Annotated in this window: 219 protein-coding genes (1 of these 219 running past the window's edge); 123 read left to right on the forward strand and 96 right to left on the reverse strand. The window is 55.9% G+C overall.

Annotated features, from left to right (window positions below; genetic code table 11):
- A protein-coding gene (locus K0J45_RS17940; RefSeq protein ID WP_220043529.1) for a hypothetical protein crosses the window boundary here: on the reverse strand, positions 1 to 51 show its 5' end (the start). It extends 1,143 nt beyond the left edge of the window; only the first 51 of its 1,194 coding nucleotides appear in the window; the start codon lies at positions 49 to 51; its stop codon lies off the left edge, out of view.
- A gap of 239 nt (positions 52 to 290) precedes the next feature.
- On the opposite strand from K0J45_RS17940, the gene gmk reads away from it, so the two are divergent.
- The 33 genes from gmk (at position 291) to K0J45_RS18105 (ending at position 31,852) form a co-directional block, all read left to right on the forward strand.
- Complete coding sequence (gene gmk, locus K0J45_RS17945; RefSeq protein ID WP_220043530.1) at positions 291 to 914, forward strand: guanylate kinase; 624 nt, start codon at positions 291 to 293, stop codon at positions 912 to 914.
- Between the two features lie 59 nt (positions 915 to 973).
- Positions 974 to 1,255 (forward strand): DNA-directed RNA polymerase subunit omega, encoded by a 282-nt coding sequence (gene rpoZ, locus K0J45_RS17950; protein WP_011867293.1) that lies wholly within the window; start codon positions 974 to 976, stop codon positions 1,253 to 1,255.
- Between the two features lie 13 nt (positions 1,256 to 1,268).
- Entirely contained in the window at positions 1,269 to 3,374 is a 2,106-nt protein-coding gene (spoT, locus tag K0J45_RS17955) for a bifunctional GTP diphosphokinase/guanosine-3',5'-bis pyrophosphate 3'-pyrophosphohydrolase (RefSeq protein WP_220043531.1), read from the forward strand.
- A gap of 34 nt (positions 3,375 to 3,408) precedes the next feature.
- Positions 3,409 to 3,792, forward strand: coding sequence for a RidA family protein (locus K0J45_RS17960; protein ID WP_220043532.1), 384 nt, complete (start codon positions 3,409 to 3,411; stop codon positions 3,790 to 3,792).
- A gap of 68 nt (positions 3,793 to 3,860) precedes the next feature.
- A complete protein-coding gene (gene trmH, locus K0J45_RS17965) occupies positions 3,861 to 4,565 on the forward strand; it encodes a tRNA (guanosine(18)-2'-O)-methyltransferase TrmH (RefSeq protein ID WP_220043533.1) in 705 nt (234 codons plus the stop codon).
- A 343-nt stretch (positions 4,566 to 4,908) separates the two neighbouring features.
- Positions 4,909 to 6,564, forward strand: coding sequence for an AMP-binding protein (locus K0J45_RS17970; RefSeq protein WP_220043534.1), 1,656 nt, complete (start codon positions 4,909 to 4,911; stop codon positions 6,562 to 6,564).
- A gap of 176 nt (positions 6,565 to 6,740) precedes the next feature.
- The gene (locus K0J45_RS17975; RefSeq protein WP_220043535.1) at positions 6,741 to 7,673 is read left to right on the forward strand and encodes a calcium/sodium antiporter; all 933 of its coding nucleotides are present in this window, start codon (positions 6,741 to 6,743) and stop codon (positions 7,671 to 7,673) included.
- Positions 7,674 to 7,857: 184 nt separating this feature from the next.
- On the forward strand, positions 7,858 to 8,523 hold the full coding sequence (locus tag K0J45_RS17980) for a tetratricopeptide repeat protein (protein WP_220043536.1): 666 nt from the start codon (positions 7,858 to 7,860) through the stop codon (positions 8,521 to 8,523).
- A gap of 100 nt (positions 8,524 to 8,623) precedes the next feature.
- Positions 8,624 to 9,715 (forward strand): sensor histidine kinase, encoded by a 1,092-nt coding sequence (locus K0J45_RS17985; protein WP_220043537.1) that lies wholly within the window; start codon positions 8,624 to 8,626, stop codon positions 9,713 to 9,715.
- A 7-nt stretch (positions 9,716 to 9,722) separates the two neighbouring features.
- On the forward strand, positions 9,723 to 10,319 hold the full coding sequence (locus K0J45_RS17990) for a response regulator transcription factor (RefSeq protein ID WP_220043538.1): 597 nt from the start codon (positions 9,723 to 9,725) through the stop codon (positions 10,317 to 10,319).
- 144 nt (positions 10,320 to 10,463) lie between these two features.
- Positions 10,464 to 12,539, forward strand: coding sequence for an ATP-dependent DNA helicase RecG (gene recG / locus K0J45_RS17995; protein ID WP_220043539.1), 2,076 nt, complete (start codon positions 10,464 to 10,466; stop codon positions 12,537 to 12,539).
- A gap of 126 nt (positions 12,540 to 12,665) precedes the next feature.
- A complete protein-coding gene (locus tag K0J45_RS18000) occupies positions 12,666 to 13,538 on the forward strand; it encodes a DUF3014 domain-containing protein (protein WP_220043540.1) in 873 nt (290 codons plus the stop codon).
- A gap of 192 nt (positions 13,539 to 13,730) precedes the next feature.
- Positions 13,731 to 14,465, forward strand: a complete 735-nt coding sequence (locus K0J45_RS18005) for a beta-ketoacyl synthase chain length factor (protein WP_220043541.1) — start codon at positions 13,731 to 13,733, stop codon at positions 14,463 to 14,465.
- A complete protein-coding gene (locus K0J45_RS18010) occupies positions 14,458 to 15,279 on the forward strand; it encodes a lysophospholipid acyltransferase family protein (protein WP_220043542.1) in 822 nt (273 codons plus the stop codon). The genes K0J45_RS18005 and K0J45_RS18010 overlap by 8 nt, the downstream gene beginning before the upstream one ends.
- On the forward strand, positions 15,257 to 15,511 hold the full coding sequence (locus tag K0J45_RS18015) for a phosphopantetheine-binding protein (RefSeq protein ID WP_011867306.1): 255 nt from the start codon (positions 15,257 to 15,259) through the stop codon (positions 15,509 to 15,511). The genes K0J45_RS18010 and K0J45_RS18015 overlap by 23 nt, the downstream gene beginning before the upstream one ends.
- 8 nt (positions 15,512 to 15,519) lie before the next feature.
- Complete coding sequence (locus K0J45_RS18020; protein ID WP_011867307.1) at positions 15,520 to 15,768, forward strand: acyl carrier protein; 249 nt, start codon at positions 15,520 to 15,522, stop codon at positions 15,766 to 15,768.
- Positions 15,768 to 16,316, forward strand: a complete 549-nt coding sequence (locus K0J45_RS18025; RefSeq protein WP_011867308.1) for a COG4648 family protein — start codon at positions 15,768 to 15,770, stop codon at positions 16,314 to 16,316. Before K0J45_RS18020 ends, K0J45_RS18025 begins: the two co-directional genes overlap by 1 nt.
- A complete protein-coding gene (locus K0J45_RS18030) occupies positions 16,313 to 17,674 on the forward strand; it encodes an AMP-binding protein (RefSeq protein ID WP_220043543.1) in 1,362 nt (453 codons plus the stop codon). Before K0J45_RS18025 ends, K0J45_RS18030 begins: the two co-directional genes overlap by 4 nt.
- On the forward strand, positions 17,667 to 18,038 hold the full coding sequence (locus K0J45_RS18035; protein WP_220043544.1) for an ApeI family dehydratase: 372 nt from the start codon (positions 17,667 to 17,669) through the stop codon (positions 18,036 to 18,038). Before K0J45_RS18030 ends, K0J45_RS18035 begins: the two co-directional genes overlap by 8 nt.
- Positions 18,038 to 19,756 (forward strand): glycosyltransferase family 2 protein, encoded by a 1,719-nt coding sequence (locus K0J45_RS18040; RefSeq protein ID WP_220043545.1) that lies wholly within the window; start codon positions 18,038 to 18,040, stop codon positions 19,754 to 19,756. Before K0J45_RS18035 ends, K0J45_RS18040 begins: the two co-directional genes overlap by 1 nt.
- Positions 19,757 to 21,319, forward strand: coding sequence for an HAL/PAL/TAL family ammonia-lyase (locus K0J45_RS18045; RefSeq protein WP_220043546.1), 1,563 nt, complete (start codon positions 19,757 to 19,759; stop codon positions 21,317 to 21,319).
- A 10-nt stretch (positions 21,320 to 21,329) separates the two neighbouring features.
- Positions 21,330 to 21,764 carry an acyl-CoA thioesterase gene (locus K0J45_RS18050; protein ID WP_220043547.1) on the forward strand — a complete coding sequence of 145 codons (435 nt, stop codon included), beginning with the start codon at positions 21,330 to 21,332 and terminating at the stop codon, positions 21,762 to 21,764.
- Positions 21,761 to 22,534, forward strand: a complete 774-nt coding sequence (locus K0J45_RS18055) for an outer membrane lipoprotein carrier protein LolA (protein WP_220043548.1) — start codon at positions 21,761 to 21,763, stop codon at positions 22,532 to 22,534. The genes K0J45_RS18050 and K0J45_RS18055 overlap by 4 nt, the downstream gene beginning before the upstream one ends.
- Complete coding sequence (locus K0J45_RS18060) at positions 22,531 to 25,041, forward strand: MMPL family transporter (RefSeq protein WP_220043549.1); 2,511 nt, start codon at positions 22,531 to 22,533, stop codon at positions 25,039 to 25,041. Before K0J45_RS18055 ends, K0J45_RS18060 begins: the two co-directional genes overlap by 4 nt.
- Positions 25,038 to 26,297, forward strand: coding sequence for an NAD(P)/FAD-dependent oxidoreductase (locus tag K0J45_RS18065; protein ID WP_220043550.1), 1,260 nt, complete (start codon positions 25,038 to 25,040; stop codon positions 26,295 to 26,297). The genes K0J45_RS18060 and K0J45_RS18065 overlap by 4 nt, the downstream gene beginning before the upstream one ends.
- The gene (locus tag K0J45_RS18070; protein WP_220043551.1) at positions 26,288 to 26,860 is read left to right on the forward strand and encodes a DUF3261 domain-containing protein; all 573 of its coding nucleotides are present in this window, start codon (positions 26,288 to 26,290) and stop codon (positions 26,858 to 26,860) included. The genes K0J45_RS18065 and K0J45_RS18070 overlap by 10 nt, the downstream gene beginning before the upstream one ends.
- A 32-nt stretch (positions 26,861 to 26,892) precedes the next feature.
- The gene (locus K0J45_RS18075; RefSeq protein WP_220043552.1) at positions 26,893 to 28,098 is read left to right on the forward strand and encodes a beta-ketoacyl-[acyl-carrier-protein] synthase family protein; all 1,206 of its coding nucleotides are present in this window, start codon (positions 26,893 to 26,895) and stop codon (positions 28,096 to 28,098) included.
- A 53-nt stretch (positions 28,099 to 28,151) separates the two neighbouring features.
- On the forward strand, positions 28,152 to 28,655 hold the full coding sequence (locus tag K0J45_RS18080; RefSeq protein WP_220045354.1) for a hotdog family protein: 504 nt from the start codon (positions 28,152 to 28,154) through the stop codon (positions 28,653 to 28,655).
- The gene (locus tag K0J45_RS18085) at positions 28,652 to 29,377 is read left to right on the forward strand and encodes a 3-ketoacyl-ACP reductase FabG2 (RefSeq protein ID WP_220043553.1); all 726 of its coding nucleotides are present in this window, start codon (positions 28,652 to 28,654) and stop codon (positions 29,375 to 29,377) included. Before K0J45_RS18080 ends, K0J45_RS18085 begins: the two co-directional genes overlap by 4 nt.
- Positions 29,377 to 30,618: a beta-ketoacyl-ACP synthase gene (locus tag K0J45_RS18090; protein WP_220043554.1), complete on the forward strand. Its 1,242-nt coding sequence runs from the start codon at positions 29,377 to 29,379 to the stop codon at positions 30,616 to 30,618. Before K0J45_RS18085 ends, K0J45_RS18090 begins: the two co-directional genes overlap by 1 nt.
- 129 nt (positions 30,619 to 30,747) lie before the next feature.
- Positions 30,748 to 31,203 carry a GNAT family N-acetyltransferase gene (locus K0J45_RS18095; protein WP_011867322.1) on the forward strand — a complete coding sequence of 152 codons (456 nt, stop codon included), beginning with the start codon at positions 30,748 to 30,750 and terminating at the stop codon, positions 31,201 to 31,203.
- A gap of 132 nt (positions 31,204 to 31,335) precedes the next feature.
- Positions 31,336 to 31,674 carry a rhodanese-like domain-containing protein gene (locus K0J45_RS18100; RefSeq protein ID WP_220043555.1) on the forward strand — a complete coding sequence of 113 codons (339 nt, stop codon included), beginning with the start codon at positions 31,336 to 31,338 and terminating at the stop codon, positions 31,672 to 31,674.
- Positions 31,667 to 31,852, forward strand: coding sequence for a hypothetical protein (locus K0J45_RS18105; protein WP_220043556.1), 186 nt, complete (start codon positions 31,667 to 31,669; stop codon positions 31,850 to 31,852). The genes K0J45_RS18100 and K0J45_RS18105 overlap by 8 nt, the downstream gene beginning before the upstream one ends.
- 149 nt (positions 31,853 to 32,001) lie before the next feature.
- On the opposite strand, the gene K0J45_RS18110 is transcribed toward K0J45_RS18105, so the two are convergent.
- Entirely contained in the window at positions 32,002 to 32,595 is a 594-nt protein-coding gene (locus K0J45_RS18110) for an FMN-dependent NADH-azoreductase (RefSeq protein WP_220043557.1), read from the reverse strand.
- Positions 32,596 to 32,918: 323 nt separating this feature from the next.
- On the opposite strand from K0J45_RS18110, the gene plsB reads away from it, so the two are divergent.
- Together plsB and mtr are read left to right on the forward strand one after the other, a co-directional pair.
- A complete protein-coding gene (plsB, locus tag K0J45_RS18115; protein ID WP_220043558.1) occupies positions 32,919 to 35,342 on the forward strand; it encodes a glycerol-3-phosphate 1-O-acyltransferase PlsB in 2,424 nt (807 codons plus the stop codon).
- Positions 35,342 to 36,598 (forward strand): tryptophan permease, encoded by a 1,257-nt coding sequence (gene mtr, locus K0J45_RS18120; RefSeq protein ID WP_011867326.1) that lies wholly within the window; start codon positions 35,342 to 35,344, stop codon positions 36,596 to 36,598. Before plsB ends, mtr begins: the two co-directional genes overlap by 1 nt.
- Positions 36,599 to 36,671: 73 nt before the next feature.
- On the opposite strand, the gene K0J45_RS18125 is transcribed toward mtr, so the two are convergent.
- Positions 36,672 to 37,085: a globin family protein gene (locus tag K0J45_RS18125; RefSeq protein WP_220043559.1), complete on the reverse strand. Its 414-nt coding sequence runs from the start codon at positions 37,083 to 37,085 to the stop codon at positions 36,672 to 36,674.
- 160 nt (positions 37,086 to 37,245) lie between these two features.
- Between K0J45_RS18125 and K0J45_RS18130 the strand changes: the two genes are divergently transcribed.
- A complete protein-coding gene (locus K0J45_RS18130; protein ID WP_220043560.1) occupies positions 37,246 to 38,037 on the forward strand; it encodes a VOC family protein in 792 nt (263 codons plus the stop codon).
- Between the two features lie 69 nt (positions 38,038 to 38,106).
- Here K0J45_RS18130 and K0J45_RS18135 read toward each other — a convergent pair whose 3' ends face one another.
- The 6 genes from K0J45_RS18135 to K0J45_RS18160 form a co-directional block, all read right to left on the reverse strand.
- Positions 38,107 to 41,250 carry an efflux RND transporter permease subunit gene (locus K0J45_RS18135; protein ID WP_220043561.1) on the reverse strand — a complete coding sequence of 1,048 codons (3,144 nt, stop codon included), beginning with the start codon at positions 41,248 to 41,250 and terminating at the stop codon, positions 38,107 to 38,109.
- 8 nt (positions 41,251 to 41,258) lie between these two features.
- Entirely contained in the window at positions 41,259 to 42,848 is a 1,590-nt protein-coding gene (locus K0J45_RS18140) for an efflux RND transporter periplasmic adaptor subunit (RefSeq protein WP_220043562.1), read from the reverse strand.
- Between the two features lie 23 nt (positions 42,849 to 42,871).
- Positions 42,872 to 43,405, reverse strand: coding sequence for a heavy metal-binding domain-containing protein (locus tag K0J45_RS18145; RefSeq protein WP_220043563.1), 534 nt, complete (start codon positions 43,403 to 43,405; stop codon positions 42,872 to 42,874).
- Positions 43,406 to 43,674: 269 nt separating this feature from the next.
- Positions 43,675 to 44,082, reverse strand: a complete 408-nt coding sequence (locus K0J45_RS18150) for a hypothetical protein (protein WP_220043564.1) — start codon at positions 44,080 to 44,082, stop codon at positions 43,675 to 43,677.
- 106 nt (positions 44,083 to 44,188) lie between these two features.
- On the reverse strand, positions 44,189 to 44,626 hold the full coding sequence (locus K0J45_RS18155; protein ID WP_220043565.1) for a DUF2057 family protein: 438 nt from the start codon (positions 44,624 to 44,626) through the stop codon (positions 44,189 to 44,191).
- Between the two features lie 118 nt (positions 44,627 to 44,744).
- On the reverse strand, positions 44,745 to 45,257 hold the full coding sequence (locus K0J45_RS18160; RefSeq protein ID WP_220043566.1) for a hypothetical protein: 513 nt from the start codon (positions 45,255 to 45,257) through the stop codon (positions 44,745 to 44,747).
- A 340-nt stretch (positions 45,258 to 45,597) separates the two neighbouring features.
- Here K0J45_RS18160 and K0J45_RS18165 point away from each other — a divergent pair, with 340 nt between their 5' ends.
- Positions 45,598 to 46,161 carry a NapC/NirT family cytochrome c gene (locus K0J45_RS18165; protein ID WP_220043567.1) on the forward strand — a complete coding sequence of 188 codons (564 nt, stop codon included), beginning with the start codon at positions 45,598 to 45,600 and terminating at the stop codon, positions 46,159 to 46,161.
- 154 nt (positions 46,162 to 46,315) lie between these two features.
- Here K0J45_RS18165 and K0J45_RS18170 read toward each other — a convergent pair whose 3' ends face one another.
- The 5 genes from K0J45_RS18170 to K0J45_RS18190 form a co-directional block, all read right to left on the reverse strand.
- Positions 46,316 to 46,783 carry a thioesterase domain-containing protein gene (locus K0J45_RS18170; RefSeq protein WP_220043568.1) on the reverse strand — a complete coding sequence of 156 codons (468 nt, stop codon included), beginning with the start codon at positions 46,781 to 46,783 and terminating at the stop codon, positions 46,316 to 46,318.
- Positions 46,784 to 46,788: 5 nt separating this feature from the next.
- On the reverse strand, positions 46,789 to 47,226 hold the full coding sequence (dtd, locus tag K0J45_RS18175) for a D-aminoacyl-tRNA deacylase (RefSeq protein ID WP_220043569.1): 438 nt from the start codon (positions 47,224 to 47,226) through the stop codon (positions 46,789 to 46,791).
- A 37-nt stretch (positions 47,227 to 47,263) separates the two neighbouring features.
- Positions 47,264 to 47,827 (reverse strand): hypothetical protein, encoded by a 564-nt coding sequence (locus tag K0J45_RS18180; RefSeq protein ID WP_220043570.1) that lies wholly within the window; start codon positions 47,825 to 47,827, stop codon positions 47,264 to 47,266.
- A 120-nt stretch (positions 47,828 to 47,947) separates the two neighbouring features.
- Positions 47,948 to 48,898, reverse strand: a complete 951-nt coding sequence (locus K0J45_RS18185) for an alpha/beta fold hydrolase (protein ID WP_220043571.1) — start codon at positions 48,896 to 48,898, stop codon at positions 47,948 to 47,950.
- Positions 48,895 to 49,773, reverse strand: coding sequence for a virulence factor BrkB family protein (locus K0J45_RS18190; protein WP_434086971.1), 879 nt, complete (start codon positions 49,771 to 49,773; stop codon positions 48,895 to 48,897). Before K0J45_RS18190 ends, K0J45_RS18185 begins: the two co-directional genes overlap by 4 nt.
- A gap of 134 nt (positions 49,774 to 49,907) precedes the next feature.
- Between K0J45_RS18190 and K0J45_RS18195 the strand changes: the two genes are divergently transcribed.
- From K0J45_RS18195 to K0J45_RS18210, 4 genes are all read left to right on the forward strand, one after another.
- A complete protein-coding gene (locus tag K0J45_RS18195) occupies positions 49,908 to 50,129 on the forward strand; it encodes a hypothetical protein (protein WP_011867341.1) in 222 nt (73 codons plus the stop codon).
- A 24-nt stretch (positions 50,130 to 50,153) separates the two neighbouring features.
- Positions 50,154 to 50,804, forward strand: a complete 651-nt coding sequence (locus K0J45_RS18200; protein WP_011867342.1) for a DUF2959 domain-containing protein — start codon at positions 50,154 to 50,156, stop codon at positions 50,802 to 50,804.
- 313 nt (positions 50,805 to 51,117) lie between these two features.
- On the forward strand, positions 51,118 to 51,735 hold the full coding sequence (locus tag K0J45_RS18205) for a hypothetical protein (RefSeq protein WP_220043573.1): 618 nt from the start codon (positions 51,118 to 51,120) through the stop codon (positions 51,733 to 51,735).
- Between the two features lie 223 nt (positions 51,736 to 51,958).
- Positions 51,959 to 53,173: a 4Fe-4S binding protein gene (locus K0J45_RS18210; protein WP_220043574.1), complete on the forward strand. Its 1,215-nt coding sequence runs from the start codon at positions 51,959 to 51,961 to the stop codon at positions 53,171 to 53,173.
- 955 nt (positions 53,174 to 54,128) lie between these two features.
- Here K0J45_RS18210 and K0J45_RS18215 read toward each other — a convergent pair.
- Positions 54,129 to 54,905, reverse strand: coding sequence for an AraC family transcriptional regulator (locus tag K0J45_RS18215; protein ID WP_220043575.1), 777 nt, complete (start codon positions 54,903 to 54,905; stop codon positions 54,129 to 54,131).
- A gap of 99 nt (positions 54,906 to 55,004) precedes the next feature.
- Between K0J45_RS18215 and K0J45_RS18220 the strand changes: the two genes are divergently transcribed.
- Positions 55,005 to 56,144: a multidrug effflux MFS transporter gene (locus K0J45_RS18220; protein WP_220043576.1), complete on the forward strand. Its 1,140-nt coding sequence runs from the start codon at positions 55,005 to 55,007 to the stop codon at positions 56,142 to 56,144.
- Positions 56,145 to 56,312: 168 nt separating this feature from the next.
- On the opposite strand, the gene map is transcribed toward K0J45_RS18220, so the two are convergent.
- The 3 genes from map to typA form a co-directional block, all read right to left on the reverse strand.
- On the reverse strand, positions 56,313 to 57,101 hold the full coding sequence (map, locus tag K0J45_RS18225; protein WP_220043577.1) for a type I methionyl aminopeptidase: 789 nt from the start codon (positions 57,099 to 57,101) through the stop codon (positions 56,313 to 56,315).
- On the reverse strand, positions 57,091 to 57,318 hold the full coding sequence (locus K0J45_RS18230; RefSeq protein ID WP_220043578.1) for a ParD-like family protein: 228 nt from the start codon (positions 57,316 to 57,318) through the stop codon (positions 57,091 to 57,093). The genes map and K0J45_RS18230 overlap by 11 nt, the downstream gene beginning before the upstream one ends.
- 189 nt (positions 57,319 to 57,507) lie before the next feature.
- Positions 57,508 to 59,331, reverse strand: a complete 1,824-nt coding sequence (gene typA, locus K0J45_RS18235) for a translational GTPase TypA (protein WP_220043579.1) — start codon at positions 59,329 to 59,331, stop codon at positions 57,508 to 57,510.
- Between the two features lie 368 nt (positions 59,332 to 59,699).
- Between typA and glnA the strand changes: the two genes are divergently transcribed.
- Positions 59,700 to 61,109 carry a glutamate--ammonia ligase gene (gene glnA, locus K0J45_RS18240; RefSeq protein ID WP_011867348.1) on the forward strand — a complete coding sequence of 470 codons (1,410 nt, stop codon included), beginning with the start codon at positions 59,700 to 59,702 and terminating at the stop codon, positions 61,107 to 61,109.
- Positions 61,110 to 61,290: 181 nt separating this feature from the next.
- Complete coding sequence (locus tag K0J45_RS18245) at positions 61,291 to 62,115, forward strand: N-acetyl-ornithine deacetylase (RefSeq protein ID WP_220043580.1); 825 nt, start codon at positions 61,291 to 61,293, stop codon at positions 62,113 to 62,115.
- Positions 62,116 to 62,293: 178 nt separating this feature from the next.
- Here K0J45_RS18245 and K0J45_RS18250 read toward each other — a convergent pair whose 3' ends face one another.
- Positions 62,294 to 63,406 carry an aminotransferase class V-fold PLP-dependent enzyme gene (locus K0J45_RS18250; protein WP_220043581.1) on the reverse strand — a complete coding sequence of 371 codons (1,113 nt, stop codon included), beginning with the start codon at positions 63,404 to 63,406 and terminating at the stop codon, positions 62,294 to 62,296.
- Positions 63,407 to 63,409: 3 nt separating this feature from the next.
- Positions 63,410 to 64,582: a PrnB family protein gene (locus K0J45_RS18255; protein WP_220043582.1), complete on the reverse strand. Its 1,173-nt coding sequence runs from the start codon at positions 64,580 to 64,582 to the stop codon at positions 63,410 to 63,412.
- Positions 64,583 to 64,769: 187 nt separating this feature from the next.
- Here K0J45_RS18255 and K0J45_RS18260 point away from each other — a divergent pair, with 187 nt between their 5' ends.
- The 7 genes from K0J45_RS18260 (at position 64,770) to K0J45_RS18290 (ending at position 72,256) form a co-directional block, all read left to right on the forward strand.
- On the forward strand, positions 64,770 to 65,231 hold the full coding sequence (locus tag K0J45_RS18260) for an Lrp/AsnC family transcriptional regulator (protein ID WP_011867352.1): 462 nt from the start codon (positions 64,770 to 64,772) through the stop codon (positions 65,229 to 65,231).
- 66 nt (positions 65,232 to 65,297) lie between these two features.
- Positions 65,298 to 65,840 carry a DUF4124 domain-containing protein gene (locus K0J45_RS18265; protein WP_258406132.1) on the forward strand — a complete coding sequence of 181 codons (543 nt, stop codon included), beginning with the start codon at positions 65,298 to 65,300 and terminating at the stop codon, positions 65,838 to 65,840.
- 126 nt (positions 65,841 to 65,966) lie between these two features.
- The gene (gene glnL, locus K0J45_RS18270) at positions 65,967 to 67,022 is read left to right on the forward strand and encodes a nitrogen regulation protein NR(II) (protein WP_220043584.1); all 1,056 of its coding nucleotides are present in this window, start codon (positions 65,967 to 65,969) and stop codon (positions 67,020 to 67,022) included.
- 41 nt (positions 67,023 to 67,063) lie between these two features.
- Positions 67,064 to 68,473 (forward strand): nitrogen regulation protein NR(I), encoded by a 1,410-nt coding sequence (gene glnG, locus K0J45_RS18275; RefSeq protein WP_220043585.1) that lies wholly within the window; start codon positions 67,064 to 67,066, stop codon positions 68,471 to 68,473.
- 256 nt (positions 68,474 to 68,729) lie between these two features.
- Entirely contained in the window at positions 68,730 to 69,620 is an 891-nt protein-coding gene (locus K0J45_RS18280) for a LysR family transcriptional regulator (protein ID WP_011867356.1), read from the forward strand.
- Between the two features lie 481 nt (positions 69,621 to 70,101).
- Positions 70,102 to 70,959, forward strand: coding sequence for a lipase family protein (locus K0J45_RS18285; protein ID WP_011867357.1), 858 nt, complete (start codon positions 70,102 to 70,104; stop codon positions 70,957 to 70,959).
- A 10-nt stretch (positions 70,960 to 70,969) separates the two neighbouring features.
- Positions 70,970 to 72,256 (forward strand): DUF4785 family protein, encoded by a 1,287-nt coding sequence (locus tag K0J45_RS18290; RefSeq protein ID WP_220043586.1) that lies wholly within the window; start codon positions 70,970 to 70,972, stop codon positions 72,254 to 72,256.
- Positions 72,257 to 72,326: 70 nt separating this feature from the next.
- On the opposite strand, the gene K0J45_RS18295 is transcribed toward K0J45_RS18290, so the two are convergent.
- From K0J45_RS18295 to K0J45_RS18315, 5 genes are all read right to left on the reverse strand, one after another.
- Positions 72,327 to 75,437, reverse strand: coding sequence for an efflux RND transporter permease subunit (locus tag K0J45_RS18295; protein WP_220043587.1), 3,111 nt, complete (start codon positions 75,435 to 75,437; stop codon positions 72,327 to 72,329).
- Complete coding sequence (locus K0J45_RS18300) at positions 75,434 to 76,741, reverse strand: efflux RND transporter periplasmic adaptor subunit (protein ID WP_220043588.1); 1,308 nt, start codon at positions 76,739 to 76,741, stop codon at positions 75,434 to 75,436. The genes K0J45_RS18295 and K0J45_RS18300 overlap by 4 nt, the downstream gene beginning before the upstream one ends.
- On the reverse strand, positions 76,734 to 77,387 hold the full coding sequence (locus tag K0J45_RS18305; protein WP_220043589.1) for a TetR/AcrR family transcriptional regulator: 654 nt from the start codon (positions 77,385 to 77,387) through the stop codon (positions 76,734 to 76,736). Before K0J45_RS18305 ends, K0J45_RS18300 begins: the two co-directional genes overlap by 8 nt.
- Positions 77,388 to 77,520: 133 nt before the next feature.
- Positions 77,521 to 78,390 carry a cation efflux pump FieF gene (fieF, locus tag K0J45_RS18310; RefSeq protein ID WP_220043590.1) on the reverse strand — a complete coding sequence of 290 codons (870 nt, stop codon included), beginning with the start codon at positions 78,388 to 78,390 and terminating at the stop codon, positions 77,521 to 77,523.
- 65 nt (positions 78,391 to 78,455) lie between these two features.
- Complete coding sequence (locus K0J45_RS18315; RefSeq protein WP_223294741.1) at positions 78,456 to 78,938, reverse strand: Spy/CpxP family protein refolding chaperone; 483 nt, start codon at positions 78,936 to 78,938, stop codon at positions 78,456 to 78,458.
- A 235-nt stretch (positions 78,939 to 79,173) separates the two neighbouring features.
- Between K0J45_RS18315 and K0J45_RS18320 the strand changes: the two genes are divergently transcribed.
- On the forward strand, positions 79,174 to 79,857 hold the full coding sequence (locus tag K0J45_RS18320; RefSeq protein WP_220043591.1) for a response regulator: 684 nt from the start codon (positions 79,174 to 79,176) through the stop codon (positions 79,855 to 79,857).
- Entirely contained in the window at positions 79,857 to 81,224 is a 1,368-nt protein-coding gene (locus tag K0J45_RS18325; protein WP_220043592.1) for an ATP-binding protein, read from the forward strand. The genes K0J45_RS18320 and K0J45_RS18325 overlap by 1 nt, the downstream gene beginning before the upstream one ends.
- Positions 81,225 to 81,306: 82 nt before the next feature.
- On the opposite strand, the gene acuI is transcribed toward K0J45_RS18325, so the two are convergent.
- Both acuI and K0J45_RS18335 read right to left on the reverse strand, forming a co-directional pair.
- Positions 81,307 to 82,287 (reverse strand): acrylyl-CoA reductase (NADPH), encoded by a 981-nt coding sequence (gene acuI / locus K0J45_RS18330; protein ID WP_220043593.1) that lies wholly within the window; start codon positions 82,285 to 82,287, stop codon positions 81,307 to 81,309.
- Between the two features lie 103 nt (positions 82,288 to 82,390).
- On the reverse strand, positions 82,391 to 84,166 hold the full coding sequence (locus K0J45_RS18335) for a sigma-54-dependent Fis family transcriptional regulator (protein ID WP_220043594.1): 1,776 nt from the start codon (positions 84,164 to 84,166) through the stop codon (positions 82,391 to 82,393).
- Positions 84,167 to 84,492: 326 nt separating this feature from the next.
- Here K0J45_RS18335 and exaC point away from each other — a divergent pair, with 326 nt between their 5' ends.
- Positions 84,493 to 86,013, forward strand: coding sequence for an acetaldehyde dehydrogenase ExaC (exaC, locus tag K0J45_RS18340; RefSeq protein WP_220043595.1), 1,521 nt, complete (start codon positions 84,493 to 84,495; stop codon positions 86,011 to 86,013).
- Positions 86,014 to 86,717: 704 nt separating this feature from the next.
- On the opposite strand, the gene K0J45_RS18345 is transcribed toward exaC, so the two are convergent.
- The 3 genes from K0J45_RS18345 to K0J45_RS18355 form a co-directional block, all read right to left on the reverse strand.
- Positions 86,718 to 87,479, reverse strand: a complete 762-nt coding sequence (locus tag K0J45_RS18345; RefSeq protein ID WP_220043596.1) for a hypothetical protein — start codon at positions 87,477 to 87,479, stop codon at positions 86,718 to 86,720.
- Positions 87,476 to 89,113 carry an RNA-directed DNA polymerase gene (locus tag K0J45_RS18350; RefSeq protein WP_220043597.1) on the reverse strand — a complete coding sequence of 546 codons (1,638 nt, stop codon included), beginning with the start codon at positions 89,111 to 89,113 and terminating at the stop codon, positions 87,476 to 87,478. Before K0J45_RS18350 ends, K0J45_RS18345 begins: the two co-directional genes overlap by 4 nt.
- A 569-nt stretch (positions 89,114 to 89,682) precedes the next feature.
- The gene (locus K0J45_RS18355; RefSeq protein WP_220043598.1) at positions 89,683 to 90,264 is read right to left on the reverse strand and encodes a cysteine dioxygenase family protein; all 582 of its coding nucleotides are present in this window, start codon (positions 90,262 to 90,264) and stop codon (positions 89,683 to 89,685) included.
- Positions 90,265 to 90,470: 206 nt separating this feature from the next.
- Between K0J45_RS18355 and trmL the strand changes: the two genes are divergently transcribed.
- Positions 90,471 to 90,935 (forward strand): tRNA (uridine(34)/cytosine(34)/5-carboxymethylaminomethyluridine(34)-2'-O)-methyltransferase TrmL, encoded by a 465-nt coding sequence (gene trmL, locus K0J45_RS18360; protein WP_220043599.1) that lies wholly within the window; start codon positions 90,471 to 90,473, stop codon positions 90,933 to 90,935.
- 16 nt (positions 90,936 to 90,951) lie between these two features.
- Here trmL and K0J45_RS18365 read toward each other — a convergent pair whose 3' ends face one another.
- The 4 genes from K0J45_RS18365 to K0J45_RS18380 form a co-directional block, all read right to left on the reverse strand.
- Positions 90,952 to 91,461 carry a single stranded DNA-binding domain-containing protein gene (locus K0J45_RS18365; protein WP_220043600.1) on the reverse strand — a complete coding sequence of 170 codons (510 nt, stop codon included), beginning with the start codon at positions 91,459 to 91,461 and terminating at the stop codon, positions 90,952 to 90,954.
- Complete coding sequence (locus K0J45_RS18370; protein WP_220043601.1) at positions 91,445 to 91,996, reverse strand: hypothetical protein; 552 nt, start codon at positions 91,994 to 91,996, stop codon at positions 91,445 to 91,447. Before K0J45_RS18370 ends, K0J45_RS18365 begins: the two co-directional genes overlap by 17 nt.
- A 211-nt stretch (positions 91,997 to 92,207) precedes the next feature.
- Positions 92,208 to 93,656: a M16 family metallopeptidase gene (locus tag K0J45_RS18375; protein ID WP_220043602.1), complete on the reverse strand. Its 1,449-nt coding sequence runs from the start codon at positions 93,654 to 93,656 to the stop codon at positions 92,208 to 92,210.
- A complete protein-coding gene (locus K0J45_RS18380; protein WP_220043603.1) occupies positions 93,653 to 94,984 on the reverse strand; it encodes a M16 family metallopeptidase in 1,332 nt (443 codons plus the stop codon). Before K0J45_RS18380 ends, K0J45_RS18375 begins: the two co-directional genes overlap by 4 nt.
- A 213-nt stretch (positions 94,985 to 95,197) precedes the next feature.
- Between K0J45_RS18380 and K0J45_RS18385 the strand changes: the two genes are divergently transcribed.
- The gene (locus K0J45_RS18385) at positions 95,198 to 95,908 is read left to right on the forward strand and encodes a flagellar brake domain-containing protein (RefSeq protein WP_220043604.1); all 711 of its coding nucleotides are present in this window, start codon (positions 95,198 to 95,200) and stop codon (positions 95,906 to 95,908) included.
- Between the two features lie 60 nt (positions 95,909 to 95,968).
- Here K0J45_RS18385 and K0J45_RS18390 read toward each other — a convergent pair whose 3' ends face one another.
- Both K0J45_RS18390 and K0J45_RS18395 read right to left on the reverse strand, forming a co-directional pair.
- Positions 95,969 to 96,604 carry a class I SAM-dependent methyltransferase gene (locus K0J45_RS18390; RefSeq protein ID WP_220043605.1) on the reverse strand — a complete coding sequence of 212 codons (636 nt, stop codon included), beginning with the start codon at positions 96,602 to 96,604 and terminating at the stop codon, positions 95,969 to 95,971.
- 11 nt (positions 96,605 to 96,615) lie between these two features.
- Entirely contained in the window at positions 96,616 to 96,963 is a 348-nt protein-coding gene (locus K0J45_RS18395; RefSeq protein WP_144201484.1) for a hypothetical protein, read from the reverse strand.
- Between the two features lie 268 nt (positions 96,964 to 97,231).
- Between K0J45_RS18395 and K0J45_RS18400 the strand changes: the two genes are divergently transcribed.
- Positions 97,232 to 99,337 (forward strand): putative bifunctional diguanylate cyclase/phosphodiesterase, encoded by a 2,106-nt coding sequence (locus K0J45_RS18400; RefSeq protein ID WP_220043606.1) that lies wholly within the window; start codon positions 97,232 to 97,234, stop codon positions 99,335 to 99,337.
- A 188-nt stretch (positions 99,338 to 99,525) separates the two neighbouring features.
- On the opposite strand, the gene K0J45_RS18405 is transcribed toward K0J45_RS18400, so the two are convergent.
- Together K0J45_RS18405 and K0J45_RS18410 are read right to left on the reverse strand one after the other, a co-directional pair.
- Complete coding sequence (locus K0J45_RS18405; RefSeq protein WP_220043607.1) at positions 99,526 to 100,128, reverse strand: tRNA-uridine aminocarboxypropyltransferase; 603 nt, start codon at positions 100,126 to 100,128, stop codon at positions 99,526 to 99,528.
- A gap of 175 nt (positions 100,129 to 100,303) precedes the next feature.
- Entirely contained in the window at positions 100,304 to 101,506 is a 1,203-nt protein-coding gene (locus tag K0J45_RS18410) for a multidrug effflux MFS transporter (RefSeq protein WP_011867382.1), read from the reverse strand.
- A gap of 110 nt (positions 101,507 to 101,616) precedes the next feature.
- Between K0J45_RS18410 and K0J45_RS18415 the strand changes: the two genes are divergently transcribed.
- Both K0J45_RS18415 and K0J45_RS18420 read left to right on the forward strand, forming a co-directional pair.
- Positions 101,617 to 102,609, forward strand: a complete 993-nt coding sequence (locus K0J45_RS18415; protein WP_011867383.1) for a LysR substrate-binding domain-containing protein — start codon at positions 101,617 to 101,619, stop codon at positions 102,607 to 102,609.
- Positions 102,610 to 102,750: 141 nt separating this feature from the next.
- Positions 102,751 to 103,101, forward strand: coding sequence for a hypothetical protein (locus K0J45_RS18420; protein ID WP_220043608.1), 351 nt, complete (start codon positions 102,751 to 102,753; stop codon positions 103,099 to 103,101).
- Here K0J45_RS18420 and K0J45_RS18425 read toward each other — a convergent pair.
- From K0J45_RS18425 to K0J45_RS18435, 3 genes are all read right to left on the reverse strand, one after another.
- The gene (locus K0J45_RS18425) at positions 103,091 to 104,374 is read right to left on the reverse strand and encodes a hypothetical protein (protein WP_258406723.1); all 1,284 of its coding nucleotides are present in this window, start codon (positions 104,372 to 104,374) and stop codon (positions 103,091 to 103,093) included. The genes K0J45_RS18420 and K0J45_RS18425 overlap by 11 nt on opposite strands.
- 83 nt (positions 104,375 to 104,457) lie before the next feature.
- Positions 104,458 to 105,876, reverse strand: coding sequence for a tetratricopeptide repeat protein (locus K0J45_RS18430; protein WP_220043610.1), 1,419 nt, complete (start codon positions 105,874 to 105,876; stop codon positions 104,458 to 104,460).
- A gap of 47 nt (positions 105,877 to 105,923) precedes the next feature.
- A complete protein-coding gene (locus K0J45_RS18435; RefSeq protein ID WP_220043611.1) occupies positions 105,924 to 106,637 on the reverse strand; it encodes a hypothetical protein in 714 nt (237 codons plus the stop codon).
- A gap of 165 nt (positions 106,638 to 106,802) precedes the next feature.
- Between K0J45_RS18435 and K0J45_RS18440 the strand changes: the two genes are divergently transcribed.
- Positions 106,803 to 107,321, forward strand: coding sequence for a DUF2780 domain-containing protein (locus tag K0J45_RS18440; RefSeq protein ID WP_011867388.1), 519 nt, complete (start codon positions 106,803 to 106,805; stop codon positions 107,319 to 107,321).
- Positions 107,322 to 107,412: 91 nt separating this feature from the next.
- Positions 107,413 to 107,865, forward strand: a complete 453-nt coding sequence (locus tag K0J45_RS18445) for a tellurite resistance TerB family protein (RefSeq protein ID WP_220043612.1) — start codon at positions 107,413 to 107,415, stop codon at positions 107,863 to 107,865.
- Between the two features lie 92 nt (positions 107,866 to 107,957).
- On the opposite strand, the gene K0J45_RS18450 is transcribed toward K0J45_RS18445, so the two are convergent.
- Positions 107,958 to 108,671, reverse strand: a complete 714-nt coding sequence (locus K0J45_RS18450; RefSeq protein ID WP_258406724.1) for a class I SAM-dependent methyltransferase — start codon at positions 108,669 to 108,671, stop codon at positions 107,958 to 107,960.
- 264 nt (positions 108,672 to 108,935) lie between these two features.
- Here K0J45_RS18450 and K0J45_RS18455 point away from each other — a divergent pair, with 264 nt between their 5' ends.
- On the forward strand, positions 108,936 to 109,556 hold the full coding sequence (locus K0J45_RS18455; protein ID WP_220043613.1) for an energy transducer TonB: 621 nt from the start codon (positions 108,936 to 108,938) through the stop codon (positions 109,554 to 109,556).
- A 67-nt stretch (positions 109,557 to 109,623) separates the two neighbouring features.
- Here the strand turns inward: K0J45_RS18455 and yjeH are convergent, their stop codons facing one another.
- A complete protein-coding gene (yjeH, locus tag K0J45_RS18460; RefSeq protein ID WP_220043614.1) occupies positions 109,624 to 110,883 on the reverse strand; it encodes an L-methionine/branched-chain amino acid transporter in 1,260 nt (419 codons plus the stop codon).
- Between the two features lie 169 nt (positions 110,884 to 111,052).
- Here yjeH and K0J45_RS18465 point away from each other — a divergent pair, with 169 nt between their 5' ends.
- From K0J45_RS18465 to menE, 5 genes are all read left to right on the forward strand, one after another.
- Positions 111,053 to 111,481, forward strand: coding sequence for an Lrp/AsnC family transcriptional regulator (locus K0J45_RS18465; RefSeq protein ID WP_011867392.1), 429 nt, complete (start codon positions 111,053 to 111,055; stop codon positions 111,479 to 111,481).
- A gap of 99 nt (positions 111,482 to 111,580) precedes the next feature.
- Positions 111,581 to 113,284 (forward strand): 2-succinyl-5-enolpyruvyl-6-hydroxy-3-cyclohexene-1-carboxylic-acid synthase, encoded by a 1,704-nt coding sequence (gene menD, locus K0J45_RS18470; protein WP_220043615.1) that lies wholly within the window; start codon positions 111,581 to 111,583, stop codon positions 113,282 to 113,284.
- Complete coding sequence (gene menH / locus K0J45_RS18475; RefSeq protein WP_220043616.1) at positions 113,284 to 114,081, forward strand: 2-succinyl-6-hydroxy-2,4-cyclohexadiene-1-carboxylate synthase; 798 nt, start codon at positions 113,284 to 113,286, stop codon at positions 114,079 to 114,081. Before menD ends, menH begins: the two co-directional genes overlap by 1 nt.
- Positions 114,078 to 115,136, forward strand: a complete 1,059-nt coding sequence (gene menC, locus K0J45_RS18480) for an o-succinylbenzoate synthase (RefSeq protein WP_220043617.1) — start codon at positions 114,078 to 114,080, stop codon at positions 115,134 to 115,136. Before menH ends, menC begins: the two co-directional genes overlap by 4 nt.
- 8 nt (positions 115,137 to 115,144) lie before the next feature.
- Complete coding sequence (menE, locus tag K0J45_RS18485; RefSeq protein ID WP_220045356.1) at positions 115,145 to 116,647, forward strand: o-succinylbenzoate--CoA ligase; 1,503 nt, start codon at positions 115,145 to 115,147, stop codon at positions 116,645 to 116,647.
- 40 nt (positions 116,648 to 116,687) lie between these two features.
- Here menE and rpoH read toward each other — a convergent pair whose 3' ends face one another.
- The 4 genes from rpoH to ftsY form a co-directional block, all read right to left on the reverse strand.
- Positions 116,688 to 117,545, reverse strand: a complete 858-nt coding sequence (gene rpoH / locus K0J45_RS18490) for an RNA polymerase sigma factor RpoH (protein ID WP_220043618.1) — start codon at positions 117,543 to 117,545, stop codon at positions 116,688 to 116,690.
- A gap of 294 nt (positions 117,546 to 117,839) precedes the next feature.
- A complete protein-coding gene (gene ftsX, locus K0J45_RS18495) occupies positions 117,840 to 118,805 on the reverse strand; it encodes a permease-like cell division protein FtsX (protein ID WP_220043619.1) in 966 nt (321 codons plus the stop codon).
- 14 nt (positions 118,806 to 118,819) lie between these two features.
- Positions 118,820 to 119,521, reverse strand: a complete 702-nt coding sequence (gene ftsE, locus K0J45_RS18500; protein WP_220043620.1) for a cell division ATP-binding protein FtsE — start codon at positions 119,519 to 119,521, stop codon at positions 118,820 to 118,822.
- Between the two features lie 83 nt (positions 119,522 to 119,604).
- Positions 119,605 to 121,173 carry a signal recognition particle-docking protein FtsY gene (ftsY, locus tag K0J45_RS18505; RefSeq protein WP_220043621.1) on the reverse strand — a complete coding sequence of 523 codons (1,569 nt, stop codon included), beginning with the start codon at positions 121,171 to 121,173 and terminating at the stop codon, positions 119,605 to 119,607.
- A gap of 248 nt (positions 121,174 to 121,421) precedes the next feature.
- Between ftsY and rsmD the strand changes: the two genes are divergently transcribed.
- A complete protein-coding gene (gene rsmD, locus K0J45_RS18510; protein ID WP_220043622.1) occupies positions 121,422 to 122,009 on the forward strand; it encodes a 16S rRNA (guanine(966)-N(2))-methyltransferase RsmD in 588 nt (195 codons plus the stop codon).
- The gene (locus K0J45_RS18515) at positions 122,009 to 122,299 is read left to right on the forward strand and encodes a DUF1145 domain-containing protein (RefSeq protein ID WP_220043623.1); all 291 of its coding nucleotides are present in this window, start codon (positions 122,009 to 122,011) and stop codon (positions 122,297 to 122,299) included. Before rsmD ends, K0J45_RS18515 begins: the two co-directional genes overlap by 1 nt.
- A 78-nt stretch (positions 122,300 to 122,377) precedes the next feature.
- On the opposite strand, the gene K0J45_RS18520 is transcribed toward K0J45_RS18515, so the two are convergent.
- The 12 genes from K0J45_RS18520 to gspC all read right to left on the reverse strand — a co-directional run bounded on the left by K0J45_RS18520 (position 122,378) and on the right by gspC (position 134,017).
- A complete protein-coding gene (locus K0J45_RS18520; RefSeq protein ID WP_220043624.1) occupies positions 122,378 to 123,139 on the reverse strand; it encodes a type II secretion system protein N in 762 nt (253 codons plus the stop codon).
- Positions 123,140 to 123,159: 20 nt separating this feature from the next.
- Positions 123,160 to 123,636, reverse strand: coding sequence for a type II secretion system protein M (locus tag K0J45_RS18525; protein ID WP_220043625.1), 477 nt, complete (start codon positions 123,634 to 123,636; stop codon positions 123,160 to 123,162).
- A 1-nt stretch (position 123,637) separates the two neighbouring features.
- Positions 123,638 to 124,828, reverse strand: coding sequence for a type II secretion system protein GspL (gspL, locus tag K0J45_RS18530; RefSeq protein ID WP_220043626.1), 1,191 nt, complete (start codon positions 124,826 to 124,828; stop codon positions 123,638 to 123,640).
- 84 nt (positions 124,829 to 124,912) lie between these two features.
- Positions 124,913 to 125,911 carry a type II secretion system minor pseudopilin GspK gene (gene gspK / locus K0J45_RS18535; protein WP_011867406.1) on the reverse strand — a complete coding sequence of 333 codons (999 nt, stop codon included), beginning with the start codon at positions 125,909 to 125,911 and terminating at the stop codon, positions 124,913 to 124,915.
- Positions 125,904 to 126,683 carry a type II secretion system minor pseudopilin GspJ gene (gspJ, locus tag K0J45_RS18540; protein WP_220043627.1) on the reverse strand — a complete coding sequence of 260 codons (780 nt, stop codon included), beginning with the start codon at positions 126,681 to 126,683 and terminating at the stop codon, positions 125,904 to 125,906. The genes gspK and gspJ overlap by 8 nt, the downstream gene beginning before the upstream one ends.
- Complete coding sequence (gspI, locus tag K0J45_RS18545; RefSeq protein WP_258406726.1) at positions 126,664 to 127,068, reverse strand: type II secretion system minor pseudopilin GspI; 405 nt, start codon at positions 127,066 to 127,068, stop codon at positions 126,664 to 126,666. Before gspI ends, gspJ begins: the two co-directional genes overlap by 20 nt.
- Entirely contained in the window at positions 127,061 to 127,639 is a 579-nt protein-coding gene (gene gspH / locus K0J45_RS18550) for a type II secretion system minor pseudopilin GspH (protein ID WP_220043628.1), read from the reverse strand. The genes gspI and gspH overlap by 8 nt, the downstream gene beginning before the upstream one ends.
- Before the next feature lie 20 nt (positions 127,640 to 127,659).
- Positions 127,660 to 128,094 carry a type II secretion system major pseudopilin GspG gene (gspG, locus tag K0J45_RS18555; RefSeq protein WP_011867410.1) on the reverse strand — a complete coding sequence of 145 codons (435 nt, stop codon included), beginning with the start codon at positions 128,092 to 128,094 and terminating at the stop codon, positions 127,660 to 127,662.
- 71 nt (positions 128,095 to 128,165) lie between these two features.
- Positions 128,166 to 129,386: a type II secretion system inner membrane protein GspF gene (gspF, locus tag K0J45_RS18560; RefSeq protein WP_220043629.1), complete on the reverse strand. Its 1,221-nt coding sequence runs from the start codon at positions 129,384 to 129,386 to the stop codon at positions 128,166 to 128,168.
- Between the two features lie 2 nt (positions 129,387 to 129,388).
- On the reverse strand, positions 129,389 to 130,960 hold the full coding sequence (gspE, locus tag K0J45_RS18565; RefSeq protein ID WP_011867412.1) for a type II secretion system ATPase GspE: 1,572 nt from the start codon (positions 130,958 to 130,960) through the stop codon (positions 129,389 to 129,391).
- Entirely contained in the window at positions 130,953 to 133,076 is a 2,124-nt protein-coding gene (gspD, locus tag K0J45_RS18570) for a type II secretion system secretin GspD (protein ID WP_220043630.1), read from the reverse strand. Before gspD ends, gspE begins: the two co-directional genes overlap by 8 nt.
- Positions 133,077 to 133,099: 23 nt before the next feature.
- Complete coding sequence (gene gspC / locus K0J45_RS18575; protein WP_220043631.1) at positions 133,100 to 134,017, reverse strand: type II secretion system protein GspC; 918 nt, start codon at positions 134,015 to 134,017, stop codon at positions 133,100 to 133,102.
- A gap of 262 nt (positions 134,018 to 134,279) precedes the next feature.
- Between gspC and hslR the strand changes: the two genes are divergently transcribed.
- The 8 genes from hslR to K0J45_RS18615 all read left to right on the forward strand — a co-directional run bounded on the left by hslR (position 134,280) and on the right by K0J45_RS18615 (position 142,407).
- Positions 134,280 to 134,672, forward strand: coding sequence for a ribosome-associated heat shock protein Hsp15 (gene hslR, locus K0J45_RS18580; protein ID WP_011867415.1), 393 nt, complete (start codon positions 134,280 to 134,282; stop codon positions 134,670 to 134,672).
- Positions 134,673 to 134,685: 13 nt separating this feature from the next.
- Positions 134,686 to 135,546, forward strand: a complete 861-nt coding sequence (gene hslO / locus K0J45_RS18585) for an Hsp33 family molecular chaperone HslO (RefSeq protein ID WP_220043632.1) — start codon at positions 134,686 to 134,688, stop codon at positions 135,544 to 135,546.
- Between the two features lie 190 nt (positions 135,547 to 135,736).
- Entirely contained in the window at positions 135,737 to 137,278 is a 1,542-nt protein-coding gene (locus K0J45_RS18590) for a phosphoenolpyruvate carboxykinase (RefSeq protein ID WP_220043633.1), read from the forward strand.
- A 208-nt stretch (positions 137,279 to 137,486) separates the two neighbouring features.
- Positions 137,487 to 139,292 (forward strand): hypothetical protein, encoded by a 1,806-nt coding sequence (locus K0J45_RS18595; RefSeq protein WP_220043634.1) that lies wholly within the window; start codon positions 137,487 to 137,489, stop codon positions 139,290 to 139,292.
- A 354-nt stretch (positions 139,293 to 139,646) separates the two neighbouring features.
- The gene (locus tag K0J45_RS18600; RefSeq protein ID WP_220043635.1) at positions 139,647 to 140,873 is read left to right on the forward strand and encodes a dicarboxylate/amino acid:cation symporter; all 1,227 of its coding nucleotides are present in this window, start codon (positions 139,647 to 139,649) and stop codon (positions 140,871 to 140,873) included.
- A 281-nt stretch (positions 140,874 to 141,154) separates the two neighbouring features.
- Positions 141,155 to 141,580: a hypothetical protein gene (locus tag K0J45_RS18605; protein WP_220043636.1), complete on the forward strand. Its 426-nt coding sequence runs from the start codon at positions 141,155 to 141,157 to the stop codon at positions 141,578 to 141,580.
- A complete protein-coding gene (locus tag K0J45_RS18610; protein WP_011867421.1) occupies positions 141,577 to 141,774 on the forward strand; it encodes a helix-turn-helix transcriptional regulator in 198 nt (65 codons plus the stop codon). The genes K0J45_RS18605 and K0J45_RS18610 overlap by 4 nt, the downstream gene beginning before the upstream one ends.
- 150 nt (positions 141,775 to 141,924) lie before the next feature.
- Positions 141,925 to 142,407 (forward strand): MgtC/SapB family protein, encoded by a 483-nt coding sequence (locus K0J45_RS18615; RefSeq protein ID WP_220043637.1) that lies wholly within the window; start codon positions 141,925 to 141,927, stop codon positions 142,405 to 142,407.
- Here K0J45_RS18615 and K0J45_RS18620 read toward each other — a convergent pair.
- Complete coding sequence (locus tag K0J45_RS18620; RefSeq protein ID WP_220043638.1) at positions 142,401 to 143,159, reverse strand: ComFC family protein; 759 nt, start codon at positions 143,157 to 143,159, stop codon at positions 142,401 to 142,403. The genes K0J45_RS18615 and K0J45_RS18620 overlap by 7 nt on opposite strands.
- Positions 143,160 to 143,190: 31 nt before the next feature.
- Between K0J45_RS18620 and bioH the strand changes: the two genes are divergently transcribed.
- Positions 143,191 to 143,970, forward strand: coding sequence for a pimeloyl-ACP methyl ester esterase BioH (bioH, locus tag K0J45_RS18625; protein WP_220043639.1), 780 nt, complete (start codon positions 143,191 to 143,193; stop codon positions 143,968 to 143,970).
- A 58-nt stretch (positions 143,971 to 144,028) separates the two neighbouring features.
- Positions 144,029 to 144,523: a hypothetical protein gene (locus tag K0J45_RS18630; RefSeq protein WP_220043640.1), complete on the forward strand. Its 495-nt coding sequence runs from the start codon at positions 144,029 to 144,031 to the stop codon at positions 144,521 to 144,523.
- Here the strand turns inward: K0J45_RS18630 and K0J45_RS18635 are convergent.
- Entirely contained in the window at positions 144,516 to 146,504 is a 1,989-nt protein-coding gene (locus tag K0J45_RS18635) for an LTA synthase family protein (RefSeq protein WP_220043641.1), read from the reverse strand. The two genes, K0J45_RS18630 and K0J45_RS18635, sit on opposite strands and share 8 nt — an antisense overlap.
- Positions 146,505 to 146,996: 492 nt before the next feature.
- On the opposite strand from K0J45_RS18635, the gene K0J45_RS18640 reads away from it, so the two are divergent.
- Positions 146,997 to 147,215: a hypothetical protein gene (locus K0J45_RS18640; RefSeq protein WP_220043642.1), complete on the forward strand. Its 219-nt coding sequence runs from the start codon at positions 146,997 to 146,999 to the stop codon at positions 147,213 to 147,215.
- A 94-nt stretch (positions 147,216 to 147,309) separates the two neighbouring features.
- On the opposite strand, the gene K0J45_RS18645 is transcribed toward K0J45_RS18640, so the two are convergent.
- From K0J45_RS18645 to greB, 3 genes are all read right to left on the reverse strand, one after another.
- A complete protein-coding gene (locus K0J45_RS18645) occupies positions 147,310 to 149,673 on the reverse strand; it encodes a Tex family protein (RefSeq protein WP_220043643.1) in 2,364 nt (787 codons plus the stop codon).
- Between the two features lie 127 nt (positions 149,674 to 149,800).
- On the reverse strand, positions 149,801 to 151,612 hold the full coding sequence (locus K0J45_RS18650) for a thiamine pyrophosphate-binding protein (RefSeq protein ID WP_220043644.1): 1,812 nt from the start codon (positions 151,610 to 151,612) through the stop codon (positions 149,801 to 149,803).
- Positions 151,613 to 151,846: 234 nt separating this feature from the next.
- A complete protein-coding gene (gene greB / locus K0J45_RS18655) occupies positions 151,847 to 152,329 on the reverse strand; it encodes a transcription elongation factor GreB (RefSeq protein WP_220043645.1) in 483 nt (160 codons plus the stop codon).
- Positions 152,330 to 152,735: 406 nt separating this feature from the next.
- On the opposite strand from greB, the gene ompR reads away from it, so the two are divergent.
- From ompR to K0J45_RS18675, 4 genes are all read left to right on the forward strand, one after another.
- Positions 152,736 to 153,461: an osmolarity response regulator transcription factor OmpR gene (ompR, locus tag K0J45_RS18660; protein ID WP_011867431.1), complete on the forward strand. Its 726-nt coding sequence runs from the start codon at positions 152,736 to 152,738 to the stop codon at positions 153,459 to 153,461.
- A 21-nt stretch (positions 153,462 to 153,482) separates the two neighbouring features.
- Complete coding sequence (gene envZ / locus K0J45_RS18665; protein WP_220043646.1) at positions 153,483 to 154,793, forward strand: two-component system sensor histidine kinase EnvZ; 1,311 nt, start codon at positions 153,483 to 153,485, stop codon at positions 154,791 to 154,793.
- A gap of 150 nt (positions 154,794 to 154,943) precedes the next feature.
- Positions 154,944 to 156,902, forward strand: coding sequence for a methyl-accepting chemotaxis protein (locus tag K0J45_RS18670; protein WP_220043647.1), 1,959 nt, complete (start codon positions 154,944 to 154,946; stop codon positions 156,900 to 156,902).
- A 95-nt stretch (positions 156,903 to 156,997) separates the two neighbouring features.
- Positions 156,998 to 157,843 (forward strand): hypothetical protein, encoded by an 846-nt coding sequence (locus K0J45_RS18675; protein ID WP_220043648.1) that lies wholly within the window; start codon positions 156,998 to 157,000, stop codon positions 157,841 to 157,843.
- A 112-nt stretch (positions 157,844 to 157,955) separates the two neighbouring features.
- On the opposite strand, the gene K0J45_RS18680 is transcribed toward K0J45_RS18675, so the two are convergent.
- The 4 genes from K0J45_RS18680 to K0J45_RS18695 all read right to left on the reverse strand — a co-directional run bounded on the left by K0J45_RS18680 (position 157,956) and on the right by K0J45_RS18695 (position 160,304).
- On the reverse strand, positions 157,956 to 158,429 hold the full coding sequence (locus K0J45_RS18680; protein WP_220043649.1) for a peroxiredoxin: 474 nt from the start codon (positions 158,427 to 158,429) through the stop codon (positions 157,956 to 157,958).
- Between the two features lie 130 nt (positions 158,430 to 158,559).
- A complete protein-coding gene (locus tag K0J45_RS18685) occupies positions 158,560 to 159,105 on the reverse strand; it encodes a DUF2937 family protein (RefSeq protein ID WP_220043650.1) in 546 nt (181 codons plus the stop codon).
- 26 nt (positions 159,106 to 159,131) lie between these two features.
- Positions 159,132 to 159,353 carry a DUF7661 family protein gene (locus tag K0J45_RS18690; protein ID WP_350355019.1) on the reverse strand — a complete coding sequence of 74 codons (222 nt, stop codon included), beginning with the start codon at positions 159,351 to 159,353 and terminating at the stop codon, positions 159,132 to 159,134.
- A gap of 135 nt (positions 159,354 to 159,488) precedes the next feature.
- Positions 159,489 to 160,304: a substrate-binding periplasmic protein gene (locus K0J45_RS18695; protein WP_220043651.1), complete on the reverse strand. Its 816-nt coding sequence runs from the start codon at positions 160,302 to 160,304 to the stop codon at positions 159,489 to 159,491.
- Positions 160,305 to 160,621: 317 nt separating this feature from the next.
- Here K0J45_RS18695 and K0J45_RS18700 point away from each other — a divergent pair, with 317 nt between their 5' ends.
- The gene (locus K0J45_RS18700) at positions 160,622 to 160,954 is read left to right on the forward strand and encodes a helix-turn-helix domain-containing protein (RefSeq protein ID WP_220043652.1); all 333 of its coding nucleotides are present in this window, start codon (positions 160,622 to 160,624) and stop codon (positions 160,952 to 160,954) included.
- A 79-nt stretch (positions 160,955 to 161,033) separates the two neighbouring features.
- Here K0J45_RS18700 and K0J45_RS18705 read toward each other — a convergent pair whose 3' ends face one another.
- Entirely contained in the window at positions 161,034 to 161,813 is a 780-nt protein-coding gene (locus tag K0J45_RS18705) for a class I SAM-dependent methyltransferase (RefSeq protein ID WP_258406727.1), read from the reverse strand.
- A 171-nt stretch (positions 161,814 to 161,984) separates the two neighbouring features.
- Between K0J45_RS18705 and K0J45_RS18710 the strand changes: the two genes are divergently transcribed.
- Positions 161,985 to 162,824: a 23S rRNA (adenine(2030)-N(6))-methyltransferase RlmJ gene (locus K0J45_RS18710; RefSeq protein ID WP_220043653.1), complete on the forward strand. Its 840-nt coding sequence runs from the start codon at positions 161,985 to 161,987 to the stop codon at positions 162,822 to 162,824.
- A gap of 28 nt (positions 162,825 to 162,852) precedes the next feature.
- Here the strand turns inward: K0J45_RS18710 and K0J45_RS18715 are convergent, their stop codons facing one another.
- The 5 genes from K0J45_RS18715 to K0J45_RS18735 form a co-directional block, all read right to left on the reverse strand.
- On the reverse strand, positions 162,853 to 163,215 hold the full coding sequence (locus tag K0J45_RS18715) for a nuclear transport factor 2 family protein (protein WP_220043654.1): 363 nt from the start codon (positions 163,213 to 163,215) through the stop codon (positions 162,853 to 162,855).
- 5 nt (positions 163,216 to 163,220) lie between these two features.
- On the reverse strand, positions 163,221 to 163,952 hold the full coding sequence (locus K0J45_RS18720) for a lytic transglycosylase domain-containing protein (protein WP_220043655.1): 732 nt from the start codon (positions 163,950 to 163,952) through the stop codon (positions 163,221 to 163,223).
- A complete protein-coding gene (locus K0J45_RS18725; protein ID WP_220043656.1) occupies positions 163,952 to 164,962 on the reverse strand; it encodes a DUF3137 domain-containing protein in 1,011 nt (336 codons plus the stop codon). The genes K0J45_RS18720 and K0J45_RS18725 overlap by 1 nt, the downstream gene beginning before the upstream one ends.
- Positions 164,963 to 164,978: 16 nt before the next feature.
- Positions 164,979 to 165,548, reverse strand: a complete 570-nt coding sequence (locus tag K0J45_RS18730) for a LemA family protein (protein WP_220043657.1) — start codon at positions 165,546 to 165,548, stop codon at positions 164,979 to 164,981.
- Between the two features lie 183 nt (positions 165,549 to 165,731).
- Entirely contained in the window at positions 165,732 to 165,944 is a 213-nt protein-coding gene (locus tag K0J45_RS18735; protein WP_220043658.1) for a hypothetical protein, read from the reverse strand.
- A 479-nt stretch (positions 165,945 to 166,423) separates the two neighbouring features.
- On the opposite strand from K0J45_RS18735, the gene K0J45_RS18740 reads away from it, so the two are divergent.
- Complete coding sequence (locus K0J45_RS18740) at positions 166,424 to 168,037, forward strand: AbgT family transporter (protein WP_144201364.1); 1,614 nt, start codon at positions 166,424 to 166,426, stop codon at positions 168,035 to 168,037.
- Between the two features lie 81 nt (positions 168,038 to 168,118).
- On the opposite strand, the gene K0J45_RS18745 is transcribed toward K0J45_RS18740, so the two are convergent.
- The gene (locus tag K0J45_RS18745; protein ID WP_220043659.1) at positions 168,119 to 168,994 is read right to left on the reverse strand and encodes a LysR family transcriptional regulator; all 876 of its coding nucleotides are present in this window, start codon (positions 168,992 to 168,994) and stop codon (positions 168,119 to 168,121) included.
- Between the two features lie 93 nt (positions 168,995 to 169,087).
- Between K0J45_RS18745 and K0J45_RS18750 the strand changes: the two genes are divergently transcribed.
- Positions 169,088 to 169,591 carry a lactoylglutathione lyase family protein gene (locus K0J45_RS18750; RefSeq protein WP_220043660.1) on the forward strand — a complete coding sequence of 168 codons (504 nt, stop codon included), beginning with the start codon at positions 169,088 to 169,090 and terminating at the stop codon, positions 169,589 to 169,591.
- A gap of 85 nt (positions 169,592 to 169,676) precedes the next feature.
- On the opposite strand, the gene prlC is transcribed toward K0J45_RS18750, so the two are convergent.
- On the reverse strand, positions 169,677 to 171,716 hold the full coding sequence (gene prlC / locus K0J45_RS18755; RefSeq protein WP_220043661.1) for an oligopeptidase A: 2,040 nt from the start codon (positions 171,714 to 171,716) through the stop codon (positions 169,677 to 169,679).
- Positions 171,717 to 172,056: 340 nt separating this feature from the next.
- On the opposite strand from prlC, the gene K0J45_RS18760 reads away from it, so the two are divergent.
- The 3 genes from K0J45_RS18760 to gorA all read left to right on the forward strand — a co-directional run bounded on the left by K0J45_RS18760 (position 172,057) and on the right by gorA (position 175,016).
- Positions 172,057 to 172,833, forward strand: a complete 777-nt coding sequence (locus K0J45_RS18760) for a hypothetical protein (RefSeq protein ID WP_220043662.1) — start codon at positions 172,057 to 172,059, stop codon at positions 172,831 to 172,833.
- Positions 172,834 to 172,986: 153 nt separating this feature from the next.
- Positions 172,987 to 173,529, forward strand: a complete 543-nt coding sequence (locus K0J45_RS18765) for a hypothetical protein (RefSeq protein WP_220043663.1) — start codon at positions 172,987 to 172,989, stop codon at positions 173,527 to 173,529.
- Positions 173,530 to 173,660: 131 nt separating this feature from the next.
- On the forward strand, positions 173,661 to 175,016 hold the full coding sequence (gene gorA, locus K0J45_RS18770; RefSeq protein ID WP_220043664.1) for a glutathione-disulfide reductase: 1,356 nt from the start codon (positions 173,661 to 173,663) through the stop codon (positions 175,014 to 175,016).
- Positions 175,017 to 175,141: 125 nt separating this feature from the next.
- Here the strand turns inward: gorA and K0J45_RS18775 are convergent, their stop codons facing one another.
- The gene (locus tag K0J45_RS18775; RefSeq protein ID WP_220043665.1) at positions 175,142 to 175,891 is read right to left on the reverse strand and encodes a hypothetical protein; all 750 of its coding nucleotides are present in this window, start codon (positions 175,889 to 175,891) and stop codon (positions 175,142 to 175,144) included.
- Between the two features lie 668 nt (positions 175,892 to 176,559).
- On the opposite strand from K0J45_RS18775, the gene rimK reads away from it, so the two are divergent.
- The 5 genes from rimK to K0J45_RS18800 all read left to right on the forward strand — a co-directional run bounded on the left by rimK (position 176,560) and on the right by K0J45_RS18800 (position 181,557).
- Positions 176,560 to 177,465 (forward strand): 30S ribosomal protein S6--L-glutamate ligase, encoded by a 906-nt coding sequence (rimK, locus tag K0J45_RS18780; protein ID WP_011867458.1) that lies wholly within the window; start codon positions 176,560 to 176,562, stop codon positions 177,463 to 177,465.
- Positions 177,466 to 178,488, forward strand: coding sequence for a succinylglutamate desuccinylase/aspartoacylase family protein (locus K0J45_RS18785; RefSeq protein WP_011867459.1), 1,023 nt, complete (start codon positions 177,466 to 177,468; stop codon positions 178,486 to 178,488). It begins immediately after the preceding gene.
- A 30-nt stretch (positions 178,489 to 178,518) separates the two neighbouring features.
- Positions 178,519 to 178,944 carry an ATP-dependent zinc protease family protein gene (locus K0J45_RS18790; RefSeq protein ID WP_011867460.1) on the forward strand — a complete coding sequence of 142 codons (426 nt, stop codon included), beginning with the start codon at positions 178,519 to 178,521 and terminating at the stop codon, positions 178,942 to 178,944.
- Positions 178,945 to 179,067: 123 nt separating this feature from the next.
- Entirely contained in the window at positions 179,068 to 180,438 is a 1,371-nt protein-coding gene (locus tag K0J45_RS18795) for a magnesium transporter (protein ID WP_220043666.1), read from the forward strand.
- 171 nt (positions 180,439 to 180,609) lie between these two features.
- Positions 180,610 to 181,557 carry a YeiH family protein gene (locus K0J45_RS18800; RefSeq protein WP_434086943.1) on the forward strand — a complete coding sequence of 316 codons (948 nt, stop codon included), beginning with the start codon at positions 180,610 to 180,612 and terminating at the stop codon, positions 181,555 to 181,557.
- On the opposite strand, the gene K0J45_RS18805 is transcribed toward K0J45_RS18800, so the two are convergent.
- From K0J45_RS18805 to K0J45_RS18845, 9 genes are all read right to left on the reverse strand, one after another.
- Entirely contained in the window at positions 181,498 to 181,689 is a 192-nt protein-coding gene (locus K0J45_RS18805; protein WP_220043668.1) for a hypothetical protein, read from the reverse strand. The genes K0J45_RS18800 and K0J45_RS18805 overlap by 60 nt on opposite strands.
- Positions 181,690 to 181,819: 130 nt before the next feature.
- Complete coding sequence (locus K0J45_RS18810; protein ID WP_220043669.1) at positions 181,820 to 182,545, reverse strand: DJ-1/PfpI family protein; 726 nt, start codon at positions 182,543 to 182,545, stop codon at positions 181,820 to 181,822.
- Between the two features lie 123 nt (positions 182,546 to 182,668).
- Complete coding sequence (locus tag K0J45_RS18815) at positions 182,669 to 183,841, reverse strand: HD-GYP domain-containing protein (RefSeq protein ID WP_220043670.1); 1,173 nt, start codon at positions 183,839 to 183,841, stop codon at positions 182,669 to 182,671.
- 239 nt (positions 183,842 to 184,080) lie between these two features.
- A complete protein-coding gene (locus tag K0J45_RS18820) occupies positions 184,081 to 184,287 on the reverse strand; it encodes a hypothetical protein (RefSeq protein ID WP_220043671.1) in 207 nt (68 codons plus the stop codon).
- 30 nt (positions 184,288 to 184,317) lie between these two features.
- On the reverse strand, positions 184,318 to 185,055 hold the full coding sequence (locus K0J45_RS18825; RefSeq protein ID WP_220045360.1) for a DNA-binding protein: 738 nt from the start codon (positions 185,053 to 185,055) through the stop codon (positions 184,318 to 184,320).
- Between the two features lie 20 nt (positions 185,056 to 185,075).
- Positions 185,076 to 185,615: a hypothetical protein gene (locus tag K0J45_RS18830; protein WP_011867467.1), complete on the reverse strand. Its 540-nt coding sequence runs from the start codon at positions 185,613 to 185,615 to the stop codon at positions 185,076 to 185,078.
- A gap of 14 nt (positions 185,616 to 185,629) precedes the next feature.
- On the reverse strand, positions 185,630 to 186,268 hold the full coding sequence (locus tag K0J45_RS18835; protein WP_220043672.1) for an energy-coupling factor transporter transmembrane component T: 639 nt from the start codon (positions 186,266 to 186,268) through the stop codon (positions 185,630 to 185,632).
- A gap of 22 nt (positions 186,269 to 186,290) precedes the next feature.
- Entirely contained in the window at positions 186,291 to 187,655 is a 1,365-nt protein-coding gene (locus tag K0J45_RS18840) for an ATP-binding cassette domain-containing protein (RefSeq protein ID WP_220043673.1), read from the reverse strand.
- A gap of 9 nt (positions 187,656 to 187,664) precedes the next feature.
- A complete protein-coding gene (locus K0J45_RS18845) occupies positions 187,665 to 189,902 on the reverse strand; it encodes a TonB-dependent receptor (RefSeq protein ID WP_220043674.1) in 2,238 nt (745 codons plus the stop codon).
- A gap of 390 nt (positions 189,903 to 190,292) precedes the next feature.
- On the opposite strand from K0J45_RS18845, the gene K0J45_RS18850 reads away from it, so the two are divergent.
- Positions 190,293 to 191,651, forward strand: coding sequence for an isochorismate synthase (locus K0J45_RS18850; RefSeq protein WP_220043675.1), 1,359 nt, complete (start codon positions 190,293 to 190,295; stop codon positions 191,649 to 191,651).
- Between the two features lies 1 nt (position 191,652).
- On the opposite strand, the gene K0J45_RS18855 is transcribed toward K0J45_RS18850, so the two are convergent.
- Positions 191,653 to 192,408 (reverse strand): substrate-binding periplasmic protein, encoded by a 756-nt coding sequence (locus K0J45_RS18855; RefSeq protein ID WP_220043676.1) that lies wholly within the window; start codon positions 192,406 to 192,408, stop codon positions 191,653 to 191,655.
- A gap of 236 nt (positions 192,409 to 192,644) precedes the next feature.
- Here K0J45_RS18855 and K0J45_RS18860 point away from each other — a divergent pair, with 236 nt between their 5' ends.
- Entirely contained in the window at positions 192,645 to 193,313 is a 669-nt protein-coding gene (locus K0J45_RS18860) for a 7-cyano-7-deazaguanine/7-aminomethyl-7-deazaguanine transporter (RefSeq protein WP_220043677.1), read from the forward strand.
- A gap of 80 nt (positions 193,314 to 193,393) precedes the next feature.
- Positions 193,394 to 193,855: a GNAT family N-acetyltransferase gene (locus tag K0J45_RS18865; protein ID WP_220043678.1), complete on the forward strand. Its 462-nt coding sequence runs from the start codon at positions 193,394 to 193,396 to the stop codon at positions 193,853 to 193,855.
- Between the two features lie 272 nt (positions 193,856 to 194,127).
- Here K0J45_RS18865 and K0J45_RS18870 read toward each other — a convergent pair whose 3' ends face one another.
- Both K0J45_RS18870 and K0J45_RS18875 read right to left on the reverse strand, forming a co-directional pair.
- Positions 194,128 to 196,269 (reverse strand): sensor histidine kinase, encoded by a 2,142-nt coding sequence (locus K0J45_RS18870; RefSeq protein WP_220043679.1) that lies wholly within the window; start codon positions 196,267 to 196,269, stop codon positions 194,128 to 194,130.
- Between the two features lie 2 nt (positions 196,270 to 196,271).
- Positions 196,272 to 197,702 (reverse strand): sigma-54-dependent transcriptional regulator, encoded by a 1,431-nt coding sequence (locus K0J45_RS18875; RefSeq protein WP_011867476.1) that lies wholly within the window; start codon positions 197,700 to 197,702, stop codon positions 196,272 to 196,274.
- A 232-nt stretch (positions 197,703 to 197,934) separates the two neighbouring features.
- Here K0J45_RS18875 and K0J45_RS18880 point away from each other — a divergent pair, with 232 nt between their 5' ends.
- The 8 genes from K0J45_RS18880 to mutM all read left to right on the forward strand — a co-directional run bounded on the left by K0J45_RS18880 (position 197,935) and on the right by mutM (position 204,959).
- Positions 197,935 to 198,747, forward strand: a complete 813-nt coding sequence (locus K0J45_RS18880) for an ABC transporter substrate-binding protein (protein ID WP_220043680.1) — start codon at positions 197,935 to 197,937, stop codon at positions 198,745 to 198,747.
- Positions 198,744 to 199,451, forward strand: a complete 708-nt coding sequence (locus K0J45_RS18885; protein WP_220043681.1) for an ABC transporter permease — start codon at positions 198,744 to 198,746, stop codon at positions 199,449 to 199,451. The genes K0J45_RS18880 and K0J45_RS18885 overlap by 4 nt, the downstream gene beginning before the upstream one ends.
- A gap of 2 nt (positions 199,452 to 199,453) precedes the next feature.
- Positions 199,454 to 200,170 carry an ABC transporter ATP-binding protein gene (locus K0J45_RS18890; protein ID WP_220043682.1) on the forward strand — a complete coding sequence of 239 codons (717 nt, stop codon included), beginning with the start codon at positions 199,454 to 199,456 and terminating at the stop codon, positions 200,168 to 200,170.
- A complete protein-coding gene (gene mobA, locus K0J45_RS18895; protein WP_220043683.1) occupies positions 200,154 to 200,744 on the forward strand; it encodes a molybdenum cofactor guanylyltransferase MobA in 591 nt (196 codons plus the stop codon). The genes K0J45_RS18890 and mobA overlap by 17 nt, the downstream gene beginning before the upstream one ends.
- Positions 200,745 to 200,758: 14 nt before the next feature.
- Positions 200,759 to 202,558, forward strand: a complete 1,800-nt coding sequence (locus K0J45_RS18900; protein ID WP_220043684.1) for a bifunctional molybdopterin-guanine dinucleotide biosynthesis adaptor protein MobB/molybdopterin molybdotransferase MoeA — start codon at positions 200,759 to 200,761, stop codon at positions 202,556 to 202,558.
- Positions 202,559 to 202,617: 59 nt separating this feature from the next.
- Positions 202,618 to 203,604 (forward strand): GTP 3',8-cyclase MoaA, encoded by a 987-nt coding sequence (moaA, locus tag K0J45_RS18905; protein ID WP_220043685.1) that lies wholly within the window; start codon positions 202,618 to 202,620, stop codon positions 203,602 to 203,604.
- Positions 203,605 to 203,667: 63 nt separating this feature from the next.
- On the forward strand, positions 203,668 to 204,120 hold the full coding sequence (locus tag K0J45_RS18910) for a hypothetical protein (protein ID WP_220043686.1): 453 nt from the start codon (positions 203,668 to 203,670) through the stop codon (positions 204,118 to 204,120).
- Between the two features lie 23 nt (positions 204,121 to 204,143).
- The gene (gene mutM, locus K0J45_RS18915) at positions 204,144 to 204,959 is read left to right on the forward strand and encodes a bifunctional DNA-formamidopyrimidine glycosylase/DNA-(apurinic or apyrimidinic site) lyase (protein WP_144201311.1); all 816 of its coding nucleotides are present in this window, start codon (positions 204,144 to 204,146) and stop codon (positions 204,957 to 204,959) included.
- A gap of 124 nt (positions 204,960 to 205,083) precedes the next feature.
- On the opposite strand, the gene K0J45_RS18920 is transcribed toward mutM, so the two are convergent.
- Together K0J45_RS18920 and coaD are read right to left on the reverse strand one after the other, a co-directional pair.
- Positions 205,084 to 206,589, reverse strand: coding sequence for a capsule assembly Wzi family protein (locus tag K0J45_RS18920; RefSeq protein ID WP_220043687.1), 1,506 nt, complete (start codon positions 206,587 to 206,589; stop codon positions 205,084 to 205,086).
- A gap of 10 nt (positions 206,590 to 206,599) precedes the next feature.
- Positions 206,600 to 207,076: a pantetheine-phosphate adenylyltransferase gene (gene coaD / locus K0J45_RS18925; RefSeq protein ID WP_011867486.1), complete on the reverse strand. Its 477-nt coding sequence runs from the start codon at positions 207,074 to 207,076 to the stop codon at positions 206,600 to 206,602.
- 324 nt (positions 207,077 to 207,400) lie between these two features.
- On the opposite strand from coaD, the gene K0J45_RS18930 reads away from it, so the two are divergent.
- From K0J45_RS18930 to K0J45_RS18955, 6 genes are all read left to right on the forward strand, one after another.
- A complete protein-coding gene (locus K0J45_RS18930) occupies positions 207,401 to 208,435 on the forward strand; it encodes a glycosyltransferase family 9 protein (protein WP_220043688.1) in 1,035 nt (344 codons plus the stop codon).
- 51 nt (positions 208,436 to 208,486) lie between these two features.
- Complete coding sequence (gene rfaD / locus K0J45_RS18935; protein ID WP_220043689.1) at positions 208,487 to 209,440, forward strand: ADP-glyceromanno-heptose 6-epimerase; 954 nt, start codon at positions 208,487 to 208,489, stop codon at positions 209,438 to 209,440.
- 25 nt (positions 209,441 to 209,465) lie between these two features.
- A complete protein-coding gene (locus K0J45_RS18940) occupies positions 209,466 to 210,326 on the forward strand; it encodes a glycosyltransferase family protein (protein WP_258406728.1) in 861 nt (286 codons plus the stop codon).
- A gap of 18 nt (positions 210,327 to 210,344) precedes the next feature.
- Positions 210,345 to 211,121 (forward strand): glycosyltransferase family 25 protein, encoded by a 777-nt coding sequence (locus K0J45_RS18945; RefSeq protein ID WP_220043690.1) that lies wholly within the window; start codon positions 210,345 to 210,347, stop codon positions 211,119 to 211,121.
- An 8-nt stretch (positions 211,122 to 211,129) separates the two neighbouring features.
- Positions 211,130 to 212,275, forward strand: coding sequence for a glycosyltransferase family 9 protein (locus K0J45_RS18950; protein WP_220043691.1), 1,146 nt, complete (start codon positions 211,130 to 211,132; stop codon positions 212,273 to 212,275).
- 341 nt (positions 212,276 to 212,616) lie between these two features.
- Complete coding sequence (locus tag K0J45_RS18955) at positions 212,617 to 213,408, forward strand: glycosyltransferase family 2 protein (RefSeq protein WP_220043692.1); 792 nt, start codon at positions 212,617 to 212,619, stop codon at positions 213,406 to 213,408.
- On the opposite strand, the gene K0J45_RS18960 is transcribed toward K0J45_RS18955, so the two are convergent.
- From K0J45_RS18960 to K0J45_RS18970, 3 genes are all read right to left on the reverse strand, one after another.
- On the reverse strand, positions 213,405 to 214,505 hold the full coding sequence (locus K0J45_RS18960) for a glycosyltransferase (protein WP_220043693.1): 1,101 nt from the start codon (positions 214,503 to 214,505) through the stop codon (positions 213,405 to 213,407). The genes K0J45_RS18955 and K0J45_RS18960 overlap by 4 nt on opposite strands.
- The gene (locus tag K0J45_RS18965) at positions 214,495 to 215,571 is read right to left on the reverse strand and encodes a glycosyltransferase (protein ID WP_220043694.1); all 1,077 of its coding nucleotides are present in this window, start codon (positions 215,569 to 215,571) and stop codon (positions 214,495 to 214,497) included. The genes K0J45_RS18960 and K0J45_RS18965 overlap by 11 nt, the downstream gene beginning before the upstream one ends.
- Positions 215,572 to 215,689: 118 nt before the next feature.
- A complete protein-coding gene (locus K0J45_RS18970) occupies positions 215,690 to 216,769 on the reverse strand; it encodes a glycosyltransferase family 9 protein (protein ID WP_220043695.1) in 1,080 nt (359 codons plus the stop codon).
- A 135-nt stretch (positions 216,770 to 216,904) separates the two neighbouring features.
- Here K0J45_RS18970 and rfbC point away from each other — a divergent pair, with 135 nt between their 5' ends.
- From rfbC to K0J45_RS18990, 4 genes are all read left to right on the forward strand, one after another.
- Positions 216,905 to 217,453, forward strand: coding sequence for a dTDP-4-dehydrorhamnose 3,5-epimerase (gene rfbC / locus K0J45_RS18975; protein ID WP_220043696.1), 549 nt, complete (start codon positions 216,905 to 216,907; stop codon positions 217,451 to 217,453).
- Positions 217,446 to 218,516, forward strand: a complete 1,071-nt coding sequence (rfbB, locus tag K0J45_RS18980; RefSeq protein WP_220043697.1) for a dTDP-glucose 4,6-dehydratase — start codon at positions 217,446 to 217,448, stop codon at positions 218,514 to 218,516. Before rfbC ends, rfbB begins: the two co-directional genes overlap by 8 nt.
- Before the next feature lie 28 nt (positions 218,517 to 218,544).
- Positions 218,545 to 219,438 carry a dTDP-4-dehydrorhamnose reductase gene (gene rfbD / locus K0J45_RS18985; protein WP_220043698.1) on the forward strand — a complete coding sequence of 298 codons (894 nt, stop codon included), beginning with the start codon at positions 218,545 to 218,547 and terminating at the stop codon, positions 219,436 to 219,438.
- A gap of 65 nt (positions 219,439 to 219,503) precedes the next feature.
- Positions 219,504 to 220,229, forward strand: coding sequence for a 3-deoxy-D-manno-octulosonic acid kinase (locus K0J45_RS18990; protein ID WP_220043699.1), 726 nt, complete (start codon positions 219,504 to 219,506; stop codon positions 220,227 to 220,229).
- Here the strand turns inward: K0J45_RS18990 and waaA are convergent.
- Complete coding sequence (waaA, locus tag K0J45_RS18995; RefSeq protein ID WP_220043700.1) at positions 220,226 to 221,491, reverse strand: lipid IV(A) 3-deoxy-D-manno-octulosonic acid transferase; 1,266 nt, start codon at positions 221,489 to 221,491, stop codon at positions 220,226 to 220,228. The genes K0J45_RS18990 and waaA overlap by 4 nt on opposite strands.
- A gap of 285 nt (positions 221,492 to 221,776) precedes the next feature.
- On the opposite strand from waaA, the gene K0J45_RS19000 reads away from it, so the two are divergent.
- The 5 genes from K0J45_RS19000 to glpG all read left to right on the forward strand — a co-directional run bounded on the left by K0J45_RS19000 (position 221,777) and on the right by glpG (position 226,338).
- Positions 221,777 to 222,430, forward strand: a complete 654-nt coding sequence (locus K0J45_RS19000; protein WP_011867502.1) for a TetR/AcrR family transcriptional regulator — start codon at positions 221,777 to 221,779, stop codon at positions 222,428 to 222,430.
- Positions 222,431 to 222,860: 430 nt separating this feature from the next.
- The gene (locus K0J45_RS19005; protein WP_144201280.1) at positions 222,861 to 224,054 is read left to right on the forward strand and encodes a glycine C-acetyltransferase; all 1,194 of its coding nucleotides are present in this window, start codon (positions 222,861 to 222,863) and stop codon (positions 224,052 to 224,054) included.
- Positions 224,055 to 224,064: 10 nt separating this feature from the next.
- Positions 224,065 to 225,090 carry an L-threonine 3-dehydrogenase gene (tdh, locus tag K0J45_RS19010; protein WP_011867504.1) on the forward strand — a complete coding sequence of 342 codons (1,026 nt, stop codon included), beginning with the start codon at positions 224,065 to 224,067 and terminating at the stop codon, positions 225,088 to 225,090.
- Positions 225,091 to 225,178: 88 nt separating this feature from the next.
- Entirely contained in the window at positions 225,179 to 225,484 is a 306-nt protein-coding gene (gene glpE, locus K0J45_RS19015) for a thiosulfate sulfurtransferase GlpE (RefSeq protein ID WP_011867505.1), read from the forward strand.
- 17 nt (positions 225,485 to 225,501) lie between these two features.
- Positions 225,502 to 226,338 carry a rhomboid family intramembrane serine protease GlpG gene (gene glpG, locus K0J45_RS19020; protein WP_220043701.1) on the forward strand — a complete coding sequence of 279 codons (837 nt, stop codon included), beginning with the start codon at positions 225,502 to 225,504 and terminating at the stop codon, positions 226,336 to 226,338.
- A gap of 130 nt (positions 226,339 to 226,468) precedes the next feature.
- Here glpG and elbB read toward each other — a convergent pair whose 3' ends face one another.
- Positions 226,469 to 227,122 (reverse strand): isoprenoid biosynthesis glyoxalase ElbB, encoded by a 654-nt coding sequence (gene elbB, locus K0J45_RS19025; protein ID WP_011867507.1) that lies wholly within the window; start codon positions 227,120 to 227,122, stop codon positions 226,469 to 226,471.
- A 388-nt stretch (positions 227,123 to 227,510) separates the two neighbouring features.
- Here elbB and polA point away from each other — a divergent pair, with 388 nt between their 5' ends.
- The gene (gene polA, locus K0J45_RS19030) at positions 227,511 to 230,261 is read left to right on the forward strand and encodes a DNA polymerase I (protein WP_220043702.1); all 2,751 of its coding nucleotides are present in this window, start codon (positions 227,511 to 227,513) and stop codon (positions 230,259 to 230,261) included.
- Positions 230,262 to 230,686 lie beyond the last annotated feature (425 nt).

Below are 230,686 nucleotides of genomic sequence, written 5' to 3' on the forward strand. Positions count from 1 at the left end.
ACGCAGGCTGGTATCCACGCCCTGGCGACAGAAAAAGGTGTTTAACGACATAAAAAATCCCACTTCACGGCTATCTCAGCAGAGAGTCTACTGGATCTCGCCCCGGATGACGCTTAATTTTGGTTAATTTTCCCGGCCAGCCCAATGCCTACAAAACAATTACCCGTCCAACGTAATCTCCATCCAGCCAGAAATCAGCAGGAAAGCTCAACATACCCTAGCCTAAATTTACTACTAGGCTGTATAATGTCTGGCTACCTAAAACGATACAGCCTTTGGATAGCATTTACATGACCGCTCGCGGAAACCTCTTTATCATTTCAGCGCCCAGTGGCGCCGGCAAGTCTTCACTTCTTAGCGCTATATTGCAGGATAAACCCGCCGATATGAAGGTCTCTGTGTCACACACGACACGCCAACCCAGAGTCGGCGAAGTCGACGGCGAGCACTATCATTTCGTCAACGTCGACGAGTTCAAGGCGCTGATCGACAAGCAGGCCTTCTTCGAATGGGCCGAGGTGTTCGGTAACTATTATGGCACCTCGAGAGAGGCGATCGAGGTCATGCTGAATAAAGGCATAGACGTGTTTCTCGACATCGACTGGCAGGGCGCCCAGCAGGTCAAACAGATGATGCCAGAGGCGATTGGCGTCTTCATCCTGCCCCCTTCTAAGGCTGAGCTTGAGCGTCGTCTCACCGGCCGTGGTCAAGACAGCGCCGAGGTCATTGCCGGGCGTATGGCCCAGGCAACCTCAGAGATCTCCCACTATGGCGAATATGACTTCATCATAGTGAACGATGACTTCGAGCAGGCACAGGTGGATTTAAAGGCAATTATTCGCAGCCAACGCCTCACTCGTGCTAGTCAAATTCATGCTCAAAATGATATGCTTAATGATCTGTTGGCAGACTAACTGTCATCGTGTACAATTTTGCGTCATTTTTTCACCCATAAACACTGGAGTTTCAATACATGGCTCGCGTAACTGTAGAAGACGCCGTAAACCAAATCGGCAACCGTTTTGATATGATCCTGGTTGCAGCGCGTCGTGCTCGCCAAATCGCTGTGCAGGGCAAAGACCCTATGGTTGAAGAAGAGAACGACAAGCCAACGGTTATCGCTCTACGCGAAATCGAACTAGGCCTGGTTACCGCTGACACACTAGATGCCGATGAGCGTCAGACCGTCCGCGAACGTGAAGCAGCCGAAATCGCTGCCGTTGCCGCCATCGCCGAAGGCCGCAACACTATCTAAGGAGTGAAGCCACTTGTATCTGTTTGAAGGTCTCAAGGAGTCTGCGTCAAGTTACTTAGAAGCGACGCAGGTAGAATTACTCAAGCAGGCCTATCAGGTAGCGCGCGATGCTCATGAAGGGCAGATGCGCACGAGTGGCGAACCCTACATTACCCATCCGGTTGCGGTTGCCCGCATCCTGGCCGATATGCGTCTCGATCATGAGACGCTCATGGCCGCCCTGCTGCACGACACCATTGAAGATACCCCTGTCACCAAAGAAGAGCTCTCAGAGCTGTTTGGTGAATCTGTGGGCGAGCTGGTCGAAGGCGTCTCCAAGCTGGACAAGCTTAAATTCAGAGACAAGAAAGAAGCCCAGGCGGAAAACTTCCGCAAGATGATGATGGCCATGACCCAGGATATCCGGGTGATCCTCATCAAGCTGGCCGACCGCACTCACAACATGCGCACCCTTGGCGCCCTGCGTCCCGACAAGCGTCGCCGTATCGCCCGGGAAACCCTGGAAATTTACGCCCCCATCGCCAACCGTCTGGGTATTCACAATATCAAGACTGAGCTGGAAGACCTGGGCTTTCAGGCCTACTACCCCATGCGCTACCGGGTACTCAAAGAGGTGGTTAAGTCTGCCCGCGGCAACCGTAAAGAGCTTATTCAGAATATCGAAGGCGCCATCAAGACTCGTCTCGAAGACACAGGTATCAAGGGTACGGTCAAGGGCCGCGAGAAAAACCTCTATTCCATCTACAACAAGATGTGTAACAAGGAACTCCAGTTCCAAGAGGTGATGGATATCTATGCGTTTCGGGTGATCGTCGACTCCATTGACACCTGTTATCGCGTCATGGGCGCCATGCACGGCCTGTATAAGCCACGCCCCGGTCGCTTCAAAGATTATATTGCCATCCCCAAGGCTAACGGTTATCAGTCGCTGCATACCTCGCTATTTGGTCCACACGGCGTACCGGTGGAGATCCAGATTCGTACCGAAGATATGGATCAGATGGCAGACAAGGGGGTTGCGGCCCACTGGCTCTACAAGGGCGCCGGTTCGGCCCAGCAAGGCACCACCACTCAGGTGCGTGCCCGTAAATGGATGCAGAGCCTGCTGGAGCTGCAACAGAGCGCCAGCACCTCCTTCGAATTCGTCGAGAACTTTAAGACAGAGCTGTTCCCGGAAGAGATCTATGTCTTCACTCCAGAGGGACGCATTCTCGAGCTACCTGTGGGCGCCACTGCGGTGGACTTTGCCTATGAGGTGCATACCGACGTGGGCAACACCTGTGTCGGCGCGCGGGTAAACCGCCAGGCCTACCCGCTGAGTCAGCCGCTGATTTCCGGCCAGACTATCGAGATCATCACCGCCAAGGGCGCGCGGCCCAATGCCGCCTGGCTCAACTTCGTGGTGACGGGTAAGGCACGCTCTAAGATCAGACAGCTGCTCAAGAGCCTCAAAGAAGATGATGCCGTACTCCTCGGCAAGCGTCTGCTCAACCACGCCCTGGGCGACATCAAGCTCAAGGATATCCCTCAGGAGCAGATCGATAAGGTGGTGAGCGAGACCAAACATGCCACCCTAGATTCCCTGCTGGCCGACATAGGCCTGGGCAACGCCATGAGCATAGTGATTGCCCAGCGTCTCAAAGGCGATCGCGTCGAGCAGCACGAACATAAAGAATCCAACATGATGCCGATCCGCGGCGCCGAAGGCATGCTGGTCTCCTTCGCCAACTGTTGTCGCCCAATCCCGGGTGATGCGGTGATCGCCCATGTGAGTCCAGGTAAGGGCCTGGTGGTGCACATGGAAAGCTGCGCCAACATCCGCGGTTATCAGGGCGAACCAGACAAGTATATTCCCGTGCACTGGGATAACGCCGAGGGCGTCGAGTTCCAGGCTAACCTGCGTATCGAGATCGTCAACCACCAGGGCGCGCTGGCCAAGATCACCTCTATCGTGGCCGCCGAGGGCTCGAATATCCATAACCTGAGCACCGAAGAGCGCGACGGCCGGGTATTCTTGATTAACTTACGGATCTCGGTCACCGACCGGGTCCACTTAGCCAACGTGATGCGCCGTATCAGGGTACTGCCGGAAGTGCTGCGCACATCGCGTAATCGTTAGTTCCACCACTATTAACCTAAGTAGAGAGAGCGTTATGGCAGAGAAGATCATCATTGCAACCGACAAGGCCCCACAGGCGATCGGCACCTATTCTCAAGCTGTTAAAGTTGGCAGCACAGTCTATCTGTCTGGCCAGATCCCGCTGAACCCAGAAACCATGCAGATGGTCAGCGACGAGTTTGAAGCCCAGGTCGTGCAGGTGTTCGACAACCTGACCGCCGTGTGTGAAGCCGCCGGTGGCAGCCTGAAGGATATCGTTAAGCTGAATATCTTCATGACAGATCTGTCCAACTTCGCCACGGTAAACGAGATCATGGGTCGCTACTTCGAGCAGCCATATCCTGCCCGCGCCGCTATCGGCGTTAAGCAGCTGCCAAAAGACTCGCTGGTCGAGATGGATGGCGTGATGGAGCTGTAAGCTCTAAGTTGACACCAAAGGGCGCTGCGGCGCCCTTTGTTCTTGATAAACATTACAAACGAAACATCATGAGCCCAGAACGCTTCAAACGCATCAACCAGATGCTGGACAACCGCCAGACCGACCTCACTGTCTGCCTGGACAAGGTGCATAAGACCAACAATATCGCCGCGGTGATCCGCACCGCAGATGCCGTGGGCATACATCAAATCCACGCCGTCTGGCCCGATATTGAGATGCGTGTCTCGGGTAATACCGCCTCGGGTAGCCAGCAGTGGGTCAAGACCATCAAGCACTACCATATGGATGAGGCTGCGGCCCAGTTCAAGGCGGCGGGCATGCAGATTTTGGCCACCAACTTCTCAGAAACCGCCGTGGATTTTCGCGACATCGACTATACCAAGCCGACTGTAGTGATCATGGGTAACGAGCGAGACGGCGTCAGCGAGGAAGGCCTGGCCATCGCCGATCAGCAGATCATCATCCCTATGATAGGCATGGTGCAGTCCCTCAACGTGTCTGTGGCTTCTGCCCTGGTGATGTATGAAGCACAGCGTCAACGCGCCGAAGCCGGCATGTATGGCCAGCGCACCCTAGACGACGCCTACTGCCAGACCATGCTGTTCGAGCAGGGCCACCCCGTCTACGCCAAGGCCTGTCGACGCAAGAAGATCCCCTATCCCGCCATCGACGAAAAGGGGCAAATTGTCGCCGACGAGACCTGGTGGCAACGGATGCGCGCCCCGGACCCAAACGCCGAGCCAGAAGCCTAAGTTCGTTTTACGGGAAAGCGAAACGCCTCGCTTTCCCCACACAGCTCCGATGCTCGCCTAGCAAAGGATTCCTTTCTGGGCATTCTTGCCAGGGCGTTCTTACCAGAGCATGCCTACCAGAGCCTTCGAGCTAAGACTATGACAATTGGCCTTTTATTCCGGCAAAACAATTGTCATAGATCACATTCTTCGCCATACTCAAAGACGCGCATAAAAAGTGGCCAGGCGCTCTCATCGCAGAGAAGGGCCCACTCAATAATGGGGGTTGTTGAGTCTCGCTCCGGCATTGGCCAGGCGAATCAAGTTGCGTCTCCTTTAACAAGAATAACGATGGAATGGCAAGATGGACTCACTATTCAAATCACCGGTCGACATGTTGCACCACTGGGTCGAGCAATATGGCGACAGCACCTACCTGAAACAACCCATAAACGGTCAATACGTTAACTACAGCTGGCGCGAAGTGCAGCAGAAGATGCAGCAGATCGCCGGCGCCCTGCGTCACCTCGGCCTGGAGCCGGGCGACAAGGTGGCTGTGTTATCGAAAAACTGCGCCGAATGGTTCATTACCGATCTGGCGCTGATGCACGGCGGCTATATCAGCGTGCCCATCTATCCTACCGCCAACGCCGACACCATTCGCTACGTGCTGGAGCACAGCGAGTCGAAGGCGATCTTTATCGGTAAGCTGGACTACTGGGCCGATCAGGAGGCCGGGGTCGGTGGCGACATACTGCGCCTTGCCATGCCCTACGACACCATGCCAGCACAATACCAGTGGGACACCCTGCTGAAACTGGGTCACCCATTGACCGACGCCGAGGCACCTACGCCCGAGCAGATCATGACCATCATCTACACCTCGGGCTCGACCGGTAAGCCTAAGGGAGCGATTCAGACCTTCGCCAGCTACGAGTGGACCTGCCGCGCCGTGGTGCGCGACCTCAAGACAGATGTGGAAGACAGGCTGCTCTCCTACCTGCCGCTGGCCCATATTACCGAGCGTGTCGCCATCGAGGGCTCATCCTTCTATTCCGGCAGCAGTGTCGCCTTCGTCGAGAGTCTCGACAGCTTCGTTGCCGACGTGCAGCGAGCCAGACCGACCGTCTTCTTCTCTGTGCCTCGCCTGTGGAGCCTGTTCCAGAAGAATATCATCGACAAGATTGGCTATACTAAGCTCAACATACTGCTGAAGATCCCCTTCGTCAGCTCGCTGGTGAAGAAGAAGATCCATCAAGGGTTGGGCCTCGAACATTGTCACCTGCTAGGTTCCGGCTCGGCGCCCATCCCGCCTTCGCTGATCGCCTGGTATCACAAGATTGGCCTTAACATCTGTGAAGCCTGGGGCATGACGGAAAACAGCGCCTACTCCATCATCAACCACCCCTTCGATGCCAGCAAGATAGGCACGGTCGGGCGTGCAGTCGAGGGCTGTAGCGTCAAGCAAGGCGACAACGGCGAGCTGCTGGTCAAGAGCCCAGGCCTGATGAGCGGCTACTACAAGCAGCCGGAAGTCACCCAGGCCAGCTTCGACGAGGATGGCTATTTCCGCACCGGCGATCTCTGCTCAATCGACGCCGATGGCTGCGTCACCATCACGGGCCGGGTCAAGGACAACTTCAAGACCGCCAAGGGCAAGTATGTTGCCCCAGTACCTATCGAGCGTAAGCTGGCCCAAGATCCTCACGTGGAGCTGATCTGCATCATAGGCTCTGGGCTGCCTCATCCGGTTGCCCTGGTACAGCTCTCCGAGGGCGCGGCCTTGCAACCCAAGGAAGAGGTGCGCGCCTCGCTCAAGGCGACTCTGGACAGCATCAACCCTAACCTGGAATCGCACGAAACCGTCGATGCCATCATAGTGGTGAGCGAGCCCTGGGATGTGGACAACGACGTGCTGACGCCGACCCTGAAGATCAAACGCCATGTGCTGGAGCAGAGATTCAGCGCCAAGGTCGAAGGACAACGCGGCGGCGTGGTGCGCTGGGAAGATGAGCTCTAAGCTAGCTTGTAAACCCAGTCGCTAAGACAATGACCTAAAAACACGCCATCTGGCGTGTTTTTTATGGGGCAATCTGTGACGAGATAAACAAAGTTTAATAGCTCCTCCCTAAATTTTAGTTGCCTAAAATTGTGCAACCTCTATGCTTGGCGCCCCGCTACTGTAGAGAGTCAATCATGTTCACCCCGCTAGCCCTTATCGCTGGTCTGCTCATCCTTATTCTTGGCGCCGAATCCCTGGTGCGTGGCGCCAGCGCGCTGGCCCTAAAACTCGGCGTCACCCCGCTGATCATAGGCCTCACCATAGTCGCCTTCGGCACCAGCGCCCCCGAGCTGGCGGTGAGCCTCAAGTCGGCCCTAGCCGGCAACTCAGGCATCGCCCTCGGCAATGTCGTCGGCTCCAACATCGCCAACATAGGCCTAATCCTCGGCCTGACGGCCCTTGTGCGCCCCATAGGCGTGCAATCTATGATGGTCAAGCGCGACATTCCGCTGATGCTGTTTGCCAGCCTGCTCTTCTGGGGGTTGATCAGCGACGGCAGCCTCAGCCAGCTAGACGGCGCCCTGCTCTGCTCCATGCTGATCGCCTATCTGGGGATGAACTACCTGTTCGATAAGCAGCAGGCCGATACCGAGTCGATGGAGCTCAAGCCGCTCGTGCCTCTGCTGGCCGTGGTGCTACTCCTCGTTGGCATCGCCATGTTGGTCGGCGGCGGCATACTCTTTGTCGACGGCGCCGTGGCCCTCGCCAGACAGCTGGGAATGAGCGAGCTGCTCATCGGCCTGACCATCATCGCCATAGGTACCAGCATGCCAGAGCTTATCACCTCACTGGTGGCCGCCAGACGCGGCGAGAGCGACATCGCCATCGGCAACCTGGTGGGCTCTAACCTGTTTAATATATTGGGGATCTTGGGGATCACCGCCCTGATTCACCCCATCACCGCCAGTGTGCCCAAGCTGGACATGCTGGTGATGGTCTCGCTGGCACTGCTGCTTCTGCCTCTGGCCTGGAGCGGCCTGCGCGTGGGACGGCGTGAAGGCGCCTTGCTGCTGCTCTGTTACCTCGTCTACCTGGGCTATTTGATCCTCTCCGCCCAATCCCTATGAGTTAGCGCCGCTTTTCAGCGCTACCAATTTAGCCCCAGCAATTTAACGCTACTGCCGATAAGCGATGACAAATGTCATCCCTTATCGGTGACATCTGTGCCTGCACAAAAATTGCCATCAGGCAGATACTCTCCTTAACCCCGAGACGGGGCATTACGCAACACAGGTTCTTAAGGAGAAGCCAATGAAAACACTTATCATCGCCACCAGCCTGGCCCTACTCAGCCCACTGAGCCAGGCCAATGACATTACCGAGATAGACAGCGCCGCCAATCGGATGGATATCGATCGCCTGAGCCAATTGAGCGAACAAAGCCAAGGTTACGAGCAGGCCTACGCCCTCTATCGCATGGCCATCAGTGCCAACATTCTCAGCCAGAAGGGCCAGGCCCAGGCCGCATTGACCCGCGCCGAGAAGACCCTAACTCCCATTGCCGACCAAGGAGAAGCCGCCACCCTATTAGCCTCTGTCTACGGCATGCAGATAGGCTTAGACATGAGTCAGGCCGCCAAGTACAGCACTAAGATGGCCGGTGCCCTCAATGACGCCGAAACCTTGGTCCCCCAGAGCCCTCGACTGGCGCTGGTCAAGGCAATCGCCGCCTATTCCAGCCCTAAAGACCATGGCGGCAGCATGAAAGATGCCATCGCTTTTAGCTCAAAAGCCATTGATCTATATCGAGAACCTTGCGATAACATCTGTTGGGGAGAGGCAGAGGCCTACACCTGGCGCGGCTTAGCCAAGCAGAATCTCGGTGACAAGGCGGGAGCCATTGCCGATTGGCAGGCCGCCCTGCAGGTACAGGCCGATTATGCCTGGGCAAATTTCCTGCTAAAACAGAACCACTAAAGTAATCGGCTCAATATCGGTTGCCACTAAGCCAGACGGCTAAGCGTTAGAGCGCTCATAGCTCAACATCATGGACTTAGTGGCACCTAGGATAAAGAAGATGGACAAATACCCTATTCCACACACCCTAGATATCGAGCGGGCGACCGAAGATAAGCTCGCCTGGGTCTATCTGATCAACCTGGGCTTCTATTTCATCCCGCTATTCTTGCAGACTATGCCCACCTGGCACATAGTCCTGAGTCTGGTCGTGCTGGTGCCCTTTATCTACTGCTATTTTTGGGCCCACCGCAGCCCGAGTCAAACCGCCTACCAGCCTATCTTGCTGATCATCGCCCTGGCCTGTCTGATCACGCCGGTTAATATCGGCTCGCTGTCCCTGTTTACCTTTGCCGGTTTCTTTATCGGCTTTAACTACTCCTTGCCCAAGGCCCTCGCCAGCCTTATCGGCTTGGCCGTCATCCTGACGCTGCTCAGCCTAACCCTAGGTATTCACTACTACTTTGCAGTCTATGGCGTCGCCCTGATCACCGGCGTGGGTTTCTTTGGCGTGGCTGAGCGTAAGCGGGTCGAAGCCAAGCGCGCCCAGCGGCAGAGTCAGCAGGAGATACGCCAGCTCGCCACCATGCTAGAGCGCGAACGTATCGCCCGGGATCTGCACGACATCATGGGGCACTCGCTCTCCTCTATCTCACTCAAGGCGGAGCTGGCGCGCAAACTATTTGCCAAGGGGCAAGCCGATCAGGCCAGCGCCGAGCTGGCAGAACTGGAAACCATCGCCCGCGACAGCCTCAGCCAGATCCGCCAAACGGTATCAGGCTACAAACACAAAGGGTTAGACGCCGCCCTGACGCACCTGTGCCAGATGCTGAGGGACAAGGGCATGGCCGTTACCCTCTCTGGTGAGCTGCCATCACAGCCACAGGAAATCGAGACCCAGCTGATCCTCAGCCTGACCGAGCTGTGCAACAATGTTGTGCGTCATAGCCAAGGCGATAGCTGTAATATCGACTTGTCGGCAACACCTCAGGGGCTGCGGATCTCGGTCACAGACAATGGTAAGCTGAGGCAGCTCAGCGAAGGCAATGGCCTCACAGGCATTCGTGAGCGACTGCGCCCCTTAGGTGGTACACTCAGTATTGGGCTCGAGCCAAACCCGCAATTTATCATCGAGTTACCAAATCAGGGATAGAGACAAGATGAAGATATTACTCGCCGAAGATCAAGCCATGGTCAGGGGCGCACTTGCCGCGCTCCTCACCCTAGAAGGCGACTTTGAGGTGATCCAGGCCTGTGACGGCGACCAAGCTCTGAGCCTGCTCAAGCAGCAGGAGTTCGACCTGCTGCTGACCGACATTGAGATGCCAGGCCTCAGCGGACTGGAGCTGGCTCAATGGTGTCAAAATCAAGCGGCGCCGACTAAGGTCATTATCCTGACCACCTTTGGCCGTGCAGGCTATATTAAGCGTGCCATCGAGGCGGGCGTGGGCGGTTTCTTACTCAAGGACGCGCCCTCCGAGACACTGATCCAGGCAATTAACGCCGTCTGCCGCGGCAAGCGCATCATAGATCCCGAACTGGCCATCATGGCCGTCGGCGAACAAGACCCGCTGAACGATAAGGAACGTCGGGCGCTCAGGCTCGCCAGCGAGGGACGCTCCAGCGCCGAGATCGCCGCCACCCTGTTCATCGCCGAAGGCACTGTGCGTAACTATCTCTCCGAGGCCATCGCTAAACTCAATGCCAGCAATCGCATCGACGCCGCCCGCATCGCCAAGCAAAAGGGCTGGCTGTAACCTCAAACTATGACCTCAGGCTTTAACCTGCCATGGTTAACGCGAGATTGCGTTCATGCCGAACTCTGATAGTATATGTATATATTTACAGTAATAGGCTCAGGTTCTGGTTAAATAGAACGCTAAATCAAATGGGTACAAAGCGTGGATAGACTCGATCTCATGGCTGTGACAGAGTTAAAGGGCGTTGCCGCCAAGATGGCGCAGCGGCTGGAAAAACTCGGCATCAATACAGTCCAGGATCTGCTGTTTCACCTGCCGCTACGCTACGAAGACCGCACCCAGATCTATCCCATCGCCGCCCTCTATCCCGGTAGCTACGGCACCATACAGGGTACAATACAATCGACCCAGATAGTCCAGGGCCGCAAGCGCATGCTCACCTGCACGGTACGCGACGACTCGGGCACTATAACGCTGCGCTTCTTCAACTTCTCCGCCGCCATGCGTAACGGCCTCGAAGAGGGCGAGCGCATTCGCGCCTATGGCGAGGTGCGCCGGGGCAAGCTTCACCGAGAGATCATCCACCCGGAATACAAGATGCTCCACGGCGAGAGCGACTTTAGCCTCAGCGATACCCTGACGCCTATCTACCCGACCACAGAGGGACTCAAGCAGGCGAGCTGGATCCGTTTGACGGATCAAGCCCTGGCCCTGCTGGCCCATGGCGCCCTGACCGAACTATTGCCGCCTCAGCTGAGGCCTAATCAGCTCTCATTGGTCGACGCGCTGCAGCTGCTGCACAGGCCCCCGAGCGAGGTCAGCCCCTTTGCCCTAGAGCAGGGCACACATCCGGCGCAGCAGAGGCTGATCCAGGAGGAACTGCTGGCCCACAACCTGAGCATGTTACAGCTCAGGGCCCGCAGCAATCACGATAAGGCCATCGCGATGCAGCCTACAGGACAGCTACTCAATCCCTTCCTGGCATCCTTACCCTTCAAGCCCACTGGCGCCCAGCAGCGAGTGGTTGCCGATATCACCCAAGATCTCGACAAGGAACACCCTATGATGCGCCTGGTGCAGGGCGATGTGGGCTCGGGCAAAACCCTAGTGGCGGCGCTGGCGGCGCTGCAGGCCATAGAGAGCGGCTATCAGGTCGCCATGATGGCGCCGACTGAACTGCTCGCCGAGCAGCACGCCAACAACTTCGCCGCCTGGTTTGAGCCCCTCGGCCTAACGGTCGGCTGGCTGGCGGGTAAGCTAAAGGGCAAGGCTCGGGCGCAGTCGCTGCAGCAGATCAAGAGCGGCGAGGCCCATATCGTCATCGGCACCCACGCCATCTTTCAGGAGCAGGTCGAGTTCAACCGTCTGGCGTTGATCATCATAGACGAGCAGCACAGGTTCGGGGTGCATCAGCGCCTGGGGCTGCGAGAGAAAGGGATCAGCCAGGGCTTCCACCCACACCAGCTGATCATGACGGCTACCCCTATCCCCCGCACCCTGGCGATGACCGCCTATGCGGATCTCGATACCTCCATCATCGACGAGCTGCCGCCGGGGCGCACGCCGGTGACCACGGTCGCCATCTCAGACAATCGCCGCGGTGAGGTGATCGATCGCGTGCGCCGGGCCGCGCTGCAAGATGGGCGTCAGGCCTACTGGGTCTGTACCCTGATCGAAGAATCCGAGGTGCTGGAGTGTCAGGCCGCCGAAGACACGGCCGAGGAGCTTAAGCAGCTGCTGCCAGAGCTGTCCATCGGCCTGGTACATGGCCGCATGAAACCCGCCGAGAAACAGGCGATCATGGACGCCTTCAAGGCCGGCAGCATACAGCTACTGGTGGCTACCACAGTGATCGAGGTGGGGGTCGACGTGCCCAACGCCAGCCTGATGATCATCGAAAACCCCGAGCGCCTGGGTCTCGCCCAACTGCATCAGCTGCGGGGGCGTGTCGGCCGTGGCGCCGTGGCCAGCCACTGTGTGCTGCTCTACAAGGCGCCGCTTTCCCATACCGCCACCCAGCGTCTGGGGGTGCTTAGAGACAGCAACGACGGCTTCGTGATCGCCCAGAAAGATCTCGAGATCCGCGGACCGGGGGAGGTCTTAGGCACCAAGCAGACAGGTATCGCCGACATGAAGATAGCCGACTTAGTGCGGGATCAGGCCCTCATCCCCCACATACAGAAATTGGCCCAACATGTGATGCAAGAGGTGCCGGAAAATGTTGACGCCATAGTGCTGCGTTGGTTAGGGGAGCGCCAGCAATACGTGCAGGCCTAACTCAGCTAACAATTAAATATTTTTTATTTCACTGGCCGCCCCTAGACAAGCCCGGTGAATTTTGCAGAATGGAAAGAGGCCTCTGTGGTCACAGGGCTTATTCCAGCCACAATTCAAGGAAATCTCATGCAAGTCAGTCAAGAAGATAGAATTGCCCCACAGACAGCGCGCAGCGGGATCAATGCGCTCAGCATTGCCGTGGTGATCATATTAGTGTTGCTCGCCGCCGGCGCCTACTATTTCCTGGGCAGTGACGAACCCGCGCCCGAGCCTGAATTGCCAGCCCCTATCACCCTGCCAGAGCCAGAGCCGGAGCAGCCCCTGCCAACCGATGCGGCCCTGCCTGAGCCAGAAAACCTGGCGCCGGAGCCTGAAACCCAGGTAGAAGAAGCACCAGCCGAGGCGGTTGAGACCCTTCCGACACTGGCCGAAAGCGATCAATATGTTCATGACAAGACGGTCGAAGTCGCCAACGGCATGAAGATTGACCCGCTACTGGTCGAGAAAGATATCGTCAGACACTTCGTGGTGTTCGTCGACAACCTGGCTCAGGGCGAGCTGGCCCGCAAGGTGAGCCCACTCAAGGCGCCCAACAGCAAGTTTACCGTCTCCGAGGTGACCAACAAGACCTACCTCAATCCCGACAGCTACCATAGGTATGATCTCTATGCGAACTTCGTCGATAACCTGGACGAGGAGCAGCTGCTTAGCACCTATAACAAGGTGAAGCCGCTTCTGGGTGAGGCCTTTGCCGAGCTGGGTTATCCCGACATGAATTTCGATGACCGTATGCTAGAGGCGATAGACGTCATGCTATCCGCCCCCGTCATCGACGCGCCGATTGAGCTGGACAGCGTCAGCGTAAACTATAAGTTTGTCGACCCTCAGCTCGAGAGCCTGCCCAATGCTCAGAAGCTGATGATCCGCATGGGTCCGGAAAACAGCAAGAAGGTCAAGGCCGCCCTGCGTAAGCTCAAGAAGCAGCTCAAACAGTCATAACCCCCAGCTCGCCCATCTCCCCGTGGGCGAGCTCCCTCCTACCTCCTCAGTTCACACTATCTAGCAACAGATCAATCACATATTTATGTCACCCGTCAAAGGGTGTACAATAGCCGCCCCACAAATACACCTTGTGGCTCAGTTTCTGGTTATGGAAAACATCAGCAAGACGCTGTATTTAGAGGCAAAGTAGTGCGGTTACACTTTCACATTCATTCTGCGGGCGCCTGGTCTCCCCTATACCAGTGCTTAAGCGATTGGCAGACATGGCCAACGCCGCCGGCAGATGCCGAGCAGCTCGCTCAGGCCGCCCCGGCGCTGAAGCAAGTACCCGCCATGCAAAGGCGACGCTTTAGCAAGCTCACCAAGATGTTGTTGGATGTCGCCTTTCAGTGCGACGCGCCCGCCCAATGCCGCACCATCTTCGCCTCTCGCCACGGCGAGCTTAATCGCACAGTGGATCTGCTGCAGGACATAGTGCGCCAGCAGCCCATTTCGCCCATAGGTTTCAGCCAGTCGGTACATAACACCGCCAGCGGCATCTTCAGCATATTGACAGATAACCGCGCGCCTTCGACCTCGATTGCCGCCGGTGAGGCCACCCTCACCCAGGCCCTTGTCGAGGCCTATGGACAACTGGCGGAGGACAACTCGCCGCTGCTGCTGGTGTTTGGCGACGAGCCCGTATCAGATATCTACAAAGAATTTACCCAGGAACCCGAACTGCCGCTCGCCATCGCGCTGCAGTTGTCTCTATGCCAAGATCAGGTTTCAGGCACTCAGCTAATCATTGAAACCAAGCCAGATGCCTCCGAATTAGCGGCGGCGCAGCCGCTGAGCTTTGGCCAACTGATCCACGCCATCGCCGCCCAGCAACCGCTCGAAGGGCGCCTGAATCAATACCTGGTGCGAATCTGCCATGACTAGTCAGGTCGTCGCCAAACGCCTGACCGGCATCGCTTATATTCCTCGCTGGCTGGGCGGGGTGAGCTGCTATATCGCCTTCGGTTTGGGAGGCCTGCTCAGCTCACTCACCATATTGCCCGTGCTGAGATTCTGGCCCGGCAGCCAGCAGGTGCGTATCGCCCGGGTACAGCGCGCTGTGCATCTGATGTTTCGCGGCTTCGTGCGTATGCTCACCTGGGCCGGGGTGATTCGGGTGACCACCCAAGATCTGCATCGGCTGGAAAGTGCCAAGGGCAAGGTGATCATCGCCAACCATCCAACCCTGGTCGACGTGGTGGTGCTGATCAGCCTGATGCCCAATGTCGGCTGTATCGTCAAGCAAGGGCTATGGCGCAACCCCTTCCTGCGGGGCGTAGTCTCCTGCGCCGGTTATATTCCCAACCGCGGCGCCGACCTCCTGCTCAAGGATTGCAGCGAGGTGCTGGCCCAAGGAACTAACATGATCATCTTTCCCGAGGGCACACGTACCGTTAAGGGCGAGATAGTTAACGAATTTGCAAGGGGCGCAGCCAATATCGCCCTGCGCACAAACACAGACCTGATCCCCGTGGTATTAAGAACCAATGCCGTTGGCCTGACCAAGCAGGAACCCTGGTATGAGATACCTCGCCAAACCATAGGCATGAATGTCGAAGTAGGCGAAACTATCGAGCATATCAGGTATCATGCTCAAACGGGTGGAGACGCCAAGATGGCCCGTCAGTTGACGCGGGATCTCGAAGAATATTATAAACAACAACTTGATAAAAATTATGAGCTTACAAAACGAAATTAAACAACTCATCATAGATTGCCTGGATCTCGAAGATGTCAGCATCGACGACATCGACACGGATGCGCCGCTCTTTGGCGACGGTCTGGGACTGGACTCTATCGATGCACTTGAGCTGGGACTGGCCATCAAGAAGCAGTTCGATGTCAAAATCGAAGCTAACTCAGAAGCCACCAAGGCCCATTTCTACAGTGTTGCCAGCCTGGCAAGCTTTATCGAATCTCAACGCGGTTAGGAGGCAGCATGCAAAATCGTGAGCAAATTCTACAGATGCTGACTCAGATCCTGGTGGATGAGTTTGAAATCGATGCCGACGACATCACCCCAGAGGCGTCTCTGTATCAAGAGCTGGATCTCGACAGCATAGACGCTGTGGATCTAGTGATTAAGCTACAACAACTCACGGGCAAGAAGATCCAGCCCGACGAGTTTAAGGCCGTGCGTACCGTCGATGACGTAGTAACGGCTATCGAAGGACTAGTGAAGCAGTAATGCGCCTGTTCCTGCAACTAGTCACCGGCCTGGTCGTGCTGGGGTATCCCCTGGCCGTCTACTTCGGCCTGAACTATTTGCCGCCGGGCGTGATCGCCCTCCTGCTCTGCTCTCTGCTGCTGCTCAGGCTCGCCCTGCAGAGACAACAGGTCAGGGCCATGATGCTGCCAATCGTCGTGGGCATCTTCCTGACCGCGGGCAGCTACCTGGCGAAACAGACTGCCTGGCTGCTCTACTATCCCGTGGTGATCAACCTGAGCATGTTGGCGCTGTTTGCCTACTCCCTCAAACATGGTCCCACCATGATTGAGCGTCTCGCTAGGCTGAAGGAGCCGGATCTGCCCGACGAGGCGATCCCCTACCTGCGTAAGGTGACCCAGATCTGGTGTGGTCTGTTTGTCTTCAACGGCGCCATGGCACTCTACACCGCCAGCGCCACTAGCCTGGCGACCTGGACCCTCTATAATGGATTTATCGCCTATCTGCTGATCGGTACGCTGCTCGGCGGAGAATGGTTATATCGCACCTTCTGGTTGAAAAAGTCATGACAGCCCTACTCAAACATTGGCTCAGGCATGGGCCGGCGAGCCAGCAGCTTATCAGCTTCAATCACCACGATATTCTGACGGGTGAGGCCTTTACCGCCCAAGTGGCCGCCATCTTCGAGGCCCTGAGCCAACATAAGGCGAAGCGCTGGCTGTTGGCCTGCGACAGCAGCGACCTGTTCGCGGTCGGCCTGTGCGCCGGTCTGCTGGCGGGTAAACAACTGATCCTGCCTGCCAACACCCAAAGCGGCACCCTGAGCGAACTCACCCATGAGTTCGATGCAGTGCTGGCAGACAGTCCGCTGTGCGAGGCCAAAGACTATGTCGCCCTGCATAAGGATCTCAAACATCCTGGCCCCTGGCCCACCAGCCAAACATTTGGCGAGTTGATCCTCTTTACCTCAGGCTCCAGCGGACAGCCCAAGGCGATCACTAAGACGCTGGATCAGCTCGATGCCGAGGTGACGGTGCTGGAGCAGACCTTTGCCAATCACCTGCCCCAATGCAGCGTGATCGCCACCGTCTCCCATCAGCATATCTATGGCCTGTTGTTTAAGGTGCTCTGGCCCCTGGCCGCCAGCCGCCCCTTCTTGAGCGATCTGGTGGAGTACCCAGAGACCCTGACCTATTACGCCAACCTGTTTCCCAACCTCTGCCTGATCAGCAGCCCGGCGCAGCTCTCTCGCCTGCCAGATGCCCTGGATCATCAGCCGCAGCTGCGCGCGCCCAGCCTGATCTTCAGCTCGGGCGGCCCACTGAGCCTTGAGGCCGCCAATGCCATCGCCCACTGCTATGGCAAGCCACCTATCGAAGTCTTCGGCAGCACGGAAACCGGCGGCATCGCCTATCGTCGTCAGCAGGACAACCAGCAGAGCTGGCGCGCCTTTACCACCCATGAGATCAAGCAAGATCCAGACGACGGTGCCCTCTGGCTCAAGTCTCCTTACCTGGAGAGCAGCGATTGGCTAAGGTGTGACGACAAGATACAGCTTATCGCCCCCGGCGAGTTCGTATTGCAGGGACGATTGGATCGCATCGTCAAGATAGAGGAGAAACGCCTGTCCCTGGTACAGATGGAAGCCCTACTGGAAAACCATCCCTTGGTGGATCAGGCCGCGCTCGTGGTGCTGGAGCAACCCAGGGTACAGCTAGGCGCCGCCATCAGGCTGTCTACCGAGGGCAACGCCTTGCTGGAGCAGGAAGGTAAACTGGCGGTCAACAACGCCCTCAAGCAGCATCTGCTGAGTCAGTTTGAGCGTGTTACCCTGCCAAGACGCTGGCGTTACCCCGCCGAGCTACCGCTCAACACCCAGGGCAAGCGTATCCACAAGGAGCTGTTGGAGTTGTTTCTTCATGATTAAATCTAACCTACCGCCCATCATGGCCAAACGTTGCCTGGAAGATGGCGTCGAATGGCAGCTGCGCATCGATGCCGACCTGCCCTATTTCGAGGGGCATTTTCCCGAGCAGGCGGTGCTCCCCGGCGTGACCCAACTGGATTGGGCAGTGCAGCTGGGCGCCAGCGAATTTGGCTATGCGCCCCAGGTGCAGAGCCTAGAGGTGCTCAAGTTTCAACAGCTGATCCTGCCCGGCAGCGAGGTGCAACTAAAGATCAGCCTCAATCGCGCCAAACATAAGCTCACCTTCGCCTACTATCAGGGCGAGCAGCGCTTCGGCTCGGGCCGTATCTGCCTGACGCCACTCGACAAAGAGGAGAAAGGCTGATGCAGCTGGCATTAGTCATCCCCAACTACAACCATCGCCAGGCGATCAAGGCTACCCTTGCACGCCTTGAGTCCTTGGGACTCACCTGTTATCTGGTTAACGATGGCAGCGATGACGAGACCCGTCACCTGCTCTGCCAGCTGGCGGCGCAGCACGACTGGGTGCGCCTGCTGCATCATCCCTTCAACCGGGGCAAGGGCGCCGCGGTAATGACGGGCCTCAGGGCCGCCTATGCCGATGGTTTTAGCCATGCGCTACAGGTAGACGCCGACGGTCAACACGATCTTGACGATATTCCTAAGATGATCGAGACGGCTAAGGCTCAGCCCCAGGCGCTGATCTCCGGCCTGCCGCAATACGATGAGTCTGTGCCCAAGGGGCGCCTCTATGGCCGCTACCTCACCCACTTCTGGGTCTGGGTCGAGACCCTGAGCCTGGATATTCGAGACTCCATGTGCGGTTTTCGCGTCTACCCTCTGGCCGCCACCGAGCAGCTGTTTCTCAACGAGGCACTGGGCGAGCGCATGGACTTCGATATCGAGGTGCTGGTCAAGCTCTACTGGCAGGGCGTCGAGGTGAAGCACCTACCGACCAGAGTGATCTACCCAGAAGATGGCACCAGCCACTTCCAGGGCTTCAAAGACAATGTGCGCATCTCCGCCATGCACAGCAAGCTATTCTTCGGCATGTTAAGACGCATGCCACAGCTGCTGCGCCACAAGCGCAGCCGCCCCAAGACGGTGAAACACTGGTCTCGCATGGGCGAGCGCGGCAGCTACTGGGGCATCAAGCTGTTGGCCACCAGTTATAAGCTGGGCGGCCACTGGCTATGCCGCGCCATCATGTATCCGGTGATCTGCTACTTCTTCGCCACCGGCCGCACGGCTCGGCACGCCAGCCAGACTTTCCTGCGTCAGGTGCAGCGACTCGAACCCAAGCATCCGGATCTCCAGGGCGAGATCAACTGGCGCCACAGCCTCATGCACTTCATCGCCTTCGGCAATGCGGCACTGGATCGTATCGACGCCTGGTGCGACCGCATCAAACTCAGCCAGGTCGACTTTCCCGACCGCGAGGTACTCGCCAAGCCCCTGGCCCAGGGACAAGGTGCCGTCCTGCTGGTCTCCCACCTGGGTAACCTGGAGCTTTGCCGCGCCATCTCGATTCACCAGCGCAAGGTGAAGGTCAATGTCATGGTGCTGACCCAGAACGCGGAGAACTTCAACCGGGTACTCAAACAGCTAAACCCCGACAGTGCCCTGAACCTGATCCAGGTGACCGAACTGGGCCCCAGCACCTCTATGCTGTTGCAGCAGAAGATAGAGCAGGGGGAACTCGTGGTGATCGCCGGCGATCGCACCTCCACCAGCAGTGAGGGCCGGGTATTTTACGCCCCCTTCATGGGCAAGGCAGCGCCCTTCCCCCAAGGTCCATTTATTCTGGCCAGCCTGCTGGACTGCCCCGTGTACCTGATGTTCTGCCTCAGGGAGAACGGCCGCTACCGGGTGCACGTAGAGCACTTTGCCGAGACCCTCAAGGGACCGCGTGCCGGCCGCATGGAACGACTACAAGCAGCGGTGAATCATTACGCCGAGCGTCTGGAACACTACGCCCGCCGTGCACCGTTGCAATGGTTTAACTTTTTCGATTTTTGGCGCAAGGACGATGAACTCCTGCGCGAGGCCAAGCCTCAAACGCCTAACAGGACAGAGAAATAGATGACACAGACGACTCAATCCCCCGCCTCCGCCACCCTGGTCGAATTTGGCCAGCGTAATCTCAATCTCGAGGAGGTCGTTGCCATCGCCAAGGGCGCCAAGGCCCAGCTCAAGGAGAGCGCCGACTATCAGGAATATATCCAGAAAGGTGCCCGCTTTATCGACAGCCTTTTGGCCGAAGAGGGCGTGGTCTATGGCGTCACCACGGGCTACGGCGACTCCTGCACAGTCACGGTCGGCCTGGATCTGGTGCACGAACTGCCGCTGCATCTGTCGCGCTTCCACGGCTGTGGCATGGGTAACATTCTCTCCGTCATGCAGGCCAGGGCCGTGATGGCGTGCCGCCTAAGCTCGCTGGCCGTGGGTAAATCTGGCGTCAGCTATGAACTGCTGAAACGCATCGAGACTCTGCTGAATCTGGGTATCACCCCGGTGATCCCCGAAGAGGGCTCTGTGGGCGCCAGCGGCGATCTCACCCCTCTCTCCTACCTAGCCGCCGTACTAGTGGGTGAGCGCGAGGTGATCTACCAAGGCGAGCGCCGCGCTACCGCAGATGTGTACCGTCAACTGGACATTACCCCGTTGACTCTGCGTCCCAAGGAGGGCCTCGCCCTGATGAACGGCACCGCCGTCATGACGGCGCTGGCCTGTCTTGCCTACGACAGGGCTCAATACCTGAACCGTCTGGCCAGCCGTATCACAGCCATGGCCTCGCTGACCCTCAAGGGTAACTCCAACCACTTCGACGACATACTATTTGCGGCCAAGCCCCATCCGGGCCAGAACCAGATCGCCGCCTGGATTCGTGAAGATCTAAACCACCATGAGCATCCACGCAACTCGGATCGCCTGCAGGACAGATACTCGATCCGCTGCGCGCCTCACATAATAGGCGTGCTGCAAGATGCACTGCCCTTCATGCGTCAGTTTATCGAGACCGAACTCAATAGCGCCAACGACAACCCTATCGTCGACGGCGAGGGAGAGCACGTGCTCCACGGCGGCCACTTCTATGGCGGCCATATCGGCTTCGTGATGGACTCGATGAAGAATGCCATCGCCAATATCGCCGACCTTATCGACCGCCAGATGGCCCTGGTGATGGACCCTAAATTTAACAATGGCCTCCCCGCCAACCTTTCTGGCGCCCAAGGCAGCCGCAAGGCGATCAACCACGGCTTCAAGGCGGTGCAGATAGGCGTATCGGCCTGGACCGCCGAGGCACTGAAGAACACCATGCCTGCCAGCGTCTTCTCGCGCTCCACCGAGTGTCACAACCAAGACAAGGTGAGCATGGGCACTATCGCCGCCCGCGACTGTATGCGCGTGTTGCAACTCACCGAACAGGTGGCCGCGGCTGCGCTGCTGGCCATGACCCAGGGCATTCACCTGCGTATCGCCCAGGGCGAACTCTGCCATGCCTCGCTCACAACCTCTGTGGCCAAGACACTCGATCAGGTCAGCGCCGACTTTGAACTGCTCACCGAAGACAGACCCCTGGAGACCGTGCTTAGGCAGACGGTCGACAAGATCCAGCAGGGACTGTGGGAAGTGTGTCACTAGGAGGCGCGAGATGAAGGCACTGCTCACCACAGAGATGGAGATGGTCATCCCCTTCCACGACGTCGACTCCATGGGGATCACCTGGCATGGTAACTATCTTAGATATTTTGAGATCGCCCGCTGTCAGCTGCTGGACGAGATCGACTACGGCTACCGCAAGATGCAAGCCTCGGGCTACGCCTGGCCCATTATCGATCTGCAGATCAAGTATGTGCAGGCCAGCACCTTCGAGCAGAGGGTCAAAGTAATCGCCAGCCTAGTTGAGTGGGAGAACCGTCTCAAGATCACCTATCAGGTGCGTGACGCCGAGACCAACCAGCGCCTGACCAAGGGTTATACCGTGCAGGCGGCGGTCGATATGGAGAGCAAGGAGCTCTGCCTGGTCACCCCGGACTGTTTCAGAGACAAGATAGCCCACCTGCTGCCCAGCGAGGCGCAGGCATGATGACCTCTTTGCTTCACCGCATCACTAGCCTTCACCGCATCGCTAGCCTTCACCGCACCGCTAAGGCCGGCCTGTTTTGCCTGCTGTTTTGTCCTATGTTCTGCCTGAGTCTCGTTAGTTTCGTAACCCATGCAGAACAATCAACCGACTATGAGGCACTTTTTAAAGCGAGCGCGGACAATGCAGCCCTATCCAAGCTGGTGACCCGCCTGGGCGGCGGTGAGTCGGCAAGGGGCGAGTTTACCCAGTCCCGCTACCTCAAGGTGCTGAAAAAGCCTCTGGTGAGTCGCGGCGAGTTCCTGTTTCAGGACAAACTGGGGATCGCCTGGCTACAGACAGCACCCTTTCCCTCTGGCCTGGTGCTGACACAAAACACCCTGGTGCAGATAGATGCCGACGGCAACCGTCAGGTGAGCCACGCCGATGACAATCCACAGGCGGGCGCCATGGCGCAGATGATGCCCAAGCTGATGAGCGCCCTGCTAGGCGGCGATCTCGCCCCCTTGGAGGCACAGTTTACCCTGCATCTACAGCAGCAAGCAGAGTGCTGGCAATTGGGCCTGGAGCCGATAGATCCCCTCATCAAGCAGGCGATGCCACGCATAGTGCTACAGGGAAGCGAACAACTTGAGTCTCTCAGCCTGCTGGATAACCGCGGCGATCTCAGCGTGATCGAATTTAACGCCCTGGCGCAGCGTCCGCTGACGGCGGATGAGCAGGCCTATTTTAAACTCGACGCCGACCCTCTCCCCGCGACAGAGGCGAGATGATCCTCAACCTCAGCGACCGCCTGGGTCGCCTCTCTGCCAATACCCGCCTGGTTATCTGGCTGGTGCTGCTGGCCGCCATGGCGCTGCTGGCCGCCCAGGCGCTGAGCCGCGGCGCCGGGGTGCAGAGTGACATCCTGGCCATGCTCCCCAAGATCCAGGAAGATCCCCTCACCCAGAGGGCGATAGACAGGGTCGAGCAGCAGCTGGCCAATCGCATCTATCTAGGGGTCGTCAGCCCGGACCAGGCCACCGCCATCAAAGGCGCCAAGCAACTGCTGAGTGCACTCCAGGGGGCGCCTGAAGCCTTTACCCAGGTGCAGAGCGCCGATATGCAGGGCGCCCAGGCACTCAATCGCTTCTATTTTCCCTATCGCTTTCACCTGCTCACCACGCAGCAGAAAGATCTGCTCGCAACTGGACAATTAGCCAAGTTAGAGGCTAATACGCTCGCTCAGCTCTACAATGCCTTCGGCTACGCCAATAGCCAACTATTGAGCCAAGACCCACTACTACTCTACCCCGAGCTGCTGAAACAGCTCTCGCCCCAACGCCGCCTCAAGGTGGTCGACGGCATTCTGGTAGGCCAGGAATTAGCCCAGGAAGCCACCGTTCGAACCTCATTAAACAAAGACACTCAAGGAAGCAGCGTCGCCACCGTCATGGCCCAGGGAGTCGGCAGCGCCTTCAACCCTAAGGCGCAGGAGCTGCAGTTAGCCAGGCTCGAAGTGGCGATAAGCCAGATGCGGCAGAGCCTTGGGTCCGAGCAAAAAGTGAGCGTGCTAAAAGGCGGCGCCCTGTTTCACGCCGCGGCGGCAACAAAACAGGCAAAGAGAGAGGTTTCCAGCCTGGGGCTTGCCTCGCTGATCGGCGTGATCCTGCTGGTATGGCTGGCGTTTCGCTCTATCATGCCGCTGACCATAGCCGCCCTAACCATAGCCACCAGCCTGCTATTCGCCCTGAGCGCGACCCTGTGGATCTTCACCCAGGTTCACCTGCTCACCCTGGTATTCGGTACCAGCCTGATAGGGATCGCCATCGACTACAGCTTCCACTTCTACTGCGAGCGCCTGCAAAGCCAGAAAGCAGATTCAGGGATAACCGCGACTAACGCTGTGGCCCGTGTATTCCCCGCCGCCAGTCTGGCACTGCTCACCACTGTCATCGCCTATCTTGCCATAGGCCTGACGCCATTCCCCGGTATGCAGCAGGTGGCCGTATTCTGCGCCGCGGGACTCCTTGGCGCCTATCTGACACTGATCTTCGCCTATCCCAAGCTAGCGAACAGTGCCATGAGACCCGGCGACCGCGCGCTCGGCTTGGCGGCACATTACCTCAATGCCATGCAGACCATCGCGCGGCCCCTTAGTGGACTCAAGGGCGTAGCACTCGCCCTCGGCCTGCTGCTCGTGGCTATATTTGGCCTGAATAGACTCGGGGTGAACGATGATATTCGCGCTCTGCAACAGAGTCCATTGAGCGTCACCCAGGGCGAGCAGCGACTACGCCAGGTGATGAGCGGCGGCACAGATAACCAGTTTATCCTGGTACGGGCGGAGACCGCCGAGGCGCTGCTGACACGGCTGGAGGCACTGTCGCCCACGCTCGGCTCATTGCAACACCAGGGTGTGCTGGGTAACTCGGTTAATCTGGCCCACTACCTGCCCAGTCAGGCAAGCCAGCAGGAGGCCTATCGCCTACAAGGGCAGATCTATCACAAGCTGCCTGAGGTGTTAGCGCGTCTAGGATTAGATGGCGACTTGGCACCCTCCCTGATGGCGAGTTTCGAAGCCAGCACCAATGAGACCATCACCCCGGATAATTTCTTCGCCTCCCGTGCCGGTGAACTGTTCGCGCCCCTATGGCTGGCGCCCGATGGGGCTCAAGCTCATGCTCATGCTCAAACTCAAGCTCAAATGCAAGTACAGCCGAGCGATAAAACCTCTGACAGTGACGGCGCCACATACGGCGCAATTGTCCTGCTAGGCGGCATCACAGATCTTCACGCCTTAACCCAGGCAATCAGCCCATTAAGTGGCGTTACTCTTGTCGATAAGGTGCAGGATATCTCGGATGTGATGGCCAAGTATCGCAGCCTGACCCTGAGCCTGCTAGCCCTGGCGCTTGTGGTCGCTGGGCTTATCTTCTCGCTACGCTTCGGCCTCAAGATGGCGCTGTGGATCACGGCAGTACCCGCCCTCGCGGCACTGCTCACCCTTGCTGGGCTTGGCTTGGCTGGCTCACCACTCACCCTGTTTCATGCACTGGCGCTAATCTTGGTCTTTGGCATAGGCGTCGACTACAGCCTGTTTTTCGCCGAGAGCCATAGAGGCGAAGGCGTGATGATGGCGGTATTCATGTCTGCCTGTTCGACCCTGATGGCCTTCGGCCTGCTGGCCTTCAGCCAGACACCAGCCATCCACTATTTCGGCCTGACATTACTCCTGGGGATAGGCCTTACCTTCGTGCTCTCCCCCTTTATTCACACATTAACAAGGATTGATAAGTGACCCCTTTCGCGCAAACAGCCGCTCATACGGACCATTATGATGTGATAGTGATAGGTGCGGGCCCCTCGGGCAGCGTTGCCGCCAGCCTGCTGCATCAACAGGGTAAGCGTGTCTTAGTCTTGGAGAAGCAGCACTTCCCCCGCTTCTCCATCGGCGAGAGCCTACTGCCCTGCTGCATGCAGGTGATTGCCGAGGCCAATATGCTCGATGCAGTCAATCAGGCGGGGTATCAATTCAAGAACGGCGCGGCCTTCAACGCCAATGGCCGCTCGACCTACTTCGACTTTACCGACAAGTTCACCCCAGGGCCGGGCACCACCTTTCAGGTCGAGCGTGGCGACTTCGATAAGCTACTCGCCGACACTGCCGTCAGCCAAGGGGTCGAGATCCGCTATGGCCAGCGCGTCGATGCGGTCGATCTCAGCCAACAGCCCAGGCTCACCGTCAGCGACGAGCAGGGAGCGAGCTATGAGCTGAGCGCCGACTACCTGCTGGATGCCAGTGGTTTCGGCCGCGTACTACCTCGATTGCTGGACCTGGAGCGTCCCTCCAATCTACCCAGCCGCACGGCGATATTTACCCATATCCAGGACAATATCGACAGCGTCGAAATGGGCGACTACCACTTCGATCGCAACAAGATACTGATCAGCGTCCACCCGGATAATCGCGACATCTGGTATTGGCTAATCCCCTTCAGCAACGGCCGCTGCTCGCTGGGTGTGGTGGGCGAGCCTCACCTGCTGGGCGAAGATGCCGATCTAGAGGCCACACTGATGCGCCTGGTGCGGGAAGAGCCTAGGCTCAAGCAGCTACTCAGCCGCGCCGAGATAATACGCAAGCCCGCCAAGCTGGCAGGTTACTCGGCCAACGTCAGCACCCTGGCTAGCGATAAATTTGCCCTGCTGGGCAACGCCGGTGAGTTTCTCGATCCCGTGTTCTCCTCTGGCGTCACTATCGCGATGCAATCAGCCTCAATTGCGGCTAAATGTGTTGTGAAACAGCTCAATGGTGAGACGATCGACTGGCAGACAGAGTATGCCCAGCCGCTGATGCGCGGCGTCGATACCTTCAGAACCTATGTGCAGGCCTGGTACGATGGCCGCTTCCAGGATGTGATCTTCTACCAGGATCCCAACCCTAAGATTAAGCAGATGATCTGCTCTATCCTGGCTGGCTACGCCTGGGACGAGAGTAACCCTTTCGTGGCGGAATCTGAGCGTCGTCTCAACATGGTGGTCGAGCTATGCCGTTAAGGGCGAGTCTCCTCATCTGCGCAGCCCTACTACTAAGCGCCTGCGCCCACAAGCTGGACAGGCAAACCTGTATGGCCCTGGCTCAGGGGGTAGACTATTGCCTGGCGCCTCTGCCCGACTCGGCGCCCGTCAGTCAGAGCCAGCTGGTCAAACTCAAGGTGAAACAGGCCAGGCATCAGCTGCTGAGTCAGCTGGATCTGACCCCCGAGTCGCTCACCCTGGTAGGCCTGGCCCCTCTTGGACAGCCGCTGTTTACCCTCAGCTATGACGGCCAGCGGCTGATCAGCGAGCAGAGCGTCCTATTGGGAGATCAATTTAAGGCCGAGTATCTCCTTGGGCTGTTGCAATTGATATACTGGCAGCCAGAGGATGTAAATCACCATTTACAAGGCGCGATACTGGCCGACTACGCCTGTGATGCAGCCTATTGCAGAAGATTATATGCTAGCGATGGCGAGACAATCATGGATATCCGCTATAGCCGGACGAGCCCCTGGACAGCCGAAGTGACGCTAGATTTTCACCAGGCGCAGCTGACGCTGAACATCCAGCCGCTAGAGTAAACCAGAGCCTAATAGCCAAAAGAACGGACACGATGACACAGATAGCTATCACCCACCTAGGATTATGCACCCCATTGGGCGACGATCCCCAGACCGTCTTACGCCGCCTGCTCAATGGCGATACCCAGGGCATGAGGTGGCGTGACGACCTGATCCCTGACAGCCAGGTATTGGTGGGAATGGTCACCACAGAGTTGCCGTGCATAGCACCCGAATTACAAAGATTCGACTGTCGTAACAATCAGTTACTCCAGCGCGCCGCCGAGCAGATCGCCCCGGCGGTCGAGGCGGCCAAGACCCAATACGGCGCGGATCGCATAGGTATAGTGCTAGGCACCAGCACCTCGGGGATCGCCAGGGGCGAGAAGGCCCTGGCCTACCGCGCCGAGCATGGGGTATTGCCCGCCGATTACCTCTACTCCAAGCAGGAGCTAGGTAACAGCTGTGACTTTCTGCAGCACTATTTCGACCTCGCAGGCCCCTGCTACACGGTATCAACCGCCTGCTCATCCAGCGCCAAGGTATTCGCCAGCGCCAAGCGCCTGCTCCTGGCCGGCGTCTGCGACATGGTGATCGTCGGCGGCGCCGACAGCCTGTGTAAGCTGACCCTGAACGGCTTCCACTCGCTGGAATCTGTCTCCAAGGCCCATTGCCAACCCTTTAGCCGTAACCGCGACGGCATCAACATCGGTGAGGGCGCGGCCCTGTTTACTTTAACCTTAGGCGAGGCCGAGCTGATGCTCGCGGGTGTGGGGGAGTCCAGCGACGCCCACCATATCTCCTCGCCTCATCCAGAGGGCGATGGCGCCGTGGTCGCCATCGAGATGGCACTCAATGATGCAGCCATCGCTCCGTCACAGGTGGACTACATCAACCTGCACGGCACGGCGACCATAAAGAATGATGCCATGGAGAGTCGCGCCCTGCGCAAGGTGTTCGGCGAGCAGCTGCCACCAGTGAGTTCTACTAAGCCGCTCACCGGCCATGCCTTGGGCGCCGCCGGTGCATTGGAGGCGGCCTTCTGTCTGCTGCTCCTATCAGGTCCAAATAAAGATCACGGGCTGCCGCCCCAGGTGGGAGACGGCCTGTGGGATGACGACAATCCGGCGCTGCCCTTCGTATCACAGGGGCACAGCACTCGGCCTGAGAATGCCAGGCTCGAATATGTCATGAGCAACTCCTTTGCCTTTGGCGGCAGCAATGCCAGCGTCATCTTCTGCCGGGGAGCAAAGCGATAATGTCAACGCAAGATTTACAGCCAGATTCACTTACTATGTCTGAGCCACAAGCTATGTCACAGCCAAACACAGCGCTTACCGAGATCCCGCTTGAACAGGTGCTGCCACACCGCGCCCCTATGATCTTGATCGACAAGCTGCTCGAGCAGGCGCCAGACACACTGCTTACCGAGGTGAGCATAAGCACAAACAGCGCCTACTTCGATGCTGCCAGCAAGTCTGTGCCTAACTATGTGGGCATAGAATATATGGCTCAGAGCATCGCCGCCCTCGCAGGCCTGGAGGCCAGCGCCCGAGGCGAACCCATTCGTGTCGGCTTCCTGCTCGGCACGCGCAAATTAACATTCGCAATCCCCGCCTACCGACTCGGTGAGCGTTACCAGACCCGGGTCAGCCGCCTCTATCAGGAAGATAACGGTCTGGCGGTGTTTGATTGTAAAATATTCCACAACAATCAACTTGTGGCAGAGGCTAATGTCAATGTATTCCAGCCTCAAGACACCCAGGCCTATATCTTGGAGAGCCAGGCGGGTACAGAAGAAGAGAAAGCAAGATGAATAAACGTGTATTGATCACAGGTGCCAGTCGCGGCATCGGCAAGGCCATCGCCATTAAGCTGGCCGAGACAGGCTATGATATTGCCCTGCATTTCCACAGCAATCAGGCGGCGGCCGATGCAACCCAGACAGAGCTCGAGGCATTGGGGGCCAAGGTGAGCCGCCTGCAGTTCGATGTGGCTGACCGCGCCGGCGTCAAGGCTGCCATAGAGGCCGATATCGACCAGCACGGTGCCTACTATGGCGTGGTGCTCAACGCTGGGATCACCCGGGACACCGCCTTTCCTGCCATGAGCGACGAGGAGTGGGACGGGGTGATCCACACCAACCTGGATGGCTTCTACAACGTAATCCATCCCTGCACCATGCCGATGATCCAATCACGCCAGGGCGGGCGCATCATCACCATGGCGTCTGTCTCCGGCATCGCGGGTAACCGTGGTCAGGTCAATTACAGCGCCTCCAAGGCTGGCATCATAGGCGCCACCAAGGCACTGAGCCTGGAGCTGGCCAAGCGTAAGATCACTGTCAACTGCATCGCCCCCGGGCTGATAGAGACTGACATGGTGGAGTCGTTCCCTCAGGAGATGGTCAAGGAGTTAGTTCCTATGCGCCGCATGGGCAAGACCTCGGAGATCGCCGGCCTGGCCAACTTCCTCATGTCTGATGACGCGGCCTACATCACCCGCCAGGTGATCTCGGTAAATGGTGGCATGATCTGATGAATAACAAGACTCGACGCGTAGTGATCACCGGCGCCGGCGGCGTCACAGCCCTGGGCCACGACTGGCCCAGTATCGCCCAGCGCTTACAGACAATGCAAAATTGCGTCCAGCGCATAGACGAGTGGGACAGGTTCGACGGACTCAACACACGTCTGGCCGCGCCGGTCACAGACTTTGAGCGCCCGAGCCACTATTCGCGCAAGAAGATCCGCTCCATGGGGCGAGTCTCTGTCATGGCGGCCTGGGCCAGCGAGAAGGCATTGATGGATGCCGGCCTACTGGACGATCCCATAGTGACCTCAGGTGCCATGGGCATCGCTTATGGCTCCTCCACCGGCAGTACGGATCCCATCATCGCCTTCGGCGACATGCTCAAAGAGGGCGACATGTCTGGGGTCACGGCCACCAGCTATATCCGCATGATGGCCCATACCACTGCGGTCAACGTCGGTGTCTTCTTCGGCCTCAAGGGCCGGGTACACACCACCAGCAGCGCCTGCACCTCGGGTAGCCAAGGCATAGGCTACGCCTATGAGGCGATCAAATATGGTCAGCAGGATCTCATGTTGGCCGGCGGCGCCGAGGAGCTCTGCCCCACAGAGGCCGTGGTGTTTGATACCCTGTTTGCTACCAGCACCAAGAATGATACGCCAAGCGAGACACCAAGCCCCTTCGATCGCGACAGAGACGGCCTGGTGATCGGCGAAGGCGCCTGTACCTTGGTACTGGAAGAGCTGGAACACGCCAAGGCCCGCGGCGCTAAGATCTACGCCGAGCTAGTGGGCTTCGGCACCAACTCTGATGGCCTACATGTGACTCAGCCTAACGCCGATACCATGGAAGTAGCTATCCGCCTGGCCCTGAAGGATGCCGACCTGGACGCCGACAAGATAGGCTATGTCAATGCCCACGGCACTGCCACGGATCGCGGCGACATCGCCGAGACCCAGGCCACCCAGGCGGTATTTGGCGAGCGCATGCCCATCTCCTCCCTCAAGAGCTACACGGGCCACACCCTGGGCGCGTGCGGCGCACTGGAGGCCTGGCTCAGTGTCGAGATGATGAATGCCGGCTGGTTTACCCCCACCCTCAACCTCAAGCATATCGATCCCGCCTGTGGTCAACTGGACTACATCAAGGATGAGGTTCGCAAGCTCACTACCGACTATGTGATGAGCAACAACTTCGCCTTTGGCGGCATCAACACCTCACTGATCTTCAAGCGCTGGCAAGACTAAGGCCCAAAGCCCCCAGACCTGACCGCCGCGAAATGACCGCCACTTGGCAATTACACCCGTGGCGGTCACCATCTGCTGGCACAGGCTTTGCTGAGGCTTAGGGTCCCTAATTACAAGATGGAGCTTAAGATGCAATTTGTGCTCGGAGTCGTCAGCCACGCCAGCGTCGTCAAGATGCTAGAACAACACCTGGAAGATATGTATGCCACCTCGCCGCCAGAGAGTGTGCACGCTTTAGATTTAAGCGAATTAAAACAAGACGATATTAGATTTTGGACCCTATGGGAGGCCGATAGACTCTGCGGCTGCGGCGCCATCAAACGCCTCTCGCCCGAGCATGGCGAACTCAAGTCGATGCGGGTCGCCAACTACTATCGCCAACGTGGCATAGGCGAGCGGATCTTGCACCATCTTCAGGCAGATGCCGCCCAAAATGGGATGACGCGCCTCAGCCTGGAAACCGGCAGCATGGGCTTCTTCCTCCCCGCCCGGCGCCTATACCAGAAATTTGGTTTCGTCGAGTGCGCCCCCTTCGGCCGCTACCAGGATGATCCCAACAGCGTCTTCATGACCAAGCGGCTCTGACATAACACTGGTTTGCACTTGGCTTGCGCTTAACTGGCGCTTGGTTTGTACTTAACTTGCACTCGACCATCAATTAGAATAATCTTATTGAAATAAATCTTATAGACTCGATTCTAATTGTAGGGGCAAACCATGTTTCAATCTCTCTTAGCCAAGCTATCTGGCAGCCATCCCGCCGAGCAATGCTGGCAACTGATCGAACAGGGCGTACAGGTTATCGATGTACGCTCTCCCCAGGAATATGCCGGTGGCCACCTGCCAAACGCGCTTAATGTCCCCCTGGATCAACTGGCCCAGTGGCTGACCCAACACAGCGATAAGCAGACCCCCTTCGTGCTCTACTGCGGCGCGGGGATCCGTGCCCAGAAGGGTTGCGACATCTTAAGAGCCAAAGGCTTTAGCTGTGCCATCAACGGTGGCGCCCTCAAAGATCTGCTCTGCTATCAGCCACAAAGCGCCGCCAATGGCTAACAGCCAATTAGGGCAGGAAACCGAGCAGGCTATACCTCGGGCCAAACACTCGGCTCCAGAAACGCCCAGGCCCAGATACCAATTTAGCGCCAATCGCACCCATGGGCGCCACAGGGTGCGCTATGTGGAAACCAGTCAGCAAAGTGACGAGTGCACCCTGTGTGAGCTGGCGCAATAGTCGTTAGCTCAATAGTCCTAAGCTAGGTAGGCGTTAACAGAATAGTCGTTAGCTAGATAAAAAAAGGCGCTCAAACTGAGCGCCTCAACCTAGAGATGGGTTAAATGTGGTTGACGATGAAAACCATGGGCTATTAGCGCCCGAAAAACTTAGGCTACCAGCTGCTCTATGCTCTGCTTGGCCTCGCTGATCCCCTGCTCATTCGCTTCTGGACCCATGTTGAGGGCTTCACCGTAAACGGTTTCCACCTCGTCGATACCAATAAAGCCAAGCACTGTCTTGAGGTAAGGCACCACGTGGTCGCTCGCACCATTCTTGTGTACGCCGCCGCGAGTGGTTACCAAGACCGCACGCTTACCTTCTACTAGGCCTTTAGGGCCTGTCTCTGTGTAGGTGAATGTCACGCCGGCACGGGCCACCAGATCGATCCAGTTTTTCAGCTGAGTAGGAATGCTGAAGTTATACATAGGGGCGGCGATAACCAGTGTGTCGTGTGCCTTCAACTCGGCCACCAACTCGTCTGACAGCGCCAACACCTCTTGTTGACGCGGGCTCAGCTCGTCACCACCACGTAGCCCCATGGCGATCTCGCCATCGAGTACAGGCAGTGGCTGCGCTGCCAGATCCCTAACCGTTACCTCGGCGCCCTGACCCTGCCAGTGTTGCTGCAGGTGGTCGATCAGCTTAGCCGATTGTGAGTAGTCCCCTAAGATGCTTGATTTCAATACCAGTACTTTTGCCATAATCTGCTCCAATTCAAATCTCTGTTACAACCAATTGAGGCCAGTTTATCCACCATTTAACCGAAAGATAAGCGCATTAAATGCGAAAATAAGTTCGATTTAATTGAAAGGTTTGGCAACCGGAGAAATTTGAATAGACGGCAGAGATACCGCTAAGCCTCTCAGCCACTGGGGTTAGCGCACACCTAAGGCCGATGGGAGATGAAACTCGAGTCTGAGCGGCTGTGATCTCGGCTAACGGACGGCGAGACAAATTAGGAACCCCTAACCATTTTCTGGTATTCTATGCCGTTATTAAACATGACTCCTATGCATAAAGAATAATGTCCAAACAAGACTCTCTTTGGTTTAAATCCTTACGTTGGATCCAGAAGAAACTCGTGCACACCATAGTGGTGCCTCAGGATCCCTTTGCCGATCTCAACCTGGATTCAGACAGACCCCTGGTCTATGTGATGAAGACAGAATCGATCAGTGACATCGCCGCACTGAGCGAGGTAACCGACCGACTCGGCCTGCCCAGCCCCTATCAGCCGCTGGATGTCGAGGGTGAACAGGCACCGCGAGTCGTCTGTGTCGAAGGAGCCAAGCCGCTATTTGGCGAACGCGAAGGCAACGAGTTTTACCTCGAAAGCTTCTCGCGTCTGCTGAGCGCCCACAAGAAACATCCTGAGCTGGATATTCAGCTGGTACCCGTCAGCCTCTACTGGGGTCGCACCCCAGGCAAGGAAGATGACAGCATGAAGGCCGCGGTGCTGGAGCGTGAGAGCCCCACCTGGTTACGTAAGTGCCTGATGATCCTCTTCCTCGGCCGCCACAACTTTGTGCAATTTTCCAATGCCATGTCGCTGCGCTACATGGCCGACGAGCACGGCACCGACAAGCGCATCGCTCAGAAGCTGGCGCGCGTGGCCAGGGTGCACTTCAGCCGTCAACGTAAGGTGATGACAGGCCCAGTACTGCCTAACCGCCAGAACCTGTTCCACGCCCTGCTGAAATCCGAGTCGATGAAGAAGGCGATTCTGGAAGAGGCCCAGAGCAAGAAGATCTCCGAGGCCAAGGCCCGCGAGACCGCCATGGAATACTTAGACGAGATCGCCGCCGACTATTCAGACAGCCTGGTGCGTATCGCCGAGCGTTTCCTCACCTGGCTGTGGAACAAGCTCTACAAGGGGATCAACATCAAGGGCGCCGAGCAGATCCGTCAGCTGCACCACGACGGCCACGAGATCGTCTACGTGCCCTGTCATCGTAGCCACATGGACTACCTGCTGCTCTCATATATTCTCTATTACCAAGGCATGGTACCGCCCCATATCGCCGCCGGTATCAACCTCAACTTCTGGCCCGCCGGCCCCATGTTCCGCCGCGGTGGCGCCTTCTTTATTCGTCGCAGCTTCCGCGGCAACAAGCTCTACACAGCGGTATTCCGTGAATACCTGGATCAGCTGTTTGCCAAGGGCTATTCGGTGGAGTACTTCACCGAGGGCGGCCGCTCACGTACCGGTCGCCTGCTGGCACCTAAGACGGGCATGATCGCAATGACACTCAACAGCGTGCTGCGTGGCGTCGAGCGCCCTGTCACTCTGGTTCCCGTCTATCTGGGCTACGACCATGTGATGGAGGTAGCGACCTATCACAAGGAGCTGAGCGGTAAGAAGAAGCAGAAAGAATCTGTATGGCAGGTATTTGGCGCCATACGTAAGCTGGGCAACTTCGGCCAGGGCTATGTTAACTTCGGTGAACCTATCACACTGCATAGCTACCTCAACGAGCAGGTGCCCGAGTGGCGCGAAGAGCTGGCCCAGGATCCCGAGCAGAAGCCAAGCTGGCTGACCCCTGTGGTCAACACCCTGGCTAACCGCGTCATGACCCGCATCAACGATGCCGCCGCCGTCAGCTCTATCACCCTGACCAGCCTGGTGCTGTTGGCCTCTGAGCAGAATGCCCTGCAGCGCAGTCAGCTTGAGAAGCAACTGGATCTCTATCTGTCGCTACTCAAGAGCGTACCTTACACGGGTTACACCTCTGTGGTCGAAGGCGACGGTGCCAAGCTGATCGCCCAGGGGCTGGAGCTGAAGAAGCTCAAGCTGGACAGCGACCCGCTGGGTGACATCATCTCCATCGATGAGAGCCTGGCGATTGCCATGACCTACTATCGCAACAACATCATCCACCTGTTGGTGATCCCATCCTTAATCGCCAGCTGCCTGACCCGCCAGGATGAATGTAGCCGAGACGAGATCATCGCCACGGTGAAGGATTTCTACCCGCTGCTGCAGGCCGAGCTGTTTATGGGAATCGATAACCTCGAGACCTATGTGAACCAGCTGTTGGATCAGCTGCTGGCCGAAGGCTTAATCGACGAAGATAAGCATTTCAGCGTCAAGCCAGACGGTCTCAACCAGCTGTTACTGCTGGCCGGCACCATCAGCGAGACCATGCAGCGCTACGCCATCATCTTCAACCTACTGGCGGCCTCGCCTAAGATTGAGCGCTCTGAACTCGAGAGTGACAGCCACCAACTGGCCCAGCGTCTGGGCGCGCTCCATGGCATCACAGCACCAGAGTTCTATGACAAGAAGCTCTACGGCACCCTGAGCGTCAAGCTCAAGGAGCTGGGTTACCTGGCCGATGACAGCCACAGCGAAGATGTTCAGCGTATCCGCACCCGGGCCAACAGCCTGCTAAGGAGCTCGGTTAGACAAACCATAGTCGACAGCGTCGCCGCGGAGCATCAAGCCTAATGGCCAATCATATGAATGCGGCCAAGCATAAGGCCTCGGGTAAGTCGCTGCTGGGCGGCGCCATGATCATCGCAGGGACGGCTGTGGGCGCGGGTATGTTCTCCCTGCCAGTGGTCGGCGCCGGCATGTGGTTTAGCTACTCAGTGCTCATGATGCTGGGCGTCTGGTTCTGCATGCTGGTCTCTGGCCTGCTGCTACTGGAGACCAATCTGCACTATGAGCCGGGGGCCAGCTTCGATACCCTCACCCGGGATACCCTGGGTAACTTCTGGCGTATCGTCAACGGCCTCTCTATCGCCTTCGTGCTCTATATTCTGGCCTATGCCTATATCAGTGGCGGCGGTTCCATCGTCAATCATAGCCTGAGTAGCTTAGGCGTCGAGCTACCCCAGAGCTTCGCCGGCCTGGTGTTTGCGGTGGGCCTGGCGATTATCGTCTTTATCAGCACCAAGGCGGTGGATCGCATCACCACCATAATGCTGGGTGGGATGATCATCACCTTCTTCCTCGCCATAGGGAATCTGCTTATCGAGGTAGAGCCCGCTAAGCTGTTTGTGCCCGATGGTGAGGCGAATTATCTGCCCTACATGCTGGCCGCCATCCCCTTCGGTCTGGTGAGTTTCGGCTATCACGGCAACGTCCCCAGCCTAGTAAAATACTATGGCAAGGACCCAGGCACTATCGTCAAGGCGATCACCCTGGGCACCCTCATCGCCTTCGTGATCTACCTGTGCTGGCTGGTCGCCACCATGGGAAACATCACTCGCAGCGGCTTCGTCGAGGTGATTGCCCAAGGCGGTAACATGGGCGTGCTGGTTGCGGCGCTCTCGGATGTGATGGCCAGCGACTGGCTGACCACAATGCTGACCCTGTTTGCCAACCTGGCGGTAGCCTCTTCCTTCCTGGGGGTGACCCTGGGGCTGTTCGACTATCTCGCCGACCTGTTTGGCTTCGATGAGTCGCGTACCGGACGCCTCAAGACGGCGGCAGTGACCTTCCTGCCACCGACTGTGTTAGGTCTGCTGTTCCCCAACGGCTTTTTGATCGCCATCGGCTTTGCCGCCCTGGCCGCCACAGTGTGGGCTGCCATAGTGCCGGCCCTGATGGCCTATCGCGCCAGACAGATGTTCCCAGACAGCCAGAGTTTCAGGGTGCCGGGCGGCACTGTGGTGATCGCCATAGTGATCTTCTACGGCCTGTTGACCGCGGCCTGTCACCTGCTTGCCATGGCAGACCTACTGCCCATGTACGGCTAGATCTAACGGGTTATCTCCTAAACAGAAAAAAGGCGCTCGATGAGCGCCTTTTTTTCTTTAAAAGAGTCACAAATTACCTGTCCAGCAGCGGCTTCATGGTATCGGCCACCAGATGGATCACCGCCACCCAGGCCTCGCGCACCTCGCGGGTATAGGCCTCCCCCAGACCTGTCTTCAGAGTATAGAGCAGGGCGTTGCCCAAAGGGGTAAAGTGGGACTGTTTAACGCCATAGGCTTGGTGGCGACGTGCCAGCTCATGCAGCTGAGGTACCAAGGTATCGAGATCTGTCAGTCCCTCTACCGCCGCCTTCAACATGGCCATCAACTTACGTCCCTGAGCACGAATGTCCTGCTTAAACAGGGGCCGCAGATTAGGGTCTATCTGAAACAGGGCATCGTAGAAAATTGCCGCCGCCTGCTCGCTGATCGGCTCGACCTGCTTAAATGAGGTTTGTACAAGATCTATCTGGGTGGACGTCAGGCTCATCGAAACTCCCTCTTCTGAATAACTCTCTATTCGCAATAACTCTCCCCACAGCATAGACATAAATGGCAAAACAGGCTTAACTAAATTGATATCACGACAGATTTTTCATTAGGGAAGGTGCGAACAAGTCGTCGCACCTTCCTTAGCAAAGGACTCAAAGATGAAGATTACTAGCTATCAACATGGCGACCCCTGTTGGATCGAACTGGCCAGTCACGAAGCCGCCTCGGGTAAACATTTCTACAGCGCGCTGTTTGACTGGCAGCTCAAGGATATGCCGATCCCCGACGGTGTCTACACCATGTTTGCCATAGAGGATGACGACATAGGGGCCATGTATCAGCTGCCGCAAAATATGATCGACGACAAGGTGCCGACCCACTGGAGCATCTACTTCGCCGTCGACGATCTCGAGGCCAGCCTGGAGGCAGTTATAGCTAACGGTGGCCAGGTGATCCTAGGCCCTCACAGCGTGGGCGATGCGGGCAAGATGGCCCAATGTCTGGATCCAGAAGGCGCCAGCTTCTCCCTCTGGCAGGCCGGCGCCCATATCGGCTCTATGCGCATGGGCGAGGCTAACACCCTCTGCTGGGCCGAACTCTGCTGTCGCGATACCGCCAAGGCCCAGGCCTTCTACACTAAGGTCATGGGCTGGCAGGTGCGTGAGTCACAGATGGAAGACTTCACTTATTATGAATGGCTCCAAGGCGAGCGCGCCGTCGGTGGCATGATGGCCATGACCGAGGAGTGGGGCAATATGCCACCACACTGGATGCCCTACATCATGGTAGATAACTGCGATGCCACGGTCGCCAAGGCCACAGAAATAGGCGGCCAGCTGTGTGTGCCGCCGACAGACATCCCCGAGGTAGGACGCTTCTCTGTGATCAACGACCCTCAAGGCGGCACACTATCAGTCATCAAAATCATCATGGCAGACACCCCAAGCTAACCTTGCATATACGCAAAAAAGCACTGCGATTGCAGTGCTTTTTTGTACCTAAACTAATCAATATCCGAATCAAGCCTCGGCAGAGTGCTTGAGGCGACGTCCATAGATCAGCAGATAGAGGGCCGGCAGCACAAACAGCGACAGCAGCGGCGCTGTGATCATGCCGCCCACCATAGGCGCGGCGATCTTCTGCATCACATCGTTACCCGAGCCTGCGCCCCACATGATGGGCAATAGGCCGAAGAAGATGGTCGCTACCGTCATCGCCTTGGGACGAATACGCATCACGGCACCTTCTATCAGAGCCTCCTTGAGATCCGCCACATACTCGTAGCCGCCAGTGTCTTTACGGTGCTTGATGGCATTATTGAGATAGACCAACATCACCACCCCAAATTCCGCCGCCACCCCGGCCAGCGCGATCATCCCTACCGCCACGGCCACCGACATGTTGAAATCCAGCGCGAACAGCAACCAGGTGCTGCCTACCAAGGCGAAAGGCAGACTCAACATGATGATAGAGGCCTGAAGCGGCGAGCCGAAGGTCATCATCAGCAGGATAAAGATCACCCCAAGGGCCATAGGGATCACCTTCTTCAGCTTGGCATCGACCCGCTGCATATACTCATACTGGCCGGCAAAGCTGTAGCTGTATCTCGGTGGCACCTTGAGCTGCTGATCCAGCGCCGACTTGGCCTCCTCGATATACTCGCCGATCGAGGTGTTTTGAATATCCACAAACACCCAGGAGATCAGGCGGCCGTTCTCACTCTTGAGCATAGGCGCGCCGTCGGTGATCTCGATATCGGCCAGGTTGCGCAGCGGCAGATAGTGACCCGACTTAGTGATCACCGGCAGCTCCCTGAGCTTCTCGATATTGTCTCTCAGCGCCCGCGGATAACGCAGGTTGATCGGGTAACGCTCGGCCCCCTGAATCGACTCGCCGATATCCATGCCGCCGATGGCGTAACGCACCACATCCTGAATGTCGGTCAGGGTCATGCCGTAGCGTGAGGCCACATCCAGCTTGGGCGTGATATCCACGTAACGGCCACCACCCACCCGCTCGGCATAGGCCGACTTGGTATTGGGCAGCTGGCTGAGGATCGCCTCGATATCGGCCCCCACCTTCTGCAGCTCGTTGACGTCGGCGCCGGTGATCTTGATCCCCACAGGGGTCTTGATGCCGGTAGAGAGCATGTCGATACGCGTCTTGATCGGCTGCACCCAGGCGTTAGTCAGACCAGGCACCTTGACCGTCTTCTGCAGCTGGTCGATCACCCCTTGGAGGTCGACGCCTTCACGCCACTCCTCTCTTGGCTTGAGCATGATGGTAGTCTCCAGCATGGTGAGCGGCGCGGGGTCGGTCGCCGTCTCGGCGCGTCCCACCTTACCGAACACCCGCTTCACCTCGGGCACCGTCTTGATCAGTCTGTCTGTCTGTTGCAGTACCTCGGCCGCCTTACTGGCGCTGATGCCAGGCAGGGCCGTCGGCATGTAGAGCAGATCCCCCTCCTCCAGCTCAGGCATAAACTCGCTGCCCATCTTGGTCACAGGATACCAGGCGCTGCCCAGGGCAATCACCGCCAGCATCAGGGTGATCTTGGGGAAGCGCAGCACCAGATTGAGCGCAGGCTTATAGAGGGCAATCAACACACGGCTGATGGGGTTGCTGGTCTCCTTGGGGATCTTGCCGCGAATAAAGTAGCCCATCAGGATAGGCACTAAGGTGATCGACAAAATCGCCGCCGCGGCCATGGCAAAGGTCTTGGTGTAGGCCAGAGGGCTAAACAGGCGCCCCTCCTGGGCTTCAAGAGCAAACACGGGCACGAAACTCAGGGTAATGATCAGCAGCGAGAAGAACAGCGCCGGGCCGACCTCGATGGAGGCCTTGGCAACGATATGCCAGTGCTCCTTGTTGTCCGGATCCCTGCGGTACTCATCCTTAAAGTGCTCCAGATGCTTGTGCATGTTCTCGATCATCACGATGGCACCATCCACCACGGCGCCGATGGCGATAGCGATACCGCCCAGACTCATGATGTTGGCGTTCACCCCCATCTTATTCATCACGATGAAGGCGATCAGAATCGACAGCGGCAGGGTGATCACAGCAACCAGGGTCGAGCGAGCATGGAGCAGGAACAGCAGACACACCAGGCCCACCACCAGCATCTCTTCGATCACCTTGTGGAACAGGTTGTCCACCGACTTGTTGATCAGCTCAGATCTGTCATAGGTGGGAATGATCTCCACCCCTTGTGGCAGACCCGCCTTGAGCTGCTCCAGCTTAGCCTTGACCGCATCTATGGTGGCTAGGGCGTTTTCGCCGTAGCGCATCACGATAATGCCGCCGACCACCTCGCCTTCACCATCGAGCTCGGCAATGCCGCGCCGTGAGGCTGGCCCCTTGCGCACGGTCGCCACATCTTTGAGTAGTAAAGCGGTGCCAGAGGGACTGGTGACCCCCAGAGGGATCTCCCTGAAGTCATCCAACGTCTGACGATAGCCCTTGGCGCGCACCATATATTCGGCCTCGGCCATCTCGATCACTGAGCCGCCCGCCTCGGTATTGGACTTGTTGATGGCGTTCTTCACCGCGGCGATATCCAGCTTGTAGATAGCCAGCTTGTCGGGTTCGATCACTATCTGATAGGTCTGCTCCATGCCGCCGACGGTCGCCACCTCAGACACCCCGGCCACGCTCTGTAGCTCGAGCTTAAGATACCAGTCCTGCAGGCTCTTGAGCTGTGAAAGATCCAGGTTGCCGGAGCGATCCACCAGGGCATATTCATAGATCCAGCCGACACCCGAAGCGTCTGGCCCCAGCGATGGCTGAAGCCCCTGGGGCAAGCGGCTGCTGACCTGGCTCAGGTATTCCAGCACCCGTGAACGCGCCCAGTAGATATCTGTGCCATCTTCGAAGATCACATAGACATAGGAGTCACCGAAGAAGGAGTAGCCCCGCACTGTCTTGGCACCGGGTACCGCCAACATGGCGGTCGACAGAGGGTAGGTCACCTGCTCCTCCACCAGCTTGGGCGCCTGACCCGGATAAGGCGTCTTGATGATCACCTGCACGTCCGATAGATCCGGCAGCGCATCCAAAGGCGTCTTTCTCAGTTCCTGCACGCCCCAGACGGTGATCATCAGCGCGATGATCAACACCATCAATCGCTGGGCGATGGAGGCCTCGATAATTTTCTTTAACATAGCGCCCCCTAGTGCTGATGACCGCTGCTAAGACGCATCAGGCTGCCCTTCAGGCTCGCCTCGGAATCGAGTAGGAACTGACCCGAGGTCACCACCTGTTCACCTTCCTCTATGCCGCTCAAGATCTCCGCCTTACCCTGAGACATCATGCCGACTGTGACCTTGCGGGCCAGGAAGCTGCCGTCACCCTGCTTGACGATGACCCGGTTCTCTTTGCCGGTCTGGATCAGGGCTTCCTGCGGGATCACCAGCACATCCTCGTTCGGGCCGCCGTAGATCTCTATCTTGGCCAGGGTGTTGGGGCGCAGCGCCACCTCACTGTTGGCCAGTACGATACGCACTCTGAGGCTGCGGGTCACGGGGTCCAGTTCGGGGTAGATGTAGTCGATCTTGCCCTCGATCCCCTTAAGATCCATGGCGGGCACTGAGACTTCTGTGGGTTGGCCTATCGCCAGCCAGCTCTGCTCATTCTCGAACACGTCGGCGATCACCCACACCTTGGAGAGATCCACCACAGACATCACCTCTGTGGCGGGTTGAATATACATGCCGTCACGCACCGCCAGCGCCTTAACGATGCCGTCGGCCTTGGCGTAGAAGGGCACCCGATATTGGGTCTGCTTGCTCTTGGCCAGCTGTTTGATCTGCGCCTGGTTCATCCCCAGCAGCTCGAGGCGTAGCCCCGCCTTGCGCACCAGATCCTGGTAGTTGCGGCTATCCTTGGAGCTCTGCAGGCTGCTCAGCGCCAGCAGGTAATCGTCCTGGGCGTTGATCAGATCCGGCGAGTAGATCTCATACAGCAGCTGCCCCTTAGAGATCTTGTCACCCACTGAGGTGATGGCCAGCTTCTCTATCCAGCCGTTGACCCTGGCGTGTACATGGTTGATCTGGCTCTCGTCATAACCTATCTGGCCCACGGTCTGGACAAACTTCCATAGGGTATCTTTCTCCGCCTTGGCGACCTTAAGTGCCAGGGCTTGCTGCATGCTGCCAGAGACATCTATCTCTATCTGTTGGGTATCTGATGACATCTCCACCTTTTCCAGGTTCATGCCGCAGATAGGACAGGTGCCGGGCACATCGCTGACGATATGGGCGTGCATGGGGCAGACATATTTGATCGACGGCTCGCCGGTGAGCGGCGCGGGCTTGGCCTGGGCCAGGGGATCGTGTTGGCTGTGATCCATCTCGGGCTCAACCTTAGTACTGGTCGACTCCTCTTCCTCTTCGGCCACCAGGAACATGTTGCACTTAGGGCAACGGCTGCCGGGCTCATGGCTGGTCACCTCTGGGTGCATGGGGCAGACATAAGTCACCTCATGGCCGGCCGTTAAACTGGTCTCGCTTGTATCGTTTTCCAGCTCGACCAGGAACATGTTGCACTTGGGACAACGACTTCCCGGCTCATGGCTGGTCTCTTCAGGGTGCATGGGGCAGACATAGGTCTTCTCCCCCGCCTGATGCACATGGGCCTCATGGCCTTGGCTAGCCTTGGCCTCGAGCGCCTGAGTATGACCCAACTGCGGGGTCGCCACCATAAATAGACTCAAAAGATAAGCGAGCTTTTGGCCTCTGTTTTTCGAATTTACCTGACTCATAATGCCTCATCTCCACTCATGAACTAGTGATGCTTGTGACCGCTTTCGGCGCTCGCCACAGGCTCGAGGAACATGCCACACTTAGGACATGAATCCCCTTTCGTCCCCTTCACTTCGGGATGCATGGGGCAGTGATAGCCTTGCTTGGCCATCTGATGCTGATGTTTAGGGCAGTTGTCGCATGATTTGCCAGCCTTAGCCGACTTGACCTGCTCCAGGTTCATGCCGCATTTAGGACAGGTATCACCCTTGGCGCCTTTCACCTCAGGGTGCATAGGACACTCATAACCGCCCGCCTTATCGGCCTTGGCATGCTGATGGTGAGGACACTTGTCGCAGTCCTTGCCATCGTGTTTGGCCATGGCGTGGTGCGCCGCTGGCTCAAGGTTCATGCCGCACTTAGGACAGGTATCGCCCTTGGCGCCTTTCACTTCGGGATGCATCGGGCAGTCATAACCTTGTTCGGCCGCCACAGCATGATGCTGCTCGGCGAAGACCACTGGGGCCGTACTCACAAAGATAAACGCAGTTAAAATCAGACTGATCAGGGTTTTCATCTATGGACTCCATCAAAGGATGACCGCATAACACGCGTAACGCTTGCGCGACTTAAGCCTAAAACAGTTAAATTAAGCTAATTAATATGCGGCTAATATAATTCATTTTTCGTTAAACATCAGTGAAGTAAATATTGAGGCGTACCCGGCAGATGGAAAGACTCCAAGACTGAGGGGTTTATTACGCCAATACACCTAGTGAAACGTTTAATAAAACAAAAGGATTATCGATTTAAGCTCGGGCAGCCGTAACCGGGCACCACAAGGGATCAGGCGATCGGCGGTCGGAAGGCTGAGCCTAAAGAGATAGAGTGGAAATGAGGCATTTGAGTGGCCAGGATAGACTCGGAACCGGCTACACCAGGCCAGGGCGTAACGGTAAACAGCGTGCCTGTCACAGAGATCACTACGCAGTGATTACAATCTCCCTTGCAAAATCCTTTGCCTTCACAGCAATGCTGAGCAGCGGGAAGCACATTTTGCTCATCATCGCAGCAGTGAGATTGCATCATAGCGCCGTCATCATGACAGTCGTCGCCGTTATTCATCTGCATCATGGGCTGCTCATCCGCCTGCGCATAAGAGACCATAGCCATACCATTAGCCATTAACACCTGGCCCAGCAGAGCGAGCAGTGTGATGACAACTAATGTGTGGTGTCTAAGCGTACGACGCATGGTGTAACCCTATAATGAGATGATCCAAGTCTATCACGATATCAAGATTGGGCCTTGATAAAACTCACATTTCCTGCAAGTCAAGGCCCCTAGCCTCAGGCTAGCCTTATTGTGCTAACCAGATCTTTTCCATCAGTTGTTGATGATTCATCAGGGTTAATTCCTGCTGTTGACCTGTTTGTGACACCAGGCGGGCCTTAGGCGCATTAACAAAGGCCTGGGCGTCCTGCTGAGTCACTATCTCGGGTAATACAAGACGATAGGCATCGTCGCCTTTGACATCTAAGGCGAGATAGAGGGGCTCTGAGGTCACCCAGGCGCCTGAATCGTCGGCGTTATCGGCAAAGATGTCGCGATATACCAGTTCGACCAGTTGTTTACCCGCATCCAGGCTGAGCACGCTCTGCTCATGACCCACTTGCACTTCGCTGCCTTGTACCTGAAGTTCATCGGGTAGGGTGAGGCTGGCGGCGCTGGCGGTGTTAACTAAAGTCAGTGCAACGAAGGCGGCAAATAGGCTGCTAAAGAAATGACGTGTTTTCATAATCGACTCCCATCAGGCAAAGGCCTGACAAATTGGCTAATTCTTTGGCCACGCCTAATTAAGTCAACGGCGCGGCAGATTCATGTTCGTGTGCGTAACGCAGGGTGAAGACGAACCATTAACCAATGGGAGGGGGTGATAGGGGAGTGAGATCGGCGGTCTGCAGCGACCAGCCAGAGATGACGATAGGACCAGACAAAGGCTGAATGGTCAGAGATGGTACGGCGGCGCTCAGATTACCTAAGGTCGAGGCGCAGTGGGTCATGCAATCGCCTGGGCCCATGGCGGCGCACAGGGCTTCGCAGTCCACCAGCGAGTTATCGCCGGACATCTTGCAGGGCTCACCCTGATGGGACATCTGCATCCCTGTCTCATGCTTAGCTGAGGCTTGGGTTGACGGCGCCATCTCAGGGTTCATGTTCTGAGCTAAGCGCATATCGCCCTGGTCGAGGGCCATCTCCATATGACCACCATGCATCAGTGACATGAGCGCGCTGGGCATGGCCATGGCTGGTGTCAGAATAAACTGACCCAGGAGGGCGATGATCAGTACAAACTTGCCAAAGATACGTGTCATATAGGGCGCAAAGATGTCGTTAATTGAACCGGGATTACCATGATAGACAGACATCTCTTGAAAAGGTTCAGCACCAATTAAATTATTTTCCGGCTTCGCGAACAATCGTCATATTAGCGATAGATAATTATCCTCGAAAATCCAACAAAATCATTACGAAATAGTAAAATTCCAGACAAACTTGTCATGTCATGGTCTTTGCTATAACTTTAGTAAATGCGCATATATTATGAGCAATTTCATAAAATCTTGCTTAGGTAAGATAGAGTTAGAGCTAGCTCTCATTTTACGGTTTTAAAGCCAGATCAAGCGGCGTCTTCTGGTTATACTCTCAGCTACAGAGATGCATTAAATATAATATTTATAATAAACATATTATTTTGGAGATAGAGTGATGAACTGGCGTGCACTATTCAAACCTAGCGCGAAATACTCAATATTTGCCCTACTCGTGGTGGGTATTGTAGTCGGTGTTGTGGGCTACTTTGCGACACAACAAACTTTACATGCAACCAGTACAGATGCCTTCTGTATGTCTTGCCACAGCAATCACTCTCTGAGAGATGAAGTGATGGCGTCGGCTCACGGCGGCGGACGTGCAGGTGTGACTGTACAATGTCAAGACTGTCACTTGCCACACGGCCCAGTTGACTACCTGATCAAGAAGATCATCGTTTCTAAAGATCTATACGGCTTCCTCACTATCGACGGATTCAACACTCAAGAGTGGTTGGATGAAAACCGTAAAGAGCAAGCTGACCTGGCGCTGAAATACTTCCGCGCTAACGACAGCGCTAACTGTCAGCACTGTCACACTCGTATCTACGAAGACCAGCCTGAAACCATGAAGAAGATGGCGAAGAGAATGCACGCCAACAACTTCAAGAAAGAAGCTGACAAACGTAAGACCTGTGTAGATTGTCACAAAGGCGTTGCACACGTTTATCCTAAGGGATAAGACTCTGCGCACCCAAGGGTGATTCGCGAAATAAAAAGCCTCACATTGTGAGGCTTTTTTTGTATATGACAGTCAGCGTATTTATCCCCGAAGGCCTAACACACAAACCTCAGGTGGCCTGAGAGCGGATTTATTTACCTCTGATGACCGGGAGCTAATCCGCCTTCGGCAGGCTCACATAGGTCCCCTGAAACTGGGCGCAGCACTGCTCGCCGCAATAGAGGGCAACCTCCAACTTCACCTTGGCACGCTTCCCCCGCCCCAGCACACTTAAGTCTGCTTCCGGCCAGCTTACCCGCGCCAGGGGCGACTCACCCACGGGCGCCAGATAACGAATGTCGGCCTGCCCGAGGACGATATCGCCCTCGACACCGGCTAAGCGCTGCTGCAGCCACACCATGCCCCAGCCAGTGAGCGTCATCAGGGTATAGATGCTGCCGGCAAACATGGTGTGATGCAGGTTGATGTTGGGCGCCAGCGGCGCGCTCACCCTCAGCGTCTGCTCTCGATAGGCTTCAGGCGCTATCTGCATGAAGGCGCTGACGGGGATTGTCTGATGCCAGGTGCGCTGCAGCTCCCCGAGTAGTGCCTGTATCTGCTCTGGCTCTTCTGCCTTAGACATGATGATCACACCTGCAGATTAAAGGTGACCGGGCCGTCATTGATCAAGCTGACCTGCATGTCGGCGGCAAACTCGCCGGTCTGCACAGGCACTCCTTGGGCGGCGCAGTAATCTACAAAGGCTTGATAGAGCTGCTTCGCCTGCTCCGGGGTACCGGCGCCAGAAAAACTCGGGCGCAGGCCACGGCCGGTATCGGCGGCCAGGGTAAACTGAGACACCACCAAGAGGCTGCCGCCCACCTGCTTGAGGTTAAGGTTCATCTTGCCGTCTTCATCGCTAAATACGCGATAGCTCATCACCTTAGTGGCGAGCTTCTCCATCTTGGCCTGGTCGTCTTCACGCTCCACGCCTAGCAATACCAGCAGGCCTTTGTCGATGGCGCCTATGGTTTGGCCATCCACATCCACCTTGGCCTGTTTGACTCTCTGTATTAAGGCTATCACTGGCCTATCGACTCCTATGCTTTACGCTATCTATTGATTAATTCATCGGCATCACGGGAATGGGTTTGATCAGCTGCTCGGCGGTGTTAGGCAGCGCCTGACCCACACGCAGCAGGGCATCGTCGATCCAGATCAGGAAACGACGCAGCTCCTCCAGCTCCAGGGTATCGACGAAGGTCGCCGCGCCCTGTACCTGAATCACCTTGCCCTCCTCCCTCAGGGTGAACTTGGCGAAGTTGAGCTTATGGTTGAGGGTGCCGATGAGCACCATTAGCTCCTGAGTCCCCACCAGCTTAGGGCTCACCGCGTAGAAACGGCTGGCCAGTATGCGATCTATCCCCTCTGGGTTCAGGCTCGGCTGCAACACAAACTGATGATCCCCCAGCTGTACGCCCACCTTATTAGGCCCAACCTTCTTGGCCAGATAGTTCTTGTTGATCAACGATACCAACAGGGCATCGGCGGCCAGCTCGTCGCTCATGCCGCTAAAATAGACCCGCTCGGGCACAGGCTGAGGCGTGCGCTCGGTGGCTAACACTTCAGTCACCAACACTTGGTTGCACACCAGTAGCGCCAACACGGCGGTTAATCTCTTCTTCATGATTCAGCTTCCTTTTAGCTATTAGCTTGGCTTACGCGACTCACTGTTTATTTACTACTTATTCTTTAAGGCTTATTGCTCATTACTGCTCGCCACGCTAGGCGAAGCGACATCAATAGATTAGGAACGTCCGGCGGCCAGATAACGCCCCATCTGAGTCACCGCCTCGGCGACCGCCCGGCACATCTTGTTGTCGGCGAGGGTATGATAGCCCCCCTTAACTAGACGTGACCTTAATAGCCTGGGGCCGTAGTGTTCCAGAAACTCATCCACCAGCCTTTGGGGGCAGACCCAGTCCAGCTCTCCCTGCAATATGATGGTCGGGCAGGTGAGATCGCCGCCCACCCGCTTCATCAGCTGATAGCCGCCGAAATAGTCGTTGCGGGCATAATGCAGCTCCACCCTCGCCAAGGCTCCGCCTTGCTCGGCCAGGGCCTCACTCAGCTCGAACCCGGGCACCGCCAGGGCCAGCTCCCAACTGAGCCAGCGCATCACGCAGTTGCGGCGCACCTCGGCGTCCCTATGGTTAAAGCCGTCAGTGAAATGGCTAAACAGGCTATCGAGGGTATCGCGATGACCAGCGGCAAACTGGCGATACTGGCTGGAGAAGATCTGCGCCGCGCCGCCACGACCATAGAGCCACTCCATCCCCTCGGCAGAGGGAATAAACATGCCCCAATAGATCTGCGACAACACCCGCTCGGGATAGATGCAGCTATAGAGATACCCCAGGGTCGCGCCGAAGGAGCCTCCCAGCAGGCACCAGGCCTCAATGCCCGCCCAGTGACGCACCCGCTCGATATCCTTCACCAGGCTGGGAAAATCGTTGTTGGCCACCTCGCCGCAGGGCTTAGAGCGACCCGCCGCGCGCTGATCCAGCAGATAGATATGAAAGCCACGGTCGATAAACAGCCTCAGCTCCTGGGGGTTACAACCCGCCCCGGGGCCGCCATGAAGATAGAGCACAGGGATCCCCTGGGGATCACCATATTGTGCCAGAAACAGCTGGTGCCCCTCGCCGACATCGATCCAATCCTGACGGATCAGCGGATGCGACTTAGCGGGACTCACCCTTTGTGCTCATCTAAGTGGATCTCCGACTCATCGTCCGCCAGCTCCTTATTCACCAAGTCCATCAGACGCTTGTCGAGGTACTCTGGCATGGCGGCGGTGATCTCGGCGCCGATCAACACGATAATCCAGGAGAGATACACCCACATAAACAGGATAGGGATAGTCGCCAGCGCGCCATAGATAGCCTCATAGGCGGGAAACTCGGTGAGATAAAGTGCAAAGCCCTTCTTACCCAGCTCAAACAACAGCGCCGCCACTATGGCGCCCAGCAGGGCGTGGAAAAACTTCACCTTGGTATTGGGCACCACCATGTAGATCAGCAGGAAGGTGGCCACAGAGAAAAACATGGGCAGGCGCTCCACCAGGAGGGGCACCACGCCGCTAAGATCTGTGCCACTAAACAGCTTGAGCGACACCACATAAGAGGTGGCCACCAGGCTGGCGCCCATCAGCACGGGCCCCAGGGTCAAGACCATCCAGTACATGGAGAAGGAGACCACCATGGGGCGCTTCTCCGTGGTGCGCCAGATGCCGTTGAGTGACTTGTCGATATTGGAGATCAGCAGAATAGCCACTACCACCAGGGCGCCGATACCCACGGCCGTGCCCTTGGAGGCGTTGGCCACAAACTCGTTGATATACATCTGCACGCTGTCGCCAGCAGAGGGAATAAAATTCTCGTAGATGAAGGTCTCGATATGGCTGCGGATCCCCTTAAACACGGGGAAGGCCGATAGCATAGACATGGTCACTGCCACCATAGGCACCAGAGAGAGCAAGGTAACGTAAGCCAGGTGACCCGCCCGCATATTTATCTGGTCTTCCGTGATACGCTGTTTTAGATGTATCATGAATTGCCAGATACCCAGCATGATCGAACGAAGCAGGCTCACATCTATTTTATTTATCACGTTATTCTCTTGATTCAAGTAGGGTTAACTGCGTATCTTGGTACATTAAGATTACAAGTTTAAAGACACTAGATACAAGTGTAAGGAATAAATTGATGTCCCAACAAGGTTCGGCCGGCAACGTGATTGCCGCCATCGCAAGCTTCTTTTTCCCTGGCCTGGGCCAATTAGTACAAGGACGCATACTCGCGGCACTCCTCTTCTGTGTCGTCACCATAGTCGGCTACGCCCTGTGGTGGTTGATCGTCCCCGCCATCATAGGCGGTATTGCTCACCTGTGGAGCATCATAGACGCCGCTAAATTCAAGGCCGACTAACCGTCTAACAAGGAAATCGTCAGGATGAGAAAACTATTAACTGCCGCAACCCTGGGCGCCGTCGTCATGCTCAGCGGCTGTCAGAGCGCCTACTATGGTGCCATGGAGAAGGTGGGCTACCATAAGCGCGACATCATGGTGGATAGGGTCAACGCCGCCAAGGAATCCCAAGAGGAGGCCCAGGCGCAATTTAGCTCGGCATTGGAAGAGATGCAGGCCCTGCTCAACCACGATGGTGGCGATCTGCAGAGCGCCTACGAGAAGGCCAGAGATGAATATGAGTCCTCACAGGAGGCCGCCGACGAGGTGAGCAGCCGTATCGACAAGGTAGAAGATGTAGCCGAGGCACTGTTTGACGAATGGCAGGCGGAGATTGGCGAGATCAGCAAGGCCAGCCTGCGCCGCAACAGCGAGACCAAGCTACGCGAAACCCGTCGCTCCTACGAGCAGCTGGTGCGTACCATGCGCCGCGCCGAGAGCAAGATGCCGCCCATCCTGACCGCCATGAAAGACAACATGCTCTACCTCAAGCATAACCTCAACGCCCAGGCCATAGGCGCCATCAAGGGCGAGTTTGCCAGCCTGCAGACGGATATCTCTAGCCTGATCAAAGAGATGAATAAGTCGATTGCCGAATCCAACCGCTTCATCGAGTCGATGGAAGGCAACAAGTAACGCCCTAAAGCCCTAACCCAGGTTAGGGCTTTTCTTTTACGGCATCGCGTCAGTTACACCGCTTCCCATTTAGTCGTCCCCCAGGCTTACAACGACCATCCCCGAAACGTGTCACCTATTCCAGCCAGTCCTCTCTCTTAAAAGAAGCTTCCACAAGACGCTGCCAAGAAAAGCAACCGCCAAAGCTTATAGTTTAGGTTAAAGGTTCTTTAATCCCTCCTTTTCGGCGCCGACATACAATGAGCTCATCGAAACAACAGGCCGTGATTAAACCGGTCAGTCAGCCTACAGTCAGCTAGATGAGGACAAACCAATGTCAGCCAAACTATTCAAGATGTTAACCGCCGCCGGTATCGGCATCGCCATGATGACGGGTTGCAGCAGCCTGCCCCACGAGATCGCCTCCGAGCAACTGAGCGACCAGCTCAACAAGCAATATCATAGCCTGACGGTGATGGCAGCCCAGACGGATCCCGCCTCACGCAAGATAGTAGAGAGGCAACTGGCCGACGACCTGGCTCAGCACCAAGTCAGCGCGACCCCAAGCTTCGAAAGCCTGCCGGATGCCGCCAAGATCACCGATGAGGCCGCGCTGCAGGCCTACGCCGACGGCCAGGCCAACGAGGCGCTGCTGATCCTCAGCGTCACCGACGCGGGCTACGACTACGGCTACGACGACTATCTGGAGACCCGCGGCTGGGTCTACATGCTCGGCGGCGAGCCGGGAGCCGGTACTCAGATTGGCTCACTCGTCGATTGGGCAGGTTCTGGCCAGCAGCAGCTGCATGTACAGGTCTACGACAAGCAGGCCAAGCAGATCGTCTGGCAGGCCGATATCGACGCCAATGACAGCGGCTCAGAGGTGCAGAACATTCAGGCACTGACCCGCTTCGTCGTCGACCAGATGCAGGCCCGCGCCATCATCCAATAACCTCTCCCTTTGGCTGGCACACGAGTGTCAGCCTTTTTTTATCCCCGCTTGTCCATGCCCACTTTTTTATCCCCGATTTTTTAACGCCATTAGGACCAAGATCACCTAAATTCACTGCCAATCAGGCTTTTTAGCGAGCCAGCGCACAGAAGCGATAGCGCACCAGAACTCTGCCCAAATCCCCGACTCTCAGCTATATCCGCCTCATAACTGGTTATTGGCAATGAGTTTTATCGAATCCCTGACCCTGACACTAGCCCTGTTCTACAGCTGCAGCCTACTCTACTGGAGCGGCAAACGCTGGGGTGCCGTGGTGAGCGCTGCCTCCCTGCTGGGCGCGGCGCTGGTCACCCTTTACTGGCCACTGTTTGTCGCCCTGCTCCTCGCCGCCGGCGTGTTGGCCCTCGCCAACAGATACCAAGGCGATTTCGTCAAAGGCGAGGTGCGCGCCAACACCCTCAGAGAGGGTATACAACACCTGCTGGCGCTCTCCATGTTGCTGGTTGGCATCCAGTACGCGGCCAATGCCGTCATGCTCAAGCTGGGCATCACGCCCTACCTGATGCGGCCCGACGTGGGCGACGCCTTTCTACCCATCGCCGGCGCCATAGAACTCAAGGCGATCCTCACCCTGGGCATCTGGGATCAGAACCATCCGGCCGCCGCTGTGATGCTCACCGTAGTGATCCTCACGGGTTTGCTGTGTAAACGCGCCTTCTGCGGCTGGGCCTGCCCCCTGGGGCTCGCCGGCGAATACCTGTATAAGCTGAGAAAGCGCTTCATCAAGCGTGAACTGCTGCCGCCCGCCTGGCTCGACTGGCCGCTGCGCATGCTCAAGTACCTGCTGCTGGCCGGTCTGCTCTATATAGTGCTTGGCATGCCTTCGGCCAGTATTCCTCACTATCTCGAGGGCAACTACCATAAGATAGCCGACCTTAAGATGGCGCTCTTCTTCATCACCCCTGGGCTCATCACCCTGGCCTGCTTCGCCGTCATACTGCTGCTGGCCGCCTGGCGCCGTCAGGGCTTCTGCCGTTATATCTGCCCCTATGGCGCTCTGCTTGGCCTCACCAGCTTCTTGAGTCCGTTTAAGATCCGCCGTAGCACCCAGCACTGCCTCATCGAGACCAAGGGGATGAACTGCGACAAGTGTACCCGCGCCTGCCCCGCCAACATCAAGGTGCATGAGCAAGGCACGGTACGCTCCGACGAGTGCCAGGCCTGCATGCGCTGCGTCTCCGCCTGCCCTAAGCAGGAGGCGCTGCACTTCAGCACCCGTAACGGCATCAAGCTCTCCGCCCGCGGCCTCACCATCATGCTGTTACTGCTGCTGTTTATGATCCCGCTAATCGCCTATGTCGGGGGATTCTGGGTCAGCCAAACGCCGACCGAAATTAGGATGTATTTGATACAACATTTGGGGGCAATTGGGCATTGATGCCCTTTGGGTTTGGGGTACCCTTTTGGCTGGGGGCCCATGATAATTTTGCCCTCAGGGACATCGTTCTCTAGGCGGGAATGGAAGGTTGTACCTTCATTGCAACCTATCACCTGCGGTGGGGTTAAGCGGAACTAATCTGACGTTTATAAAGTTAGTTTGAAGGTCTAACCTTCGCTGCAACCTATAGCCTGCGGCTCGCTTTTGTGCAGATACAGCTGCTACACGCCGCAAGCACTTCCATGTGGGCTCGACGATGGCATCCCTGCCATCGACGTCCGCAGCTGCATCTACACCGGGTCATTTCATCTCTTCGATTTGGCTTTGTTTGTAAGGCTAATAGATTTAGCTTTTGACGGACTATTTGTTTATAAAGTGCGTTTGAAGTCTAACCTTCCTTGCCACCTACCACCTGCGGTGGGCTAATGTGCAAACACTATTTTGGCACGCAGCGAGTCCATCCATGGATGCTCTGCGAAATCATCCATGATTTCGAAGGCCAAAATCGTGTTCGCACAAGGTATCTAACGCCTCTTCGATTTGGCTGCCTTTGGTAATCAATTGAGTAAAAAAACATTCCCTAAAGGAGTTTGTTAAGACTGGTACTACAATCACAAGCATTCAGAACAGTATGGGTTTTGGTCATAAAAATGGGTTTTGCAATACAACAGTAACCCCCACCTTGAACGGCAACAGGTAACGTTTAATCGAAGAGACGTTTAAATAGGGGTGTAAGCACGCTTTTGGCTCTCGGCGGCATGGACGCCGCCGTGAAGCCCACATGGATGTGCTTGTGGCGTGCCAAAAGAGTGCTTGCACATCCCCCGCCGGGCAGGCGATAGGTTAACCATGCGGCCATGGTGTCAAATAACTCAGCTAAACATCCATATCTACCAGAAGCTTAATAGCTAAAATTCCCCCGATAATAATAACGGCCAGTCAAACCCGCTATTTATCAGTATTTTGGCTGCAAATACTGCAGCGGCGTGCTGCCGGTGTGTTGCTTGAAGAAAGCGATAAAGGCGCTGTCGCTGGAGAAGGCCAGACGATAGGCGACGTCGTTCACCTGATGGCCGGTGGCGAGCAGGGCGATCGCCTGTTGCAGCCGCCACTGCTGACGCCAGTTTTGATAGGGCATTCCCGTCTGCCGGGTGAAGATACGGCTGATGGTCTTACTGCTGGCGCCCAGTTGCTGCCCTAGCTGCTTGAGGGTCGGAACATGCCATGGCGCACGCTGAAGTTCCGCAAGCCAGGTTTGCAGGCGTCTGTCGCTTGGCATAGGCAACACCAGATGACTCTCCTTGGCCTGGGAGAGCTCCTCGAAGAACAGCTGATAGGTATTCACCATAGCCGTCGCCGATTTGTCCCAGGCCCAGAAGGCCATACGCTCCACCAGCGCCTGCAACAGGGGATTCACTTCGAGGATCTGAATGCGATTGGCAATGCTCCCCGTCAACTGCGGCGCAAAGTAGAGGGAACGGTAATCCACCACCCGATTCATCACCACGCTGTGACGGCACGCCGGCGGGATCCAGGCGGCACGGGTGGGCGGCAACACACAGTGCAATCCGTCCAGTGTGATGGTCATGCACCCCTGAGGGGCATAGAGCAGCTGCGCCTTGGCATGACTATGCATGCCCGAATCGTGTTGTCCCAGTCGGGCGGCGATCCCCACTACCTCGGCCTCTAAGGCATCGGGATCAAATTTACAGGACTCGTCGATAAACGCCATCTGTCCTCATTCCAACATTTATTGTCTTAATCATATTATTGGGACTATAGCAGAGGCCGTTAGACTGCACATCCTTTCGATGACGATGAGTCTAGCACCATGAAAACTACTCCCTCGATCCCCTTGATGGTGATCCTGATGATGTTTCCCCAGATAGTGGAAACCCTTTACAGCCCGGCACTGCCCCACATTGCCGCGGACTTTGACGTGCCATTGGCCCTGGCGGGCCAGACGCTATCCATCTATTTCCTGGCCTTCGCCTTCGGCGTGGTGTGTTGGGGAATTCTATGCGACCACCTGGGCAGGCGCCGCACCATGCTGTTGGGGCTGGGGCTCTATGGCATCGCGGCCTTTGCAGCCCTATGGGCGCCCAGTTTTCATTGGCTGCTGGCGATGCGTGCCCTCAGTGCCTTCGGCGCCGCCGTGGGATCTGTAGTCACCCAGACCATGTTGAGGGACAGCTTCGACGGCACTGCGCTGGCCAAGGTGTTCGCTTATATGGGCATGGGGATCGCCATCAGCCCCGTCGTCGGTATGCTCTCTGGCGGATTGCTAACAAGCCTAGGCGGCTACCCGGCGGTATTCCTCACCCTGTCTCTGATGGCAGTGTTTCTCTACGCCGTCTGTCTGCTGTGCCTGCCCGAGACGCGCCCGGCCACCAGGCAGCCACTTCCTCTTTGGGCACTCATGAGGCGCCTGGCGACAGATGGCAATATTTGGCACAACGCCTTGCTGGTCGCGGGTTTCAATGTGTTGCTGTTTAGCTACTATCTACAGGGTCCCTTTGTATTTCAACGTCTGGGATTGAGCACACAGGCCTTTGGCTATAGTGGCATCGCACTGGCAATAGGCACCCTGGTCGGCAGCGCGCTAAACAAAACTTTACTGCAGCGGGGGGCTTCGCAGCCTCGTTTGCTAAGGCTAGCCAGCCTACTGGCCTTAGTCGGCGCTGTTGGGGTGTATCTTAACGAGACCCATCTTGGCTTCCTGTTACCCATGGCATTGATCGTCGCCGCCTTTGGCATTGCTATTCCCAACATTCTCAGCCAAGCCTTAGTGGAGTATCGCGATCAGGCCGGGGCAGCCGGCGCCCTGTTCGGCCTACTCTATTACTTGCTTATCGCCCTGGGACTGGCCATGGTGAGCCTGGCCGAGCAGCTGGGTGGGCCGTTACTCATCACCAGCCTGCTACTCAGTCTGGCGATAGGAAGAAAACAGTTTGTAGAAATGGTGCGCTGAGCACTAAGCTATGCTTCGCTCACCGTGCCAAATGAGTGCTTGCACATCCCCCGCCGGGCAGGCGATAGGTTAACCATGCGGCCATGGAAGCAAACGACCCGATTTTAATGACCCAGCTACAACAAGATTAGGTCGCGGCGACCCTCGACACATCAGAATGTCACCTTTTCAGTCCGAAAAAGGCAGCTTCTCTTCTGGTCTGAGGGTCAACACCTCGTAACCTGTGGCGGTGACCAGGACTGTGTGTTCGCTCTGGGCGGATAGCTTCTTGTCCCGGGTGACAACGGTCCAGCCGTCCTTCTTGGTCTTAATCTTCGCCGTGCCCTGGTTCACCATGGGCTCTATGGTGAAGACCATCCCCTCCTTGAGCAGTAGGCCTTTGTTCGGGCTGCCGTAATGTAACACCTCGGGAGCCTCGTGCATCTCTCGGCCTATGCCGTGACCGCAGTATTCCCTGACGATACTGTAGCCATGGGACTCGGCATGGCGCTGTATGGCGTGGCCGACGTTGCCCAGTCTGGCGCCGGGTCTTACCTGCTCGATACCGGCCCACATCGCCTCATAGGTTACCTGGCAGAGCTTGCGCGCCTGGGGCGAAGCCTCAGGCATCACAAACATCTTGCTGGAATCGGCGATGAAGCCGCCCTTCTCCAGGGTGATATCCAGGTTGATAATGTCTCTGGGGCCGATTAGCTGATTGTCCTTAGGTACGCCGTGACAGACCACCTCATTGATCGAGGAGTTGAGCACATACTGATAGCCATATTGCCCCTTGCTCGCGGGCCTGGCCTCGAGCTCCTCCACGATATAGTTCTCAACCAGATCGTTGAGGGCCATGGTGGAGAGGCCAGGTTTCACCTCTGCATCCAGCATCTGAAACACCTTGGCCAGCAGGTGCCCGGCGGTGCGCATCAGGGCGATCTCTTCTACCGTCTTGAGCTGCACCCTATTCTGCATCTGGACTGGTCTCACCGCTGGTGACATGCTGGGCCGACACGTCTGCCGACTTGAGCAGCTCGGCCATGATCTGATTGAAAGACAGCTGGGGATGGAGCTCGGCCATCATCCCCATCTTGATCCAGAACTCGGCCTGGGAGTTGATAGAACGCGCCATGACGCCGCTGGCCTTTCTCAGCTCCTCATGGAGCTCGTCGGAAATCTTTACTATACCCATTATGTACACTTAGCAATTAAATATATACGTATTATATATGGATCGTATAGATTGGTGCAAATTGCCATTGACGCTCGCGTTGGCATTAGCCGAACCTCTTGCCAGCTTCCGCCAGATACAAAAAACCCCGGCCATCTGCATGGTCGGGGCTTTGGGCTAATCGACTGCACCTAAAAGGTGCGGGTCAGATTAAGCGTCTTTCGAAGCGCGGCTGGCACGCTTACGATCGTTTTCGGTCAGGTGACGCTTACGCACGCGGATGCTTAGCGGAGTCACTTCTACCAATTCGTCGTCATCAATGAACTCGAGCGCCTGCTCCAGGGTCATCTGGATGTGCGGTGTCAGTACCTGAGCTTCGTCGGTACCAGAAGCACGCATGTTGGTCAGCTGCTTACCTTTCAGACAGTTAACTGTCAGGTCGTTGGCACGAGAGTGGATACCCACTACCTGGCCTTCGTAAACTTCGGCGGCGTGACCGATCATCAGACGACCACGGTCTTGCAGACCGAACAGGGCGAAGGTCAGCGCCTTACCGGTAGCGTTAGAGATCAACACACCGTTCTGACGTTGACCGATATCGCCACCCTTCACTGGACCATAATGGTCGAATGAGTGGTAGATAAGACCTGTACCAGAAGTGGCTGTCATGAACTCGGTTTGGAAACCGATCAGGCCACGGCTAGGAATGATGAAGTCGATACGCACACGGCCTTTACCGTCTGGCTGCATGTCACGCATGTCCGCCTTACGGGTACCTAGCTTCTCGATCACCGCACCTTGGTGCTCTTCTTCAACGTCAACGGTCAGCGTCTCGTATGGCTCGCACTTCTCGCCGTCGATCTCTTTAACGATAACTTCAGGACGTGATACGGCCAGCTCGTAGCCTTCACGACGCATGTTTTCGATAAGGATAGACAGGTGAAGCTCACCACGGCCAGATACGCGGAAACGGTCTGGGCTGTCTGTCTCTTCGACGCGCAGTGCCACGTTGTGTACCAGTTCCTGTTGCAGACGCTCAAGGATATTACGTGAAGTCACGTACTTACCTTCTTTACCAGCGAATGGCGAGGTGTTTACCTGGAAGGTCATGGTCAGTGTTGGCTCGTCAACAGACAGAGGTGGCAAGGCTTCGGCGTTGCCCACGGCACATACAGTGTCAGAGATCTTCAACTCGCCAAGACCGGTAATAGCTACGATGTCGCCGGCATTAGCTTCAGCCACTTCGTGACGGTCCAGACCCATGTAACCAAGTACCTGGCCGATCTTACCGTTACGCGTGGTGCCATCGGCGCCCACTACGGTAACCTGCTGGTTCACCTTAACGCTGCCGCGCTTGATACGGCCAACGCCGATAACGCCCACGTATGAGTTGTAGTCCAGCTGAGAGATCTGCATCTGGAAGGCACCTTCGGCATCGGCATCAGGTGAAGATACTTTCTCGACGATGGTCTCGAACAGTGGCGTCATGTCTGTGCCAGTCTCTTCAGGATCCAGAGTCGCGAAACCGTTCAGTGCAGAAGCATAAACGATTGGGAAGTCCAGCTGCTCGTCGGTAGCACCCAGGTTGTCGAACAGGTCGAATACTTGATCGATAACCCAATCAGGACGCGCACCCGGACGGTCGATCTTGTTGATCACTACGATAGGCTTAAGGCCTTGAGCGAAGGCTTTCTTAGTCACGAAACGTGTCTGTGGCATTGGACCATCGACCGCATCAACTAGCAGTAGCACACAGTCAACCATAGAAAGTACACGTTCAACCTCGCCACCGAAGTCGGCGTGGCCAGGGGTATCAACGATGTTGATACGGTAATCGTTCCACTTGATGGCAGTATTCTTCGCCAGAATCGTGATTCCACGTTCCTTTTCAAGATCGTTGGAATCCATCACCCGCTCAGCGGCCTCTCCTCGAGTCTCAAGGGTTCCAGACTGTGCCAGCAACTTATCAACCAGGGTCGTTTTACCATGGTCAACGTGTGCAATAATGGCGATGTTACGTAAATTCTCTAACACGGATAAACCTCTTACCATCGAAAAAATAGGGTATTGATAACAGCCCTAATAATAGCTGTTGCAATAAAAAACGTGCCATTCTACTCTAGCGAGGGGCTCTCGCACAGGATTATTTTTTAGTCAGCTATGAATAGTCATGTTTATATTGGTGCGCACCATATTGGTGAACGCACCATCAAGAGGCATCCATTGCACCTTTATGGTGCAATATCGAGATTCCCGTCACCTACCTTCTTTATTGTTCCCATAAAAATCAATACGTTAAACTTTTGGCACGAGTCTAGCTTTACTCATGCCAGAACCGCGTTGGTCGCAACGCTGAATGATATAAGAAGGGCATCCCCTCTACTCTACTCGGAGACTTTAGAATGTCAGTTGAATCAGTTTTACAACAACTAGAAGAACTTGAAGTTAAGTTTGTTGATTTGCGTTTTACCGATACTAAAGGTAAAGAGCAGCACGTATCTATTCCTGCTCACCAGGTTGATGCCGATTTCTTTGAAGACGGTAAAATGTTCGACGGTTCATCTATTGCTGGTTGGAAAGGCATTAACGAGTCAGACATGGTACTGATGCCAGACCCAACGACCTTCGTTCTTGACCCGTTCACCGAAGAAACTACTGCCCTGATCCGCTGCGACATTCTCGAGCCAGGCACTATGACTGGTTACGACCGCGACCCACGCTCTATCGCTAAGAAAGCTGAAGAGTACATGGTTTCTACCGGCATCGCCGATACCGTACTCATTGGTCCTGAGCCAGAGTTCTTCCTGTTTGACGACGTTAAGTTCGGCACCGACATGTCTGGCTGTTTCGTTAAGCTAGACGCTAAAGAAGCGGCCTGGAACTCAGGCACTCATTACGAAGACGGCAACACAGGTCACCGTCCATTCGTGAAAGGCGGTTACTTCCCAGTAGCACCGGTTGACTCTTCACAAGATCTTCGTAGCGCCATGTGTCTGGTTCTGGAAGAGATGGGTCAAGTAGTTGAGGCTCACCACCACGAAGTGGCGACTGCCGGTCAGAACGAGATCGCGACTCGCTTCAACAAGCTGACTGAAAAGGCTGACGAAATCCAGATCCTTAAGTACGTGGTTCACAACATGGCCCACGCTTACGGCAAGACGGCGACCTTCATGCCTAAGCCAATCGTTGGCGACAACGGTAGCGGTATGCACGTTCACCAATCACTGGCTAAAGACGGTGTTAACCTCTTCTCAGGTGACAAGTATGCGGGTCTAAGTGAGACTGCTCTGTACTACATCGGCGGTATCATCAAGCACGCTCGCGCGCTGAACGCCTTCACTAACCCAAGCACCAACTCGTACAAGCGTCTTGTGCCTCACTTTGAAGCACCAGTCATGCTTGCCTACTCGGCACGTAACCGCTCTGCGTCTATCCGTATCCCAGTAGTACCAAGCCCTAAGGCACGTCGTATCGAGACTCGCTTCCCAGATCCAACGGCTAACCCATACCTAGCGTTCGCTGCACTGCTGATGGCTGGTCTTGACGGTATCCAGAACAAGATCCACCCAGGTGAAGCTATGGACAAAGATCTATACGATCTGCCAGCGGAAGAAGCGGCTGAGATCCCACAGGTTGCAACCTCTCTTGAGAACGCACTTGAGAACCTGGATGCAGACCGTGAGTTCCTTACCAAAGGCGGCGTATTCTCTGATGACTTCATCGATTCTTACATCGCGCTGAAGACAGCAGAAGCTGAGAAAGTGGCTCGCACCACTCACCCAGCAGAATTTGAGCTGTACTACAGCCTATAATCCTTGCCTCTTAAGCCAGGATCATAGCTCAAAGAAGCCGCCACTTAAGGCGGCTTTTTTATGTCCTTTTACCACCAGATAAACTTGGCTTAAGCACCTGACGTCGGGCATAAAATTGATTTAACTTTATGGCCAAACTGCTATCATGATCACGCCGAATCACTTACTTTAGAATCCCATTATGTCTAGCCGCGATCCCTTCCAGTCTTTCACCTGGCACAGCGATATTTTTAGCTGTCAGAGCAATGATATCAGCAGCTTCTATGCCCGCTTAGAAGAGCAGGCAAGTCGCCTCGGACTACAGGCGCGCAAGCTGGGTGATGCAGGTCCGCATCCGCTGGAACTGTATCAGTCGCCGGCGCAGAAGGCTGACCAACCCTCGATATTGATCAGCGCCGGCTTTCATGGCGAAGAGGCCGCTGGCCCCTGGGGGCTGCTCTACTTCCTCAACGAACTGGAACCCGATCTCTTCGGCCAGATCAACCTTAGCCTGCTGCCGCTGGTGAACCCCACTGGTTTCAAGCGCGGCCATAGATTCAACAAGTTGGGACAAAACCCGAATCGCGGCTTCGTGTTAGAGAATGGCCGCGGCCGTAGCAATCAGGACACCTCGAGCGAGGGCGAGATCCTGCTGGCTCACTCACAGCTGCTGGCCGCCGCCAGTAAAGATGGCATCCTCACCTGTCATGAAGATGTATTGCTCACAGACACCTACATCTATTCCTTCGAGGCCAATCAGCATCCAGGCCAATTCAGCCGCGAACTACGCGACGCCCTGGGGCACTATTTCCCCATCGCCCAGGACGGACTGATCGACGACTGCCCGGTGAATGATGGCATCATCTTCAACCATTTCGACCTCTCCTTCGAGGCCTTTCTGGTACGACTGGGCGCCAGCGTCGGCGTCTGTAGTGAGACCCCAGGCCAGCAGAGTTTCGATCAACGCATCCTGGCCAACGCCGCCATCATCAAACGTTTCGTCGAGCTGACATTAGCGAAGCGATAAGGGCATAAGCAAAGCGTTAAAGGAATGAGCGAAGCGCTAGAGGCATAAGCAAAGCGCTAAAGGTATAAATGAAGCGATAAGCGCTTTCTTCTACAAAAAAAGCCAGGCACTCGGCCTGGCTTTTCGTTATCTGTTTTACGGTCATTCACTCACTACTGCGGGACTAACGACTGCCGGACTAACGACAGAAAGGCGCCAGGGCCTCCAGCAGTCGCTGCATATCCTTCTCGCCGTTGTAGATGTGGGGCGAGATCCGCATCCCCTGCTTGCGCACATCTAGGCTAATATCCGCCTGGGTCAAAGCCTCGATCGCCGCTTGCTGGGCTTTTCCGAATTCTAAGATGGCGGTGCCGCTACAACGAGCCGGATCCGACGGTGAAACCAGGGCATCCCCCGCCTGACGCCAGATTCGCTCCAGCTGCATCAGGTTGTGCTGGCGAACCTTGTCGCTACCCAGCTCGGCAAAATAGCCAATGCTGTGGGCCGCGAGGGCGAAAGGCGCCACAGACGGGGTGCCGCCCCAGAACTTGAGCGCCGAGTCATGGTAGCGAAAATCGTGAATATCGAACTCGAAGGGGTTCTCGTGGCTGAACCAACCCACATCCAGGGGTGAGCAATGCACCAGCTGATCGGCGCTCACCCAGAGGTAGGCCGCCCCCGGCCCGCCACAGAGCCACTTGACGCTGGAACCCAACATGAAATCAGGCTTGAGGGCATTGAGATCCAGGGGCAATACCCCGGCGGCCTGAGCCACATCCACCAGAGAGAGCGCCCCCAGCTCGCGCACCTTAGGTATTAGATAATCCAACGGCGCCTGCTGACCCGTGTTGGAATAGGCGTGGCTGATAAACACCAGATCGATATCGTCGGTCAGATGTGCCTGCCACACCTCCGGCAGACTCACATCCAGGTTAGCGGGGATGAAACGTATCTCAGCCTCAGGCAGCGCCTGACGTAAGGCAAACCCCATGCTGGGAAAATCGTTCTCGGTCATCAGGATCACGGCGCCGGGGCGGCGTAGCCTTGAATGGGACTGCACCAACTTGGTGAGACCGCTGGAGAGGTTGACCTGAGGGCAAAACAGCCGGGTCTCACTATTAAACAGCCGGGCCAGCTGAACGCGAAAATCCTCCACCACAGACAACCAATCACCCCAGGGCTCTCGCCCCGAACCCTGCCAGGGCAGGAAGAAACGCTCGTCGAACGCCTGACGCAGGCTCTGCAGCGGCCTGCCCACAGAGTGGTTGAGCAGGTAAACCGACTTTGGCATCACAAAATCATTCTGGTACATGGCTTACCCCTCTAGGCTGGCGCGCAGCCTGGCGATGTCGTCGAAACGGGTGCGTATGTCATCGCGCTTGGCGGCGGCGCGTCTGTCTCTGAGTTTCTCCAGCGCCCCCAGCAGCACAGGCAGCGGCGGGCCACTGGCGGTAACCTTGTCGATATGCTGACTCTCCATCTGCTTGGCGGGCTGGGCGATATACTTCTCCACCAGCTGATCATGGTGTTGTATCGCCCCCTGGCCATGGGCCTCACACACCCGCAGGAACTGCGCCAGATTCTCCTGGTACCAGGCCTGGTCTCGCATCTCTATGGCGGCGAGGAAATCGTCCATCAGGCTGGTGCGGCGCATGCAGTCGCGCAAGATACGCTGATCTTCCGGCATCATGTAGAGGAACTTATCCACCAGCAGCTGAGAGTAGGCCGACTCGTTGGCGAAGCAGAGCCCTAGCTGCAGATCGATCACATTGATGCCGGCAAAGTCACCGGCATTGGCGCCGCGATACACCTGCTGACCGACGCGATAGGGCTTGTAATAGGGACGCACGCTGTTGAAAAACGCCTGAGTGTCGAGGCGCTCGAATAGCGTCTGATTGGAGGCGATCACCTGCTGAAGCGCCACCAGGGCGACCTCTAACAACTCGGCGGTCATGGGGTGGGAGATCCCTAGGGGCTGGATCTTCAGCAGGGCATCGGCCGCCCGCTTGTAGGCGAGGATCCCCTTGGTGTTGTAATCGACAAACAGCTTCTCGTCGTCCAGATCGGTAAAGCGCTTATAGAGGCCGTTAACGGCGCGATTGTGAGTAGTCAGATGGGCGGTGGCAAAGCGTGGCGTCACCCCTATGGAGGCGCCTATATGCATGGCAAGCGCCGAGGCCTCCAACAGCGGCGAGCTGGTTTCGCGACTCGGCTCTGTGATCTCGTGGCGGCGGCAGGCCGCCATGTAGAGGCCCACATTACCCAGCAGATCGAAGGCCGCATCGAAACCTTCATCGGTATTGCCCTCATCCAGCAGCGCCTTGATGAGCGTCCGGCCCTCGGCCTCCAGCCGCGCCTTAAGCTCGTCGCCTATGCCCACCACGTTAGCGGGATCGCTCTGCTGCATGTAGAGGCGCTCCAGCGCCGAGTTAATCTCGACAAACTCCTGCCTGATCCAGTGATCGAAGGCCGCGACATCTTGACTCATAGGGTAGGTATCTCTTGGTTATTTTAATAATGACTCAATAAGCTACCACTAAGCCATTAGCGCAAACCTGCAATATCAATCCGGAAAACAGAGATTTTTTAGTGGATTCCGATAAAAATAACCACTTTAATAAGCTTATCCAACAAACCAGCCCTAGAGCCCAATCGAGGGACAAGAGACCTAAGCGATGAAACTGGACAGCAAAGACAAGCAGATCTTAAGCATACTGCAGGAGGAGGGACGCCTGCCCGTGGCCGAGCTGGCCAACCGGCTCAACCTCTCCGACACCCCCTGCCTGCGGCGCATCAAGAAGCTGGAGCAGGCGGGCTTTATTCAGGGCTACAGCGCCAGGCTCGACCCTAAGTCGCTGGCACTCAATGTGATTGTCTACGCCTTCGTGCGCCTCACCGAGAACTCTGCCGCCTATGGTGAACAGTTCGAGCAGGAGATGAGCCGTCTGCCTCAGGTGCAGGAATGCTCGGTGATCACCGGCGCTCACGACTACCTACTGAAGATCGTTGCCCACGATCTGCTGGAATATGAAGGCTTCGTCAAACACTCACTGGGCGGCCTCAAGTGTATCGCCAGCATAGAGTCGACCGTGGTGCTGAAACAGACCTTCTCCCGTCATCAACTGCCAATCACTTAGGGCCTGATGCTTTTTACCGCGAAAGCGACTAATCTGTAGCAAAGACAAGGTATAAAAGGAATGTTTATGCGCCCGATATTGCTGTTTACCCTGCTGTTAATGACCCTTGGGGCTCAGGCAGCCATCTATAAATGGGTCGACAAGGATGGCAAGGTTCACTACTCGGATACCCCGGTAGAAAACTCCACCCAGGTCGAGTTTAAGGAAAATACCGAAAATCAGATCAAGCTGCCGCCCCCTGTGGTACGCGAGCCGCTAACCCCCGCCAAGGAGGAGCCCAAGGAGCTCTACAAGCTGACCATCTCCAGCCCCAGCGAAGAGGAGACCCTAAGGGACAATAACGGCAATATCACAGTGATCGGCTCCATCACCCCAGATCTCGCCGCCGGTCATGTGCTGGTGCTCCTGATGGATGGGAAAGTGGTCAGCACGCCTCAGGCAAGCCCGGTATTTACGCTGGAAAATGTGGATCGCGGCGAGCACAAGTTTGAAATCAAGGCCTTGGCACAAAACGGCAAACAACTTGCATCGACCCCCCCTAGAACCGTATTTCTTCACCGGGCGACCATAAATGCGATTCCTAGGGCGACCCCTCTCGGGGGCGGTTAAAAATTTATAGCTTAATTTTTAACAACTTAGAAAGTCACATCTCAAAACAATCCCGGTGAAGATAGCTTGCAGCGTGCACCAAATTGGTGCACCATTATGGTGCAACCTACTTCCCGGGAGTCGTAAATGAACACAGACCCTCTGCTCAATCATCTGGTGACGGCCGTACTCGTCATCTCAGATGATCTCAAGCTGTGCTATGCCAATAGCGCGGCCGAGCAACTGCTTGGGTTAGGCAGTCACCGCCTCACGGAACACAACCTATTAGACTGCTGCCAGCTGCTGAGTATAGATCATCAGCTGCTGCGCACCGCCATTCGCGAACACCAAGGCCTGACGGTCAACACCGCCAACCTGGTGACCCTTGACGGTCAGGGTCACACGGTCGACATGACGCTCACCCCGCTGGAAGTCCAGCCGGATCAGCCCGAGCAGGGAGTGTTGGAGCTGCGCCAGGTGGATCAGCAAAGGCGAATACATCAGCAGCTGACCCTGGATGCCCAGCAACAGGCGGCCCAATATCTGGTGCGTAACCTGGCCCATGAGATCAAAAACCCCCTGGGCGGCCTCAGAGGCGCGGCCCAGCTGCTGTCCCGCGAGCTGGAAGACGCCGACCAGCGCGAATTTACCGACCTCATCATAGAGCAGGCCGATCGGCTGCGAAACCTGGTGGACCGGCTGCTGGGCCCGCAGAAACCCACGGAGCACAGCCTGCACAACATCCATGCGGTGATCCAGAAGGTGCTCAAGCTGGTGAGCGTCACCCTGCCGGATAATATCCACCTGATCCAGGACTATGACCCCTCGATCCCGGATATCGAGATGGATCAGGAGCAGCTACAACAAGCGGTACTCAACATAGTGCAGAACGCCATCCAGGCGCTGGAGACGGTGGAAGACGGCGGCGAGATCCGCATCAAGACCCGCACCCAGCACCAGGTCACCATAGGTACCACACGCCACAAGCTGGTGCTGGCGCTCTCCATCATAGACGATGGCCCGGGGATCCCACCCGAGCTGATGGATACCCTCTTCTACCCTATGGTCACGGGCAGGGAGCAGGGATCCGGACTTGGGCTCTCCATCGCCCATAACTTTGCCAGGCTCCACGGCGGACGCATCGACTGCGCCTCAGTGCCGGGCAAGACAGAATTTACCATACTGCTGCCGCTCAAGAGCTAGCACAGGTGACCTTAGAGCATTCAACTTAAGAGAGTAGGTGTATGACAGAAAAAGTTTGGGTTCTCGATGATGATAGTTCGATACGTTGGGTGGTCGAACGGGCGCTCAAGGGCGCCAAGATAAGCTGCGCCAGCTTCGCCGCCGCCGAATCCCTGTGGCAGGCATTGGAACAGACCCAACCCCAGGTGATCATCTCGGATATCCGCATGCCGGGTACCGATGGCCTGACCCTGCTGGATCGCCTGCAGCTGCACTATCCCCACATTCCCGTGATCATCATGACGGCCCATTCCGACCTCGACAGCGCCGTCAGCGCCTATCAGGCGGGAGCCTTCGAGTATCTGCCCAAGCCATTCGACATCGACGAGGCGATCGGCCTGGTGGAGCGCGCCCTGAGCCATGCCAAGGAGCAGTCACCCAAGGTCATTAGTCAGCCCGAGGTCAAGGCGCCGGAGATTATCGGCGAGGCACCAGCCATGCAGGAGGTGTTTCGCGCCATCGGCCGCCTGTCACGCTCCTCCATCAGCGTGTTGATCAACGGCCAGTCGGGCACGGGTAAGGAGCTGGTCGCCGGCGCCTTGCATAAACACAGCCCACGCAAGGACAAGCCCTTCATCGCCCTCAACATGGCGGCGATCCCCAAGGAGCTAATCGAATCTGAGCTGTTCGGCCACGAGAAGGGCGCCTTCACCGGCGCCGCCAACGTGCGTCAGGGCCGCTTCGAGCAGGCCGATGGCGGCACACTGTTTCTCGATGAGATCGGCGACATGCCGCTGGACGTGCAGACCCGCCTGCTGCGGGTACTGGCAGACGGTCAGTTCTATCGTATCGGTGGTCACTCGCCGGTGCAGGTGGATGTGCGCATCATAGCCGCCACCCACCAGAACCTGGAGTCTCTGGTGGCCAAGGGGGATTTTCGTGAGGATCTCTTCCACCGCCTCAACGTGATCCGGGTGCACCTGCCGCCGCTGTCACAGCGCCGGGAGGATATTCCTCAGCTGGCACGCCACTTCCTGGCTACCGCCGCCAAGGAGATCAGCGTCGAGCCCAAGATACTCACCAAGGCGACCGCCGACACCCTGGCCAGCCTGCCCTGGCCCGGTAACGTGCGTCAGCTGGAAAACACCTGTCGCTGGCTGATGGTGATGGCCTCGGGCCAGGAGATCTTACCTCAGGATCTGCCGCCCGAGCTGCTGACTCCCAGCACCAGCCACGACAGCTCGCCCCAGGCGGGCAGCGGTGGCTGGCAGGAGGCCCTGACCCAATGGATAGATCAACGCCTGAGCGAAGGCGAGAGCGATCTGCTGACCCAGATACAGCCTGCGTTTGAAAAGATATTGCTAGAGACGGCGCTGAAACACACCAAGGGACACAAACAGGAAGCAGCTAAGCGCCTGGGCTGGGGTCGTAACACCCTGACGCGTAAGCTGAAAGAACTCGAGATGGATTGAGTGAAAGCACCCAGCCTAGGCTGGGTGCTTTGGCGCCTCTTCCGCAGGCGCATTGTTTGCGCTAGCAACAACACTCTCAGACTGACACTCGGATTCGATGACTTCACGTGGCATTGCCGCCTGCCATAAAGCCCCTACCCATAAACTTTGATTCGCTTTCATTAACCTTGCCCTCATTTTGCCAACTGGATCAAAGTAATCTTAAGGCGACTATTAGTAAAATGAATAAATAGTATCCCGTGAATGCCAAATTAGAATGAACATACCAATCAAAACCTTACATTATTTTCTCACCCTGGTTGAAACGGGAAATTTTACCCGGGCGGCGGAAAAATCCTTCATCACCCAGCCAACCCTGAGCAAGATCATCCAGCGACTGGAGGAAAATCTCGGCCAGCAGCTGTTGCACAGGAATAATCAGAAGATAGAGCTGACCCAGGCCGGCATACTGCTGGAAAACAGCGCCCGGGAGATCTTGGGCCAGTGGCACAGGCTGCAGGAAGACCTTACCAATCTGAGCGGCCTCAAGTCTGGACACCTGCGCCTTGGGGTCTGCCCCATGATGAGCAGCCTGATCATCGACCTACTCACCGCCTTTCGTCAGCAATATCCGGGCATAGAGCTGCAGATGTACGAGTATGGCGGCTTCGGCTGCGAGCAGGCGCTGCTCAACAACAGCCTGGATATCGCCTTCACCGCCCTGCCCACTACCCATGATATCGAGCTGGCCAACCGCGCCCTCACCCGCTATCCGCTGCTGGCCTGCCTGCCCAAGGACCATGCCCTCGCCCAGCAGGAAGCGGTGACCTGGCAGGACTTCGAGGCCTACCCCTTCATCCTCTACAACGAGGACTTCTCCCTGGCCAAGCTGATCACCCGCCTGAGCCACAAGGCGGGCGTGCAGCTCAACATCGCCTTTCGCAGCGGCCAGTGGGACTTTCTGGCAACCATGGTAGAGGCCCAGATGGGGGTCGCCATCCTGCCCGAACCTATCTGCCACAAGTTGCAGGGCAGCGAGCTGGTGTTCAAACCTATTCGCCCCAATCTCACCTGGGATCTGGCGCTGATCTGGCGCAAAGACCTGCCCCTGACACCGGCGGCCCAGGCGCTCTTGGATCTCAGTGAGCAGGCCCATCTGCACCCTTGATAGCCGGCAAAATCTACCGGATTTTCAGCCAGAAAAACTGGGTAAGCAGTTATCTAAAACTGAGAAGCTGGTCGCCGACAGATAAAATCACTGGTGATGAGTCTGACGGCGCCCGCTTGCACAACAAAGGTGCAATTTTTTTCGCTCGTTATTCAAACGCGGGCCATGGCCGCTGACGCACCATAATTAGGTGCGCACCTTTTTGTTTAAAACAATCAACCACCTAAGCTTAGTTTAACTGGTACTAAAGTACCGTTAAAAAGCCTTGCCGCCTCACTTTCCTGCCGTTAGTTTCCCTTAAGAGGTCTGACGTCCGACGTCTGACCTCTGTGTCTGAATATTTAAAACCCTGAGTAACTAAACCCTGAGTAACTAAAGCCTGAGTAACTGACACCTGAGTAGCTAACACCTGGTTACTGAAACTGGTGATTGAAACCAGGTAACAAAACCTAAAACAACATCAAATAAGAGAAATAAGCCAATGAAGATCTATAAAAAGCTCATGATGCTGGGTCTGTTTGCTGTCAGCCCATTGACTTATGCCGCTTCCGGACTCGTGTTTATCCATGGTACCGGGCATCAGACAGATGCGCTGTCGGACTATTGGACACGGGAATTTGTCGACTCCGTCCGCCAGGGCGCTGCCTCGCCCGATAACTATCTGGTGATCAACTGCGATTTCGACCAATACATGTGGGATGACGCCGCCGCGGGCTGTCTGGCCGGGCAACTCACCCAGTTTATCGAGAGTAAAAACATTAACGATCTTACCCTGCTGACCCACTCTAACGGCGGCAACGTGGTGCGCTGGATCCTCTCCAACCCCACCTGGGACAGTCGCTATCCCAAGATCATCAACGCCACCTCCAGGGTGATCGCCCTGGCGCCTTCAAGCGGCGGCACGCCACTGGCCGATGCAGTCACCCAGGGCAATGTGTTTGAGACCTCACTGGGTTGGCTGCTGGGCTATGGCAGCGATGCGGTGAAACAGCAGCAGGTGAGCTGGATGAGCAGCTATAACAACAGCTGGCTCTATGGCACCTCGGGTCGCCCTGCGCTGCCCTCGCCCTTCGAGGTCGTGGTGGGCTCAGATGTCGACTCCGCCTTCTGGGACGGCGACAGCTACTGCGCCGGCTATCAGTATCAGGTGGCACTTGAGACCACACAAAACTGGCTCGACGACTGCTCGGACGGTTTCCTGGAGTGTCAGTCGCAATCGGCTGCGGGCACAGTCTGGTTCAAAGACATTCAGCGCACCGCCGGTAAGGAACCTCTGAGCCATCAGCAGAGCCGCCGCGCCTGCTTCAACCTCGACACCCTGATCCGCGACCATATCTAGGAGCCATAAGATGAAACCATCAATTAAAATGGCGAGTGTGTTCGCCCTGTCCGCCCTGCTGAGCGCCTGTCAAAACGACGAACCTCAGGCAGAAAATACCCCACAGGCCAGCGCAATGACAGTCACTCAGGTGACCCTGCTGGCACCCACCTCTGAGGATCTCACCATAGATACCCTGGCCACCACAGAGCTGCCAGCTGTCAACGGCAATCGCGGCGGCGTCAGTTTTAGCGCGCCCATGGGTGCCACGGTCCAGATCCAGGCCCCAAGCCAGCTTGATCAGAGCAGCAGCGATCAGTATTGGCGCACCGTGTCGGGCGCCGAGCTGAACAAGGGGATCATGCTGGCGGTCAGCCAGAACGATAGCGTGATCCGGGTGGCGCCGCGGGGCGATGCCAGCTCGGGGGCCCTGCAACACAGCCCGGTTATCTCGCCGGATCAGCTGCGCCTCTACAAGGTCGACAAACAGAGCGTGGATAAGTCGGCATCTATGATCCAATCCATGAGCGACCCACAGGCGATGGCGACGGCTGGCATAGTCGATGATTCCAGTGCCTTGAGGCTCTCCAAGCAGGCGACGCCCGGCGTGTATCAGCTACAGGTGGTTAGGCCCCTTGGGGCCAACGACAGCTATCTGGTTAACGTTAAGGAGAAGGGCAGCCCCTATCAGCTGGCCCTGTCGGCGCCTAACCGTCTAAGCAGTCAGGCCCCTAAGCTGGCGTTCGATCTTAAGCTGAGCAACAGCGATATCGCTCTTAGCCCGACCGCGACGCTCAAGCAGAGCGATGGTCGCTACCACAGGCTGGCCGTGGTTAAGCAGGGCGATAACTGGCAGGCCCAGCTACCGGATGAGCTGGCGATGCCCAGCAGCAACCTGGGCCTGAGCGAGATCCAGGTCGACGTCGAGACCCGGGTCGACGGCCTGCCACTGATCCGCACCGTCAAGACCGCCTTCAAGCAATATGTGCCTGCGGCCAAACTAAAGGATCAGGCCAGCATACATTGGCAGAACGCCAGGCCGACCCAGGCGGTGTTCGAGCTGCAGGTAGCCAGCCCTGGACGCTATCAAGTCTCAGCCGTGTTAGTGGGTACGGATGCTCAGGGTAAGCAGGCCAATATCCTGCGGGCCGAGACGGCTCAGTGGCTGGACGCCGATGGTCAGATGAGCCTAAACTTCGACGCCGAGCAGCTCAAGGCCTCGGGTCTGGGCGCCCCCTACTCCATCAAGGCGCTGGAGCTAAAAGATCAGAGCCAGATGGCACGCCTGAGTTACCTGGGCGAGGCCGCCTCACTCTAGCTACATTCTAAAAGCGAAAGCGCCCGCTGTGGTCACATAGCGGGCGCTTTTTTATTTTCTATTTAACGCCTTACAGCTCGGTATGAGGCTTCACCTTATCAAAGTCGGCCAGGATGGCGTAGGCACAGGGGATGATAAACAGCACCAGCAGGGTGGAGGCGAAGATACCGAAGACGATCGACACCACCAATGGCTGCACCACCTGGGCCTGTAGGCTGGTTTCCAGCAGCAGGGGCAATAGGCCCGCCGCCGTGGTCAGCGAGGTGAGAAACACCGCCCTGAAACGCTCACGACTGGCGCTCACCACCGCCTGATGCACGCTATCTCCTTCATTCACATGGTGGCGTATGTACTGCACCAGCAGGATAGAGTCGTTCACTACGATTCCCGCCAGCGAGATGAAGCCCATGATGGAAGGCATGGAGAGGTTATAGCCCAGCAGCAGATGGCCCCAGAGCACGCCGATCAACGCCAGCGGGATCGCCAGCATCACCACGGCGGGTTCCAGATAGCTCCTGAACTGAAAACTCAGGATGGCGAACAGGCCAAACAAACCGATGAGAAAACCTTTGCCCATGGAGCTGCCGGTCTTGGCCGTCTCCTTGGCCGAGCCCTCAAAATCCACTCTCAGCTGAGGATAGGTCTGCTGCACCTGAGCCAACCACTCGCGCTTTATCGCGGCTATGGTCTCGTTGGCATTGGCGCGCTGATTGTCCACATCGGCCATCACGGTCACGCTGCGCAGACCATTGATGCGCTGGATACGCACATAGGAGCGCTGATCCTGCAGCAGGGCGATGGAGGAGAGCGGCAGCTGGCTGCCATCACTCAGCATGATGGGGAAGTTGGCCAGGGCCTGTAGATCCCCTGCCTGCAACTTGTTGAGCCGCACCTCGATCTCGATATTTTCAGGCCCCACCTGCACCTCGTCGGCCAGCTGACCGAAGTAGGCGCTGCGCAGCTGGGCCGCCACCAGTTGGCCGTCGATGCCGAAGCTCTCGGCGCCGGGGCGCAGGCTCACCTTGATCTCCTCCTTGCCCGGACGCATGTCGTCGAGTATGCCGCTGATGCCGTCAAACTGCCCCAGATAGCTCTGCAGCGACACGGATGCCTGTTTCAGCATATCCAGATCGTCGCCCTGCAGGCGGATCTCGATATCCCGCCCGGCCGGGCCCATAGTCGGCTGCTTGAACACCAAGGACAGCGGCATCGCCAGCTCCCCGGTCTCGATACGCCAATCGCGGATAAACGCCTCGATCAGAGTATTGCGGGTCTCCGCCGACAAGAGATCCAGCCTGACGGTCGCCACATGGGGGCCGCTCTCACCGGCATCGGCGTTAAAGTTGTACTGGGCCGTAATATCCCGGATCAGCTCATGCTCATCCTCCACCTCATGGGTGTATCTATCGCCCACACGCTTGGCGCTGGCGATCAGTGTCTCGACCACCTTCTGGGTCTGACTCAGGGAGCTGCCCGGCGGCAGTATGATACGGGCCTCGGCAATATCGCCATCCAGATCGGGGAAAGGCACAAACTTGAGCGCGCCGCCCACCACCAAAGAGACAGAGATCAGCAGCAGGCCTATGGTGGCGCCGACACTGACATAGCGCCAGCGCACAATGAAGGCTACCAAGGTCACCAAGCTGTTATTCCGAAACGCCTCGAAGCGGGTGAGAAACTTCGCCTTGAGCTCGCCGATGCGATTGGGCTTGGTCTCCGCCTTGGCGTGTGCCAGTGAGTGATTCAGGTGATTGGGCAGGATCAAGAAGGCCTCAAACAGGCTGATGGTCAGCACCATGATCAGCACGGTCGGAATGGCCGACAGTACCGCCCCCATCTGGCCATCCAGCCCCAGCAGCGCGCTGAAGATCAGCACAGTCGTCAGGAAGGAGGAGACCACACCCGGGGCGACCTTCTGCACTCCCTTCACCACAGCCTCATGGGGCGCCATGCCTCTGTCTATGTGGGAGGCGATCGACTCGGCGATCACTATGGCGTCATCCATCATGATACCGATCGCCATCAAAAGCCCCACCAGGCTCATAAGATTAATAGACACGCCGAAAAGACTCATCAAGTAGAGTCCGCCGAGGAAGGCGACCGGCAGACCGGCCGACACCCAGAAGGAGTAGCGCAGGGAGAAAAACAGCCACATGCTGAGGAAGACCAGGATGATCCCCTGCCAGCCGTTGGTGATCATCATCTTCAGCCTGTCTTGCAGCACGGAGGAGAGATCGTTGGTCATGGTCAGGCGCACACCGTCCGGCGCGCGGGCCTGCTCCAGCTCGATAAACTCGCTCACCTTGGCCTTGATCCGCAGCGCGTCGTCGGCCTTGTTCTTCTGCACCTTGATCAGCGCCGCATTACTGTCGTTGAACTGAATATGCTCCTCATCCAGCTCGAACCTGTCGCTGATGGTGGCGATATTGCCAAGGCGCACCACGCTGCCGTCGGGGTTGGAGGCGACGATGATCTCCGCCAGTGAAGCCGGGGTGACCTTGCGCTCATCGAACCTCAGCAGGATATTCTTATCCTTGAGCTCGATATTCCCCGCCGGCATCTTCACGTTCTGGCGGCCAACCTTGTCGGCGATCTCGGCGGCGGTCAGCCCCAGCCTGCGCATATCCGCCTGATTGAGCTCGATGCGCAGCTGATGGTCCGAGAAGCCCGCGATGGAGACCAAGCTCACCCCGGCGTCTATCTTGAGACGACGCTTCACATCCTCGGCATAGCTCTTCAGGTGTGGCCAACTGGTGTCGGCGACGATGGCGATATCTACAACGGGCTCGGCCCAGTCCAGCTCCTTGACGATGGGCGGTTCGATCTGCGCCGGGAAGTTCTGAATCGCGTTGATCTGGGTCTGCACATCCACCAGCATGCGACCCAGATCTGCCTTGGGCTCCAGCTTGAGACGCATTGAGGCTATCCCCTCCTGAGCGTCACACTTGACCTCTTCGATGTTGGCCAGGCCGTCGACCGCATCCTCCATCCGCAGGCAGATGCTCTCCTCCACCTCGACCGGCGAGGCGCCCGGGTAGACCACGGTCGCCATCACATAGGGCGGGGCAAACTCGGGAAAGGTCTCACGCTTGATGCTGCTCATATTGAGCAGACCCAGCAGCAGGAAGGCCAACATCAGCAGGTTTGCCAGGGTAGGATGTCTTGTGATGTAGGCGATCACAGCGGCGCCCCTCCCTCATTGGTAACAGGCTTGAGCGACATGCCGGGGATCGCCGGGATCAGGTCGTTGAGCACCAGGGCGTCACCCGCCTTCAGCTCGCCCTCGACGGCCACCTGCTGCTCGTGGCGGAACAGCACCTCGACCGGCTTGATCACCAGCTTCTGCTGGGTATCCATCAGATAGATCTGATCGCCCCGCAGCGCCCGCTCGGGAATAACGAAATGTTCCCTCGGCTTGCCGCTGATCACAGCGCTGACAAACATCCCCTTGGTCAGCGGCGGACGCAGCAGCAGATCCATCTGGCTAAAGTCCTGCTCCACCTCTAAGTAGACACCTATGGTGGCCTGGTTGGGATTGACCGTCTCGGCGACTCGGGTCACCCGCGCCGGCCAGCTAAAGCTATGATTGCCCGCCTGAAAACTCACCTCCGCCTGCAACTCAAACTCGTCGATAGAGGGCATGCTTCTGGGCTGTGATGCCTGCACCAGGCTGCTGACTAGGGCGCGCATATCCTGCAAGGACAACTCCGCCTTGATCTCGGCTGTGCCTAGCCTGTGGGCCACCAGCATCACGGCGCCGGCGGCCACCACCTGATCTTGCTCGATATTGATATCCGACACCCGCGCATCGAAGGGCAGCACCACCTTGGTCTGGTTGAGGCGGCGCTCGGCGTCCTGCAAGGAGGCCTTGTCGACGCTCAGCTGCGCCTCGCTCACCTTGCGATCGTCGGGGAGCAGCTTGAGGGAACTCTGTAGATCTTCCACCAGCTTGGTCTGGGCCAGCAGCGACTGCTTCTGATTCTCCAGCTCAGAGCTCGATACCAGGTTGCGCTTCTTCAGGGTCAGCTTGCGTTGATACTCCTGCTCGGCCAGCACCAGCTTCTGCTCCTCGATCTTCAGGCTGGTATTGAGGTTTTTCTCCTGTTGATCCAGACGTGTCAGCTGCGCCTGGGTGGCATGCATGCTGGCCTGTGCCTGGGCGACCTTGAGCTGATATTCCAGCGGATCTATCTCGAGCACCAGTGTGCCCTTGGGCAGCATACGGCCGGTTTCCAGCTGGGGATGGCGATACAACACCTTGCCGCCCACCTCGGCCACCGCCTGCCACACATGCTTGGGCTCAACCCGGCCGAAGCCGATGACTCTGGGTGCTATGGGCTGCTGAGCCAGCGGCATCACCTCGACCGCCCTGGCCTTATCGTATCCGGCCACCAGTGAGGGCGAAGGTTTTAGCAGCGCCGCCAGCAAGATGGCCAGCACGCCGACGCCCACACCGACTAATAGATAGCGTTTCTTGTTATTCATCTCTCTCATCCTTCACATCCATCAGACCACGCTGCAGTAGACGGGTATTTTGCTCGGCAAGTAGTTGTAGAAAGTCCGGCGTAAGTTCTATGCCGACCTTTTCGAGTAAGTTTTCTGGCACGATAAAGGGAAACACCATCATGGCGAAGAAGCTCAGCTGAGCGCAGTGGGCGTCCACATCGTCCTTCAGCAGCTCCTTCTCCTTTAATCGTTGAAATATGGCGATATTCTCGAAGTTAACCACCTCATAGAAGGCCTTGGTCACCTCGGCATTTTCCGGCAGGCTCTGATCCAATCCGGCGATGCGCAGCATGAGTCTAGGAAAGTGCGGATGCTTGCTCATGACGCTGTAGTAGGTCTGTAGCAAGGCCGCCGGGCTCTCCTGGCGCGTCTCTCTTCTCGCCTTATGCAGCTGAGCCAACACGGGCATCGCCGTCTCATGGATCATGGTGGAGAACAACTTCTCCTTGGAGCCGAAGTAGTAACGGATCAGGCCAGGGTCTGTGCCCGCCAGGCTGGCGATCTCGCGGATCGACACCTGAGCATAGGGACGTTCGATAAACAGATTTCTCGCCGCCAGGATCAGCTTATCGCGATTTTGGGTGTCGCCACTGGGACGGCCGACACGACTTTTAGCTTCTGCCATAAAAATTCCTCAGTAGAGGAATTAATACTAGAAGAACTGTATTTGAATTGGCAGGGAAATAATTCCCCTAAAATCGGGGTTGTGTAGAATTTTCGGCGACGAAACCTGGCTCGGCCTCGCCGCCAGAGGCAGCTTAGACGGGGTCTTGGTGGATCAGCACTTCCACGTGCTCGAACAGGCTTCTCACCCTTGCCTCGGCGGCATCGGCGATGGCGTGGGCCTCCACCAGCGGCAGTCTGCCATCTAGCTCCAGGTGGCACTGCACGAAGGTGGTCTTGCCCGAGGTGCGGGTACGCAGATCATGAAAACCATTGATGCGCGGGTCTTTCTCTATCGCCTGAACGATTTTGAGTTTGGTATCGGCATCCAGCTCCCGGTCCAGCAGCGACTGCGCCGAGCGGTAACCCAGATCCACCGCCTGCTGACCGATAAACAGGGCGATCAGTATGGCGAACAGGCCATCGGCCCACCACCAGCCAAACTGCGACAAGACCAGGGCCAGCAGCACGGCGCTGTTGAGAAACAGGTCCGACTTATAGTGCAGGGCATCGGCCTCCACTATGGTGCTGGAGGTCTTAGCCAGGGCGCGGCGTTGCAGCAGCACCAGGGCCAGGGTCAGCACTATGGCGATCACCGACACCACCACGCCCACCATGGCATGGTTGATAGGCGTCGGATTGATCAGCCTGTCGCTGCCATGTAGCAAGAGCAGCAGCGCCGAGCCCAGGATGAAGGCCGACTGGGCCAGGGCCGCCAGGGGCTCGGCCTTACCGTGACCATACCTGTGATCTTGGTCTGCGGGCACTATGGCATAGCGAATGGCGATGAAGTTGACTATGGAAGCCAGGGCATCGGCGAAGGAGTCGGTGAGCGAAGCCAGCATGCTGGCGGAACCTGAATAGAGCCAGGCCGCCAGCTTGATGACTATCAGGGTGAGCGCGGTCGCCACGGCGGCGCGGCTAGCCAGTTTCACCCAAAAATCGTATTGGGAAGTGTCGGTCATAGGATCATATTACAGCTAACAATTAGCAGGGGAAGAATATGACCCAATTGTAACTCAGTTATCCCCTATGGGCGATCTCCTTTACGTCCGCCACGCTTGGCAAAATTCTCTTTAAATTTAGCCTGCTGCTCAGGGGTAAGCATTTGATAGATTTCGCGTTGCATCTTCATGCGCTCCACCGCGGCCTGCGCTCTCTGCTCGCTGCGCTGGGCCGTCATCGCCTTAAGATCGGCCTCGTTAAAGCTGTCTGAGGTGATCATATCCAGCATCTGCTGTTTGTGAGCCGCACGCACCTCGTCCGATGGACGCTTAGCCTGCATCGCCTCGCGGTGCGACTGCATCAGCTCCTTCATCTGAGTACGCTGGGCATCGGTGAGATCCAGGCCGCGAAACATCTTGTGCATCTCGCCGTGGTAACCTTTGTGATCACCACGCATCTCATGGCGACAACCGCCGTCATCCGGGCCAGCCGCATACACAGCGGGTGCCAACAGGGCGGCGCTGGTCATTAACGCAAATAATCCTGATTTTAGGGTCATCTTATTCATAATCTGCCTCTTACGCTTATCGCGGATAGTTAGTTCGCTCTGGGAAGAGCTTCGACACTAACAGTTTACGCCACCCTATGTAATGCAGGGTTTTCCTTAGGTAAACCTCTGTAAAGTTTGCGCAAAGAGTGACAATCTGCTGCCCGTCACGCCTTTACCTAGACTTACATTCTTAGACTGCAATTGACATCTAAAAGGGTATACTCAAGCTGTTATAGGTGTAGAGAGACATACCATGAGCCAAATTCTGTTAATCGATGACGATCTAGGGCTAGCGGAACTGCTAGCACAACTGCTTGAACTTGAAGGGTTTAACCTCACACTTGCCCACGATGGCGAGGCGGGACTTGCCCTGGCACTGGAACAGCAGTTCGATCTCATCCTGCTCGATGTCATGCTGCCTAAGCTCAACGGCTTCGAGGTGCTCAAGGCATTGCGATCCAAGAAACAGACTCCGGTACTCATGCTCACCGCTCGCGGCGACGAGATAGACAGAGTCGTTGGCCTGGAGATAGGCGCCGATGACTACTTGCCCAAGCCCTTCAACGATCGCGAACTAGTGGCGCGCATCAAGGCGATCATCCGCCGCACCAGCCATCAGATGGACGAGCAGCAGCCCAGCATACTGGAGTTTGCCGACATCAAGCTCGACCCCAGCCGTCAGGAGGTGGTCTGCCAGGACCAGCTGTTGATCCTCACCGGCACCGAATTCAGCCTGCTGTATCATATGATCCAGCATAGCGGCGAGGTGCTGAGCAAGGATAACCTCAGCGAGAATGTCCTGGGCAAGAAGCTGATGCCCTTCGATCGCAGCCTGGATATGCACCTGTCTAATCTGCGTAAGAAACTGCCCGAGCGCGCCGACGGCCGCCCCAGGGTCAAGACCCTCAGAGGCAAGGGCTACATCTGGCTAACCTGATGAAAATTAGTAGTCTTCCCAACCGCATCTTTATCAAGCTGCTGCTGAGCTTCTGGCTCTGTAGCAGCCTGATCATCGCCATCGTCGGCCTGCTGCCGCTGCTGCAGCAGAATCACGATCAGGCCCCTATTCCGCCCCATCTACAAGGGCTGCTGGAACGCGTAGTCGAACGCATACAGGAAAGCCCCGAACTGCTGACCATGAAGCGTGACAAACACTGGCACAGACTCAAGGAGATGGGTAACAAGCCGGTACGCTTCTATGTGGCCGACGAGCAGGGCCAGCTGATCAACAATCAACGTGTCTCCCGCGGCATCCGGCGCTTCATGCTGATGGCCGACGAGGCGGGCCACCCTATCAGCCACCAGTTTAAGAGCGAGCTGCTGTTTGGCCCCATGCCCTTCGAGATAGAGGGCAAACGCTACACCCTCTATGGCCGCCTCGCCGAGATGCACCCGAGGCCCTGGTTCTTCTTCTTCGCCGAGAATATCGCCCTCACTCTGACCCTGGCGATCTTGCTCTCGGGCCTCTTATGTGGCCTGCTGGCCTGGCACTTGGGTAAGCCCCTGCGCGCCCTCAAACAGAGCGCCGAGGCGGTGGCCAGCGGCGATCTCGGCCACAGGGCCGACGCCAGTACCACGGCGCGCAAGGACGAGATAGGCCAGCTGGCGCAGTCCTTTAACGCCATGGCCGACGCCATCGAGTCCATGGTCAACAGTCAGCAGCGACTGATCAGCGATATCTCCCACGAACTCAGGACCCCATTGACCCGACTGCAGCTGGCTCTGGCCCTCACCCGCAAGAAGGGACAGGCCTCGACCGAGATAGACCGCATCGGCTATGAGGCTGAGCAGCTGGAGGCGATGATCGCCGAGCTACTCGAGCTGTCGCGGGTGAAGCTGGATATCCATGAGCACAAACATCGGCTATCCCTGGCCGAGACCCTGGGCCAGGTGCTGGACGATGCCGAGTTCGAGGCTGAGCAGCAACAGAAATCCCTGGTGATCGATATAGACGATAGCCTGATGCTGATGCTCAACCCGCGCCCCCTAGCAAGGGCAATTGAGAACCTACTGCGTAACGCCATTCGCTACGCCGAGCGGGAGATCAGCATCAGCGCCGTAGCCGAGCCAGAGCAGGTGATCCTCACCATCAAGGATGACGGCCCGGGCATAGAGGATGAGGCGGATCTGCAGGCGATTTTCGAGCCCTTCTATCGCCCACAATCGGCGCGAGAGCGCGAATCCGGCGGCTGGGGCCTGGGACTGGCCATCGCCAAGGCGGCGATTCAGGCCCATCAGGGCCAAATAGTCGCCAGCAACGCCAAGCCCCAAGGGCTGGAGATCACCATCAGGCTGCCGCGTTAGTCTCTACACGTTTCTGTTGCTCTCACCGATGAGCAGGCAAAAAAAAGTGGCCCAATGGCCACTTCTTTATCTGGGTCAAAGGCTACACCTTTACCAGCACCCGGCCGGTGACCTTGCCTTTGACTATCTTGTCGGCGTACTCGCCCAGCTGCTCCAGGCCTATGGTCTGACAGGCCTGCTGGTAGTAGCTCTCGGGTAAGAGTTCGAGCACCTGCTCCCATGCCTTAACGCGCTTGTCGATAGGGCAGGCCACAGAGTCGATACCCAAGAGGTTCACGCCGCGCAAAATGAAGGGCATCACGGTCGTCGGCAGGGCAAAACCGCCCGCCAGGCCACAGATGGCGGCACTGCCACCATATTGCATCTGCGCCAGCGCCGTGGCCAGCACCTTGTTGCCTACGGTATCGACCACACCCGCCCAGCGCTGTTTCTCCAGCGGACGGCTGTCCTGTTCAAGCTCACTACGATCTATCACCTCGCTAGCGCCCAATGCTTTTAACCAGTCGCCGTTAACCTCGACCCGGCCCGAGCTGGCCACCACGCGATAGCCAAGCTGTGCCAGAAGGGTCACGGCCACCGAGCCTACGCCGCCGCTAGCACCGGTAACCAAGATATCGCCCTGCTCTGGGGTGACGCCCGCCTGTTGCAGCGCCTGCACACATAGCATGGCGGTCAGGCCAGCCGTGCCAATCATCATCGCCTTGGCGCCGTCACAGCCCTTAGGCATGGGCACCAGCCAGTCGGCCTTCACCCGCGCCTTCTCGGCCATGCCGCCCCAATGGTTCTCGCCCACGCCCCAGCCAGTCAATATCACCTCGTCACCGGGCTGAAAACGAGAGTCGGCCGACTCGCTCACCACACCGGCGAAGTCGATACCCGGCACCATGGGGAACTCGCGAATGATCTTGCCAAGGCCGGTGATCGCCAGGCCATCCTTATAGTTGAGGGAGGAGTAACTCACCTCCACCAGCACCTCACCCTCGGGCAGATCGCTCTCGGGCAGCAGTTTCACATCGGCTTGGGTCTGTCTATCTAGCTGGGTCAATACGAGTGCCTTGAACATGGGGCCTCCTTAACAACAAAATGGACTGACAGATTAGTGCATCTGCCATCATGAATACACTGCACATTTTGCATGAACTGCATGCAGCTTGCGCATAGCTAGATCAGGTTTTGAGCCCCAAGGCCTTGAGTTTTCGATACAAGGTATTGCGGCTGATCCCTAAGTGTTTGGCACAGCGACTGACGTTGCCCTCAAATCTGTGGAAGCTTGAGACGATATTGGCGTTGACCATCAGGCTAAGCTCGCTCTCGCAGGCCGCCATCTGGTCGCCAGTCTGCTCAGGCCCCTGCAGCTGGGCCTGCAGGGTGTCGGGCAGATGCTGCCAGTTAAGTTCGGGATCGCCATCGGCCATCAGACAGGCCACCTGCATCAGGTTGTCCAGCTCCCTCAGGTTGCCCGGCCAGTCGTGGGCCAACAGTCGCCTTAGCAGCTGAGGGCAGAGCTGCTGCGGCGCCTGGCGATAGCGCCTATGCAGCTTGTGAATGATGCGTTCGATATCCGCGCGCTGACGCAGGGGCGGCAGTGAGACCTGCAGGCCGTTGAGGCGATAGTAGAGATCCTCCCTAAACGCCCCCTCACTCACCAGCTGGCGCAGATCCGCGTGGGTCGCGGCCACCACCTGAATATCCACCTTGTAACTGCGATTACCGCCCACGGGCACCACCTCGCGCTCCTGCAGCACCCGAAGCAAGCGGCTCTGGGTCGCTAGCGGCATCTCGCCTATCTCGTCGAGAAACAGAAAGCCGCCGTCGGCCTGACGTATCTTGCCCTCGAACCCCTGACGGGAGGCGCCGGTGAAGGCCCCGGCCTGATAGCCGAAGAGTTCAGACTCCACCAGATCTGCGGGCAGCGCGGCGCAGTTGACCGCCACCAGGGCCGCCTGGGCGCGGGCACTCTGACCATGGAGCTTCTTCACAAACTGCTCCTTGCCTACCCCAGTCTCGCCGCAGATAAGCAGAGGAATGTTACGCCCCACCACTTTGTTGGCCTGCTGCCAGGCGCGCTCTAGCTTAGGGTCGCGAAAACGCACGCCTATCTGCTGGCTCACCAGCTGGCTGGACCGAGTTGCGACCAGCTGCTGGGTCTTGAGGTGCAGGCGTTGGTCCTGACACACCTGCTCGCCGCTGTTCCAGCTCGCCCCCAGGTGACGGTCGATATCGTCGCCGATGCGCGGCCTGTGTAGCAGGCGCTTGGCCATGGCGTTGCAGCCTAAGATCTTGCCGTCGACATTGGCCACCACTATCCCCTGCCACCCCGAGCTGATCAGCGACGGCTGCTCGGCGAGATCGATGCGGTAGTGGCTGCCGGGCAGATGACACAGCAGCGCCGTCTCTATCTGTTGCACCAGGCTGGCGATGAGCACCAGGGTCTGCTGGGTATGACGCTGCTGCTCGCTGGTGATGTCGATGGCGCCGAGCAGTTCTCCCTCGGGGGAGAAGATGGGGCTGGCGGTGCAGCTCATAAATCTGTGGTGACGGATGAAGTGCTGCTCGCCGATCACCGCCACCGTCTGCCTGGCGGTCAGGGCCGTGCCTATGGCGTTGGTGCCCTTGTGCTCCTCACGCCAATTGACCCCCACATCCAGGGCGACGTTGGCCAGCTTGTCCGAGTAGCGGCTGACGCCCCAATGGCAGAGCACATAGCCGTCGCGATCCGAGAGGATCAGTCGGCTCTGGCTGTGGGCCATCATCTGATTAAACAGGGGCAATGCATGCTGTTTGGTGAGATTGATGAGTTGCTTGTTGGCGTGATGCCGCTCGGCGAGCGCGTCGGCGTTGAGTCGTAATTCTTGCGGTAACTTGGCTTCGCTTAACCCTGCGCCCTGACTACGAGACCAGGAGTCAGACAACCAAGCCTGTGTCTGTGGAGCTATCGTCATAACAGTGTTCCATTTTGGCACACCCGAGGTGCGCACTTATGTCACAGTGCATGCCAACTGCCAGTGCCACACCATCCTGGACCACGCACATTCGGACATCAAAAATTAGTTTTTCATCATACTGTTACTCCAGCCACATCACAACTCCTGCCAGTTTGGCCTAGGCTTTGCCTTAGCTATTAGGAAGCTGCGCGCTATTGAACACAAGCATGACACTCAAATGGGGCACAGCTAAAAAATTTAAACCTGTTGTTTTTTAAACATAAAAATAGGACGCCCGGCAGAGGCGTCTTTCGACAAGACAAAACCATACAAGGAAGCTCAAGATGATCTACAGCAAGCCAGGCACGACAGATGCCATAGTTAACTTCAACAGCCGTTACGACAACTTCATTGGGGGGCAGTGGGTCGCGCCTGTGAGCGGGGAATATTTCGATAACCGCTCACCCGTCGACGGCCAGGTGTTCTGTCAGGTGGCCCGCTCGGACGAGCGCGATATCGAGCTGGCGCTGGACGCCGCCCACGCCGCCAAGGATGCCTGGGGCAAGACCTCAGTCACCGAACGCTCCAACTTACTGCTGAAGATAGCCGATCGCGTCGAGCAAAATCTGGAATTTCTGGCCGTAGCCGAGACCTGGGAAAATGGTAAAGCGGTACGCGAAACCCTGAATGCGGACCTGCCGCTGTTTGTGGATCACTTCCGCTACTTCGCCGGCTGTATCCGCGCCCAGGAAGGCAGCGCCGCCGATATCGACAACAACACCGTCAGCTACCACTTCCCCGAGCCGCTGGGCGTTGTCGGCCAGATCATCCCCTGGAACTTCCCGCTGCTGATGGCCGCCTGGAAGATCGCCCCGGCGCTGGCCGCCGGTAACTGCATAGTGCTCAAGCCCGCCGAGCAGACACCCGTCTCCATCCTGGTGATGGTCGAACTGATCCAAGACCTGCTGCCAGCCGGCGTGCTCAATATCGTCAATGGTTTCGGCACCGAGGCGGGTCAGGCACTGGCGGTCAGCAAGCGCATCGCCAAGCTTGCCTTTACCGGTTCGACTCAGATTGGCCACCATATCCTCAAGTGCGCCGCCGAGTCGCTGATCCCCTCAACCGTAGAGCTGGGAGGTAAGTCACCCAACATCTACTTTGCCGATGTGATGGAACAGGAAGATGAATATCTGGATAAGGCAGTTGAAGGCATGCTGCTGGCCTTCTTCAACCAGGGCGAGGTCTGTACCTGTCCGTCACGGGTACTGATCGCCGAGTCCATCTACGACAAGTTTATCGACAAGGTGATCGCCCGCGCCAAGACGATCAAGCAGGGCAACCCGCTGGATACCGACACCCAGGTAGGTGCCCAAGCCTCCCAGGAGCAATTCGATAAGATCCTGAGTTACCTGGAGATAGGCCGCAACGAGGGCGCCGAGGTGTTAATTGGTGGCACCAGCTGTCAGCTATCTGGCGATCAGAGCAGCGGCTTCTATATCGAACCCACCATACTCAAGGGCCACAACAAGATGCGCGTCTTCCAGGAGGAGATCTTCGGCCCGGTTATTTCGGTCACCACCTTCAAGGATGAGGCCGAGGCGCTGGCCATCGCCAACGACACAGAATATGGCCTGGGCGCCGGTGTCTGGACCCGCGACATGAACCGCGCCCAGCGCATGGGACGTGGTATTCAGGCGGGACGCGTGTGGATCAACTGCTACCACGCCTACCCTGCCCACGCCGCCTTCGGTGGCTACAAGAAGTCAGGTATAGGTCGCGAGACCCACAAGATGATGCTCAGCCATTACCAGAACACCAAGAACCTGCTCGTCAGCTACGACGTCAACCCGCTGGGATTCTTCTAACCTAGAATCTGGCTCAACCCAAAGCCTGCTGAGACCCAGTCTCAGCAGGCGCTATCCCCTCATGAAGGGACAGCTATCTTAGTAGCTACATCAAACCTATTTGAGACTTGAAATGGGAGCTTTGGATCATGGCTTCATGGTGTATTAATTGCCTGCGGCCGGTGCAGCGCGAGGTGAGCTTTATGGCCTTTTAGCAAAGGTCTTAGTAAGTGAGCATCACACTACTTTGCTGTTTGAAGGGTTTCCTTGAACCATGGCTTCATGGTGTATCAATTGCCTGCGGCAGGTGCAGCGCATGGATGCGCCAATGTCGTGATTACAGGGACGTAAAAAAACGACCCGTTCGTGCAGGTACTTCTGCGGCACGCTGTGAACCCTTCCTTGGGCGCTCTACGGCAGCATCTGACCTCCACGGACGGAGGGAATGCCAAAAAATGTCGGGAACATTTTTGGCCCTGCCTCGGAAGGCCTCAGACGCACCTACACAAAATTTCTCATCTCTTCGATTTGACCGCTTTTTAGACTCACTGGAAAGTCAAAAGCAAAATCATATTCGGACAGAAATGCGCTAGACCTTAAGCTCTGAAAACAACGATTGCCATACTTTCCCTTATGGCAATCGGATAAACGGTTAGTCCTAAATTAGGGGCCCGTAGGCGGCCCAGGATTTGCTTGTTCATTTTCGTCTACAAATACGCTGATATTTAAAACTGACTTCCAAGTTTATAGGCATAATCTCCAACAAGTGATGAAAATAGCTCAAGTATTTCTATTTTAGATCTTCCAGCACCGGCAACTTTCACAAGCTCATCGAAATTTATCTCTATATATTTATTCAATCTAGGATTTAGTAATATGCCTGATTTCCATTCCTCTGTACCACCTTCTATCGAGGATGAAAAACTTAATAGCCAGTATATTAAGATTTGCCTGTAATCAGATGATGAGAAGTTTCTACTAGTACATTTAACTTCTATCAATGTAGTACCAACTGAAAAATCACCATGCCCCTGTGATATCCATTGGTATCCCGGTATTACGGGTGATTGAATAGCTTTTATATTTTGGTTTTTATTTTCAATAAACCTTATTGATTTCACTAGATTGTTTGCAGTCTTGCTCGCAATATACAAATCATATTCTGTTAATTTTTCAGGCAGGTCTGCATCAAAATACTTAGACTGTCTATCTAGAGCTAAGTTTAAGCATTGGTTCCAATCTTCAGTCTCATTCTCAAGTATCTGCTCTGCGCGAACATAGGCAACTTCAAATAGCATTGCTGCATTAGTGGTCATTTTAGCAATCAGGCTTTCCTCTATATAGGTACAACCTGGGATTGGTTGGGCCTCTCTATTTAGATGAGAAACTATTGCTGGTAACAACTGAGGAAACAATAGGTCGCATATGCCAGGAATATCTCTAGCTACAGTTCTTGGGTCTTTAACTGGTAATCTAAAAAACCTCATTTTTTCACCATACCCTCGACCCAAGACACATATGAACTGCTAAATGACGATTTATCTTTCAATTCGATACCTAATGACCACAGGTGCTGAATTGCGCTTTTAACTTGTAACCTAAAGTGTTTTCCTTCATCTCCGAATTCATATGAAGCAAGCCATAACATTCTCTGAACTTCAGGGGTTAGGTTTGACCATTTATTTCTAGCATGAATAAACGAAGGTCTATCTTTCCAATTTCTGATGCACTCTAAACATGCTCTCTTGATAGTTTCAGAGGTACTATCCTGTAATTTCTGATGCACATATGCAGCACGTGTATTAGTTCTTGAAAGTCTTAGTGCACGCAAATAGTGCAGACAATTCGCTTCAGGTAATAACAAATGCTCTGAATGAGATATTATGTCATCCAGTAATTTGTCAAGAAGTACATATATCCCTGAGTATTTTTCGTCTGCTCTAAGTGAAATAACGCCTTTAATAATTGTTGACCAAGACCCCCTGAAAGAGTGAAGATTTTCCGGAGAAAGCAATGTATTGCACAGCTGAAGAGCTAATGCTGGCTCATGCAGCTTTAATGTTCTACTTATTTGATTTATTAAAAATGTATCGGGTTGGCTTTTGTGGATTTCTAAGTCAAGTAGTGTTTGTACATTGAGTTGTTCCACAGTATCAGCAAGTTCATCATAATCAGAGTGAGGATTGTCAGAGTATGGATCGAAGTGCAAATCAATTTTCTTTAACTTGCTCGCATTATCGTCATCAGTAAATAACTGTGAATGAACAAAGTTTTCATAATGTTGGCCTTTAAGTATTGTTGTTTTTGACCTATTGAGTGAAAGACCGTAATCCGCCAATGCGTTTGAGAGAATTGATATAGCTTTATAGGCTTCAGCTTGGCTATCAGCTATTAATGTAAAATCATCGACATATCTATGCCACGTAATATTAGATAAGGTAAGTAATTGGTCTATAGAAGTCATTAGTAGCTCAGCGAGTACCCTTGAGCATTGCCCACCAACAGGAAAACCAAAAGATCGACCTGAAGAGATTTGGTTCAGGAGCCTGTCTACTTGTGTCGAAACGGTTGAGTTATCGCCAAACAAATCGTTAATACAGTTCTCTATCCTATGATGGTAGATATGCTCATAGAAACTAGAAATATCAGTTTGTATGACTACAGCATCTTTACTCTTTAATGCTGGGTCTTTGATAGTAGCTTCTTTATAAGCTCGCCATGACCTATCTCTATCAAAAAGGCCAGGCCCCGTATCATTAAAACGATATGAATGTGCATTAGGGCTTCTGTTTTGTTCATTTTTTTCTGCTATAGCTATAGCTATGCCATTGAGATAAACATTCCAGAAAGGATGTATTTTTGTCGATATTCTAAAACCACTTGAACCTGTTGGAGATAGCAACCTTTCTGTAAATATTTGGATTGAATTAAGAGTTTTTTTAGCGTTTGTTTTCCCATTTTTTTCCAAACGTTCAAAAAAATCAAATGCTATTTGAGCCAACTTATCTCTTGTGTCTGATAAGAAAACCGTATCAATATCAAATGGTAACATATCGTTGTCACCATGAGCCCCTATATCATCTATGGCTCTTTTGAAATGATCAACTGTAACTGAATTCATTTAATTCCCTATATGCTTGATGATGTCGAGGTCCGGTTGAGAAATCCAACATTGTATAGTTCGCATGCGCCTATCTTTGATAAACCTCGCATGTATATTTAGTAAACGTATTACCTAAGCCGCACTTTAGCAAAGTTATTGATTAATAAGCACTCTATCAGGGTGGTGAAGAAAAAACGAGCAAACATGATCTAAAAGTGTGCATTGAGTCAAAGGGCTTGCCGAAAGCATTTAGTTAGTACCATTTATGGATTAGTAAAGGTAGTCCAACCGACTGGTGAATTAGCTAGGCTGCCTACCGAATGTAACTCGTTTGGGGCATAAATAAGTTAGCATTTTTACTCCCTTCTCTCCCCAACGCCGCCAAATCGAAGAGACGTTTAGATACGGGTGTAAGCACGCTTTTGGCTCTCGGCGGCATGGATGCCGCCGTGAAGCGTATAAGGACATATTCACAGCGTGCCAAAAGAGTGCTTGCACATAAGCTTGCTGCAGGCAATTGATGAAGGTGAAGGTTCGACCTTCAAAATCCCTTCAAATACCAAGTGCCACCTAAAGCACCAGCCAGATCACCCCCATATATTCGGCATCACACTATTCGAATACCCAGATATAAAAGGCTTCTTACTCCCGGTATCGGGGTCATAAACATGGCGCTGCACCGCACCTATGTTGCCACCATAGACATGAATGCTGATAGATACCCCCTCCGATAGAGCATTAGAAACCCTATGGATATCGCCGATATCTGGTGAGACCAGATCGACACCGCCGACGGGCAACTCATGACTGCCCCTGACCCGAAGACAGCTGGCAGCCTCATCCAGTTCATATTCCTCGCAGTGCTCGGCGCCGCGCAGTACGCCCACCATGCCCCATACGGTATGGTCATGAGCCGGCGTGGTCTGCCCCTGTGCCCAGACGAAGCTCACCACAGAGAAACGCTCCAGAGGATCGCAATAGAGCAGATACTGCCGATAGCTCTCAATACTCGGCTGAGCAAAAGCATGGGGTAGCCAGTCATCAAGAGCAATAAGCTCCGCCAGCAGCGACTTGCCGTCGGAAAAGATACGCGCCTCATCGCAGCCGACCTGCTCAACCAGCCGGGTAAAGGACTGCACAAAATCCCGCAATCTGCCAATGTTTTCCATATACACTCCCTGGCCTTAATACCATCAAGCAAGGCTAGGTGATCTGCCTTAGGCAATAAATAGGCAATAGGTCGATAGCGGATAAAAGCCACAGCGACTAACCAGACTCCCCTCCCAGTCAGGCAACTACCCATTGCAAAAGGGCAGTTTTCCCCCATCCCCATTTCCCTTATAATCGCCGCTCATCCGTTCAAAGGTAAGCCAAGATGTTCCATATCGCCCTCTATGAGCCAGAGATTGCCCCCAATACCGGCAATATCATCCGCCTGTGCGCCAACAACGGCTGCCAGCTGCACCTTATCGAGCCTCTGGGTTTCGATCTTGAAGAGAAGAAGCTGCGCCGCGCTGGGCTGGACTATAGCGATCTGACCCGGGTCACCCGCCACAAGGACTTCGAGAGCTTCTTGAGCGCCATGACGGGCAAGCGCATCATGGCCTGTACCACCAAGGGCAGTCGCCCCCACAGCGAAATAGCCTTCGAGAAGGACGATGTATTGCTGTTTGGCCCCGAGACCCGCGGCCTACCGATGGAAATCATAGAATCGATCCCCACCAGCCAGCGCCTGCGCATCCCAATGGCCGCCAGCAGCCGCAGCCTCAACCTGTCTAACTCGGTTGCCATCATCAGCTATGAGGCCTGGCGTCAGCTTGGCTATGAGGGCGCCAGCTAAACCCTTTCAGTGGAGTTTATGAGGCAGGATTAAGGGCGATGCCGCGATAGACTTGATAGTCGTCATCGTCCTGATCCAGATATTGCACCTTCTGTAGCCATAACCAGCCATCTCCCTGCGGTACGAAGCTGAGGTGGATCATCGCCGGGCGCTGCTGCACCACACCCTTGCCCAGCAGAGAGAAGCCGCTCTCCTCCCGGTACAGTGTAAAGAAGAGTGTCTTATCTGGGTCGACGCCGTTGAAGTAGGTAAGCTTTATCTCGCCATCTCCCTCGCGAAACCACCAGGTCTCGCTCAGCGGGTGGCTGGCGTGTTCGCTCACCGAGAGCGTCAGCTGACGCCGATCGCCGCTACAGAGCCCCTGCACCTGTACCGCTTTCACCTGGCCCTTGGGCCTGGAGGCTTCCCCCTGCCAGCTCCCCGCCAGGGCCTGACAGAAGGCGGGCAGGGCTATCTTGCCCGCCGAAACCGAAGGCGAAAGTAAGATAGCGGAGAATAAAATGAGCGATTTAAAATAGTTCAACATCTTGTTTTGTTTGCTGTAAATGAGTTTCTCGATAGGCGTTTAGCGCCTGGTGTATCGGCACGCCCTCAAGCAGAGCCGCAAACATCTGCCGCTCGCAATCGAGAGAATAATGCGCCTGTATCTCCCTTTGCAAGTTTGCCCAGGCCGCCTGGGAGTGACGCCGCTGCTCATCTCCCAACATGGTTTCCATCAGGCTCAGCGCGGTGATCACATGATTCAGCCGCTGGGAGATGCGATCGTAGAACTGAAACGCCATCACCCCGCTATCAATTGCCTGCATCAGGCTGTCGCTGTGGGCCAGAATCGCGACCGGCGTATCGGCCGTGCCATGAAGGTGTCGATTGACCTGGGTAAGATGCCCGGCCATCTGGGTAAACAGCTGTCCGAGGCCGGTAACGTTATGGTCGCCATCGGTGAGCGATAGCTCTATCTGCGCCGTCGCCAATAGCAGCAGCTTAGTGGTCTCCTGCAGGTGGCACCAGTCGGCGTCATCACAGGCGCATGTGTCGCAGCGAGGCGGTATAACCTGGGTCATGGGCATCTCCTGATAGGGCTGGGCTAAGACTAAGTTAAGGCGTTAGTTAAGGTGTTAATTAAGGTGTTAGTTAACCCTAGATGAAAGCCCATCGAAATGCGAACCGCTATCACGTTAACGCTGGTGCTATTCACCGATAAAAAAGGCCCGCCAGCGTTAACCGACGAGCCTTTATGATTTAGCCTAACTAGCTATCTCTTATTGAGAAGGCTTATTGCGAGAAGCCGACCGCATTGATCTCCACCTGCTTCACCTCACCATACTGGGCGGCGATATCGGCGATCTTGCTAGCGTTGCCAATCAGCACATATTGCAGCTTGTCCTGTGGGAAATAGCTGTTCACCAAGCGCTGGGTCTCCGCCAGGGTCAGGCCATCGACATTCTTCTGAAAGTCGTTGATAAAGCTGTCGTCGAAGCCATAGAGGTACATGCTCGACAACAGGCCGGCCAGCTGTTCGCTGGTCTCGAACTTAGGCGGGAACTGCCCCTTCACATAGGCCTTAGCCGAGTCCAGGGTCGGCTGATCTATCCCAGTCTGCCACAGACGTGAATAGGTCTTCAGCGCCAGATCGATCGCCTCCTTGGTAGTATCGCTCTTGGTGAAGGTACTGATCCTGAATACGCCCCCCTGCGAATAAGGGGTAAAGGCCGAGCGAGCACCATAGGTCAGACCGGCGTTCACCCTGAGCTCGTCGTTGAGCCAGGAGGTGAAACGGCCACCCAGGATAGTGTTGACCACCTGCAGCCCCACGTAATCTGGATTGTTGCGGCTAATGCCCTTACCACCGATAAGGAAGGTGGTCTCGATGGCATCGCCCTTGTTGACCAAGAGCACCTTGCTGGCATCCAGCGACGGCTGATCCTCGGCCAGGTCTTGCTTGGCGATCGCCTCACCGTTGTGCCAATCGCCAAACAGCTTGTCGAGTCTTGCCTTCATCTCGCCTGGCTTAAAATCACCGACGACCGAGATGGCGATGTTCTGTGGCTGATAATAGCTCTTGTGGAAGGCGCGCAGCTGGTTAACCGTCAGCTCGGCCAGCGAGTCGCGGGTACCCGATGCCGGGTTACCGTAGGGGTGATCGCCAAACACCAGCTTGTCGAAGTAGCGATGGATCACCACGCGTGGGCTCTCCTTCTCCTGGGCCAGTCCCGCCATCTCACGTTGACGCAGCTTATCGAACTCGCCGCCGTCGAAGTCGGGAGCGCGCAGCAGATCCCGCACCAGAGGCAGCATCTTGTCTGTGTCTTTCGCCATGAAGTCGGCATCGATAAAGCTGCCTTCCTTACCTGCATCGGCGGCAATCGAGGCACCGAGGAAGTCGACCATCTGCTCGATATCTGACTTGCTCTTGCCGTTAGCGCCCAGCAACAGGGACTTGGCCGTCATGTTGGCCACCCCAGAGGTGGTATCCTTGACCGCACCGGCGCGCACCACGGCGCTGACGGTGATCAGTGGCACCTCTGTCTGTGGCATCAGATAGACAGTCATGCCGTTACTCAGTTGATACTGCTCATAGGCGGGCATGCTGAAGCTGCCGGTGTCGACCGTCTGGCTTGTTGTCGTCGCGGCGCAGCCCGAGAGTGCCAGGGCGCCGGCCACCATGGCCGCCGTGCCCAGCTTGGCAAAGCCTTGGGGAATTTGAGTCAATAGGGTCTTCATTGGTCACTCTCCTCTGTGGCCGCCAGTACGGCAACGGTGCGGTTGGCGCGACGTAGATAGGTTTGCGCAACACGCTGAATATCTTCTGGGGTCACCTTGTTATAAGCCTCAGGCGCATTGAACAGCTTCTCGAAGCTGCCGAAATAGAGCTCGTAGGTTCCTAAGGTATTGGCCTTGCCGTTAATGGTTTCCATGGCGCGGTAGAAGTTCATCAGCTTGATATTCTTCACCTTCTCAAGCTCATCCTGGGTCACGCCTTCGCGGGCGATACGGTTGATCTCACCGATCATGCCGCTCTCCAGCTCCTGGGCTGTGATGCCGGGGTTGGCGACGCCCATCACATAGAAGAGGTTAGGGTCGAAGCTCATCGGCATATAGGTTTCCACCTCGATGGCCACCTGCTTCTCCACCAGCCCTTGATACAGGCGCGAGCTGTTGCCCGTGGTCAGGATAGATGAGAGCAGATCCAGGGCGTAGTAGTCCTGATTCGAGGTCGCCGGCACATGATAGGCCAGCATCACGTTCGGTGTGCTGACCGAGGCCTTCTGTACGAAGACGCGGCGCTCACCCTTCTGCAAAGGCTCGACCGTCTTCACCTCGCGAGGCGGAGTCTGGGCGGGGATCGGCGCAAAGTACTTGTTGGCCAAGGCTTTGACTTCGTTAAGCTTCACATCACCGGCAATCACCACCACGGCGTTGTTAGGCGCATAGTAGGTCTTGTGATATTGCACCAGATCGTCCTGGGTCCAGGCGGCGATATCCGACTCGTGACCTATGACAGACCAGCTATAAGGGTGTGCACGAAATGCGGCGCCCTTGATCTCTTCCTGCAGAGTACGCCAGTTAGAGTTTTCCAGGCCTGTGGTGCGCTCGGAAGCGACCACGCCACGCTCACTCTCTACCATCTCAGGATTGATATTCAGGTGGGCGATACGGTCGGCCTCGAGATCGAAGATGGTCTCCAGGGCATTGGCCGGGAACCAGTCGGTGTAGACGGTCAGGTTTTCTGTGGTGTAGGCGTTGTTGGCGCCGCCCGCCGCCTCCATGGTGCGGTCGAACATCTTAGGGCCAAATTTCTTCGAGCCGTTGAACATCATGTGTTCGAAGAAGTGAGAGATCCCCGTGATGCCCGGCACCTCGTTGCGGGATCCCACCTTCCAAAATAGATACATGTTGGCATTTGGGATCGAGGCGTCTTCTAGCACCATGATTTTCATGCCATTATCTAACGTGAAGCTTTTTATGTCTTCGGCTTGAGTTGCCTGCGCCCCCATGGAGGAGAGGATTCCCCCAATGGAAAGGCACAGTGCGATAATCTTTCGCATCATCTGTCGTTCCCTCATTCGTGAGCAGATAGAATTTTTCTCGGTATCTGGTGGCATCGTTTGTGAGCCCCCAATCATCGACAACTATAAGAGGCGAAATTATAAATAAGATCAAGTCTGTTGTAGCCAGTATCACGCGAGAGAATTGTAACTTATTGCTTTTGTGCCATGCTAAGACACAAGTATGACGACACCTAACCCGAGGGAGAGTACGCCTTGCCACAAGCCACAGAGATCGATTTAGCCTACCTAAACCGCATCAACTGCAACACAGAGGCCCAGCTGCAAATTCTCACGCCGCTCAGGCCCATCAGGCTCAAGACCCGGCTGATCGGCATAGACCCGGACAACGCCATCATTCTCGCCCTGGGCCAGGACAAATACTGGCAGGCCGCCCAGGACTATATTACCCAGGGACAAGGTGTAGTGGTGCGCCTGATCAACAGCGACGACCCCGAGGCCAACATCCTCGCCTTTCGCAGCCAGATAAAGACGCTGCTCAACAACGCCGGGCGCTGGTTAGTGGTGAAATACCCCAAGGCGCTGCAGAGCGTAGCCCTGAGACAACACTGCCGCATTCCGGTCAATCTGGCCGCCTCGATACATGAGCGCACGGCAGAGAGCCACTCCACCCATGTCTGTTCCAGCGGCTTTCTGCAGGATATCTCGGTCAAGGGCGGCGCCTACATGGGCGATGAGATTGAGGGAGGCGCCCTGAATCAGGGCTATCGTTTACAGGTCAAGTTTGAACAGTCACAGGAGACCCTCAGCGTGCCTATCCTACTCAAGAACATCCAGCCTCCAGGCGTGGGACGCAGCCAGTATCAATATGGCTTCATCTTAGATGAGAGTCAGGATGAGGAGACGCTGGGCGACTTTGCCCAGAAGGTGATCATCAATCACCTGATGCAGCAACCTAAGGCATAGCCCTAAAAATGAGTCTTTAAGGCCACGGCCTGAGACTGAATCTGAGGCTGAATCTGAGGCTTAGCATTTAGTAAAGAAGACCACATCCTTGTCGATCACCTCGAGCCGCCAGTTAAACGCTTTAGCGATCCACTCGAAGGTGGCCGTGCTGTAGAAGCGGATATGGGTCTGATCCTGCTTGTAATGCCAGTTGGCAAAGGCGGCCTCATCCAGCACCCGCTTGGTCATGACAGCCAGAAAGCTGCCCTGCTTCATCATGGCATCCAGCCTCTGCAGCAGGGCCGAGGCATCGGCCACATGCTCTATCACCTCTGTCATGGTGATAAAGTCATATTGCTGCTTTAGCAGCTGCTCGTCGGGAAAGTAGTAGAGATCATAGTTATCCATGGCAATCCCCGCCTCGCCCGCCATCACGCTGATGGTCGGCCCCGGGCCACAGCCAAAATCCAGCCCTCTATGCTCGCTAGTCAATCGCTCACTCAGGGGTAACCAGGTGCGCCCCAAGAAGCGCCGATAGCCCTGATCCTTACTGTCGTTTTGGTGATGATCGTAAAACGCCTTCTCGTCTTCGGCGCTTAGGAGGTACTGGTCGGGGACGCTCACCAGCTGGCACTGGTTACAGATTTCATATGCTCTGTGCTTATCGCGATGAAAGCACGCCAGGTTATCACTATGACAAAGGGGACAAAGACTCACAGGGCTTCCAATTAGCTTTTGGGTTTGGGAATTTTTCTTTCTTGGGCCGCGGCTTCGCGCGCCTCTTTTAAGTACTTAGACTCTCGACTCTCGCGTTCATTAAACTGACGCTGCGCCTTCTCGCGCTGGTCTTCCTGCCATTCGCCCGATTGCTGACGTTCGAGCACGGCCTGCTCTCTCGCTTGGGTGGCGTTGGCCGCCTTTCTGGCCTTCTCAAGCTGCTCAGCCTCCGTCTGGCGGGCAATCTTACTGGCCTCCTCGGCCTTAGGGCTCATGCGCTTATGTTCCTTCGCCGCCAGATCCCAGCTCAGGCTAGCGAGCAACACCAAGACGATACAAGAAATTGAGCGGGTCAACATGACAGTTATCCTTAACCAGATGAGGGTCTGTGGTGATTCTAGCACTATCGCGAGCGCAAAGCTGAAAAACCTCAGGCTCGGATACCCTAGTGGATTTGTTAACAAATGTCATAAAAATGACTGAAAAACCATGCAAAAACCTGTCCTTAGGTTTGAGTCTCTTATCGATTCGCGGTATTTTTAACCCAATTGGCACAGAGAAGACCAGCGCAGGCAAGATATAAAGCTGCTCTATGCCCCATTTGCGAGCCATCTCTTGGAGCACCCTATGGGCCCTTGGTTTACCTTATTGGCGCAGCTTCGCAGCGCACAGCCTGAGATTCAGCGGCAACTCGACAGTTGGCGCCAGGATGAGTGCGCTTACCTAGCCGTTCTCAAGGGACACGCCTTCATAGGGGCCAGTCAGGGCACGCTGGATTATTTCGACACCCAGCGCGATAGCTTCATCACGGCCACCCCCTACGACTTCTCCCCACGGATCCAGGCCAGCGGTATCAACAGCATAGAGGTGGCGCAGCAGCTGATCGAACGCGTCCATCAGGGCGAGGTGGTCAGCATCAACTGGCTGCACATGAGCCAGCTGGGGCGTGAGCTGCCTACCCGAGTCACCATGCTGCCGGCAGATCATGAGGGCAGCATGGTGATATTGGCGCGCTTCGACCCCGCCGATCGCAGGGCAAAACGGCGCGAGACGGTATCCAACGGATTCGATCGCCTGCCGGCACAGTTGGTCTCCAGCATATTGGAAGACAGCGCCGAAGCCGTCTACATCAGTAACCACCAGCATGAGATCATCGCGGTCAACAAGGCGATGTGCCGCATCTGCGGCTATAGCGCCGACCAACTGTTAAATAAGAGCCCGCTGGATCTACAGGGATTTTGCGAGGCCAGCCAAAGACAAACCGATTTCCTACAGAGCCTGGAAGATCGCGGCAGCTGGCAGGGCGAGACCCTGAAGACCCGCTCCGATGGCAGCCAATTTCCAGCCTGGAAGAGCTGCCGCAAGCTGCAGATAGACGGCGAGATCTTCTATGTCACCCTGTTTAGCGACATCAGCGCCAAGAAGCGGCTGGAGTCACGCCTGACCGAACAGGCCATGGTCGACACCCTAACTGGCCTCCCCAACCGCCACCAGCTCAAGCTGCATCTGGATCAGGTACTGGCCGATGCCATGGAGGTAGGCGGTAAGCCGGGGGCCGTGATGTTTATGGACCTTAACGGCTTCAAGAATGTGAACGATTGCTTCGGCCACGCCACAGGCGACAAGGTACTGCAACTGGTCGCGGCACGCCTCGAGGCCAGCTGCATCGACAATGCCCATATCGCCCGTCTCGGCGGCGACGAATTTACCTTGGTGCTGAGCGATTGCCAGGATAGCGAGGAGATAGAGGCCGTCTCGCAGCAGCTGCTGGCGATATTCGACGCGCCCTTCGAGATCAACGGTCAAAAGTTCTTCCTGGGGACCAGCATAGGCATAGCCTGCTTCCCCGAACATAGTGGCCAGGCCGCTCAGCTGCTCAGCTTTGCCGATACCGCCATGTACTGTGCCAAGAAGAGCCCTAACCATGTGCTCTTCTACGACAGTCAGATGCACAGGGATGCCCAATACAAGCTGAAGACCATCAACGATCTGCGCCATGCCTTTAGCCTGAACCAGTTCCTGCTGGCCTATCAGGTGATCGTCAACCTCGATGGCAGCCAGGTATTGGGAGTGGAGGCGCTGCTGCGCTGGCACAAGAGTGATACAGAGATAATCGAAGCCAGCGAGTTCGTCCCCCTGCTGGAAGAAACCGGCCTGTTGATCAACATAGGTCAGTGGGTGCTCACCACTGCCTGTGAGCAGGTCGCCAAGTGGCGCAGCGAGATAGATAAACCACTTCAGGCCTGCGTGAATGTGTCGGCGACCCAACTTGAACATCCGGATTTTGTTAAGCAGGTAACCCATGCGCTCGAATCCAGCGGCCTGCCCGCCAACGGCCTGGTACTGGAGATCACCGAATCGGCCCTGCTGCGCCAACCCAAGCGGGTAAAGGCCACCCTCAACCACCTCAAGGCGCTAGGGGTGCGTATCGCCATCGACGACTTCGGCGCCGGGCTCTCTTCCCTCAGCAAGTTGGGCAGCCTACCCATAGACACGCTCAAGATAGATGCGGGCTTCGCCGAACGACTCAACGATCCCCAGGGGCGCGAACTCTGCCAGGCCATGATACAGCTGGCCCAGGCGCTAAAGATCCAATTTGTGGTGGAAGGGGTCGAGACGCTGGAGCAGAAACAGATACTGGCTGGGATGGGCAAAGGGTTCGCCCAAGGGTATTTTTATGGTTATCCGACGGCGGCAGAGCAGTTCACCAAGGCAAGCTTCATCCTGCATTGAACCGATAACTGTGTCAGCGCCTCAAGGGCGATACTGCCTCCCTGCATGGACAGTAAACTGACACAGCTATCTGACCACTCTATCTTGAGTGACTCAGGCTATTAGACCTTAATTCGTTTCAGATTATCGTGATCTACCCCATAGGCTTTTCCGGCAACCTATAGCTGGTTCACAGTTTTATCACCAAGTTATTTGGGCTCGTATCTTTGCCTCACAGATGCAGGCATGGCCGCCAGACGTTTCTCCACCAGGGCCGCTAGGGCGTCATGGAGTGGCGATACATCGCAGCCTGGTTCTAGCGTCTCTATGGCCAGCGCCGCCGCCTCCAGGGTCGACAGGCTATCATCCCGTTTAGCCTTACGTATGGTGTACTTGGAGGGGGCGTCGAGATCCAGGTGTACCCCAGTAAACTCAAGCAGCCAGGGATTTAGCTGCAACAACTTGTAGGCCTTACGCCAGGTACCGTCGAGTAGCAGCAAGATCGCCTCATGGTGCTGCACCGACGCCTCCAATGGCTGACTGATTTCGCTGGGGTAGAGCAGACACACGGGCCGGCTTTGCGCCGCAAGATAGGCCCTCAGCTCGGCAAAATCTTCCGGCGTCTCCCCCACCACCAGCCGCAACTGCTCCCCCATCACAGCCTGCATCAGCTTGACGCTGTTCTTGGCATGGGACTCCTCGCTGGGGTGCTGCAACACGATCAGCTCGACGCGGGTAGATAACGGACGAATGCTGTCGCACAGACAGGCATTAACCGGGTATTGGCATTGGGGGCAAACGGGACGGCTCACAAGATCCTCGATTTTCAACTGGCAGAGGCCTAGTGTAACCGCTTTGAGGGCAGAAGTAAGGCGCGGGCTCAGTCTGGATAGGCGGGCCAATCCGTTTCGATAAGCCAAAAAAAGCCTGCATTGAGGTCACTAATGCAGGCTAAAAGGGTGTTGCTAATGGATTAGGTTGCGCCTATCAATGAGCGTGACGCTCCTGGTGCCAGGTGTCTAGTCGACTCATGTTCATGGCAACTAGCAGTAGACTCGCCAGGCCACCCATGACGACGACTACGGCGTAGGGTGCGGTCAGCGAGGTCTGCTGTACCAGACCCGCCAGAATCGAGGCGCCGCTCATCTGAATAAAGCCAAGCATGGCGGTCGCCGTACCGGCACGCTCACCAAAGCCCGCCAGGGCCATGCTGGTCGCCGGACCAAGCAGCAGAGCGAAACCGATACACAAGAGCATCATAGGCAGCATGAAGCCGAAGGCGGCCGCGAGCCCGGTCTGTGGGCCAGCCCACTGCACCGCAAGCTGCAGCAGCGCCGAGACCAACATGGCGCTCAGGGCGACGATAACGGTCGGGCGGTTCCCCAGCTTCTGAATCACCACGGGCGCAGCGAAACAGGCGCCAATATTCACTAGGGCATTGAGACCGAACAGGCCGCTAAAGGTCAGCTCGGACACGCCTATGGTCTCGATAAGCCACACGGGCGAGTAGGAGACATAGGCAAGAATCGCCGCCATGCCCGCCATACAGGCGAAGGCATAAAACATAAAGTGCGGGTCCATCAACACAGGCTTATAACGCGACCAGCGATAGAGCGGCCCTTCGGTAACTGTGTTGGCCGGACGCGTCTCTGGCAGACGATAGCCGACGATGATCATTATGATGATGGCGTATAGTGTCATAAACACGAAGGTGGAGCGCCAGCCAAATTGCAGCGCCAGCAGGCCACCCAGGGTCGGCGCCAGCGCAGGGATCACACAGATCACCCCGTTGAGATAGCTGTAGTAGCGGGCGCCCTCTTTAGGAGTGAAACAGTCTCTGACGGCACTAAAGACCACGATAGAGGTTGAGCATGCCGCCAGCCCCTGCAGCACACGCGCCAGTTGTAGCCATTGAAACTCCATCGCCACCGCAGCCAACAGACTACTGGCGATATAGAGCAGCAGGCCACCCAGTGCGATAGGACGGCGACCATAACGATCCGCCAGCGGGCCGATCAGCACCTGACCGACACCCATGGCAAACAGAAACAGCACCAGCGTCGACTGCACCTGACTGGCCGACACGGCAAATTCGGCCGCCATCACGGGCATAGAGGGCAGATAGATGTCGATGGCTAATGGGCTCAAGACCACCATCAACATGAGTATGGGTAACAGGTTCCGACGCATATTTCTCTAATTTTATGTAGGGGTAAAGGTAATGAAGCTTATTTTAGACCAGCCAAGTTATGAACAGAAATGGTATAATTTCAAAAGCTAATTTCCTGTAAGGAATATCTATGAATCTCGACAACTTGGCGCGTATCGACCTCAATCTACTGGTGATGTTGCAGGTATTACTGGAGGAGCGCAGCGTGACCCGCGCCGCCAGCCGTCTGCATCTGAGCCAATCGGCCCTGAGCAAGAGCCTCAACCGGCTGCGCGATACCCTGGGGGATCCCCTGTTTATCCGCACCGCCCACGGCCTCAAGCCCACGGCCCACGCCGCCCTGCTGGGCCAGCAGCTGCCTGACATGTTGCAGGGACTCTACCAGCTGACTCAGCCGCCTAGCTTCAATCCCGCCAGCAGCAGACGCCAGTTCTCCTTCGCCATGGTGGAGAGTGCCTATGAGACGCTGATCCCCTACTTCATCGGCCCCTTGCTCAACAACGCGCCCAATCTCAGGCTAGACTCCTACCTGTGGACGGAGAAGTCTCTCTCCTCTTTGCAGAAGGGCCAGATAGATTTTGGCATCACGGGCAGAGACATCAACCCACAGTCGGATCTCATCATCGACAGGCTGCCGGAAGGGATCGCCCACCAGACGCTGTTTACCGATCATCAGGTCTGCCTGGTGCGCCAAGGCCACCCCATGCTGCCGGCCATTCGTAATCATCAGTGGGATCTCGACATCTACCTTGAGATGTCCCATGTGCAGGTGCGCTGCGAGGGCAACGAGTGGTGGGCGCTGGACTATTTTCTGGCGAAATCGGGGCAGCGACGTCACCTGAGCACCACAGTGCCCGACTTCTATGGCGCCGCCAGCGTCTGCGCCCATAGCGATCTTATCTTTACCCTACCCTCCAGCTTCGCCGCCCACGCCCGCAAGCTCTATGCCTTGGAGGAGCTGCCGCTGCCGTTCGACTTCCACTCCCTGGCCTATGTACTGCTGTGGCACGAGCGCAACGATGACGAACCCGGGCATAAGTGGATCCGCGAGACCATCTGCAAGCGTGTCGCCCAGGCGGTCAACCAGCCCGAAGATGCGTTATCGGCATCCGGTTCAGCTTAGGTTAACCTTATGGCGGTTAAGATAAGTTTCTGCCACCACCGAGACATTTGGTAACAGTTTACGAAGAAGATTAAACGAATTTAACGTGATCTCGTGGGGCGAATATGGGCACAATCGAGCCATCGCCATGAAGGAGAAACTATGATTTATCATCAATTTCAACAGACGCCTTTCCAGCATAGGTTCTCGGGCACTAAAGGCTGGATGGCCTTCGCTATCGGTTTAGTTGTGATGACATTGGTCTTGCTAGCGCTTCCCTTTGTCATTCTTGTCGGCGCCTTAAGCTTCATCATCCTGAGCCTGTTTGGCCGGGTCTTTCTTAAGCGCCAGCTGGCCAAGTTCCGCCAGCAGGGGAATGCCGCCTTCGGCGGACAGACGCAAGGTTTTGACCAAAAGGGGTTTTCGTCGCGGCCGTTTGAGACCGCTTCGCCCTTTGGCAAGGCCCAATCCCCACGTCAGGGTCGCACCTTCGAGCACGACCCTAACGAATAATCTCGCTCGCCACCCTTGGCCTTGCGAGTAGAGCGGCAAACACTTCCCAGGCCTGTGAGTTATCACGGGCCTGATTTGTAACATACTCCCCAACGCTCGCCTCACCATGGTGATAGTTAAGTACATAGCTACGATTAGCCTGATAGAAACGCACCCGCTGCGCCGCTTTTTCTGGGGTGTAGAGGGCAAACTCAACCAGTAACCGCGCTGCTTCCTCGCGAGTTATCTCGCCGTCGATCAATTGCCTACACACCAAGGTATCCAGATTAGCCAGGGCTTTATAGGCTTCCATCACCTCATGATAATGCTGCAGATCGCCCTTTATCCCCGCCATGGGCATCAATACCCGCTGCTCGAAATTGATTCTCTCCTCCTTAGTCATCAGCAGCGATAGGCCATAGTTGGCACTACCCTCGGAGAGAAACGAGATGGGACTATAGAGGGGATAGATGGCATATTCCCACCAGCCAAGCCCCTTCACCAGTTCACGTTCCTGCAGCAGGTTAAACACGTGATGACCAGGATAACCCTCGTGACTGGCCAGCTCCAGGGCGCGCTCAAGATGCAGAGGATGGTCTTGATTGAGCTGGATCAGGCTGGTGTAATTTCCTTGATACCAGTTGTAGGCGGTCCAGATCTTGTCTTTGACGAACTCGACCCTGAACTGCTCCCCTTCCGGCAGAGGCAGATGACGCTTTGTCAGCAACCTCGCCTGCTCCACTGCGGCGGTGAACACCTGAGGCACTCTGTCTGCCGGCACGATAAACTGACGCCGGTAAACGTCAAAGCGTTTGGCCAGAGTGCCCTCTCCGGGCAGCAGGCTATCGATTATTGCGAGCACCTCACTGAAGTCACTCAGATCCAGTTTGGGCACCAGGGTATCGTAGAGTAGCCGCGACTCGGCATCGAAACTAAACTTCTGACCCATCAGGCATTTCAGGTAACCTGCCACAGCGCCGAGCTGTTTGCTCAGGAAGCCATGACGATCCCTAAGGAGCTGACAGGGCAGGTCCTGACCAGCATTAACGAGCCCTGCCATAAGTGAAGCACAGCGCGAAGCCAGCTCTGGCAGGGGCAGCATTGAGGCTTCGGCCTGCCACAGAGCGGGACCATAATAGGCATCCACATAGAGGGGCTCATGATGGCCAATAGCCAACACCAGCTTAACGTATTCTGCGGCGTGTTGGTTGAGAGTGTCGTCGTGCTCGGCGCACTGCGTCAAACAAGGTGTCTGATGGCAGAGATGGCAGCGAATAGGTTGGATTTGTGACAAGGCGACTCCACACCGACTGAGAACAGAGGCGCACATTTAGCCACAAATGGATATTGTATGCAATGATTGTTAATTGTTAGCTATTAGGCGGGATTGCTCAACAGTTCCCGAGCGCGCTGCAGAGCTCTCTGCTCCTCGGCGTCTTGGGTGACACTCAGAACCTTATCGATCTGCAGAGACAGCGACTCCCACAGCGGGGCTATCACCTCACGTTCGCGTTCATTGCCACGCTGGCGCGCCATCTTCAGCAGCGCCGCCGAACCCACAACGTCGATGCGTCCCAATATACCGTCGGCCAGGGCGATGCTCAGCTCTATCATGGCCGGCACGCTGTGGCCATATTTCACCGCCTCTCTCAGGTAGCGCTCCGCCAGAGAGAAGTCATTGCCCAGGGCATTCTCGTTGTTGAGCATCTGCTGGGCACAATGCAGCATGGCATCGAGTTGCCCCTGCTCCGCGGCCTCGGCCATCCACTGCTCGCTGGCCAGGGGATCGGCCTCACAGCCCTCGCCCCGCGCCAACATGAGCGCCAGGTGATACTGGGCATGGGGGAATCCGGCCTGAGCGGCACTGGAGATATAGTGAAACGCCTGGGCATAGTTGGCCTGCTGATAGTAGAGCACACCCAGGTTCGCCATGGCTTCCGACTGCTCGCGATCCGCCGCCGCCTGCAGGTAACGATAAGCCAGCTGAGTATCTATGCTGATCTGCTCGCTGCCCACCAGATAGAAATAGCCCAGCAGGGCCATGGCATTCACCACCCCGGCCTTGGCCGCCGCTATGATGGCGCTCTCGCCCGCCGCCACGTCCGCCTTGCCGGCATAGCCGTGCAGCAGACTCACGCCATGTTCATATTTCGCCTCGGGTAGATGGGGCGCGGCCAGAGCAAACCAGTGGGCCGCCTGCTTAAAGTTGGCCTCACTCTGAGGGTCAAGTTCTTGCTCCGCCTCGTCATGCAGGGCCTGCTCTTGCTCTTTCTGCATCAGGGCGCGGGTCTTGAGCGACATGCCCACCAGATACTGCGCCTGAGGATCGTTTTCCATCACGGCCCGGTAGCAGAGATCCCGCCCGGCGAAGGCATCGAAAGGCTCGAAGCGATACTCGGGGGCTGGCCCATTGCAGAGCAGCGGATAAAGATCTTCCACCAGCTTGACCAGACGTTCGATAGCCTTCTCGGCCAGCTGCTCGAGTGCCTCGGCGGTGAGGTGATATTTCTCGGGATGGGCCCCACGGTTGCCGTCACTGCGCAGCCTGTGCAAGGCGCGGGTCAGGCGCACGTTGATCACCCGCTGACGGTTGAGCAGTTCGATACGGTCGTAGAGGTTGGGGCTGTCGAAAACCAGCTGCTGGGACGCCGCCAGCTTATCGGTCAATCTATGGGTGAAGCTACGCACGTGTAGCAGTGCCTGGGTCGGCACGTCACGCACATAGCTCTTGGCCACACGGTAGTCTTCACCCAGGTCGTGCGAAAATTGGCTAACCAGTTCGATATCGCTGAGCAAGGTGAGGACTCCGTCTGTGCTGGATTAAAAGGCGCTGCTCTTTAGGATCACACCTGCTCGTCTATGTTGGGACGCGACACCATGTAGAGACGGAACAGGGCGACGTTGACGAACAGGCCGAAGAAGGCCACCAGCACCTCGACCACCAGTACCAGCGGGAAGCCTACGGATTGTGCCAGGCTAGACAGGGTACCGCCGATAAGCGACAGCGGAATATAGAGCATGAGTACCAGCAGGGTCTTAAAGGCGATAGGGCCACTGAACTTGAAGCTACCCTTGATCGCTTCCAGCGGCGTCAGACGCTCGACCACCACCATAAAGTTCACATAGGCCAGGCGAGCGAACACATAGATGCTGATCACCAGACCCACCAGCCAGATAGGACCAAAGGCGGCAAACAGCATCACAGGTGCCAAAATTGCCAGGCCAGAGAAGACACCGGCCAGCAGCAGCGGCGGCACGAAACTCAGACTGGTCTTAAGCAGTATGCCGGTCGACGGCTCATGCCCATGGGATCTCACCTCCATAAACAGCGTCAGGGCGGCGATAAGCAGTGAAAAGACCAACAAGAGCACCATCATAGCGATCATGTGGGGCACGCCAAACTGGGGATTCTCCAGATCTGCGCTATTGATCTCCATGCCTAACCACATCTGAATCCCCACCTGTAGGAACAAGATAGGCACGGTAAGTGCGGCTAACTGGCGGATATGGTTACGAAAGAAGTTATAAGCTTCGGTCAAAATCGCTGATAATGACATGTGACTTTCCATTAGATAGATATAAACCAACTTGTGAGTGCGACAGGATACCGAAATTTCGCCGCCAATGCACAACACATGTCTAAAAATAGATACAAACTTGTTGCCAGGCTAGGCTAGAATAGGTCGCCTATCTAGCACTTAATCACCATGGGATGGCGATTCATGAAATTATCCACTATCAGCGCGGTTATCTTAGGCTCATTACTGCTCAGCAGCCCGGCGTCGGCTGGCTGGTTTGACGACCTCACCAAGAAAGAAGAGGCGCCTCAGGTCGCCACCCAGACTCAAAACAACGATCTCGTTGGCACTGTGATGTCTCAGCTCGGTCTCAACCAGACCCAGGCGGAAGGTGGACTGGGCAGCCTGCTGTCGCTGGCAAAGACGACCCTTGGCGGCGACAGCTTCGGCCCTATCGCCGAGGCGATTCCTGGCATAGATGGCCTGCTCTCGGCAGCGCCGCAGCTCGACAGCGACTCTGGCATGTCGGGCCTACTCTCTAAGGCGGGCGATCTTGGCAGCTCACTTCAGGGTGGCGCCCAGGTCTATGATTCTTTTGAGAAGCTTGGCATCTCCAAGGAACTGGCTAAGCCTATGGTCGATATCGTTAAGGGGTATCTCGACGCCAACGCCGGCGCCGGTACCACAGATCTGCTGATGCAGGGACTAGGCGCCCTGCTCTAAAGCCTCGATGAAACAGAGTTCATCTACACAAGATGAACTCTGTCCTTTCCTGGGACTCTAACTTCTACCCAAGTCTTGAAAGGTATGCGCGATGATCGCCAAGCTAAAGCAATTTCTCACCGCCCAGACACATGCAGAATCTCCCGAGGAGAAGGCCAAACACTTGCATTTGGCCGCCGCTTGTCTACTGCTGGAAGTGGTCTACGCCGATCAGACCCTGGATGAGCAGGAAGCCGCGCTGCTGCCAGAGCTGCTCACCTCGGCGCTATCGCTGAGCATGCAGGAGGCTCAGGCGCTAATTGCCGAGGCGAAACAGGTGCAGGGCAATGCCACCTCACTGTTTGAATTTACCAAAGAGATCAACGACCAGTGCACGCTGGAGCAGAAACAGCAGCTGATCCTTGCCATGTGGACCCTGGCCTACGCCGATGGCAACCTGTGCCGCTATGAAGATCAGATCATCCGCCGCACCGCCGAACTCCTCTACCTCAAGCACAGCGAACTGATCCAGCTGAGAAACGCCGCCATCAACAAGACGCGCTAGGGTTGCCTACTCGCAATCTCAGCACCCAGCTTTCAAACTCGCTCTCAAACTCGCTCTCAAAAGCTAAGGCTTCACGAACTAAAGCTTCACAACTAAGGCTTCACAAACTTAAGCACGTAACGGCTGGTCTTGCCGCGCACCGCCTCATCGAAGGCCGACAGCGTCAGCTTATCCTCTGGGTTTTCCAGCACAGCCAGACTCCCTTGCAGTTTAAATCCGGCCGCCTCCATGGCATCTACCACATGACGCTTGGCCAGACGGTGCAGCTCATGGGCCGTGTTGATGTCACTTTCCAGTGCGGCGTCGTGATCGATAATCGCCACGGTACCGCCGGGTTTCAGGCTGGTAAACATCTGCTGCAATAGCCTTTCCCTGTCGATGGCCGGCCAACCTGGTTCGTGATAATAGGTGTCGTGAAAGCCCAGAATGAAGAAGATGCGGTCAAAGCTCGCCGCGGGCAGTTGCAGCTCGTCGGCTTCGCTGATAATCACTTCGGCATTGGGCAGACGCTCTTGATAGTGGCGCTCGGCCAGATCTTCCTTGGCAAAGGGCAGATAGGCCTGATTATTGTGTACCAACACACTGCCCTGCTCGCCCACCACTCGGGCCAGCAGCTCGCTGTAGTAGCCACCACCGGAGAAGAGATCGAGCACTCTCTGCCCAGGCGCCACCTCGAAGAAGTTCAAGATGGCCTCGGGATGCCGATTCCCGTCACGCGCCTTGTCACGGGGCAATCTGTCTTGACTGTCGACGGCCGCCCGTATCGCCGACGCGTCCTCTGCATAGCTAGAATTGATGCCACTCAAGATCAAGCCTCCCAATAGCGATAACACAACAAAATTAAAAGCCTTCACACCTAATCCCCAGTTCATCTGTTTCGCCCTAGGATAAACGCCAAATGTAAATTATTAGTTATACAAATGTAATTAAAAATATCTCAATTAGACCCGAAATCGATTTTTTATTAGCCAAGTCTAAAAAAGGGTGATAACCCTATAAGTTCGTTATTTACATTTGCTTACAAATAGGCGCTATAACTTGTAGCAAAGATAATAAGGTAAGGATGCTTTATGAAAGAAACTGCACTGTTAAAACGAACCTTTATCGCCATAGTCGGTGGCGTGATCACCCTTTCTCTGTTCGCTTTCATGGCCAAACTCATCGATAACGAACGGCCCACTCAAACATACGCCATTGCGACACCCGACCTAAACCTCTCCTTCGAGCCCAAACCGCCTGAAGAGAAGCAGCGCGAAACCATCATAGAACCTCAACAAGAGCCGCTTCAGCCCCCCAGACGGGTCGAGGGATTCGAGCAGAGTGAAACCAGCGAAACTGGAGTACTCCCGGGTGTCATCGAGATGCCTAAGGTCGTCAATACCACCCAAGACTCACGTGTGGTAAACGACACGAGCGATGCTCTGCCTATCATTCAGGTATCGCCTCAGTATCCCGTATCGGCTGCACAGGAAGGAAAGGAGGGCTATGTGCTGCTGGAGTTTGATATCTCAGCCAGTGGAGCGGTCGAGAACATCAAGGTAATTCAGGCCAAACCTAAGCGCATCTTCGACCGCGCGGCCATCAATGCGTTAAAGAAGTGGAAATACAAACCTAAGATGGAAGAGGGCCGGGTCACCCCACAAACCAAGCAGCAGGTACGACTCGACTTCAAGTTAGATCAACAGATCTGATGGGATTCACTATCAACCAAGGAGGCGGCTTAGGCTGCCTCCTTGCTCATTAAACCTTCTGCTTGGCCTAACCCGCTCGACAGGTCTGCTTACGCACTAGGTGAGTCTTCTGCCACCAGAGTAGCGGGGCCAGCACTGACACCAGCAGCAGGGCGTAAAGCATGTTGGCGCCCAGTGCCACGGCCATGGCGAGACAGAAGGCCACGCCCATGATCACCAGAGGCAGATAGCGCTTACTCAGCAGCCTGGCCGCCGCCAGCATGGAAACCAGATAGATGAGCACGAACACCCCATTGGTCCAGGCGATAAGATGTTCCAGCTCCTGGCCTAGCAGATAGGTCAGGCAGATAACCGTGGCCATGGTGATCAGCACGGCCACCAGCGCGCGTACCGGCACCCTGTGTTGATTGAGCTTGTCGAAATAACGGGGCAGCACGCCTTCACGGCTGAAACTCCAGATCAGCCTTGCCACACTGGCGGTATAGACGTTAACCGTGGAGAGCCCGCCGGCGATCCCCAGAATTCCTATCACCTGAGCGCCATAACCACCTAGCAGATGATCGAAGGCGGTCACCATGGCGAGCCCTTCGCCCTTAGGCACAAACAGCAGGAGCAAGGTGCAGGTGACATAGACCAGGCCCACCAAGATGGTGCCTATGATCATCGCCGGCAGCATATCTTTGTCCGGACGTTTGAAGTCGTTGGCCAGATGGGTCATCGCCTCGATACCGAGAAAACTCCAGAAGGCGATACCGGCCGCCGCCATCACCAGTCCCATATCGCTTCCCGCCTGGGGCGCCGCCAGCTCGAGATCGCCAAGCTTAGCACCACCGGCGCCGAACAGGATCACCACCACAGAGACGATGGCCAGGGTCAGGGCAAACTGCAACTTGGCCGATACCTGTATTCCCTTGAGGTTAAGCGCGAGCAGGAGCAGCAACAGCGCCAGCTCGGTCATCAACTGCTGCCAACCCACCAGGGGCACCAGGGCATTGATGAACTGGAAGGTCATCAAGATGGCGGCGGGCGTGCCTATTGGTACCACCAGGAGGAAGATGAGTCCGGTCGTGCGTCCGGCGGTGCGGCCGAAGGCCTTCTCGACAAAGTAGGCTGGGCCGGCGGCATGGGGAAATACCCCCGCCAGACGAGCAAATACCAGGGTCACAGGGATGATCGCCAGGGTGAGTAGTATCCAGGCTAGCAGGGCACCACTGCCCGCGGTGGCAATCGTCATCTCCGGCAGGATAAATACGCCTGTACCAAGCAAAGTGGTGGCCATCAGACCGGCACCTTGCCAGCGACCAATAGTACCGTGATTATGTTCCATCTTAGGTTCTGTTAGGGTTATCTATGGGGATAGTATAGACTTAGCGGGTCAAACAATCTGTCAAAGATTTCCGCCGAAACTCAAATTAGAGCCGACACTTTGACGGAATTTTATCAATTTGCCGACACTTTGTCGGTCATATGCTTGGTCAGATACCAGAGAGGACAGCTTGGACAAGTTTGATAAGGCCATCATCAACGCCCTGAGACAAGACGCCAGACAGAGTGTTTCCAGCATAGCCGAGACCGTCAGCCTGTCGCGCAGCGCGGTTTCTGAGCGGATCAAGAAACTGGAACAGACGGGGATCATCCGCGGTTATCAGGTGCTGCTCAGCGAATCTCAGAAAGAGGGGGTCTCCGCCTACTTCGAGATCCAACACCGCTGTCCCCGCTGCGCCGATGTGGTGCATGTGTTCCAGTCTATCCCCGAGGTGATCACCTGCCGCGGCATCACGGGCGACATGGATCTCCTGGTCTATGTGCAGGCCGACTCCATGCGCCGCCTGCACGAGATCCGCGAATATATCGACGCTCAGACCGACATCATCAAGCTCAAGACCCATGTGGTGATGAGCGAATGGATCGACAATCGCGGTTAGTCACAGGACGGAACATGGGTAACAGTTTAGGCCTGTGGTTTCCTTTACTATATGCTTAACGATAGACTATCGTTTAACTCTTTCATTGGTTAAACCATTATGCAGATTGAAAAAACCGCCGAATTGAACCTTCTTTGGGGCTCGCTAATCCTCGAAGAGCTGGCACGCCTTGGAGTGCAACATGTCTGCATGGCGCCCGGCTCTCGTTCGACCCCACTCACCCTGGCGGCGGCCAAACAGACCAAGCTCAAACAGCATCTTCATTTCGATGAGCGTGGCCTGGGCTTTCTCGCCTTGGGACTGGCCAAGGCCAGCCGCGCCCCGGTCGCCATCATCACCACCTCGGGCACAGCAGTTGCCAACCTCTATCCGGCCATAGTCGAGGCCTGGCTGACTCAGGTACCGCTAATCGTCTTGTCCGGCGATCGCCCGCCAGAGCTGCTGGGCTGCGGCGCCAATCAGGCGATCGTGCAGCCGGCCATCTTTGCCGACTATGCCAAACAGGTCAATCTGCCGACACCGGATATGGCGATACCGCCCCAGGCGCTGCTCACCCTGCTGGATGAGTCGGTCGCCAACGCCAAGGGGCCGATACACGTCAACTGCATGTACCGAGAGCCCCTCTATCCGGGTTCCATGAGCGCCGATTTCACCCACTACCTCAGCCCGCTGGGCAACTGGCAACATAGCGCCCTGCCCTATAACCAGTTTGCCGACGCCCAGCTTATCAGCGCGCCGACGCCCGATGCCCTGGCGCGCTTCGTTCATGGCAAGGGCGTGATCATCGCGGGCACCCTGGCGCCCGAACAGCAACCCGAGCAGCTTATCGAACTGGCGCAGAAGCTCGGCTGGCCGCTGCTGACCGACGCCCAGTCTCAGCTGAGGCAACATGGCGCAGCCATCGGCAACATAGATCAACTCCTGCTGCAACCCAAGGCCAAGGCCCTGCTACAGGAAGCCGACACTGTGCTGGTGTTCGGCGGTCGCCTGCTGTCGAAACGTCTGATTAGCTATCTTAGCGAGCAGAAATGGAAACGTTACTGGCAGGTGCTGCCCCAGCAGACCCGGCTCGATCCTAGCCATAGTGCCAAGCAGGTGTGGATAAGCCCACTTGCGGCCTTTGCTCAACTGCCCTGGCCGAGATCCTCCGAGGCCAACTGGGCGCTGCAACTGATTGAGGCCAACGAGCAACTGGCCACCCTGTTCCAGCAACAGATTGACGACGCCGAGTTTGGCGAGGCCCAGGTGGTGCGCACCATCGCCGGGCGCGGTGAGCAACAGCTATTTATCGGTAACAGCCTGCCGGTGCGCCTCTACGACATGTACGCCCCCATCACCCCCATCGCGCCTCGCGTCTTTACAAACCGCGGCGCCTCGGGCATCGACGGCCTGCTGGCCACCGCCTGCGGGATAGCGGCCCACAAGGCCAGTCCGACCACGCTTGTCATCGGCGATCTGTCACAGCTGCACGACCTCAACTCCCTGGCGCTGGCGGCGAAGCAACAGGGCACCTTAGTGATCGTCATACTCAACAACGACGGCGGCAACATCTTCAACCTGCTGCCCGTGCCCGACGAGAAGCTACGCAGTGGATATTATCGTCTGGCCCACGGCCTGGAGTTTGGCTATGGCGCGGCCATGTTCGGCCTGCCCTACAATCGCGTCGAGGATATCGTGAGTTTCAACGAGGCATACGGCGACGCCCTCGCCTACCCGGGCGCCTCAGTCATCGAGGTCTGTGTGGCGCAGGATCAAGCCAGCGAACAGATCGCCCGCCTCGCCGCCTGGATCAAGCAAAGCTAATGCTGGCCTACCGATGCGATGGCGACAGCCAAAGGCCCGTCTTAGTCTTATTGCATGGGCTGCTGGGAGATAAAGATGACTGGCAGGCCATCCTCCCTAGCCTCAGTCACCATTTCTGCTGTATCGCACTGGACCTTCCAGGTCATGGCGCCAGCCCGGCGCTGGAGGACGATCCAGGCTCGTCAGGCTTTCAGCGGGTCGTGACCCATATCCTCTCGACCCTGGACGAGCTAAAGGTAAATCGCTTTCATCTGCTGGGGTATTCCCTGGGCGGCCGCATCGCCCTGCATCTGGCCCAGCATCTTGCAAAACGGGCGCCCGAGCGTCTGCTCAGCCTACATCTGGAATCTTGTCACCCAGGGCTTAGCAATGACGAAGAAAGAGCCCAGCGGCTGGAGCAGGACAGGCGCTGGCAGCAAAAGTTACTGTCATTGCCCATCACAGATTTTCTCGCCCTCTGGTACAGGCAGGGGGTGTTTGCCTCCCTAAGCGACATGCAGCGGCAGAGGCTCATCCAGAAGCGGGCCCATAATAGTCCCGAGGCGCTGGCCAGCATCTACCTGCCCACCTCTCTGGGTCAGCAGGCGGATCTGGCGCAGTTACCCAGTGAGCAGGCGCTTCCCTGGCACTACTATGTCGGCCTGCAGGACAATAAGTTTCTCGCCTTGGCGAGCGCCTGGCAGGCGAGACAGGGAATATCCCTCACCAAGCTGCCGGGATCCGGACACAACGTGCATCTGGCGCAGCCAGAGGCCTTCTGCGATGCCCTCATCGCTAATCTCAGGATACAAGCATGATACTCAGCCAACTCAGCCTCTATCGCTATCAGATCCCCTTGGACAAGCTGCTGCCGGTGGGCAAGCAGCGTATCGACAACCGTCAGGGGCTGGTCCTCAGAGCCAGCGCGGTAAACGAGCAGGACGAATCTGTCACAGCCGAGGTAGAGATTGCCCCCCTGAGCGGCCTGGATGTGGACGAACAGCCCCTCAAAGGCTTTAGCCAGGAGTCGCTGAGCCAAGTGGTCGACCAACTCATGCCCCAGCTGGATGAGCTGATAAACCAACCGGTCGACGAGCTGGCAAGACTGGCCCAGGAGACACAACTTCCCGCCTTGGCATTTGGTCTGTCGCTGCTTCACGCCAGACTCTCGGGACGATTGCCTGCCGCCCGGCGAGGCGCGCGCACCATCCCCCTCATCTATCAGGCTCAGGATGAATCGCCCCAGGCGCTGGATGCCCGCATCGATGCCCTGGAAAACTCTACTCATGCGGTGAAGGTCAAGGTGGGACAGACCTCCATGGAGCAGGAGGTTGCCATGATCCATCGCATCCTGGCCCGTCGCCCCGATCTCAAGCTAAGGCTGGACGCCAACCGTTGCTTCTCCCTGGAAGCGGCAATCGACTTTCTCGCCTGTCTGCCATTGGAGGCGATCGAATATATCGAGGAACCTTGTGAAAACCCGGGCGATAACACGACCCTGTATCAGGCCTTAGGCGTGGGATTTGCCTTGGATGAGACCCTCAGTAGCCCAGGTTACCGATTTACCATAGCGCCGGGGCTCAGCGCCCTCATCGTCAAGCCGATGATCTTAGGCTCGCTGGCGGATCTTCAGGCCCTGACCCAGGAGGCCCACGAGGCGGGCGTGCGGGTGATCCTCAGCGCCAGCCTGGAAGCCAGCCTAGGCATCAATGCACTGAAAGATCTCAGCGAGGCCTTGACCCCGGATGAGGTGCCAGGACTGGATACCCTAAGCGCCTTTAGCGCCGATCTGCTGGTATCTACGGGAAAGAATCGCTGCCTTACGCTAGAAAACCTGATCTGCCTGAAACAGGTCTCCCGGGAGGCGGTTTGAAGCACAGCATGGGAATTAGCCAGGAAACTTGCCAGGAAAGCATAGACACCTCACCGCTGCACCTGATGGCGGCCAAGGCGCCCGGGCAAGTCGCCCTGCATCACTGGCATGATGGCGGCTATCGCGCCATCGACTATGCTCAACTCGCCCAAAGGGTGCGACAGTGCGCACGCCAGCTGCATGATCTGGGCGTAACATCAGGCGACAAGCTGGCCTGCGTCGACCAAAACTCTCTGGCGCTGGTGATCCTCTACTGGGCCTGCATCGATCTCGGCGCCATCTTCTGCCCGTTAAACCCAAGGTTTCCCAAGGCGCAGATCACTGCGATAGCCGAGCGCTACGGTTTTAACCATTTCTGGGCTGGCGAGACTTATCGAGAAATACTGCCGGAGCCAGGCCTGACGCTCAGCTTAGACGCCGAGGCGTCACTAGCCACGACTCGCGAAAGCAAGAAATCAACCAAAGCAGAAGCAACCAAAGCAGAAGCAATCAGGATAGACACGGCGCGGCCCTGCAACATCATACTCACTTCGGGCAGCAGCGGCATGCCCAAGGCCGCCGTGCACTGCCTCAATAATCATATCGCCAGCGCCCTGGGCTCGACCCAGAAGATCCCCCTAGTTCGCGGGGACAACTGGCTGCTCTCTCTGCCGCTGTTTCATATCGGCGGCCTGGCCATAGTCAATCGCTGCGTCTTGGCCGGCGCGGCCCTGACCCTGCCGGCGCCCGATCTGTCGTTGGCAAAGCAGCTCAATGCTATTCCCCTGACCCACCTCTCTCTGGTGGCCACCCAACTAGTGAGATTACTTAACGACGCCCCCGAGAGTCTCAAAGGGCTCAAGGCGCTGCTGCTGGGTGGCGGCGCCATAGATGAGCAGCTGATTAAACGCCTGACGCCGCTGGGCATTCCGGCCTTTACCAGTTACGGCATGACAGAGATGAGCTCGCAGATCACCACGGCCAGGGCCAATGCCCGGGGCAGTTGCGGCATAGCCTTGCCCGGACGCGAGCTGAAAATTGTCGATGAGGTGATCTATGTGCGCGGCGAGACACTGTTTCTCGGTTATCTGGGCGATAAACCGCCCCATGAGATCAGCAGACCGCTGGATGACGATGGCTGGTTCTGCACCCAAGATCGCGGCCAGTTCACGCCCAAGGGTGAGCTGCTCATACTGGGGCGCACAGACAACATGTTTATCTGCGGCGGTGAAAACGTGCAGCCCGAAGAGATAGAGGCAGTACTAAGAAGCTATCCCGGCATCGAAGAGGCGCTGGTGTTTGGCGTGTCCGACGAGGAGTTCGGCCTGCTGCCGGCGGCCATCATCAAGGGGGAAGTCGCATCGCTTGAGAAGCTCGAAGGGTTTCTCTGCCAGCATATCGCCCGCTTTAAACGCCCAAGGCGCTATTTCCCCTGGCCCGAGGTTGAGCAGACGGGGCTCAAGTTGCCCCGCAAACTCGTGATACAGGCGGTGGTCGAACGTCATGGATTAGCCACAAAAAAACCTGCTTGATAGCAGGTTTTTTCATTCTTAGTCATTCACACAAGGGGCGTTACATTTCCATGCGGCCCTTGAGCTTGTTCATCGCGTTCTTCTCAAGCTGCCTGATACGCTCGGCAGAAACTTGATAAGTGGCCGCCAGCTCTTGCAGCGTGGTCTTCTCTTCGTCTAACCAACGCGCCTGTAGAATATGCTGGCTACGCTCATCAAGAGTCTTGATGGCCGCCAGAAGACGGGTTTGGTTATCGGCTTCGAAGTTGTCGTTTTCGACCTGAGAGGCGATATCCGACGAATGATCCTCAAGGTAATGCACCGGGGCATAGTCCTGATCGTCATCGTTGTCGCTGGCCAGATCGAAGGCTGGATCCTGCGCCGCCATGCGTGATTCCATCTCAGTCACATCGCTCTTCGAGACGCCAAGGTTTTCGGCAACCATGGTCACCTCTTCATCGCTGAACCAGCCAAGACGTTTCTTAGCCTTACGCAGATTGAAGAACAGTTTACGCTGCGCCTTGGTGGTCGCGACCTTAACGATACGCCAGTTTTTCAGCACGTATTCGTGGATCTCGGCTTTAATCCAATGCACGGCAAACGAGACAAGACGTACACCCACATCGGGATCAAAGCGCTTTACCGCCTTCATCAGACCAATGTTACCTTCCTGGATCAGATCCGCCTGTGGCAGACCATAACCCGCGTAACCTTTGGCGACATGAATAACGAAACGAAGATGAGACATAATCAACTGCTTCGCAGCCTGAATGTCACCGGTCTCCTGCAGACGTTTCGCCAGCTCATACTCCTCTTTCGCCTCCAACATAGGAATGTTGTGCGCAGAATGGATATAAGCCTCTAAGCTACTGCTGCTTTGAGGTACCATTAGTGCCATTGATTGCGTTTGATTTGTCATTAACGCTCCTAACTTCTTATCTAGCTTAAATTTAACGCTTTGTGTGCTCAGCACCGCCTGAAAGCGGCATTCCGTGGGAGTATAAAGAAAGGGGATTACGCCCAGGGACAAGCTGATGAACTATTAACTATCTGACAGTCTATGTCAACACTCGAAGCTGAACAGGGTTTAATTTCACCCGATTCTATAGACATTGCAAGTGAAAATTAGTTCATAAATTCCCGGGAGTCCAACGTCCAAGCCAGCCTATTACTGCGGCGACAAATGCCAGGCTGAACCTGTGTGGCACAGCTCCTAGGAAGGCTCGATCGCCCTCAGGTGTTGACGCACAGACAGGTAGGAACCTAACCAGCCGAGGAAGGAGGCCAAGAGTATCAACTCGCCCAACTCGATCAGGGTTAGCGACTGCATCTCCAGCGTGCTGCCATAGAGGCCTAGAAGGCTCGCCAGCGCGCCGTCCAGATACCAGACCAACAGATTGATGATCACCCAGGCCAGTACGCCGCCGATCACCCCAAACCAGATCCCGGTATAGAGGAAGGGACGCTGAATGAAGGCCTCAGTGGCGCCCACCAGCTTCATCACCTCTATCTCGGTGCGGCGGTTCATGATCGCCAGACGTATGGTGTTACCTATCACCAGCACCACCGCCAACACCAGCAGGGCGGCGATAGCCATCACTGTGCGCTCAAGCAACCTCACCACGGCCTGCAGACGCTCCAGCCACTCGATATCCAGGCGACCAAAGCTTACTTCTGGCTCTAGCTCCAGCTTCTTCAGCAGCTCGCGGGCACCATTAGGGCTGGCGTGCTTGATGCTTGGGGTTACCGTGATCACCGCAGGTAGCGGGTTCTCATCCAGATAGGCCAGGGCCTCGCCGAAACCTGACAGGCGCTGAAACTCCTCCAAGGCCTTGTCACGGTCGATATAGCTGACGGCACTCACCTCTGGGTAGGCGCTGATACGGCTGATGAGGCTCTGTATGCTGCGCTCGCTGCGTCCCTCGTCGATAAACAGGGAGATCTCGGCAGCGCTGTTCCAGGACTGAGTAATTGTCTCGGCGTTTTTCACCAACACCTGCAGGGCCGCCGGCAGGCTAAGGCTTACCCCCAGCACAGCCATGGTCATCAGCGAGGAGACGGGATTGCGCCACAACTCCCCCATGCTGCCCATGGCATGTTGAATGTGACGGATGAAAAACATCACGATACGACCGCTGATAGGCAGCTTACTGCGCACCAATTGAGGTTGCTGACTCATCTGACTCTCCTCAATTATTGGCCGAAGGCGCTGGCAGTTGTGTGAGTGCTCGCCAGCTCGTCACCGCCCAGGATACGCCCCTGCTTCAGGGTCAGGGTGCGATAACGCATTCTGGCGATCAGGCCCAGATCGTGGGTGGCGATCAGCACGGTCGTGCCGGCATCGTTAAAGGTTTCAAACAGGCGCAGGATATCCATGGACAACTTAGGATCCAGGTTACCCGTGGGCTCATCGGCCAGCAGCAGAGGTGGCTTGTTAACGATGGCGCGGGCAATCCCCACCCGTTGCTGCTCACCGCCGGATAACATGATGGGATAGTGACGCTCCTTGCCATACAGGCCCACCATATCCAGCGCCGCCAGCACCCGCTTCTTGATCTCGTGCAGGGCGAAACCCTCGATAACCAGCGGCAGGGCAATATTGTCGAAGACGCTGCGGTCCATCAGCAGGTGATGGTTTTGGAAGATCATGCCGATATCACGGCGCAGAAAGGGGACATCCTTTGGACGTATGCTGGCGATATCGTGGCCATTGATGGCGACACGACCGGCATTGGCCCGTTCGATCACAGTGATCAACTTAAGCAGGGTACTCTTGCCCGCCCCGGAGTGGCCGGTTAAAAACGCCATCTCACCGCGTTTCAGATGAAAACTCACATCGGTGAGGGCCTTCTGACCACCGGGATAAACCTTGCTAACCTGCTCAAATCGAATCATAAGTACCCAATCTTAGATGCTGCAATAGTGTTTTGATGGACCAGCCGAATTCGACTGGCCCTGGCTTTACGCCTAGCCGTTTGCTACTTGGCCTCATCCTCATGGCTGAACAGGGCGTCGATAAAGTCTTTCGCATCGAAAGTTCTTAGATCATCGATCTGCTCACCGACACCTATGTGTCTAATTGGTATGCCAAATTTATCTGCAATGGCGAAGATCACACCGCCCTTGGCCGTGCCATCGAGCTTGCTCATGGTGATACCCGTGACGCCAACGGCTTCTTTGAACAACTGCGCCTGGCTAATGGCATTCTGACCCGTACTCGCATCCAGGGTCAACATCACCTCGTGAGGGGCGCTCTCATCTTGTTTCTTCATCACACGCACTACTTTCTTCAGCTCATCCATCAGATGGGCCTTGTTCTGTAGGCGTCCCGCCGTATCGGCGATCAAGATGTCTATCTTACGGGCACGCGCCGCCTGCAGCGCATCGAACAGTACCGAGGCACTATCTGCGCCTGTGTGCTGGGCGATCACTGGAATATCGTTGCGCTGACCCCAGACCTGCAGTTGCTCGACGGCCGCGGCGCGGAAGGTGTCACCCGCCGCCAACATCACTGACTTGCCCTGCTGTTGATACTGCTTGGCCAGCTTACCGATTGTGGTGGTCTTACCCACACCGTTGACACCGACCATAAGAATAACAAAAGGTCCTTCGCTGTTTTCCGGCACCAGAGGAATGCTCACCGGCTCCAGGGTCTTTTGCATCTCTTCACGCATCAGCTCATAGAGGGCCTCGCCATCTTTAAGCTGCTTACGGCTTGCCTGCTCGGTCAGGCTGGCGATCAGACGACTGGTGGTTTCTACCCCCACATCGGCAATCAACAGCTGCTCTTCCAGCTCTTCGAATAGCTCATCATCAATCTTCTTGCCCTTGAACAGGCCGATGAAACCACTACCGATATTCTCGCTGGTGCGCTTCAGTCCTCGTTTCAGGCGGGCAAAGAAACCCTCTTTGGTCGGCTTCTGCTGCGGCTCTGGCTGTTGTTCAACCTGCTCCTCTTGCGCTGCCTGTTCTGCTTGCTCAGCGGCTAAACGCTCCTGCTCTGCCTGCTCCTCTGCTAAACGCTCTTGCTCTGCCTGCTCGGCAGCAAGACGGGCATTCTCAGCTTCGACGCGGGCCTGTTCGGCAGCTTGACGGGCATTCTCTGCCTCGATGCGAGCCTGCTCCTCGGCGATGCGTTGCTGCTCAGCTTGTTCGGCTGCAAGGCGTTCTTGCTCTGCCTGCTCGGCAGCCAGACGGGCATTCTCTGCCTCGATGCGGGCCTGCTCCTCGGCGATGCGTTGCTGCTCAGCCTGCTCGGCGGCTATACGTTCTTGCTCTGCATTTTCCGCTTCGACGCGGGCCTGCTCCTCAGCTAGACGTTGCTGCTCTGCTTGCTCAGCAGCTAGACGCTCATTCTCTGCTTCGAGACGGGCCTGCTCCTCGGCTAGGCGTTCCTGCTCTGCCTGCTCCGCGGCCAGACGTGCATTATCTTCTTCGACGCTAGCCTGTTCGGCTTCTGCCTGGGTCGAAACTTCTACTTCTGGTGCCGCCGCTTCCTGCTTAGATTTATCTTTGCGGAACCAAGAAAAAAAACCTTTTTTTGCCATGTGTAATACCAGTACTCAACTAACTGATTCAAAATTCGCTATAAAGTCGTTTTGCGCCCGTTATTATAACCAGATAGCTAGGCTATTGACGCAGAAAAACACGGCATTTTTTTCGCTAATGCCCCGGGCTTTACACCTTTTTATTGTGCTTTACGTTAAAATAGCGACCTCAATTTAGCGCAACAGTCTAACACTTAATCTGGTCAGGCCAAATTTCGCTAAATGAATCCACAAAATACAGGTAGAAAATGGCAAGAAATCGACCCGCAAGCGGACAGGTGAGGATCATCGCCGGACAATGGCGTTCCAGAAAACTCCCGATCCAAGATCTCGAGGGGCTAAGGCCCACCACAGACAGAGTCAGGGAAACCCTGTTTAACTGGATCGCGGGGGATCTTCCCGGTGCCCGCGTGCTCGACTGCTTCGGAGGCAGCGGCGCCCTCTGCTTCGAGGCGCTCTCTCGCTACGCCAAGTACGCCAAGGTATTCGAGCTACAGGCCGGCGCGGCCAAACAGCTCAAGCAGAACCTTGCCACCCTCAAATGCGACTGCGCCGAGGTGGTACAGGGCGACACCTTAGTGCAGCTCAAGACGCCGCCCGCCGAGGGCTTCGATGTGGTCTTCATCGATCCCCCCTTTCGTAAGGGGTTGGCCCAGGCCTGTATCGACGGCCTGAATGCCCAGGCATGGCTCAATGAGGATGCGCTCGTCTATGTGGAGACAGAGCGTGAGCATCCGCCGCTAAATTTGCCTGCCCACTGGCTCCCTCTCAAGGAGAAACAGGCCGGTCAGGTGACCTATCGTCTTTATCGAGTCGAACGTGTGGAGGCTGAATAATGAAAATGGTCATTCTCATCGGCAAGGGGATCACCCTATTTGCCTGGGCCGTGATGCTCTACAACCTGTTTGTCCCGGCAGAAGGCAACATAGGCATGCTGCTGACGCTGCTACTTGGGATCACCCTGGTGATGCACGGCCTGCAGACGCTGATCTTTCGCACCCTGTTTAAGCCGCTGATGACCATAGGTTACGGCGATTACCTGAGTGTCATGCTCTTTGGCGTCTTCAGCCTGCTGGAATATCGCCAGCGCGTGATGCAGCAGGGCGTCACCGACAATCAGGCCTAAACGCTGGTCTTTTGCTTAAGAGAATCAGCCATTAAAAAAGCCCCATAGAGGGGCTTTTTTGTATCTTAATCTCAACCACTAGAGGCCGGGAACCCGTCCCTGATAGTTGATCGGGTAGTAGCCCTGGCTGTCGCGTTTACCGAGGAAGCTTAGCGCCTGCTTAAGATCGTCGGGCTGCGCCTCTGTCTCTTTGATCTTGGCGGTTACCTGCACCAGCTTGTCGGCCTTAAGCAGCGCATGGCCACTAAGCCCTAAGGCATTCATGCTATCATCCGTCTGCACCTTGATGTTGCCATCGACACAGCTCAGCGCCACGGCGACATCCCCCAGAGGATACTTGCCGAACTGGTTATTCACCTGCAGCTGCTGGGCAAAGAGTTTACCCGTGAGCTGCTGACACCAAGGCACACCCTGCTCCAGGTCTTGCAGCATCAGGCTGAAGTTGCCCCCCACCTGGGTACGAAACGGCAGACGCGCGTTGCCTACCAGGAACTCGCTCGGGGCGTCGAAACGCACGCCGCTGGCATCGATACCAGACATAGACAGGCTTACGAAACCCTTACCATTTACGGCGGTGGCGCGGCTGCCCACCACGAAGTCGATGTTAGCCCTGCCGGTCAGCAGGCCCCAGGGGCTCAGCTGCCAGCTAACCTGCTCCAGGCGACGCTTCTGCAGCATTAAGCTATCAATCTCACCGGACCAGATGGTGCCAGAGATCCCTGAGGCACTCACCTGCTTAGGCAGGGGCGCCAACTTAACCGCCAGACTCGCCGGAAACAGGGCGATTAGAAACACCAGGTAGACGAAAACGCCGATAACAATTTTTTTCACTAGACTCACAAAAAACCCTTACTACTTTGTTACTGCGAGAACTGGATGCGACGCACCTTGACGAAGCCTTCGGTCTCACCATCGGCCAGATCGATATTCTCCAGGGAGAGCCCCTTCTGTTGCACCAGATCGCTCAGGTAATCCAAGAGCGAATCGAAGGGCACCTCGTCCATCCACACCTGGATCTTGTTACCCTGGGGCTGCATGCGGGTGATTTCCAGGCCATAGCTTTTAGCGCTCTGGGTCACCACGGCGCTGAGACTGCCGGAGAAGCCCTTCTTACCGCCGCTTTGCTTGAGGCCAGCTATCTTGTTGGCCGCCTGCTTCACATAGTTGAGTGTGCTCTCCTGAGCCGTCAGGTTGCGCTGGGCATCCTCTTCGGCCTGGCTGATAGGCGTCCAGATCCCCCAGTAGAAGATGCCGAGCACCAACACTATGGCGCAAGCCGCCACGAGCTGCTGCTCGCGCAACACTAAGCCATTCCACCACGTCTTAATGTTGTCCATCTTACTTGCTCCTCAGGGTTAAGGTACTGGTCACTTCATCTTCGCCGCTGTTCATGGCGCCAGAATCCACCTGGAAGTGAGGCGAGATCAGCTCCTTAAACTGTTCGATCTGGGCATAGCTCTTGGCGGTGATCTGCATGCGCAGCTCATTACGGCCGCCGTCGAATCGCAGGCTGGTGGGCTTGAGCTCAGGCACCTTGTCGAAACCAACGGCAAGATCGTCGAGCATGGTGAAGAAGGCCATGCCGCCACCCGCGCCTTGCAGTGTGCGTAGCTGACTTTCCATCTGCGAGCGCACGTTCACCATGCGCGAGCTACCCATCACCTGCTTGAAGATCTCGCCCGTCTGTTGCTGCAGACCTTCTCGCTCGACGTTCAGCTGATGAATATTGAGTCCCTTGTTGACTAGGGCCAACACCAGGGCCACCAGGATGACGATGGCGGCATTACGCCATAAAAGCAGATGCTTGCTGTATTCGCGCTTAGGGGTATAGATACCGCTGAGCAGGTTTAGTGGCGCGTTGAGGATCCCCTTGGCCAACACCAACATGGGCAGATCCAGCGGCTGAGGCTTGAGCTCGACCCCTTGAATATCCAGATCGCTGTAGCTCGCCAGGGTAATAGGCGTCTCTTCCTGGACCTCGGCGAGTCTTGGCAGAGCGGCCTGGAACCAGCTGGCATCCAGGCTAACGCCGCTACCCGTGCTGGTACGCAGCAGGTAATCTGGGCCAAATTTCATCGCCGCCCACTGGCATTCCTGTAGCGGCAGCGCCAGACAGTCGGGCACCAGTTGACGCGCCTTGATACCGGCTTCGCTCAACCAGGAGAGCCAGGTCTGCATCTGCTCGTGGGCCACCACGGCAACACTCAGAGACTCGCCATTACGCGGGCCGGGGACAAAATGCAGTTCATCGACATTCTCGGCCAGGGTCTCTTCCAGCATGAAAGGCAGGGCCTTGAGCGCCTGACGCTGGCCCTTCTCCGGTAGCTGCACCGTGGTGAGGGTAATGGCAGAGGCGGGCACCAGAATATCCACCGGACGGTTACCGGCGCGCTCGGTCAGGGTCGACAGCCCCTGGGCGTCGCTCAGCTCTCCCGAGGCGATGATCTCCTGCTCTTGCTCCGACCATACCAGCCAAGAGCAGCTCTGCTCCGCGCTTCTTCCTAATCGGATAAATAATCTTTCACTCAATGTCTTTCTCCACAAGTCTCATTAAGTTGCTCTCGATGAGCTTGTCCTTTTATTAGCCTAGACGAGCGCAGCTCACCTAAGTGATTATTTTTGGCCGCCATATTGACGGGTCAAGACGTCCAGCTGGTTGTTACCGCCCACACGTAATACACTTTGCATCCTAAAGGTGGCGCTATCAACCTTAGCGCCTGCCTCCAGCAGAAAATACTGACTCTTGAGGCTAAAGCTCGATTCCAGATTCTTGTCCTGGCGCAGCCCTGAGATAGAACCATTAGACCAGAAGTCATCCAGGCTGTCATAGCCGTCACCCGGGCGCTGATTGATGATGCTTTCGGCCTCGCCCACGCTGATCTTATTATCAAACATGCCCGCCAGCAGCGCCGCCTGCTCCACCTCTATGGTGTTGACGTTCAGCACCTGGCGGTCATAGCCGGGGATGACGCAGATATAAGGCGCCAACTTGAGGTAGACCTCCTGGCTGAAGCCGATCACCGCCCGCAGCTCGCTGCGATGGCTCATCAGGGTGTTAGCCGCCCGGTAAGGCACGGTGCGCGATTCATAGTCGGCATCTTCGGCGCCAAACGGGCTGGCGACCGTATCCTCATCGATATAATCTTTCAGCGTATGGGTCAGACGCTCGGCGGAGAAGTCATCCATTCCCAGCGCCACCAACAGCCCCTTAAATTGTACCGCCGGCAGCGGTAACTTGGGCTGGCCGTTTTCCACCTCTGTGGTCTCGATCGCCAGGGCGTTTAGGTTAAAACAGGCCTGCAGATCGCTGATACGACCGCCTATCTCACCCTGCTCGGCGGGAAACACCACATCGGCCTGGGCCCAATATTGCTGACGATGCACCTTACCTTCATCGGCATCGTCCAAATCTTGTTTCAACACCTTCTTGGCCAGCTCTTCGGCCGAGATCGCATACCAATAGGCCTGATCGTACTGCGCCAGGTTAATGGTACGGCGCACAGAGATCTGGTTACGGCTGTTGATGTTGGTGGCTATGATGGCGATCATGGCCACGATCAACAAGACGACGATCAGCGCGACCCCACGCTGCTTTCCTGGCAAGCTATTCATCGTCATCTTCCTTGCCACCGGAACCGCCATCTTTACCTCCGTCGCTGTTGCCGCCGGAGTTGTTGCCACCGTTATTACCGTTATTGCTGCCGTTGTTATTGCCGTTATTGTTGCCGTTGTTATTACCGTTATTGTTGCCCGAGCCATTTTCACTCAGCATAGCGCCCAAAGGTAACAGGAACTTGCGCTGTACCTTACCCAGGCCTTCCACCTCAATTTCCATGGCGATCGCCTTGGGCAGGCTAGTGGCATCAAACTTACGCTGCCATTTGTCCTCGACATAGAAGGAATACTCCACCGACAGGACGTTTTTAATCACCACAGTCTTAATCGGCTCGGCGCCAAACTCCGGCTCGGGATAGGGAAAATACCAACGCTCCAGGTTGTTTTCCTGTACCACATAGGCCACCGACTGCAGGCTGCCTCTGGGCAAGAGCCCGTCAGGATTCAACCAGCCGATACGGTAGAAGACGATGGCCTCAGACTCTGAATCGAACAGATCTTTGCCGGTCTGAATCACGGTCGAGCCACGCCCGCCTTCTAACAGACGCGGAGTACGGGCCACCATCTGGCCAAAATCCCGCTCCAGGGCACCGAAGCCCTGTTGCAACGACTTGAGTCGCTGGGCAAACTCGGCGGTGACCTCATCGTTTTTCATTACTGTGCTGAGCACGGCATTCGCCGCCAGCCCCAGCATGGCAAAGATGGCGATGGCGATCAGCATCTCCAGCAGGGTAAAGCCCTGTGCCCGCTTAATCTTGCTTAAGCACATAACTGCTCACCTGGGCGATGATGCGCTTATAGCGCTCATCGTCACTGACACTGATGCGTATCATTCGAAAATTATCATCTGTGGTTTTCACCACCTCTTTGCGCCAATACCACTCTTTTCCCGCCAGTTCGACGCTGCCGTCTTTACGGCCGAGATCCGGAAATTTCTTCTCCAGGCGGGCATCCACCATCTGATTGCTGGCTACCCACTGGGCCAGGGTGCGCTCCTCGAGGATCGGCATGTTGGCCATCTGCTCACCCAGACTCTTGGTGATGGAGACGGCGGCGATGGCAAACACCATGAGGGCCACAATCACCTCGAGCAGGGTCATGCCGGCGCTGCGGCGTCTGCCCATGAGACTCAAGCTAAGCCTGCGCTTACTCATCGAATCCATCCTTTCTGCCCAGGGTCAGGCGGCCTAGGGCATCGCCAACCACCAGGGCCTCAATCTCCTGGCCACGCTCATCTTTACCGACGAAGGTCAGCTCGAAGACGCTCATCTCGCCGCTAGGAAACAGCAGCACCTGAGGTTCGGGAAATTTTTTCTTCTCTTCTTCGCTACGCTCGATAAGCGGCTCATCGAACCAGGACTCATCTTCTTCATCTTCCTGAGTCAGAGGCAGGCCGTCGAGCACCAGATGCATCTCGACACCTGGCTCCATCTCTTTGGCCGCCAGCAGGCGATCTTGTTGCAGCGGCTTCCATTTGCCCTCATCGTAGACCACAAACTCGTAGCGCTGCTTGTCGATGACGATGCCGATGAAGTGGCCGCTGAGTATGGTCTCATCCAACACCAGCTCGGTGGCCGCCATAAACTGGCGCGCCGTACGCTCCAGCGCCTTGTGTTGGTCGGCGCCGCTCGTGGTATAAGTCACCGCGGCAGCAGCCAATCCCATCAGCAAGACGACCAGCAGGACCTCTAGCAGGGTGAAACCGAATTGGCGGACGCCACGCATAAACAGACTCGTCTTAAGGCTTATTGGAAATCTTGTAGATTCCAGTTACCGATATCGTCTTCGGTACCCGGCTGACCGTCAGGACCGGCACTGAAGATGTCGATCTTACCCTGCTCGCCTGGGCTCAATAGCAGGTAATCGTTACGCCATGGATCCTGTGGCAGACGCTTCACATAGCCGTCGGCGCGGTAGTTACGCGGCTCGGGTGAGATAGTCGGCTTCTGTACCAAGGCTTCGAGGCCCTGCTCTGTTGTCGGATAGACGCTGTTGTCCAGACGATACATGTCCAAGGCATTTTCCAGTGCAACAATGTCAGATACCGCCTTTTGAATGTCGGCTTTATCTTTGTTGCCCATAAGGTTAGGCACAACCATAGAAGCAAGGATCCCTAAGATAACGATAACCACCATAACTTCCAGTAGGGTAAAACCTTTTTGCTTGTTTCTTGCTTGCATTAATACTTCCTCTATAAAAAATGCCCTAACATCTGCGGCTAGGACGGCAGTTGGTGATAAACGCTTGGGCGTTAACCACTAATCATGTTGTTGAGTTCTAAGATCGGCTGCAAAATCGCCAGGACGATAAACAGCACCACGGCCGCCATGCTGACCACCAGCATAGGCTCGAACACCCCAAGGGCGATGTTGACGTTAGACTCAAATTCTCTGTCTTGGTTGTCGGCGGCGCGCTCAAGCATCTGCTCTAGCTGACCACTCTTTTCACCCGAGGTGATCATATAGAGCATCATTGGGGGAAAAAGTTTAGTATTGGCAAGCGCCGCGCCTAGGCTAGTCCCTTCACGTACCCTGGCGGTGGCCTCCTCGACCGCCGCCCGTACCCGGACATTCATCAAGACCTCGCTGGCGATACGCATGGCATCGAGCAGGGGGACCGAACTGGCGGTAAGGATACTCAGGGTGCGCGCAAAACGCGCTGTATTCAAGCCCTTACTCACCCGGCCGACAACCGGCATCTTTAATATTGCGCTATCGTACTTCATCCTGTTGGCCGCGCTGCGCAGCAGCTGCTTGGCACCCACCACTAAGGCGATGATGACGCCTATGACGATCAGGCCATAGTCGCGAACAAAATCCGATGAGGCGATCAAAAACTGTGTCGTCCATGGCAGTTCCTGGCCCATATGTTCAAACTGACCCACCACCTGAGGCACCACGGCGGCCAGCAGGATGGCGATCACGCTGATGGCAACCAGGGTCAAAACGATGGGATAGATCATCGCCTGGGTCATCTTGCCCTTGAGCTGCTGACGACGCTCGGTATAGTCGGCGAGGCGGTTAAGCACCACCTCGAGATGACCCGATTTCTCGCCCGAGGCAACCATGGCGCGGTAGAGGTCATCGAAGATATGGGGAAATTCGGCCATGGAATCGGCCAGGCTGTAACCCTCAACCACGCGAGAGCGCACCGCCATCACCATGCTGGCGAGACGATCCTTTTCACACTGTTGCCCCACGGCCTTGAGGGCCTCTTCCACCGGCAGGCCGGCCGCCACCAGGGTGGCGATCTGCCGAGTGATCAGCGCCAGCTCGGCGACCGAGATGCCACGCTTGAAGCTGAAACCGCCGCTCTTTGCCTTGGCTTCCTTTTCGACCACGGGGGTGATCTCCAGCGGCATCAGACGCAGCTCGCGCAGTTGCCCCCTGGCATGACGAGCCGTGTCGGCCTCGACAACCCCTTTCTGCTGTTTGCCCTGGGCGTTTAACGCCTTGTACTCAAATGCTGGCATGGCTACTCCTCGCGAGTGACGCGCAGCACTTCTTCCAGCGTAGTCACCCCGGCGAGGACTTTGATCATGCCGTCATGGCGAATGCTAGGTACCGTCTTACGAATATGCTTCTCGATGGCCAGCTCGCCGCGACCCGTGTGGATCAACTCGCGTACATAGTCGTCCACCAGCAGCAGCTCGTGGATACCGGTACGGCCACGGTAGCCGTTGTGGCCACAGGCCGAACAGCCTGTTGCCCGGTAGATGGTGCGTGGATCGTCTTCGCTGATCCCCAAAAGCTCGCGCTCACGCAGGTCCGGCGTATGCTCTGTCTTACAGCTAGGACACAGAGTACGGATCAGGCGCTGCGCCAGCACCCCGAGCAGACTCGAGGAGACTAGGAAAGGCTCGACGCCCATGTCCTGCAGACGCGTGATAGCGCCCGAGGCGGTATTGGTATGCAGGGTGGAGATCACCAAGTGACCCGTGAGCGAGGCCTGCACCGCGATCTGCGCAGTTTCCAGATCACGGATCTCACCTATCATCACCACGTCAGGGTCTTGACGCAGTATGGCCCTCAGGCCACGGGCGAAGGTCATGTCGACCTTGGTATTGACCTGGGTCTGGCCTATGCCAGGCAGTTCATATTCAATCGGGTCTTCGACGGTCAGTATGTTGGTATCGATGGCATTGATCTCGGTCAGACCCGCATACAGGGTGGTACTCTTACCCGAGCCCGTAGGGCCTGTGACCAGGATGATGCCGTGGGGCTTGCGGATCAGCTCGTCAAACTGATGACGTATCTCATCTGTCATCCCCAGCTGTTTAAGATCCAGGTTGCCGGCATTCTTATCCAGCAGACGCAGCACCACTCGCTCGCCGTGGCTGGAAGGCATGGTCGAAACACGCACGTCCACCGCACGACCTGCGATACGCAGCGAGATGCGGCCATCTTGCGGCACCCGCTTCTCGGCGATATCCAGACGCGCCATTACCTTGATACGCGAAACCAATAGCGAGGAGAGCTTACGATTGGGCTTGAGTACTTCTTTGAGCACGCCGTCGACGCGAAAACGCACCACCAGCTGCTTCTCGTAGGTCTCGATATGGATATCCGAGGCTTCCTCTTTGATCGCCTCGGACAGGAGCGCGTTGATCAGCTTGATGATAGGTGCATCGTCGTCACCCTCAAGCAGATCCTCTGTCTGTGGCAGCTCCTCGGCCAGGGTAAACAGATCCATCTCGTTGCCGATATCTTCCATCAGCTGCTGCGCCTCGGAAGAGTTGGCCTGATAGACCTGAGTCAGCTTGGCCTCGAACACAGAGGGCTCCAGCTGCGCCAGTGCCAGCTCTTTTCCTGTGTAACGGCGCACCTCCAACATAGCGTCGATAGGCGTGTTGACTGTGTGGTACAGGGTTAATCCGGCTTCGTCGTCCTTCTCCAGCACCAACTCGAATCTGTGGGCGAAGGCGAAGGGCAGACGATCCCGGCTGCTTGAGTGAAATACCTCATCGGATTCGGCCTCCGAGGCTAGCCCGAGTTCACTCGTTACCTGGGCCAGTTCCTCGTTTTGCGTGGCTTGGATATCACTCATCTTGCTTATCTTGCTGCTTGTTTTCGTTGATCTGTTTCAGCGCAGGATCGGTTTCACGCATCTTGGTATCTAACCCCTTGCGATCCTTATAACGCTGCAGCACTTCGTTAACTTCAGGCGGCAGGTACTCTGCCTGATTCCACTCTTCCAGGATAGGCACGCTGGTATTTGGCATCAGGTTCACACCACGTTCCTGCTGCTCGAGCTGCAGGGCACGGAAGTAGTTGTACTTACGACCGGCAATGCCTTCCATGGTCACGCCATCGCGTATGATGGTCGGCTTGATGAAGACCATGAGGTTTTTCTTCTTCTTACCGCTAGAAGAGGACTTAAACAGATGTCCTAAGATAGGGATGTCACCGAGGAAAGGCACCTTCTGCACGCTCTCCTGCACCTCTTCATTGATCAGACCACCGAGCACCACGATCTGGCCTGAATCGGCCATCACAGTAGTTGTCAGACGACGAGTGGCGAAGGTCACGTCGACCCCAGTCTTACCATTGATGCCTGAGACTTCCTGCTCGATGGTGAGCTTAACCGTGGTGCCTTCGTTGATCTGTGGCACAACTTTCAACTTCACGCCCACTTCCTTACGCTCAACCGTCTGGAAGGGGTTGCTGTTACCATTGCTGGAGTTTTGGCTACCTGTCAGCACAGGCACCTCATCACCCACGATGAAGGAGGCTTCCTGGTTATCCAGAGTAGTGATAGAAGGGGTTGCCAGCACGTTCGACTTGGTATCGCTCGATACCGCCTGGATCAGGGCGCCGAAGTCACCCATGGCCACGCCCCAGGCCATACCGTTCACCTTGCCCAGCGCCTGGGCCAGCAGGGTGATGTCACCTTTGGTATCCGGATTCTTGGTACAGGTCTGATTGTCACCTGACCCCGAACATGTTTGCGACGCTTTCTGATCTTGCGCCTGCCAGATACCGGCACCGATCTCACCGATGGTGGGGCCTAGGTTATTAAACTGAGTACCGCCACCGGCCTCTGTGGCCCACTGCACGCCAAAGCCGACATCGTCACCCTCGGCGACCTCGACGATAATGGCTTCCACCAATACTTGCGCGCGGCGTATATCTAACTGGTTGATGACACTCTCAAGGGTGCGCATCTGATCCGGCTCGGCGCTGATCACCAGTGCATTGGTGTCTGGGTGAGCCATGATGTTAATTTCATTGCGGCGCTTGCTACGACCGCCCTGGGCCTGACCGCCCTCCTGATCTTTGGCCAGCTTCTCGGCAAAGCCGGTCAGCACTTCCACTAAGTCTTCAGCCTTGGCATAACGCAGGTAACGCACCTTGGTATTGCCCGTGGTCGCCTGCTCGGCATCCAATTTCTTAATCAGGGCCACCACGCGCTGACGGCTCTTCTCATCACCACTGACGATTACGGCGTTGGTACGCTCGTCGGCAACCACCTTAGGCGCCTGACCCGGCAGCTGTGACTGGTTGGCGCTGGCGCGATACAGGGTGTCGATAATCCGCACCATCTCGCCGGCAGAGGCGTATTCCAGCGGCACAACCTGCACCTCGGTATCACCCTGCTTGTCGACGCGGCGGACAATTTCCACCAGCTTGTTCACCACGGCCGCACGGCCAGAGATCATCAAGACGTTTGACGGGTCATAGTTAACCACGTTACCGCCACCGGCGTTGTCGTTTAGCTGACGCAGCAAGGGAGCAAGCTGTTTGGCCTCTGTGTTGTAGAGCGCGACAATGCGGGTCACCATCTCATCGCCAAGGCCTGGTGTGCTGTCGTCGGCGACGCGGATCGCCGAAGTCTTGGCGTCTTTGTCCTTGATCACCTTAATGATGTTGTTATCCATCTCGACAACGGCGTAGCCATAGACCTGCAACACGTTAAGGAAGAATTGATAGTACTGCTCGTCGTTAAGCAGATCGTAACTGCGTACGTTGATCTTGCCGCGTACGGTAGGGTCGACAATGATAGTCCGGTTCAGGTTCTTACCAACTATGTTGATAAATTCCTGAATGTCAGTGCCCTTGAAATTAGCCGCGTATTGTTCCGACCACGCCACTTGTGGCGCTAACAGCGAGGCGCCCATCACGACGCTCGCGATAAGATTGCGGCGTATTTTCTTGTTGTTCATTAATGACTTCCCCTAACCCTTTTTTATTGCGGCAAACTAAACATGATCTCAACCAGCTGACCCTCTCTTTCAACCATCAGAGAAATTTCGGTCAATTCTGGCAACTGCGCCATCACTTCCAATGCTTGGCTCATATCAGTCAGATCATAGCCGTTCATTGATTTTGCTAAATCGTTGGCCTTAAAGCCAGCCTGTTCAAATAATTGTCTGTCCTTGCCCGGATTCAGGCGATATCCCTGCAACTCGCCACCGACATTGACCGGTGAGATGGCAAGGTAATCGGTGATCTTGCTGGGGTCTTCGAGCAGGGCGTCGCGCGACTCTTCCAGCTCTTTAGAGACGGCGCTGTTGCTACGCTTGTCTATGGTGCGTACATCGCGAGAGGAACGTGCCTCTTGCAACTGGCTATTGGCGGCTCCCTGGGTCTCATACTTGAGGCCGTCGAGCATCAGGGTCTCGTAGCGACCACTGTTGGAGATGATGATGCGATCGGCATACACCTCTTTAAGCGAGGCCGAGGTACCCTTGATCTTGTCGCCCAGGCTATAGGTGTTCTGACTGCCGCTGGATTCGATCACCGCCAGCCCATGCTGCTCTGCAGTCGAGGCCACCACGCCGGTCAACTGAATCGACAGCGAGGTCTTAGGGGCATCGGTGATCTTCTCTTCCACCACGGGCTTAGGCTTATCCGAATTAGGATCCGCCTTACCGAAGAGGGCTAATTCCTGCAGCGTAGAGACATTCACCTGAGACGATGACTGGCTGCTGGAGACAGGGGTCGCCTGCCATTTTTGTGGGGTTTCTGCGACGGGCACCAACTTCCATGTGATCTGCGCCAAAAGATAGATAGCGGTAATCAAACCGAGCCAGAATACGGCCGAACTCAGAGGCTTCTGCGGTACGGCAGAGGCCTTAGATATTACTTTGTCTAATAAATCCATATTATTGTGGACCCTCTTTGCAGGCCTCTAATCTGATTATGATAATTTCCTAGCTGTGGCTCATGCTAACCTACACAGCTAATCGCAACAAGCCCATAACAGTCTCTTTATTGGCCTATAGAGCCGATTTATGCTAACTTTACGCGCCTAAAAAGGGTGTGAGGTCTGTCGCTATCTCATCTGTTGGCTAACGACAAGTATGGACTATTTTTTCAGCCTGTGAGCTTGCACATCTTTATACACCTAAGGAGACCTGATCACCATGACCTCAGAGAAAGAGCTTGGCGTTCGGCTCGACAAGTGGCTGTGGGCCGCCCGCTTCTATAAGACGCGTGCAATCGCCAAAGAGATGATCAACGGCGGTAAGGTGCACTACAATGGCCAGCGCACTAAGTCGAGCAAGCTGGCCGAAGTCGACGCCGTGATTAGATTACGACAAGGATATGACGAAAAAGAGATCGTCATAAAAAAATTATCCGAGCAACGCCAGAAGGCGGTGGTCGCCCAAACCTTATATGAAGAGACGCCAGAAAGCATAGCCAAACGCGAAACCTATGCCGAGGCAAGACGCTTGAATGTGCTCAACAATCCCGCGCCGGATACCAAGCCAGACAAGAAACAGCGTCGCCAACTAATACGCTTTAAAGAAAGCTAACTGTGAGACACAAATGAGTAAAGATATCTTAAACCGTTACCTATTCGACAACGCCGATGTGCGCGGACAAATCGTACAGCTAGAGAAGAGCTATCAAGAGATCTTGTCGGCCCACAGCTACCCAGAGGCCATTGCCCGTCTGCTGGGCGAGCTGATGGCGGCCACCTCTTTACTCACCGCCACACTGAAATTTGATGGCGACATCAGCGTACAGGTACAGGGCAACGGCCCGGTATCCCTGGCGGTGATCAATGGCAACAACCTGCAGCAGCTGCGCGGTGTCGCGCGCTGGGAAGGCGAAGTCGCCAAAGAGGCCAGCCTGCAACAGCTGATGGGCCAGGGACACATGGTGATCACCCTGACCCCGAATAACGGCGAGCGTTATCAAGGCGTCGTGGCGCTGGAGAAGGAAACTCTGGCCGAGTGCCTTGAGCAATACTTCCTGCAATCTGAGCAGCTGCCTACCGCCATCCGCCTGTTTGCCAACGGCAAGCAGGCCGCCGGCATGTTGTTACAGGTTCTGCCGGGCGAGGACGAGCACAACGAAGAGTTCGAACATCTCGAGCAACTGACCAGCACCATCAAGGCCGAAGAGCTGTTTGAGCTCGAGGCAACAGAAGTATTGCACCGTCTGTATCACCAGGAAGAGGTTCGCCTGTTCGATCCTATCGAGGTCACCTTCTCCTGTACCTGCTCCCGCGAGCGTAGCGGTCAGGCACTCAAGACGGTAGCCAAAGAGGAGCTGGACGCCATCCTGGCCGAACAGGGCAAGATCGAGATGGGCTGCGAATACTGCAACAGCAGCTACAGCTTCGATTCTATCGATATCGAGGCGCTATTCAAAAACGCCCCCAAGGCCGATACCCAACAGTAAATCATTGGCTTAAATTCATGATTAATAGAGGATGCCTGTGCGCATCCTCTTTTTTTCACGATTTTCGCGATCTTCCTCACACATTCAATTCCGCTTAAGTTACAATCGGGCCTCTGCCTATCATGCAGATAAAACAAAAACAAGCTGGCACAGACCGGCCAACCCTACTCGAATGATGGAGACCTTACAGATGGCGGATGGATCTAAGCAAACTCATAAAAATCCCTCTACGGCACAACTAGTTGAGTTTGCACTCGCACGCGGCGAAGGAGAGCTAACGGCGAATGGTGCATTAGTGGCAAAAACCGGCGAGCGTACCGGGCGTTCACCGAACGACCGCTTTATCGTGAAAGAAGCGAGCAGCGAAAATGATATCGATTGGGGCTCGGTCAACAAGCCGTTCGCCATGGATGCCTTTAACGCCCTTTGGGATCGCGTCGCAACCTACCTGGCCGACAAAGAAACTTTCGTTTCTGAGCTGGAAGTGGGTGCCGACCCAGAGCACTACCAACCCATTGAAGTTAAAACTGAAACCGCCTGGCATCAACTCTTTGCCCGTAACCTGTTTATCGTGCCAGAGCAGTTTAACGTCGCCAACAAGCCTGTTTGGCAGATCATGAACGCACCGGGTTTCGAGTGCGATCCTGCCCGTGACGGCACCAACTCTGACGCCACCGTCATCATCAACTTTGCCGATCGCAAGGTACTACTGGCTGGCCTGAAGTACGCCGGCGAGATGAAGAAGTCTATGTTCTCTGTGCAGAACTTCCTGCTGCCTGCCAAAGGCGTACTGCCAATGCACTGCTCGGCCAACGTCGGCAGCGAAGGCGACACCACCCTATTCTTCGGCCTGTCTGGCACGGGCAAGACCACACTGTCAGCAGATCCTAAGCGTTTCCTTATCGGCGACGACGAGCATGGCTGGGCACCGGGCGGCGTATTCAATATCGAAGGCGGCTGCTACGCCAAGTGTATCGATCTGAGTCAGAAGAACGAGCCAGTTATCTGGGACGCAATCCGTTTCGGTACCGTACTGGAAAACGTCACTCTAGACGAGCAACGTATCCCTGACTACAGCAACACAGAGCTGACCGAGAACAGCCGCGCGGCCTACCCACTGGAGCACATCGCTCAGCGTAAGGAAGAGAACCGTGGCGCCGAGCCAAATGCCGTCGTCTTCCTGACCTGTGACGTGTCTGGCGTGCTGCCACCTGTGTCTAAGCTCAGCAAAGAGCAGGCGGCCTACCACTTCCTCTCTGGTTACACGGCAAAGGTGGGTTCGACCGAGATGGGCTCGACCTCTGCGATTCAGTCGACCTTCTCGACCTGTTTCGGCGCACCATTCTTCCCACGTCCTGCTGGCGTTTACGCCGAGTTGCTGATGAAGCGTATCGAGTCATTCGGTAGCCAGGTTTACCTGGTCAACACAGGCTGGACCGGTGGTCCACACGGCGTAGGTAAGCGATTCGATATCCCAACGACCCGCGCCATCGTCGATGCCATCGTCAGCGGCGAGCTGAAGGATGTGGAAACGGTTCACATCGACAAGCTGAACCTTGACGTACCAGTGGCTGTGTCTGGCGTGGATGCCAAGCTGCTTAACCCGGTCAATACCTGGGCCGATAAGGCAGAGTATGACAAGTATGCACAGCAGCTGGCCGAAGAGTTTGCCGCCAACTTCATTAAGTACGACGTGTCTGACGCCATCAAACAGGCTGGCCCTAAGGCCTAAGCTCTGCGTCTGATGACGATATTTAAAATGGCCCTTCGGGGCCATTTTTTATTGCCTAACGCTCAGCAGGCCCCGCCTTCCAACCTACCCGATCGGGTAATGGTAATTTAATCAAAGCCATAGATAATGTCCTTTCAGCCGTATTGGACCTCGGCTAAGTTGTCGATGTCGGGTCCTTTTCATTGTTAATATTTGTAAGGACACAAATATGCGTTTAACTCACCTTAGCTCTCTGCTGCTCGGTACCTGTCTACTCAGCGCCTGCGGCGGCTCCAATAACGATTCAGATACCCCAACTGACGGCGGCACGCCGCCTCCCACGAGTTTCGACCATAGTGTTGTCGGCACTGTGGTGTACCAAGGCGCGGTAGCCGGCGCCGAGGTCTGTGTGGATCTCAACCAAAATGCCAGCTGTGATAGCGATGAGCCCAGCGCCATTGCAGATACCGAGGGTAAATACCAAATAGACTGGAGCAGTGACGTCGAAATGCCCGTCTACGATCTGATCGCCAATTGGCAACAGGCAGCAGAGGCCAGCAGCAAGCCAGCCCTGCTCAAGGCGGCTTTCCGCCCGGACTCTCTAAACACCAATGCCTCAAGTACGGCAGCCGAATCCGCTAGTAGCCAGGCCGTGATCTCCATGGAGGGAGTCGGCAAGTTGGTTGCCCTGCAGGAACACGGTGGTGAGATCAACCCTATGACTCATCTGGAGTATCAGCGCGTCGCCCGCATGCGCGCCGCCGGTACCACCTCCCTTGATATCGCGACCCAGCGTACTCTGTTAGCCGCTCTATTGCTGACTATCTACGAGCGCGACGGCAATCCCTATAAACTGAGCGCCGAGCAATCCCTCAGCCCTGAATTTATCCACACCTACCGACTGCACCGTCATCTAGAGGCGCTGATCGGCGAGCAGCTCAGCGATGTGCTGGCCGTGGATGACATCATGTCAACCATCCGAGACCAGCTAAAGACCCTGGTAGAAGAGAGTGGCATGAGCACCGAGGATTATTTAGCCAGCGACCCCATGGCGGTGCGCTTCCTGGTCAACAATGCGCTGATCGCCGAAGAGTATATCGAGACACCAATCGATGCGAAGATCATGTCGGACGCCGACTGGCAGGTGATCAACAGCCACTTCCTTGAGGACGACCAGCTGCATAGCAACTTCACCCTGGCCCCCGCCACACTACGGAGCCTCTTTACCCTCACTTATGGCACGCCCGATCTCACCTTCGTAGGTTCAATCGTCGAGGGCAAGGTCAATGGTCGGATATTCGATGATCGCGACGGAACTGATACACCTGAGGAATGTTGGAATCAGGAGTTAAAACATTGGGTTATCGAAGGCGACAAAGACTATCAGCCGCCCGAAATTAAGTACGAAAACAACACACTCCAGACGGTGTACAGTGGCACCTCGGTACCCATCACAATCGAATTCACTAAATACTCAGGCACTGGTGAGGAGTGGCAGGCCATTCTCAGCACCACGCCACCGGCACTCAAGCTGGCCGAACTCAACTGGCCAAGCCAGGTGTACCGCTACCGTGGAAAACAGGCAGATGACGTGATGTGCCGTGTACGGGGTGAGTTCGCCACCTGGCCCATGCCGAGCCATCAAGATCCAGAGCTCTTGACCACGGCGGATGTCGCTCGCCTCTTCTGGCCAGCCTTCTACCCAGACGATGTAGTGGTCGATGAAGAGAACAAAACCATCAAGCTCAACATCACGGGAGAAGTCACGACTTATCAATGGTCGCTGAGCACCAGCCCAAGCGATGAGCCTGTTCTTCGTCTGAAGCAGATAGACCTGCCAGCCACCTATGCCGAATTTGTGTCTGTCGATAACTATCTGATCCAAGGCGATAAGCTCATCGAAGTCAGTATCTACGAGGCCACCGACTACAGCGGTAAGTTCGGCGATTACCTCAGCATCAGCTTCGACGGCAATGAAGACAACTTCAACCAGCGCTTCTACAAACACCTGGAGGCGATCGTCAAGGGACAATAGCCTTAAGCCGGACGCATTAGAGCTTACTGCTAAGCGAGAGTAAGCCAAGCAAGTCAGCTACATAAAAAGAGGATGGTGAATGCCATCCTCTTTTTATTCCCCTACAGTCCAGCCAAGACACGCCGTTTTACCAAAAAGAGCGACTCAACTCTCCACAAAGCCCGCCGATCGCATCCAATACTTAGGCCCGATACTTATACTCAGTACTTATGTTAAGCACTTATGTTCAGCACTTGGGCTTTATCCTCAGGGTTAGCCTTAATTCACAGACTCTTCTCCTCGCCCGTGCTACGCTGCGCGCCTGCAAGACTATACTCATTTCAAAAGCATAACTGACGACAAGACGAGGCAAAGGTGAAAACCAAGACAAGTAGGCTATTAGGCAATATCGGGGTGCAGGTGGTGATCGCCATGATTATCGGCGCCGCCGTCGGTTTTATCATGGGTGAGCAGGCCAGCATGTTTGCGCCGCTGGGCACCATATTCATCCACCTGATCAAGATGCTGGTTATCCCTTTGGTGCTGGTCTCCATCATCTCGGGCGCCGCCAGCCTGGGTGACAGCCCCTCGGCAGGCAAGATAGGCATAGGCACCTTCGGCTTCTTCATCATCACCTCGGGCGTAGCCGTTGCCTTGGCACTCCTGCTGGGCTCACTGTTCCAGCCCGGTAACGGCGTCGATTTCACCGCCCACAGCGCCAGCGGCCTGATGAAGGTGACCGAAGAGCATGGCGCCCTGCCCGGCGTGATGGATACCTTTATCGGTATGATCCCCACCAATGTGTTCGAGTCGCTGACCGGCGGCAACATCCTGCAGATCTTGGTCTTTAGCATCTTCTTCGGCATCGCCCTCACCAAGGTGAAGGGAGAAGGCAGCAAGCCGATCTTGGCGGCGCTCAACACCATAGTCGACGCCTTCGTGTGGATGATCAACTGTGTCATGGTGATCGCGCCTATCGGCGTATTTGGCCTGATGGCCGATTCTGTGGGCACCTTCGGCTTCGACGCGTTAGAAGTGGTCTTTAAGCTGTTCGCCGTGTTTGTCCTCGGCATCTTGCTGTTTGGCTTCCTCTTCTTCCCGCTGCTGGTGCAGCTGTTCTCCAACGTCAGCGCCAAGAAGTTCATCAGCGTCATGAAGAAGCCTCAGGTGATGGCACTATCCACCGCCTCCTCCATGGCAACCCTACCGGTAAACATGGAGACCTGTGAGGAGGAACTGGGCGTCTCTAAACCCACCGCCTCCTTCGTGCTGCCCCTGGGCGCCACCATCAACATGAGCGGTAACGCCATCTACTACGGCCTGGTGGCCATCTTCTTTGCCCAGATGTACGGCATAGATCTCAGCTTGGGCGCCTACATGGCGATCATCTTCACCTCGACCCTGGGTGCCATAGGTCAGGCCGGCGTTCCCGGCCCCTCCTTCCTGGTGGTTGCCGTACTGCTAGCCGCGGGCATCCCCATCGACGGCCTGCCGCTACTGTTCGCCCTGGACAGGGTGTTTGACATGATCCGCACCTCACTCAACATCACTGGCGATGCAGCCTGTGCGGTGATCTTGGATAAATACACCAAGGCCGAATAACGGGCTGATAATCTCCTAGCCGGGTGCCGTTGGCATCCGGCTATCTTTTTCCTGCTACCAGCTATCGACTTTCGACCATCGGCACTCGCTATCACCTGTTCAAATGCGCTTTCGCTCAATGCTTTTCTCCCCAAGCTCGTCCAGTCTCAGCGCCATTTCCTACCATTTAAAAGTCAAATAAACCAAACTTTATGTAAAGCACGCTTGACCTTGATTCTTTTTTAGCCTAACTTGTTATGTAAAGGGTGTTTGACATTTTTAGCAAACCAGAGGAACTGCACATGAAACAGATCATCGACTCCATCTGCTCCAGAGGGCTACCGTCAAGGGATATTCAAAATGCTAACCGGGTGAACCTGCTCGCCCTGCTGTGGGCGCTCAGCCTGGGCGGCACCTCCTTCCTTGCCCACCAAGGCTATCTGGCCAGCACCTGGGGCGTGGTAAGCTGCTTCATCCTCCATGGCGCCATCGGCATCTGGATGCTGTTTGCCTTCAAACGCTTCCTGCGCCAGCTCGATGAGATGGAGCGCAAGATACAGCTAGATGCCCTGGCCTTGGCCGTCGGCGTCAGCATCATTGGCTTCTCCCTCTACTCGATTCTGGATCTGGCGGATCTATTACCGGATCTCAAGGCGGCCTATCTGGTGGTGCTACTGGCGCTCACCTATATGCTGGGGATCATCTTCGGGAGACTGAGCTACAGATGAAGAACCGTCTAAAACCCCTGCGCGCAGAGCGCAACTGGACTCAGGCCGACCTGGCGGGACTGCTGGATGTATCACGCCAGACCATTAATGCCATCGAGAAGGGCAAATATGATCCCAGCCTGCCACTGGCCTTTAAGATCGCCCGGCTGTTTCAACTGCCTATTGAGGCGATCTTCGAGGAAGACGAGGCCTAGGCCGTGGGCCTACTAATTATATCCCATGGCCCCTATTGACTCAGGGGCCTTTTAGATCGACACTCGCCGAAAATTGACCCGCAGAATAGCCCAAGACGTCATCCCGCCCGTAAGCCCTCTGCACCAGACTTAGTAAATTAGGACCACACCATGAATCTTGATGCTTGGGTTGCTATCGATCCCTTTCGCTGGCGCGAACTCGGCTGCGCCGTGCTCTGCGGCCTCATCATAGGCCTGGAACGCCAACTCAGGGGCAAACCCGTGGGGATACGTACCTCATCGCTGATTGTGCTCGGCACCTATATCTTCATCACAGCCTCCACGACTGTTGCCACCTCGGTATCGGATCCCTCGCGCATCATAGGTCAGGTGGTCACTGGCATTGGCTTTCTCGGGGCCGGCGTCATGCTAGCCAAGGAAGGGGTTGTTGTCGGCGTCACCTCGGCCGCGGCCATCTGGGCGCTGGCGGCGATTGGTGTCTGCATCGCCGTGGTCGACCCCTTTGTGGGGATCAAGCTCTCCCTGCTGGTGGTGGCCATCCTTTATGGCGTCGATCTGCTGGAGGAATACTCCTCGCTGTTCACCCGAGGCGTACACACCAAGTATCGCAACTGGCGCCGTAACGGCTATTGATCCATAAGGTGGGGCGCCTCGGCACGCGCCAGACACCACACCTGCACCTGGATATAACGCGCCTCGAACAGCTTGGCGATCTCCTTGGCCGTGGTGCCTGTGGTCACCACATCGTCGATCAGCGCGACACGCTGGTAGTCAAACTCGTCAATCAAATGAAAGGCGCCGGCGAGATTGCGCCGTCGCTGCTTACCCGTCAGCCCCGCCTGGGGCGGCGTATCGCTGAGCCGCTCAAGGGCATAGGGCAACACTGGCAACTCGAGGGCCCGGCCAAGCTCATGGGCGATAACAAAGGCCTGATTAAAGCCGCGCTCACGCAGGCGGCGTGGATGCAAGGGCACAGGTAACAAGGCCTGAGGCAGGCTGATAACCTCCGCCTCAGCCAGCAGCCGAATACGCCTCACCAGGGCCTGCACCAAGGGATTTAAACCGGCGAGCTGTCCCTGATACTTGATTGCCGCCACCGTCTCCCCCAGTCCCTGATGATAGCTTGCTGGCGCCACCACTTTGAGGGGCTGGCTCGTCATGCAGCCGCCGCAATAGGCGGTCTGCTGAGGCATAGCTCGGCCACAGCCCAGACAAGTCGGCGACGAATAGAGCCCGGCATCGAGGCAGGTGAGACAGATGCCTTGCTGTGGCAAGACCACCCTTTGATGGCAGATCATACAGCGATTGGGTAGACTAGCCGCCAGCAGTCGCCGCAGTTGCACAAGCCACTGCCAGCGCGATAAATGCAGATGAGTTCTATCCATTTAACTAACCTTACGCTCCAGAGGCATCTTAGTGAGTCAGCAATCCTTGCATATTGAAACTATAGGCCAAGGCCGCCCCATCGTCCTGCTGCACGGCTGGGGGGTGAACAGCGCCGTCTTTACTCCCTTGCATCACACGCTTAAGGATCATCAACTCCTGTTAGTCGACCTGCCCGGCTTCGGCGATAGCCCGGCCATAGAGGGAGACCTGGATGCCTGGGTCGATCATCTCATGCCACAGATGCCAGAGCGGGCTATCTGGGCCGGTTGGTCACTGGGGGGACTGGTCGCCACCCGCGCCGCCCTGCGTTATCCAGAGCGCATAAATGCCCTGCTGACCATAGCCTCCTCCCCCTGTTTCATGGCACGGGAGGACGAGGGCTGGCCGGGGATTCCACCACAAATTCTGGGGCAGTTTGGCGATCAGCTGGAGAAAGATCTCGGCAAGATGATCGAGCGCTTCCTGGCCATCCAGGCCATGGGGAGTGAGACCGCCAAGCAGGATATCAAGCAGCTCAGGGACCTGGTGATGGCCAAGCCGCTGCCGGATGCAGACGCGCTGCGCGCCGGCTTGCAGATGCTCAAGGAGGTGGACCTCAGAGACCAGCTCAATGAGATACGCGTGCCCTGGCTCAGGGTGTGGGGAAGGTTGGACGGTCTGGTGTCTCGCCGGGTACAGCCACTGATGCCGGTTTGCGAGTCACGCTTTGAGGATCTTGTGCTACCTAAGGCCTCCCATGCGCCCTTCTTCTCCCACAGGGATGCCTTTGTTCAAGGGGTCGAGGCCTGGCTGCAGACGCTTAAAGAATAATCACTTTAATTTATAACACTTTTTGGTTATTATTTAGGCAATACGCTAGGAGTTTTCTATGTTAGTGGTGACCAACTATCCGCAAGTGCCTATCGCGACGACCAACGCCGCGACCGATAGCGCGCGGGTAGAGAGTCAGCAACGCCCACCAATCATACCTGCGCCTCAGCTCGCCAAGAGCAACGAAGAGCGCCCCTTCAATCCTCAGAATGAGCGCGCGGCGGATCAGGCCAACATTCAGGCAAAACTCAATGAGAAGGTGCAGGCCAAGCAGCAAGGGCAAGGCCAGCATCAGCAGGAAGGTCAGCAACAACAGCAACAGGCGAAACAAGGCGCCGCCGCCATCATACGCCCACTGATGATGAAGCCTGCGCTGGCACGCCGCGACATACGTAGCGCGCAGACTGAGACGCCAAGAGAGCCCCAAAAACCTAAGACCCGCTTCGAGAACCAGGCCAGCAGCTTCTATCAGAGCGTGTCGGCCCATATCGCCAGCTTCTACCAGACTCAGACCCTCCCCAAGGGAGAGCCCGAGCTATCCACCTTTATCTGATCGACGCTTCATCCGACGACGTGTTCGATGCCGTGCTCTGCTGTGGCGTCTGATACAGCTGTTGTTGGTAAGCCATGCTGCCCCACAGCGCCCACGACAAGGCGGTCTGCTTCATCTCATCACTCTGCGCCTTATGGGTCAGGGTGTTGCTGGTAAAGTCGTAGGCATAGCCAGTCGGCTCACGCTCTGGCTGCAGGATCACCACATCGTCACCGCGCAGATAGGCCATGTTCTTGTCGTACTGCATCAGGGCGCGGCCCGGCCAGTCTTCATCCATCTTGGTCAGATCCCGACCCAGCATAGGGTAGCTACCCGAGACGCCCATCAAGGACAACAGGGTCGGCGCCAGATCGATCTGGCTGGCGACACGTTGGTCCATCTTAGGGGCGATGCCATCGCCTATGATGATCGCCGGGATGCGGAACTGCTCCACAGGAACCAGAGAGGCACCGCCTACGCGGCTCTCATGGTCGGCCACCACCACAAATAGTGTGTCTTTCCAGTAGCTGGATTGCTTGGCCAGCTTAAAGAACTCACCCACGGCATAATCGGCATACTTGGCCGTGTTATTACGGGTCTGCTTAGTCTCATCATAAAGCTCGATACGGCCATCGGGGAACTCGAACGGCTCATGGTTAGAGGAGCTGAACACTAGACTAAAGAAAGGCTTACCCTCTTTATGGAACTGCTCAAACTCGTTATTGGCTCGCTTGAGTAGATCTTCGTCCGACACACCCCAGGAACCGACAAACACAGGATCTTTATAGTCGTTCTGATCCACGATATCGCTAAAGCCATTGCCCAGGAAGAAGCTGCGCATGTTGTCGAAATGGCTCTCGCCGCCATAGATAAACTGGGTCTCATAGCCGTTCATCTTCAGCAGATCGGCGATGGTGAAGAAGTCGGTCTGACTCTTACCTAGCTTGACCACAGAACGTGCCGGGGTCGGCGTAAAGCCGGTGGTAACCGCCTCGATGCCGCGCACCGAACGGGTACCCGTTGCGTACAGACGATTGAAGGCCCAGCCCTCTTGCGCCAAGGCATCGATATTAGGCGTCAGCGGCAGGCCGCCAAGGTAACCAGTAAATCTCGCCCCCAGGCTCTCCTGCAGGATGATCACCAGGTTCTTGGGCTTGCCCTGGAAGCTGGCCTGGTTATAGGTCACGCTCGGCAGAGACTCAGAGGTGAAGGCACTTAGCGGGCGGCCACTGTCTTTACGTATGTTGTCTATGATCTGGCTCTTCTCCAGCTTGCCATACACCTTAGAGGCATTGGCTTCCGCCGCCATCTGATCTATGGCAAACACCAGCGAATAGGAGGAGTTCACCACCAGAGAGTTCACCAGCGGATCGTCGGCGAAGGCCACCATGGCAGGATTAAGCGGTCTGTGCCCCAGGCTAGAGCGCGCGCCCATCAGGGTCACGGCGATAACCAGTAAGGCAATGGCCGGACGCCAGAACCAGCGCGGATAGACCACCTCTTTCAGTAAGCGCCCACTCAGGCGCCAGCCGCCCCACAGACTCAGGGTACTGACGATCAGCCCGAGGAAGATCTCTCCCTTACGACTGGTCCACAGCATGGAGAGCACCTCTTTGGGGTAGATGAGGTATTCAATATAGAGACGATTCGGTCTCAGGCCATATTCATCGATAAACGAGGGAGTCGATAGCTCGAGGAAGATCATCAACCAGAGACCCAGTGTCAGCCAGACTCTCAGTACCGACTTCCAGCCACGGCCGACGATGTGGTCGCCACCAAAGATGGTGGTGCCCAGGGCGGCGATGCCCCATAACCAACACAGGGTGGCAAAGTCGACTCTCAGTCCCTGAAGCAACAGGTGTGGCCAGCCATCCACGGCGGCGACCCTATCGGCCTGCCAGATGCCCAAGCCGATACGGCTCAGCATCGTGATGGCCAGGGCTATCAGGCCAAAGTAGACAATGGCCCGCATTGGCCCATGTTTCTTGTGGGACGTCGTCATGGTTTCCTCAATCAAAATCGCTATCGCTTAATGGGTACGAGCATGTTCGCTCGGCAATGTGCCATTTTGACATAAAAGTCAGTAAAAAGTTCGAAAAGTGTAACAGTTAAATAAGACGTGAATTATCAGCTAAATAGTGGATTCCCGCGCTTTTTGCCCGCCAGAAGCCCCAATAATCTATTCAAAAATCGAATAGTAACTATCTTTCGATCTCCCCCCTCCCTGGGTAGGATAGCGTCAGACGAGCCTACAACATCATTTAAAACAATCAGATAATAGATAGTTCTCGGCTCTACGCCGTATAAAGAGAATATGCCCAGGGCTCGAAATTGAGTCGCTCATGGCCACCTGCCGAGAACAGTGTCAGCCAACAAGCCCTAGGGCTTCGCAAATACATAAAAATAACAACTGGTTATTTTCTAACAGCTTACACACAACAATTCATACGGTTACCCATGCATTCATATCAGAGATTCACGCCGGAGGTGCCCCATGGCTGACTACCTCATTAGCTATAGCTTCGAGTCACCCACGCCGCTAAGCGGCCGTCCCGGCACCAAGGCGAACAAGACACACCTGGATAACACCCTCAGCGCCAGCGTGATAGTCAATGCCCGCGGCCTGACGCTCGCCAAGCAGAAGGTGATCGCCAGGGGTAAACAAAATGGCGTCAGGCGGCTCAAGATACTCTCGGCCGAACTCCTGCTCTAGACGCCGGAAGCCGGGCCAGCGACCAAGCGAATCTGTGTGGAATCTAGGCATAAAAAAGGCCGCAAATGCGGCCTTTAAAAACGGTAAAGCGAGACTACTTCTTCAGCTTGGCGAAGGCATCGGCGAAGGCGTTGCCCATGGCCGCGTTGGCCGGTGCCTTAGGCTGCTTATACTGACCCTTAGCCTGGCTCTTGCCCTGTGAGCCTTTACCTTGATGTCCCTTGCCTTGACCCGCTTTCGCCTGGCCCTTGCCGCCTTGGTGAGACATTTGATTCTCGCCCGGCTTCTCGTCCAGACGCATGGTCAGGCTGATACGCTTACGCTCGGCATCGACCTCCATCACCTTGACCTTGACCACGTCACCGGCCTTCACCACTGTGTGGGGATCGCTGACAAACTTGTCGGTGAGCGACGAGATATGCACCAGTCCATCCTGATGCACGCCAATATCGACGAAGGCGCCGAAGTTGGTCACATTGGTCACCACGCCCTCTAAGATCATCTCGACCTTAAGATCTTTGATCTCCTCGACCCCTTCCTTAAACACGGCGGTCTTAAACTCGCCGCGGGGATCACGACCCGGCTTATCCAGCTCGCTGAGAATATCTTCTATGGTCGGCAGACCAAACTCCTCGGTCACAAACGCCTTGGCATCGATCTGCTTGAGCAGATCTGTGTTGCCTATCAGGGCATCCACCGCCTGCTGCTGCGCCTTGGCGATAGACTCAACCAAGGCATAGGTCTCTGGGTGTACCGCGCTGGCATCCAGCGGGTTGTCACCCTCACGAATACGCAGGAAACCGGCCGCCTGCTCGAATGCCTTGGGGCCGAGACGTGGCACCTTAAGCAGCTGTTTACGCGAGGTAAACTGACCATTCTGGTCGCGGTACTCGACGATATTGCGCGCCAGCGTCTTGTTCAGGCCGGCCACCTGAGTCAGCAGCGGCATAGAGGCCATGTTGAGATCCACACCCACGCCATTTACGCAGTCTTCCACCACGGCCTCGAGGGATTGTGATAGCTGACTCTGACTCACGTCGTGCTGATACTGGCCTACGCCGATAGACTTAGGCTCGATCTTCACCAGCTCGGCCAGCGGATCTTGCAGGCGACGGGCGATAGAGACGGCGCCGCGAATCGACACGTCCAGCTCCGGAAACTCCTCCGCCGCCAGCTCTGAGGCGGAGTAGACGGAGGCGCCCGCTTCGCTCACCATGATCTTGGTGAGTGTCGGCAGCTCGCTCTTCAGCTCGGCAATCAGCTCGCCCGCCAGCTTGTCGGTCTCACGTGAGGCGGTGCCGTTGCCTATGGCGATCAGCTCCACCTTGTGCATCTTCACTAAATTCGCCAGGGTACGGATCGACTTGTCCCACTGGTTCTGCGGTGCATGGGGGAAGATGGTGGTGTGGGCCATCAGCTTGCCCGTGTTGTTGACTATGGCCACCTTGACGCCGGTTCTCAGCCCCGGGTCCAACCCCAGCGTCGCCTTGGCACCGGCAGGCGCCGCCATTAAAAGATCGCCCAGGTTACGGGCGAAGACATTGATCGCCTCTGTCTCTGCACGCTCGCGCAGCTTGGCGATAAACTCTGTCTCCAACTGCAGCGCGATCTTGATGCGCCAGGTAGAGGTGACAACCAGCTTAAGCCACTGATCCACGGCGGAATCACTCAGCTTGAGGTTAAAGTGATCGGCAATGATCACCTCGCAGTAACTGCCTTGCTTGGCCTCGCTGTCAGGATCGGCATTCATGCTCAGGCTCAACACGCCCTCGTTGCGACCACGCAACATGGCCAGGGCACGATGAGAAGGCACATTCATCAGCTTCTCGCTGTGCTCGAAATAGTCTCTGAACTTGGCGCCCTCTTTCTCCTTACCCTTCACCACACGGCTCTCGAGCACGGCGCTCTGGGTCAGGTGTTGGCGCACCTTCTGCAGCAGTTCGGCGTCTTCGGCGAAACGTTCCATCAGGATGAAACGGGCACCATCGAGCACCGCCTTCACCTCATCGAAACCCGCCTCGGCATTGAGATACTCGCTCGCCAGGGCCTCGATATCCGTCTGACGATCACTGAGCAAACGATCCACCAGGGGCTCGATACCGGCCTCGATGGCGATCTGTCCCTTGGTACGACGCTTAGGCTTATAGGGCAGATAGAGATCTTCCAGGCGCGTCTTGCTGTCGGCCTGATCTATGGCGGCCTGCAGCTCGGCGGTCAACTTACCCTGGGCTTGAATGCTGGAGAGGATCACCTGACGGCGATCGTTGAGTTCACGCAGATAGCCCAGACGACTATACAGGGTGCGCAGTTGGGTATCGTCTAAACCACCTGTGACCTCTTTACGATAACGCGCCACGAAGGGAACCGTCGCGCCGTCATCCAATAGAGTGATAGTTGCCGTCACTTGCTGCTCACGAACATTAAGTTCCTGAGCGATGATTTGTGCAATATTTTGCATAGATTACGTCGTGCCCAAATAGAGAGTTAAGTGCCGCCAAAGATAACACAGCCCTGGGCCAAGTTGTACGTCCTATCTGTCGCAACTCCTGATAAGGGCGGGTAAATTAGGCGACACGTCTCTCAGTTTAGCCGCGTTTTTCGCATAACTCCTGCCAGCGGCGAGTTGCCTCTGGCTGACCGTTACGATAGCCGATGTAACAGTTGAGCTTCTGGGTGGTATCGCTCTGGAATGACTCCTCGATAGGCGCCGGCACCTCAATAAGATGCAGGCCGCCGCTGGCGATACAGCCACACAGGGTATCGACAAACTCGCCATCGTACCGGCACAGATGTCCCCTGCCACCATAGGCCTGAATCAACAACTTAGGATCGAATCCCTCATGGTTACAGGCATAGATGGGCGCATCACCGGCCTTACCCAGATGGAAGATGTTGTTGCGCATGTAGACGATAACTAGGTTGGCCCCCTGCTTCTGCAGGTTGATCAACTCGTTCGCCTGGAAGTTGAAGCCGCCGTCGCCGGTGATCACCACCACGGGCTGGGCGGTGCCCTGCTCGGCAAGCTGATCTACCACTGCCCTGGCGTATGGCAGGCTGGTGCCCATGGCCGCATACCAAGGATTAGCCAGATAGCTGCGGCCGATATCGCTACCGAGTGTGGTCAGCTCGAAGCTGGCAAACAGCGAATTACCCACCTCGGGCACGAAGATGAAGGGGCGCTCGCTAGCCCGCTGCGCCGCGTTGATGCAGGCCGCCAGATGGTGATAACCCAGCTCAGCATCGCTGGTTATAGGGGTCTCAGATGCCGAGTTAGATTCGACATCAAGGCTCAGATGCACGGGCGCCGCCTTGATAATAGGCTGCTCGCTCAGCAGCTCCATCACGGCGGCGATATCCGCCTCCCACTGGGCCGTGCCCTTAAGCATGGTCTTGTTGCCATGATTGTCGATGGCATGGGTCTGGCTGCTAAAGGCATTATTGGTGTCTGAAGGGAAAATCGCCGTGCCCAGCTCGAGCACATAGTCGGCCGTAGACTCGATATACTCCTTATTCGGCAAGCGGCTGAACACACCGTTGTAACTGCCTAGGCAGAGTGGCTTCGACTCATCCAGCATCCCCTTACCAAACCAGGTGGTAGCATAGGGCAGCTTGTTGTGTTCGCAGAAACTCAGAATCTTCTCCAGCAGCGGCGCATTCAACCTGAGCTTCTCGCCGAGGAATACCAGTGGCGCCTTGGCGCACTGAAGCTGAGCGCGGATCTGACTGGCGATCAGCTCGGCGCCGCTCAGGTTAAGCGCCTGCGGCCTTAACTCACTCGGACAAGTCGGCAGACTCAGCGCCTGAGTGGGCTGATAGATAAGATCTCGCGGCACCTCGATATACACGGGCTGACGATTCACATAGGCATGGGTAAGCAGCTGTAGAAACTGCTCCGCCGCCACGTTAGGCTGACCGCTGTGACGCTGGCCCTGCAAACGCTCGGCGCGCACGCCCAGTGCCTTGAAGGCGTTGAGCGCGGCATCGAGATCCGTATGCCAGGCCGTATGCGGATGTACGCTGTGGTGCAGCGCCTGACTGTTGATCTCTGCCTCACCAGGCGCCCCCGAGATAAACACCACGGGCAAACCTTCGGTGCGCGCCAGGGCCGCCGCCGAGGTGCAGGGCAGGCTACCGACAGTATAAGTGGTCATGCAGACCCCGAGAGGATTCAGCTCGGCCTGGGCGCAGGCACTGAAACCGGCGTGCATCTCGTTGCTCGAGGGCAGTACCGCCACCCGTTTATCCAGGGTGTTGATCAGGTTAGCGACGAAGTCGCCACCGACACCATAAACACGTTTCACACCGAAGAAGGCCAGCAGCTCGGCGATGCTATCGCCAAGCAGCGGCAGATGGGCGGCGTAGTCGGCGCCAAAGTTAGATTCGATCGATACAGACACGTTAGACTCTCGGGTTGTCCAAAAATGTCTGTAGCCTAGGGGCTGCGGCGCATCTGCGCTTTGATCGAGATCATCAAGGCTTAGCGCGCAGTGCTATGCCAAGGGCGAACCACAGTGACAAGATTTCGTTACAGGGCTAATGTTAGGCAGATATTGATTGATTTATCAGAGCATTAACTGAGGCTGGAGGCGTTAGCCCAGGCTTACACCCGAGCTGAAGTCGCGAAGGCAGGTTTAGTCCTCGAACGCCTTATATTGGATCTTGTTGACGTACCACTCCTTCTTACCGGCGGGGGTGTTGACCACCACTTCGTCGTCCACCTGCTTGCCGATCAGCGCCCTCGCCATGGGCGAGTCTATGGTGATATAACCGAGCTTGGTATCCAGCTCATCCTTGCCGACGATACGATAGCGCACTATCTTGCCCGCCTCGTCCTCCAGCTCGACCCAGGCGCCGAAGAACACCTTGCCCTCCTGCTGGGGCGAGTAATCGACGATCTGCAGATCTTCCACCCGCTTCACCAGATAGCGCACCCGGCTGTCTATCTGACGTAGCAGGCGCTTGTTATATGTGTAGTCGGCGTTTTCGCTACGATCGCCCTGGGCCGCCGCCTCCTGCACCTTCTTGGTGATCTCGGGGCGGTACTCTTTCCATAAATACTTAAGCTCTCTGTCGAGCGCTTGCCACCCTTCGCGGGTGATCAACATGGCTTTCATCTTTCTCTCGTCACGACTCAACAAGATGCCAGGCAACCGCCTGCACATCGAATGATTTTCGGCTGATAATAACCAGCGCAGCTGCTGAAAAACAATAGCCCGGTGGCACGATCTTAGCGAGGCGATAAGCCAAGTCATCCCCCAACCACTCACCAACTGCCGGTTTCAATTTGGTTACAATTTCCCAGCGGAAAGTTAAAAGTCATATAATTTCAATTAGTATCAGTATGTTACAAGGGTATTATTTCTAGCGCTGTGGAAAAACGCCGCAACTCTGGATGAAATCTCGCTAGGCTTTTAAATAGCAAAGCGGCTATATTAAGCAGGCACATAAGATTAATATTGAAATTCAGCCAGTTGAGCGGTAAACCTCGAGCCGATCGCACTGAAATAAGGGATAGAGAGCATGGGACAAGAAACCTCTAAAATTCTCGTTGTCGATGATGATATGCGCCTAAGAGCCCTGCTAGAGCGTTACCTGATGGAACAGGGTTACCAGGTCAGGAGCGCCGCCAATGCCGAGCAGATGGACAGACTACTGGAGCGGGAAAACTTCCACCTGCTGGTGCTGGATCTTATGTTGCCGGGCGAGGATGGCCTCTCTATCTGCCGTCGCCTGCGCCAAAATGGCAATACAATTCCCATAGTTATGCTGACCGCCAAGGGTGACGAGGTGGACCGCATCATAGGCCTGGAGCTGGGCGCCGACGATTACCTGCCTAAGCCTTTCAACCCCAGAGAACTCCTGGCTCGCATCAAGGCGGTCATGCGCCGTCAGGCCCCCGAAGTCCCGGGCGCGCCGACACAACAGGAAGAGGAGATCACCTTCGGTGAATTTACCCTTAACCTGGCGACCCGCGAGATGTACCACGGCGAAGAGGCAATATCCCTCACCAGCGGCGAATTTGCCGTGCTCAAGGTGCTGGTGAGTCACCCCAGAGAACCGCTGTCGCGGGACAAGTTGATGAACCTGGCCCGCGGCCGCGACTATTCGGCGCTGGAGCGCTCCATCGACGTACAGGTATCGCGCCTGCGTCGCCTGATTGAGAAAGATGCCGCCAACCCAAGATATATCCAGACCGTTTGGGGCCTGGGCTATGTGTTTGTGCCCGACGGTGCCGCGCGGCGTTAGCCCCGGCCATCGTCCCCAATAATGAGCTGGTTTAAACGCTTTCTTCCCCGCAGCGCCTTCAGTCAGACAGTACTGCTGATAGGCTCACTGCTGCTGGTCAATCAGCTGGTCTCCTATCTCTCGGTGGCTGTGTACTTTATTCAGCCCACCTACCAGCAGATCAACCAGCTGATCGCCCGCCAGGTAAACCTGCTGTTCGTCGACGGCGTAGATGTCGGCCGCGAACACCTCTCCATGGTCGATGCCCTCAACGCCAAGGTGCGCGACGACAGCATGGAGATCTACAACCTTAAGGATGCCCGCGAGGCCGGGGTCGATCGCGCCGCCTACTACAGCCTGCTATCGGCGCAGATGTCAGAGCATCTGGGCGGCAAGGCCGAGGTGCGCATCGCCCAAGGCAAGGAGTTCGAGATCTGGATCCGCCCGCCACAGGCACCATCGGTATGGATTAAGGTACCTCTTACCGGCTTCAACGAATTTGGCCTCTCGCCCCTAACCCTCTACCTCATGGTGATCGGTGCCCTGAGTGTCGCCGGCGGTTGGTGGTTTGCCCGCAAGCAGAACAAGCCATTGAAGCGTCTACAGAAGGCGGCGATTTCCGTCTCCCGCGGCGACTATCCCGCGCCCCTGCCCCCGAGCGGCTCCACCGAGATCATCGAGGTAACTAACGCCTTCAACCAGATGTCCCGCAGCATGCAGCAGCTGGAGCAGGATAGGGCCCTGTTGATGGCGGGGATCTCCCACGATCTGCGCACGCCGCTGACCCGAATCCGTCTCGCCTCCGAGATGATGGTGGAGGAAGATGAGTACCTCAAAGAGGGCATAGTGCATGACATCGAGGATATGGATGCCATCATCAACCAGTTTATCGCCTACATACGTCAGGATCAGGAGGCCAACCGCGAACTGGTGCAGATAAACGATCTGCTGCAGGATATCGCCCAGGCCGAGACCAACCGCGACGGCGAGATAGTGTTAGCGCTAAACGAGTGCCCCGAAATTCCTATGCAGGCGGTGGCGGTCAAACGCATCATCAGCAACCTGGTGGAGAACGCCTTCCGCTACGGCAACGGCTGGGTGCAGCTGAGTTCCAATTTCGACGGCCGTCGGGTCGGCTTCGGCGTGGAAGACAACGGCCCAGGCATCCCAAGCGACCAGATCCCCAAGTTATTCCAGCCCTTTACCCAGGGCGATAGCGCCCGCGGCAGCGTCGGCTCAGGCCTGGGACTGGCGATCATCAAGCGGATCGTCGACCGTCATCAGGGCCAGGTAGTACTCACCAACCGCCCCGAAGGCGGCCTGCATGCCCAGGTATGGCTGCCGCTGGAATAGCTGCCTCTCGGCCCCTCCTCTAAACCCTAGCAATAGCTCACTCTCTTCTCATACTCAGACGTCATACCTAAGTGCCATACTTGAGTGCTGTGTCATCAATTTGCAACAATTACGTCATATTCTGGCGCAAACTGTCACTGGCGCGCGATCATGAAAATTTCCACCCTCTCCCTCTGGGCCTCTGCCACCCTGTTACTGCTGGCCGCACTCTTGGCCGGTGTCGTCGTATGGAGCAACCAGGAGCGCGCCCAGATAGAGCAGAAGAATCAGATGCTGGCCGATCTGCAGCAGCAGTTTCTGGTCGAGGTTCGCCGCCAGCTGGAGAGCTACCTGAGCACGGGCAACAGCCAGCAGCTGAGCAGCGCCAAGCAACAGCTTCAGACCATAGCCGCCAGCCTGGACCAGCTCTCTCACGAGGAAGCCAACCGACTACAAGGGTCTATCTCGGCTTTTATCAAAGACTTGGACAGCCAATACCGCGCCGCGGGTAAGCTGGCCGGCAATCCCCGTCAGCTGCTGGCCCACGCCGAAAGCGAGATGATCTCCCACAATCAGCACCTAGCTGAGTATGCCGACAAGGGCCTGGCGGAAAACCCAAGACTCGCCAAGCAATACCTGCAACTGACCCAGAGTCTGCCGCCTCTGGTGTATCAGCTGTCGCAGCTAACCCAGGACTATCTGATCGGCAAAGATCAGCGCCTCAAGTCACTGCTGGCGACTCAGATCCAAGCCCTGACCGACTGGCACGACCAACTGGCCAAGCTGCCGCTACTCGGCCTGTATGAGGCCCAGGAGGCCGACGAGTTTGCCCTGGGCGATGACGAGCCGGAACAGATAGAGATAGGCGAGAGCTATTACAGCGAGCTGCTCTCCCTCAGCCAGCGCTATGGCAAAGAGGTGAGCAACACCCACCAGCTGCTGACCGCCAACCAGGCCGCCCAGGAAGCCATGATGGCCGCCATCGTTCGCATCGAAGACGAGCTGCTCCAGCTCGGCCAGGCACAGCAGGCGCAAAACCTGCACCTCAAACAGCAGCTACAGACCCTGCTCTACGGCGTGGTCTCAGTGCTGGCGGTGTTCGCCCTGGTCTACCTCCTGTTACAACAACGCCGGGTGGTAAAGCCTCTCAGACACCTGAATCAGGCCTTCATGCGCCTGAGCGAGTCCAACAACCGCGAGCGCCTGACCATAGAGCGTCGCTGTGAAACCGGCCAGATCGCCGGTCATTTCAATCAGCTACTCGATCGCTTCGAGGCGGAAGATGCCGCCCAACGCGTCAAGATAGGCCAGATCTCCACCTCGCTGTCGCAGCTGGTACACCGCATTACCGAGCTGACCCAGGGCACAGAGACCACCCTGGGCATAGTCGACACGGCGCAGAATCAGACCGAGCAGGTGCGCGCCATCGCCCGTGAGGTGAGCGAACTCTCCAGCCAGGTCGAGCAGCATGCCCAGCAGACCCACAGCCAGATGCTCGCCAGTCAGGAGGAGGTGCAGGCCTTCATGAGCGCCGCCGACGAGACCCAGCAGGCGGTGAGCCACTGTCATCTCTCTTTAGGCAGCCTGACCACCTCGGTCAACGACGTCTCCACCATACTGGATGTGATCGGCAACATCGCCGAGCAGACCAACCTGCTGGCCCTCAACGCCGCCATCGAGGCCGCCCGCGCCGGTGAACAGGGACGCGGCTTCGCCGTGGTCGCCGACGAGGTGCGCAACCTGTCTCAGCGCACCCAGGAATCCTTGCAGCAGGTGGTGACCATATTGAGTCAGCTCACCGAGGCCAACCAGCAACTGACCCTGAGCGTAGAGGGGATAGCGAGCACCAGCCAGAAGCAGGCCCAGGGGGCGCAGAATCTCTGGCAGGTGACCCAGACGGTGCAGCAACAGTCTCAGGAGATGACAGAGACCGCCAAGCAGGGCAGCCGCTTCAGCGTCGATCAGGCCAGCCACCTGGACAGCCTGTCACAGGCGATGGAGTCGCTGAAACAACACGCCATGGCCGCCGCCAGCCAGAGCGAGGTGATCGCCGATGAGGTGGCTCAAGGGGTCGCCGACATCGAGGCCAGCCTGGGCATCGACGGACAATCTCTGGATAACGCCGCCTAACCCAGCTCAAATTGGAATCTGGCCAGCAGAAAAGCTGGCCATTTTATGCTAATGTGCGCCGCACCATAACGGATGATGAACCACAGAGGCGCCTCATGAAGACCACGCTCGCACTCGGCCTGGCCGGCCTACTCAGCTTTCCTGCGCTAGCAGACTCAGACAACTCCCCCTTCGCCATGTCACTCATTGCTGGCCTGGAGTCCTATCCGGATTCAGAGTTCAGCTCCATGTCACGTGGTGGTGGCCTGTCGTTTATCTGGGACGACCTGCGTTACGACAATGTCTACCAGCTGGATAACAACTACTTCCGGGTGCGTGGAACCTACTACTACGAGCGCGACTCGGAAAAATATGATGAGGACAGGTTCCGTAACTCCATGGATCTGCGCTTCAACTATCAGCGTCCCTTCGCCCGCTTAGGCGAGCAGCAAGACTACCTGCTGAGTTTCCATGGTCGCTACGAAGGCCACTACAACAGCCAACAGCTAGAAGAATTCGAACAGCTGGCCGTCGCCGGGCTGTCACTCAACCGCCGCTTCGGCAACGTCAACCACTATGATCTCGGCCTGACACTCGGCCTGGGCTACAGCGAAGAAGAGAAGGATGACGACTGGCCGCGTGAGGAGATGGGCCGCACCGAAGAGGAGCTCAACCGCGCCGGTTTTGGCTATTTCTTCGAGTGGAGCAACAAATACACCTTCGCCCACACGGGTGTGCAGCTCGGCGCCAAGTGGAGCCGCTTCGACGGTCAATGGGGCTATGACGCCGACAAGTTCTACACCATGGACAGACTCACCCTGGAGGTGATCATGCCGCTGGCCAATCAGAATAACCTGCTGCACTTCACCACCCAATATATCAGCCGCGACTACGAGGTGGATCTGTTGGGCTTCGAAGACACTCTCTATCGTGTCGCCGTGGAATATGTGCACTACTTCTAGGGGCTTGTTTTAAGGTGTTGTTTTAGACCCTTGTTTTAAAGCCTGTTTTAGTGCCTTTTAACATCTAGCCACAAAAGAGGGAGCCTAAGGCTCCCTCTTTATTTGCAGCGCCTTATAAAGCTGCCAATACCACCTCGGCCTTACTGACTTCGAAGCTCTTGGGCGCCTCGACATTCAGCAGAGTCACCACACCGTTATCGATCACCATGGCATAACGCTGCGAGCGGATGCCACCAAAACCTGCGGTGTCCATCTCCAGCCCCAAGGCCTTGGTAAAGCTGGCATCGCCATCGGCCAACATCATCAGCTCGCTGGCATTTTGCGCCTCTCCCCAGGCCTTCATCACGAAGGCATCGTTAACCGATACACAGGCAATAATATCGACCCCTTTGGCCTTAAACTGATCCGCCAGTACTACATAGCCGGGCAGATGCGCCTCGGAGCAGGTTGGGGTAAAGGCGCCGGGTACGGCAAACAGCACCACCTTCTTGTTGGCAAACAGCTCGCTTACATCATGGTTGACCATACCGTTTTCGGTCAGCTCGCCTAGAGTGGCGGCAGGTAGTGCTTGTCCTTGGGCTATCATGGAAAAATCCTTATGGTTAACAGTAAACTTAGGCAGCCATTTTGGCCTTATCATGTCACTCACCTAAGCAGATACCTGAAGCATAGCCGTTATTGGACGTGACAAACACAGACGAATGTTAGGGTTTCTCTTATCTGTTCTCTGGCTGCGGCTCAGCTTTAGACTTGAGGCGACGATAGGCGCCAAGGCAACAATGGCCGCAGCCGTGTAGCGTCAACTCGCAAAACAGGGCAAACAGCAGGCCGAACACCAGACCGAAGGCGATGGCGCGACCATCCAGCAGTATGCTGTGGCTGAAATGCTGCCACACCTGGTCTCGGATCTCAGGCAGAGGCGCAAGCACAAGCCTGTCGAATCCGCCGTAGCCAGATTGATTGAACTCAGTCAGCGCTGCAGACAGCAACTGATACCTCTGATACAGCGCCTCTATGCTCTCGCCACCGGCATTGAACACGGCATCGGGATTTTGCTTGTAGTGGGCGATCAGCTTGTCGATATCGCCGCCGAAGAAACGGTCGGCATCCCGCTGAAACTCGGCCAGACTCAGTTTGGCCTCCTGGGTATGAGCCGCAAGCGCCTTGCCATACTGATCCACAAAGGCCGGCACCTGCACCCCGAGCAGCACGCCGCAGACAAACAACAAAAGCCTGAGGTAATCCATCAAACGTCTAATCATCTTTTCTGGCCCTCCGGCAAAACGTGCTATTTGCTCTCTAACCTGACCTCAGGGTGCTGGGCACTGGCTTGCTCGTGATAGATATCATCCAGATAACTAAGCAGCTGATCTTCAGCAAGCTCGGGTGGGATCACCACATCATAGACACGGCTACGCATCCCGGTTTGCGACTCATTAAACAGCTGCCACTCCTCGCCCACACGCCGCACCGACATGGACCTGCCAAACACATTCACCCTGATCATCATTCGCTCCCAAGACCCCACTAGATTAGCAAGCTAACACTCGCCGCCGGGCATCACAATAGCCGCCTCATTAAAGGTCATTCACACACAAATCATCAGATTGGCAATGGCGCACAAGCACTTGGAGATGAAAGGTAATTAGGGGTTAGTCTTGCCACCTTGTCCCGAGGTGAAACGCGTCCAGAGTCTGGCCAGGTCGCCGCTCTGCTCCAGGCTATCGACGCCGCGATTGAACTCGCTCAGCAGCGCCTCAGCATGGGGGCTACGACGGGACACCAGCATGTAGAAAGGTACCTTAATACCCCCCGCCATTGGCAAAATGGCGAGCCTATCCGCCAGGCTCTCCTGCCCCTCCAGTCGTAAGATGGCACTGTAGACCTCCCTATTTATCAGGAAGAACTCGCAGCGACGCTTGAGCAGTAGGTCGCTAAACTGCAATATCTCGTTGCTGCGGGCAATGTCGAGATCGGCCGGCTGGCCATAGTAGGCGTAGTTAAAACCTCGTATGCCACATACCCGTCCGAGTGTGTCGAGTCGTCTGGGTAACCCCGTAACCTCGAGCCCACGAAAGCGCTCTTGAAGGAAGGCCACGGACGGGCTCAGATGGAAATAAGGCCGCGACAACAGGAAAGTTGCCCGACGCTCATCGTTAGTCGATGCGGCCATGGCCGCATCGAGACGCCCCTGCTCCACCTCCAGCAAGCAGCGGGGCCAGGGGGCTGCCACCAGATTAACTTGCCAATTAGTAGGCAGCACAAGGCGAAGCAGTTCGATATCGAAACCTGCATTCACACTGGTTTTATGGCCATCGAGGCGAATGAAATAATTAAGAGGTGGATACTCTGTTTCATCGACGCAGATGTTGATCGTCTTAGCCTCCAGCTTGGACTGGGGCGCGGCGTAGGTGGACCAGACAAACAGCAGCATTATCAGCAAGGTGTGTTTTGCGTTCATAGAGCAGCCAAGACAAGATATTCCTATTGAGTATAGGCAAGTTATTGGAATCAACCTTAGGTTCACGTCAGCATGCTACAGTAGATCTATACCCTCGACATGATGTTATTGCTTAATGGCAGTATGACTCGTCCACTACTCGATCTTTATCGCTACATTCTTTGTAAGAGGGGGCATAAGTCTAATAAAACAGGCTTCACAGGATACTTACTGTGCTACCAACCTTTCTTATTTCTCATAGGGTGATCAACAACTAAGACACGCTATAGATAATTACCCTAATATCCTGCGCTTTTTGTATTAAATGAAGAAACCATATGGGAAACACATTAGATCTTATTCGATTAACGAAAATCCTAACTCTGTTGAGAGAAACTCATCCAGCCTTAACCATTAGTATGGCTCAGTGCTTTGTCCAAATATGTGTAGAAGAAGGATTAGGTGTACGGCAGATGATGGCAAGAACAGGTCAAACACAAAGTTCTGCATCTCGAAACATCCGCTTTCTCAGTGAATCGTTAGAATATGGCAAAGAAGGCTTAGGCTTAATTGAATGGCAAGTAAAGGAAACAAATAGACGTAATAAAGCAGCAAGCCTCTCTCCGAAAGGTGCTGAACTCAAGGCTCAGATACTAAAAGCCTTGCAATAATTTATCAGCCAAAAATAAAAAGGTCACAGCCATTTCACGATCAATAACTGTGACCTATTCTACTTAAGCGAAATAAGCACTACTCGCTCTTCATCGCGGCCTTGACGTAGACATCGAAGCGGTTCTTCTTGGTTTCGATGCGGGTGCTGGGTTTGACGCCATCGAGGTCGTCGGCGTAGTCGGGGCGTTTGACCACGACGCGCTTACTGGCGAGGGCCATGGCGGGGGCCAACAGGCCGTCTGCATCCAGATCGGCGCCCACTAGCGATTGGAATACCCGCATCTCCTTCTTCACTAGGGCCGACTTCTCCCTGTGGGGATACATAGGATCCAGATATACCACATCCACCTGCTCACCCAGTTCGGCCAACGTCGTCAGGCTGGAGCCATGCACCAGGCGCATGCGTTCCTGCATCCAGGGGCCGATATCGGCATCTTCATAGGCCCGGCGCAGACCGTCTTCTAGAAGGGCGGCGACCACGGGATTACGCTCCACCATGGTGACATTGCAGCCCAGGCTGGCGAGCACGAAGGCGTCTCGCCCCAGGCCTGCGGTGCCATCGACGACACTCGGGGTCACCCCCTGCTTAAGGCCGACTGCTTTGGCGATCGCCTGACCCCGGCCACCACCGAATTTACGTCTATGGGCCACGGCGCCGGTAACGAAGTCCACCAATATGCCCTTCAGCTTGGGCTCGTCACGCTTAATCAGCACCAGGCAGTTATCTTCGAACACCAGCTCAAACAGGGCGTTTGCGTCGAACACCAGCCCCCAACGGTCACACACGGCTTCCAGGGTCGGGTATTGGCGATTAAAAAAGATCCCCACAGAGGCGGGCTGGGTCGATGATGCTGTCACTTTGGCTCGGTCAATTATGAAATCACGCCGCCATTATGCCAAAACTGCGCGGCGCTGAATATGGCATTATTACCGGCCTAATTACCGACCTAGGCCCAGGCGCTGTACCTGGGCTGGCATCCCCCCTATAATCGCCCTATCAGGCTAGCGCCCTCATCATCTGGAATATTCATGTTAAGTTACCGCCACGGCTACCACGCCGGAAACTATGCCGACGTGCTCAAGCACAGCATCTTGCTGCAAACCCTCAAGCTGATGCATAAGAAGAATAAGCCCATGGTGTATATCGACACCCATGCCGGTGCCGGCGGCTATGCGCTATCCGATGAGTTTGCCCAGAAGACGGGCGAGTATCTAGAGGGGGTCGCCAAGCTGTGGGACAAGCAGGACCTGCCCGAAGCCCTTAGCCAATACGTAAGCGATATCAAACACTTCAATGGCTCAGATGAGCTGGAGCTCTACCCTGGCTCGCCCGCCTTTGTCGACATGAACCTGAGAGATAATGATCGCATGGTGCTGCATGAGTTGCATGGCACAGACCATCAGCTACTTGAAGAGCAGCTGGGCAGCGACAAGCAGATCAAGGTGATCAAGGGCGATGGCCTCAAAGGGCTGTTGGCCGCCGTGCCACCACTTGAGCGTCGCGGCGTCATCCTCATCGACCCCAGCTACGAGATGAAGAGCGACTACCAGGAGGTCGCCAAGGCGGTGATCAAGGCCCATAAGAAGTTCGCCACCGGCGTCTTCATGATCTGGTATCCCGTGGTGCAGCGCGAGCAGACAGAGGCTATGTTCGAGCTGCTCAAGCAGAGCGGCATCAAGCGTCAGCTACGCATAGAGCAGGCAATAAAGCCAGACAGCGAAGAGTTTGGCATGACGGCGGCGGGCCTCTGGGTGATCAATCCCCCCTGGCAGCTCGATGAGATCGCCGAGACGACGCTAGAATATCTAGATCCCCTGCTCAATCAGGGCGGAGGCCATGTGCAGGTCACCTGGGAAGTGGGCGAATAACGCCCTCAATAACGAATGCTTTTAGTGTTTAGAAGAAGGGCGCGCAGGGCGTGCCCTGATGGTAGATCATCTGCCAGCGCCCCCCATCGCATTTCCACAGCGAGGTGCGCAGCGAATAGCGCTTATCCACCTCGTTCACCGGCTTAAAACAGGCGCGATAATTGAGCTGAGCTAAGTCCTCACTCAACAAGCGATACTGCATATCACTTATCTTAAACGCCGGCGGCTTCTCATTGGGCAGACGCGCCAGCACCTCGGGCTTGCCAAAGCTCATCCCGGTGGCGCCAACCTCCAAGAAATCGGCGTGGATCAGCTCGTCGAGCACATTGGCATCGCAGCGCACCTCTGGGCTAAGCAGCGCGAGTTCCAGTTCGATAATGGTCTGGCGCATCTCATCTACCCCAGCTTCTGATAGCGTTTCAGCAGTATCTTGACCCGTTTTACATAGGCCTGGGTCTCCGGATAGGGCGGGATCCCCTTGTACTGAGTCACTGTGGTGGGGCCGGCGTTATAGGCGGCGCAGGCCAGATCGATATTGCCGTCGAACCTTGCCAGCATCTTGGCCAGATAGCGGGCGCCGCCGTCGATATTTTGCTCGGGCCGGTAGGGATTCTTCACCCCCATCGCCTTGGCAGTACCCGGCATCAGCTGCATCAGGCCCATGGCACCGCTGCGCGACAGGGCAAATACGTTGAAGGCGGATTCGGCATGGATCACGGCGCGGATAAGCGCAGGATCCAGCCCATGGGTCTTGGCGGCCCGTGAGATCAACTCATCATATTCGGCGCTAAACAGCGGCATCTTCTGCCAGTCGAGGTCTGAGTCGGGTTTGCAGGCGTAGCACTCATATAGCAAGACCCTGAACTCGCTGTCGCCCGGAGCGTGGTCGGCAAAGGCCACCACGCCGTTGGCCTGGGTGTATTGATAAACCTTGATCTTGCTGTCGTCGGTCTCATCTAGGCGCGGGGCATCGCCATTGCTTAGGATGCCATGCTTAGAATAACTCGCCTTGTAGCGCGGCTTCTGTGCCTGCTCGGTGGCACCTAATGGCAGACACAGCGCCAGGCCGCACCAGAGGCACAGCAGCTTTTGAACAAAATGAGGCGCAGGACGAGCACGGCTAGGCATTAGAATCCAATGTTCTGATCGAGTTTAAGTACTTCAATCATAGCAAAAAGCTGCTTCATCTCTCGGTTAATTTGGCTAAATTCGTACTCGAAGGTCGCGCCGTTGTAGATGGAGCCCAGCTCGAATCGATTGTCGCCGCTCTGCAACATGATCAACAGCTTGTCTTCGTAGAAGGCACACTGGATCTTGCCGGAAAACAGGTTGGCCAGCGACTGCAGGCGCTCCATGAAACCTAGGGTGAGCAGGTAGCGCGCCTCGATCTGATCGCTGGAGAAGACATCGAACTGCTTCTCGAATCTCGGGTCTTCCAGCTTGACCCGGCTCAGGCTCTTAAAGCTGCTGGAGAGAAAATTCACCAGGCCGCCGCGGTTCTTCACCACTACGGTATGGCCCTTAAACCTCTTGTGGCTGCTGAGCTGCACCATGACGCCACGAAAGACGGTCTCAGTCTCCGTGCTCTTCTCGCGTTTGACCTGCTTGGTAAGACACAGCTCGTTGATGGCAATCTCCACCCCCTTGTAGGTGCCCTGCACATAGTCATCGAACGAGGCGTTATCGTAGTGGGGTAACAGCTTGGAGCGTTTGAGCTGAGTCAGGCTCATGTTATGGCTGGTGCTGAAGATAAAGTCGGGGCCGAAATAGCGGAAGATCTTGGGAAACACCTCCTGCTTCACATCCCGCTTGTAGCGCTTGAGTGGACGATAGCTCCACCAGCCAAAGGGGAGGCACAGCACAATAAAGAAGACCCAGGGGATATCCAGGTAACCGGACATACTAAAGATAAGGATCAACAGCGCCAGGCCCAGGAGGATCCCTAAGCTGGTATAGATACGCCCGCGCAGCGCCTTGAGGCTGGCGACCCTATGGTTTTCAAATTTACGGGTGAGCGGCTCGATATGTTCTTCATAATAAGCCTTAAATTGTACCAACTCCTCGGGGTCTGCCCGCAGGCGTTGCGGCTCACGCTGGGCCTTAATCGGCTCCCCGAGGATGAAGCTGATGGGGTTCATGGCATCTGAACCCGGCTTACTTCAGGTAATCGGATGCATCGATCGGCGCCTTAGACGCTTCATCGGCCTCATAGAAAGGCATCACCTTGACCTTGGCCATAGAGGCGATGATGGAGCCGGGGAAGATCTCTACCGCGGTATTGAGTTCAGACACGGCAGCGTTGTAGAAACGTCTGGCCGCCGAGATATGCTCTTCGACCTCGCTATAGGTCGCCATCGCCTGCACCATAGTCTTGTCAGACTTGAGCTCGGGGTAGTTTTCGACGCTGACCATCAGCTGGCCCATCTTGCTGTTGAGCTGCTCGGCCAGGCCCAGATGCTCCTTGATGGCGGCGGCATCGTTAAGATCATAGCCCGCGGTCACCAGAGTACGCAGCGCGGTGATCTCCGTCAGCAGCGACTTCTCGTGATCCATAAATTTCTGTGCAATCTTGAGCATGTTGGGCACCAGGTTGGCGCGCTTCTTCAGCTGCACATCGATACCCGACAAGGCTTCACGCACGGCGTTACGCTTCTTGATCAGGCTGACATACCAGAGGTAGGTGATAATAACGACTAGGCCAAGGCCTAACAGCAAACCTTCCATCTTTGAGTTCCTTCCCTATAGTTATTCTTATATCTCGTTAGTTAACGCACCAGCTTCACCGATTTTCGCGATGATTTCCAGCAATTTATCAGTGCCATTTTCGGCAAGGCGTTGCTGCTATATTCATCTTTTTTCACCGAAAATGATATTTATCACGCCATTTTTGCGCTAAAAGCATCCTTTTCACCTAGCTTCACCGCTTTTAACTCGGCGCGCGGCAAAAAGCACAGCAAGCGGCGAATCAAAGATAAATCGCAATACAAAACAATGATATATAAATTGATGCCATATTGCCGCATCAAAATCATCCCCCAGGCCAAGGGTCAAAATGACAGGCTTTACCGGCGTTAAGCGAGACATTAGGGCAAAAATCGGTCTATCTGCTGCGTATTTCATAGACACTGTCGCCCCAGCATTCAAACCCAGGCTGCTAGTTGCGCAGAGTTTGACCAGTGAGATCAGGCCTTGCAGGCAGAGGAAGGCCTAATGCACTTTTTCACTTTTTCACCGGTGTTTGGCCAATCGCGGCTCCAGCCTTTAAAGCTGTCACCTGTTCAGTATTCGTACAGCCAGCCTGAGCTATTATCTTAATCAACCAAGAGGCAACCCAATCTTCCCTAATTGGGCTTTGGTTTCAATCATCATCCTTTCATTGGCCCGCTTAGACTAAGCTGGGCTTTTTTTTGCCTGAACGAAGCCGCCACTATCACCTTCAGTACTCTCCATTAACCACTCGCCATAACCCGCTATGGGTGGGCAATTATGGCAAATTAAGCTTCAGTTAAAGCAACTCCTTCATCATAAAGTGCTAACACTCCGCCTACAGGCGGTCAAAATGATAAGGGCACCCAGATGCCCAAGATGAAGGAAACACCATGAGCTCCAACCAAGAAGATGGTCTGGTGGCCAGTCAGCCCCCAACACCATCGACGACCAAGAAGGGCGTCTTCGTCCGCTTTCTCAACCTGGTCGAACACCTGGGTAACCTCCTGCCCCATCCCATCACCCTCTTCGCCCTGTTTTGCGCCGCCGTCATAGTGATCAGCGGCATCGCCGGCTATTTCGAACTGACGGTAAACGATCCCCGTCCGGTCGGCGCGGCGGGACGCGGCGAGGATGGCCTGATCCATGTGGTCAGCCTGATGAATGCCGAAGGCCTGAGGATGATAGTCTCCAACCTGGTAACTAACTTCACCGGCTTCACCCCCTTAGGCACTGTATTGGTGGCCCTCTTGGGGGTCGGTATCGCCGATCGCTCCGGCCTGCTATCTGCGGCGATGCGTACCCTGGTGATGGGCGCCTCTAAGCGTCTGGTTACCCTCACCATAGTCTTCGCCGGTATCGTCTCCAACACAGCCGCCGAGCTGGGTTATGTGGTGCTGATCCCCATGGCGGCGCTGATCTTCCATTCACTCGGGCGTCATCCCCTCGCGGGTCTGGCGGCAGCATTTGCCGGTGTCTCCGGCGGCTATAGCGCCAACCTGCTGCTGGGCACGGTAGACCCTCTGCTGTCGGGCATCACCGAAGCGGCGGCGCAGATGATCGACCCCGACTATTTAGTGGGCCCAGAGGTCAACTGGTACTTCATGTTCGCCTCGACCTTCGTCATCACCATTCTCGGTGCCCTGGTCACGGAGAAGATCGTCGAGCCCAAACTGGGTAAGTATGATCCCAGCGAGGCCAGCATAGATCTGCACAACCAGAAGATGGATGGCGTCACGCCGCTGGAGATCAAGGGTCTGAAGATGGCTGGTCTGTCTATCTTAGTATTGGGCGGCATATTGGCGCTCTCTGTGGTGCCGGAGAACGCGCCGCTGCGTCACCCAGAGACGGGGCTGGTCGCGGGCTCGCCCTTCCTCAAGGGGATAGTGGCCTTCATCTTCATCTGTTTCGCCATTCCAGGCCTGGTGTACGGCAAGGTGGTGGGCACCATGAAGCGGGATAAGGACGTGATCGACGCCATGTCCCACAGCATGAGCACCATGGGTATGTATATCGTGCTGGTGTTCTTCGCCTCCCAGTTTGTCGCCTTCTTCAAGTGGACTAACCTGGGCGCCGTGCTGGCGGTGGCCGGTGCCGATGCCCTCAACGCCATCGGCCTCACGGGCCCGCTGGTGTTCCTGCTGTTTATCATGATGTGCGGCTTCATCAACCTGATGCTGGGCAGCGCCTCGGCCCAGTGGGCGGTGACGGCGCCTATCTTCGTGCCCATGCTGATGTTAGTCGGCTACGCCCCAGAGACTATTCAGGCCGCCTATCGTATCGGCGACTCGGTCACTAACCTGATCACCCCCATGATGAGCTACTTCGGCCTTATCCTGGCAGTGGCCTCCCAATACAAGAAGCATCTCGGCATAGGCACCTTAGTCGCCACCATGCTGCCTTACTCTATCGTCTTCTTCATCGGCTGGACCTGTTTCTTCTTCATCTGGGTGTTTGCTCTCGGCCTGCCGGTCGGCCCAGGCGCGGCAACCTACTACACGCCTTAATACCAACTGCGAGGCCGGTGAATCCGTCGGTCTCGCTCGCTTTCTACAGGCCAAGCCCCTCTAGGCCAAACTTGACCCTACTCACCCTCTAAGACAGGCCTGAATTGCCTCGCTGAGCGAATCGACCCGTCTCGGCAGCACGGCCTGACGTCGACGGCAAAGATAGATAGTCTCGCTGACGGCCACCGGCAACCGATGAGCGGTTATCTTATCCTGACGGGCAAAGGCCTCCACCGCATAGGCGGGTAAGACGCTAAAGCCCAAACCTCGGCTCACCGGCTCTAAGATCAAGCCTATCTGGTTAGAGAAGCCACGGTTCGGCAGCTGATCGCAGTGCTCGAACTCGGGGTAGTTAGCCCCCAGCAGCAACTTGGCATGGTGGGCACCATCGGGATGATCGATAAAGCCCAGCTGTAGCAACTCCTCCCAGGAGACAGCTTCATGGCCCGCGGGCGTGACTAAGAGTAGCGGCTCCTCGGCAATCGCCTCGGCCTGCACCTCGGACAACTCTGGCTGGCGGGTCATCAGGCCGATATCCGCCTCCATGGCGGCGATGGCGCTCTCGACCCCGGCGTTGGAGGCGAAACGATAATCCAGCGACAACTCGGGGTGGGCGCATTGCAGCTCAAGCAGCTCGCCATAGAGCTTGAGGCCGACACTGCCGGGTGACATCAGGCGTACCTCTCCGGCAAAGGGCGGGTCTTGCTTGATCCCCTGCTCAAGCTTAGCCAGGGATTGCAGTATCGTCTGACCCTGCTGGTATAGCTGACGCCCGGCGTGAGTCAGGGAAAACTTCTTGCCTTCCCTCAGCAGCAGCTGGGTATCGAGCTGCTCCTCAAGCTTGCGCACATGCTGGCTGACACCAGATTGGGTCATATGCAGACGCTCGGCGGTGCGGGTGAAATGCCCCAGTTCCACCAGGGTGCAGAAGCTGCGTAACCAGATGGGATTCATCATCACATTTTGTACTCAAAATGATTAATTTTGATAATTTTACATAATTTAGTTCACTTTGTAATCTGTGCCCAATTCGTTAAACAGGAGCACAGCATGAACAACTCAGCTTACCCAAGAACCTTCTCACACATAGGCATCTCGGTGCCGGATCTCGAGGCAGCCGTCAAATTTTACACCGAGGTGCTGGGCTGGTATCTCATCATGAAACCCACAGAAATTGTTGAGGATGACAGCGCCATTGGCGAGATGTGTACCGACGTCTTCGGCGCGGGATGGGGCTCGTTTCGTATCGCCCACCTGGCTACCGGCGACAAGATAGGTGTCGAGCTATTTCAGTTTGCCAACCAGGAGAACCCGGAAGACAACTTCGAGTATTGGAAGACGGGCGTATTCCACTTCAGCGTGCAGGACCCGGATCTCGAAGGCCTGGTAGAGAAGATTGTCGCCGCCGGTGGCAAGAAGCGCATGCAGGCGCCGCGTTACTACTACCCAGGCGAGAAGCCTTACCGCATGATCTATATGGAAGATCCCTTCGGTAACATCTTAGAGATCTACAGCCACAGCTATGAGCTGACCTATAGTGCAGGCGCTTACTAATCCCAAGCAATTGCCCATAAAAAAGGCCAACCCTTAACATAGGGCTGGCCTTTTTGCGTTTATTTAGACTAATCAGATCAGCGTATTAGCCTTGAATGCCCGAGTGTCTCAGCAGGGCGTCGATCTGTGGCTCACGGCCTCTGAAACGCTTAAACAGCTCCATCGGCTCCAGGCTGCCACCCATCTCGAGAATATTCTCCAGGAAGCTGCGGCCGGTATCGGCATTGAAGATCCCCTCTTCCTCAAAACGCGAGAAGGCATCGGCCGACAACACCTCGGCCCATTTGTAGCTGTAGTAACCCGCGGCGTAACCACCGGCAAAGATATGGGCGAAGCTATGTTGGAAACGGTTGAAATCGGCGGCCTTCACCACGGCAACCTGATCTCTCACCTCATCCAACTTGGCCTGAATATGGGCGCCCTCTGCCGGGTCATATTCCAGGTGCAGGCGGAAGTCGAACAGCGAAAACTCCAGCTGACGCAACATCATCATGCCTGACTGGAAGTTCTTCGCCGCCAGCATCTTGTCTAACATCGCCTTCGGCAGCGGCTCATGGGTCTCGAAGTGTCCGGAGATCTCGGCCAGGGCCTCTTCCTCGAAGCACCAGTTTTCCATGAACTGACTCGGCAGCTCCACCGCATCCCAAGGCACACCGTTGATGCCTGATACGCCCGCCACGTCTATCTTGGTCAGCATATGATGTATGCCGTGACCAAACTCGTGGAACAGGGTCGTCACCTCGTCGTGGGTAAACAGCGCAGGCTTACCATTGACCGGGGCGTTGAAGTTACAGGTGAGGTAGGCCACCGGCTTCTGCAGGCCATGGGCGGTTTGACGACGCACGCGGCAATCGTCCATCCAGGCGCCACCACGCTTACCCTCGCGGGCATAGAGATCCAGGAAGAAGCTGCCTCTGTGCTCGCCCTTGGCATCTTTGATATGGAAGAAACGCACATCTTTGTGCCAGCTGTCGAAATGCTCCTGCTCCTCTATGGTCAGGCCGAACAGGCGCGACACGGTATAGAAGAGGCCTGAAAGCACACGATCTTCCGGGAAGTAAGGACGTAGCAGCTCCTGGGAGATCTCGTATCTGTGATGCTTGAGTTTCTCGGCATAATAAGTGAGATCCCATGGGGCCAGCTCGCTCACGCCAAACTCTTTCTCGGCGAATGCAGTCAGTTCGGCAAGCTCATTTTGTCCCTGCTGCTTAGAGCGGGCCGCCAACTCGTTAAGGAAATCCAGCACCTGCTGTGGTGACTCGGCCATCTTGGTCGCCAGCGACTTATGGGCGAAGCTGTCGAAGCCCAGCAGTTTAGCCAGCTGATGACGCAGATCTAAGATCTCATCCATCAGCGGACCGTTATCAAACTCTCCTGCGTTAGGGCCCTGATCCGAGGCGCGGGTCACGAAGGCGCGGTAGCACTCCTCTCGCAACTGACGGTTGTCGCTGTAGGTCATCACGGGCAAGTAAGAGGGGAAGTCCAGGGTAAACAACCAACCTTGCTGCTCTTTGGCCTCGGCCATCGCCTTGGCTGCGGCAATGGCAGACTCGGGCAAGCCTGCCAGCTCCTGCTCGTCTGTCACCAACTTGGTCCAGGCCTGGGTGGCGTCCAACAGCTGATTGGAGAAGCTACTTGTTAACTCAGATAAACGTTTAACCAATTTTCCATAAGTTTGTTTATCTTCATCGTTCAATCCGATGCCAGATAATTCGAAATCACGCAGGCTGTGGGTGATGCTGGTTTGCTGCGCCTGACTCAACTGGGCAAACTCATCGGACTCCTTCAGTGCCTTGTAAGCCTGATACAGCCCCTGATGCTGACCCACATAGGTGCCATATTCCGACAAGAGCGGCAGGCAGGCATCGTGGGCGGCGCGCCACTCATCTGTGCTGAGCACAGAGTTCATGTGCGACACAGGCGACCAGATCTGGCTCAGTTCGTCATCCACCTGCTCGAGCGGGGCGATCAGGTTATCCCAGGTGTAGGGGCCGCCACTGGCGAGCACCTCATCGATCTTCTGGCGACAATTGGCAATCCCCTGCTCGACGGCTGGCTGAATATGCTCGGGTTTGATTTGCGAAAATGGCGGTAATTCACTGCCGCTTAGCAAAGGGTTACTCATCTGTTGTCCTCGTCAATCTTAGGGTATTGAGGTTACATATGGGCGATGGCGCGACTATTCAAGCATCTTTAGCAAACTAGCCCGCCGAAGAGAGCTAAACCCAGGATTCAACAGCTAGCTTTAAAAACCTAACACTGAAAACCTGACACTGAAGACCTAGAAGTAAGACCTAGCAGCAGCCTGGAGGAAAAACCTTGATCTAGAACAAGGCTATATTTACTTCACATTTACAACACAGATATTGCCAAGCGGATCGCAAATGCAACCAATTCTCATTTATGTTTAATATTTAACCCATTACTATTCATCCCGATCCCAAACTTATTTCAGTGTTACACCCATGAACAGATTGATCAGCCACTCTTGTATTATCGGCCTACTGCTGGCCGGTACCGCCAACGCCGCCGACCAGGCCATAACCGGCACTGTCGATGACTCGCATATCAACAACATCATCAGCCACAGTGAAGGCCCGGATACCAACGTCATCCTCGACCTGGGTTGGGACTCGAAATATATCTCAGAGGGGCGCAACAACTTAGACAAGGGCGGTATCTACTGGGCAACCGCCGCCGTGCAGATAGACGATCTCACCCTGTTTACCACAGTCGGTCGTGGCGATAGCCAATACTACATAGAGTGGAACATGGGGCTGGAATATGGCTTCGAGCTTGGCGACAACTTAAGTGCCGCCCTGGGTTACCAGCGCATCGAGGCCTACGGCGATGAGCGCTGCGGCGACAACGAGCTGTTCGCCACCCTGGAATATACGGGCATCGCCTGGCTAACACCTTCCCTGAGCTACACCTACTCCACCGAGGCGGCGGGTTACTTTGTCGAGGCCAGCCTGCACAGCGAATGGCCAGTGTCAGACAGACTCACACTGACGCCCTATGTCACCCAGGCGTTCGACTTCCAATATGTAACCGAAGCACACAACGGCCCTAACCATTTTCAGTTTGGTCTCGAGGCCCAATATCAGCTGGCCGACCGCCTGGTACTCTCTGGCCACCTGAGCCGCACCCTGGCCCAGGAAGATATTAAGCAGGAAAATCCAGACGCCAAGGGCAGCCTGAACAACACCTACGCGGGCCTGCACCTCACCTTCAGTTTCTAGGGCTCTAGGTTCTAGGGCTCTAGGTTCCAGGCTCTAGGGCTATATCCTGAAATCGACTGCCAAGTCTGTGTCCTTCATTGAAAGCTGGCTCGCCATGAACTAGCTTTATCTAAGGCTGGCAAGGAGTGCCAACCCTGACCTGGAGGACACGGAATGTCTGCCCACTATCGAACGCTTACCTCTTTCACCTTAAACGCCATCGCGCTCTCTCTGCTATTCACCTGCGCCACTCAGGCCCACGATAAAGACGCGCCGCTAAACTCTAAGGCGATAGCTTCCGAGACGATCACCCTACCCGACGACGGCGCCCTGGACAGCGAGGGCAATCCACTCGTCATCCCTGACAACCCCACAGGCGCCCTTAACTATCGCGCCAGCCCGGCGCAGCCCAAGTCGCGCCGGGATAAGAAATCCACCCAAAAATCCAAGAACAAGCGCAGCAAGAGGCTAAGTCACAAACAGCTAAGCCGCAAACAGCAGCTCGCCAGTCGCCAGCATGTGGCCGACGACCCAAGCTGCCGCTGGCTCGACAAGCGTATGTCGCATCTGGAGAAGAGCCTCAAGCGGCAAGCGAAACAGGATTACGGCTATCAGGACAAAGAGCTTCGCGCCCGCCAGAGCGAATGGGTCTGCATGAAATGCGGCGCCGAGGGGCCGAGCCAGAGCGATCACCATAGGTGCCAGTATCGACGCTAAACGCGAACTCATTTGAAAGTCATACGCCCTGACGCGGGTCTAGTGCTAAAGGGCGCACACGCCTCTGGTTTGCTTGTCGCTTTACCCCTACAATGACCCCCATATGCAATCCTTCGAATTTGGAGAAAAAGATGGCTCAACATTTTGACTATATCTGTTTAGGCGCCGGCAGCGGCGGCATCGCCTCGGCCAACCGTGCGGCCATGCGCGGTGCCAAGGTACTGCTGATCGAAGCCAAGGCACTGGGTGGCACCTGCGTAAACGTCGGCTGCGTCCCTAAGAAAGTCATGTGGTATGGCGCCCAAGTCGCCGAGGCCATGCACCTGTACGCCAAAGACTATGGCTTCGACGTATCGGTCAATAAATTCGATTGGAGCAAGCTGGTCGAGAGCCGCGAGGCTTACATAGAGCGCATCCACGGCGCCTACGACAGAGGCCTAGACAGCAACGGCGTTACCCTGGTGCGCGGCTATGGCCGCTTCGTCGACAACAACACCATGGAGGTGAATGGCGAGCACTACAGCGCCGACCATATACTGATCGCCACCGGCGGCACCCCGACCATTCCTAATATTCCAGGCGCCGAATACGGCATCGACTCAGACGGCTTCTTCGCCCTCAACGAACAGCCTAAGCGTGTAGCCGTTGTGGGTGCAGGCTATATCGCGGTCGAGCTGGCGGGTGTACTCCATGCATTGGGCAGCGAGACTCACCTGTTTGTGCGTAAGCATGCACCGCTGCGCAGCTTCGACCCTATGCTGAGCGAGGCCCTGATGGAGTCTATGGCCACAGACGGCCCTAGCCTGCACACCCACAGCATTCCTGAGTCTGTCACCAAAAACGCCGACGGCTCACTGACCCTCAAGCTGGAAAATGGCGAGAGCTATGAGATCGATACCCTGATCTGGGCCATCGGCCGTCGTCCATCCACCGACAAGATCGGCCTGGAAAACACAGACGTTAAGCTCAACGACAAAGGTTATGTGGTAGTCGATGCCCAGCAAAACACCACGGCCAAGGGCATCTACTGCGTCGGTGATATCATCGAAGGTGGCATAGAGCTGACCCCGGTTGCCGTAAAAGCGGGTCGCCTGCTGTCGGAGCGCCTGTTTAACGGCATGACAGATGCCAAGATGGATTACAGCCTGGTGCCAACCGTAGTATTCAGCCACCCGGCAATCGGCACCATGGGCCTCACCGAACCCGAGGCGATCGCCCAATATGGCGAGGAGAACGTCAAGGTCTACAACTCAGGCTTCACCTCAATGTACACTGCGGTCACTGCCCACCGTCAGGCCTGTAAGATGAAGCTGGTGTGCGCCGGTAAAGAGGAGAAGGTCGTGGGCATCCACGGCATCGGCTACGGCATGGATGAGATACTGCAAGGCTTCGGCGTCGCCATCAAGATGGGCGCCACCAAGGCCGACTTCGACGCCGTCGTCGCCATCCACCCCACTGGCGCCGAAGAGTTCGTTACCATGCGTTAATACGCTTGTTGCTTGATTGAGAGAACAGCAAAAGGCCAGACAGATGTCTGGCCTTTTTAATGTGAAGTGCTGTAGTAAATTCTAAAACCAGTTTCTCCAATTTTAGTTACTTACTAACGAAATCGTTAATCATGTTTTCCTTGGGACTCAATTATCTCTTCTGGATAAAGACTTCTAGCAAAATCAAACGATAAGGTAGAATAGTTTGACCTAATTTTAGAATCCAAAGGTTCAATAATATTCAATAAAAGCCAACAACTATCTGGACCTAGAACAACTCTAATAATTTCATAATCGACTACCCCTGTTGCATATAATCTTTGCATTTTATGAAATAATCCGACGAATTTTCTTCTAGAGCCATCTATTAAATCAAACTCTTCTAATTCAGCCCCTTTTAGTAAATCTGCTTTATTCTTTTGAAGTAATTCAAAATATATTTCGTCAAATTTCTCTTTTCTTCCAAACTTAGATAAAGTAATAATTGCTCTTCTCATTTCCGGAGATGAAATTTCGCTCATAAATGGCATAATAACTTCAAGGCTGATTGCATTTTTCTGATGTCTTGCCATTTCTTGTTGAGCTTCAGTGGAATCTCCTATCTCTTTTCTTGTTAACTCGAGTTCTTCTGCTTGGATTCTTAATGCTTCACGTTGTTGCTGAATGCTTATTATCACTGCAATTAACGCAAAACCAGAAAAGAAAGCACTGGCTGGTCCAAACATTCCACCTACAGGCTCAACGATTTTAATTACATTCTGCTCAGTTGGACTTATGAAGCCCAAATGGTAAAGAGCATACGGAACTAAACCCAAAAAAAGTGATATTAACAATGCTAAAATAAAAACTAATACCCAGTACCCTTTATGCTTCACTGACAATCCCTTTAAATAACAATGCCTTACACGTACCCATCAGCGCATGATTCATTGATGCATAATTTTGCTATCGAATTTTAATCAACTGAATCCTATAGTAATTATCAACGTACTTTCAAGAAAAATATTACCTATAATAGATAAAGGAAAATCTATCAAATTGATCTTGTAAGAAGCATTTCAATCTAAATTCCCACGATAAATCACATAACAAGGCCTCTACCAATCCCAAACGATGAGTCGCTTAATACTTAGCAAAAATGTGATTATCTCTACACGGAGAAGAAGGTCAAATCCAGCGCAGATAACACTCCCACCATGCCTTGGCCTCAGCAACAAAATCCATTGTGGTCACGACAAAAAAAATTAGCTTTTCTCCGCTGGGGTTTATCAATAAGGTCGCGCCCTAAACAGGCGATGGAAAACCTCAGACAATCGAATGAAAACCAAGGAAAAAAGTCAACGGCGCCACGGTGGTGGCCAATTATGACTATAGTTAAGCCAACTGAGCTTTTCTGCTGGCCGCGCGCCGTGCTTAGGTGACCTCACCCCCACGCGACGCCTAGCGCCGTCGCTCTCGATTGTTCGCCCAAAGGCCAACAATCACTTTGAATTTGAAAGCATTATTTTTTAATTACTTAAAGATTTACACTAAGGAAGTAGAGATGCGTATTGCAATCTTGTCTCGCAACGAAAACTTATACTCCACCCAACGCCTGAAAGAAGCCGGCGAAGCGCGCGGCCACGAGGTGGACATCATAGATACACTGCACTGCTATATGGATATCACCAGCAGCAATCCGACCGTGCGTTACATGGGTAAGGTATTGCCTAAGTATGATGCCGTGATCCCTCGCATCGGCTCGTCGATCACCTTCTACGGTACGGCCGTGGTGCGCCAGTTTGAGATGATGGGCACCTTCTGTGTCAACGAATCTGTGGCCATCAGCCGTTCTCGCGATAAGCTGAGATCCCTGCAGCTGCTGTCGCGCAAGGGCATCGGCCTGCCACGTACCGGATTTGCCAGCAAGCCCGACAAGATCCAGGATTTGATCAAGAACGTGGGGGGCGCGCCACTGGTGATCAAGCTACTGGAAGGCACCCAGGGCATAGGCGTGGTTTTGGCCGAAACCAATAAGGCGGCCGAGAGCGTGATCGAGGCCTTCATGGGTCTCAAGGCCAACATCTTGGTGCAGGAGTTCATCAAAGAGGCTGGCGGCGCCGATATCCGCTGCTTCGTGGTAGGTGATAAGGTAGTGGCGGCCATGAAGCGTCAGGCGGCCGAAGGCGAGTTTCGCTCTAACCTACACCGTGGTGGTGTGGCTCAGCTGGTGCGTCTCTCTAAGGATGAGCGTGCGACGGCCCTCAACGCCGCCAAGGCGATGGGGCTAAACCTCTGTGGTGTGGATATCTTGCAATCGAACAACGGCCCTGTGGTGATGGAGGTGAACTCCTCGCCCGGACTGGAAGGGATAGAACAGGCGACCGGTAAGGATGTGGCCGGGCTGATCTATGAATTTATTGAGAAGAAGGCGAAACCCAACGCCAACAGAACGCGCGGAAAAGGCTAAATGAGCGAAGCACTTACCATAGCAGGTGTCGATATCCAGCCCGGCACCCAGCACCAGCTTGAACTACCGGTGGCCAGCCTGTATACGGACACTCAGGTGTCGATACCTGTGCATGTGATCCGCGCCAAGAAGGATGGCCCCAAGGTGTTTGTCAGCGCCGCGGTGCATGGCGATGAGCTCAATGGTATCGAGATCATCCGCCGGTTGATCCAGAGCAAGCTCAAGCTACTCAAGGGCACCTTGATTCTGGTGCCCATGGTCAATGTCTATGGAGTGCTGAATCAGAGCCGCTACATGCCCGACAGGCGTGACCTTAACCGCTGTTTTCCCGGTTCGCCCAAGGGGTCGCTGGCCGGACGGGTGGCATACACCTTCTTAAACAGCATAGTGCAGCACTGCGACTATGGTATCGACCTGCACACAGGGGCGATACACAGATCTAACCTGCCGCAGATCCGCGCCAACCTGGATGACGAGCAGACCCTGGCCCTCGCACAGGCCTTCGGCGTGCCCGTGCTGCTTAACGCCAACGTGCGCGACGGCTCGCTGCGGGAAGCGGCGGTGAACAAGGGCACCCGGGTACTGCTGTATGAGGCAGGCCAGGCGCTGCGGTTCGACGAGCTGTCGATACAGACAGGCGAGCGGGGGATCCTCAATGTACTGTCGTCACTTGGGCTGATCCGTAAGCGCCGCCTGCGCAAGAAGATAGAGCCCTTCATCGCCAACCGCAGCGACTGGACCCGCGCCTCGGCCAGTGGCTTCGTGTGCGAGTTTGCCAAGCTGGGCGCCTATGTGGAGAAGGGCCAGGTGCTGGCAGAGATCAACAGCCCACTGGGCGAGCTGATCCAAAGCGTAGTATCCAACCGCACGGGTATCGTCATAGGTAAGCAGAATATCCCCCTGGTGCTGGAGGGAGACGCCATGTTCCACGTGGCCTACTTTGGTAGCGCCGCCGACGAGGTGGCGGAACATATTGAGATAATGAACGATCAGATAATGCCGCTGACCACCCAGACCATCTAGGGGCGGCCGAGACATTAAGGGATACAAGCGATGAACAAGATCATCATAGGCAACTTAGAGGCCTGCGATCTGCCGGATCTGGGCATCAAGGATCTGCAGGTGCGCATCGACACGGGCGCCAAGACCTCCGCCCTGCACGTGGATAACCTCAAGCGGATCAAGGTGGGCGGGCGTCCCTATGTCGCCTTCGACCTGCACCCGGACGTATATGACCTGGAGCAGATAGTCCACTGTAAGGCTCCGGTGCGCGACTCACGCCGCATCAAGTCCTCCAACGGCGAGGTAGAGCAGCGCTGCGTGATAGCGACCACCCTCAAGCTGGGAGAGCATGAGTGGCCCATAGAGCTGACCCTGAGCAATCGCCAGGACATGACCTACCTGATGCTGCTGGGCCGTGAGGCCATGGGCGATCGCGTCCTGGTGGATCCCTCCCAGAGTTTTCTGATTAACGGCTAGCCAGTGAGTGCCTGTTGCGGCAGGCACTCGAGACACCTTTGCCGACCAAAGGTCAGCGTTTCAATGGTTTAGTTAACGGCTTTCCCTTACACTGTCCCCCAAGCTCAACCAAGGACATTCCCTATGACAATGCCAGACCCAACAGCACAAACCGATCAGGCGGCCAGAGACGATTTACTCGCCCGCGTCATCGACATTGTCAGCCATCCCGAGGCAGAGGAGCTGCCCTCCCTCGGCTTTATCAGCGACTATTCCGATGCCGACCTGGCCGACCTGCTGGAGTCGGTGAGCGACCAGTATCGTTCGCCCATCTGCCGTAAGATCCCTATCGACCGCGGCTGGCCCATATTGCACCTGCTGCACTATGAAACCGCCCGCCACGTCTTAGACTTGCTCAGCCCAGAGCAGCTACAGGGGCTAGCACGACGCATCTCTGAGATAGATATCCTCACCTTCGCCGAGATCCTGCCCGGCGATATCGTCGAAGACTATCTGGATCAGCAAGAAGCCCTCACCACGGAGCAGATGCAGCAGGCGCTGAGCTACCAGGATGAGGCCGTCGGCCGTTACCTTAACAACAATATTCTGCGCTCGCGCCCAACCGCCACGGTCGGCCGGGTGCTGGAACGCCTGAACAAGCAGAAGCAGAGGGAATATGTGGCCGTCTACGGCGTCGATGCCGAGGGGCAGTTTCACGGCGGCTGCACCCTGGAGCAGCTCTATCGCGAGGATCCCGCCACGCCATTGTCTGAGTGTCTCACCGAACTCGAGGCCGTAGGCGACGAGCTGGATATCACCCAGGCGGCGCAGCAGTTTAATCCGGCGGCGGGCTTTGCCTGGGTACCTGTAGAGAAAGGCGGCAAGATCATCGGCGCCATCGCCCTGTCGACCCTGATGCACCGCCTCAAGGAGCGAAGCCTTGAGGTGCTGGTGTCTGAGACCCCACAGGATGAAGAAGACCTCTTCACCCCGGTGGGCGTGGCGGCGCGCATGCGAGCCATCTGGCTGACCACTAACCTGCTGACCGCCTTTCTCGCCTCCTGGGTTATCGGCCTGTTTGGCGACGCCCTGCAACAGGTGGTGGCCCTGGCTATCCTCATGCCGGTAGTCGCCAGCATGGGCGGCATCGCCGGCAGTCAGACCCTGGCGGTGGCGCTGCGGGGTATTGCGCTGAACCACTTGAAGCGCAGCAACCTCACCCTGCTACTGGACAAGGAGCTGAAGATCGCCGCCTTCAACGGTGTGCTACTGGGCGCCCTCATCGGTGTGGTGGTCTGTTGGTGGTTCTCCTCCCTGGCGCTCGGCGGCATCATCTTCGTGGCCATCGTCTTCAACAGCCTGGCGGCCGCCTCATCGGGTACGGTTATTCCCTTTGTGCTCAAGCAGATGCGCATCGACCCTGCGGTGGCGGGCTCGGTGATCCTCACCACAGTCACAGACGTGGTGGGCTTCTTCATCTTCCTCGGCCTGGGTAGCCTGCTCCTGCTGAGCTAGCGCCTGGCTAGGTGTTGATGTGAGTCGAGGAGTGTGGCGTAACACAAGACGGCGCGGCGAAACCTGACATAGGTAAGGTTAATAGGCTCGAATCTGTGGTAAAACACCCGGCATTCGAAAACAGTGGGCAGGATAAAACCTGCCCATCTGGTTAAACAAGATATGGAACCGATGAAAGCATTGTTTCAAAAGTGGCCCTTTCCCCCCGCTCAGGCGATCTTCTTTGTCGCCGGTGCCCTCTGCCTGACGCCTGTGATCTCCTCCCCCATCGCCCTGGTGATCGGCTTTACCCTGGCCAGCCTGGGTTTGGTGCCCCACAATCTGGACATCGGCGCCCTGACCAAGAAGCTGCTGGCCTACGCCATTATCGGCCTGGGCTTCGGCATTCAGCTCGACGCTGCCATCAGCGCCAGCAGCCAAAATATCGGGTTGATCTTAGGCTCTATCGTCTTCACCCTGCTGCTGGGAACGGCCCTGGGCAGGCTGCTCAGAGTCGATGCCAAGCTGAGCCATATGATCGCCTCAGGCACCGCCATCTGTGGTGGCAGCGCCATCGCCGCCGTGGCCCCGGCCATCAAGGCAGACAGCCAGGATACGGCCATAGCCCTGGCGACCGTGTTCGTGCTCAACTCGGTCGCCCTGTTTCTGTTTCCGGCCCTCGGGCATCTGCTGCAGCTGAGTCAGTATCATTTTGGGGTATGGAGCGCCATCGCCATCCACGACACCTCGTCGGTCGTAGGCGCCGCCTCGGCCTATGGCGATGAGGCGCTACGCACCGCCACCACCCTCAAGCTGGCCAGGGCCCTGTGGATAGTGCCCGTGGCGCTGGTGAGTGCCATGGCGTTTGGGGGCAATCGGCGCAAGGTCGCCGTGCCCTTCTTTATCCTCTTCTACTGTCTCGCCATACTGCTAGCGCACTTCGTGCCCCAGGGGCAGGTGCTGTATGACGGCATATTCGCCTTGTCGAAGCGGGTGTTGGTGCTGTGTCTGTTTATGATAGGCGCGGGGATCACCCTAGGTAAAATGCGCCAGGCGGGAATGCGGCCGATGGCACTGGGGTTACTGCTCTGGCTGATTATCGGCGCGGGTTCGCTGTTCTACATCGTCAACTTTAGCTGAGGCGCTGTAGCGCCACACCAGGGTCACTATGGTGATAAAGGCTGCCAGCTCCACCAGGGAGCGGGTTAGCCCTGTGGTGAGCCAGGACGCCAACAGGAAGGCGCAACATAAAAGCACTAGCCACTTCTTCATCTTTGCCTCCTTTAAGTTTAACGAAAGAGTTTGGCGAAATGAGTGAGTGGCTATTATTTATTGGCGCCGAAATCTCAGCAAATATCCGTTTTTACTAACAAATAGCTGAATCGGCTAAGCACTAAATCGACTAACTTATGACGGCGTAGGGATCCTTATCGGCGTCGCTGTTCCATTGATATTCGGTGAGCGTCTCTATCTTCCGCGCCTGAGCCTCGCCATAGGTTTGGGCGATGTAGAAGAGAGCTGCATCTATCCCCGCCGACACGCCGGATGAGGTGAGGAAACGGCCATCGTCCACCCAGCGGGCGCTGGGCTGCCAGACAACCTTGTCGTTTAATCCTGTCACCCAGGCATAGGCCATCTTGTTGGTGGTGGCGCTCACGCCATCGAGCAGATCGGCCTTGGCCAGCAGCGCAGCGCCGGTACAGACGGAAAATACCTTATTGGAGACCTTGGCCTGACGCCTCAGCCAGTCCAACAGGCGGGTGTCGTCCACCAGCTTGCGCGTGCCCATGCCACCGGGGACCAGCAGGAGATCGCACGCGACCACCTCATCGAGCAGGCGATCGGCCACCACTCGCGGCCCCTGATAGCTACGCACAATAGACTGGGGGCCGATAAGGGTGATCTCGACGCTGGGCAGATGCCCCAGCATCTCTAGCGGGCCATGAAGATCTAAGGTTTCATAGTCGTCAAACACCAGGGCGAGCACCTTGAGTGGCGCCAGGGGTTGATCACCCGACAAGGAATGCGTCTGTATTTGATTTGAAGTAGGACTCGCGGCAAAAAGCTTAGGGGAGAGACCGGCGGCGAATACCGCGCCGCCGGCCAGGATAAATTCTCGTCTGTTCATCTATGAGTTAAGCCAGTTTAGGTAAGAGGTTGGCGCCAGTGTAACCGCCCACGGCGCGCCTTACAGCAGGAGATGGGACTTCTGCTAGCCAGCGCGCAAATCCGGTGAAACCTTGATGCCTGATCAGTAGAAAGGCGTAGGATCCACATCCAAACTGCTGGGCGACACGCCGCGCTCGATGAAGAGATCCGATTTAAGCAGATCCACCATGGTCACCTCGGTGTAATGCTTATGCTTCACCGAATAGAAGGTCTTGAGCACGGGATGCAGGGCGTCTCTGTCTTTCGCCTCCCAGACGATGCCAATCCGACCGTCGGAGAGCTGCACCAGTGAACCCACGGGGTATATACCGACACAGCGGATAAACTCATAAACCAGCTTCTCATCCAGATGGAAGGGGGTCAGGCTGAGGAGAATCTTAAAGGCGGCAGCCGGGCTCATCGCCTCCTTGTAGCAGCGGGTCGCGGTCAGGGCGTCGAAGATATCCACGATACAGCTCATACGGCCATGGAGGGAGATCTCCTCCCCTTGCAGACCATTGGGATAGCCCTTGCCATCTAGCTTCTCGTGGTGCATCAGACAGACGTCGCGGCTGATCTGCGACAGATCCTCTGTCTCGGCCAGGATCTCCTGGGCATAGACCTGATGCAGCTTCATATGCTCAAACTCTTCCGGCGTCAGGCGCCCCGGCTTGTGCAGTATGCGATTATTGACGCGCACCTTGCCGATATCGTGCAAGATACCGCCCACAGCCAACTGTTTGAGCACGCTACGCTTGAGCTTGAGGTAGCGACCAAAGGTCACCAGCAGGAAGGCCACATTGATGGAGTGTTCCAGCAGGTAGGCATCTTTGGAGCGCAGGGCCGAGATACACTTGAAGGCGTCGGCATCAAGCATGACGGATTCGAGCATCTTATCCGCCAGCGCCTCGAAGGGCTCTACCTTGACCGCCTTACCCTCGAAGGTCTCGGACAAGACCTTCTTGACCAGATCTTTCGCCTCACTCATCAGGCGTTTGGCCTTCTCCTGGGACTGATCCCGGGTCAGGCGTATTATCTTCTCTGGCTCTTGTTTCGGCCTGAGTCCACACTCTGGCGCCGACCTTTCTACGTCGACCCAGACATACTCGATACCGTTGCGCACCAGCTTATCTATGGCTTGTCGATCTTTAATCTGTCCCGGATTGGTGATATTGACTCTTCCCTGATGATCGATAGCCGCAACATACATACCCAGCGCCAAGTTTGGCACCGGCACCTTCATGACATCCGCTTTTTCGTTCACACTTTCGGTCATACCGCGTTCCCAAAAAATCACCCGGTTTTCGCATCCGCTCCTTTTTAGCCTAGTCTAAATCCCTTAGCTTCGGTGCGATTGCCTGTGAAAACACTGTGATAGGAGGAAATTATAGTATGCCTGGGCGCGGCAGAACGCCAGAGGCCGGCGAGGATAGTTTCAGGCTGAAAGCCGATTTATACCTATTTTCAGGCCCCGAAAATGAGGCAAGTTTTTGTAAAGCAAAGACTAATATACTGCTACAAGAAGGTACACTCGATGGCGTCGATCAACCAACGACGACGGGCACAATTGACGCAGGAACGCTCGATATCATCCACCTGCTCATCTTCATCGTCGGCGATGAAGCCGTCGCACCCGGCCGCCAGTTGCCGCGAGGCGGCATAGTCTTCCTCAGCTAGGGTCAGTTGCCAACGCCCCTGACGTAGTTCAAATGCTTGCTGCATGCTATTCCTCATCGATTTAGCAGTGGGCCGTTAATAGTGTTTCAGCTGCTGCTTGAGGGCGTTGCGCCAGCGGCCCTGCTCCTCATACACCAGTAGAGAGACCTGATGATCCCGATAAACGGCCTTGACCTTGCCAGACAGATAGAGGGGCGTCTTGAAGCAGAGCTGCTCGCCGCTATCGCTGAGCACACGGTCGACGCCAGTCAGCTCGATCACCTCACCGACCGAGAGTGACACCTCGCCCGCCTCTAGCCCGGGCAGGTTAAACTGCCCCTTGATACGACCATCGTTGCCCTGCAACCTAAGCCCCAGTCCCGCGAGGGCGCCTATGATCCCCTGCCCAGTGCCGCCATGTTCGCTCAGATGTATGCCAAGCTGCTCGGCCAGGGCGTAGGCTTGCGCCTTGGTCTTCACCTCCTCCTTCGCCTGCTCGCCGAAGGCGATGAGCGCCTCACGATCGCATGAATGATGTAGATCCAGCAGGGCAATGCCGGGGTCGGCGGCTGCGGCGCTCTCGCTACGCAGATGGGCCACGGCTATTGCTAAGATCTCATCCTGAGACTTAGCGGTGCGCACCTGAAAACACATGGCGCTGTTGTGTGAGGTGTAGGGAATATCAGGGTGCACATAGAGCTGATGCCTAGTCACGAAGGCGCAGCGACTCAGGTGGTTGTCGCTCAGCAGATGTGCTATCTCCTCGGCGATCTCCCCGGTTCCCTTGGTGCCGATATCGTCGGTATCGTCGATGCACACCAACCAAGATCTCAACCCAGATGCTCTCACCATGCTTATATCTCCTCTCTATCAATCAGATCGTGGCTGCGCAGTCGCTCCAGTACGGGCGGCACCAACATGGCCGCCAACAGGGCGAAGAAGCTGCCAAACAACAAGCTCTTACCAAACTGCAGCGCCACCACTTGGGTGCTCAGCCCCGCCAGCAGCCCCTCGATCAGCCCCTTGCTAGCCCAGGCCAAGGTGCCCACCAACGCCAGTATGATGCAGCGCCACTTGAGCGCCAGCAGGCTGGGCAGAAGTAGCAGACAGATATCCATGGCGATGGCCGGCAGGCCAAACTTCACCAGCAGGAAGGGACCACCCTTACCCACGCCCAGGGTCATGGCCATCATGCCCGCCAGCAGGCCACACAGGCTGATGGCACCGCGTTTACCGACTGCGCCATAGCAAATTAAGTAGAAGAAGCTCATCAGGAACATGGAATGTCCCGACAGCCCCAGCTTCAGCCTCAGCATCCCCTTCAGCGCCACCAGCAGGGTGGCACAGAAGCCGATAAACAGGGCGTCATTTAGGTTGAATCCTTTATTGTTCATACGCTTGGTTCTCACTAATAGGGCCAGTGGGTCGGCTTGGGATGACGACCAAACTGGCGCAGCCTGGCCGCTGTGGCCATCTGCTTGGATAGTTTTAACAGCTGGATCAGCAGCGGATAGAGCACGCAGTAGATCAGCTCGCGCCAATGCTTGGGACGCCACAACGACTTGAGGCGAATGTTGGCGCCGCGCATCACCTGCATCTGATAGATCTCCCGCGTCTCCTGCCCTAGGTAAGGCAAGATGCCGAAACAGGCGGCCAGCACGAAGGCCCACTTGTGGGGCAGACAGAAGCTGAGCACCTCGCCGATTCGCTGGGGCGAGCAGGCCACCGACAGCCACCAGCCGGGGATCATGGCCATCAAGATACGGCACACGGCGATAATCCCCTCGGGTAGACGCTCGAGTCCGTGCAGCAACAGATAGAGCAGGCTAGTGATCGCCAACTGACTGGTGAAGATCACCAGCAGCCCTCTGAGTCGCCCCCCCAGGTAACGACCCTGTATCAGCAACAGCAAGTTCGCCAAGCCCAGGTAATGCAGCCATGACTGGGGCAACAGGAAGGCGCAACTGGAGAGCCCCAAAGCGAGCAGGATAGCGAGCGCGCACCAGCGGGTGTCGTTAACCGCGAAGTGGCGTTTTGTACGGCGCACTCCTGGCGCACGTACGCCGCGTCTAGCCCACACGAGAATATGCCTGTGGCGAGGCCGAGAGTGATTCGAGACGGCCATCCACCACCCGCCAGAGGCGATCCACCGGCAGCGCCGCAATCGGCCTGTGACTGGCGATCACCAGGGCGGTGCTCCGACGGCTCAGCTCCATCAGCAGCGCCACTATCTTGTCGGTGAAATGCTCATCCAGCCCGGCGAAGGGATCATCCAGCAGCAGTAGCTTGGGCCTGAGACAGGCGAGCGACGCCAGGGCGATCAGATGCTGCTGACCGTAGGAGAGCGTATGAGGCGAGTGCCTCGCCAATGTAGTCAACCCAAGTTGCCCCAGAAGTTCGATGGCCCGCTCCAGCGGCAAACCGAAACGCTTGAGGCTAAACTGCATCTCTTCGATCACTGTATTTTCAAACAGCTGCCGACTCGGCCGCTGGTGCAGCAAGGCCAGGTCGGCGCCGAAGCGTCCCAACTTGGGCTTCTTGCCAAACACCTTTATGCCCAAGGGATCGATATCCGCCTGGATACCGGCCAGACTCTTGAGCAGGGTACTCTTGCCGCAGCCGTTGTCGCCCACCAAGGCGGCAATCTCACCGGGGAAGAGCAGCAGGGAGTCGGCGTCGAACAGCTTCTGGCGCTCGCAAAAGGCCAGGGTAAAGCCATGGCTGTCGATGACGGCGCTGCCCTGCGGCCAGGCCGGCGACTCACGCCAACTTACCTGCTCCGAAGTCGCTTCACACTCCGCCGGCGCTAACGCCTGCAGCTGGCCCTGACTGAGCTGCCATCTGTGGGTGACCAGATCCTTGAAGACGCCTCTGTGATGCTCGACGATCAACAGGGCCACGCCCTGCTGCTTGAGCTGATTGAGCACGGCCGACAGCTCTGCTACCCCCTGATCGTCCAGCTGTGCCCAGGGCTCGTCAAGCAGCAAGAGGTCCGGCTCGAGCACCAGCTGGGCGGCGATCATCAGGCGATAGCGCTGTCCCAGCGACAGGCTGGCGATGGGCGTGTCCAGGCTGATATAGAGACCGACCCGTCTTAGGGCTGAGCGCACCTGCAGCAGCATCTCACTGCTGGCGACACCTAAGTTTTCCAGGGCGAAGGCCACTTCGGCCCCCAGCGTCTGGCGCAGTAGCTGCACATTGGGGTCCTGCATCACCACGCCCAGGGTAGCTCCCTCGGTGATCTCGCGCTCCCCTTCCCAGGGACGCTCCAGGATCCCCAGCAGCAGCTTGAGCAGAGTCGACTTACCACAGCCGGTGTAGCCGTGGATCAGGTGACACTCGCCGGCAGCTATGGTCAGATTGAGACCCTCAAACAGCGGCTGCGCCGCTGTCTGGAAGTTAAAATGGATCTGACTGAGTCGCACCAGGGCCATGGTTTATGCCTATAGCTGCCAGTTCACGCCCAGGAACAGCTGACGACCCGCTTGGGGTAGCCCCTCGCTCTGATAGTAACGCTCATCGAGCAGGTTAGTGGCTCTGAGGTAGACAGACAGGGCGTCACCCGCGATAGGCTGGCTCAGCTTGAGATCCACCAGTGTGTAGTCATCCAGCGACTTCTCCACCAGCTGTTTCTGACCGGCCACCTTCTCTTCGGTGTGGAACACCTGGCCCATGATGTGCTCGATATTCAGATTGATGCGGGTCGCAAAGCTAAACTCGTAATCCGCCTGCAGCCTGAATTGATGACGCGGACGGTACTCTAAGGTATCCAGACCCGGCGCCGCATCCTTGTCTTCGCTATCGAGGAAGCTGTAGCCGAAGCTCAGCGACAGGTTATCGATGCTCTGATCACGTACCAGGAAGTCGACCCCCTTGAACTGATAGCGGCCCATGTTCTGATAGATGCCATCGACATCCTTGGCGATATAGTTGTCCGCATCCGTGTAGTAGGCCGCCAGGCTCAGATCTGTGTTGCTACCCAGCCCCTGTGCCAGACTCAGCTCCAGGTGCTTTGAGGTCTCAGATTGCAGATCTTGATTACCCGACGAGAGTGAGTAGAGGTTGCGCATCGATGGGAAACGTACCTTACGGGCCACTCCTAGGTTGAGACGAGTCGCGTCGGCGGCCTGCCAGTAGGCTGAAGCCTGCGCCGAGTAGTCGGACTCATCTTCGCGCACACGTTGTTGCTCGTGTAAGGCGCCGCCCAGGCTGGCACCGATACTATCCTGTTGATACTGATATTCCGCCGCCAGGGTGTAGAGCCAGGACGAATCGTCGAATGACTCGGCGCCGCCAGAGCCATTACCACCGCCCGTGCCGCCGCCAGTACCTGAACCAGAACCGCCACCTGTGCCAGATCCACTACCCGAACCAGTTCCACTGCCTGAACCCGAACCGCTACCGGTTCCCGAGCCTGAACCGCCCCCAGTACCTGAGCCCGAACCACCTCCAGTTCCTGATCCTGAGCCGCTGCCAGAGCCAGTGCCTGAGCCACTACCAGATCCACTACCTGAACCACTACCTGAACCACTGCCAGAACCACTGCCGGTGCCACTTCCAGAACCAGTAGTGTCGGTATCTATCTGATTACTCTCTGACTCCCAGCTCTGGTGCTCGGCGATCAGGGCGCCGGTCAGCAGGTGACCCTTATCGAAGTCGGCGATCAGCTGCAGGTTACCGCCGCTGACCACAGAGCGGCCGTCCAGGCTCTGCTGCAGGCCGGCGAAACTGTCATCCAGATAACGATTTTCCAGCACGTCAGACTGATTCTGATAGATGAAGCCCCTCAGGGTCAGCAGCTCGTTGAATCTGTGGGCCAGGCCCAGTTGCACCGTATGGGCATCGTAGTCGTCGACGCGTTCAAACTTGGCCTTGCCAGAGGTGGTGCCATCGACGGCGGGCTTGCCCCACTCGCCGCTACGCAGGCTGAGGTTTGCCATCAGCTGGGTATTGTCCGACAGCCAGTAGCTGCCCTGGGCAAATAGGTTGTTGATCGTCTTGTCGCTGTTGAAACGGGTATCACCCTGCTGCGTCTCGGTATCAGGCTGATCGCCAGACACAGGCCAGCCATCGGTCTGCTGACGCGACAGCGACACCAGCCCCTGCCAGCGATCGCCCGAGCCCGCCACTGTGACGTCGCCGTTGAAGGTATCGTTTTCGCCGCCCTCTAGATGGCCGGAGAAACCGGGCACATCGGCGCCCTGTTTAGTGCGGATGTTGATCACGCCGCCGGCGCCGCCCGGACCATAGAGCACAGAGGTTGGGCCCATGGAGACGGTGACCGAGGCGATCTGGCTGGCAGGCACCACGCTAGGATCGAACTGACCATCTTCGGCACCGTTGGCGGGTACACCGTTGATCAGATAGATGACGTGTCTGGCCTTAAAGCCGCGCACATCGACCCTGGGCGTGCCCTGGCCACCGGTACGCACATAGACGCCGGGGGCATTCTTTAGTACCTCGTCCAGGCTCTGGGCACCCATGGCCTGAATTTCATCGGCGCTGATGGTCCAGCTACTCGTGGTCTGTTGCAGCGGCGTCGGCTTCTCGCCGGTCACCACTATGACTTCGGCCACATCTAAAATGGGCTCGTGTTTGACTTCCTCGGCCATGACCAGAGGACTGGCGGCAACCGCGGCTGCCACGAGTGATAATTTGAGACTGATTGGTTTGTTTTTCATGTTTTCATCGCTGTGTCATTTCCCTATGGCCGTCATTCTTCCGGCTTACACCTGTAGCAACAAGCTAACGAAAACCAAAAACAAACCCAGATCGACAAATTTGAACAAATGCCGCGGTGACGACGATAGACAAGGGACATTTTGTCCAGTGTAAAACCTTGATTAGACAAAAATACACAGGCTTGAAATGCTTCCGAAAAAACTGACAAATCTCTCTTTTCTTGGACAAGCTCACAGCTTAACCGCCTGTAACTTGACAGCTAACAGTCGGCACATTAATTTGTGGTAAAGATTCTTATTACCAATTCAGATAAGTCTCACATTCGCCGCGTTTGATGTCCTTAACCCGCCCTCAAACTCACGCACTTTTTTACCAGGTTGGAGTATTTCTTGAGCGTTTCCTCGCTGCCACAGGCCATACAATCCTTATCCCGCAAACTCGAAAAACTCGACATACACCCACAGGGTGAGCCGATCATTCAGTTGTCGGTGACGGCCTGTGTGATGCCGATGATCGCCTGGATCGCCAGCCAACCTTGCTACCCCAGGATCTACTGGCATGGCCGCGACACACAGGAAGAGGTCGCCGCCCTGGGGTGCTGTAAAGATTTCATCTTCGAAGATGCGGTAGACGACAACCAGCTTTCCCAGGCCTATCAGACCCAGAGGTCACTCTCGACTAATCAGGAGATACGCTACTACGGCGGCGTGGCCTTCGATCGTCATACCGAGTGTTGGCCCGAGTATGGCCGCGCCCATTTCATCCTGCCTAGGGTCGAGCTGAGACGCAGCGGCGATGAATACAAGCTGCTGGTCAATCTCAATGTCGAATCCGGCGATATCGAGCAGGAGCGCACCCTGGCGCTGCAGGCCCTTGCCGCTTTGGTACCGCCCAAGCCGCTGGCGCCACCGAACAAGATACAACTGCTGAGCCGCAGTGATCGTCCCAACAAACTACGCTGGCACGAGCTGGTCAATCAGGTCACCCATGACAGGTTTATTCAGGACACGCCTAAGGTAGTGCTGTCCCGTCTGACCCAGCTCGAGGTGAACGAGAAGGTCGATCCCTGGATGCTGCTGGCCAGCTGGCAGGGTCGCAACCAGAACAGTTTTCAGTTTGGCTTTCAGTTCAGCCCTGAGAGCGCCTTTATCTCCTGCACGCCGGAGCGTCTCTACCGACGTCGCCAGCGCGAGGTATTTACCGAGGCCTTAGCGGGCACCACCACACGCGGACTCAACGAGGCCGAAGACGCCATGCTGGCGCAGCAGCTGCTGGACGACACCAAGAACAGCCATGAGAACCAGCTGGTGCGCGAACATATCGTCGATGCCCTGACCCCGCTGAGCAACTATGTGGGTGCCGATGAACTGGCCAAGGTGTTTAAGCTGAGCCACATCCAGCATCTGCACAGGGCCATTCGCGCCGAACTCAAACCAGGAGTGAACGATTTTCAGATCCTGCAGGCCCTGCACCCCACCCCTGCCGTGGGCGGTCTGCCTAAGGCATCGGCCATCAACTTTATTCGCCAGCGCGAAGGCTACACCCGTGGCTGGTATGCCGGTGCCTGTGGCTACTTCAACAAGTATGAGAGCGAGTTTGCGGTGGCGATTCGTAGTGCGCTGATCGAACCCGGACGCATCAACTTGTTTGCCGGTGCGGGGATCGTCTCAGGCTCTGAAGCCGAGGCGGAATGGCACGAGCTGGAGAATAAGCTCAAGACCATAATGTCTATTCTGACCGAAGTATAATTTAATTGGCTAGTGGCACCCGGACGCGATAGCTGATGTTGGCCTGAAACAGCCTGTCCAGCTCGCCACTCTCGGCCATGCGCGCCATGGCGCCGTTGAAGATCGCCTTCAGACGCTTGCCCTTAGGCGTCTGAGGAAAGACGAAAAACACCTCTGGATTCAACACGTTTTCCTTTATCACATACTGCTGCGGCCGATTCAGCTGGCTGGCGAGCCCCTGCAGTGAACGCTTATAGTCGAGCACGGCGTCTATCTTGCCGTTGTTGACATGGTTGAGCATCTGCAGCAGATCGCTGCCCTCCTCGTAATACATGGGCACCTTGATGAAGGTGTCGTAGCGATACTCCAGCATCGCCTTCACCTTCTTCTTTTTCAGGCTGTTGATATCCTGCCAGATGGCCGCCAGCTCGGGGGTGAGGGCCGCGTCCACCTGATCGACCTCTACCGGCAGATCGCAGTAATAGTCGGGTTTGACTTCGTCGATATAGAAGCCCAGCCCCACATCGACCTTTTGTTGCTGCACCATATAGAGGGCGCGGGAGAAAGGCACGAAATCTATCGAAATTTTCCACTTGGGGGCGGGGAAGGCGCTTTGCAGCAGCGCGAGATAATAGCCCTTGCCATCGGGCGTGCTGTAGCCGGGCCAGTTGCCGGTCACGACAGTGATCTCTTCCACCTCTTCGGATGCGGCGCGCCAGGGCGTGCTCACTAGCAGACAGGTGCACAAGATGACCACAAGATAACGCCAAGATCTCATCGGCCCCCTCCTCGAAATCATGGTGATAGTCCACCAAGTGTAGCCTCTTTATGTGGTCCAAGCGGGAGCCGGGCAGAGAAAACGGCGCAAAATCCTTGCTCATTTGGTCTTAATGACTATAATTTGCCGCCCTGTCTCCCGGCCAACCCTGGAAGACGGCTAACCGAGGCGTAAGCCTTATCCAGTTTCTAAGCGGGTTCCCTCACCCCGCGTTAACCCATTAAAAAGGCCACAAGATGTTAATGTTATCCCAAGCGCAGATTCAGCGTGCGCTACTGCTGCTCGTCAGCTTTCATATTGCCATTATCACAGCAAGTAACTACCTGGTTCAGCTACCCTTCCAGCTATTTGGTTTTCATACCACCTGGGGCGCCTTCAGCTTTCCCTTCGTCTATCTGGCCACAGATTTGACGGTGAGAATCTTCGGCCAACAGTCGGCGCGTAAGATCATTCTCAGAGCCATGATACCTGCACTGTTGATCTCCTACCTGATCGGCGTGCTCTTCCATCAGGGTAGCTTTCAGGGTAGCGAGGCTTTGGTGCAGTTCAACAACTTCGTGTTTCGTATCGCCTTCGCCAGCTTCGCCGCCTACTTGGTGGGCCAGCTGATGGATATTACCGTGTTCGCCCGCCTCAGACAGGCCAAGGCCTGGTGGGTCGCACCTGCAGCCTCGACGGTTATCGGCAACCTTATCGATACCCTGGTCTTCTTCAGCGTGGCCTTCTATGCCTCGAGCGATCCCTTCATGGCCGAGCACTGGATGGAGATCGCCAGCGTCGACTATGGCTTCAAGCTGATCGTCAGCCTGGGGCTCTTCCTGCCCGCCTACGGCGTCTTACTCAGGGTATTGCAGGAGCGAATTTTGCGAGAAGGCCAGACAAAATCGCAAAGCAAACTGGCCTGACCAGTTGATTTGTACTATCATCGCGGCACTCAAATTTTCACCAGTGCCGCCTTGCTAGCGACAAACTTTGGAGAGCCAAGATGTACACCACAAGTATCGAGCATCACACCCAGCTGAGCGATGAGCTCATCGACACCCTGATTGGCCTGAGCCAGGAGGTGCCCGAATTCGACGGCCGTCATCAGGCTGAAGACTATCAAGCGCGCCTCAGCGACAAGACCTTTCTGGTACAGCTGATCCGCATCGAGGGCGAGCTGGCGGGCTACAAGATAGGCTATAGTGAGACCAATGGTGAGTTCTACAGCTGGCTGGGCGCCATTCTGCCAGAGTTTCGTCAGCTCGGGCTGGCCAAGGCATTGATGCAAGATCAGGAGCGCTGGGCCAAGACCCAAGGTTTCAACACCCTGGCGGTGAAGACCTATAACCGCTTCGCCAACATGTTGCAGCTGCTGATCCAGCAGGGCTACAAGATAGCCGGGTTGGAAAATACCGCGACAAATATCGATGATAACAAGTTGGTTTTAAACAAATTACTGAACTAGAGCCTGTTGATCGTGAATCTTTACACGATAAAAGCTTGCAAACCTAAATGATAATTATTACTATTTAGATGCGTTCCAAAACTCAGTCTGTTTTAAGCACTTCATCTCTGCTTACTATGATGAGTTCGCAAGCACAACATTGCTCACACACTCTTTGTGGCCGGAATATTAGTATTCCGGCTCTTTTTTTCTCTGAAGCCCAGGCTTATAAGGCCTGCCAGGGAATCTTTACGAATCCCTAAGCCTTACCAATCACTAAACCTTACGAATCCCTATGCCTCTCGCGCCTTCTTATCCAGCGCACTGGAGAAATGCAGCCCCTCGTAGGGCGGATTGAACTGATCGTCGATCGCCTTGTGGTACAGGCCTATGGTAAACAGGGTGCCCTTACCGACCGTGGAGCTGACCTCTATGGTGCCGCCTATCCGCTTGATAATGCCGTAGCTCAGGGAAAGCCCAAGACCGGTACCGTCCTGACGCGTGGTGTAGAAAGGATCGAAGATGCGCCCCAGCTGTTCCTCGGGGATCCCCTTACCCTCATCTTCCACCTCTATCTTGACCCCTATGGGCTCACCGCCCTGGACCCAGTCATAGGTGCGGATCCAGATGCGTCCCTGTCCGTCCATGGCGTGGGCGGCATTAACCACCAGGTTGATCAGCACCTGCAGTAGCTGAGGACGATTTACCTCGATAGGATAACTGGCGTTGAGATCCTGGATCAGCACCACCTCCTGCTTCTTGATAGAGTGGCGCACCAGGATGGCCATCTCCTCGACGATCGGCGTGAGCTGATGCATCTCCAGCGGCGCATTAAATTCGCCGGGGCGGCTATATTGCAGCAGGCTACGAATGATGGTGCTGATGCGCCCCACCTGCTCGATGACGATATCTATCTCTTCCTCGACATCCTCGGCCTTGTCGCCCAGCTCAGACTTGAGCAGCTCCATGTTACCTAAGATAACCGCCGTGGGGTTGTTAATCTCATGAGCGATCCCCGCCGTCAGCTCACCCAGGGCGGTCAGCTTCTCATTGGTCACCAGTTGCTGGCGAGTCTCGTTGAGCAGGGCCACGTTACGCTGCAACTCCTCAGTCTTCTCCTGCAGGCTGCGGGTACGCTCCTCGACCTTGACCTCAAGCTGCTCTGCCGCCGCCTGGATCTGCGAGTTGCGTCGCTGCAACAGGTCCAGCATGCGGTCGAACTGTTCGGCCAGATTCGCCAGCTCGTTGTCGCGCTCCAGCCCCAAGGACCCGATTCTCAGGTTACGGCCCGATTGCACCGCCTTCACCACATGGTGAATACGCTCGATCGGCTGCAGGAGGCTGTAGGCGCCGCGGTAGACCAGCAGGCCAGAGACCAGCAGCACCAACATGAGGATAGTGCCCAGCTCTATGATGTTCAGCAGGTAGTTATGAATAAAGGGAGATTCGGAAAATCCGGTGTAGATCATACCGATACGCTCACCGCGAATATCCTTGAGCGGTGCATAGGCGGAGATAAACCAGTCGTTGTAGACGAAGGCGCGGTCGACCCACAGCAGGCCCTGCACCAACACCTTCTGCCGCACCTCTTCCGACACCAGACTACCGAGCGCGCGGCCGCGCTTCTCGCTATCCTGGGGGAAGAAGTTCAGCGGCACGTTAGTGCTGATGCGGGTGTTGTCGAGGAAGATGGTTACCGTGCCGATGGAGCGCTCCGGCAGCGTGCCCTTGTCATAAACCAGGTCACGAATATGGTCCACGATGCGAATATCGCGATTAAGCAAGATGCCACCGTCCAGATACCAGCCCACTGTGCCATCACTGCCCAGGATCGGCAGTAGGCTGCGGCTGAGCATGCCGCGCTTCTCCACATCCTTGCTCGGCTTCTGGGATCTTGGGGTGTCCACCAAGGTGATCACCGCCTCCTGCTCCAGGTTGGGCGCCAAACGGGCCAGACGCTGGGGCTGCAACACCATTAAACCCGAGAAGGGCTGATTGTCCTGTATCTTGGGCAGCATCACCCTCAAATCAGGGTCTTGGGCCGCCTCGGAGACGCTGATCAGCCTGAGGAAATCCAGGTCGAGCTCGGCCTGCTTCTGCTTGAGCAGCTCGGCCAGCTGAGCTCTGGCGGCCTTGCTGTCGGCATCGAGATCGCGAAATTCGTTTTGAAACTCCCAGGAGGCGCGCACCAACTCGAGCTGGTCTTCCTGCTTCTCCTGCACAGAGATCAATGTGTTGCTGGCCACCGTCAGGTCGGCCTTCACCTTCATGAAGAGCTGTTTGCCCGTGTAGCTGATGTTCCAGTAAATGGTGATGAATACCAGGCTCACCAAGGTTAGCAAGATGGGCAGCAGGGTGAGGATCAGGATGCGATAACGCACCTTGGCCTGCAGCTGCTGCCAGTTGACACCAAAGAGACGCGAGAAAAAAGACACGGTTATTCTTCCTCGAGATGATTGAGTTCGAACCACTCTTTATATTTACGATCCAGTGTCTTACGGGAAACCCCGAGATCGCGCGCGGCGGCAGACTTGTTCCCCTGATGCAGGTCGACCACTGAGGTCACATGGTGTTTCTCAACTTCCTTGAGCGACCAGTCCAGCGGATAACCCAGCTCGCCGGTTGCCTCTGATTTAGGCTGCTGTTTCCAGTACTCGGCCGGCGGCTTACCCAGCAGGATACAACGCTCAATCATGTTGCGCAGCTCACGGATGTTGCCCGGCCACTCATGCTGTTGCAGCTTGAGCATATCCTCGTGGCTCCACACCACCTCTTTAACCCCCAGCTCGGCGGCCAATAGGCGGGTGAAGTGATGGGTCAGCTCCACCACATCTTCGGGGCGCTCCCGCAGCGGTGGGATCACTATGTCTAATACGTTGAGTCGATAGAAGAGATCGCGCCTGAAGTTACCGGCCTCCACCTCGTCCGCCAGCTTGCGGTTGGTGGCCGCCAGCACCCGGACATCGATATTGATCTCCTTCTCGCTGCCCACGGGCCGTATGGTGCGCTGCTCCAGCACCCTCAGCAGGGCCGTCTGCATCTTGAGCGGCATCTCGCCTATCTCGTCTAGGAAGATGGTGCCGCCCGAGGCGAAGCTGAACAAACCTTCACGGTTGCCCTTGGCGCCGGTGAAGGAACCGGCCGCATGACCAAAGAGTTCACTCTCCAGCAGTTCGGGGGCGATGGCGCCACAGTTGACCGGTACAAAGGGTCCCTGACGACCGCTGAGCAGATGCAACTGTCTGGCCACCAGCTCCTTACCCGTGCCCGATTCGCCTTCGATCAGGATCACCGCATTGGTGGGCGCCACCCTTTCGATCACATGTTTCACCTCCATCATGGCATCGCTGCTGCCTATGATGGTGGAGGATTGGCCGATGGAGACCTCGCGGCGCAGCATGAGGTTTTCGCGCTTGAGCAGGCGACGTTCGATGCAGCGGTCAACCGCCTTCATCATCTGCTCCAGGTGGAAGGGCTTCATAATAAAGTCAGAGGCGCCGGCACGCAGCGCCTTGATGGCCACGTCCATATCGGCATAGCCCGTCATGAAGATGATGTCTGAGCGCCGCTCCTGATCGCTCAGGGCCTCGTCCCACTCTATGCCGGAACGGCCCGGCAGGCGGATATCGACGATCAGCAGATCGAAGTGACAGCGGCTCCGAAGCTGCTCGGCATCTTCGACGCTACCTGCGGTTTCCACCAGGGCGAACTTCTTCGACAGCGCCTTCTTCAGGAAGCTGCGCATGCCCGGCTCATCGTCGACGATAAGCACAGATACGGCGGATGGTAGGGGCTTCATCTCTTTATTAGGCTGGCTCATATTGTCTTCTTTTGGACATTTTGACTCATATTGAACAGATTCTAGCATCAAACCTCGGCCAATTGGTCACCCTGAACCAGTAGAATCGCGCTCTGGGACATTATGTCTGGCGATAATTTGCCGAGCTTGCGATCTGCTTCACACTTTGTTGGCAACTTGTGAGCTTTTTTTGCAGATAATGGATTTGGCACTGTTTTTGCTGAAACAGAGTCGTTATTCACACAATAATCCGCGTGATCCCGGCAACATCACGCAAACCAGCAGATGCCAAGGAGCAAAAATGCTAAAGCTAAAATCAATCCTCAGCCTAGCGATCGTCGCCAGTGCCCTTACGCTAACCTCTGCCCAGGCAGAAGAGGTCATTAAACTGGCCACCACCACCAGCACAGAAAACTCTGGTCTACTCAAGCACCTACTGCCTAAGTTCGAGCAGGAGTCTGGCTACAAGGTACAGGTAATTGCAACAGGTACTGGTAAGGCCCTCAAGCTGGCTCGCCAGGGCGACGTGGACGTGGTGATGACTCACGCCCCAGCTGCCGAAGCCAAATTCGTTAACGAAGGCTACGGCATTCTGCCACGCGGCATCATGGAAAACGATTTTGTGATCTTGGGCCCGAAAAATGACCCAGCGAAGATCCGTAGCAGTAAGACAGCCGAAGAGGCCTTTGCTAAAATAGCCGACTCTGGCGCGGGCTTCGTCTCTCGCGGTGACAACTCTGGTACCAACATGAAAGAGTTGATCATCTGGAAAGGCGCTAAGGTTGAGCCAACATTTAACGGCTACCGCGCCGTGGGCCAAGGCATGGGTAAGACGCTGCTGATGGCAAACGAGCTACAGGCCTACACACTGTCTGACCGCGGTACCTTCGTTGCCTACAAGGCGAAGTTAGATCTCGCGGTTGATTATGATGGCGGTAAGACACTGGCTAATCCTTATCAAATCATGTTGATCAACCCTGAGAAATACCCAGATCTGAACCACAAAGGTGCTAAGGCGCTGAGTGACTGGCTGATCGGCAATGAAGCCCAAGGCATGATTAACAGCTACACCGTACAGGGTGAGCAACTATTTAAGGCAACATATAGCGAATGAGTGAAGGCTGGTTAGCCCTAATACAGCAGGCGTTGAGCCTGCTGTTTTCATTAGATCCCGATGTTTGGTCTATCGTCAGCGTCTCCTTTTCTGTCTCTTTTGCGGCGCTGGCGATCACCCTAATTCCCTCTATGGTACTGGGCTTCGTGCTGGCCTTCGCCCGTTTTCCGGGACGCTGGTTTGCCACAAACCTGGTACAGACGACCCAATCTATCCCCACAGTGGTGATCGGCCTCTTGGTCTATCTGATGCTTACCCGCATGGGTCCCCTGGGGGATCTTAAATGGCTATTTACCCAGAAAGGCATGATACTGGGACAGATGATGATCTGCGCCCCCGTGTTAATCGCCATGAGTCAGGCCGCCTTTACCAGCGTGGACAAGCGTGCCTGGGAAACCTCTCGCACCTTAGGTGCCTCCTGGCTGCGCTCCGTCTGGCTGGTATGCCGCGAACTCAAGGTGCCGCTGTTGATGGCCATAGTAGCGGCCTTTAGCCGCATTCTCACCGAGGTGGGCTGTTCCATGATGGTGGGCGGCAATATTGCCGGCGTCACCCGAAATATCCCCACCGCCATCGCCCTGGAAACCAGTAAGGGCGATTTCGCCCAGGCTATCGCCCTGGGACTGGTACTGCTTATCCTGGCCTTAGTGCTCAACTTCACGCTCGGCACCCTCAGAGGTAGAGCCGAACCTAGGAGCCTTTAATCATGGTCAAGATCATCGCCAACAACATAGAGATGCGCTTCGGCAGCCGCCTGCTGTACCGTTTCGATCGCCTCAGCCTGGCCCAGCACCAGACCATACACCTGCAGGGCGACAACGGCAGCGGCAAGACTACACTGATGAAGATGCTGGCAGGCCTGCAGGCACCCAGCCAGGGCGAGATCCACACAGAAGGTTTTAGCCCAACGCCATGGTGGCGCCGTAACCCCTTGCTGGGCAAGGCGGTCTATCTGCATCAACACCCCTATCTGTTTGATGGCAGCGTGGCCTACAACCTCAACTATGTGCAGCCCTTTTGCGACATGACGGAGCAGGAGATCGCCTCGCGCACCCAGACGGCTATCGAGATGGCGCAGCTGGGCAGCCTGCTCAACCAGAGAGCCGCCAGCCTCTCCGGCGGCGAGCGCCAACGCCTGGCCATCGCCCGCGCCTGGATCATGCGTCCACGCCTGCTGATGCTGGACGAGCCGACCTCCAACATGGACAAGCTGTCTCAGCAGCTGGTGCTGACCATGGTCAGCCATCTGAAACAGCAGGGCACAGGCATGTTGATCAGCAGCCATCAGAGCTGTTCGCTCACCGGCCTGTGCGAGCAGATCTGGCAGATCCAGGCACAAGCCATTCAGGTAAGCCCATCGACCATTGATGAGCGCCCTTTCACCCCATCACAGCAGGAGCTGAGATATGTCACCGCAAATTGATGCCGTGATCCTTGCCGGCGGCATGGCCAGACGCATGGGCGGCAACGATAAGGGACTGGTCGAACTCAACGATCAGCCGATGATAAAACACGCAATCGACAGGATAAAACCTCAGGTTAAGCAGATCCTGATCAACGCAAATCGCAACCAGAATCGCTATGCTGAGTTTGGTTACCCAGTATTGAGTGACGAAGACTCGGGTTATTTAGGGCCGCTGGCCGGCATGATCACGGCGATGGGGCAGACCCAGGCCGACTACCTTCTGGTAGTCCCCTGCGACTGCCCGCTGCTGCCGATGGATCTGGTGCAGCGTATGCTGGCGGCGATCACCGCAGAAGACGCTGAGATGGCGGTAGCCAGCGATGGCAAGCGAGAGCAACCTGTGGTGTTACTGATGAAGCCCGCACTGCGAGGATCGATGAAGGCCTTCTTAGATGCCGGCGAGCGTAAGATCGATTTCTGGTACGCCAAGCACCACTGCGTCGTGTGTGACTTCTCCGATCAGCCCAACGCCTTCGTGAACGTCAACACGCCAGAACAAAAACAACAACTTTCCGAGGCAATTGCCCACTAAAAATAGAGGTGTACATGAGCGTACCGTTTAACAATCCACTGCCGATCCCCGTCCTCGGATTTTGCGCCTACAGTGGCACAGGCAAGACGACCCTGCTGAAGAAGCTGATCCCCGAACTCAATCGTCGAGGCCTGCGGCTAGCCGTTGTCAAACATGCTCATCACAACTTCGATGTGGATATTCCCGGCAAGGACAGCTTTGAAATGCGCAAGGCCGGTGCCCGCCAGATGCTGGTCGCCTCCCATGTGCGTTGGGCGCTGATGACAGAAGATCCGGTTGATGAGGCGCCCGAGCTGCCTCATCTGCTGGCGCAAATTGAGGCCGACAAGGTGGATATCGTCCTGGTAGAGGGCTTCAAGAAGCTGGCCCTGCCTAAGGTCGAGCTACACCGCGCCGCCCACGGCAAGCCCTTTATCCATACCCATGACGAGCACATTCAGGCCATCGCCTGCTGCGACGATACCGAGCTACCATCAGACCTTAGACGCCTAGATATCAACGATGTGGGCCAGATAGCCGACTTCGTCATCGAATACGCCAACAACTGGCGCCCCTGCACACCATCGCTCCCCCTCGCGCCCGAGTGCGGCTGCGAGCTGGACACCAGCAAGACGCTATCGGTGAGACAGGGAATAGACAAGATCCTCTCCTACGTCACACCTGTATCGACCAGCGAAGAGGTCGCCATCGACGACAGCACTGACAGGGTATTGGCCCAAGATGCCATCTCGCCGGTGGACGTGCCCCAGCACACCAACTCGGCGATGGATGGCTTCGCGTTTGCCTACTCAGACCCCATGTTAGACAGCTACACTCTGGTAGGCGATGTGATGGCCGGTCATAGCTATCAGGGCACACTCAACCCAGGTGAAGCCGTGCGCATCATGACAGGTGCCCCCATGCCGGACGGCGCCGATACGGTGCAGATGAAGGAGATGGCAGAAGATCGCGGCGACAGCGTCAGCTTCCAAGGCAACATCAGCATGGGGCAACACGTGCGCCAAGCCGGTGAAGACATCGCCAAGGATCACACCGCCCTGAGCGCCGGACACAGACTCAAGGCCGCCCATCAAGGCATGCTAGCCTCACTGGGCTTCGGCAAGCTACCCGTATATCGCCGTCCTAAGGTCGCCGTCTTCTCCACTGGCGACGAGGTGTGCCAACCGGGCGAGCCCTTAAAGCCAAACTGCATCTACGACTCCAACCGCTTCACCATCAAGTCCATGGCGAAACAGCTGGGTTGTGAGGTGATCGATCTCGGCATCCTGGAAGATAACGAATCAGCCCTGGTCGACGCCCTACAAGGCGCGGCGCAGCAAGCCGATGTGGTGATAAGTTCAGGCGGCGTCTCGGTCGGCGATGCCGACTTTATCAAGTTGGCGCTGGCCAAGGTGGGACAGATCAACTTCTGGCGCATCAACATGCGTCCGGGCAGACCCCTGGCCTTTGGTCAGATTGGTGACAGCCTATTCTTCGGCCTGCCGGGTAACCCAGTTGCCGTGATGGTCTCCTTCATGCAATTTGTTCAGCCTGCGCTGCGCAAGCTGGCGGGCGAACTGGATTGGACGCCGACCTTAGTGCCCGCCATCGCCGACTGCACCCTACGTAGCCGCACCGGCCGCACCGAGTTTACCCGCGGCGTCTATCATCTGGGCGCTGACGGCCGCCTGCATGTGACCAGCACAGGTGCCCAGGGTTCGGGCATGTTGAGCTCAATGGTGAAGGGTAACTGCCTTATCGTGATCGCCGAAAAAGACGAACAGCTCAACGTGGGTGATACCGTTTATATTCAACCCTTTGCCGATCTCTTATAGTCGACAATGGATTAGCTAGGCGGGTGAGACGAACTCCCCGCCGCCGTAGGTGATTCTGTATGAGTTTGATAGTCGATACCTTTGGCCGCACCGTGGAATATCTGCGTCTCTCGGTGACTGACAGATGCGATTTTCGCTGTGTCTACTGCATGAGTGAAGACCCCTGCTTCCTCGACAGAGAGCAGGTGCTCAGCCTGGAGGAGCTGGCCTGGATAGGTCAGGCCTTTACCGAACTTGGGGTGAAGAAGATCCGCCTTACCGGCGGTGAGCCCCTGGTGCGCACCGATTGTGACCAGTTAGTTAAGCTGCTGGGGCGACTCCCCGGCCTCAAAGAGCTGTCCATGACCACCAATGGCTCACGCCTGAGCAAGTTTGCCGGCAAGATGCATGAGGCGGGCCTGAGCCGGCTCAACATCAGCCTGGATACCCTGAAACCCGAGCTATTTACCCAGTTGACCCGCAACGGCAACCTGGAGCGGGTGATCCAGGGGATCGATGCCGCCAAGGCCGCAGGCTTCAGCCGCATCAAGATCAACGCCGTGATCCTGCGTGGCCAAAATGACGACGAGGTGCTGGATCTGATCGAGTTTTGCCGCGAGCGCGAACTGGATATCGCCTTCATCGAGGAGATGCCACTAGGTGTCATCGACGAACGCAAGAAGAGTCGTCACTGCAGCAGCGACGAGGTCAAGGCGATCATCAGCCAGCGCTATCCACTCAGTGTGTCTGACAAGCGTACCGGCGGCCCGGCCCGCTACTACACCATGCCAGGCAGCAAGATACATGTGGGTTTCATCTCGCCCCACAGCAACAACTTCTGCCACGAGTGCAACCGGGTAAGAGTCACAGTAGAAGGACGTTTGCTTCTCTGTCTGGGTAACGAAAACTCGGTGGACCTCAAGGCGATCGTCAGGCAGTATCCCGGTGATATCGAGCGCCTGAAGCAGGCGATTCTCGAGGCGATCAAGCTCAAGCCCAAGGAACATCACTTCGGCCCAGAGGGCGAAACCCAGATCCTGCGCTTCATGAATGCCACCGGCGGCTAATGCCCTGGGCCATTTTCGGTGATAGACTCTGACACATCTGATATTGAATGAGTCTGACTCGAGATGGCCCTGACCCGAAGAAAATGGAATAACATCATCATCTTCGCCTCCATCGCCATGGTGGCGATACTCACCTTTTTGGAACGTCACCGCCAAGCGATCCCGGAAGATGCCCAGCCCCTCTTCGATCAACAGGCGCCCCTGTTTCAGCTGCAATATGACGATCTCTGGCTCGCCCAGCAGGGCTTCGGCTGGCAGTGTGACCCTCAGGTGCTCAACTGTCGGCAATGGGCAGAGGCCTGGAGTGGTATCCTGGTCTCGCCAATCGCCAAACCCTCTGGCTTAGCCACGCCCGCCCATGAGTTGGTGATCCAGATCCGCGACATAGAGACGCCACAGCTCTGGCTCATCTATCCCGAGGAGGGACTGTTGAGCTCACCGGCCGGTAACTGGTACCGGATCCCGCCGAGCCTGCGCCCGTCATTGCAGCCGATCCTCAGACTCGATAATCCCTAAACTAGCGAAACGAAGAGACATCTATGCCCGAACTCCCCGAAGTCGAAGTAACCCGCCAAGGGATCTCCCCCCACCTGCTCGATCAGCAGGTCACAGGATTAACCGTGCGTAACGCCTCCCTGCGCTGGCCCGTCCCCGAGGTTGCCCAGCAGATAGTCGGACAGACTATCAGAGGCATACGTCGCCGCGCCAAATACCTGCTGCTGGATACCGATGCCGGCACCACCATAGTCCACCTCGGCATGTCGGGCAGCCTGCGGATCCTGCCCAAGTCGACGCCGGTGGAGAAGCATGACCATATCGATCTGGAACTGGCCAGCGGCAAGGTGCTCAGGTTTAACGATCCCAGACGCTTCGGCGCCTGGCTCTGGTGCGAGCTGCCCGAAGCCGCCCACCCCTTGCTGGCCAAGTTAGGCCCAGAACCCCTGCAATCGGGCTTCAATGTCGACTATCTGGCCAAGGCCCTGGAAGGTAAGAAGAAGGCGGTCAAACTCTGCCTGATGGACAATCATATCGTGGTGGGCGTAGGGAATATCTATGCCAACGAGGCCCTGTTTGCCGCCGGCATACACCCACAGGCCGAGGCGGGACGAATCGATAGGGAGCGGCTCACGGTACTGGTTGCCGAGGTGAAACAGATTTTGGCCCAGGCGATCAAACAGGGCGGTACTACGCTCAAAGACTTCACCAACGCCGATGGCAAACCCGGTTATTTCGCCCAGAAGCTACATGTCTATGGCCGCGGCGGCGAGACCTGCACCCAATGCGGCAATCTGCTGAGCGAGATCAAACTCGGGCAAAGGGCCACTGTCTTCTGCGGCCTGTGTCAGCCACGCTAGGACCTGCTTAGATAAACCAACCTGAGCAACTCCCTGTCGCAAAAAGCAAAAAGGCTGACAAGATGTCAGCCTTTTTCTTTACTCGTTTTCAGCTAAAGCCTTAGTTAAACACCTTTTCTAAACATTAGAAGCGATACTCATAGCTGCCGAACAGGGTCGCATTGGTATCCTTGTCATCGGCCTCAAATTCTGACTGAGACACAGTGCCACCCAGGCTCATCATCCCCTTCCAGATTGGCAGACGATAGCTGAGCTCCAGCATCAGCAGATCTTCCTTACGTGGCTTGGGAGCCCAACCATTATTGACCGTCTTACCATCCTTGTTTAACTGAGCGAAACGCAGCAGAGAGGTGAAACCATGGCTGTTGGCAAACTGACCGATAAGCCCAAGCACATAGACGTTGGCATCGCTGTCATAGGTACTACCAAGCGAGCGGCCATAGTAGCGCGAGCCACTCTTATAGGTGGTGTGCTCATAGAAGCAGTTGAAGACATTCTGATCCTCGCCACAGGCCACCATGGTATCCGAGTACTCGAAGAAGAGCTTATACTGCTGAGAGTCGAACTCGAAACGGGTATCGGCGCCAAACAGCTTGGCGCAGTCGGCCAGATCCCAGGGCATAGGGCCGCTCGAGTCTTCACAGGTGCGTTCTAAGTAGAGGCCTACCGGAATATCGAACCAGGTATCGGCGTAACGAATATCAAAGCCCGCCATCTGGTTGCCTATCTTAGACTCCAGAGCAGGGTCACAGCTGGCCTCACCGTTCACACAGGTGGTATTACCGGCGATGGCATCGAACAGGGTCGATAGGCCGCACTCCTCGCCCTCGCCACAGAACATGGTGGTCCAGGAGATGCCCATCTCTAACTGTCTGAAGGGGCGTATGGTGCCGCGGAAGTTCCACAGCAATGGATTGGCGACGGCGCGCTCCTCTTCCAGATAGCTGATGCCGGTTGTCAGTGTCCAGGGGCCAATCCAGGAGAGCCATGGCGTCTCGAACGCCGCCGCATTGTTGCGGCTCAGCATCAGGCTAGGCAGCGGACGGGCATTGTTGGAGCGATGCAGGGCGGTATCGAATCCCGGTCCCCACCATTGATCCACGGCGCCGGCGGTGACCATCCAGTTACCCAGGGCAACGGCAAAATAGGAGTCATCCAGGCGCACCTCTTTCTCGTCCATGGGATCATAGTGAGCCGAGGCCGCGACTTTGAAGGCAAATCTGTCACCCAGATACTCGTGGGACGCCTGCACCTCTGCCTTCTCGCGATAGTCGGAACCGAAATGCTGGAATCGGGCTGGATCGCTGCCGCCAGCCAGCTTGATGCGGCTGTTACCACGATTCTCAACCGCATTGCGGTAGTAGAAGTTCACCCGGGCAAACGCCGTGGCGAGACCAGGCGAGAGCACCGAGGGTTCCACCTTACTCAGATCGCTCCCAATACCCGACCACATCAGGGGATAGGTATTGACGGGCACAGTGATCACACCGGCATCGGCGAGGGCCTGAATGTCGGCTCTGAGATAGATATCGGACACATCGACCCAGGGGGCCGCATGGGCTAAGGAGGTGATCATCAGACCTAAGGCCGCGACGCCTCCAACAACATAAGCGCGAATTTTTTCCATCATAACGGGCAAATTAATCCTTTTTTTGCAGCGCTTTGGCTACTTCTTCATGCACAAATTGACTGACATCACCACCATGTAATGCCACTTCTTTCACCAGCGTCGAAGAGATAAACGAGTTCTCTTCGGCCGGGGTTAAAAAAACGCTCTCAAGATCGGCGCTCAGGCGCCTGTTCATGTTGGCGAGCTGAAACTCATATTCGAAATCAGATACCGCACGCAGGCCACGCACTAGGACGCTGGCATTCTGCTCCTTGGCAAAATCCACCAGCAGGCCGCTAAAGCCCACCACCTCGACGTTGTCCAGATGCTCGGTCACCCTTTTGACCAACTTTACCCTCTCCTCCAGGCTGAATCTTGGCTGCTTAGAGGGGTTGGCGGCGATGCCTATCACCACCTGTTTGAACAACTTCGCCGCACGCTCGATAAGGTCCGTATGACCGTTTGTGACGGGGTCGAATGTTCCAGGATAAATCGCTTTCGTGTGCATGGCTCGCAGTCTTTAGTTAATGGCGGAATTGCGCCTAGTTTAACGAGTTTCCCCCCCAGATTGAACCACTGGCATCGAATTGTATGACGGAGCCATAGGAGCATCGAGTGAGTTCTTGTACCCCAAAATCACCCCAAATCTAGTATTTAATATCACCTGTAATACTGTCAGATATTAACGCTCTGAAAGCAGGAAGAAAACACAGACCTAAGGCATTTAAATTGGTATACTAACAAGTCATTTTTCGTGAGTGTACCATTGATTTTCACATCTTAATGTGAAGCTTCAAGCTAACACTTAAGTTTGTAATGAGTTGATTATTATATGTTAAAAAGAGTTTTGGTCATCAAACACGATAAAATTGGCGATTTCGTCCTAATGTGGCCTGCACTGTATTTGCTCAGACATGCTTTACCACAAGCCAGTATCGAAATGTTTGTATCTCCTGCAGTAAAACCATTTGCTGAGGTATGCCCCTATATCGACCATGTCATTGTCGATAACGGCAACGATGAAGCTATTGGAGTGGCAATCGCTGCAAGGCAATATGATGCAATTCTCATCTCTCAATCCGAATACCGTATTTATAAGATTTTACGCAACCTTGACGTTGCCTATAAACTCGCCCCTAAACATAACTGGTACCAATATCTCTATAAGCACAGAGCCAACGTTCAATATCAAAAAGGAGAACCATGTTGGCGCGGTGCCTGTTTATTGGTAGAGCACTTCCTTACTCACTATGGTTACAGAATTCCAACGCTTCCCAAACAATATTGGGATAAACAAGTCGCGCGAGACAAATGGCAAGCCTATTACGGACAATCGGCAGATGAAAGGTTAATTTTCGCTCATCCAGGTACAGGCGGTTCTTCCGGTGCTCTCGCGCCTGATGATTTTGCCAACCTATTAACACAAATAAACGCCAATACTAAAGTCGACTGTAAGTTTGTACTTACCTTTAATGGTGACGAAGAAGCATTAGCACAGATAATCAATGAACACTTACAGGCCAATAGTGTCAAAGTGGTGATGGCCAAACCACTAGCAAGTCTAGCGGATTTTGCCGAATCACTTGTCGCTGCGGATATGTTTATCGCTGGTTCGACGGGCCCACTTCATATCGCTGGGCTACATGATGTGCCAACTGTAGGGTTTTATGCGGGAAGGCGTTCGGCCCCAAAGATACGTTGGCAAACTTTGACCCAGAGCCACAAACGTCTAGCCTTTACACCACCGGTTGGCAAAAAAACTGGCCGAAATATGGCATTAATTGATTTTGACGCTGCGGCATATGAAATCGCCCAATTCTTAGATACCTTTTATGGTGAGCCCCAAAGTCTCACCACAGATTTATAGCATATCGCGACTCGAATTCATTTCAGATCGCCCGAATATTGGAAAATAGTTATGATAATAGTCACAGGTGCAGCAGGCTTCATCGGTAGCAACATAGTTAAAGCGCTCAATAACTTAGGACGCACAGATATTATCGCCGTAGACGACCTGACCGACGGCACCAAGATGTTTAACCTGGCCGACTGTGAAATTGCCGACTATCTGGATAAAGCCGACTTCATCGAGCAAATCGTCCAGGGTCAGTTCGATGGCAAGGTCGAAGTGATCTTCCATCAGGGTGCCTGCTCGTCGACCACAGAGTGGGACGGCAAGTTCATGATGGCCAACAACTACGAGTATTCCAAGACACTGCTCCACTTCTGCGAGCGTAACGGCAGCCAGTTTATCTACGCCTCATCGGCTTCTGTCTATGGCGGCAGCGATAAGTTTATCGAGCAGCGGGAACTGGAGAAGCCTCTCAACGTCTACGCCTACTCCAAGTTCCTGTTCGACCAATATGTCAGACAGCACAGCTTCACCACTCAGGTAGCTGGCCTACGTTACTTCAACGTCTATGGGCCTAGGGAGCAACACAAGGGCGGCATGGCCAGCGTGGCCTTCCACTTCAACAACCAGATCAAGGCGAGCGGCATCTGTCGCCTGTTCCAAGGCCACGACGGCTTCGAAGATGGCAAGCAGCTGAGAGACTTCGTCTACGTGGAAGATGTGGTCAAGGTCAACCTCTGGCTTTGGCAAAACCCAGGGATCTCAGGAGTATACAACTGTGGTACGGGTCAGGCACAGAGCTTCAACGACGTGGCCAATGCAGTGATCGCCTATCATGGTAAGGGAGACATTGAATATATTCCCTTCCCGGATAAGCTAAAGGGCGCCTATCAGAGCTATACCCAGGCCGACCTCACGCAGCTTAGAGCCGCCGGATATACCCAGGCCTTTAAGACAGTCGAGCAAGGAGTCCCAGAATATCTGGACTGGCTGGCTGCACAGCACTTCATCGGTCAGTAAACTAGCTTAGAGAGAACTCTTTGTCATGAATGACAATAAATTGAAAACAGCGATCTTTACACTCGCCATTGGCGATGAAAATCCCATGTACCGTGCCGCCTTGCTCAGTTTCGAGAAATATGCCGAAAAAGTCGGTGCCGATCTCATCGTTTCGAAGGAGCTGCATTATCCAATCACCATCACGAACCCGAGACATACTGCAAGCCCGGCATGGACTGAAAAGTTATATATCAAAGAGTTGTTGAAAAAATATGACCGAATACTTTACGTGGATGCCGATATCATTATTACTCCCGATGCCGACAACATTTTTGATGTTTATAACGATCTAGACACTATTTACCTCTTCAACGAGGGGCAATTGCTCGAGCGACAACCTGTGATCGATAAAATCTCGGCAATCATGGGTGAAATAAAAGATTGGCCTAAAGTAAATGGACGCCCTGTCTACTATAACTTGGGCTGTATGCTAATCTCACGCCAATGTCCATTATTCGACATTGCGTCACTGGCAGATCTTCAGACGCTCTGTAACCATATAAAGTACTATGAACAAACTTATGTAAATTATTTGATACAAAGAGATCAGCTCAAACATCAAAGTATATCTGCACAATTCAACCGTATGGATGTATTAGGATCACAAGATTATAAACAGGCCCACTTTATTCATTATGCAGGTCGAGGCTACACAAATTCTTCCTTAAAACGTGAAGTCAGGTTTGTAAACGACTTTTGCGATATGTTTTCCGGTCGAATAGACGATGATGTATTGGAAAAAATCAAGCAAGACGGCTGGAATCTGTTCATCAATAAGGCTCATAAACGCTATAAGTTACCAAAACCAATTATCAGTGCCTTGGCCAAGACCTTCGTCACCATTTAAGGAAAATAGCAAATACTCATGCTGAAATATAAAGTTTTTGTTATCAACTTAGCCCGCTCCCCTGAGCGTATGACCCATATTACTGAACAGCTAAATCGCATTGGCGTGCCATTCGAACGCCTGGAAGGTATCGATGGCAATGAGCTCACAGATAGTGACATTGAACGGGTTTCTCCTGCCAAACTGGTACGCCAAAACTATTATAGAGCGCTCAGTAAAGGAGAAGTCGGTTGCAGCCTTAGTCACAAAAAAGCATGGCAAAAAATCATCGACGATGGATTGGACTATGCTTTCATTCTCGAAGATGACATCTACTTGGAAGACAATTTTGCCGACGTTGTTAACTTAATGGCTAGTCTACCGACTCAAGAATGGGACTTCATCAAACTTTATCCGCTACGTAAAGGTGGCCTTAAGAATATCAGAAATACCTTTGATTATAAGGGTCATAAATTTATTAGTTACCACAAGTTCCCTATTAGTGCTGTGGCACAAATCGTCAGCAAAAAAGGGGCGCAAGCACTGATTAAAAATATGCCGTATGTAGTACAACCTGTTGATGGACATATAAAATCTTGGTGGACGCTAGGCATTTATCCGTTCGGACTAATCCCCTACTGCGTTTCGGTCAATCTCACCGGCCAATCGGACATCAACCCTCATGGAGGGCTTGAAAAAATGAAGCAACGCAAATTGACCAAATTGTATCTCAACTGGCAACGAGCACTCTCAAGACTTTTTGCAACACCTAAACTTGATCGTAAATTCAAACTATTTACTAATTATCTAAAATAGAGATTATTGTGTCCGCCTTAATTGAACATTCAAGCATACTGAAAGCTAAGCGTGTTTTATACATGACACACTTAGCCATTGGAGACTTTGTCTATCAAGGAGCTTGGTTACGCGCTCTTAAAGCAAAATACCCTCATCTTAGTATCGATATTTGGTTTGACGACTGTCGCAGCAAACCCCACGATTGGGCAAAAGGTCGCAATAAGATTCTATCGGAGTGGATAAATGCCATAGGGGATTTCGATGAAATCTACCCTATTGTGAGCAACCTGGCAGAACGTCAGACAGCAATCCAAAATGCTAGAGACAAAAATTACGATATCATTATTTTCGTGGGGAAAAATCGTAGCGAACAGTTTGCAAAGGTTGCGCGTCAGATCTCATCAACAGCCATAGCCGTCGCGACCATGCGCTATACCTTAGGGAATCTATTTAGCAGTAAAATCCATACAAGCAAACTCGATGGCATTATCAGCTACCGAGATATTGCCAAACAAAGTTCACATGTTACTGACTTCTATGGCCATTGCTTTAACAAAATTGTCGGCTTAGAGACTTCAGATCTCATCAATGACAATAAACAACTCGACATCCAAATTCGCCCAGAATATGACGCAAGTGTGCAACCTGTTATCACTTCGCTTACGCAAGGTGACCCAAGCAGGCTGATTATTTTTATCAACCACCTCTCAACAGCTACAAAAAAGGATTACCCCTGGCCTCAGGTGAAACAGGTCATTCGGGAGCTTAATTCGAAATATACTAATCTCGTCTTTGTTGTTAATACGCCACCCGATAAGTTTGAATCTGTCACGGCAGAAATACGAGGTGATAGCGATTTAAATCAGAAACAGATCACGACCTTTACGGCACTAAATAATTTCTTTGAGCTTCCCGCTATCATAGGTCTTTGCGATCTGGTTATCAGCGTCGATACTGCTACCGCTCACCTCGCTGTATGCATGTCTAAACCTCAAGTCACCCTCATGGCCAGCGACTTTAAACTTTGGCAACCACTAGGCGATAGCCTCATCCTTGAAGGCGCAGGAAAAGCAAGATCTATTACAGCTAATCAAGTCATTGATGCTGTAGAAAAGCAAATCCTAAACTTCTATGGTGATTCTGAAAAATTTCAGCCTTCGGAGAACAAATAGCACCCTCAAACATGAGGCTTGCGCAGGAACGAACTTCAGCTGACTTTAAAGACTCCAGCAAGCCGACTCTGGGTCGAAAGTGGCTTAAATAAAAGCGGCTTAAATAACGGTTAATATCAATAAGCAATCACTTAAGTTTTAGGGCTGCATACACTAACAATTGCAGCCCTTTTCATGCCACAGTCCACCAGCCTTTCGTTCACCTTTGAAACCGCAGATTTACCCCGCAGTTACAGCGACACCCGCCTATTAACACAAAACCAGCTAATAGATTGAAAAAATAAAATTTATCGCCTCTAACGAGTAAAATTCCGGCCAAGATTATCACTCGTTAAGGCGCCATGAAGACCTCACTCATCATCACCACCTATAACTGGCCTCAAGCTCTGAGTAGCGTACTAGCCAGTGTCCATAGGCAAAGCCAGCTTCCAGACGAAGTGATCATCGCCGATGATGGCTCAGGCCCGGCAACACGCGAGCTTATCGACACACTCAAGGCCAGCTTTCCCGTCCCGCTGATCCACAGCTGGCATGAGGATAGGGGCTTTCGTCTGTCCGCCAGTCGGAATCGCGCCATAGGGCAGGCCCGCTTCGACTACATCATAATGATCGACGGCGATCTCGTGCTGCACCCAGACTTTATCGCCGATCACCTTGCCGTCGCCGAGCCCAATTGCCTGGTGACGGGCAAACGAGTGAAGCTGGGACCGGCCCTGAGCCAGCGGATCTTGGCAGGCGCCGCGCGTCCTTATCTCTTCTCACCAGGCATCGCCAGGGGCAGAGAGCAAGCGCTTCGCAGCCGTTGGCTATGCGAGAAAAGCGGCTGGGGGGCGCCGGACTCGATAGAGGGCATACACGGTTGTAACCTGGGATTCTGGCGGCGAGATGCCCTGGCCATCAACGGCTTTAATCAGGCATTCGAGGGCTGGGGCCCTGAAGATAAGGAGTTTGCCCTGCGCATGTACCACAACGGTAAATGGCGCAAGCGGGTAAAGTTTTATGCCGTCGCCTTTCATCTGCATCACAAGGAGAGCTGTCGCCAGCAGCTGGCCTACAACAATCTTTTATTTCAGCACACGCTTACCCAGAGGCCGATTCGCTGCGCCCAGGGCATAAGTGAACTCGGCTCCTAAGGCAACTCGCAGAGGCTCAGATAGTCGGCGACTATCTTATCGATTGCCACCTGAGTGAGGATCTCACTGTCCGCAAGGCTTGGATAATGCTCCAAGGCCTTATCTAGCTTACGACTCAAGGCCTCACTATCCCGCCTCGGCACCAGATACTCGGCGAGCTCTTTTGTCATGATCTCATCCGGCCCATGGGGACAGAGGGTGCTGACCACTGGCGTACCACAGATCAAGGACTCGATTAGCACGGTCGGCAGGCCTTCATAATCTGAACTCAGCACTAAGAGGCGCGCCGCCTTGATCCAGGGAAAGGGGTTGGTCTGAAAGCCGGGGCAGATGATGCGATCGGCCACGCCATGCTTCTTGGCCAGCCTCATCGCCTTCTTGGGGTTGTTACAGAGCAGCACCAGTGGCAAGGGCTTATGCATCTTGGCAAGCGCCTGGAACAGTATGTCATGACGTTTCTGGCGGGCGACGCGGCCAACATGGATAAGGAATTCCCCCTTGGGGATATCCGGGTTCGCCTCAGCGGCCTTTGCCCTTATCGCCTCAACATCGAAGGGGTTGTAGATGGTGCGCATGCTACTGGGCACGATTCGACCGCTTTGATTGATCTCGCGAGTTATCCCCTTGGACACTGTGATCAATGCCTGGCCATTCAGTGCCCGCTTGGCTCTGAGCATGGTGAGATAAGCGATAGGCCCGAGCTTACGCTCGCGCTTCAACTCCTCTTCGATAGAGTTATGCACCACGATATAGAGCGGCGACACGCCGGCGCGGGTCAACAACAGATTACTCTTGTCCAGATTAGACAGGATAAGATCGAACTTGCCATGGGTCTGCTCGAGTCCGTCGATCCACTGTTTCACCCTAGCCGCCGAGCGGCCTAGTCGCCACCAGGCGATGATATGACGGTCGCGCTCATCGAAACAGACATGCAGGGGAATATCTGCTGGCACGGTATAGTCATAATGTGGGGAAAGTACCAGCAGGTGCGGCTCATGCCCTAGGCGTTTCAGCTCGGCCGCCAGGGTCAGGACTATCTTCTCTGCCCCGCCACCGGCGAGGCTATCTATGGCCAAACCGATACGTTTAGCGCTCACCGACGAGCCCCAAGAGTCGTTCAATCTCCGCCATGCAGATATCCAGCCCCTTAGCCTCGGCCTCTCTATCCATATTGGCAACAAGCTGCAGGGCGGTCTGGGGTTCCAGCAGGCGCTGCACCTGAGCGCACATGGCATCGAGTTCGAGATCACAGCTCAGCGCCAGGCCTCGCTGCACGCAGCGCTGGATCCGCTTGGGCTGATCCTTGGAGACGGCCACCGCCAACGTCGGCACCTTGAGGGCGATCGCCTGCAACAGGGTATCGCCGCCGCTCAGCACGGCGCCTGCGGCGCCATCGAGTAAATTGATAAACTCAAGGCTAGAGAGTCGTTCTATGGCCACCACGCCCTCTAGCTGAGGTAAATCTTTGGGGTAATTAGGGCCAAACACCATGACGCTGGGGATCCCCGTCTCTCGATAACAGGCCTGCGCCACCAGGGCGAAGCGCTCGGCGGCCAGCGTCGAGCCGACATAATGTCCGCCAGAGCCGGCACTATAGAGAAGGTAACCCTTTGGCTCTAGTCCATATTCTTGCTGCAAGCCTTGCTGCAAGGTGCTATCTGGCCGCGCGAAGATAGAGCCGGTAAAGATGGGCTCGGCGCGGTTGATCAGATTTAACTTGAAACGGTCGAAACGACTGATATCGCCAATCACAAACTCGGGCTGTACCACCCAATGGCTATCGGTGACCAAGGCCCGCTCCAGCTTCATGCCGCGGGCACGCTTGCGTTTGTGTTGGCTGATGAAGACTACCTTGGCGCCGCTACGGTTGGCATGTTTTAGCTGGGCCTTGCGGCCGGCGGCATCGAAGATCACTAGGTCAGGCTTGAGCCTTGAGACCAACTGATTGACCTCTTTCACACGCTTGGTGGGGGTGTCGTTAACCAGATGGGTCGGATAGGGACAATGTTTGGCATAGGGCGCGCGGCTATTGAGCACGAATTCAACCTGCGCCTGCGGCCAACGCAACATGATCTCGTCGGCCACTATGGTGGAACGCATATATTCACCTATCCCCTCTTCACAGGAAACAGGTACAAACAGAAATTTTGGCGCCACTGACATCGACGATATCCCTAAAAATGAATGGGAAAACCCCATCTTCCCTCATTGCATGACTCAGCCGACGGTGGCCAGATGAGCCAATCAAACCTGAAGTCTACCATTAATCGCCAACCCCTGGCTAATGGCTGGCGTGTTGTTGCGGCTCGCTAACTTGGTCACCGGCGCTTGCTTGCGTCAGGCGATCAAACTCCGCCAGCACGGGCGCCACCTGAATCATCTCCATCAGGTGCTCCCCCTTGGCACGGGTCCCCCAGGGTACATCGCCCGAGTGTTGCTGAGCGATCGCCTGGTCATAGACGCTGACCACGCTGTCTAAACAGGTATAGGGCCCGGTGCGTCCAGGATTAGAGTGGGCGTAGAGGCCGATCACTGGCGTGCCCTGAGTCACCGCCATATGGGCCGGGCCGGTATCTGGTGCCAGGACGATACTCGCCTGTTTCAGAAGCGCCAGAAGCTGGGTCAGCGAGGTCTTGCCCACCTGGTTTTCGATGCGGGTATCGCCATGTGAAAGGATCGCCTCGGCGAGCTGACGCTCCATAGGAACCGGGCCGCCGCATAAGAGCACACGGTAGCCCTTCTCAAGCGCATGGTCAGCCACCTGGGCATAACGCTCGGGCAGCCAGTTGCGCTCGGCCTTACTGGCGGCGGCGCAGATCACTAAGGTCTTGCTCCCATCTGGGATCTGCTGGCGGGCGAACTCGGTATCGGCGGCGGGCACTGGAATCTCCCACTTAGGTTTAAGATCCGTGACGCCCACAGCCTTGGCAAAGCCCATGAAACCCTCGAGCACATGGGGCGTCGCCAAGGGCTCCACCCGGCGATTAGTCACCAGCCACTGCCCCTCCTTGGCGCGGGCGCGATCGAAGCCCAGACGCACCTTTGCCGAGATAGCCAAGGAGGCGATGGTTGCCCTGAGCGCCACCTGCATATGCAGCAGCAGATCGAAGCGACGCCCCTTCAGGGCGCGGTGCAGGTTGAAGTAACTGCGCCAGCCCTGGGATTTGTCGAAGATCACAAACTCGACGCCGGGCAGATGCTTAAGCAGCTGATACTCCACCTTGCCGATCACCCAGGTGATCTTAAGATCTGGATACTGGCGCTGAATCGCCTGCACCATGGCCACCGCATGACACACGTCACCGATGGCAGATAAACGTAAGAGACACAAAGAGTGGGCAGTCTGCAAATTCAAGCTCATATAGGGGCCGCTGAGAAATAATTAGGGAGTAAGGATCCGCAACGAGTTTAATGTAGAATGTCACTAGGTTCCATGATTAGGCCGTCATAGGAACGAAAATGAACGAAATTCCCTGTTTATCGGCCGGATGACACTATGAAGATCCACGATACTTCCATTCCAGACGTTAAGCTGCTCGAACCTCGGGTGTTCGGCGATGAGCGCGGCTGTTTTTTCGAGACGTTTCGTCAGCAGTGGTTTAAGGAGCACCTGGTGGATCTCGACTTCGTGCAGGAAAATCAGAGCCATTCGCTGCAGGGCACCCTGCGTGGGCTGCACTATCAGCTTAGACAGCCTCAGGGCAAGCTTATCCGTGTGGTCAGCGGTGAGATCTTCGATGTATGTGTCGATCTGCGCCGCAATAGCCCGAGTTTCGGTCAATGGACTGGGCACCACCTGTCGGCAGACAACAAACATCAGCTCTGGGTGCCACCCGGGTTCGCCCACGGCTTCTATGTCGTCTCGCCTGAGGCCCACTGCCTCTATAAGTGCACCGACTATTATGCGCCGAATGATGAACACAGCATCCGTTGGGACGACGACACCTTAGCCATCGATTGGCCGCTACTCAGCACACGATCGCCAATCCTGTCGCCAAAGGACAAGGCCGCGGGCACCTTTGCCGAGGCCGATTACTATGAATAGTAGCAAGCATCACCCGTTAGCCGGGCGCAATATCTTGATCACAGGCGGCGCTGGCTTTATCGGCTCTGCATTGATTCGCCACCTCATCGCGCTAGGCGATTGCCGTGTAGTGAACTATGACAAGCTCACCTATGCTGGTAACCTGCTATCGCTAACGGCCGTCGAGCAGGATCCCAACTACCATTTCATCCAGGCCGATATCAATGATGGCGCTGCCCTGGGCGGAGCCCTAAGGCAATACCAGATAGATCTGGTGATCCATCTGGCAGCGGAGACCCATGTGGACCGCTCTATCGAGGGGCCGAGAGCCTTTATCGACACCAATATTGTCGGCACCTTCGAGCTGCTGCAGCAATGCCTAGACTATTATCGCAAGCTGCCGACGGAGATGGCGGCACGATTTCGCCTGCACCATGTCTCAACCGACGAAGTATTTGGCGACTTAGGCTCAGACCAGGCGGGATACTTTAGCGAGCAGTCTCCCTACGCCCCCAGCTCGCCTTATTCCGCCAGCAAGGCCGCGGCGGATCATCTGGTGAGGGCCTGGCACCGCACCTATGGCCTACCGGTAGTGCTGTCGAACTGCTCCAACAACTATGGCCCCTATCAATATCCGGAGAAGCTGATCCCCGTGACCCTACTTAACGCCCTGCTGGGAAAATCGATTCCCGTCTATGGCGATGGCAAGCAGATCCGCGACTGGCTCTATGTGGACGACCACGCCCATGCCCTGTGCCAGGTGGCCGCTCGGGGCGAGCCAGGCGAGAGCTACAACATAGGCGGCATGAATGAGATGACGAATCTCGAAGTCGTCAGCCTCATCTGCGATCTGTTAAATCAAAAGGTCACCGAGAAGCCCAGCGGCATCAACGATTTCAGGCAACTCATCGGCTTCGTCAAAGACAGGCCGGGGCACGACACCCGCTACGCCATTGACGCCAGCAAGCTGAGCCGCACCTTAGGCTGGCAGCCTAGCGAAAGCTTCGCCAGAGGCTTGGAGAAGACGGTGGACTGGTATCTGACACACCTGGATTGGTGCCATCAGGTGGCGAGCCAATCATGATGAGCAAGTCCATAATGGGGCCAGCACGATGAAACCAATATTGGTGATCGGCCGCCATGGGCAGGTTTCCCAGGCGCTCAAGGCGACTCAGCCAGATGGCTACCAGGTACACTATCTGGGCCGCGAGGCGTTGGATATCCGCGACAGCCAGGCGATCGAGCGGGTATTAGACCAGCAAGACTATCAACTGGTCATCAACGCCAGCGGCTATACTCAGGTCGATGCTGCCGAGACAGACAGCCAGGCCGCCTTTGCCCTCAACCACCTGGCGGTAAAGGCACTGGCCGAGCACTGCGGTAAACGGGACATCAGGCTTATCCATATTTCCAGCGACTATGTCTTCGATGGGGTCTTTGAAGAAGTGCTCGATGGGCAACAGCGTCAGCCCTATCGCCCAACGGATAGACCTAACCCGCTGAGTCGCTACGGCGAATCTAAGTGGCACGGTGAGCAGGCAGCGCTGGAATATGGCCAGGGCCATGCCTGCATAGTGCGCACCTCGTGGCTCTACTCCCCCTTCGGGCATAACTTTGTCAAGACCATGCTGACCCTGATGCGCCAGGGTAAACCGCTTAAGGTCGTCGACGATCAATGGGGCACGCCAACTTCGGCCATCGCCCTTGGACAGTTTATCTGGCAACTCATTCAAGTGACAAAGCCAGAACCCATCTATCACTGGAGCGACCTCGGCGTCACCAGCTGGTTTGAGTTTGCACGGCGGATAGCAGATAGCGCCTATGCATTGGGGCTTCTCGATAAGCCGGCAAACATCAGCCCCATTAGCACCCAGGAATACGGTGCGGCGGCGCCTCGCCCGCGCTACAGCGCCCTGGATACCAGTCAGTCTCAGGCTATTCTGCCCGCAAAACGCTGGCAGGATAATCTCATCCAGGTACTGCAACAACTGGCGAAAGAGGGCTGACAGGGCACCAATATCGGGTACAATTCCCCATAGCGACCATTTAAGCCTGTTGAGCCAGTGAATCTATGCAAATAAAAACTACCGATGCCGGTTGCATCGTCTTTAGCCAAGCTTCGCTCAAGGCGATCACCCCAGATTGGTTTACCTTCGATTACTGGCAAGACCTAGGGGCCATAACAGGCTCTTCGACGGGCCGCTACACCACCTGGTTTGTCAATCCAGCGCCTCTGAGCCAGGCGCCCGAGGAGGAGTGGGTACTCAGACACTATTATCGTGGCGGCATGATGGAGAAGTTCAGCCGCGATGCCTATCTCTATACCGGGTTTAAGCGTTGCCGGGCGATCGCCGAATTCAACCTGTTGGAGCAGCTGTTTAAGGAAGGATTTGCGGTGCCGGAACCCGTGGCGGCGCAGATCCAGCGCAGCGGCCCCTACTATCGTGGCGATATCATCATCAAGCGGATCCCAGGCGCTCGCGATCTGGTGGCCGAACTAAGCCAGGGCCCCATGTCGGATGAAAAATGGCAGGCGCTCGGTGCCTGTATCGCCAAGTTCCACCGCCGCGGCGTCTACCACGCCGATCTTAACGCCAAGAACATACTATTGGCTGGCGAGAGCTTTACCCTGATCGATTTCGACCGCGGCGCGTTGAAGAAGCCTGAAAGCAAGTGGCAACAGTCCAACTTGGATCGCCTGCTCCGCTCCTTCAACAAGGAGAAGGGCAAGGCGCCCGAGCTGCACTTTAGCCAGGAAAAGTGGCAGCAGCTGTTAGCGGGCTACGCCCAGGCCTAAGCCTTAATCAACTCGCTAGCCAAGGAGAACTGGGCAGCCAATGCCCCCTTATTGGCCTCGACCACCTCGAGCCCAGCCTCTCTGGCGGCCAGGTAGGCCGCCTTATCGTCAAACTTATGCACCAGCTGCTGCGCCAACTCATCGGCATCTTGCACTAAGGCTAAAGATCCCGCCTCCTTGAGCAGGCCAGTGATCTCGGCAAAATCCCAGTGATGTGGCCCCACATAGACGGGCAGGCCGATGGCCGCCGGCTCCAGTGGATTATGGCCGCCATTCTCGATCAGGGTACCGCCGACAAAGGCCTGATCCGCCGCACCATAGAAGCTGAGCAGCTCACCCATGGTGTCGCCTAGCAGCACCTGAGTCTGGTCATCCACCGCATCGTGTTTACTTCGGCGCGCCAGCTCGAGCCCTGCGGCCTTCACCCGACTGGCCGCCGCGTCAAACTGCTCTGGATGCCTGGGCACCAACACCAGCAGGGTATGGGGGAAGCGCATCAACAGGCTCTTGTGCGCGGCGAGCATGATATCAAACTCCCCGGGATGCACGCTGCCCGCCACCCAGACAGGGGTCTCCATCCGCTGCCAGGTCTTACGCAGCTCTTTTGCCTTCTCTAGCAAGTCTGGCGCTATAGTGAGGTCGAACTTGAGGCTTCCCGTGACCTTTACCCGCGCGGCCTCGACGCCCAGGTCGATGAAACGCTGCGCCGCTTGAGACGACTGGGCGGCAATAACATCCAGTGATCGCAGCATGGGCAGCGACAGCTTGGGCCGGCCGCGATACTGGTTGGCGGACTTCTCCGACAGGCGGGCGTTGGCCAGCATCAGCCTAATACCCCGGCTTTTGGCCTGATGAATGAGGTTCGGCCACAGCTCTGTCTCCATGATGATAATCTGCTTAGGCTGTAGCTGGCTTAGGAAACGCGCGACACACAAGGGGAGATCGAAGGGCAGATAGCAGTGCTGCACGCTTTCGCCAAAGGCTTTTATCACCTCTGCCGATCCGGTCGGGCTCGTGGTGGTAATGGTAATACTGAGCTGAGGGTAGGCAGCCTGTATCTGTTTGATCAGCGGAATCGCCGCCAGGGTCTCCCCCATGGAGACAGAATGGATCAGCAGATCTGCCCGCGACAGCGTCGACAGACCGAAGCGTTCGCTCCAGCGACCACGGTAATCTGGGCTCTTGATCGCTCGAATCGCCAGATAGAGAATCAGCAGAGGGCTTAGCAGATACAGCAAGGCAGAATAGTGGGTACGATTCATAGGGGATGGCACTTACACAGGGTCAATTTACTCATAGGCCTTAATAGTAACATATGCCGCTGGCCGGCGGGCGGCAAACAGACGCAGGCCCAATAAGCCTCACATCAATTTATAAATCGGCAGAAAAACAGGGGGTTAATCTTAACTGGTCTGAGTAGCCATAGATTGACTTTTACCCGCTGGCTGATAACTTCAACTGGAGCCTTTACTCGAATATAGCCCTATGACTCGCGTGCCAGACAAGGCCGGCCCACGAGTAATAAACCGACCTGACTTAGGATCAAGATGAAGACCCGCGATAAAATCGTCCACGCCGCCCTGGCCCTGTTTAACGAGCATGGTGAGCGCGCCATCACCACCAACCATATTGCCGCGCATCTGGGGATCAGCCCGGGTAACCTCTACTACCATTTTCGCAATAAAGAAGACATCATCCGCTCCATCTTCAGCCTCTATGAACAGCACTTGGAGACAGGCTTTCAGCCCTATGAAGGCAAAAAGGTCGATGTCGACCTCTTGATCGGCTACTTCGACGCCCTCTTCTACACCCTGTGGCAGTTCCGCTTCATGTACGCCAATCTGGTGATCATCCTCAGCCGCGACGAGGTGCTCAACAAGCAGTATACGGTCACCCATGAACAGGTACTCAAGCGAGCCACCAGCATCCTTACCCAGCTAAAACAGGATGGCGTATTGGTGATCGACGACGCCGAGATCACGCCGCTGGCCGACACCATCCGCATGGTGGCCTGCTTCTGGATCAGCAATCAGCTCACTCACTCTGAGGCCACCCAGATCACCAAGACCTCCCTCTACGAGGGGCTACTGCGAGTGTTGATGATCTTCAAGGCCTACGCCAGCGAGTCCGCCAGACCCACCTTCATCAGGCTGGAGCAGCACTACCAGGCCCTGGCCAAGGCGGAACAGGAAGAAGACTAAACCACGGTTCTGCCACTCACCTCATCATCTGGCCTCTCGCTTAGTCTGTCGTGATAGGCCTGTCGTGATAGACCAGTTGTGACATTTCGCATTATTTTTTGTTATGCGAAAGTTGCACTTGCACTAACTTAGTTAATAGCGCAAAAAAAAATGTGGCGCCGGCCGGGTTTAAGGTTAGAATTCGGCCAGCCTAGCGCGATCCATATCCCAGGCGTCCCCCTTTCCGGCAGGCATGTCGGCAACAATAGATGGTCGAAACTGAACTAGACTTAATCATTCATCGACGGGGCGATACCTGGCTATGACAAGCCTGACTTATGCGTTAAAGATGGTTCCTAACTTATCGCCTTTCCTCGAGTCTATCTGCCAAGTGTGCAGGCTCGGGCAAAGCATACAAAAATAAAACGAGACAGAAAGAAGGAGACTACAGGTGGCAACGACCTCATTCTACGATCAAATTAATCAGCAGCTGGCTGAAGTTAAAGCGGAAGGCTTATACAAGAGCGAGCGCGTTATTGCCTCTCCTCAGAAGACTGAAATCGAAGTCAACGGCCACGAAGTGATGAACTTCTGCGCCAACAACTACCTTGGCCTGGCCAATCATCCCGAACTGATCGCCGCTGCGCAGCAGGGCCTGAGCGATCACGGCTTCGGTATGGCGTCTGTGCGCTTCATCTGTGGTACCCAAGATATTCATAAGCAACTCGAGGCCAGCCTGAGCGAATTCCTCGGCATGGAAGACACTATTCTTTACTCTTCTTGCTTCGATGCGAACGCCGGTCTGTTCGAGACCCTGCTGGACGCCGAAGACGCCATTGTCTCAGATGCCCTGAACCACGCCTCTATCATCGACGGTGTACGTCTGTGTAAGGCCAAGCGCTTCCGCTATGCCAACAACGACATGGCCGATCTGGAGACCCAACTGCAGGCGGCAAAGGCAGCCGGTGCGCGCCACATACTGATCGCCACCGATGGTGTGTTCTCGATGGACGGAGTGATCGCCAACCTCAAAGGCGTCTGCGACCTGGCCGATAAATATGGCGCCCTGGTCATGGTGGATGACTCTCACGCCGTGGGCTTTATCGGTCAAAACGGCCGCGGTACCCACGAGTATTGCGACGTGATGGACAGGGTCGACATCATCACGGGCACCCTGGGCAAGGCCCTGGGCGGCGCATCGGGTGGATTCACCTCGGCGAAGAAAGAGGTCGTCGACTGGCTACGTCAACGCTCGCGTCCTTACCTCTTCTCTAACTCGCTGGCCCCTTCTATCGTCACCGCCTCGATTCACGTGCTGGAGATGCTAAAGTCAGGCCAGGCACTGCGCGAAGCCGTATGGGAAAACAGCCGTTACTTCCGCGAAAAAATGACTGCGGCAGGCTTTACCTTGGGCGGCGCCGACCACGCAATCATCCCTGTGATGATTGGCGATGCCAAGCTGGCCAGCGACTTTGCTAACCGTCTGTTGGAAGAGAACATCTATGTGATCGGCTTCTCCTTCCCTGTGGTACCTAAGGGCCAGGCCCGTATTCGTACCCAGATGTCGGCCGCTCATACCCGCGAGCAGCTAGATCGCGCCATCGATGCCTTCACCCGCATCGCCAAAGAGATGGGAATTATCTAGGAGTCTATCGATGAAAGCCTTAAGCAAACTCAAGCCTGAAGAAGGCATCTGGATGGTTGATGCGCCAAAACCTGAAGTTGGCCACAACGATCTGCTGATCAAGATCCGCAAGACCGCCATCTGCGGTACCGACGTGCATATCTACAACTGGGATGAGTGGTCACAAAACACCATTCCTGTGCCTATGGTAGTCGGCCACGAATATGTGGGCGAAGTGGTCGAGATTGGTCAGGAAGTCCGTGGCTTCCAGATTGGCGATCGCGTCTCTGGCGAAGGTCATATCACCTGTGGCCACTGCCGCAACTGCCGCGCGGGCCGCACTCACCTGTGCCGCAATACCTCTGGTGTGGGTGTTAACCGCGAAGGTGCCTTTGCCGAATACCTGGTGATCCCGGCCTTCAACGCCTTTAAGATCCCTGACGATATCTCTGACGATCTGGCTTCTATCTTCGATCCTTTCGGTAATGCGGTGCACACGGCGCTGTCGTTCGATCTCGTAGGCGAAGATGTACTGATCACAGGCGCTGGTCCTATCGGCATCATGGCCGCCGCGGTTTGTCGCCATGTTGGCGCACGCCACGTGGTGATCACTGATGTCAACGAATACCGCCTCGAGCTGGCCAAGAAGATGGGCGCCACCCGCGCCGTTAACGTGGCCAAGGAGAAGCTGGAAGATGTGATGCAAGATCTCGGCATGACCGAAGGCTTCGATGTGGGCCTGGAGATGTCGGGTGTACCGGCTGCCTTCCACTCCATGCTGGATACCATGAACCACGGCGGCAAGATCGCCATGCTGGGCATTCCTGGCGGCGACATGGCCATCGACTGGAGCAAGGTGATCTTCAAGGGACTCATCATCAAGGGGATCTACGGCCGTGAGATGTTTGAAACCTGGTACAAGATGGCCAGCCTGATCCAATCGGGTCTGGATATCTCGCCAATCATCACACATCACTACAATGTCGATGATTTCCAAGCAGGTTTCGACGCCATGCGCTCGGGCCAATCGGGCAAGGTGATCCTTAGCTGGGATTAATCCCCCGCACCACTCGCAACCGGGGCTGTACTCTCACGGCCCCATGTTGCACACTTAACTTATCCCTCTTTTTCATTACAGGTTGACTATGTCTGCTTTTCAACACCTGAGTGTCAATCAACTCATCCATATGCTGGAAGACAATACCGAGGTACAGGTAGTCGATATCCGCGACGGCGCCAGCTTCGAGGCGGGACAGATCCCCGGCTCGACCAACCTCAACAACGAAAACCTGGCGCGTTATATTGCCGAGGCCGACATGGACAGCCCCTTAGTCGTGGTCTGCTATCACGGCATCAGCAGCCAAAATGCCGCGCAATATCTGCATGAACAGGGTTTCGATGATGTCTATAGCCTGGATGGTGGCTTCCAGGCTTGGCGCGAAGCCCATTAATTTCCAGAGGTACGCCTATGTTGGAACTTGGTCGTCTCCCCAATGAGCGCGCCGCCCAGGCGCTGATCGATTACCTCAAGGGCCAGGGCATAGATTGCCAGCTGCAACATGCCGAACACGGGGTGATCCTCTATGCCGCCCAAGAGCAAGACTACGCCAAGGCACGCCGCGAATATGAGCACTTCGTGCGCAACCCCTATGACGACAAGTACCTTCAGGCTTCCTGGGAAAACGGCAGTACAGGCACCAAGTTAGACTATGGCGCGCCTGGACTGCAGCTGATGACTCAGTTCCTGTCCGGGGCCGGCCCCCTGACCCTTATCGTCATGCTCAGCTGCACGCTAATCTATCTCGGCTTCATTTTCGGCTTCGCCAATCCTATCTTCGAGGCACTCTCCTTCTTCGGCGCCGTACCCGGCAGCGACAGCAGCCAGATCTGGCGCGTATTTACCCCGAGTCTGATGCACTTCTCCGCCATGCATATCATCTTCAACCTGCTCTGGTGGTGGTATCTGGGGGGCAAGATAGAGAACAAGCTAGGGGTGACTCCACTTTTAACCTTACTGCTGATCGCTGGCACCCTGCCGAACCTGCTGCAATATGCCATAGGTGGTCCCAACTTCGGCGGCCTCTCGGGCGTGGTCTATGCGGTGGTGGGCTACACCTGGATTATGGGAGTCAGACGTCCCGAGAAGGGGATAGGCCTGCCACCTGCCTATATAGGCTTCATGTTGATCTGGCTGGTATTTGGCTTTACCGATATGTTCGGCCTCTCCATCGCCAACGGCGCCCATATCGGCGGCTTAATGGTGGGCCTGGCCCAAGGCTTTATCGACAGTCGCCGACGGGTTTAGGTAACCCCTAGATAACATGTGCCCTCAGAGAGGACGCGAGATCAAAAAGGGCCCATTAGATGGGCCCATTTTGATTGGCTAATACCAATCACGATGAGTGAACGGTTATTTATTGCGGTTGGGCATGAGTTCACGCCAGCTCAATCACCTTCTTCACCAACTTATCGATGCCGATATGGGCCTGGGCAATATTCTCGGCCAACATATACGCCGGCGTACTTACCAGTTTACGCGCCTCATCGACGACGATCTGCTCGACATTGGCTTCCACATGCTCACCGCCCATCAGATTAAAGGCGTGGGCCGTGTCGCTGTCATGGCCTATGGTGCCCTTGGCCTTCTCGCCGTAGAGCTTAGGGATCATCACGGGTGAGATACAGATAAAGCCCACCGGCTTGTTCGCCTCGACAAACTCGCTGATGAAGGCCTTCACGCTGGGTGCCACCTCACACTCACTGCCCACCACGGCAAAGTTACACAGGTTCTTCGCGGCGCCAAAGCCACCTGGGATCACCAAGCCATCGAAGGCCTGGATATCTAACTCGTCCGTTGCCTTGATGTCACCACGGGCAATACGCGCCGACTCCACCAGCACGTTGCGATGCTCACCCACGGCCACCTCACCTGTGAGGTGATTCACCACGTGCATCTGCTCTATGTTGGGTGCGAAACATTGATAACTCACTCCGGCCTGGGTCAGCGACAGCAGAGTCAATACTGCCTCATGAAGTTCGCTGCCATCGAACACTCCCGCACCGCTTAATAAAACAGCAAATTTTTTCATTAAAAACTCCTTTAATAGACCGAATGGTTTTAACAACCAGATAACAAAAGGGTTGATCTGATTATTTTTCATGCTAAGTTAGTTCATCGACTCTAACAAGGCCGAGCAATTTCGCCAAGTCAGAGCATAAATATGGATGACAAAATAAAAAATCCACAAATTAGGAATTTTTACTCGGAAGTAATACCTAGTTCACATAAAAATATAATACAAAAACAAATCAACAAGTTGCATCACCCGCTTATGTTCGTCGTCGTGATCCCTACTCGCTGAAACTTTTTTAGCTCACAGACTTATCCACAGGCTGCTGAGTAATTTGCCGTGGCCGAAATCGCCCTAATATGGCATGCTAGCGCCATCATCGCATACCGAAAAAATAGATAAAATTATGCCTAATATCGCTGAAAACCCACTCATTCTTGTGGATGGTTCTTCCTATCTTTACCGCGCCTACTATGCGCCGCCTCACCTGACTAACTCCAAGGGTGAAGCCACGGGGGCCGTGTATGGCGTGATCAACATGCTACGCAGCCTGCTTAACCAATATAAGCCGACCCAGATGGCGGTGGTGTTCGATGCCAAGGGAAAAACCTTCCGCAATGAGATGTATGCCGAATATAAGGCCCACAGACCCCCCATGCCGGACGATCTCAGGACGCAGATCGAGCCGCTGCATCGCATCATTCGCGCATTGGGGCTTCCCCTGGTCTGTATTCCCGGCGTCGAGGCCGATGATGTCATAGGTACCATCGCCAGACAGGCCAGCCAGGAAGGCCGCGCCGTGCTGATCAGCACAGGCGATAAAGATATGGCGCAGTTGGTGGATGACAAGATCACCCTGATCAACACCATGACCAATACCATCCTAGGCCCCGATGAGGTGAGCGAGAAGTTTGGTGTCGGCCCTGAGCTGATCATCGACCTACTGGCACTGCAAGGCGATAAGGCAGATAACATTCCCGGCCTGCCAGGCGTTGGTGAGAAGACGGCGCTGGCGATGCTACAAGGCGTCGGCGGTGTCGACGCCATCCTCGCCAACCCAGAGAAGATGCCGGAACTCGGCTTTAGGGGTGCTAAGACCATGCCCGCAAAGATCGCCGAACATGGCGACATGCTCAAGCTCTCCTATGAGCTGGCGACCATCAAGTGCGACGTCGAACTGGAACAAGACTGGCACCAGCTCAACATTCAAGACGCGGATCGCGACGAGCTGATCAAATGCTACGGCGAGATGGAATTCAAACGCTGGCTGGCCGAGGTGTTAGACAACAAGTCGAGTGCCAGCAGCCAAGAAGAGGCCGACGAAGTGCCGGCGCCTCAGGCTATCGATACCCAGTACGATACCATTCTGACCTGGGAAGCCTTAGATGAATGGCTAAAGGCCCTGGCCGCCGCGCCGCTGTTTGCCCTGGATACAGAAACCACCAGCCTCAACTACATGGAGGCCAAACTGGTGGGGCTCTCGTTTGCCATCGAACCAGGCAAGGCCGCCTACCTGCCGCTGGCACACGATTATGCCGATGCCCCAGAGCAGCTCGACAGCGAGCAGGTACTAGCCAAGCTCAAGCCACTGCTGGAAGATCCTAGCCTTCTCAAGGTCGGGCAAAACCTCAAGTATGACATGAGCATACTGGCCAACGTCGGCATCGCCCTCAAGGGCGTGGCCTTCGATACCATGCTCGAGTCCTATGTGTTTAACTCGGTCGCCTCCAAGCACAACATGGATGACCTGGCGCTGAAATACCTGGGTCATAAGAATATCAGCTTCGAAGAGATCGCCGGCAAGGGCGTTAAGCAGCTGACCTTCAACCAGATCCCGCTGGAGACGGCAGCACCTTACGCCGCCGAAGACGCCGATATCACACTCAGGCTGCATCAGCATCTCTGGCCGAGACTGCAAAAGGCCAGCGAACTTGCCAGCGTCTTTACCGACATAGAACTGCCTCTGGTCAGCATACTGTCTCAGATTGAACGTCAGGGCGTGTTGATCGACAGCATGCTGCTTGGTCAGCAGAGCGACGAATTGGCACGCAAGATAGATGAGCTGGAACAGAAGGCCTACGAGATTGCTGAAGAGCCCTTTAACCTGGGCTCGACCAAACAGCTGCAGGCCCTCTTCTTCGAGAAGCTGGGTTACCCTGTATTGAAGAAGACCCCTAAAGGCGCACCGTCCACCGCCGAAGAGGTACTGGTCGAGCTGGCACTGGACTATCCGCTGCCCAAGATCATCCTGGAGCACAGGAGCCTGTCTAAGCTTAAGAGCACCTACACAGACAAGTTGCCGCTCATGGTCGATGGTAAGACAGGCCGGGTACATACCAGCTACCACCAGGCCATCGCCGCCACGGGTCGCCTGTCATCCAGCGAGCCTAACCTGCAGAATATCCCCATCCGCACCGAGGAGGGCCGCCGTATTCGTCACGCCTTCGTGGCGCCAGAGGGACGCAAGATCCTCGCAGCCGACTATTCGCAGATCGAGCTGAGGATCATGGCCCACCTCTCCCAGGATAAAGGCCTGCTGAGCGCCTTCGCCGAGGGCAAGGATATTCACAGAGCTACCGCCGCCGAGGTGTTCGACGTCGACTTCAGCGAAGTCACCAGCGAACAGCGTCGCCGCGCCAAGGCAGTGAATTTCGGTCTCATCTATGGCATGTCGGCCTTCGGTCTGGCCCGCCAGCTGGATATTCCGCGTCACGAGGCCCAGCAATATATCGACATCTACTTCAAACGCTATCCTGGCGTGCTCAAGTATATGGAAGATACCCGCGCTGCCGCCGCCGAGCAGGGATACGTATCGACCCTCTATGGTCGCAGACTCTACCTGCCGGCTATCAAGGATAGAAACGCCATGCGCCGTCAGGCCGCCGAGCGCGCCGCGATCAACGCGCCGATGCAGGGCACGGCTGCCGACATTATCAAGAAGGCCATGATCAATATCGCCCAGTGGATCGAGACAGAGACCCAGGGAGAGATCACCATGATCATGCAGGTACACGATGAACTCGTATTTGAGGTCGACGCCGACAAGGCCGATTCGCTCAAACTCAAGGTGTGCGAGCTGATGGCGCAGGCCGCCTCCTTAGATGTCGAGTTACTAGCCGAGGCTGGCATTGGCGATAACTGGGAACAGGCGCACTAGCCTTACATTTTGCGACTATTGCTCAACGGATTCTCGGCTCAATTCTCAATTAGATCAGAATTGAGCCACAAAAATGCCTCGACTATGCCTCGACTACGCCCCGGCCTGCCGGGGCATTTTTTTATGCTGTGAGAGTCATTCACCCTGGCATCTCGCCCTCTCGACCCGCGAAGCCGTAAAAATCACCAAAAATAGTAATATTTTTTCACTTAAGGGCATTTTTTAGCTAAACAGCTCTTTTAAAGGCAATTTTAGTAAATTTTAGATCAAAAACCTGTGCTTTTATTGAGCACTTTTTTAGACATTGCTCACATTATTGTCGTTTTTTACAAAAAACAGTTTCCCATATTACGACCAATGAAGTATTATTCTCTGCGTAGGGTACAGAGGTTAAGATGTTCTATCTTTCAGACCTTTTTTTTATT

Source organism: Shewanella alkalitolerans, from assembly GCF_019457575.1.
Lineage (GTDB): Bacteria > Pseudomonadota > Gammaproteobacteria > Enterobacterales > Shewanellaceae > Shewanella > Shewanella loihica.

Coding starts and splice junctions, on each gene's coding strand:
- K0J45_RS18890 (WP_220043682.1), top strand. CDS start 199,454: ATGGTCAAGATCATCGCCAACAACATAGAGATGCGCTTCGGCAGCCGC.
- K0J45_RS18305 (WP_220043589.1), bottom strand. CDS start 77,387: ATGGCAGAAGCTAAAAGTCGTGTCGGCCGTCCCAGTGGCGACACCCAA.
- glpG (WP_220043701.1), top strand. CDS start 225,502: ATGTTGGAACTTGGTCGTCTCCCCAATGAGCGCGCCGCCCAGGCGCTG.
- K0J45_RS18415 (WP_011867383.1), top strand. CDS start 101,617: ATGAATCTCGACAACTTGGCGCGTATCGACCTCAATCTACTGGTGATG.
- K0J45_RS18745 (WP_220043659.1), bottom strand. CDS start 168,994: ATGATGAATCCCATCTGGTTACGCAGCTTCTGCACCCTGGTGGAACTG.
- K0J45_RS18075 (WP_220043552.1), top strand. CDS start 26,893: ATGACACAGATAGCTATCACCCACCTAGGATTATGCACCCCATTGGGC.
- K0J45_RS18205 (WP_220043573.1), top strand. CDS start 51,118: ATGTCAGCCAAACTATTCAAGATGTTAACCGCCGCCGGTATCGGCATC.
- K0J45_RS18675 (WP_220043648.1), top strand. CDS start 156,998: ATGAAGACCACGCTCGCACTCGGCCTGGCCGGCCTACTCAGCTTTCCT.
- K0J45_RS18860 (WP_220043677.1), top strand. CDS start 192,645: ATGTTAATGTTATCCCAAGCGCAGATTCAGCGTGCGCTACTGCTGCTC.
- K0J45_RS18440 (WP_011867388.1), top strand. CDS start 106,803: ATGAAATTATCCACTATCAGCGCGGTTATCTTAGGCTCATTACTGCTC.
- K0J45_RS18420 (WP_220043608.1), top strand. CDS start 102,751: ATGATTTATCATCAATTTCAACAGACGCCTTTCCAGCATAGGTTCTCG.
- waaA (WP_220043700.1), bottom strand. CDS start 221,491: ATGAATCGTACCCACTATTCTGCCTTGCTGTATCTGCTAAGCCCTCTG.
- rfbC (WP_220043696.1), top strand. CDS start 216,905: ATGAAGATCCACGATACTTCCATTCCAGACGTTAAGCTGCTCGAACCT.
- K0J45_RS18035 (WP_220043544.1), top strand. CDS start 17,667: ATGATTAAATCTAACCTACCGCCCATCATGGCCAAACGTTGCCTGGAA.
- envZ (WP_220043646.1), top strand. CDS start 153,483: ATGAGCTGGTTTAAACGCTTTCTTCCCCGCAGCGCCTTCAGTCAGACA.
- K0J45_RS18605 (WP_220043636.1), top strand. CDS start 141,155: ATGAAACAGATCATCGACTCCATCTGCTCCAGAGGGCTACCGTCAAGG.
- gspG (WP_011867410.1), bottom strand. CDS start 128,094: ATGCAAGCAAGAAACAAGCAAAAAGGTTTTACCCTACTGGAAGTTATG.
- gspE (WP_011867412.1), bottom strand. CDS start 130,960: ATGAGTGATATCCAAGCCACGCAAAACGAGGAACTGGCCCAGGTAACG.
- K0J45_RS18055 (WP_220043548.1), top strand. CDS start 21,761: ATGATGACCTCTTTGCTTCACCGCATCACTAGCCTTCACCGCATCGCT.
- K0J45_RS18845 (WP_220043674.1), bottom strand. CDS start 189,902: ATGAAAAACAAACCAATCAGTCTCAAATTATCACTCGTGGCAGCCGCG.
- trmH (WP_220043533.1), top strand. CDS start 3,861: ATGAGCCCAGAACGCTTCAAACGCATCAACCAGATGCTGGACAACCGC.
- K0J45_RS18365 (WP_220043600.1), bottom strand. CDS start 91,461: ATGTTGAACTATTTTAAATCGCTCATTTTATTCTCCGCTATCTTACTT.
- K0J45_RS18250 (WP_220043581.1), bottom strand. CDS start 63,406: ATGTACCAGAATGATTTTGTGATGCCAAAGTCGGTTTACCTGCTCAAC.
- K0J45_RS18785 (WP_011867459.1), top strand. CDS start 177,466: ATGAGCGAAGCACTTACCATAGCAGGTGTCGATATCCAGCCCGGCACC.
- rimK (WP_011867458.1), top strand. CDS start 176,560: ATGCGTATTGCAATCTTGTCTCGCAACGAAAACTTATACTCCACCCAA.
- polA (WP_220043702.1), top strand. CDS start 227,511: ATGCCTAATATCGCTGAAAACCCACTCATTCTTGTGGATGGTTCTTCC.
- rfaD (WP_220043689.1), top strand. CDS start 208,487: ATGATAATAGTCACAGGTGCAGCAGGCTTCATCGGTAGCAACATAGTT.
- gspD (WP_220043630.1), bottom strand. CDS start 133,076: ATGAACAACAAGAAAATACGCCGCAATCTTATCGCGAGCGTCGTGATG.
- K0J45_RS18800 (WP_434086943.1), top strand. CDS start 180,610: ATGAAAGCATTGTTTCAAAAGTGGCCCTTTCCCCCCGCTCAGGCGATC.
- menH (WP_220043616.1), top strand. CDS start 113,284: ATGCTGGCCTACCGATGCGATGGCGACAGCCAAAGGCCCGTCTTAGTC.
- gspK (WP_011867406.1), bottom strand. CDS start 125,911: ATGAATAGCTTGCCAGGAAAGCAGCGTGGGGTCGCGCTGATCGTCGTC.
- mtr (WP_011867326.1), top strand. CDS start 35,342: ATGGCCAATCATATGAATGCGGCCAAGCATAAGGCCTCGGGTAAGTCG.
- K0J45_RS18765 (WP_220043663.1), top strand. CDS start 172,987: ATGTCTGCCCACTATCGAACGCTTACCTCTTTCACCTTAAACGCCATC.
- K0J45_RS18260 (WP_011867352.1), top strand. CDS start 64,770: ATGAAACTGGACAGCAAAGACAAGCAGATCTTAAGCATACTGCAGGAG.
- K0J45_RS18715 (WP_220043654.1), bottom strand. CDS start 163,215: ATGCGCCAGACCATTATCGAACTGGAACTCGCGCTGCTTAGCCCAGAG.
- K0J45_RS18830 (WP_011867467.1), bottom strand. CDS start 185,615: ATGAACAATAAAGGATTCAACCTAAATGACGCCCTGTTTATCGGCTTC.
- K0J45_RS17985 (WP_220043537.1), top strand. CDS start 8,624: ATGGACAAATACCCTATTCCACACACCCTAGATATCGAGCGGGCGACC.
- K0J45_RS18060 (WP_220043549.1), top strand. CDS start 22,531: ATGATCCTCAACCTCAGCGACCGCCTGGGTCGCCTCTCTGCCAATACC.
- K0J45_RS18840 (WP_220043673.1), bottom strand. CDS start 187,655: ATGGCCCTGGTGCGACTCAGTCAGATCCATTTTAACTTCCAGACAGCG.
- K0J45_RS18400 (WP_220043606.1), top strand. CDS start 97,232: ATGGGCCCTTGGTTTACCTTATTGGCGCAGCTTCGCAGCGCACAGCCT.
- K0J45_RS18285 (WP_011867357.1), top strand. CDS start 70,102: ATGAAGATCTATAAAAAGCTCATGATGCTGGGTCTGTTTGCTGTCAGC.
- K0J45_RS17990 (WP_220043538.1), top strand. CDS start 9,723: ATGAAGATATTACTCGCCGAAGATCAAGCCATGGTCAGGGGCGCACTT.
- K0J45_RS18335 (WP_220043594.1), bottom strand. CDS start 84,166: ATGACGATAGCTCCACAGACACAGGCTTGGTTGTCTGACTCCTGGTCT.
- K0J45_RS18100 (WP_220043555.1), top strand. CDS start 31,336: ATGTTTCAATCTCTCTTAGCCAAGCTATCTGGCAGCCATCCCGCCGAG.
- K0J45_RS18085 (WP_220043553.1), top strand. CDS start 28,652: ATGAATAAACGTGTATTGATCACAGGTGCCAGTCGCGGCATCGGCAAG.
- K0J45_RS18355 (WP_220043598.1), bottom strand. CDS start 90,264: ATGGAAAACATTGGCAGATTGCGGGATTTTGTGCAGTCCTTTACCCGG.
- exaC (WP_220043595.1), top strand. CDS start 84,493: ATGATCTACAGCAAGCCAGGCACGACAGATGCCATAGTTAACTTCAAC.
- K0J45_RS18805 (WP_220043668.1), bottom strand. CDS start 181,689: ATGAAGAAGTGGCTAGTGCTTTTATGTTGCGCCTTCCTGTTGGCGTCC.
- K0J45_RS18345 (WP_220043596.1), bottom strand. CDS start 87,479: ATGAGGTTTTTTAGATTACCAGTTAAAGACCCAAGAACTGTAGCTAGA.
- moaA (WP_220043685.1), top strand. CDS start 202,618: ATGAGTTTGATAGTCGATACCTTTGGCCGCACCGTGGAATATCTGCGT.
- hslR (WP_011867415.1), top strand. CDS start 134,280: ATGACCTCAGAGAAAGAGCTTGGCGTTCGGCTCGACAAGTGGCTGTGG.
- K0J45_RS18615 (WP_220043637.1), top strand. CDS start 141,925: ATGAATCTTGATGCTTGGGTTGCTATCGATCCCTTTCGCTGGCGCGAA.
- K0J45_RS18410 (WP_011867382.1), bottom strand. CDS start 101,506: ATGCGTCGGAACCTGTTACCCATACTCATGTTGATGGTGGTCTTGAGC.
- menC (WP_220043617.1), top strand. CDS start 114,078: ATGATACTCAGCCAACTCAGCCTCTATCGCTATCAGATCCCCTTGGAC.
- K0J45_RS18455 (WP_220043613.1), top strand. CDS start 108,936: ATGAAAGAAACTGCACTGTTAAAACGAACCTTTATCGCCATAGTCGGT.
- K0J45_RS18155 (WP_220043565.1), bottom strand. CDS start 44,626: ATGAAAACACGTCATTTCTTTAGCAGCCTATTTGCCGCCTTCGTTGCA.
- K0J45_RS18215 (WP_220043575.1), bottom strand. CDS start 54,905: ATGGCGTTTATCGACGAGTCCTGTAAATTTGATCCCGATGCCTTAGAG.
- K0J45_RS18720 (WP_220043655.1), bottom strand. CDS start 163,952: ATGCCTAGCCGTGCTCGTCCTGCGCCTCATTTTGTTCAAAAGCTGCTG.
- rpoH (WP_220043618.1), bottom strand. CDS start 117,545: ATGACAAATCAAACGCAATCAATGGCACTAATGGTACCTCAAAGCAGC.
- K0J45_RS18375 (WP_220043602.1), bottom strand. CDS start 93,656: ATGAAGACCCTATTGACTCAAATTCCCCAAGGCTTTGCCAAGCTGGGC.
- glnG (WP_220043585.1), top strand. CDS start 67,064: ATGACAGAAAAAGTTTGGGTTCTCGATGATGATAGTTCGATACGTTGG.
- menE (WP_220045356.1), top strand. CDS start 115,145: ATGGGAATTAGCCAGGAAACTTGCCAGGAAAGCATAGACACCTCACCG.
- K0J45_RS18695 (WP_220043651.1), bottom strand. CDS start 160,304: ATGAACGCAAAACACACCTTGCTGATAATGCTGCTGTTTGTCTGGTCC.
- rsmD (WP_220043622.1), top strand. CDS start 121,422: ATGGCAAGAAATCGACCCGCAAGCGGACAGGTGAGGATCATCGCCGGA.
- K0J45_RS18095 (WP_011867322.1), top strand. CDS start 30,748: ATGCAATTTGTGCTCGGAGTCGTCAGCCACGCCAGCGTCGTCAAGATG.
- ftsX (WP_220043619.1), bottom strand. CDS start 118,805: ATGAGTCAGCAACCTCAATTGGTGCGCAGTAAGCTGCCTATCAGCGGT.
- K0J45_RS18700 (WP_220043652.1), top strand. CDS start 160,622: ATGGGAAACACATTAGATCTTATTCGATTAACGAAAATCCTAACTCTG.
- K0J45_RS18790 (WP_011867460.1), top strand. CDS start 178,519: ATGAACAAGATCATCATAGGCAACTTAGAGGCCTGCGATCTGCCGGAT.
- K0J45_RS18740 (WP_144201364.1), top strand. CDS start 166,424: ATGAGCTCCAACCAAGAAGATGGTCTGGTGGCCAGTCAGCCCCCAACA.
- K0J45_RS18750 (WP_220043660.1), top strand. CDS start 169,088: ATGAACAACTCAGCTTACCCAAGAACCTTCTCACACATAGGCATCTCG.
- K0J45_RS18105 (WP_220043556.1), top strand. CDS start 31,667: ATGGCTAACAGCCAATTAGGGCAGGAAACCGAGCAGGCTATACCTCGG.
- K0J45_RS18255 (WP_220043582.1), bottom strand. CDS start 64,582: ATGAGTCAAGATGTCGCGGCCTTCGATCACTGGATCAGGCAGGAGTTT.
- K0J45_RS18370 (WP_220043601.1), bottom strand. CDS start 91,996: ATGACCCAGGTTATACCGCCTCGCTGCGACACATGCGCCTGTGATGAC.
- K0J45_RS18930 (WP_220043688.1), top strand. CDS start 207,401: ATGTTAAAAAGAGTTTTGGTCATCAAACACGATAAAATTGGCGATTTC.
- prlC (WP_220043661.1), bottom strand. CDS start 171,716: ATGAGTAACCCTTTGCTAAGCGGCAGTGAATTACCGCCATTTTCGCAA.
- K0J45_RS18910 (WP_220043686.1), top strand. CDS start 203,668: ATGGCCCTGACCCGAAGAAAATGGAATAACATCATCATCTTCGCCTCC.
- K0J45_RS18730 (WP_220043657.1), bottom strand. CDS start 165,548: ATGGAAGGTTTGCTGTTAGGCCTTGGCCTAGTCGTTATTATCACCTAC.
- K0J45_RS18090 (WP_220043554.1), top strand. CDS start 29,377: ATGAATAACAAGACTCGACGCGTAGTGATCACCGGCGCCGGCGGCGTC.
- K0J45_RS18515 (WP_220043623.1), top strand. CDS start 122,009: ATGAAAATGGTCATTCTCATCGGCAAGGGGATCACCCTATTTGCCTGG.
- K0J45_RS18760 (WP_220043662.1), top strand. CDS start 172,057: ATGAACAGATTGATCAGCCACTCTTGTATTATCGGCCTACTGCTGGCC.
- fieF (WP_220043590.1), bottom strand. CDS start 78,390: ATGACCGACACTTCCCAATACGATTTTTGGGTGAAACTGGCTAGCCGC.
- K0J45_RS17980 (WP_220043536.1), top strand. CDS start 7,858: ATGAAAACACTTATCATCGCCACCAGCCTGGCCCTACTCAGCCCACTG.
- K0J45_RS19000 (WP_011867502.1), top strand. CDS start 221,777: ATGAAGACCCGCGATAAAATCGTCCACGCCGCCCTGGCCCTGTTTAAC.
- K0J45_RS18200 (WP_011867342.1), top strand. CDS start 50,154: ATGAGAAAACTATTAACTGCCGCAACCCTGGGCGCCGTCGTCATGCTC.
- K0J45_RS18435 (WP_220043611.1), bottom strand. CDS start 106,637: ATGTCATTATCAGCGATTTTGACCGAAGCTTATAACTTCTTTCGTAAC.
- K0J45_RS18820 (WP_220043671.1), bottom strand. CDS start 184,287: ATGCAGCAAGCATTTGAACTACGTCAGGGGCGTTGGCAACTGACCCTA.
- K0J45_RS18955 (WP_220043692.1), top strand. CDS start 212,617: ATGAAGACCTCACTCATCATCACCACCTATAACTGGCCTCAAGCTCTG.
- ftsE (WP_220043620.1), bottom strand. CDS start 119,521: ATGATTCGATTTGAGCAGGTTAGCAAGGTTTATCCCGGTGGTCAGAAG.
- K0J45_RS17970 (WP_220043534.1), top strand. CDS start 4,909: ATGGACTCACTATTCAAATCACCGGTCGACATGTTGCACCACTGGGTC.
- K0J45_RS18025 (WP_011867308.1), top strand. CDS start 15,768: ATGCGCCTGTTCCTGCAACTAGTCACCGGCCTGGTCGTGCTGGGGTAT.
- K0J45_RS18180 (WP_220043570.1), bottom strand. CDS start 47,827: ATGAAGAAGAGATTAACCGCCGTGTTGGCGCTACTGGTGTGCAACCAA.
- K0J45_RS18170 (WP_220043568.1), bottom strand. CDS start 46,783: ATGTCTAAGGCAGAAGAGCCAGAGCAGATACAGGCACTACTCGGGGAG.
- acuI (WP_220043593.1), bottom strand. CDS start 82,287: ATGTTCAAGGCACTCGTATTGACCCAGCTAGATAGACAGACCCAAGCC.
- mutM (WP_144201311.1), top strand. CDS start 204,144: ATGCCCGAACTCCCCGAAGTCGAAGTAACCCGCCAAGGGATCTCCCCC.
- map (WP_220043577.1), bottom strand. CDS start 57,101: ATGCAGAATAGGGTGCAGCTCAAGACGGTAGAAGAGATCGCCCTGATG.
- rfbD (WP_220043698.1), top strand. CDS start 218,545: ATGAAACCAATATTGGTGATCGGCCGCCATGGGCAGGTTTCCCAGGCG.
- K0J45_RS17960 (WP_220043532.1), top strand. CDS start 3,409: ATGGCAGAGAAGATCATCATTGCAACCGACAAGGCCCCACAGGCGATC.
- plsB (WP_220043558.1), top strand. CDS start 32,919: ATGTCCAAACAAGACTCTCTTTGGTTTAAATCCTTACGTTGGATCCAG.
- K0J45_RS18210 (WP_220043574.1), top strand. CDS start 51,959: ATGAGTTTTATCGAATCCCTGACCCTGACACTAGCCCTGTTCTACAGC.
- K0J45_RS18900 (WP_220043684.1), top strand. CDS start 200,759: ATGAGCGTACCGTTTAACAATCCACTGCCGATCCCCGTCCTCGGATTT.
- gspH (WP_220043628.1), bottom strand. CDS start 127,639: ATGCGTGGCGTCCGCCAATTCGGTTTCACCCTGCTAGAGGTCCTGCTG.
- K0J45_RS18300 (WP_220043588.1), bottom strand. CDS start 76,741: ATGAATAACAAGAAACGCTATCTATTAGTCGGTGTGGGCGTCGGCGTG.
- trmL (WP_220043599.1), top strand. CDS start 90,471: ATGTTCCATATCGCCCTCTATGAGCCAGAGATTGCCCCCAATACCGGC.
- K0J45_RS18970 (WP_220043695.1), bottom strand. CDS start 216,769: ATGAGCTTGAATTTGCAGACTGCCCACTCTTTGTGTCTCTTACGTTTA.
- K0J45_RS18010 (WP_220043542.1), top strand. CDS start 14,458: ATGACTAGTCAGGTCGTCGCCAAACGCCTGACCGGCATCGCTTATATT.
- K0J45_RS18030 (WP_220043543.1), top strand. CDS start 16,313: ATGACAGCCCTACTCAAACATTGGCTCAGGCATGGGCCGGCGAGCCAG.
- K0J45_RS18050 (WP_220043547.1), top strand. CDS start 21,330: ATGAAGGCACTGCTCACCACAGAGATGGAGATGGTCATCCCCTTCCAC.
- K0J45_RS18865 (WP_220043678.1), top strand. CDS start 193,394: ATGTACACCACAAGTATCGAGCATCACACCCAGCTGAGCGATGAGCTC.
- K0J45_RS18045 (WP_220043546.1), top strand. CDS start 19,757: ATGACACAGACGACTCAATCCCCCGCCTCCGCCACCCTGGTCGAATTT.
- K0J45_RS18130 (WP_220043560.1), top strand. CDS start 37,246: ATGAAGATTACTAGCTATCAACATGGCGACCCCTGTTGGATCGAACTG.
- rfbB (WP_220043697.1), top strand. CDS start 217,446: ATGAATAGTAGCAAGCATCACCCGTTAGCCGGGCGCAATATCTTGATC.
- gspC (WP_220043631.1), bottom strand. CDS start 134,017: ATGGATTTATTAGACAAAGTAATATCTAAGGCCTCTGCCGTACCGCAG.
- K0J45_RS18380 (WP_220043603.1), bottom strand. CDS start 94,984: ATGATGCGAAAGATTATCGCACTGTGCCTTTCCATTGGGGGAATCCTC.
- K0J45_RS18315 (WP_223294741.1), bottom strand. CDS start 78,938: ATGAATAAGATGACCCTAAAATCAGGATTATTTGCGTTAATGACCAGC.
- K0J45_RS18875 (WP_011867476.1), bottom strand. CDS start 197,702: ATGCTAGAATCTGTTCAATATGAGTCAAAATGTCCAAAAGAAGACAAT.
- K0J45_RS18015 (WP_011867306.1), top strand. CDS start 15,257: ATGAGCTTACAAAACGAAATTAAACAACTCATCATAGATTGCCTGGAT.
- K0J45_RS18855 (WP_220043676.1), bottom strand. CDS start 192,408: ATGAGATCTTGGCGTTATCTTGTGGTCATCTTGTGCACCTGTCTGCTA.
- K0J45_RS18220 (WP_220043576.1), top strand. CDS start 55,005: ATGAAAACTACTCCCTCGATCCCCTTGATGGTGATCCTGATGATGTTT.
- K0J45_RS18245 (WP_220043580.1), top strand. CDS start 61,291: ATGTCTAGCCGCGATCCCTTCCAGTCTTTCACCTGGCACAGCGATATT.
- gmk (WP_220043530.1), top strand. CDS start 291: ATGACCGCTCGCGGAAACCTCTTTATCATTTCAGCGCCCAGTGGCGCC.
- menD (WP_220043615.1), top strand. CDS start 111,581: ATGCAGATTGAAAAAACCGCCGAATTGAACCTTCTTTGGGGCTCGCTA.
- K0J45_RS18880 (WP_220043680.1), top strand. CDS start 197,935: ATGCTAAAGCTAAAATCAATCCTCAGCCTAGCGATCGTCGCCAGTGCC.
- K0J45_RS18710 (WP_220043653.1), top strand. CDS start 161,985: ATGTTAAGTTACCGCCACGGCTACCACGCCGGAAACTATGCCGACGTG.
- K0J45_RS18885 (WP_220043681.1), top strand. CDS start 198,744: ATGAGTGAAGGCTGGTTAGCCCTAATACAGCAGGCGTTGAGCCTGCTG.
- K0J45_RS18525 (WP_220043625.1), bottom strand. CDS start 123,636: ATGGACAACATTAAGACGTGGTGGAATGGCTTAGTGTTGCGCGAGCAG.
- K0J45_RS18290 (WP_220043586.1), top strand. CDS start 70,970: ATGAAACCATCAATTAAAATGGCGAGTGTGTTCGCCCTGTCCGCCCTG.
- gorA (WP_220043664.1), top strand. CDS start 173,661: ATGGCTCAACATTTTGACTATATCTGTTTAGGCGCCGGCAGCGGCGGC.
- K0J45_RS18810 (WP_220043669.1), bottom strand. CDS start 182,545: ATGAACAGACGAGAATTTATCCTGGCCGGCGGCGCGGTATTCGCCGCC.
- K0J45_RS18165 (WP_220043567.1), top strand. CDS start 45,598: ATGAACTGGCGTGCACTATTCAAACCTAGCGCGAAATACTCAATATTT.
- ftsY (WP_220043621.1), bottom strand. CDS start 121,173: ATGGCAAAAAAAGGTTTTTTTTCTTGGTTCCGCAAAGATAAATCTAAG.
- gspF (WP_220043629.1), bottom strand. CDS start 129,386: ATGCCAGCATTTGAGTACAAGGCGTTAAACGCCCAGGGCAAACAGCAG.
- K0J45_RS18190 (WP_434086971.1), bottom strand. CDS start 49,773: ATGCTGGGTATCTGGCAATTCATGATACATCTAAAACAGCGTATCACG.
- K0J45_RS18610 (WP_011867421.1), top strand. CDS start 141,577: ATGAAGAACCGTCTAAAACCCCTGCGCGCAGAGCGCAACTGGACTCAG.
- K0J45_RS18670 (WP_220043647.1), top strand. CDS start 154,944: ATGAAAATTTCCACCCTCTCCCTCTGGGCCTCTGCCACCCTGTTACTG.
- ompR (WP_011867431.1), top strand. CDS start 152,736: ATGGGACAAGAAACCTCTAAAATTCTCGTTGTCGATGATGATATGCGC.
- K0J45_RS18350 (WP_220043597.1), bottom strand. CDS start 89,113: ATGAATTCAGTTACAGTTGATCATTTCAAAAGAGCCATAGATGATATA.
- K0J45_RS18160 (WP_220043566.1), bottom strand. CDS start 45,257: ATGTCTGTCTATCATGGTAATCCCGGTTCAATTAACGACATCTTTGCG.
- K0J45_RS18325 (WP_220043592.1), top strand. CDS start 79,857: ATGAAAATTAGTAGTCTTCCCAACCGCATCTTTATCAAGCTGCTGCTG.
- hslO (WP_220043632.1), top strand. CDS start 134,686: ATGAGTAAAGATATCTTAAACCGTTACCTATTCGACAACGCCGATGTG.
- K0J45_RS18735 (WP_220043658.1), bottom strand. CDS start 165,944: ATGAAATACGCAGCAGATAGACCGATTTTTGCCCTAATGTCTCGCTTA.
- K0J45_RS18280 (WP_011867356.1), top strand. CDS start 68,730: ATGAACATACCAATCAAAACCTTACATTATTTTCTCACCCTGGTTGAA.
- mobA (WP_220043683.1), top strand. CDS start 200,154: ATGTCACCGCAAATTGATGCCGTGATCCTTGCCGGCGGCATGGCCAGA.
- K0J45_RS18070 (WP_220043551.1), top strand. CDS start 26,288: ATGCCGTTAAGGGCGAGTCTCCTCATCTGCGCAGCCCTACTACTAAGC.
- K0J45_RS18680 (WP_220043649.1), bottom strand. CDS start 158,429: ATGATAGCCCAAGGACAAGCACTACCTGCCGCCACTCTAGGCGAGCTG.
- K0J45_RS18645 (WP_220043643.1), bottom strand. CDS start 149,673: ATGCAAAATATTGCACAAATCATCGCTCAGGAACTTAATGTTCGTGAG.
- K0J45_RS18595 (WP_220043634.1), top strand. CDS start 137,487: ATGCGTTTAACTCACCTTAGCTCTCTGCTGCTCGGTACCTGTCTACTC.
- gspI (WP_258406726.1), bottom strand. CDS start 127,068: ATGAGTAAGCGCAGGCTTAGCTTGAGTCTCATGGGCAGACGCCGCAGC.
- elbB (WP_011867507.1), bottom strand. CDS start 227,122: ATGAAAAAATTTGCTGTTTTATTAAGCGGTGCGGGAGTGTTCGATGGC.
- K0J45_RS18125 (WP_220043559.1), bottom strand. CDS start 37,085: ATGAGCCTGACGTCCACCCAGATAGATCTTGTACAAACCTCATTTAAG.
- gspJ (WP_220043627.1), bottom strand. CDS start 126,683: ATGTGCTTAAGCAAGATTAAGCGGGCACAGGGCTTTACCCTGCTGGAG.
- K0J45_RS18000 (WP_220043540.1), top strand. CDS start 12,666: ATGCAAGTCAGTCAAGAAGATAGAATTGCCCCACAGACAGCGCGCAGC.
- rpoZ (WP_011867293.1), top strand. CDS start 974: ATGGCTCGCGTAACTGTAGAAGACGCCGTAAACCAAATCGGCAACCGT.
- K0J45_RS18620 (WP_220043638.1), bottom strand. CDS start 143,159: ATGGATAGAACTCATCTGCATTTATCGCGCTGGCAGTGGCTTGTGCAA.
- tdh (WP_011867504.1), top strand. CDS start 224,065: ATGAAAGCCTTAAGCAAACTCAAGCCTGAAGAAGGCATCTGGATGGTT.
- glnL (WP_220043584.1), top strand. CDS start 65,967: ATGAACACAGACCCTCTGCTCAATCATCTGGTGACGGCCGTACTCGTC.
- K0J45_RS18140 (WP_220043562.1), bottom strand. CDS start 42,848: ATGAGTCAGGTAAATTCGAAAAACAGAGGCCAAAAGCTCGCTTATCTT.
- K0J45_RS18230 (WP_220043578.1), bottom strand. CDS start 57,318: ATGGGTATAGTAAAGATTTCCGACGAGCTCCATGAGGAGCTGAGAAAG.
- greB (WP_220043645.1), bottom strand. CDS start 152,329: ATGAAAGCCATGTTGATCACCCGCGAAGGGTGGCAAGCGCTCGACAGA.
- K0J45_RS18920 (WP_220043687.1), bottom strand. CDS start 206,589: ATGATGGAAAAAATTCGCGCTTATGTTGTTGGAGGCGTCGCGGCCTTA.
- glnA (WP_011867348.1), top strand. CDS start 59,700: ATGTCAGTTGAATCAGTTTTACAACAACTAGAAGAACTTGAAGTTAAG.
- K0J45_RS18395 (WP_144201484.1), bottom strand. CDS start 96,963: ATGTTGACCCGCTCAATTTCTTGTATCGTCTTGGTGTTGCTCGCTAGC.
- K0J45_RS18020 (WP_011867307.1), top strand. CDS start 15,520: ATGCAAAATCGTGAGCAAATTCTACAGATGCTGACTCAGATCCTGGTG.
- K0J45_RS18635 (WP_220043641.1), bottom strand. CDS start 146,504: ATGACGACGTCCCACAAGAAACATGGGCCAATGCGGGCCATTGTCTAC.
- K0J45_RS18320 (WP_220043591.1), top strand. CDS start 79,174: ATGAGCCAAATTCTGTTAATCGATGACGATCTAGGGCTAGCGGAACTG.
- K0J45_RS18080 (WP_220045354.1), top strand. CDS start 28,152: ATGTCACAGCCAAACACAGCGCTTACCGAGATCCCGCTTGAACAGGTG.
- K0J45_RS18040 (WP_220043545.1), top strand. CDS start 18,038: ATGCAGCTGGCATTAGTCATCCCCAACTACAACCATCGCCAGGCGATC.
- K0J45_RS17975 (WP_220043535.1), top strand. CDS start 6,741: ATGTTCACCCCGCTAGCCCTTATCGCTGGTCTGCTCATCCTTATTCTT.
- K0J45_RS18590 (WP_220043633.1), top strand. CDS start 135,737: ATGGCGGATGGATCTAAGCAAACTCATAAAAATCCCTCTACGGCACAA.
- K0J45_RS18725 (WP_220043656.1), bottom strand. CDS start 164,962: ATGAACCCCATCAGCTTCATCCTCGGGGAGCCGATTAAGGCCCAGCGT.
- glpE (WP_011867505.1), top strand. CDS start 225,179: ATGTCTGCTTTTCAACACCTGAGTGTCAATCAACTCATCCATATGCTG.
- K0J45_RS18150 (WP_220043564.1), bottom strand. CDS start 44,082: ATGCGTCGTACGCTTAGACACCACACATTAGTTGTCATCACACTGCTC.
- K0J45_RS18990 (WP_220043699.1), top strand. CDS start 219,504: ATGCAAATAAAAACTACCGATGCCGGTTGCATCGTCTTTAGCCAAGCT.
- K0J45_RS18195 (WP_011867341.1), top strand. CDS start 49,908: ATGTCCCAACAAGGTTCGGCCGGCAACGTGATTGCCGCCATCGCAAGC.
- K0J45_RS18795 (WP_220043666.1), top strand. CDS start 179,068: ATGACAATGCCAGACCCAACAGCACAAACCGATCAGGCGGCCAGAGAC.
- K0J45_RS18685 (WP_220043650.1), bottom strand. CDS start 159,105: ATGATTAGACGTTTGATGGATTACCTCAGGCTTTTGTTGTTTGTCTGC.
- K0J45_RS18445 (WP_220043612.1), top strand. CDS start 107,413: ATGATCGCCAAGCTAAAGCAATTTCTCACCGCCCAGACACATGCAGAA.
- K0J45_RS18110 (WP_220043557.1), bottom strand. CDS start 32,595: ATGGCAAAAGTACTGGTATTGAAATCAAGCATCTTAGGGGACTACTCA.
- coaD (WP_011867486.1), bottom strand. CDS start 207,076: ATGCACACGAAAGCGATTTATCCTGGAACATTCGACCCCGTCACAAAC.
- K0J45_RS18815 (WP_220043670.1), bottom strand. CDS start 183,841: ATGACCGAAAGTGTGAACGAAAAAGCGGATGTCATGAAGGTGCCGGTG.
- K0J45_RS18940 (WP_258406728.1), top strand. CDS start 209,466: ATGAATGACAATAAATTGAAAACAGCGATCTTTACACTCGCCATTGGC.
- K0J45_RS18945 (WP_220043690.1), top strand. CDS start 210,345: ATGCTGAAATATAAAGTTTTTGTTATCAACTTAGCCCGCTCCCCTGAG.
- yjeH (WP_220043614.1), bottom strand. CDS start 110,883: ATGGAACATAATCACGGTACTATTGGTCGCTGGCAAGGTGCCGGTCTG.
- K0J45_RS18630 (WP_220043640.1), top strand. CDS start 144,029: ATGTTAGTGGTGACCAACTATCCGCAAGTGCCTATCGCGACGACCAAC.
- K0J45_RS18690 (WP_350355019.1), bottom strand. CDS start 159,353: ATGATGATCAGGGTGAATGTGTTTGGCAGGTCCATGTCGGTGCGGCGT.
- K0J45_RS18965 (WP_220043694.1), bottom strand. CDS start 215,571: ATGTCAGTGGCGCCAAAATTTCTGTTTGTACCTGTTTCCTGTGAAGAG.
- K0J45_RS18135 (WP_220043561.1), bottom strand. CDS start 41,250: ATGTTAAAGAAAATTATCGAGGCCTCCATCGCCCAGCGATTGATGGTG.
- K0J45_RS18265 (WP_258406132.1), top strand. CDS start 65,298: ATGCGCCCGATATTGCTGTTTACCCTGCTGTTAATGACCCTTGGGGCT.
- K0J45_RS18640 (WP_220043642.1), top strand. CDS start 146,997: ATGGCTGACTACCTCATTAGCTATAGCTTCGAGTCACCCACGCCGCTA.
- K0J45_RS18145 (WP_220043563.1), bottom strand. CDS start 43,405: ATGAAAACCCTGATCAGTCTGATTTTAACTGCGTTTATCTTTGTGAGT.